Annotated in this window: 170 protein-coding genes, 1 tRNA gene and 1 pseudogene (1 of these 172 cut by a window edge); 105 read left to right on the forward strand and 67 right to left on the reverse strand. The window is 46.6% G+C overall.

What is annotated here, in order from left to right; translation table 11 throughout:
* Positions 1-1,061 (reverse strand): histidine kinase dimerization/phospho-acceptor domain-containing protein (locus ACYVGO_RS08165; protein WP_460968853.1); only part of this gene is annotated, 1,061 nt, incomplete at its 3' end.
* A gap of 8 nt (positions 1,062-1,069) precedes the next feature.
* A complete protein-coding gene (locus ACYVGO_RS08170) occupies positions 1,070-4,261 on the reverse strand; it encodes a cyclic nucleotide-binding domain-containing protein (protein ID WP_460968854.1) in 3,192 nt (1,063 codons plus the stop codon).
* 111 nt (positions 4,262-4,372) lie between these two features.
* Between ACYVGO_RS08170 and ACYVGO_RS08175 the strand changes: the two genes are divergently transcribed.
* The 3 genes from ACYVGO_RS08175 to odhB all read left to right on the forward strand — a co-directional run bounded on the left by ACYVGO_RS08175 (position 4,373) and on the right by odhB (position 9,565).
* The gene (locus tag ACYVGO_RS08175; protein WP_460968855.1) at positions 4,373-4,648 is read left to right on the forward strand and encodes a hypothetical protein; all 276 of its coding nucleotides are present in this window, start codon (positions 4,373-4,375) and stop codon (positions 4,646-4,648) included.
* A 427-nt stretch (positions 4,649-5,075) separates the two neighbouring features.
* Positions 5,076-7,853, forward strand: a complete 2,778-nt coding sequence (locus ACYVGO_RS08180) for a 2-oxoglutarate dehydrogenase E1 component (RefSeq protein ID WP_142776218.1) — start codon at positions 5,076-5,078, stop codon at positions 7,851-7,853.
* Positions 7,854-7,942: 89 nt separating this feature from the next.
* Complete coding sequence (odhB, locus tag ACYVGO_RS08185) at positions 7,943-9,565, forward strand: 2-oxoglutarate dehydrogenase complex dihydrolipoyllysine-residue succinyltransferase (RefSeq protein WP_460968856.1); 1,623 nt, start codon at positions 7,943-7,945, stop codon at positions 9,563-9,565.
* A gap of 89 nt (positions 9,566-9,654) precedes the next feature.
* Here odhB and ACYVGO_RS08190 read toward each other — a convergent pair whose 3' ends face one another.
* The 9 genes from ACYVGO_RS08190 to eno form a co-directional block, all read right to left on the reverse strand.
* Positions 9,655-10,914: an MFS transporter gene (locus ACYVGO_RS08190; RefSeq protein WP_460968857.1), complete on the reverse strand. Its 1,260-nt coding sequence runs from the start codon at positions 10,912-10,914 to the stop codon at positions 9,655-9,657.
* 78 nt (positions 10,915-10,992) lie between these two features.
* On the reverse strand, positions 10,993-12,297 hold the full coding sequence (locus tag ACYVGO_RS08195; protein WP_142776221.1) for a Gfo/Idh/MocA family oxidoreductase: 1,305 nt from the start codon (positions 12,295-12,297) through the stop codon (positions 10,993-10,995).
* 81 nt (positions 12,298-12,378) lie between these two features.
* Positions 12,379-13,179: a 3-ketoacyl-ACP reductase gene (locus ACYVGO_RS08200; protein WP_246859355.1), complete on the reverse strand. Its 801-nt coding sequence runs from the start codon at positions 13,177-13,179 to the stop codon at positions 12,379-12,381.
* Positions 13,176-14,621 carry an oxidoreductase gene (locus ACYVGO_RS08205; protein ID WP_460968858.1) on the reverse strand — a complete coding sequence of 482 codons (1,446 nt, stop codon included), beginning with the start codon at positions 14,619-14,621 and terminating at the stop codon, positions 13,176-13,178. Before ACYVGO_RS08205 ends, ACYVGO_RS08200 begins: the two co-directional genes overlap by 4 nt.
* A gap of 11 nt (positions 14,622-14,632) precedes the next feature.
* Positions 14,633-16,030: a glycosyl hydrolase gene (locus tag ACYVGO_RS08210; RefSeq protein ID WP_460968859.1), complete on the reverse strand. Its 1,398-nt coding sequence runs from the start codon at positions 16,028-16,030 to the stop codon at positions 14,633-14,635.
* Between the two features lie 200 nt (positions 16,031-16,230).
* The gene (gene gpmI, locus ACYVGO_RS08215) at positions 16,231-17,808 is read right to left on the reverse strand and encodes a 2,3-bisphosphoglycerate-independent phosphoglycerate mutase (RefSeq protein ID WP_460968860.1); all 1,578 of its coding nucleotides are present in this window, start codon (positions 17,806-17,808) and stop codon (positions 16,231-16,233) included.
* Between the two features lie 62 nt (positions 17,809-17,870).
* Positions 17,871-18,389 (reverse strand): low molecular weight protein-tyrosine-phosphatase, encoded by a 519-nt coding sequence (locus ACYVGO_RS08220; protein WP_460968861.1) that lies wholly within the window; start codon positions 18,387-18,389, stop codon positions 17,871-17,873.
* A gap of 73 nt (positions 18,390-18,462) precedes the next feature.
* The gene (locus tag ACYVGO_RS08225; RefSeq protein WP_460968862.1) at positions 18,463-18,774 is read right to left on the reverse strand and encodes an FtsB family cell division protein; all 312 of its coding nucleotides are present in this window, start codon (positions 18,772-18,774) and stop codon (positions 18,463-18,465) included.
* Positions 18,775-18,849: 75 nt separating this feature from the next.
* Entirely contained in the window at positions 18,850-20,130 is a 1,281-nt protein-coding gene (eno, locus tag ACYVGO_RS08230; RefSeq protein ID WP_142776227.1) for a phosphopyruvate hydratase, read from the reverse strand.
* Between the two features lie 253 nt (positions 20,131-20,383).
* Between eno and ACYVGO_RS08235 the strand changes: the two genes are divergently transcribed.
* A complete protein-coding gene (locus tag ACYVGO_RS08235) occupies positions 20,384-20,875 on the forward strand; it encodes a hypothetical protein (protein ID WP_142776228.1) in 492 nt (163 codons plus the stop codon).
* A 177-nt stretch (positions 20,876-21,052) separates the two neighbouring features.
* Positions 21,053-22,147, forward strand: coding sequence for a recombinase RecA (recA, locus tag ACYVGO_RS08240; RefSeq protein WP_142776229.1), 1,095 nt, complete (start codon positions 21,053-21,055; stop codon positions 22,145-22,147).
* 88 nt (positions 22,148-22,235) lie between these two features.
* Here recA and ACYVGO_RS08245 read toward each other — a convergent pair whose 3' ends face one another.
* The 5 genes from ACYVGO_RS08245 to uvrA all read right to left on the reverse strand — a co-directional run bounded on the left by ACYVGO_RS08245 (position 22,236) and on the right by uvrA (position 29,255).
* Positions 22,236-22,877, reverse strand: a complete 642-nt coding sequence (locus ACYVGO_RS08245) for a transposase (protein WP_460968863.1) — start codon at positions 22,875-22,877, stop codon at positions 22,236-22,238.
* Between the two features lie 157 nt (positions 22,878-23,034).
* Positions 23,035-24,321: a citrate synthase gene (locus ACYVGO_RS08250; protein WP_142776231.1), complete on the reverse strand. Its 1,287-nt coding sequence runs from the start codon at positions 24,319-24,321 to the stop codon at positions 23,035-23,037.
* A gap of 222 nt (positions 24,322-24,543) precedes the next feature.
* Entirely contained in the window at positions 24,544-25,791 is a 1,248-nt protein-coding gene (locus ACYVGO_RS08255) for a metal-dependent hydrolase family protein (RefSeq protein ID WP_460968864.1), read from the reverse strand.
* A 122-nt stretch (positions 25,792-25,913) separates the two neighbouring features.
* On the reverse strand, positions 25,914-26,318 hold the full coding sequence (locus tag ACYVGO_RS08260; RefSeq protein ID WP_460968865.1) for a hypothetical protein: 405 nt from the start codon (positions 26,316-26,318) through the stop codon (positions 25,914-25,916).
* A 48-nt stretch (positions 26,319-26,366) separates the two neighbouring features.
* Positions 26,367-29,255 (reverse strand): excinuclease ABC subunit UvrA, encoded by a 2,889-nt coding sequence (gene uvrA, locus ACYVGO_RS08265; protein WP_460968866.1) that lies wholly within the window; start codon positions 29,253-29,255, stop codon positions 26,367-26,369.
* Between the two features lie 114 nt (positions 29,256-29,369).
* On the opposite strand from uvrA, the gene ACYVGO_RS08270 reads away from it, so the two are divergent.
* The 8 genes from ACYVGO_RS08270 (at position 29,370) to ACYVGO_RS08305 (ending at position 34,591) form a co-directional block, all read left to right on the forward strand.
* The gene (locus ACYVGO_RS08270) at positions 29,370-29,606 is read left to right on the forward strand and encodes a DUF2281 domain-containing protein (protein WP_142776235.1); all 237 of its coding nucleotides are present in this window, start codon (positions 29,370-29,372) and stop codon (positions 29,604-29,606) included.
* Between the two features lie 5 nt (positions 29,607-29,611).
* A complete protein-coding gene (locus ACYVGO_RS08275; protein WP_460968867.1) occupies positions 29,612-30,010 on the forward strand; it encodes a type II toxin-antitoxin system VapC family toxin in 399 nt (132 codons plus the stop codon).
* A 175-nt stretch (positions 30,011-30,185) separates the two neighbouring features.
* Complete coding sequence (locus ACYVGO_RS08280) at positions 30,186-30,497, forward strand: very short patch repair endonuclease (protein WP_460969053.1); 312 nt, start codon at positions 30,186-30,188, stop codon at positions 30,495-30,497.
* Between the two features lie 33 nt (positions 30,498-30,530).
* The gene (locus ACYVGO_RS08285) at positions 30,531-31,715 is read left to right on the forward strand and encodes an HNH endonuclease (RefSeq protein WP_460968868.1); all 1,185 of its coding nucleotides are present in this window, start codon (positions 30,531-30,533) and stop codon (positions 31,713-31,715) included.
* Positions 31,712-32,038 (forward strand): hypothetical protein, encoded by a 327-nt coding sequence (locus tag ACYVGO_RS08290; protein ID WP_460968869.1) that lies wholly within the window; start codon positions 31,712-31,714, stop codon positions 32,036-32,038. Before ACYVGO_RS08285 ends, ACYVGO_RS08290 begins: the two co-directional genes overlap by 4 nt.
* 270 nt (positions 32,039-32,308) lie before the next feature.
* Positions 32,309-33,358 carry a ribonucleotide-diphosphate reductase subunit beta gene (locus ACYVGO_RS08295; RefSeq protein ID WP_460968870.1) on the forward strand — a complete coding sequence of 350 codons (1,050 nt, stop codon included), beginning with the start codon at positions 32,309-32,311 and terminating at the stop codon, positions 33,356-33,358.
* Positions 33,359-33,763 carry a hypothetical protein gene (locus ACYVGO_RS08300; RefSeq protein WP_460968871.1) on the forward strand — a complete coding sequence of 135 codons (405 nt, stop codon included), beginning with the start codon at positions 33,359-33,361 and terminating at the stop codon, positions 33,761-33,763. It begins immediately after the preceding gene.
* Between the two features lie 150 nt (positions 33,764-33,913).
* On the forward strand, positions 33,914-34,591 hold the full coding sequence (locus ACYVGO_RS08305; RefSeq protein WP_460968872.1) for a class I SAM-dependent methyltransferase: 678 nt from the start codon (positions 33,914-33,916) through the stop codon (positions 34,589-34,591).
* A 97-nt stretch (positions 34,592-34,688) separates the two neighbouring features.
* Here ACYVGO_RS08305 and ACYVGO_RS08310 read toward each other — a convergent pair whose 3' ends face one another.
* The 5 genes from ACYVGO_RS08310 to ACYVGO_RS08330 form a co-directional block, all read right to left on the reverse strand.
* Complete coding sequence (locus ACYVGO_RS08310; protein WP_460968873.1) at positions 34,689-35,030, reverse strand: FkbM family methyltransferase; 342 nt, start codon at positions 35,028-35,030, stop codon at positions 34,689-34,691.
* A gap of 41 nt (positions 35,031-35,071) precedes the next feature.
* Positions 35,072-35,524, reverse strand: coding sequence for an FkbM family methyltransferase (locus ACYVGO_RS08315; protein ID WP_460968874.1), 453 nt, complete (start codon positions 35,522-35,524; stop codon positions 35,072-35,074).
* A gap of 87 nt (positions 35,525-35,611) precedes the next feature.
* Positions 35,612-36,547, reverse strand: a complete 936-nt coding sequence (locus ACYVGO_RS08320) for a glycosyltransferase family 2 protein (protein ID WP_460968875.1) — start codon at positions 36,545-36,547, stop codon at positions 35,612-35,614.
* 97 nt (positions 36,548-36,644) lie between these two features.
* Positions 36,645-37,100 (reverse strand): regulatory protein RecX, encoded by a 456-nt coding sequence (locus tag ACYVGO_RS08325; RefSeq protein ID WP_460968876.1) that lies wholly within the window; start codon positions 37,098-37,100, stop codon positions 36,645-36,647.
* A gap of 85 nt (positions 37,101-37,185) precedes the next feature.
* Positions 37,186-38,184 (reverse strand): nucleoside hydrolase, encoded by a 999-nt coding sequence (locus tag ACYVGO_RS08330; protein ID WP_460968877.1) that lies wholly within the window; start codon positions 38,182-38,184, stop codon positions 37,186-37,188.
* A gap of 139 nt (positions 38,185-38,323) precedes the next feature.
* Between ACYVGO_RS08330 and ACYVGO_RS08335 the strand changes: the two genes are divergently transcribed.
* From ACYVGO_RS08335 to ACYVGO_RS08345, 3 genes are all read left to right on the forward strand, one after another.
* The gene (locus ACYVGO_RS08335; protein ID WP_460968878.1) at positions 38,324-39,496 is read left to right on the forward strand and encodes a glutathionylspermidine synthase family protein; all 1,173 of its coding nucleotides are present in this window, start codon (positions 38,324-38,326) and stop codon (positions 39,494-39,496) included.
* Positions 39,497-39,572: 76 nt separating this feature from the next.
* Positions 39,573-39,920 carry a DoxX family protein gene (locus ACYVGO_RS08340; RefSeq protein WP_142776246.1) on the forward strand — a complete coding sequence of 116 codons (348 nt, stop codon included), beginning with the start codon at positions 39,573-39,575 and terminating at the stop codon, positions 39,918-39,920.
* A gap of 503 nt (positions 39,921-40,423) precedes the next feature.
* Entirely contained in the window at positions 40,424-41,116 is a 693-nt protein-coding gene (locus ACYVGO_RS08345; RefSeq protein ID WP_460968879.1) for a TetR/AcrR family transcriptional regulator, read from the forward strand.
* 114 nt (positions 41,117-41,230) lie between these two features.
* Here ACYVGO_RS08345 and ACYVGO_RS08350 read toward each other — a convergent pair whose 3' ends face one another.
* The 7 genes from ACYVGO_RS08350 to ACYVGO_RS08380 all read right to left on the reverse strand — a co-directional run bounded on the left by ACYVGO_RS08350 (position 41,231) and on the right by ACYVGO_RS08380 (position 56,003).
* Positions 41,231-41,680, reverse strand: a complete 450-nt coding sequence (locus tag ACYVGO_RS08350; protein ID WP_460968880.1) for a hypothetical protein — start codon at positions 41,678-41,680, stop codon at positions 41,231-41,233.
* A gap of 205 nt (positions 41,681-41,885) precedes the next feature.
* Complete coding sequence (locus ACYVGO_RS08355) at positions 41,886-42,560, reverse strand: hypothetical protein (RefSeq protein WP_460968881.1); 675 nt, start codon at positions 42,558-42,560, stop codon at positions 41,886-41,888.
* A gap of 93 nt (positions 42,561-42,653) precedes the next feature.
* Positions 42,654-44,009 carry a vanadium-dependent haloperoxidase gene (locus ACYVGO_RS08360; protein WP_460968882.1) on the reverse strand — a complete coding sequence of 452 codons (1,356 nt, stop codon included), beginning with the start codon at positions 44,007-44,009 and terminating at the stop codon, positions 42,654-42,656.
* 102 nt (positions 44,010-44,111) lie between these two features.
* Complete coding sequence (locus ACYVGO_RS08365) at positions 44,112-47,525, reverse strand: VCBS repeat-containing protein (RefSeq protein ID WP_460968883.1); 3,414 nt, start codon at positions 47,523-47,525, stop codon at positions 44,112-44,114.
* A gap of 91 nt (positions 47,526-47,616) precedes the next feature.
* Positions 47,617-51,054: a VCBS repeat-containing protein gene (locus ACYVGO_RS08370; protein ID WP_460968884.1), complete on the reverse strand. Its 3,438-nt coding sequence runs from the start codon at positions 51,052-51,054 to the stop codon at positions 47,617-47,619.
* 207 nt (positions 51,055-51,261) lie between these two features.
* The gene (locus ACYVGO_RS08375) at positions 51,262-52,737 is read right to left on the reverse strand and encodes a RagB/SusD family nutrient uptake outer membrane protein (RefSeq protein WP_142776252.1); all 1,476 of its coding nucleotides are present in this window, start codon (positions 52,735-52,737) and stop codon (positions 51,262-51,264) included.
* Between the two features lie 131 nt (positions 52,738-52,868).
* On the reverse strand, positions 52,869-56,003 hold the full coding sequence (locus ACYVGO_RS08380) for a SusC/RagA family TonB-linked outer membrane protein (protein WP_460968885.1): 3,135 nt from the start codon (positions 56,001-56,003) through the stop codon (positions 52,869-52,871).
* Positions 56,004-56,487: 484 nt separating this feature from the next.
* Here ACYVGO_RS08380 and ACYVGO_RS08385 point away from each other — a divergent pair, with 484 nt between their 5' ends.
* Positions 56,488-59,445, forward strand: a complete 2,958-nt coding sequence (locus ACYVGO_RS08385) for an FAD-binding and (Fe-S)-binding domain-containing protein (RefSeq protein ID WP_460968886.1) — start codon at positions 56,488-56,490, stop codon at positions 59,443-59,445.
* A gap of 192 nt (positions 59,446-59,637) precedes the next feature.
* On the forward strand, positions 59,638-62,199 hold the full coding sequence (locus ACYVGO_RS08390; protein WP_460968887.1) for a GEVED domain-containing protein: 2,562 nt from the start codon (positions 59,638-59,640) through the stop codon (positions 62,197-62,199).
* An 8-nt stretch (positions 62,200-62,207) separates the two neighbouring features.
* On the opposite strand, the gene ACYVGO_RS08395 is transcribed toward ACYVGO_RS08390, so the two are convergent.
* A complete protein-coding gene (locus ACYVGO_RS08395; protein WP_246859356.1) occupies positions 62,208-63,533 on the reverse strand; it encodes an APC family permease in 1,326 nt (441 codons plus the stop codon).
* 216 nt (positions 63,534-63,749) lie between these two features.
* Positions 63,750-66,764, reverse strand: coding sequence for a TonB-dependent receptor domain-containing protein (locus ACYVGO_RS08400; protein WP_460968888.1), 3,015 nt, complete (start codon positions 66,762-66,764; stop codon positions 63,750-63,752).
* A gap of 220 nt (positions 66,765-66,984) precedes the next feature.
* On the opposite strand from ACYVGO_RS08400, the gene ACYVGO_RS08405 reads away from it, so the two are divergent.
* From ACYVGO_RS08405 to ACYVGO_RS08430, 6 genes are all read left to right on the forward strand, one after another.
* Positions 66,985-68,346: a Gfo/Idh/MocA family protein gene (locus ACYVGO_RS08405; RefSeq protein WP_460968889.1), complete on the forward strand. Its 1,362-nt coding sequence runs from the start codon at positions 66,985-66,987 to the stop codon at positions 68,344-68,346.
* A gap of 197 nt (positions 68,347-68,543) precedes the next feature.
* Positions 68,544-71,546, forward strand: coding sequence for a histidine kinase (locus ACYVGO_RS08410; RefSeq protein WP_460968890.1), 3,003 nt, complete (start codon positions 68,544-68,546; stop codon positions 71,544-71,546).
* Positions 71,547-71,590: 44 nt separating this feature from the next.
* On the forward strand, positions 71,591-72,340 hold the full coding sequence (locus ACYVGO_RS08415; protein WP_460968891.1) for a response regulator: 750 nt from the start codon (positions 71,591-71,593) through the stop codon (positions 72,338-72,340).
* A 151-nt stretch (positions 72,341-72,491) separates the two neighbouring features.
* Entirely contained in the window at positions 72,492-74,561 is a 2,070-nt protein-coding gene (locus ACYVGO_RS08420) for a LamG-like jellyroll fold domain-containing protein (protein WP_460968892.1), read from the forward strand.
* A gap of 44 nt (positions 74,562-74,605) precedes the next feature.
* On the forward strand, positions 74,606-75,847 hold the full coding sequence (locus ACYVGO_RS08425; RefSeq protein ID WP_460968893.1) for a DUF6588 family protein: 1,242 nt from the start codon (positions 74,606-74,608) through the stop codon (positions 75,845-75,847).
* 186 nt (positions 75,848-76,033) lie between these two features.
* On the forward strand, positions 76,034-77,215 hold the full coding sequence (locus tag ACYVGO_RS08430; protein WP_460968894.1) for an acyltransferase family protein: 1,182 nt from the start codon (positions 76,034-76,036) through the stop codon (positions 77,213-77,215).
* Between the two features lie 26 nt (positions 77,216-77,241).
* On the opposite strand, the gene ACYVGO_RS08435 is transcribed toward ACYVGO_RS08430, so the two are convergent.
* On the reverse strand, positions 77,242-78,201 hold the full coding sequence (locus ACYVGO_RS08435; protein WP_460968895.1) for an FAD:protein FMN transferase: 960 nt from the start codon (positions 78,199-78,201) through the stop codon (positions 77,242-77,244).
* A gap of 93 nt (positions 78,202-78,294) precedes the next feature.
* Between ACYVGO_RS08435 and ACYVGO_RS08440 the strand changes: the two genes are divergently transcribed.
* Entirely contained in the window at positions 78,295-78,498 is a 204-nt protein-coding gene (locus tag ACYVGO_RS08440) for a hypothetical protein (protein ID WP_142776265.1), read from the forward strand.
* Positions 78,499-78,509: 11 nt separating this feature from the next.
* On the opposite strand, the gene aroC is transcribed toward ACYVGO_RS08440, so the two are convergent.
* Both aroC and ACYVGO_RS08450 read right to left on the reverse strand, forming a co-directional pair.
* Positions 78,510-79,589 (reverse strand): chorismate synthase, encoded by a 1,080-nt coding sequence (gene aroC / locus ACYVGO_RS08445; protein WP_460968896.1) that lies wholly within the window; start codon positions 79,587-79,589, stop codon positions 78,510-78,512.
* Positions 79,590-79,737: 148 nt separating this feature from the next.
* The gene (locus ACYVGO_RS08450) at positions 79,738-81,207 is read right to left on the reverse strand and encodes a BatD family protein (protein ID WP_460968897.1); all 1,470 of its coding nucleotides are present in this window, start codon (positions 81,205-81,207) and stop codon (positions 79,738-79,740) included.
* 108 nt (positions 81,208-81,315) lie between these two features.
* Here ACYVGO_RS08450 and ACYVGO_RS08455 point away from each other — a divergent pair, with 108 nt between their 5' ends.
* On the forward strand, positions 81,316-81,519 hold the full coding sequence (locus ACYVGO_RS08455) for a hypothetical protein (RefSeq protein ID WP_142776268.1): 204 nt from the start codon (positions 81,316-81,318) through the stop codon (positions 81,517-81,519).
* A gap of 138 nt (positions 81,520-81,657) precedes the next feature.
* Here ACYVGO_RS08455 and ACYVGO_RS08460 read toward each other — a convergent pair whose 3' ends face one another.
* On the reverse strand, positions 81,658-83,052 hold the full coding sequence (locus ACYVGO_RS08460) for an MBL fold metallo-hydrolase RNA specificity domain-containing protein (RefSeq protein ID WP_142776269.1): 1,395 nt from the start codon (positions 83,050-83,052) through the stop codon (positions 81,658-81,660).
* Between the two features lie 105 nt (positions 83,053-83,157).
* Here ACYVGO_RS08460 and pbpC point away from each other — a divergent pair, with 105 nt between their 5' ends.
* From pbpC to ACYVGO_RS08665, 41 genes are all read left to right on the forward strand, one after another.
* A complete protein-coding gene (gene pbpC, locus ACYVGO_RS08465; protein WP_460968898.1) occupies positions 83,158-85,548 on the forward strand; it encodes a penicillin-binding protein 1C in 2,391 nt (796 codons plus the stop codon).
* A gap of 61 nt (positions 85,549-85,609) precedes the next feature.
* Entirely contained in the window at positions 85,610-86,047 is a 438-nt protein-coding gene (locus tag ACYVGO_RS08470; RefSeq protein ID WP_460968899.1) for a nuclear transport factor 2 family protein, read from the forward strand.
* A 94-nt stretch (positions 86,048-86,141) separates the two neighbouring features.
* Positions 86,142-91,625 carry an alpha-2-macroglobulin family protein gene (locus ACYVGO_RS08475; RefSeq protein WP_460968900.1) on the forward strand — a complete coding sequence of 1,828 codons (5,484 nt, stop codon included), beginning with the start codon at positions 86,142-86,144 and terminating at the stop codon, positions 91,623-91,625.
* Between the two features lie 141 nt (positions 91,626-91,766).
* Positions 91,767-92,909, forward strand: a complete 1,143-nt coding sequence (locus ACYVGO_RS08480; protein WP_460968901.1) for an NAD(P)/FAD-dependent oxidoreductase — start codon at positions 91,767-91,769, stop codon at positions 92,907-92,909.
* 95 nt (positions 92,910-93,004) lie between these two features.
* Positions 93,005-93,718: a methyltransferase domain-containing protein gene (locus tag ACYVGO_RS08485; protein ID WP_142776274.1), complete on the forward strand. Its 714-nt coding sequence runs from the start codon at positions 93,005-93,007 to the stop codon at positions 93,716-93,718.
* Positions 93,715-94,767 (forward strand): type III polyketide synthase, encoded by a 1,053-nt coding sequence (locus ACYVGO_RS08490; protein WP_460968902.1) that lies wholly within the window; start codon positions 93,715-93,717, stop codon positions 94,765-94,767. Before ACYVGO_RS08485 ends, ACYVGO_RS08490 begins: the two co-directional genes overlap by 4 nt.
* Positions 94,761-95,558 (forward strand): SDR family oxidoreductase, encoded by a 798-nt coding sequence (locus ACYVGO_RS08495; RefSeq protein ID WP_460968903.1) that lies wholly within the window; start codon positions 94,761-94,763, stop codon positions 95,556-95,558. The genes ACYVGO_RS08490 and ACYVGO_RS08495 overlap by 7 nt, the downstream gene beginning before the upstream one ends.
* The gene (locus ACYVGO_RS08500; protein WP_460968904.1) at positions 95,536-96,015 is read left to right on the forward strand and encodes a 3-hydroxyacyl-ACP dehydratase FabZ family protein; all 480 of its coding nucleotides are present in this window, start codon (positions 95,536-95,538) and stop codon (positions 96,013-96,015) included. Before ACYVGO_RS08495 ends, ACYVGO_RS08500 begins: the two co-directional genes overlap by 23 nt.
* Positions 96,008-97,279, forward strand: coding sequence for a beta-ketoacyl-[acyl-carrier-protein] synthase family protein (locus tag ACYVGO_RS08505; RefSeq protein WP_460968905.1), 1,272 nt, complete (start codon positions 96,008-96,010; stop codon positions 97,277-97,279). Before ACYVGO_RS08500 ends, ACYVGO_RS08505 begins: the two co-directional genes overlap by 8 nt.
* Before the next feature lie 7 nt (positions 97,280-97,286).
* A complete protein-coding gene (locus ACYVGO_RS08510; RefSeq protein ID WP_460968906.1) occupies positions 97,287-97,544 on the forward strand; it encodes an acyl carrier protein in 258 nt (85 codons plus the stop codon).
* Positions 97,541-98,167: a 4'-phosphopantetheinyl transferase family protein gene (locus ACYVGO_RS08515; RefSeq protein WP_460968907.1), complete on the forward strand. Its 627-nt coding sequence runs from the start codon at positions 97,541-97,543 to the stop codon at positions 98,165-98,167. The genes ACYVGO_RS08510 and ACYVGO_RS08515 overlap by 4 nt, the downstream gene beginning before the upstream one ends.
* Positions 98,168-98,361: 194 nt before the next feature.
* The gene (locus tag ACYVGO_RS08520) at positions 98,362-99,795 is read left to right on the forward strand and encodes a sll1863 family stress response protein (protein WP_460968908.1); all 1,434 of its coding nucleotides are present in this window, start codon (positions 98,362-98,364) and stop codon (positions 99,793-99,795) included.
* Between the two features lie 102 nt (positions 99,796-99,897).
* The gene (locus tag ACYVGO_RS08525) at positions 99,898-100,410 is read left to right on the forward strand and encodes a gamma carbonic anhydrase family protein (protein ID WP_460968909.1); all 513 of its coding nucleotides are present in this window, start codon (positions 99,898-99,900) and stop codon (positions 100,408-100,410) included.
* 103 nt (positions 100,411-100,513) lie between these two features.
* A complete protein-coding gene (locus ACYVGO_RS08530) occupies positions 100,514-101,137 on the forward strand; it encodes a HupE/UreJ family protein (RefSeq protein ID WP_142776281.1) in 624 nt (207 codons plus the stop codon).
* Between the two features lie 212 nt (positions 101,138-101,349).
* Positions 101,350-103,740: a M1 family metallopeptidase gene (locus ACYVGO_RS08535; RefSeq protein ID WP_460968910.1), complete on the forward strand. Its 2,391-nt coding sequence runs from the start codon at positions 101,350-101,352 to the stop codon at positions 103,738-103,740.
* Between the two features lie 24 nt (positions 103,741-103,764).
* Complete coding sequence (locus ACYVGO_RS08540) at positions 103,765-106,170, forward strand: M1 family metallopeptidase (RefSeq protein WP_460968911.1); 2,406 nt, start codon at positions 103,765-103,767, stop codon at positions 106,168-106,170.
* Positions 106,171-106,290: 120 nt separating this feature from the next.
* Positions 106,291-108,885: a zinc-dependent metalloprotease gene (locus ACYVGO_RS08545; protein WP_460968912.1), complete on the forward strand. Its 2,595-nt coding sequence runs from the start codon at positions 106,291-106,293 to the stop codon at positions 108,883-108,885.
* A gap of 65 nt (positions 108,886-108,950) precedes the next feature.
* Positions 108,951-109,024, forward strand: a tRNA-Pro gene (locus ACYVGO_RS08550).
* Between the two features lie 599 nt (positions 109,025-109,623).
* Positions 109,624-110,460 (forward strand): MotA/TolQ/ExbB proton channel family protein, encoded by an 837-nt coding sequence (locus tag ACYVGO_RS08555; RefSeq protein ID WP_111346203.1) that lies wholly within the window; start codon positions 109,624-109,626, stop codon positions 110,458-110,460.
* Between the two features lie 73 nt (positions 110,461-110,533).
* Positions 110,534-111,160 (forward strand): ExbD/TolR family protein, encoded by a 627-nt coding sequence (locus ACYVGO_RS08560; protein WP_142776285.1) that lies wholly within the window; start codon positions 110,534-110,536, stop codon positions 111,158-111,160.
* Positions 111,161-111,215: 55 nt separating this feature from the next.
* Positions 111,216-111,752: an ExbD/TolR family protein gene (locus ACYVGO_RS08565; protein WP_142776286.1), complete on the forward strand. Its 537-nt coding sequence runs from the start codon at positions 111,216-111,218 to the stop codon at positions 111,750-111,752.
* A gap of 4 nt (positions 111,753-111,756) precedes the next feature.
* Positions 111,757-112,581 (forward strand): energy transducer TonB, encoded by an 825-nt coding sequence (locus tag ACYVGO_RS08570; protein WP_142776287.1) that lies wholly within the window; start codon positions 111,757-111,759, stop codon positions 112,579-112,581.
* A gap of 7 nt (positions 112,582-112,588) precedes the next feature.
* Complete coding sequence (locus tag ACYVGO_RS08575) at positions 112,589-112,810, forward strand: hypothetical protein (protein ID WP_142776288.1); 222 nt, start codon at positions 112,589-112,591, stop codon at positions 112,808-112,810.
* Positions 112,803-113,735 (forward strand): PstS family phosphate ABC transporter substrate-binding protein, encoded by a 933-nt coding sequence (locus tag ACYVGO_RS08580; protein ID WP_142776289.1) that lies wholly within the window; start codon positions 112,803-112,805, stop codon positions 113,733-113,735. Before ACYVGO_RS08575 ends, ACYVGO_RS08580 begins: the two co-directional genes overlap by 8 nt.
* A gap of 89 nt (positions 113,736-113,824) precedes the next feature.
* On the forward strand, positions 113,825-115,606 hold the full coding sequence (locus tag ACYVGO_RS08585) for a tetratricopeptide repeat protein (protein WP_460968913.1): 1,782 nt from the start codon (positions 113,825-113,827) through the stop codon (positions 115,604-115,606).
* 171 nt (positions 115,607-115,777) lie between these two features.
* Entirely contained in the window at positions 115,778-116,359 is a 582-nt protein-coding gene (locus tag ACYVGO_RS08590; protein WP_142776291.1) for an adenylate kinase, read from the forward strand.
* Between the two features lie 9 nt (positions 116,360-116,368).
* A complete protein-coding gene (obgE, locus tag ACYVGO_RS08595; RefSeq protein ID WP_460968914.1) occupies positions 116,369-117,373 on the forward strand; it encodes a GTPase ObgE in 1,005 nt (334 codons plus the stop codon).
* Between the two features lie 59 nt (positions 117,374-117,432).
* The gene (locus ACYVGO_RS08600; RefSeq protein WP_460968915.1) at positions 117,433-120,408 is read left to right on the forward strand and encodes a T9SS type A sorting domain-containing protein; all 2,976 of its coding nucleotides are present in this window, start codon (positions 117,433-117,435) and stop codon (positions 120,406-120,408) included.
* Between the two features lie 184 nt (positions 120,409-120,592).
* Positions 120,593-122,776 (forward strand): T9SS type A sorting domain-containing protein, encoded by a 2,184-nt coding sequence (locus ACYVGO_RS08605; protein WP_460968916.1) that lies wholly within the window; start codon positions 120,593-120,595, stop codon positions 122,774-122,776.
* 205 nt (positions 122,777-122,981) lie between these two features.
* A complete protein-coding gene (locus ACYVGO_RS08610; RefSeq protein ID WP_142776295.1) occupies positions 122,982-123,353 on the forward strand; it encodes an NADH-quinone oxidoreductase subunit A in 372 nt (123 codons plus the stop codon).
* An 81-nt stretch (positions 123,354-123,434) separates the two neighbouring features.
* Positions 123,435-123,980: an NADH-quinone oxidoreductase subunit B gene (locus ACYVGO_RS08615; protein ID WP_142776296.1), complete on the forward strand. Its 546-nt coding sequence runs from the start codon at positions 123,435-123,437 to the stop codon at positions 123,978-123,980.
* Positions 123,981-124,064: 84 nt separating this feature from the next.
* Positions 124,065-124,565 (forward strand): NADH-quinone oxidoreductase subunit C, encoded by a 501-nt coding sequence (locus tag ACYVGO_RS08620; RefSeq protein WP_460968917.1) that lies wholly within the window; start codon positions 124,065-124,067, stop codon positions 124,563-124,565.
* 87 nt (positions 124,566-124,652) lie between these two features.
* Positions 124,653-125,885, forward strand: a complete 1,233-nt coding sequence (gene nuoD / locus ACYVGO_RS08625; RefSeq protein ID WP_142776298.1) for an NADH dehydrogenase (quinone) subunit D — start codon at positions 124,653-124,655, stop codon at positions 125,883-125,885.
* A 15-nt stretch (positions 125,886-125,900) separates the two neighbouring features.
* Positions 125,901-126,401 carry an NADH-quinone oxidoreductase subunit NuoE family protein gene (locus ACYVGO_RS08630; protein WP_142776299.1) on the forward strand — a complete coding sequence of 167 codons (501 nt, stop codon included), beginning with the start codon at positions 125,901-125,903 and terminating at the stop codon, positions 126,399-126,401.
* An 8-nt stretch (positions 126,402-126,409) separates the two neighbouring features.
* Positions 126,410-127,750, forward strand: a complete 1,341-nt coding sequence (gene nuoF, locus ACYVGO_RS08635) for an NADH-quinone oxidoreductase subunit NuoF (RefSeq protein WP_142776300.1) — start codon at positions 126,410-126,412, stop codon at positions 127,748-127,750.
* Between the two features lie 66 nt (positions 127,751-127,816).
* Entirely contained in the window at positions 127,817-128,902 is a 1,086-nt protein-coding gene (locus tag ACYVGO_RS08640) for an NADH-quinone oxidoreductase subunit G (protein ID WP_460968918.1), read from the forward strand.
* Between the two features lie 116 nt (positions 128,903-129,018).
* Positions 129,019-130,173, forward strand: a complete 1,155-nt coding sequence (gene nuoH / locus ACYVGO_RS08645) for an NADH-quinone oxidoreductase subunit NuoH (RefSeq protein WP_142776302.1) — start codon at positions 129,019-129,021, stop codon at positions 130,171-130,173.
* 71 nt (positions 130,174-130,244) lie between these two features.
* A complete protein-coding gene (locus ACYVGO_RS08650; protein WP_142776303.1) occupies positions 130,245-130,811 on the forward strand; it encodes a NuoI/complex I 23 kDa subunit family protein in 567 nt (188 codons plus the stop codon).
* A gap of 91 nt (positions 130,812-130,902) precedes the next feature.
* Entirely contained in the window at positions 130,903-131,457 is a 555-nt protein-coding gene (locus ACYVGO_RS08655; RefSeq protein WP_460968919.1) for an NADH-quinone oxidoreductase subunit J family protein, read from the forward strand.
* Positions 131,458-131,603: 146 nt separating this feature from the next.
* Positions 131,604-132,476, forward strand: coding sequence for a CE1 family esterase (locus ACYVGO_RS08660; protein ID WP_460968920.1), 873 nt, complete (start codon positions 131,604-131,606; stop codon positions 132,474-132,476).
* Between the two features lie 124 nt (positions 132,477-132,600).
* Positions 132,601-133,779: an acetyl-CoA C-acyltransferase gene (locus tag ACYVGO_RS08665; protein ID WP_460968921.1), complete on the forward strand. Its 1,179-nt coding sequence runs from the start codon at positions 132,601-132,603 to the stop codon at positions 133,777-133,779.
* Positions 133,780-133,850: 71 nt separating this feature from the next.
* On the opposite strand, the gene ACYVGO_RS08670 is transcribed toward ACYVGO_RS08665, so the two are convergent.
* From ACYVGO_RS08670 to ACYVGO_RS08685, 4 genes are all read right to left on the reverse strand, one after another.
* On the reverse strand, positions 133,851-135,611 hold the full coding sequence (locus ACYVGO_RS08670; protein WP_460968922.1) for a LysM peptidoglycan-binding domain-containing protein: 1,761 nt from the start codon (positions 135,609-135,611) through the stop codon (positions 133,851-133,853).
* A 431-nt stretch (positions 135,612-136,042) separates the two neighbouring features.
* Positions 136,043-136,807 (reverse strand): SDR family NAD(P)-dependent oxidoreductase, encoded by a 765-nt coding sequence (locus tag ACYVGO_RS08675; protein WP_460968923.1) that lies wholly within the window; start codon positions 136,805-136,807, stop codon positions 136,043-136,045.
* Positions 136,808-136,998: 191 nt separating this feature from the next.
* Positions 136,999-137,928, reverse strand: a complete 930-nt coding sequence (locus ACYVGO_RS08680; RefSeq protein ID WP_460968924.1) for a helix-turn-helix domain-containing protein — start codon at positions 137,926-137,928, stop codon at positions 136,999-137,001.
* Between the two features lie 33 nt (positions 137,929-137,961).
* Positions 137,962-138,300: an ArsR/SmtB family transcription factor gene (locus ACYVGO_RS08685; RefSeq protein ID WP_460968925.1), complete on the reverse strand. Its 339-nt coding sequence runs from the start codon at positions 138,298-138,300 to the stop codon at positions 137,962-137,964.
* A gap of 201 nt (positions 138,301-138,501) precedes the next feature.
* Between ACYVGO_RS08685 and ACYVGO_RS08690 the strand changes: the two genes are divergently transcribed.
* From ACYVGO_RS08690 to ACYVGO_RS08720, 7 genes are all read left to right on the forward strand, one after another.
* Positions 138,502-139,587 (forward strand): efflux RND transporter periplasmic adaptor subunit, encoded by a 1,086-nt coding sequence (locus ACYVGO_RS08690; protein WP_460968926.1) that lies wholly within the window; start codon positions 138,502-138,504, stop codon positions 139,585-139,587.
* Positions 139,588-139,628: 41 nt separating this feature from the next.
* Positions 139,629-142,724 carry an efflux RND transporter permease subunit gene (locus tag ACYVGO_RS08695; protein WP_460968927.1) on the forward strand — a complete coding sequence of 1,032 codons (3,096 nt, stop codon included), beginning with the start codon at positions 139,629-139,631 and terminating at the stop codon, positions 142,722-142,724.
* 199 nt (positions 142,725-142,923) lie between these two features.
* Positions 142,924-144,270: a TolC family protein gene (locus ACYVGO_RS08700; protein WP_460968928.1), complete on the forward strand. Its 1,347-nt coding sequence runs from the start codon at positions 142,924-142,926 to the stop codon at positions 144,268-144,270.
* A 6-nt stretch (positions 144,271-144,276) separates the two neighbouring features.
* Entirely contained in the window at positions 144,277-144,681 is a 405-nt protein-coding gene (locus ACYVGO_RS08705; RefSeq protein WP_460968929.1) for a VOC family protein, read from the forward strand.
* Positions 144,682-144,791: 110 nt separating this feature from the next.
* The gene (locus ACYVGO_RS08710; RefSeq protein WP_460968930.1) at positions 144,792-146,603 is read left to right on the forward strand and encodes an acyl-CoA dehydrogenase family protein; all 1,812 of its coding nucleotides are present in this window, start codon (positions 144,792-144,794) and stop codon (positions 146,601-146,603) included.
* A 145-nt stretch (positions 146,604-146,748) separates the two neighbouring features.
* Positions 146,749-147,234: a GyrI-like domain-containing protein gene (locus tag ACYVGO_RS08715; RefSeq protein WP_460968931.1), complete on the forward strand. Its 486-nt coding sequence runs from the start codon at positions 146,749-146,751 to the stop codon at positions 147,232-147,234.
* A 128-nt stretch (positions 147,235-147,362) separates the two neighbouring features.
* Positions 147,363-148,541 carry a Gfo/Idh/MocA family protein gene (locus tag ACYVGO_RS08720; RefSeq protein ID WP_460968932.1) on the forward strand — a complete coding sequence of 393 codons (1,179 nt, stop codon included), beginning with the start codon at positions 147,363-147,365 and terminating at the stop codon, positions 148,539-148,541.
* 77 nt (positions 148,542-148,618) lie between these two features.
* Here ACYVGO_RS08720 and ACYVGO_RS08725 read toward each other — a convergent pair whose 3' ends face one another.
* The 4 genes from ACYVGO_RS08725 to ACYVGO_RS08740 form a co-directional block, all read right to left on the reverse strand.
* Positions 148,619-149,521 carry a DUF4249 domain-containing protein gene (locus tag ACYVGO_RS08725; protein WP_460968933.1) on the reverse strand — a complete coding sequence of 301 codons (903 nt, stop codon included), beginning with the start codon at positions 149,519-149,521 and terminating at the stop codon, positions 148,619-148,621.
* 66 nt (positions 149,522-149,587) lie between these two features.
* Complete coding sequence (locus ACYVGO_RS08730) at positions 149,588-152,029, reverse strand: TonB-dependent receptor (RefSeq protein ID WP_460968934.1); 2,442 nt, start codon at positions 152,027-152,029, stop codon at positions 149,588-149,590.
* A 173-nt stretch (positions 152,030-152,202) separates the two neighbouring features.
* Positions 152,203-153,087, reverse strand: a complete 885-nt coding sequence (locus ACYVGO_RS08735) for a PPK2 family polyphosphate kinase (RefSeq protein ID WP_460968935.1) — start codon at positions 153,085-153,087, stop codon at positions 152,203-152,205.
* A 1-nt stretch (position 153,088) separates the two neighbouring features.
* Positions 153,089-153,970 (reverse strand): PPK2 family polyphosphate kinase, encoded by an 882-nt coding sequence (locus tag ACYVGO_RS08740; protein ID WP_460968936.1) that lies wholly within the window; start codon positions 153,968-153,970, stop codon positions 153,089-153,091.
* A gap of 112 nt (positions 153,971-154,082) precedes the next feature.
* Here ACYVGO_RS08740 and msrA point away from each other — a divergent pair, with 112 nt between their 5' ends.
* Together msrA and ACYVGO_RS08750 are read left to right on the forward strand one after the other, a co-directional pair.
* Positions 154,083-154,649, forward strand: coding sequence for a peptide-methionine (S)-S-oxide reductase MsrA (gene msrA / locus ACYVGO_RS08745; protein ID WP_142776322.1), 567 nt, complete (start codon positions 154,083-154,085; stop codon positions 154,647-154,649).
* Between the two features lie 280 nt (positions 154,650-154,929).
* Complete coding sequence (locus tag ACYVGO_RS08750) at positions 154,930-155,454, forward strand: hypothetical protein (protein WP_142776323.1); 525 nt, start codon at positions 154,930-154,932, stop codon at positions 155,452-155,454.
* 74 nt (positions 155,455-155,528) lie between these two features.
* Here the strand turns inward: ACYVGO_RS08750 and ACYVGO_RS08755 are convergent, their stop codons facing one another.
* Entirely contained in the window at positions 155,529-157,655 is a 2,127-nt protein-coding gene (locus ACYVGO_RS08755) for a prolyl oligopeptidase family serine peptidase (protein WP_460968937.1), read from the reverse strand.
* Positions 157,656-157,855: 200 nt separating this feature from the next.
* Between ACYVGO_RS08755 and ACYVGO_RS08760 the strand changes: the two genes are divergently transcribed.
* Positions 157,856-161,080, forward strand: a complete 3,225-nt coding sequence (locus tag ACYVGO_RS08760) for a sensor histidine kinase (RefSeq protein WP_460968938.1) — start codon at positions 157,856-157,858, stop codon at positions 161,078-161,080.
* On the opposite strand, the gene ACYVGO_RS08765 is transcribed toward ACYVGO_RS08760, so the two are convergent.
* The 4 genes from ACYVGO_RS08765 to ACYVGO_RS08780 all read right to left on the reverse strand — a co-directional run bounded on the left by ACYVGO_RS08765 (position 161,077) and on the right by ACYVGO_RS08780 (position 164,616).
* A complete protein-coding gene (locus tag ACYVGO_RS08765; protein ID WP_460968939.1) occupies positions 161,077-161,619 on the reverse strand; it encodes a 3'-5' exonuclease in 543 nt (180 codons plus the stop codon). The genes ACYVGO_RS08760 and ACYVGO_RS08765 overlap by 4 nt on opposite strands.
* 92 nt (positions 161,620-161,711) lie before the next feature.
* Complete coding sequence (locus ACYVGO_RS08770; RefSeq protein ID WP_142776326.1) at positions 161,712-163,229, reverse strand: S41 family peptidase; 1,518 nt, start codon at positions 163,227-163,229, stop codon at positions 161,712-161,714.
* Positions 163,230-163,417: 188 nt separating this feature from the next.
* Positions 163,418-163,627, reverse strand: a complete 210-nt coding sequence (locus ACYVGO_RS08775) for a hypothetical protein (protein WP_142776327.1) — start codon at positions 163,625-163,627, stop codon at positions 163,418-163,420.
* Between the two features lie 80 nt (positions 163,628-163,707).
* Complete coding sequence (locus ACYVGO_RS08780; RefSeq protein WP_460968940.1) at positions 163,708-164,616, reverse strand: EamA family transporter; 909 nt, start codon at positions 164,614-164,616, stop codon at positions 163,708-163,710.
* Between the two features lie 235 nt (positions 164,617-164,851).
* On the opposite strand from ACYVGO_RS08780, the gene ACYVGO_RS08785 reads away from it, so the two are divergent.
* The 13 genes from ACYVGO_RS08785 to ACYVGO_RS08845 all read left to right on the forward strand — a co-directional run bounded on the left by ACYVGO_RS08785 (position 164,852) and on the right by ACYVGO_RS08845 (position 180,832).
* Entirely contained in the window at positions 164,852-165,394 is a 543-nt protein-coding gene (locus ACYVGO_RS08785; RefSeq protein ID WP_142776329.1) for a YceD family protein, read from the forward strand.
* Between the two features lie 85 nt (positions 165,395-165,479).
* On the forward strand, positions 165,480-165,674 hold the full coding sequence (gene rpmF / locus ACYVGO_RS08790; protein ID WP_142776330.1) for a 50S ribosomal protein L32: 195 nt from the start codon (positions 165,480-165,482) through the stop codon (positions 165,672-165,674).
* Between the two features lie 146 nt (positions 165,675-165,820).
* Entirely contained in the window at positions 165,821-166,762 is a 942-nt protein-coding gene (gene plsX / locus ACYVGO_RS08795; RefSeq protein ID WP_460968941.1) for a phosphate acyltransferase PlsX, read from the forward strand.
* A 99-nt stretch (positions 166,763-166,861) separates the two neighbouring features.
* Positions 166,862-167,845 (forward strand): beta-ketoacyl-ACP synthase III, encoded by a 984-nt coding sequence (locus tag ACYVGO_RS08800; RefSeq protein WP_460968942.1) that lies wholly within the window; start codon positions 166,862-166,864, stop codon positions 167,843-167,845.
* Between the two features lie 105 nt (positions 167,846-167,950).
* Positions 167,951-168,514 (forward strand): elongation factor P, encoded by a 564-nt coding sequence (efp, locus tag ACYVGO_RS08805; RefSeq protein ID WP_142776333.1) that lies wholly within the window; start codon positions 167,951-167,953, stop codon positions 168,512-168,514.
* Positions 168,515-168,610: 96 nt separating this feature from the next.
* Positions 168,611-169,090, forward strand: coding sequence for an acetyl-CoA carboxylase biotin carboxyl carrier protein (accB, locus tag ACYVGO_RS08810; RefSeq protein ID WP_142776334.1), 480 nt, complete (start codon positions 168,611-168,613; stop codon positions 169,088-169,090).
* A 128-nt stretch (positions 169,091-169,218) separates the two neighbouring features.
* On the forward strand, positions 169,219-170,562 hold the full coding sequence (gene accC, locus ACYVGO_RS08815) for an acetyl-CoA carboxylase biotin carboxylase subunit (protein WP_142776335.1): 1,344 nt from the start codon (positions 169,219-169,221) through the stop codon (positions 170,560-170,562).
* Positions 170,563-170,706: 144 nt separating this feature from the next.
* On the forward strand, positions 170,707-172,359 hold the full coding sequence (locus ACYVGO_RS08820) for a sodium:solute symporter family transporter (protein WP_142776336.1): 1,653 nt from the start codon (positions 170,707-170,709) through the stop codon (positions 172,357-172,359).
* A 38-nt stretch (positions 172,360-172,397) separates the two neighbouring features.
* On the forward strand, positions 172,398-173,453 hold the full coding sequence (locus tag ACYVGO_RS08825; RefSeq protein ID WP_460968943.1) for a serine hydrolase domain-containing protein: 1,056 nt from the start codon (positions 172,398-172,400) through the stop codon (positions 173,451-173,453).
* Between the two features lie 82 nt (positions 173,454-173,535).
* Positions 173,536-174,390 (forward strand): inositol oxygenase family protein, encoded by an 855-nt coding sequence (locus tag ACYVGO_RS08830; RefSeq protein WP_142776338.1) that lies wholly within the window; start codon positions 173,536-173,538, stop codon positions 174,388-174,390.
* Positions 174,391-174,548: 158 nt separating this feature from the next.
* Positions 174,549-175,985: a hypothetical protein gene (locus tag ACYVGO_RS08835; protein ID WP_460968944.1), complete on the forward strand. Its 1,437-nt coding sequence runs from the start codon at positions 174,549-174,551 to the stop codon at positions 175,983-175,985.
* A 203-nt stretch (positions 175,986-176,188) separates the two neighbouring features.
* Entirely contained in the window at positions 176,189-177,121 is a 933-nt protein-coding gene (locus tag ACYVGO_RS08840; RefSeq protein WP_460968945.1) for a hypothetical protein, read from the forward strand.
* Positions 177,122-177,202: 81 nt separating this feature from the next.
* Positions 177,203-180,832: a hypothetical protein gene (locus ACYVGO_RS08845; protein ID WP_460968946.1), complete on the forward strand. Its 3,630-nt coding sequence runs from the start codon at positions 177,203-177,205 to the stop codon at positions 180,830-180,832.
* 594 nt (positions 180,833-181,426) lie between these two features.
* On the opposite strand, the gene ACYVGO_RS08850 is transcribed toward ACYVGO_RS08845, so the two are convergent.
* Entirely contained in the window at positions 181,427-181,774 is a 348-nt protein-coding gene (locus tag ACYVGO_RS08850; protein ID WP_460968947.1) for a hypothetical protein, read from the reverse strand.
* A gap of 144 nt (positions 181,775-181,918) precedes the next feature.
* On the opposite strand from ACYVGO_RS08850, the gene ACYVGO_RS08855 reads away from it, so the two are divergent.
* Positions 181,919-182,860, forward strand: a complete 942-nt coding sequence (locus tag ACYVGO_RS08855; RefSeq protein ID WP_460968948.1) for a hypothetical protein — start codon at positions 181,919-181,921, stop codon at positions 182,858-182,860.
* Between the two features lie 151 nt (positions 182,861-183,011).
* On the opposite strand, the gene ACYVGO_RS08860 is transcribed toward ACYVGO_RS08855, so the two are convergent.
* Positions 183,012-183,341 (reverse strand): antibiotic biosynthesis monooxygenase family protein, encoded by a 330-nt coding sequence (locus tag ACYVGO_RS08860; RefSeq protein ID WP_460968949.1) that lies wholly within the window; start codon positions 183,339-183,341, stop codon positions 183,012-183,014.
* A 33-nt stretch (positions 183,342-183,374) separates the two neighbouring features.
* Positions 183,375-184,907: a flavin monoamine oxidase family protein gene (locus tag ACYVGO_RS08865; RefSeq protein WP_460968950.1), complete on the reverse strand. Its 1,533-nt coding sequence runs from the start codon at positions 184,905-184,907 to the stop codon at positions 183,375-183,377.
* A 247-nt stretch (positions 184,908-185,154) separates the two neighbouring features.
* Here ACYVGO_RS08865 and ACYVGO_RS08870 point away from each other — a divergent pair, with 247 nt between their 5' ends.
* Positions 185,155-186,537, forward strand: coding sequence for a high affinity choline transporter 1 (locus ACYVGO_RS08870; RefSeq protein WP_460968951.1), 1,383 nt, complete (start codon positions 185,155-185,157; stop codon positions 186,535-186,537).
* Here the strand turns inward: ACYVGO_RS08870 and ACYVGO_RS08875 are convergent.
* The 7 genes and pseudogenes from ACYVGO_RS08875 to lhgO all read right to left on the reverse strand — a co-directional run bounded on the left by ACYVGO_RS08875 (position 186,505) and on the right by lhgO (position 191,414).
* Entirely contained in the window at positions 186,505-187,041 is a 537-nt protein-coding gene (locus ACYVGO_RS08875; protein WP_460968952.1) for a GNAT family N-acetyltransferase, read from the reverse strand. The genes ACYVGO_RS08870 and ACYVGO_RS08875 overlap by 33 nt on opposite strands.
* A 39-nt stretch (positions 187,042-187,080) precedes the next feature.
* Positions 187,081-187,527, reverse strand: a complete 447-nt coding sequence (locus ACYVGO_RS08880) for a DinB family protein (protein ID WP_460968953.1) — start codon at positions 187,525-187,527, stop codon at positions 187,081-187,083.
* A gap of 53 nt (positions 187,528-187,580) precedes the next feature.
* Entirely contained in the window at positions 187,581-188,033 is a 453-nt protein-coding gene (locus ACYVGO_RS08885; protein ID WP_460968954.1) for an NUDIX domain-containing protein, read from the reverse strand.
* A 155-nt stretch (positions 188,034-188,188) separates the two neighbouring features.
* Positions 188,189-188,689 carry a Dps family protein gene (locus tag ACYVGO_RS08890; protein WP_460968955.1) on the reverse strand — a complete coding sequence of 167 codons (501 nt, stop codon included), beginning with the start codon at positions 188,687-188,689 and terminating at the stop codon, positions 188,189-188,191.
* Positions 188,690-188,794: 105 nt separating this feature from the next.
* Positions 188,795-189,543: pseudogene (locus ACYVGO_RS08895) on the reverse strand (SDR family oxidoreductase).
* Positions 189,544-189,626: 83 nt separating this feature from the next.
* Complete coding sequence (locus tag ACYVGO_RS08900; protein WP_460968956.1) at positions 189,627-190,217, reverse strand: Crp/Fnr family transcriptional regulator; 591 nt, start codon at positions 190,215-190,217, stop codon at positions 189,627-189,629.
* Positions 190,218-191,414 (reverse strand): L-2-hydroxyglutarate oxidase, encoded by a 1,197-nt coding sequence (gene lhgO, locus ACYVGO_RS08905; protein WP_460968957.1) that lies wholly within the window; start codon positions 191,412-191,414, stop codon positions 190,218-190,220.
* A 190-nt stretch (positions 191,415-191,604) separates the two neighbouring features.
* On the opposite strand from lhgO, the gene ACYVGO_RS08910 reads away from it, so the two are divergent.
* Complete coding sequence (locus ACYVGO_RS08910; protein ID WP_460968958.1) at positions 191,605-192,990, forward strand: sulfatase family protein; 1,386 nt, start codon at positions 191,605-191,607, stop codon at positions 192,988-192,990.
* A gap of 12 nt (positions 192,991-193,002) precedes the next feature.
* Here the strand turns inward: ACYVGO_RS08910 and ACYVGO_RS08915 are convergent, their stop codons facing one another.
* Positions 193,003-194,262: an anthranilate phosphoribosyltransferase gene (locus tag ACYVGO_RS08915; RefSeq protein ID WP_460968959.1), complete on the reverse strand. Its 1,260-nt coding sequence runs from the start codon at positions 194,260-194,262 to the stop codon at positions 193,003-193,005.
* 241 nt (positions 194,263-194,503) lie between these two features.
* Here ACYVGO_RS08915 and ACYVGO_RS08920 point away from each other — a divergent pair, with 241 nt between their 5' ends.
* The 3 genes from ACYVGO_RS08920 (at position 194,504) to ACYVGO_RS08930 (ending at position 200,335) form a co-directional block, all read left to right on the forward strand.
* Positions 194,504-195,514, forward strand: coding sequence for a hypothetical protein (locus tag ACYVGO_RS08920; protein WP_460968960.1), 1,011 nt, complete (start codon positions 194,504-194,506; stop codon positions 195,512-195,514).
* A 58-nt stretch (positions 195,515-195,572) separates the two neighbouring features.
* Positions 195,573-199,121, forward strand: coding sequence for an SNF2-related protein (locus ACYVGO_RS08925; RefSeq protein ID WP_460968961.1), 3,549 nt, complete (start codon positions 195,573-195,575; stop codon positions 199,119-199,121).
* A 77-nt stretch (positions 199,122-199,198) separates the two neighbouring features.
* Complete coding sequence (locus ACYVGO_RS08930; protein ID WP_460968962.1) at positions 199,199-200,335, forward strand: ATP-binding protein; 1,137 nt, start codon at positions 199,199-199,201, stop codon at positions 200,333-200,335.
* 182 nt (positions 200,336-200,517) lie between these two features.
* Here ACYVGO_RS08930 and ACYVGO_RS08935 read toward each other — a convergent pair whose 3' ends face one another.
* The 3 genes from ACYVGO_RS08935 to ACYVGO_RS08945 all read right to left on the reverse strand — a co-directional run bounded on the left by ACYVGO_RS08935 (position 200,518) and on the right by ACYVGO_RS08945 (position 204,283).
* Positions 200,518-201,894 carry a Gfo/Idh/MocA family protein gene (locus ACYVGO_RS08935; RefSeq protein WP_460968963.1) on the reverse strand — a complete coding sequence of 459 codons (1,377 nt, stop codon included), beginning with the start codon at positions 201,892-201,894 and terminating at the stop codon, positions 200,518-200,520.
* A 40-nt stretch (positions 201,895-201,934) separates the two neighbouring features.
* The gene (locus tag ACYVGO_RS08940) at positions 201,935-203,107 is read right to left on the reverse strand and encodes an alpha/beta hydrolase family protein (RefSeq protein WP_460968964.1); all 1,173 of its coding nucleotides are present in this window, start codon (positions 203,105-203,107) and stop codon (positions 201,935-201,937) included.
* Positions 203,108-203,263: 156 nt separating this feature from the next.
* Positions 203,264-204,283, reverse strand: coding sequence for a LacI family DNA-binding transcriptional regulator (locus tag ACYVGO_RS08945; protein WP_460968965.1), 1,020 nt, complete (start codon positions 204,281-204,283; stop codon positions 203,264-203,266).
* 383 nt (positions 204,284-204,666) lie between these two features.
* Between ACYVGO_RS08945 and ACYVGO_RS08950 the strand changes: the two genes are divergently transcribed.
* The 7 genes from ACYVGO_RS08950 to ACYVGO_RS08980 all read left to right on the forward strand — a co-directional run bounded on the left by ACYVGO_RS08950 (position 204,667) and on the right by ACYVGO_RS08980 (position 218,397).
* Positions 204,667-207,711: a SusC/RagA family TonB-linked outer membrane protein gene (locus tag ACYVGO_RS08950; protein ID WP_460968966.1), complete on the forward strand. Its 3,045-nt coding sequence runs from the start codon at positions 204,667-204,669 to the stop codon at positions 207,709-207,711.
* A gap of 124 nt (positions 207,712-207,835) precedes the next feature.
* Positions 207,836-209,311 carry a RagB/SusD family nutrient uptake outer membrane protein gene (locus tag ACYVGO_RS08955; protein WP_460968967.1) on the forward strand — a complete coding sequence of 492 codons (1,476 nt, stop codon included), beginning with the start codon at positions 207,836-207,838 and terminating at the stop codon, positions 209,309-209,311.
* Positions 209,312-209,688: 377 nt separating this feature from the next.
* Positions 209,689-210,810 (forward strand): hypothetical protein, encoded by a 1,122-nt coding sequence (locus ACYVGO_RS08960; protein ID WP_460968968.1) that lies wholly within the window; start codon positions 209,689-209,691, stop codon positions 210,808-210,810.
* Positions 210,811-210,952: 142 nt separating this feature from the next.
* On the forward strand, positions 210,953-212,758 hold the full coding sequence (locus ACYVGO_RS08965; RefSeq protein ID WP_460968969.1) for an FAD-dependent oxidoreductase: 1,806 nt from the start codon (positions 210,953-210,955) through the stop codon (positions 212,756-212,758).
* Positions 212,759-212,788: 30 nt separating this feature from the next.
* A complete protein-coding gene (locus ACYVGO_RS08970; RefSeq protein ID WP_460968970.1) occupies positions 212,789-213,904 on the forward strand; it encodes an FAD:protein FMN transferase in 1,116 nt (371 codons plus the stop codon).
* Positions 213,905-213,984: 80 nt separating this feature from the next.
* Positions 213,985-216,573 carry a glycerophosphoryl diester phosphodiesterase gene (locus ACYVGO_RS08975; RefSeq protein ID WP_460968971.1) on the forward strand — a complete coding sequence of 863 codons (2,589 nt, stop codon included), beginning with the start codon at positions 213,985-213,987 and terminating at the stop codon, positions 216,571-216,573.
* Between the two features lie 96 nt (positions 216,574-216,669).
* Positions 216,670-218,397, forward strand: a complete 1,728-nt coding sequence (locus tag ACYVGO_RS08980; RefSeq protein WP_460968972.1) for a sodium:solute symporter family protein — start codon at positions 216,670-216,672, stop codon at positions 218,395-218,397.
* On the opposite strand, the gene ACYVGO_RS08985 is transcribed toward ACYVGO_RS08980, so the two are convergent.
* Positions 218,353-218,760: a PIN domain-containing protein gene (locus tag ACYVGO_RS08985; protein ID WP_460968973.1), complete on the reverse strand. Its 408-nt coding sequence runs from the start codon at positions 218,758-218,760 to the stop codon at positions 218,353-218,355. The two genes, ACYVGO_RS08980 and ACYVGO_RS08985, sit on opposite strands and share 45 nt — an antisense overlap.
* Positions 218,757-218,993 (reverse strand): hypothetical protein, encoded by a 237-nt coding sequence (locus tag ACYVGO_RS08990; RefSeq protein WP_460968974.1) that lies wholly within the window; start codon positions 218,991-218,993, stop codon positions 218,757-218,759. The genes ACYVGO_RS08985 and ACYVGO_RS08990 overlap by 4 nt, the downstream gene beginning before the upstream one ends.
* Before the next feature lie 68 nt (positions 218,994-219,061).
* Here ACYVGO_RS08990 and ACYVGO_RS08995 point away from each other — a divergent pair, with 68 nt between their 5' ends.
* Together ACYVGO_RS08995 and ACYVGO_RS09000 are read left to right on the forward strand one after the other, a co-directional pair.
* Positions 219,062-221,143 carry a glycoside hydrolase family 2 protein gene (locus ACYVGO_RS08995; RefSeq protein WP_460968975.1) on the forward strand — a complete coding sequence of 694 codons (2,082 nt, stop codon included), beginning with the start codon at positions 219,062-219,064 and terminating at the stop codon, positions 221,141-221,143.
* Positions 221,118-223,397, forward strand: coding sequence for an FAD-dependent oxidoreductase (locus ACYVGO_RS09000; protein ID WP_460968976.1), 2,280 nt, complete (start codon positions 221,118-221,120; stop codon positions 223,395-223,397). Before ACYVGO_RS08995 ends, ACYVGO_RS09000 begins: the two co-directional genes overlap by 26 nt.
* A gap of 244 nt (positions 223,398-223,641) precedes the next feature.
* Here ACYVGO_RS09000 and ACYVGO_RS09005 read toward each other — a convergent pair whose 3' ends face one another.
* The 4 genes from ACYVGO_RS09005 to ACYVGO_RS09020 form a co-directional block, all read right to left on the reverse strand.
* Entirely contained in the window at positions 223,642-225,375 is a 1,734-nt protein-coding gene (locus ACYVGO_RS09005; protein ID WP_460968977.1) for a GMC oxidoreductase, read from the reverse strand.
* 58 nt (positions 225,376-225,433) lie between these two features.
* Positions 225,434-226,369, reverse strand: a complete 936-nt coding sequence (locus tag ACYVGO_RS09010) for a CPBP family intramembrane glutamic endopeptidase (RefSeq protein ID WP_460968978.1) — start codon at positions 226,367-226,369, stop codon at positions 225,434-225,436.
* 144 nt (positions 226,370-226,513) lie between these two features.
* On the reverse strand, positions 226,514-226,735 hold the full coding sequence (locus ACYVGO_RS09015) for a hypothetical protein (protein WP_460968979.1): 222 nt from the start codon (positions 226,733-226,735) through the stop codon (positions 226,514-226,516).
* Between the two features lie 35 nt (positions 226,736-226,770).
* Positions 226,771-230,686, reverse strand: the 3' portion of a protein-coding gene (locus ACYVGO_RS09020; RefSeq protein ID WP_460968980.1) for a hypothetical protein. 1,160 nt of this gene lie beyond the right edge of the window; 3,916 of the gene's 5,076 nt are visible here — the last part of the coding sequence; its start codon lies beyond the right edge, outside the window; its stop codon occupies positions 226,771-226,773.

Raw genomic sequence — 230,686 nt, forward strand, 5'->3', positions numbered from 1 at the left:
TTGGTGAACAGATTCAGCAATACCCGGCCAATATCCTGGGGAATCATACTGATCTGACCCAAGGATGCATCAAAGTCCGTCTTCAATACGGCGTTGAAGGTCTTGTCTTTAGCCCGCAAGCCGTGGTAAGCCAGCCGTAGGTATTCATCAGCCAGCGCATTCAGATCGGTCAGTTCCCGCTGACCGTTACTGGCGCGCGAGTGTTGTAGCATACCTTTCACAATAGATGATGCCCGACCGCCGTGATGGTTAATTTTCTGTAAGTTCTGCTTCAGGTCAGTCAATAATTCCGCTTCCAGTTCGTGATCTCGGTCGGCTTTGGCCTGTTCTTCGGTCAGTTCGTCAATGAGTTCAATACTCACTTCGGAGAAATTGTTAACGAAGTTGAGTGGGTTTTGGATTTCGTGAGCGATACCAGCCGTGAGTTCACCTAACGAAGCCATTTTCTCGCTTTGAACTAACTGACTCTGAGTGGCTTTTAGCTCGGTAACTGTTTGCTCCAGTTCTTCTTTCTGACGCGTGATCTCGGCAGTTCGCTCGGCAACCAGGAATTCGAGTTCATTCTTTTTTGCTTCGATGATCCGCCGTTTTTCGAGCTCCTTCTCATGTTCCAGCTGCGCTTTGGCCAGCGACTTTTTCTGATTATTGGCAATGACGACAAACGTAATCAACCAGATGATTGCGAACGTAGAGGTTGCGTCAATGTAGTCATCATTGGCCTTATAGAATTTTGGAGCTAAATGCTCCAATAAGTCTTTAACGACGAGGATAAAGGCATAAGGTGCTAACGCCAGTAGTAACGTTCGGGCGGGCCGGAATTCATATAGTTGCGAAATAGTATAGACAATGGCAAAAATTATGATCAGCTCAAACCAGATTAACCAGGGATCTGGAAATATTCCCCCAAGTCCCATCAGAATTAAACCCGCAAGCCATACCTGCTTTAGATACCTATCCCAGTGGGGTAGCCGTTTTTCCGTCTCCAGGAATCTCCGGAAGTAGCGCATGAGGCCAGCAGCAATACCAATAGCTATGTACGATTCTCCATCCGACCAGTTCATACCTGCTTTTATTTAGTGTTGGCCGATTGACGAGCGATCAGCTCATTCTGCCGACGAATCCGACCCGATAAACTTCGTACAATGCTGCGAAGCACTTCACCCCGTTCTTCCATCAGGTCAAAGAAATCGTCCTGATCAATCCGCAATAATCGAATATCAGTAATGGCTTCGGCCGTTGCCGAACGGGCTTCCGTATCCAGTAAGGCTAGTTCGCCAAAAAAATCACCCCGCCCAAAACGAGCCAGTTCTGTGTCTCCATCCAGAATTACTACCTCGCCCGAGTAAATCACGTACATACCCGAGCCAAGATCCCCCTTATGAAAAATGGGTTCACCGGCAGTATGCTGCTCTTCTTTCATAATTGGCGTAATACTGGCCAATACATTTTCGGGCGTTTGCGAAAACAGGCTGGTTTGCGATAGCAGCAATACCCGATCATAGGCTGCAATCTGGTCGGTCGAATGGCTTGAGTCACTCATAAGCAAAGGAGATAGGGCGGAAAAACGAGACGCTAACGATTGAAGTGCAATTGATGCTTCAGCAGGAGCTAAACTTCGTACAACAACACTAACTGTCCAGGCCGAAAAAACAGGCTCTCCCATTCGTAAAATAAACGCCCGAATAGGCTCAGAATCAGTAAACGTGCCAAGTTCTGTAGCAAGGATACGAACTTTTTCGGACCTAGGCAGATCATCAACTAATACTTGCAACGTTTGGTAAGTAGCTCTTGGGATCAGATTATCGAGCATTTCAAGCGCATTGGCCCGACGTTCACGAGCGGGGTGGCTTATTCCCATACGTGCCCCTGCAATCGTATCTGAATCATATAGTTGCGTTAAAATATCAAACAGCCGCTGCAGTAATACCGCTAACTCATAATCAAGGGTTTCTGTAAGATCAACTTCGGTCAGGCTCGCCTGCATGAGTCGTTGGGCCAGCAGTACTTCTTCCTGCATAAGCGCACGAAATATCGAGTCATCCGCCGGTTCGTTAGGAAAACGACGCAACGCACGTAAGGCTGCACTCCGCACCATCAGATCTGGTAATTGAGCCAATTCATTCAGAAGCTGTCGGCTGTCGGGCGAATAAATAGCACCACAAATGGCGGCTATCCGCTCCAGAACCAGCCGATCTGTAGCTGAACGTCGAATCTGCCGTACTAACGGAATTAGTTCAGGTCCACGTGCTTTCAACGACTGAACCACTGCCCGGCCGATAGTTTCATCAGTCAGGTTACTCAGCAAATACTGGGTCAACCCCTCATTGGAAAGACGGCCAGCCGCTGCGATAGCTGCCTTCTTAACATCAATTGTCGAGCTAGTAAGTCGCTCGTTTACGATGGACGCAAAATCATTCAGATGTAGTGTTGCAATCAGATGTAACGCTATTTGCTGGTGGGCAGGGTCTTTGTCATTGGCTAGTTGCTTCAGGCTCGCCTGAGCAGCAGCATCATGTGGATTCAACTCCAGAACACCTCTAATAGCACCCTGCCGGATACTCAGATCTGTATGATTAATAAGTGGGGCCAGTTCTGAGGGTTCAACAGTAATCCGACGGCCTAACAAATAAGCTGCCTGTTGACGCAAAGCCGGTTCTGAATCAGCCAGAGCAATATGCATTAACTGTTGAATTGGCACTGGCCGATTGATGTGCGAGATAGTTGCCAGCGTTCGTCTACGAACATTAGCGTTGGTATGGGTTAGTAGAGAAGGCACTCTTGGGGTCAACTCCGCCGGATTATGAGCATCAAGCCAGCCAATAGCCATAAGTACCTCTTCCGCATTAGCACTCTGCAATTGACGAATAAGACTCGCCTGGGCAACGGTTGGCATAGCGAGCTGGTCACTTTCCAGAAACCGGCGACCAATGGCGTCATTAAGTTCATGTAAATACCGCTTGTAGGTATGACGTAACAACCAGATAGCGCCAATCAACAAACCAAGCCAAACCAGTGCTCCGCCAGATTCCAGTGTTGTATGGAAAACAAAAATCAGCAGACCCGCCAATCCCAGGCCAATCGGCTCATACAACCCCTTCGCCAGCGTATGGCCTTTCAGCCGCTGTGGGGGCAATAAAGGTTGAAATAACACAAGAAATACAGGATCGAATAACGCCCGACGAACTACTTCAAAAACCAGATAGAGGCCACAGAAATAGATCAGTAACGCGGTTTCACTGGTAGCAACATAGTGCAGAACGATGAGTCCGGCCAAGCCTATCAGCGCTACCCAGGGAAGAACCAGCAAGGAGCGTTGTACGCCAAATTTATCGAGTACTTGCCTGGACAAGAGCAGTTTAGCCAGCATAGCCACCCCATACGTCAGAGCCAGTACGTAACTCACATACCGAATAACATCGGTTTGATCATGAAATCGGTGTTTTACGTTGATAAAGAAGTTGTATTCAATCTCGGTCGCTACGGCTGCCAGCACGGCCAGGCTCAAGCACATATAAAAAATCAACTCACTGCCACCAAATCGCTTGCCAATCAATCGCGAAGGTTCCCGGCCAACTGCCCGGTCTGAACGTTGAGGAGCATGTACATCGTGCGACTGAATCGTTAGTTGTACCACATACAGTGCGGCCAGAAATGCCCCGAATGCCACCAGCAATAACCGTAGAACGTCCGCATGCGCATGAACTAGAGCGGCCAGAATAGCGCCAAGTGCTTTGGCGGGCATATCTCCTGAGCTGATTACGCCAAACAGTCGCTTACTCTGCCGCGTATCGAATACAACCGCCGATACGCCCCAAAACTCAAGATTAGTAAGCAGGTAGATGATTCGGTAGCCCGTCATGATAGCTACCGCGGCTGCTACAGAATGGCCCACAATAACCAACACCCCTACTACCACCGTCATCACAACAGCCGATAGTAGCACCCGAACAGCCAAACTACGCAGTGCCAGATGATGCTCGAAATAAGCATATATCCGGCCAACCCCAATCATAGCTAAAGCGGCAACCACATAGGCAACAGGCAGACTGGTTTCAGGATGATTTTCAAGTAGAATGGCATTGGCCGCCACATAAATCAGAATGGTACCAATGCCTAACAGAAAATTGTGGATAAAAAATAACCCCACCGTTCTACCTTCCTCCGGCCGAATGCCTAGTGCACGTTGCCATCGGTGAGTTGAGGACGAGGGGGACTGATGCGTAGCGTCGGGACCAACGGTCATAAGTAGGTTTCGGGACACGATTTATCGTCAAATATACACAGCCATCCATCAGAAGCCGACAGTATATGGTGTAATATCCCATTACACTGAACTATCGGGAATCTCTCCAAACGTTGTGGTGCGTATAAAATGGCATCAAATGACAAAATCGCCATAAGGTCGATCTTTGCTAATAGCCCAAAAAATTATTCTTTAGAGATAGCCGATCTGCTCATTGGTATTGGCGTAAGAATCCTCCCCGAATTTATTACTCAGGTTGTACTTGGCTTACCGTTTAACTACCTGTCCAATCCCGATCAGAAATTAGTATCAAAAGAAAACCACCATACGCTGACCATTAATAGTGCAGCTGTTTTCACAAACTACATATCCATTAAAAAGCAATTAGACGCTATTCCTCAGTAAACTGGACAGGCTATAACGGTCGACTTGCACCAGGCGCATTATGTTGACCATACAGTAATGGAAAATTTACGCAACTAGGAGCATAATTTTTAACTCGCAGGAGGTGAGTTACCCATAATCAATCTCGCTATGAGTACAACCCTACATCCGTCAACCCGCTGGCGGCTTACCGACAGAAGATAGCCATTTAATTGGTTCGCTGTTTATTAGCATTAACTCTATAAATCTGTTGCGCTGGCAAACGAAAAAATGCATTCTGGCTACTATTTTGCAGCAGTACTAGTTGTAATAAAAATTAAAAATTAGTTGTTGTATAGATAAAGAAGAGGCTATCAGCGATCAGTAGGATAAAAACAATAAATTTTGGGCCAACTCTGTAACTGATACGCTACCTTTGTAAGTCAAAAACAACGACGAGTTCCCCGTCATGGATCAGTACTCCTATATCGCCAATTCCGACGCGGCTTACGTAGATCAACTCTACCAGGCTTATAAGCAAGACCCGCAATCTGTTGATGAAAGCTGGCAACAATTTTTTAAAGGATTTGAGTTTTCGCTGACATATGGCGAAAAAACCAATGGCAAAGCTTCCACTGCTACGCCAAATGGAGCCTCAGCCAATGGAAACGGGCAGGCTACAGGCAGCAAACCGGTAGACGCTACTCATGCCGAAAAAGAAGTTTCGGTTGCCAGTTTGATTAAAGCCTACCGCTCACGTGGCCACCTATTGGCTAAAACGAATCCGCTTAAAGCCCGCAAAGATCGGCAACCCCGCGTTGACCTGCCCGACTACGCGCTTTCGGATGCTGATTTAGATACCGTGTTTGAATCAGGTAAATTACTCGGTATCGGACCTGCTACGCTACGAGTCATTATGGATTCATTGCGAAAAATTTATGCAGGTGAGATTGGTTTCGAGTATATGTACATCCGCGAGCTGGATGTAAAGAACTGGCTACGGAACAAAATCGAAAAAGAAGCGCTCGTTTTTGAACCATCGCTCGACGAGAAAAAGCGTATTCTCGAAAAACTGAACGAAGCTACCGTTTTTGAGAACTTTCTCGCCACCAAGTACCTGGGCCAGAAGCGTTTTTCGCTCGAAGGAGGTGAAGTAACTATTCCCGCTCTGGATACGATCATTAGTCAGGCCGCCGACATGGGGGTTGAAGAAGTAATGATTGGGATGGCACACCGGGGCCGTTTGAATGTATTAGCAAACATCCTTGGCAAATCATACGAGTCGATCTTCGATGGCTTTGAAGGCAATGTACCTGAGCAGGTTCATGGCGACGGCGACGTTAAATATCACCTTGGCTATTCGAGTTTAACCGAAACCAAATCGGGCAAACAGATTAGTGTAAAGCTGGCTCCCAACCCATCGCACTTAGAAGCGGTGAACCCGGTAGTTGAAGGCTTTGTTCGAGCGCAGGCTGATGAAGAATATAAAGGTGATTTCACGAAAATAATGCCGATCCTGATTCACGGCGATGCCGCTGTGGCGGGTCAGGGTATTGTATATGAAGTAACCCAGATGGCCAAGCTGGCGGGTTATCAAACCGGCGGTACTGTCCATTTCGTGATTAATAACCAGATCGGCTTTACCACCGATTTCGAAGATGCCCGCTCATCAATTTACTGCTCTGATGTAGCCAAGATCGTTGATGCCCCCATTTTCCACGTGAATGGCGATGATCCTGAAGCAGTTATTTTCTGCGCTAAACTAGCCGTTGAATTCCGCGAGAAATTTAATCGGGATGTATTCATCGACATGGTTTGCTACCGACGCTATGGCCACAACGAAGCCGATGAGCCGAAGTTTACACAGCCAACGATGTACAACATCATCGAAAAGCATCAGAATCCGCGCGAAATCTACAAAGAACTCCTTATCAAACGGGGCGATGTAGACGCCGAACTGGCGCAACGCATGGATACCGAATTCAAGAAGCAGCTACAGGATCGACTCGACCGCGTAAAGCAGAAAGCCGAAATCCCCTACAAGCCGCTTCGCTTAGATCTCGACTGGGCTGAACTTCGCTTTAGTGAACCTAAGGACTTTGAGAAATCGCCGGAAACGGGGGTTTCAGCGGAGGTGCTGCAAACCATTGGTAAAGCGCTGGTTAAAACACCGGAAGGTTTCAAGCCACTGAAGCAAATTGACAAGTTGCTGAAAGACCGGCAAACCATGATCACCGATACCAAACTGGTGAACTGGGGTACGGCTGAGTTATTGGCATATGGATCATTGCTGCTCGATGGCAAACCGGTTCGGTTGAGTGGTCAGGATGTTCAACGTGGCACATTCTCACACCGGCATGCGGTACTTCATGATTCAGAAACGAACGAGTCCTACTCGTCACTCGATTTTATCCAGGATGGGCAGCAAAATTTTCAGGTCTATAACTCGTTGCTTTCGGAATATGGCGTACTCGGTTTTGAGTATGGCTATGCTATGGCTAACCCACATGCGCTGGTTATCTGGGAAGCACAGTTTGGCGACTTTTCCAACGGTGCCCAATTGATTATTGACCAGTTTATTGCCGCTGGTGAATCGAAATGGGGTATCCAGAATGGCGTAACGCTGTTGCTTCCTCATGGCTACGAAGGCCAGGGACCAGAGCACTCCAATGCACGCCCTGAACGGTATTTGCAGTTATATGCCGATTATAATATGGTGGTAGCTAACGTGAGTACACCTGCCAATTTATTCCACATTATGCGTCGTCAGTTGGCATGGGGCTTCCGAAAGCCGCTGGTTGTTATGTCGCCAAAGTCATTGCTACGCCATCCAAAATGTGTTTCTCCACTGGAAGACCTTACCCAAGGCTCGTTTCAGGAAATCATTGACGACAGCTATGCACAGGCGAAAAAAGTGAAACGGGTATTGCTATGTACCGGTAAGGTGTATTATGATTTGCTTGAAAAACAGCAGACAGACAAGCGTGATGATGTGGCAATTGTTCGCCTGGAGCAACTAGCCCCTCTCTCTAAAACGCAACTGGATGCGGTATTAGCCAAGTACAAAAAAGCGGAGCTATTCTGGGTTCAGGAAGAGCCTGAAAATATGGGCTACTGGACCTATCTGTTACGAATTGGCTTAAATTGGCCCATCATCTCCCGTAAAGCGGCTGCGTCACCTGCAACTGGTTACCCCAAAATACATACTCAGGAACAAGCCGACATCGTTCGGAGAGCGTTTGAATAACAAGACGTTTGAGGTTTGACGTTCGTAGTTGTTTTTAGAAGCATCAGCAAACAGCAAACCTCAAACTACGAACTACAAACTACAGAAGAATGGCCGTTGACATGAAAATTCCTCCCGTGGGGGAATCCATTACCGAAGTAACCGTTGGCACCTGGTACAAGAAAGAAGGTGATCACGTAAAAATGGATGATGTTCTTTGTGGACTCGATTCCGACAAGGCTACGTTTGAATTAACGGCCGAAGCGGATGGTGTTCTGCATATTCTGGCACAGGAGGGTGATGTACTCCCTATTGGTGCCAGCATCTGTACAATTGATGATGGAGGTAGCGCCCCTGCGCCAGCTCCAGCGGCCGAACCAGCAAAAGCCGAAACACCTAAACCTGCCGAACAGGCAGCTCCAGCAGCCGTAGCTGAACCCGTAGCAGCCCCGGCAAACAGTGCTTCCAGCGTTGTCGAAATGAAAGTTCCGGCTGTTGGTGAGTCGGTTACGGAAGTTACGATTGCTTCGTGGAGCAAAAAAGATGGTGATCAGGTCGCACTCGACGAAGTGTTGTGCGAACTCGAATCCGATAAAGCAACCTTTGAGCTTCCCGCCGAAGCCGCCGGAATACTCCGCATTGTGGCTCAGGCTGGCGAAACGCTACCCATTGGTGCTCTAATTGCCAAAATAGAAGTAGGAGCAGGAACACCCGCTCCCTCAGCTCCAGCAACTACACCTGCTCCTCAACCAGCGGCAACTGTAGCCACGCCAGAAGCGTCGAACGGACAGAACGGCTACGCGGCTCATTACCCATCGCCAGCCGCAGCTAAAATCCTGGACGAAAAAGGCGTCAACGCTCAACAAGTTCAAGGTAGCGGTGTAGGCGGACGCGTGACGAAGGAGGATGCCATGAAAGCATCGCCTGCTCCAGCGCAACCAGCGACCCCACCGCAGGCTACTCCAACCCCCCAACCAGCTGCGCCTAAACCCGCAGCACCAGCGCCAGCGCCGACACCTGTTGTTGCCGGAAGTCGTAACCAGCGCCGGGAGAAAATGACGTCACTACGTCGGACAATTGCCCGCCGGTTAGTTGCCGTTAAAAATGAAACGGCCATGCTGACTACCTTCAATGAGGTAGACATGAAGCCGGTTATGGACCTGCGGAACAAATACAAAGATAAATTCAAGGAGAAAAACGGCGTTGGTCTTGGCTTCATGTCCTTCTTCACGAAAGCCGTTTGTGTTGCGCTAAAAGATTTCCCGGCGGTAAACGCTCAGATCGACGGTGACCAGATGATTTTCAACGATTTCTGCGACATTTCGATTGCCGTTTCAACGGATCGGGGCTTAGTAGTTCCCGTTATTCGGAATGCCGAGCAGTTAAGTTTTGCCGGTATTGAAAAGGAAATCGTTCGGTTGGCTGGTCTGGCCCGCGACAACAAACTGACCATCGACCAAATGACTGGTGGCACGTTCACGATCACCAATGGTGGTACATTCGGGTCGATGCTGTCGACACCAATCATCAACGCGCCACAGTCGGCTATCTTAGGGATGCACAACATCGTTGAGCGGGCTGTCGTCGTTAATGGCGAGATTGTGGTTCGGCCAATTATGTATGTGGCTTTGTCGTACGATCACCGCATCATTGATGGTAAGGAATCGGTTAGCTTCCTGGTTCGGGTGAAGCAGATTCTGGAAGATCCTGCCCGACTGCTGTTTGATATGTAAACTAAATAGAACGCAGATGCCACGGATGTGGCTGATTTACGCTGACAAAAAAATCTGTGTAAATCAGCCACATCCGCGGCATCTGCGTTCTATTCCTCTTCAACGTAATCCAAATCCTTCTTAAACGTCTCATCCAGAAAGTTTAAGGCAATCAGCGCCACAATCAATGTTATAACGCCTACCGTTAATGCGCTGTAGATCGTTCCCAGCGAAGGTTTCAGAAGCGTAAAAAGTGCACTCAATGGAATGGTAGCTCCCCGTACAAAGTTTGGGATTGTGGTTGCCACGGTAGCCCGAAGATTGGTCCCGAATAACTCAGCCGCAATTGTTACGAACAACGTCCAGTACCCATTAGCGAATCCAAGGCAAACACAGACGACATAAAAGAGCGTAATGTCGTGCACGGGAACTAGTAAATACACGAACATAAACACCAGCGAGAGCAGCATAAACAGCCGGATAACCTGCTTCCGGCTTTTAAGGTACTGGCTCATAAATCCGCTTACGATATCGCCCAACACCTGCCCGGAGAAGGTTAACATGACTGCTTTGCCTGCCACAACGGGCGCGCTCAGGCCAAGTGCTTTCCCAAATTCAGGGGAGAAGGTAATCAGAATGCCAACAACAAACCAGATGGGTAACCCAACCAGAATACACTGAACGTACTTGGTTAGTCGGCCCTTATCGGATACGAGCATTTGTATACTACCCCGAGTAATTACCCGCTGTTTGGTTTTCACAAACATACCCGACTCCAAAACATTTACCCGCAATACAAGCAGTAGTAGCCCTAGACCACCTCCAATAAAATAGGAGATCCGCCAATCGAATAGATCGGCCATAAAGTAAGCCAGAATCGCACCTAGTACGCCCATGGTAGCCACGAGTGTAGTACCATACCCACGAATCTGCTTGGGAAGAATTTCGGTTACCAGGGTAATACCAGCTCCTAATTCGCCCGCTAATCCTACTCCAGCAATAAAGCGTAGGAGCGCGTACTGATCCAGTGACGTGACAAAGCCATTGGCAATGTTGGCCAGTGAATACAGCAGAATAGAGCCAAAGAGCACAGAAAGGCGGCCTTTTTTATCGCCTAAGATTCCCCAGAAAATACCCCCAATCAGCATACCAGCCATCTGCACATTGAGCAGGAAAAGACCTTCGCTTAGTAACCGATCTCCCTCTACCGCTAATGCTTTAAGACTGGGTACGCGTACCACGCTGAACAAAAACAGGTCGTACATATCTACCAGATACCCGAGGGCGGCTACCAGCACCGGTATTTGCAACAGTTGGGAGATTGTTGAGCGATTGGCCGGGCTTGTTTCAGGCGTAAGGATTGGCTTCATTGATTAAGTTAAGATTGAGGGCAGGTCAAACCTATAAGGTCTTGGAGACCTCATAGGTTTTTATCAAGACAGTTGTACTTACACCTTCTCCGGTACGACAAACGGAGCGCGGTATTTGCGGGTAAGCATCTGGTTGGCCTCTTTATCGCCGGTGAACACTTCGTTTTTAGGGTCGAAATGGAGGGTACGGCCCAAGCGGTACGAGATATTACCAAGATGCGCAATACCCGATGCCAGGTGGGCGGTTTCAACCGGCCCGTTCTGCTTCGAGGTATCCCGTGCCCGAACAGCTTCAATAAAGTTGGCGTAATGATCTCCTCCTTCTTTACGGGCCGGGCCAGGTGTCCGTTCTTTACCTAAAAAGGTTTTATAATCATCATACCCATTGATCACCATATACCCTTTGTCGCCGTAGAACAGGTTACCAATTTCAACACCATCTTCTTTGTTGGTCATCCAGGGACGAACTTCAAACTGAATCACTTTCCCCTGCGATGGGTATTTGTAAATTGAGGTGAGCGTTTCCGGCGTTTCCTTACAGTCGTTCCAAAGAAACTTGCCACCCGCTGAGGTGATTTCTTCAGGCAAGCCTACATCCAAACCCCACATGCAAAGATCGGTTTCGTGGATACCCTGGTTACCAATGTCGCCATTACCATAATCCCAGAACCAGTGCCAATTGTAGTGAACGTAGTTTTTACTGAACTCTTTTGTTTGCGCGGGTCCCTGCCACATATTCCAGTTCAATTCGGACGGTACGGGCGATGGCCCTTTGTTACCGATGTCGGGTCTCCACTTATACACGAGGCCCCGTGCCATGTAAACCTTGCCAATCAGACCGTCGCGCAGGTGTTTAATGGCTTCCTGAATGGCCACCGAACTCCGCAATTGAACACCATGCTGCACAATACGTTTGTATTGATGGGCTGCCTCGACCAGCTTCCGTCCTTCATGTAAATTATGCGCACCCGGTTTCTCCACGTACACATCTTTACCCGCCTGACACGCCCAGATAGCCGCCAGCGCATGCCAGTGATTTGGCGTGGCAATGCTCACGGCATCAATATTCTTATCATCATAGACTTTCCGAAGATCATCCACCATTTGGACTTTCCGATTGTATTTCTTTTCGAACTCCGAAGCTCTTTCCTGTAGCACATTGCTGTCTACATCACAAAGCGTGACCACTTCGACATCTTTCTGTTTTGACAATCCTTGAATATGGTCTTTACCCCGGCCATTTACGCCAATAACGGCCATTCGAACACGGTCGTTAGCCCCGAACGCATGCGCCGGAATGTAGGTTGGCAGCCCGATAGCTGCCAGTGAACCGACCGCGCCTGCTTTGAGGACATCACGCCGGGAAACTTGTTTAGGGTCCATGAGTTTGAATTGGTTTAGAAAAAGTTGGAGGTTTGAGGTTCGTAGTTGGACGTTTCTTATTAACTACAAACATCAAACGAATTAAAGCCTTGGCAAGGTTAGCCCACCATCTACCATGATGATCTGGCCTGTTGAGTATGGGAAATCTCCTTTAGCGAGCGCGGCAACCGCTTTGCCTACATCATCGGGGAAACCCCATCGTTTTTGAACACAAAGTCCGCTGTCAATCAGCGCGTCGTATTTGGCAGTTACACCCGCCGTCATATCCGTTTTAATAACACCCGGTCGAACTTCGTAAACCGGAATATTGTACTCGCCGAGCCGAACGGCAAACAGTTGCGTTGCCATACTTAATCCAGCCTTCGCCACGCAATACTCGCCCCGATTAACCGATGCGACGGTAGCCGAAATCGACGATACGTTAATGATACAGCCCCAAAAATCAGCCTGCTCTTTCTGTTGAGCAATCATCCAGTTAGCGGTTGCCTGCGTCAGAAAATAAGCCCCTTGTAAGTTAGTCGACAATACATACTGAAAACTCTCTTCAGTAGCCTCCAGAATATCCCGGCGTTCTTTTGGGGCTACACCCGCGTTGTTTACTAATACGTTTAATCGGCCAAAATGGGCTACAATACGTTGCATCATGCTGGCCCGATCCTGCACCGATGCAATATCTCCGGGACAATAAATCACGTCACTTCCCCGATTTCTCAATGCATCCAATGCCTCACGAACGGCTTCTTCTGGTCGTACTCCGTTAATGGCCAGATCGAATCCAGCATGGGCCAGGTGTTCGGCAATACCGTAGCCAATGCCACGACTACCTCCTGTTACAAAGGCTACTGGCCTGGTACGCCGGATCGAGTGTTCCTCTTTTTTCACAAGCTTTCTTTTATCGCTTTAAGCTCTTCAGCTTCAGAGCTTTTCTTATAGAGTGGATCCAATGGATAGCACCCCGAAATCAGCCCATTCCGTGGCGCTGTCGTACAGTCCGAAAACGTGCGGCAGATGTGGTTTCGGACGAGCGGACGACCTTCAAGCATATCGGCGGGCATAGTTGGATACGACAGTACCATACGGCCAAAGCCTATGCTATCGGCCATGCCATTGCGCAATACATACTGCGCCACATTCGGAAGCCATTCCTGCAGATAGGAATAGCCCGAGCCAATTATGACCAACTCCGGGAATGCCTGTTTCAGCTCGTTTGTGACGTCGATTTGTCGTTTTACCCCCAATAGTGGGTCTTCCGGGGGCAAATAACCATCCGAGGGCGGAAACAGGGCCGGTCGCATTAAGTGTGGGTTGTAATAGGGGCTTCCACCCGTAATGCATACCAACTGTATCCCAAGTGATTCGGCCAGCGTCAACAACGCTTTTGTCTCGGTTAGGTCAAGCTCTAGTCCATTCGATTTTCCACCAAACGCAAATGGGTATTCTTCGGCAGACTCCGGAATACCAGCCCCAGCCGGTCCTTTTTTGAAAGGCAGTAGATCAAAAGCACTCAGACGAATCCCGATTCCCAGTCCCGGCGCGGCTTCGCGAATGCCCGCAACAATGTTCCGAAGGTAGCGTGTCCGATTTTCGAAAGAACCCCCGTAACGCCCTTCCCGACTTACCGCACTCAGGAACTCATGTCCCAGATAGCCGTGACAATGTTTTACATCCACAAAATCAAAACCCGCTTTCTGAGCCAGTACAGCGGCATCTATATACTGCTGGATGATTTGGTCGATCTCCTCATCCGTGAGCAGTGGATAATCAGCCGGCATACCGAATTTGCTATTCAGAAACGGATGGCTATATAGAATCTTCGATTCAAAGGCCTTGTGGCTCCTGGGCTTACAAAAACGTCCTGAATGGGTTAGCTGAAGGCCAATCACTAAATCATCAGTTTTTCTGAATGATTCGGTATGGGCATCGAGTACTAACTGCCGCAATTCAACAAAGTCAAGAAACGTTTCGTCGTTCATGACTAATTGGTTCGGGTTGGCTTTGCCCGAATGGCAAACCGCTACAGCCTCACAGCCAAACAATAATTTGGCTCCACTGATGGCAAATTTCTTCCAGCGGTTACGCGTAAAATCGGTTGGTCGGCCATCAAGGGTGCCGTCCCAGCCTTCCATAGGTAAAATGCAAAGGCTATTACCAATCGTTTGGCCGGACTTTAGTGGAATAGGCCGATTGAACGGGCTCTCCGCAGCAGGCAACAAATCGTCGTCGAACGGTAGCCCGATGTCATTTTTTGTCAGATAATTTCCCAGATCAGCAGCCGTTTTCAGCTGGGCCATGCGGGGAAACTGGGGTTTGTATTTTTCACTCATCTGGATAAGTGCTATCGGAGGGCCGTATCACCGGCAATCTGGTTGAAAAAAGTATAATACGGCTCGTTACGAATGATCCGTTGTAAATAGAGGGCTACTTCGCGAGCGTGGTAATCGCCCCACATACTCGACTCTCCATTCGCAATTTTACTTCCCGCTGGTACATAATCCCAACCGTTGGGCTGATGATAAATTGAATGCAGGATCAGGCCCTGATGGGCTGGATTCGTGCTGAGGTAGGGTTCATCAAAAAGTGTATTGAGAACCGTCAAACCAGCCTGGTAGTAGCGTTTTCCAGGATCAGCATTGCCTTTTTCGGTCAGATATTTCCCCAACCGTAGCAGTCCCTGCGCACCAATAGCTGCGGCCGAGCTATCTACCGGTTCGAAATTATTGTAGGGATCGGCGGGCCGATGCAGATAGTCACCTAAGCGATGCAGGTTGGGTGCTCCTGTGTCCCAATAAGGAATGCCGTCAGTGGGTGTGTATTCGATATAAAAGTCGCAGGTGGCCGTAGCCGCTTTCAACATGAAGTCTTCGATAGAATCGCGACCACCGAAAGGCTCCAACTCGGCATCATCCCGAGTGGCAAGCCACTCTAGCTCCTCAGCAAAGCCGCACATAGCCCAGGCTAATCCGCGCGTCCAGGTAGTAAAGCCCGAATAGCCCTGTTGTGAATTTGGGCATCGAAAATTACCATCCTTTATATTGAAAACACTTTCATGAGCCGTACGTCCCCATAGATCATACGAATCTCGTCCTGAACCGTAGAATACCGAATAATCGGCGGTAGCCTTCATGTGGTGTAAGGCTCGTTCCAGTAAATTAATCTTCACATCACCCTCACCCTGAAACACATGTCCCAACGAATGGCTCAGCACCAACGCCCGGCACGACCGAATTGTATCGACAAAAAGCGAATGGGAACCGTTGAATGAACTAATGAACCCCCCTGTTTTAACCGTTGTCCAGCGACTGGCCTGCACGGCACCGGAGATTTTTAGCGCCAGTTCATAAAAGTTAGCTTCCCATTCATTCGTTGGAATACGGCCTTCCCGCATCAGCCGAAGCAGGTTCCCGTAGGTACTGACGTTGTTGAAACCGTGATCATGCACCCCAATGTGGCTAATGTGAGGAGCCATGACAGTCAGCGTTTTCTGACGACCTATTTCCAGAAAGTCAGTATTATTGGTCGCATCGAACTGTAAAATAGCGGCTCCAAACTGAAATCCCTGCGTCCATTCTGTCCAGCCCCGGGTCGTGTATTTTCCCTGTACCGTGAAAACTGGCGAACCTTTCGTTACGTCGTAGTCTTTGTCAATCAGGTGAATTTTCTGGCCAGAGAGTTCCCAGAAGCGGTTAAGTTTTGCCGATAGATCGGTGGGTTGTAAGGAATGGTCAATCTGCATACTAGGTAAAGGTCCGCGAGGGTTATCGTTTCTCTTTCCTAAAGAGCAAATAGGGTATTGTACTACTATAACTGCTTTGTAAAAGCTTTTTAGCCAGGACCAATCTGGAGCGGTTCGGCGTTCCGATTGGCCCTGACTACATAAAAAAGCCGCGTCCGGTAAAATCGGGCACGGCTTTTTTATGTAGTTCAAGAAACGACTTACTCCTTTATCAAACTCACTCCACCCATTTCGGCTGGTTGTGGTATGCCCATCAATTGCAGAATCGTAGGGGCAATATCGGCAAGTTTACCATCGTTCAAGGCTGGATGGTAATCCTTATCGACCAAAATACACGGTACTAAGTTCGTTGTGTGAGCCGTATTCGGTGTACCATCCTCATTGGTCATGTATTCGGCGTTGCCATGATCGGCAATGATAATGGTTGTATACCCATGCGCCAGAGCGGTTTCGGTAACGGCCTGAGCACAGGCATCGGCGGTTTCGGCAGCTTTCACAACAGCCGAAAAAACGCCGGTATGGCCTACCATATCGGTATTGGCAAAGTTCAGGCAAACGAAGTCGACTTCTTCTTTCTCCAGTTCAGGAATAATTGCGTTGCGGATATCATAAGCGGCCATTTCGGGAATCTGATCGTAGGTTTTCACAGGTATGGTAACCTCAACACCTCGATCGTCACGGATCACCATTTCTTTCGGTGAGGGGCAGAGAAGCCGCTTTTCACCCAGGAACGGCTCTTCGCGTCCGCCCGAAAAGAAGAAGGTTACGTGTGGATATTTCTCGGTTTCGGCAATCCGGATCTGCTTCCTGCCTGCTCCAGCAATAACCTCACCCAGCGTGTTTTGTAGATTGTCTTTGTCGAAAATGACTTTTACCCCCACAAACTCATCGTCGTATTTGGTCATGGTGATGTAATCCAGATTGAGCTTTTTCATACCCTGTTCTGGAAAATCTTTCTGCGTCAATGCCTGCGTAATTTCACGGCCCCGGTCGGTACGGAAATTAAAGCAAAGCACCACGTCGCCATCTTCAATAACCGCAACGGGCGAACCATCGGCCTTGGAAACGATAAGCGGCTTAATAAACTCATCCGTTACACCCGCATCATACGACGCCTGCAATGACTTGGTAATATCAGCAGCGGCCACTTTTTCGCCTTCACCGCGTACCATCGCATCGTAGGCAACCTTAACGCGTTCCCAGCGATTATCGCGGTCCATTGCATAATAACGACCGATGACGCTGGCGATCTGGCCCGTTGTAGCAGTCATATGCGCCTGCAAGTCAGTTAGATACCCAACGCCCCCCTTGGGATCTGTATCGCGGCCATCCGTGAAAGCGTGGACAAATACGTCCGTTAAACCGTACGTTTGTGCGATAGATAGTAATCCTTTTACGTGTTCAATATGCGCATGAACGCCCCCATCGGAAACTAAGCCGATAAAATGGACTTTCTTACCGTTGGCTTTCGCATACGTCAGGGCATCGACCAATACAGGCTCTTTATCAAGGGTATGCTCTTCAACCGCTTTATTGACTTTTACCAAATCTTGATAGACAACCCGACCGGCACCGAGGTTCATATGCCCTACTTCGGAGTTACCCATCTGACCCGCAGGTAAACCAACCGCTAATCCCGAAGCCTCCAGCTTACTGTTTGGATATTTGGGATACAACGAATTCATAAACGGTGTGTGCGCCGATTCAATAGCCGACACTTCGGGTTTGAGCGGAATGCCCCAACCGTCGAGAATGATGAGAATGACTTTTTTGTTCATAGGTTCAATGAGTGAATGAGTGAAAGAGCGAAAGGGTGAAAGAGCGAAACCATACGGTAACTTCACTCTTTCACTCCTTCGCTCTTTCGCTCATTAAGATTATGCTGTTGAATTAAGTACGTGAGTAGCTGTCGGCAGCAGCGTAGGGCAATTTGATACACCTCTTCAAAAACCTCTGGGCCTTCATAGTACGGGTCTGGCACATTAGGCTGATCGTTTACATCAGGATCAAACTCACGAAGTAAGAATATGGTGTCGTTGGAGTACAAGCCCGTGCTACGGTAGTTCAGCTTCTCGATGGCTTCGAGGTTAGTTTCATCCATCGCCACAAAGTAATCGAACTGGGCCAGATCGTCGCCAGTTAACCGGCGGGCGCGGTGTGTTAGCGTGAGTCCATGCTCAAGCGCGTTTTCCCGGGTTCTCCTGTCAGAAAGCTGACCAATATGAAAGGATGCTGTCCCGGCCGAATCGGCCTGTATCTGTTTATCGAGCCCTGCGTCGGCGACTAGCTGCCTAAACACACCCTCTGCTACCGGCGACCGGCAGATGTTACCGTAACAGACGAAGAGGACGTTTATCATAATGTACAATGAATAATGTACAATGGATAATGTGGATTCGATTCATCCTTAATTATCCATTGTACATTATTCATTATTTTTCTAACGGTTCATTATGCTCATCGACAATGACGAACACATCTTCACCCGGCTTTTTCATTAGGTATTCTTCACGGGCAAACCTCTCGCGAAGCCGGTCACTACCGAATACTTCCCGGCGCTCTACCTGCAACGCTTTAATTTTATCCTGGTAATAGCTGGTTTCCTCATTCAACTTGTGCAGCTTCCACCAGTTTCGGATTTGTGTTGGCAAGTCGTTCGCATCAAAAAACGTCATCCACAATAAAAGCCCTATGCCAGAAGCGACATAGAAATTACCGAGTTTGCGAAGGATTTTTTGTAGCATGAGAAAAGCGCGGGGCACAGTGCACGGAGCGGGGAATCTAATAGCTCTTCCCTGCTCCGTGCACCGTGCTCCCTGCTAGAATTTAAGTCCTGGGAAATACGCTGTTTCGCCTAATTCCTCTTCGATACGAAGCAGTTGGTTGTATTTCGCCATCCGGTCTGAGCGCGAAGCTGAACCGGTTTTAATTTGACCTGTATTCAACGCCACTGCTAAATCAGCAATGGTAGCATCTTCGGTTTCGCCCGAGCGGTGCGACATAATATTCTTGTACGAATTGCGCTTCGCCAGGTTTACGGTATCAATCGTTTCGGTCAACGAACCGATCTGGTTTACTTTCACCAGAATTGCATTGGCAATGCCTTTATCGATACCTTCCTGCAGGCGGGTTACGTTCGTTACAAACAGGTCATCACCAACCAGTTGAACCTTCGTGCCTTTCAGCTCGTCGGTGTGTAGTTTCCAGCCAGCCCAATCGTCTTCGGCCATACCATCTTCAATGGACAGGATGGGGTATTTAGAAGCCCAATCTTTCCAGAAGCCAGCCATTTCCGCCGAAGTCAGTTTGTCGCCAGTTGATTTTTTGAAATGATAAACACCTGCTTCGGCATCATAGAACTCCGAAGAAGCAGCATCCATAGCAATCCAGACATCTTCACCTGGGCGGTAGCCAGCTTTCTCGATAGCCTGCATAATGGTTTGAATCGCTTCCTCGTTCGACTTGATGTTCGGGGCAAAACCACCTTCATCACCAACGTTGGTAGCCAGACCCATTTTCTTCAATACGCCTTTGAGGGTATGGAAAATTTCGGTTCCCATCCGCAGCGCTTCCGAAAAGCTTGGTGCGTTGGCGGGCATAACCATGAACTCCTGGAAGTCAATGGAGTTATCGGCATGCGAACCACCGTTCAGGATGTTCATCATGGGCACAGGTAAGGTATTGGCATTAACGCCACCGATGTAACGGTAAAGTGGCAAACCTGCTTCCTGTGCAGCCGCTTTCGATGCAGCCAGTGATACGCCCAGAATAGCGTTTGCGCCTAAACGGCCTTTGTTTGGCGTGCCATCCAGTTCAAGCATAATTTTATCAATCATGCTCTGCTCAAAAACGGAGATACCGACCAATTCCGGAAAAATAAGTTCATTGACGTTAGATACGGCTTTCAGAACGCCTTTGCCAACGTAAACCTTTTTGTCATCATCGCGAAGTTCAACGGCTTCGTGGGTGCCTGTCGATGCCCCCGATGGAACGGCAGCACGGCCCAGAAAACCATTTTCGGTGCGGACGTCCACTTCAACAGTCGGGTTACCGCGTGAATCCAGAATCTGTCGGGCATGAATGCTTTGAATGGTACTCATTGCAGAGAATTAAGAAGGGGTTAATAACGAACACGTCTTGGCGTATCGGTATATGGAATTTGACTCCCAAGCCATTAGCCGATTAGCTTACTAGCTGCAAAGTAACGAAATACAGGGCAAAACTTCAGAAAAGGAATGGGATTGGTTCGTTACTTCATGAATAATTAATGGTCTATAGGGTCCCGAAACAGAAGTTATCAGAAAATGTTGTCTATTTGTGTGCTCATAATTCACCACTAAACCAGCCATACCTATGCGAGGGCTCTTATATTTTCTGTTATTTTTATTAGTTGTTTTTGGCGTACTCTACGCGCTTACCGGCTGGAGCTATAGCGATGGCGAGCGTGCCGGAACGGTTTCTAAATTCAGTCGGCGGGGTTTTATCTTCAAAACCTACGAAGGTGTTCTGAATGTTGGAGGCTTTTCGGGTGAAACAGGGTCGCTAACGCCCCAATATTTCGATTTTTCGGTAAAGGATGATGCAGTAGCTGCCCAGGTTACAGAGGCCGTTAAAACCGGCCAACGGGTGACATTGCATTACGAAGAAAAGATCCTGAAGTTTCCCTGGAACGGCGAAACCAAGTATTATATCACGGCTGTAGAAATCGTTGGCCCAGCCGCTCGCCCCTATGGCGATGGGTCTGCTTATCCAGGTTATCAGCCTGGGCAAGCCCAACCCGCTCAGCCCCAGGCACAACAGCCTAGCCCGGCTCAACAACCCGCTACAGCCGACTCAACTCTATAGTTGAACCAATCCCTTAAAAGCCCATCCATCTGCCTGAAAATAAGGCAATTGGCGGGCTTTTTCAGCGTTAAATTTTCTACCTAAATCCGCAGCTAAAAAGCCCCAACTATTTTCAAAAACCGTTTGGTAATCCGGCGATTTTTGGGTAATTTTATCTGTTTAAACAACCATCCTAACATGGCAAAATCAGATACGGCGCAAGCCACAGCATCTGCTAATGACAGTAAATTAAAAGCACTTCAAACCACAATCGAGAAACTTGATAAAGCGTTTGGCAAAGGCACGGTTATGCGCCTGAGCGATACGAAAGTTATCGATGTTCCGGTTATTTCAACTGGCTCGCTGGGGTTGGATTTAGCCCTTGGTATTGGCGGCATGCCACGTGGTCGTGTCGTTGAAATCTACGGGCCAGAATCGTCAGGTAAAACCACCTTAACGATGCACTGCATCGCCGAAGCTCAGAAAGCAGGTGGTCTGGCGGCCTTTATCGACGCTGAACACGCGTTTGACCGCGTTTACGCTGAAAAGCTGGGCATCGATACAAAAAATCTTCTTATTTCACAGCCAGACAATGGCGAACAGGCGCTTGAAATCGCTGAGCATCTCATCAGTTCGGGTGCTATTGACATTATCGTTATTGACTCGGTTGCCGCACTGGTGCCAAAAGCTGAGATCGAAGGCGAAATGGGCGAAAGCAAAATGGGCTTACAAGCTCGTCTGATGTCGCAGGCCTTACGGAAACTCACCGGTACCATTAACAAAACGGGTTGCTGCTGTATTTTCATCAACCAGCTTCGTGAAAAGATCGGTGTGATGTTTGGTAACCCCGAAACCACAACGGGCGGTAATGCGCTGAAATTCTACGCATCGGTTCGTCTTGACATCCGCCGGATTGGTCAGATCAAAGAAGGTGCCGATAACATTGTGGGTAACCGCACAAAAGTGAAAGTCGTTAAGAACAAACTGGCAGCCCCTTTCAAAGTTGTTGAGTTCGACATTATGTACGGTCAAGGCATTTCGAAAGTTGGGGAAATCCTGGACTTATCCGTTGAAATGGAGATTGTTAAGAAATCAGGTTCCTGGTTCTCGTATGGCACCAGCCGTTTGGCACAGGGTCGCGATGCGGTGAAAGAACTATTACTGGACAATCCAGAACTGATGGCCGAAATTGAAGGCAAGATCCGGGCTAAAATCGCAGAAGACGATGACGTTTTACTTGATCCCGTTCTGGCAGCTACCGCGGCCGACGATGAAGGTGAAATCGATGATTAATTTCTTTGTAGTACCGACCGTCCCGGTCGGGTGTGGAAATCGACAGTGATTTGTCTGTTCTCACACCTGACCGGGACGGTCGGTTTTACTAGAATTCGTCGTAGATCGGCTTCACATAATTCCATTTCCAAGTCTTCCAATCTTCACATAAACCAGCTTTTACTGGATTCATTAGTACATACCTCACAATACGGCGAAGCTCATCGGTATCTCGAACCAAACGGTCATACGTTTCTTCTTCCCAAAATTCACCATTTAAATTGAGCAATACATTTGCCTTGTGTGCTGTATAGCTTTTGATCGAATGCATTAATCGCTTTAGTGAATTCACTTTTCCTGCTTCAATCTCCTCTCCCGTTAACGTAAAAACGGCATGCACATGATTAGACATAATCGTGTAGGCAATTAAGTTAATACGTTGACCATCCCAGAAATGCAAGGACTCAGCGACTAACTGAGCCACTTCTTGATTCGACAAATAGGCTGGACAATAAGCACATAAATCCAGTAAACCATCAAAACGGCCAAAGTAACGACGGCTTAATTCATCGGAAACTTTGATTGAATAACTGTCTGACTTGGTTAAACGGAGCTTCTCCGCCGTATACTCTTCACGAAGTTGTTGCTTAACAGTAGCGGGTAAAGAGCTATGGAGCCGATAGGTAACGAAGAACGTACTTGATAGTGGCTGAATATGAGGGAGTTTACGGCGATATATCTCTGGTTCCATATCTGTAGTGCCGACCGAGACGGTCGGGTGTAACATAGGACAGTGAGACATAGTTATAGTCACCTGCTCGTAAAACGACCGTCCCGATCGAGTGTGAGAATAGACGGATGAATTGCCTAGCTTCACACCCGACCGGGACGGTCGGTACTACAAAAATTTATCGTTTTTCAAGCGGTACGAACTCCCGGAGGGTTTCGCCAGTGTAAATTTGGCGGGGACGACCGATTGGTTCTTTTGTTTCACGCATTTCTTTCCATTGTGCAATCCAGCCCGGCAAACGACCGATAGCGAACATTACCGTAAACATGTTGGTTGGGATGCCCAATGCGCGATAAATAATACCTGAATAGAAATCGACGTTCGGGTATAGTTTGCGCGATACAAAATAATCGTCATGAAGCGCTGCTTCTTCCAGGCCTTTAGCGATTTCAAGTACTGGATCATTAACACCCAGCTTACTCAACACATCGTCGGCAGCCTTTTTGATAATCCGAGCTCGGGGATCAAAGTTCTTATACACACGGTGACCAAAGCCAAATAACCGGAAGCCAGTTGTTTTAGCATTCTTGGCCATTTCTACGTATTTCGACACATCACCCCCGTCGGCTTTGATGTCTTCGAGCATCTCAATGACTTCCTGGTTAGCGCCACCGTGGAGCGGTCCCCACAACGCACTGATGCCTGCTGAAATAGACGAGTAAATGTTGGCCTGCGACGAACCAACCAGTCGTACGGTTGAGGTCGAGCAGTTTTGCTCGTGGTCAGCATGCAGAATAAGCAGAACGTTCAGGGCCTCGGCTACTACCGGATCAACTTTATATTCTTCGACTGGCAACGAGAACATCATGTTCAGGAAGTTCGGGATGTAGTCAAGATTATTTTTAGGGTAGTTCATTGGATGACCCAATGCCCGCTTGTACGACCAGGTAGCAATAGTGGGTAGCTTAGCCAGCAGACGGATAATGTGTAAGTCCGTTTTATCTTCCTCTTTCCCAGACTCTAAATCTGGGTAAAACGCACTCATTGCGCTCACCAACGACGACAAAACGCCCATCGGGTGTGCTTTGACTGGAAAACCATCGAAGATTTTCCGCATATCTTCGTTAACCAGGGTATGCCGACGAATAGCCGTTTCAAACTGCGTAAACTGTTCCTGGGTTGGCAATTCACCATATATAAGCAGGTAAGCTACTTCCAGAAAGGAAGCCTTTGCAGCCAGGTCTTCAATGGAATAACCCCGATATTGCAAAATACCCTCTTCACCATCTAAAAACGTAATGGCACTTTTTGTAGCACCAGTGTTTTTATAACCCCGGTCTAACGTAACGTAGCCGGTCTGATCACGTAGATTTGAGATGTCGAAGGCTTTTTCATGCTCGGTCCCCTCTAGTGTTGGGAATGAATAGGATTTACCATCGACAGTTAATTCAGCGGTGTTTGCCATACAAAAACGGGGTAGAGTTAATCAGAAGTAACGAATTAGCGGCTTGTTGAGTACCAGGATGAAGTGGCATTAAGTGCGTTGTTCAACGTAGTCCAAACGCCGTAACCAAACTGTCCGGGCGAAATTAGCCCAAAAATCTAAACGACAGATGAAATTGTTGTAAAAAAGCCATGTTACGTTTGTATTAAGCTGTAACATGGCCTCTCAGGGTACAATTTCTCCTTATCGTTTGTAAAAAACGCCCCCTTTCAGCACCGCCCGAACCCGATATAAATCAGCGATTGTTTTTGAGGGATCACCTTCTACTGCCACCAAATCAGCCAGTAAGCCGGGTCGAACGCGTCCCCGGTCGGCCAGGTGAAAAACGTCGGCGTTTACCGACGTAGCCGAACGCAACACATCAATAGGTTTCATGCCATAATCTACCATCATAATCAGCTCACGCGCATTATCGCCGTGACTGAACACGCCTACATCGCCACCAGCGCAGATTGTTACGCCGGCATCCAGTGCCTGTTTAAACGTCACACGCTTTTGTTTGATTCGTTCCGGTTCGGGGTCCTGCCCTTTTTTCCAGCCTCGATATTGGCTCACGGCATCACCCGCAGCCAGTGTTGGACAGAGAGCCGTGCCGTGTTGCTTCATAAGCGCGAAGATTTCGGGAGTTCCGGCATCGCCATGTTCGATCGTTTCACACCCCCCCAAAATAGCCCGGCGCATTCCCTCGGCGGTACCCGCATGCGCAACGACTGCCCGGCCACTACTTTTAGCAACTTCAACAATGAGTTTAATTTCGTCAATGGTGTAGGTTGGGCGCGCTTCGGCCATTAAGCCCCAGCGGTAATCGGCGTAGATTTTTATAGCATCGGCACCTTTACCGATCTGCCGACGAACGGCCAGAATGAGCGCATCATGACCATCGGCCTCTTCAGCGCCCTGTGGTACATCAATGTCTGGACTAAATCCTTTAGGGGCATAACTCCCAGTGGCAATGAGCGCCTTCGTGACAACAATCATGCGAGGGCCTGGAATAATGCCTTTATTGATCGCCTGCTTTAAGCCTACATCATCATAATCTGCCCCTTCGGTACCAAGATCACGTACGGTTGTAAAGCCTGCTAACAGCGTTTTCTGCGCATGAACGGTTGCCCTTGCTACCCGTAGCGAGCGAGCTTCTTTCAACACCTGATCATCCCAGGGCGTTTCATTATAGGGATGTAATAATAGATGCGAGTGCCCTTCAATCAGACCGGGAGTTAGCGTTGTTCCTTTCAGGTCAATGACTTCAGCGCCAGTTGCCGATACAGAAGATGCAGGACCAGCTGTTTCAATTTTGTCCTCTTTTACACGTACCACCCAGCCCTCATGCATGGTTTCGCCATCGAAGACGCGGTCGGGTTTAAGAAGATAGGTCGATTGCGCAAAAAGTGATACGGGGAGACAGATTAAGAAGAGATATAGTTTGTTCATGAGGAAGTGAGTGAGCAATCTCAAAAATACGCAAAAAGAGCCTCAATTGGCTCTTTTTGTGTTGTCAGATGCTTACATCTGACAACACACTACGGTTGGATATCCAATCAATAACTGATAGGTCAGCTACGCTTGTTTGAAATCACATCCCACACACCTTTCCCAAAAACCAACACCACTAACGCCGGGAGCAAAATAGCCCCTGCCCGGAAACCAGCGCCCGTAAGCTTATAAATGCCTGTATTGTACTGAGAAAAACTCTGAAATAAGTAATAAACAGACCCCGCCAGTAGTGCAATAGTAATACCGATCGCTACTGGCTGACTCAACCGACCAACTAACCAGGTTATCAAGATAGACACACTAATTACTATTGAAACGGTTCCTAGAGCTTTAGGGAACGTTTCAATAGCGCTGTAATCAAAAAAGAACACCCCAGCCTGACCAATCAGATTGGGGTGTGCCAATAGCCAGCCGTCCAGAACGACGAGCACAAAGAGCAAAATGTAGAAGAATGGGTTACGCATAAAACTGATTTTTTCAGGTTGTTTCAAAACCAACGATGATAAAAGCGTTTACGTGTTTTGCCCTGCCAACTCCATCTTCAGAAACTTGCCGGTATAGCTTCCTTTCACCTCGGCCACCTTTTCGGGTGAGCCTTCGGCGATGATGTAGCCGCCTTTGTTACCACCTTCCGGACCCAAGTCGATGAGGTGGTCGGAGACTTTGATCACGTCTAAGTTGTGCTCGATAATCAAGACCGTATTTCCTTTATCGGCGAGTTTATTTAATACGTCGAGCAAGTGGGCAATGTCCTGAAAATGCAGCCCCGTGGTTGGTTCGTCGAGGATATAGAGCGTTTTACCGGTGTCTTTTTTGGATAGTTCTTCCGCAAGTTTTACCCGTTGTGCCTCGCCACCCGATAGCGTTGTGGCATGCTGACCGAGGGTGATGTAACCTAACCCTACATCGTTCAGTGTAGTAACTTTCCGCAGAATTTTAGGCTGGCTGGCAAAGAAATCCAGTCCTTGCTCAACGGTCATGTCGAGCACATCCGCAATGGATTTTCCTTTGAAACGAACCTCCAGCGTTTCGCGATTGAAGCGTTTGCCTTTGCAGGTTTCGCACATCACGTGAACATCGGGAAGAAATTCCATTTCGATCTTCTTCATGCCCGCGCCCTCGCAATCTTCGCACCGACCACCTTTCACGTTGAACGAGAACCGACCAGGTTTGTAACCGCGAATTTTAGCTTCGGGCAGTTCGGCAAACAGGGTTCTGATTTCCGAGAACATACCCGTGTAGGTAGCCGGATTCGAGCGGGGTGTACGCCCAATTGGCGACTGATCGACCTCAATCACTTTGTCCAGGTACTCCAGCCCTTCCACCGTTTTGAATGGTAGCGGCTCTCGTTTCGATTTATAAAAATGGCGATTCAGGACTGGAAACAGCGTTTCGTGAATCAGCGATGATTTACCGCTTCCCGACACGCCCGTAATGGTCACCATCCGACCAAGCGGCAATTTCAGCGTTACGTTTTTCAGGTTATGGCCCGTCGCATTCTTGATGATTAGAAATTTACCGTTGCCTTTTCGTCGTTCGGCTGGCACCTCAATAGCGCGTCGGCCGCTTAGGTAATCGGCGGTGGTACTGCTACCAGCCACCCCGGCATATTGGTTTTTCAGAAATTCCTCGGGTGTTCCCTGATTCACCACCTGTCCACCATGCCGGCCAGCGCCGGGACCGATGTCGAGAATAAAGTCTGATTCGAGCATCATGTCTTTATCATGCTCCACAACCAGAACCGTATTCCCCAAATCGCGCAGATTTTTTAGCGAGTCAATCAGTTTCACGTTATCGCGCTGGTGCAGACCGATACTCGGCTCATCCATGATGTAGAGCACACCCACCAATTGTGTTCCGATTTGCGTGGCCAGTCGGATACGCTGCGCTTCACCACCCGATAAGGTCCGGAGCGGACGATCGAGCGTTAGGTAATCAAGACCAATGTCGAGCAGGAAGCCGATACGCTTGCGAATTTCCTTCAGAATTTCTTTCGCAATGACTTTCTGTCGATCAGTCAGACGACTTTCTACGCCCGTAAACCATTCCGTTAACTCCGAAATGTCCATGCGAGCCAGTTCAGAAATATTCTTCTGGTCGATTTTGAAATAGAGCGATTCTTTTTTCAGTCGTGCACCCTGGCATTCCGGGCAGGATTTAATGACCATAAAATCCTTGAGCCACTCCTGAATTTTATCCGTGCTGTTTTCCTGCTGCCGTTTCAGGAAGTTAACAATCCCCTCGAATTTAAAGCTGTAATAATCCTCCCCAACGTATTTTTTCGACGGCACGGTTGCTTCTTCCTCTGTACCATACATCAGCGCATGGAGCAGATCTTCGGGAAACTTGACAACGGGTGTGGTCAGGTTAAGCTTGTATTTCTTCAGGATCGCTTCGATCTCCTTGAAAATCCATAATTCGCGGTATTCGCCCAGGGGAGCAATAGCACCCCGGCTAATACTCAGCGACTTATCCGGGATAACAGATTCTTCCGTGATTTCTTCTACCACCCCTAGACCATTACAAACCGGGCAGGCTCCATAAGGTGAGTTGAACGAAAACGAGTTGGGCGATGGCTCATCGTAGCTGATTCCCGATTCGGGGTCCATCAGATTCTGCGAGAAATAGATCAACTGCCCTTTCCCATCCAGCATCTGCATGGCACCTTTGCCCTGTTTAAGTGCTGTCTGGATCGACTGACTCAATCGATAACGATCGTCCGCTTTCGGGACAAGCCGGTCAATAACGATCTCGATGTCGTGAATTTTGTAGCGATCCAGTTGCATCTTCGGTGCAATATCTTGGACCACGCCATCCACCCGTACTTTGGTGTAGCCAGTTTTAGCTATCTGTACGAACAGTTCGCGATAATGGCCCTTCCGGCTTTTAATAATGGGCGACAGCAGGGTTATTTTCTGTCCGGCATATTGCTCCAGAATGGTGTCAATAATCTGGTCCTGAGATTGACGTTCCATTTTCCGCCCCGTAATGTACGAGAACGCTTCGCCCGCACGAGCGTAGAGCAATCGAAGAAAGTCGTAGATCTCGGTAGTGGTCCCCACCGTTGAGCGGGGGTTTTTGGAGGTTGTCTTTTGCTCAATGGAAATTACCGGACTCAGGCCGTTGATTTTGTCCACATCGGGCCGTTCCATGTCGCCAATAAACGAGCGGGCGTAGGCCGAAAAACTCTCCATGTAGCGCCGTTGTCCCTCCGCATAAATTGTATCGAAGGCCAGCGACGATTTACCGCTTCCGCTAATACCTGTTACAACAACCAGCTTATTGCGAGGGATTGTAACGTCAATATTTTTGAGATTATGTTCACGGGCACCGAGGACCTCAATCTGGTCGTAGCCCGTCAGGTCAATATCAGTTAATTGTGGCTTTTCTTCAGTCGTCACGTTGGATTGGCTTATTCTAAGGAACAACGTAAAACGGGTGGGGGTAGTTTCCGGGAAGACGGCTGGTTTTTGCAACTTGCAAAACTGTTATCTTTACGTAAAAACAGGTTCGCTATGCTAACGGCAGTTAAAGGCACTTTCGGCCACGGTCAAATCATATTACATGAAATACCATCCATTCCAGAAGGAACAGAGGTGATTGTGACGTTTTTAGAGAACGAGACAAAAGAAAAGCCTCAAAAAACTGGTATACACGATAAACAGGGTATTCGCTTCGGCTCGCTAACCGGCAAAGTAAGCGTTCCGGCGGATTTTAATGAGCCACTCGATGACCTTAGCGAATACATGTAGGCATAATGAATGTACTTATTGACACCCAAGTATTGATCTGGATTCAAGAGGATAATCCGTCTATCTCTACGTTGGCCCATGCAGTTCTCACTAATTCGGCAAATCAGATTTACGTATCCCAATTAAGCTTCATTGAGGTAGCCATTAAACTAAAAATCGGTAAGCTGCCTACCTTTCGGATATCTGTAGATGAACTTATTGTTCAAACCAAGCAGGACGGATTCTATATTATTCAGCTGGATAACAGGCATATCGCAACCTACGACCAAATACCACTGTTTGCCGATCACCGCGATCCTTTTGATAGGCTCATTCTAGCCACAGCTTTAGCTGAAAAAATGCCAATTATTTCCGCCGATGAGAAATTTGGACGGTATAAAGATATTGTCGAGGTGATTTGGTAGACCGTATTTTTAACTCCTGTACGTTTTACAATTCCAGCATACTCAGTCAGGACAGAGTGGCTCTAAGACAATAGCGTAGCAACGTTGTTATAGGTACATAAACTCAATGTTTCTCAACCTATGACCGATGTTCACACGCCTGCTCAGCCGGAACGCCGGACCGTGCAGCTATAACATGAGCCGCGTGCGAAGCAAAGACACTAAACCAGAGCTAATCGTCCGTAAGTTTCTTCACGCACAAGGATTTCGGTATCGTCTCCACGATAAAAAGCTCCGCGGCAAACCCGACTTGGTGTTGCCCAAATACAAAACCGTTATTTTCTTGCATGGCTGTTTTTTCCATGGCCATGAAGGTTGTCGCTTTTTCATAGTTCCTAAAACCCGAACGGATTGGTGGCTTGACAAAATCAATGGGAATAAACGCAGAGATGTTCGCATTAAAACAAACTTTTATATACCATTTAGTATAAATAATAAATATATTTGATTGTGATTATATCTTTCTCTATCTCCTCTTTAAATGCATGTTTCTTTCGATTCTATAAAAATAGGCCAAGAATACTCCCGTAAATTTTTAGCAGAGATTTGGAACTATGCAGCCTACCAAGGCCTTGCTCGCGGTGTAGTAACGCCAAAAGGAGATTCAAAAATTATTCTATTTGTTACTGCTGAGAAGCAGGGTTCTCTAGAGCAGTATGCAGACAAATTAGTAGATGAATATTTACATTGGGAAGGGCCAAACGACCATTTTGCAGAAAACCGGATAGTGTATGCTCGATCAAATGGAGAAGAAATTCATTTATTTTTCAGAGCAATTCATCATACTAATTTCATATACTTTGGAAAAATTGAGGTTGTTAGCATAGAGTTAGAATCCCAATATCCAAGCAAATTTGTATTTCATTTAAATGAGTACTACGCTGACACAACTTATAAAACAGTATCTGATCATTGGACACGGAAACAGCTACTTGCTGTTTTCAATTTATACCTAAAGTTACCACCTGGCAAGCTCAATCCCAGTAACAAAGAGGTAATAAATTTTGCCAGTTTAATTGGAAAAAGCGCCAGTTCAGCCGCGATGCGATTAAACAATTTTGCTTTTGTTGATCCTTACAATAAGCAACATGGCACAATTGGCTTACAAGAAGGTTCAATGCAAATACAGTCAATATGGAATGAATTTATAGCTAATCAGGAAGATTTAATCTATGAAAGTGAAAGCATAATCGCTGATTATCAACACAAGACACTAGAAGAAACAAATTCTGATTTTGATTTTCAAGTTTCTGATTTAAAAGGTGAATATAAAATCAGATCTATCAAAACTAGAGTTAATCAGAACGTTTTCCGAAAAATGGTTTTAAAAACATATGCGAACCGATGTGCCATTTCGGGGCTAAACCAACCTGAGTTGTTAATAGCTGGCCATATTGTGCCTTGGTCTATCAATAAAGAAGAAAGATTAAACCCCGAAAATGGCATCTGTCTATCATATCTATATGACCGTGCTTACGAAACTGGATTAATTTGCATTGATACAGATTATAAAGTATTAATTTCGAAACAATTAAAGGAAGAGATTTCGAAAGATTTTTTTCAGCGATTCTTTGGTCATTTTGAGCATCAGTCGATTCTAGTTCCTAAAACGTATCAACCAAAGAAGGAATTTCTAGAATATAGGCTAAACCGCTTTGATAAATGAAATACGGCACCTTAACAAACCTTATTTATGCTGAAGGCAAAACCGTTGAGCCAAAAATTGGCGACGGAGCTACATTACTTCAATGGTCAGACCGCCACGCTTATACAGTTATTGAAGTTAAGAAAAATTATATTCTCGTAACTCGTGATATTGCAGAACGTGTTGATCAAAATTTTGAAAAGGGGCCACAAGAATATAAATACCAACTTGATCCTGATGCTGCACCAGTCCGTGCTAATCTGCGCAAAGACGGAAAATACTACATTGGCGATCAAGTCTTAAAAATAGGCTACCGTCACGAACACTACGATTATTCTTTTTAGCCCCATAGCGTCGCTATGCAGTTCGCAGCATTAAGCTAACTCCCCAACACTATACTATTCCAAGAACTTCAAATAAGGCCAACGGCTTAATCCTCTGACTATCTTACCCTTATAAAATTACATCATTTATCTCATACCAGTTATCTACCCAAACAAACTTGCAGAAGCGGGCAGAAAGCTTAATTTTGTTAATCCGATTTCAATGTATAAGTAGCCGATCCGTTCAATTCGATCGACTGACTTTTACGCATAAAACCGCACGCCGATACTATGGTACAGAATGATGTAATTGAACCGATCTTAGAAGAAGACAAAGGTCGCTTTGTGCTGTTCCCCATCAAGCACTGGGACATTTGGGAATATTATAAAACCCACGAAGCGTCGTTCTGGACCGCCGAAGAGATTGATCTCGGGCAGGATATGAAGGACTGGAACAGCCTCAACGATGGCGAACGGCACTTCATCTCGCACGTACTGGCGTTCTTTGCCGCGTCGGATGGGATTGTCAATGAGAACCTGGCTGTCAATTTTCTGTCGGAGGTGCAGTATGCCGAAGCCAAATGTTTCTATGGCTTTCAGGTGATGATGGAGAACATCCACTCCGAAACCTATTCGCTACTGATCGATACCTATATTAAAGATCCTAACGAAAAGGATCGGTTGCTGAATGCAATCGACACCATTCCCTGCGTCCAGAAAAAAGCCGATTGGGCGTTGCGCTGGATCGACAATGGCTCGTTTGCCGAACGGCTTATTGCCTTTGCCGTTGTCGAGGGTATTTTCTTTTCGGGTTCGTTCTGCTCTATCTACTGGCTCAAAAAGCGCGGCATGATGCCGGGGCTTACGTTCTCGAATGAACTGATCTCACGCGATGAAGGCCTGCACCGCGACTTTGCCTGCATGCTCTACACCGATCACATTGTTAATAAGCTACCAGAGTCGGAGATTTATGACATCATCCGCAATGCCGTCGACATTGAGCAGGAATTTGTAGCCGATGCGCTACCGGTATCGCTCATTGGCATGAACGCCGAGCTGATGAAGCAGTACATTGCCTTTGTGGCCGATCACCTGCTGGTGACGCTTGGCTTGAAGAAAATCTATAACGTAACGAACCCATTCGATTTCATGGACATGATTTCGTTACAAGGCAAGACCAATTTCTTCGAGAAACGGGTGGGCGAATACCAGCGTGGCGAAGTAATGTCCAAGTTTAAAGCGATGAAAGCATCCGCCTTACAGCCACAGGATGCTGAGAATCCAACGCCTGTTGTGGTAGCCGAAGAGCCCAAAGGCATTACGTTTGATGCTGATTTTTAAATGAGTCAAGTACATTGGAATGGCCGACGCTGGGTATTATTACTACTCACCGTCGGCCTTTTAGTCGTATCAGTAGGACTGTTCAATTTCTACCGACAGGTTGAGCAGATTAAACGAACCGGGCAGGCAATCCAGGTTCAGGTAATTGGCAAAGAGCGCGGTGGAGGCAAAAACCCGAATAAGGTGATTGCTTTAGTTGGCAAACAACCAGTCCGTATAAGCACGCGTAGTAAATCGTTTTTCAGGAGTAGTGCAGTTGGCCAGGTGGTAACTGTACTAAAGCGCCCCGATAGTGATCTATATGTGCCTCCAGGTGAGCCAATAACGTTCAGTCTTGTTATGATGGTAGTCATATGGGGCGTAGTGATTATGTTGCTGTACCAGATTTTTACGAAAAAACTCTAACAGAGTAGCCAGATTCAGGCCTGTTGGTCAGAAACTACCTTCTTTTTAGGTATAACTACTCCGTTTATTAGAAAAGTCCCGGTTCTGAGCCGGGACTTTTCTAATTTTAGACAATATCTCCTCCTTTATACCACTACTCTTACTTTCCGAATGAATCGACTAGACGTTATCCAGGCCCTGATGCGCCAGAAAGGTCTCAAGAATTACCTCGAAATTGGGGTTGAGAACGGTCATATTTTCTTTCGCATCAAGAGCTCCTTTAAAGTTGCTGTCGACCCGAAGTTTATTTTCGATGCCAGTCGCCGATTCGGGAAGGCCATCCTTAACCCGTATAATCTGACCAATAAGTATTTCGAGAAAACGAGTGATGATTTCTTTGCGCAGGATGCCCAACAGGTTTTCGCGGGCATAAAGCTTCAGCTAGCGCTGGTTGATGGCATGCACGAGTATCTGTTTGCCCTTCGCGATGTAGAAAATACACTTACTTACATGGGCGATGATGGTGTGATTATTATGCACGACTGCAATCCGCAAACGGCTGGCGCGGCCGGGCGATTTGAGGATTGGGAAGTGGGCGAGTGGAATGGTGACGTCTGGAAAACGATTATTCACCTTCGTAGTCAGCGTCCCGACCTGAACATATTTGTGCTCGACTGCGACCAGGGCCTTGGGATTGTGACCCGAAGAAAGCCAGAATCAAAGCTAGATTTTACGCCTGCTCAAATACAGTCCTTAACCTACGACGATTTGGTCAAGGACCGTAAAAAGTTGCTTAACCTAAAACCAGCTGACTATTTCTACGAGTATTTTGGCTTGAAAGCACAGTAAGTTAATAAACACAGAGCCACAGAGGACACAAAATTTTTGACGTTAAGTTTACCTTCTTTGTGTCCTCTGTGGCTCTGTGTTCATTAAATCTGTCTGATTATTTCTTACTGTTTGGAATAGCGTAAAAATTGAAGTTCTTCCAACGATTCATATCATGCGGACTGAGTTGGATGATCTCGGTGTTCTCATCAAAATCACCGAAATAATAGAGCGTGTACTCATGGTCGGCCACGATCTGGTACAGTTCGAAACGCTCATCTAGTGTCGCTTCACTAAAACACTCAGCAATTAAGGTTGGCTTATATTGATCGATAAGCGATGAGATCGACCGCAGCACGTCTTTATCATGGCCTTCAACGTCTACTTTGATAAGCGACAGTTTAGGCAGATACGCTTTATAGTTCTCATTTAGGTATTTACTCAGATTAATACCCTTCACCTTTTCAGGAAGCTTGAACTTACCGTGTGTATCGGCTTCACTTACGCTGGCCGATACCCCCCATTACCGAACGACGCTTCGGATGAGGAATAGAAAAATTCGCCTTCTTCCTCCGTAATGGCATAGCGCAACGGCACAATATGAGCGCTTCCTTTATTCAATCCAGCATTGGCTTCCAGGATCTCATACGTCATGGGATTGGGCTCAAAACCAAGCGTTAAGCCTTCTTTTCCAACAGCAATAGCCATTGGTACGGTCGTATCGCCAATGTTAGCCCCTACATCAATACTAAAACTCCCCGGTGTAGCAAACCGACGAAAAAAATTGATTTCAGATTGCGTAATTGTTTTGGGGGGAATCAGTGGATTTTTCCAGTTGGCAAACTGAACAGTACCTTCCTTTGCCAATTGAAATGAGTCTACCTCATACGGATATTTAGCTGTAACCCGTCGTGCCTTTTTTCGGGCAAATGATTCTTTTAGATACTTGAACATGCTATGATGTGTTTTCGGCCACAAAGTTAGCCTGTAACTTCCAAAGCGGCTCAATCTAGTACGAAACCTATTTGTAGTTAACCAATTTTAAGAAGCTCTGTTATCCGAGCGGATGGTTTGTCGATACCGCAGGCTTTCGCGCATAGGGCTACCACGTCCAATAAACCAGGCTAGTTGACCATAAATCGGGTCCCGGCGAAATTTCCGGCCATTCTTGATAAAATAATAGGCCCGGAATAAAGCGCGCGCTGGCCAGGAATGGTATTTTCGAAAGTAATGAAAGAGTGAAATGTAATACTCTTTATCAACGTCGTAGTTGCGGGCGGTACTCTGGCCCGTAAAGTGAACGTACTCAGCCTCAGGCACCAAATACGCACTAAAACCCGCTAACTGTAGCCGTTTGGCTAAATCTTCTTCTTCAACGTACAGGAAATGAGCAACATCAAAACCGCCAATCTGATTAAAGGCAGATGCCCGTAAAAACAGGGTACTACCCATTACAAACGGCACACGCACTGGTTCTGTATACACCTGCCGGGTAGATGGGTAAATGGAGGGATTGAGTGCTCGCACAAAGCTATGGCCAAGGAGTTTGCTGCCAAGCGTAGGGAGATATCCAAACGTTATTTGCCAGGAACCATCACCAGCAAACATTTGTGCCCCGCATAGACCCGCGTCAGGAGTTATCTCCATAAATGCGGTAAGTTGGCTGCATACGTCTGTACGTACTACGCAATCGTTGTTCAGGAAATAATAGTAATCAGCCTGGGGATCGGCGAATTGTACACCCAGCATATTCCCCCCCGAAAAGCCAAGGTTAATCCGGCTACGAATGAGTTGAACCCTGGGTTGATCTGCAATTGGTTTCAGTGCTTCGTAATCCGCATTTTTTGAGTCATTATCAACAATAATTACCTCATAATCAACCCCTTTTGTCTTCTCAATTAGTGAATTAACACAGTTGTAGGTAAACTGGTGAGAGTTGTAGTTGATAAGAATAATGGAAACTTTTCGCGGATTCATGCGCACAAAGAACCGAGAATTGTGTGGCGAAAACAACAGTAACACCGTAGGAGGGCCGCCCTCACTCAATCTTTACGAGAACGGCTTTCCAGCCACGCTACTCGTTTCCCAGCACCGTAAAAATTAAATCGGTTTCGTAGCCTTTACTTAGGGCATAGCGAACAAGCTTTTGTTTAATGACCAATGGATTATCATCCCGGAGGCTCTGCCGCTTTTTGGTTAGCAATTCTTTAAGTGTATCCTGATAATCATCAGGAGCGATCTCCTTCATAGCCTGATCGAGGTTATAGCCCGAAATACCACGCTGTTGCAGATGCTGTTTGATCTTACGTCGGCCCCAACCTTTTACCCGAAATTTCCCTCCGGCAAAAGATTTGGCAAATCGCTCTTCGTTCAGGTAGTTTTGCTGGATCAGTTCAGCGATGACCTCCTCGGCATCGTCGCCCAAAACGCCCCAGTCTTTCAGTCGTTCGCGAACTTCCTGTTGCGTGCGTTCCTGATACGCACAAAACATTGCGGCCTTACGAAGCGCATCTTTTAGTAAATCTGTCATGTTACGTGCCGGTATGCAGTAATCTGTTACTTGGCTATCGAAAAGCCTTTTCTACCGATAACCAAGTAATAGACTAACTAATTTACTACTTCCTGGGTTGATGTTGCATTAACTTATTTATTAACGCTTCCACCTCCAAAGCAGGCAGCTTTTCTACTAAATACTGGTGCCCTTTACCGGCATCGTCCCATCCGTTTGAGCCGTCGTCGTTCATTGTTAGTCGACCGGATTTAACGGTGTAATAAGGCGCGTAGCCCAGTACACCAACCAGTACGGCGGTTTGGTCCCAACTCATACGTCCGTTTTTATCTTCTGCCGCTTTAGGCAATGAAATGGTAAACACGTCTTTTATTGGACTATGATGAATAGACGCATTTTGAGTGAGGGGTAAGCCCGAGTGAATTTTCTGGCCAATTTCAAACCCACTCATCAAAATGGGCGTTGGCCAGTCGGCAAAGACGATTTTTGACGACTTTGTATCTCTAAATACATTGTATTCCCGACCACTCGGAAACTTTCCTGCCATACTCACCAGATTCTTTACCTTCAGAGCCACTAATTCTTTGCCCGATAGCTTTGAGTAGGTATCCGGTTTAGAGGCCATCAGATTTGCCAAATTGGTAACGAAGCCAACCGTAATGATTGTTACGCTATGATCAGGCTGCTTAGACAAAATTTGCCGATACAATGCAATGGCATCAGGCACTTCGTCATTTGATTGAATATGATGCGGATATCGGGCTACGATCGTATCAGACCAGTGCTGCGTGTCTTTATCGCTCACAGCCTCCCCTTTCGGTACGCCAATAGGGATATTCGGACGTTTAAAGTACGTATTCAGGACGCTGAGCACCTGCGTTACTTTCGGGTAATTAGTACTGGCAATGGTTGCCAGAATGTTTGCCTGCCCTTCATCGGCAAAGGCGTGGAGCAGGGTGATGGCCCCAACATCGTCGTAATCGGGGCCCATATCGGTGTCGAAAATGACGGGGACGGCGGCTTGCTTTCTAGCCGACTGTCCAGAAACCGGACCGACTGTCAGGGCCAGTAACACACTAATTGAAAATAAGGCAATTCGGATCATAGGAATAAGCGAGATTTACAGCACGATACTGCAAGGAATAATAAGCGATTTTCTAATTGGATTCTTGCCTTGCCTTGCAGTACGAATTACGAATTGTTTTCGTAAGAATCGTAATTCGTACTCTGTAAATCTCGAAAACATGATTTCTCTCCAAAAACTCGCCACTCCACCCGATACTCAACTTCGCAATCTGGGCTGGGACTGGATGCTCGGCCAGGATACCCTACCTTATTTGGCCAACGAGGTGGTAGTCATTCAGCCCGCAGAAGCCGATGCTTATTATGAAGCGGCCAATGAACTATTTGATATGTTTGTGGCAGCTGGTCAGCACATAATTGATAAAAATCGATTTGCCGAAATGGGAATTCCGGCAAATCTGGTTGAACTTATCAAGCTCTCGTGGGAGGATGATCGGCATATTCATCTCTACGGCCGTTTCGATCTGGCTGGCGGAATTGATGGAAAAGGGATTAAACTCATTGAATTCAACGCCGATACCGCTACGTGCTTACCCGAAACAGCCGTTGTGCAATATGCCCACCTTAAAGCCAATGGGTTCGACGAAAACCTACAGTTTAATGCGGTATTTGAAACGCTAACGGGTCAATTTGAGGAACTTCTGGCGATGAACCCTGACCTGCAACCTACGTTGCTATTATCGGCCATGCGAGGCTTTCCGGAAGACGATGCCAACGTAGCCCTCATTGGCGAAGCAGCACGCGAAGCGGGTTTTGATATTGAGTTCGATTTCGTAGAGAACGTCGATTTCTCGGCGGAGGAAGGCATTTTCTGGCAAAATCCCAAAAACGGCCAATTCGAGAAATTAGACTTCTGGTTTAAGTTGGTCCCTTGGGAATCCATTGCCGAAGATGAACCTGAACTGGTTAAACTACTCACTGAAATTGTTAGAAAAAGGCTGGCGGTTGTATTAAATCCGGCCTACACGTTACTCTTCCAATCGAAATACATATTAAAAATACTCTGGGAGCTTTATCCGTATCACCCCCTACTTCTCGAAACCAGCACCCGCCCCCTTCCCGGTAAAGAGTGTGTTGAGAAGGTCTTATTCGGTCGGGAAGGCGCTAACGTTCGGATATTGAACGTAGACGGCAGCGAACAGCAGGCTGTGGAAGGAGATTACGGAGATTATCCAAAAATATACCAACAGTATGTTGAGTTCCCTCAAGATTCAGCCGGTTACACCTATCAGGCGGGTGTTTTTTACGCGGGCGAAGCCTGCGGATTGGGTTTCCGGCGTGGTGGCCTCATTCTGGACAATAGCGCGGGGTTTGTAGGGCACATGATCAAGTGAGTTTGATCCTACCAGTTCATCGTTATATTATTGGGGCCTACCTAATTCGTTACTCTATCCAAACACCCCACCCCACATGTCTTATTTATTACTTTGGCTTCAAGCCTTAATTTACATTGCCGGGGGGGTGAATCATTTCATTAATCCGAAAAGTTACTTAGCCATAATGCCGCCTTATATTCCAGCGCATAGCCTGATGGTAACGCTGAGTGGTATAGCCGAACTAATTTTAGGGATTGGCTTATTGTTTCCAGCTACTCGTTCGCTGTCGGCCTGGGGTATCATGCTGTTACTGATTGCCATATTTCCGGCCAACGTTTATATGGCTACGTCGAACCGCTTCCGTAAATTCCCGGCCTGGCTACGATGGGCTAGATTGCCCCTACAAGGTCTTCTGATTTGGTGGGCTTATCAGTATACATAAACGCGTCATTTTTTACATACTGAACACAAATAGCCGATTCTTTCATCAAACTACGCTGCCCGCCCAAATAGTAAAAAGGTAGGCGTTTTTTTACTATTTGGGCGGGCAGCGTAGTTGTGTTTAAAATCTACGCGTCTGCATAGTTAAGTTTCCACAAAAAAAGTTTACAAGTTACATCGTGGTCCAAGCATTTTTTATAATTATTAATTTTTGCATTTTTTCGATAAATTCAGATTGAAAATTATTGCCCTAAATGATGATAAAAGTTATTGAAGAACTAAAAAATAGCCCTTAGTCAACTCAAAATGCGTTTTTGGCGACTATAACTCGCCCTTCACCCCAACTGGTAGTACAATCGAATTATTTAACTAATTATATTCTTAAATACCCTGATCGACGTTAGTATATACCCATCAATATTAATTGACTGACAGATAATAGTTTACTAAAGTGACTTTCATTGTAGATTATAGTCAAAGGGGGTGACATATATGTGAATTGTAATGAATGCTATTATTATGGAGAAAGATGAGAAAATCAGGCGTAATCGCTCGAAAACCACTCAGCGTATTGTTGAAGCGCTAGAAGATGTAATAGCAGAGCGCGGTTTAGAGGGTGTCGGTGTAAACCGGGTCGCCGAAAAAGCTAATGTCAGTAAAGTATTGATTTATAGGTATTTTGGTGGCATGGAAGGCTTATTAGAATACTATGTAAAGATGGGAAAATTATTCCCTGTTTTTACCCCCGCCGTATTAGATCAAATTCGCCCATTACATGAATCAGACGTTGCCCGTATTTGGTATCGTCAGGTTATTCAAACCTACCGTTATTTCCGTACGTTCAAAGCAGCACGCGAAGTTCTGAAGGCAAGTGTCATTGAGAATGACTCGATTGCCGAAACGACAGCGCGGGCACAGGATGAAGAAATGACACGATTGGTCAGTCAGTTATCATTTGTAAAAGGTGCTGATACGCAAGCCATTTCGGCCGTTGTGCTTGGGGCTATGACGTATTTGACAATTATGGCTCAAAACGACCGTACCATGATTAGTATTGATCTACGAAGCGAGGAAGGTTGGGAACGTATTGAAAATGCGGTAAAAGCCATTTATATCGCCTTAAATAAAATGGCCGTTGGGTCAAAGGATGTTGAACTGGAACTTCAGTCAGCTCATCTACCCGTTGCCCAGTGGTAAAATATAGTAAGTAGTTTCAAAGGCCAGGATAGCATGTTGCTTATCCTGGTCTTTGATTTTATATTGAATCTGCATGGTCTTCAATTGTGGACCAACTCCTTTAATTGTCAGAGATTACCATTTTTTCGGGAGTTTCGTTTTGAGCTGTATAATGCCACTATCTGTACTATCCAGTCCTCCAAATCCATTCAATACAGCCTGTAACATGCCCCCTGCACCTGTTGCAACATAAGGATTCGTTTCACTAGTCGTCTCTGATAAAACTCCGAAAGAAGGCACTTCATTTGGTTTATAGCTCTTCACAAACCAGTCGTAGGCTTTATCTGATTCGCCAAGTCGGGCATGCAATGTTGACAATACCGACCAGCCCATAGCCGGGCCTTCGGGCGAATAGCGAGACTCATAATACGCTAAATCCTTTTTAACGCCCGCTTCATCTTTTACAATCGTAAGTGGATAAACCAGTAGATTTACACCAGCCTGCTTGATCATAACCCCGTCGTAAGTACGATTTTCTTTCGTTACACCATCCGGAAATTTTAGTATCGGACTATTGTCTGCCATAAGCTTCCAGTCGGGGTTAGCCCCTATACCCAGTTCCTGAGCCGCTTGGATGGCATAGTGTAACGACGTTTTGGCCAACCAATGGTTCCAACGTTAACAGCAATCCAAGCAGAAGATATTTTCTGTTCACAACCAAGTCACAGGTTAAATACTTTCTAAAAATAATACTATTTCCAGAAAGACCTAACTCATTACGACCTAGTTTTTATCGCCCATGCCGGTGTGGCCGGCCGACTCGGACAGGGCGTCCTCGACCACGACTACTTCCACCTAGTAAACCGCCTGAGTCGGTTCGTAAGAGGCCAAAACGCAGGTAAATACCATAAAAAGTTTTCGAACTGTCTGTTGTCTCGCTGCTGAAATCGTAGTAGCCCGTTGTCAGGCCGATACCTACTCGTGGTGCAATCTGTGCCATAATGCTATAGGTCAATTCGAGCATCAGGCTACCTTGTTTATCGAAAACCCGGCCGGCTCCTATAGTCATTTCGTTCGCAAAAATGCCATAGTTAGCCACATCCATGGTAACTCTCCCCTCCAGAAAAAGTGATGTATCAGGCCGTAGTGAATTCCGGCCAAAAGCAATCCCTAAGTCAATGACATTAAATGACTTGCCTAGTTCAATACTTTGCGCAATACGGTCTTTGGGGCTGCCTGCGCCGGTATAAATTGAAAATGGAGTTGTGCGAACGTAGATAGGAGCGGCCTTAAAATTAAAGATGGAACGGCTCGAATCTTCTGAGGAACGGCTTATGGAATGATAGGTTTGCTGACCTTTAGTGAGCTGATTTTGAGTCGTATCTGAGCCTGTTGATTGAGCCTGTAAATCTGCACTAGTAATAAGCACTATAATTAATACCAATGGTAGTAAACGAATCTTCATAGCTGATGGATTTAGAGCCGTGATTTCTGACTGCTACTTACAAAAAAAGTCCCTACCTCTGAAAAGCAGGGACTCTATGGTTATTCGTATTACTCATCGACTAGCAACAGTACCTTTACGGGTACGGATTTTTTCAACTACCCATTTACCTACTTTTTCGCCTTCTAACTGGCCATTTACTAAGGCTGCCCGATAGTGAATACCACCATACAGGCGACTGATTGAGGCTTCATCGGCTGCATTCCGAAATGAAGTGAACGATCGAACACCATGCCCATACTTAAACTCCGTCGAATCTGTAAAGGCGATGTTATCACCCATTAGATTGGTAAGCACCGTTGCGGCCGCAGTCGAAATAACGCTGTGCCCGCTGGGGTATTCCGGAAAAGGGGGAGTTTGTAAAAACGGTGTCCACTTCGGATCAATAGATTTGTTTATTACTGTTTCAGGCCGCACTGTTTTAGTCCGGTATTTTTCATCCCAGCAGGAGATAAAGCCATCACTAAGCGCAAAGGATGTAAGCGCATACGCTTCGACAGTTTGCATCATGCTCAGTTTTTTCTGACGGGCAACTGTTTGGGCAATAGCGAGCCAATGACCACCCGGTGTCATTTTTTTGCTGGCATACATAACATGGCCCGCTACGTTCATCACGAACGCGTTGTCGTCCCAGAAATAGGCAATATCTTGTTTTTGTTTATCAAGGTTTTTACCAATTTGGTACACCTCATCGAGTTCTTTTTCATAGGGGCTTCCTTTGGCAAGACTATAGGGTAACGGGCGAGGAGGCATAAATTGGTTGCAGGTATCCATTGCCCAGCAACGCAATTTATTCCATTGCGGCTCGGCAGCATCCATATAGGCCGGAGGTGTTGGTACCCAAGACCCTTCTTCATTGGTTACTGTGTGTTTGAAACCTCGCGTTTGTTTGTAGGTGTCCTTAGCCGCATAATCCAGTACATGTTTGGCAACGGCTTCACCGTAGGCCATCGAACGGTCAAATACCTCATCGGGAACGCCATCTTTCTTGAACTGTTCGTAAAATGGCTTTTCAAATTCATCATAAAAATTGACCGAGAAAGTTAGAGCGCGGGCAACCGTCAGAAAGGCACGTGTGCTAGCCAGGGGGAAACAATACTCTTTTCCCGCTTCGGGCTGCGGCCCCGTCTGAAACCGCTTCAACTTGCCCCCCAACGACTCGTACTGGCTGTTGAACGGCACGAGTGCTTCGTAACCCGCCAGGTTAGCATACGAATAAATTCGACTTGCAACGGGGGGCGAAAAAATATCATGAATAACTACTTCTGTCAGTTTATTCAGAGCTGCATTATAATATTCAGCATTAGCTGTTTTGGCGTTGTATTCGGCCGGTGACGCGGGTTTACGACAGCCAGCAAAACCAACCAGTACTAGCACCAGCAGATAGCCAAAATGAAGCGAAGATTTCATAATAACAAAGACAAGTTAGAAAACACAAAGCCTTAACAGGCTATTGATTACGTACAAAATTAGCGGAAAATAAGGGTCAAAATCACGTGTTCATTCAGTTGCTCATTTCAGAAATAGGGATTTAAATACCTGCAAACCCGCATTATTTCTGGCTACAACAAGTAACAAACCCCGAGCCGTTCGCACTGGTCGAATGTCGCGAATTTCACCGTTGAGCAGGAAGCCACAGTCTATCGGCGACAGAGCGGTGAAGCCTCCTTTCCCATCGTTACGCATCACTAATCCATAACTGGCATCGTAACGACCCTGATAAGTGCTTACGCCGTAGAAATTCCCACCACCCAATACGTCGAGGTCGCCATCCTGGTCAATATCAATGGCTTGCAGTGCAAATAACTTCGACACCTGCGCCATCATGGGTAGTTCATGTACAACGAACTTACCGTTTTGATTCTCCAGATAAATCGACGCGAATTGATCGACGGTAAATTCCTCGGCACCTTTTAGTTCATCGTCGTTCAGCACTTCATTCAAGGGCTTTCCGGCAAATGATACATAGTCCGTGAATCGCTTGTTGATAATACTTGGTATCTGCTTGCCCAGTTCGTCTTTAAAGGCCAGTGGGTACCACTCTTTACCCCCGCCCGGACTGACACGGTTATAGGCAATAATTTGCTCCGGGCTCTGATTCTTGTCCACATCTTTCACCCACATCCGAAGTTGCGAATCAGGCGCTTTACGAAACTTAGTATTCGTACCCAGATTAGCTGCCATCAGGTCAATATCACCATCCCGGTCGAAGTCAGCTGCAATAATGCGTTGGTAAAAGCCTGATAATGGCGTATCGTCTGTTGTAATGGATTTTACCTCGGTAAATTTACCATCATTGTTGGCGAAAACCCGTATTGGCATCCAATCTCCCGCCAAAACCAGATCGAGGTCTTTGTCATTATCGTAGTCGGCCCAGACAGCATCGGTAACCATGCCCGCTTTTCGTAAACCGTCTGCTCGCTTTTCGGTCTGATCTGAGAAATGGCCTTTCCCATCGTTGATGAGCAGATACGAATTTGGTGATTTACCATAACCAAAACCTACAACACGGCCGCCCACAAATAAATCGAGGTCGCCATCTTTATCTACATCGCAGGGCCGAACGCAGCTCTTGTTGTCGAACATGAGCGGTAATGCATTGGCCGAGCGGCTGAAATTACCATGCCCATCGTTCAGGTAAAGACGGTCGAACTGCTCTGTCATCTGGTTGTAGAACTCATTCCCCCCCGATACGACATACAAATCCAGGTCTTTATCACCATCGGCATCGAAGAAAGCCGCGTCGACATCTTCGTAGGTAGAGTCTTTAACAAAGTCCGGCTGACTAGCCCCTTTAAATTTCCCGTCAGGCTGCTGAATCAGTAAGCTTCCAGCTTTCCACTTGGCACCACCAGCGTAGATATCTTCCAGTCCATCACCATTCACATCAGCTACCGCCAGATGTGGGCCTTCTGTAGACACCTGGAAAGGCATTAGGGGTTCGCGGACATAATCGAAATATTCTTTATTTTCCTGATGTTTATAAGGAATCGAATCTGTGTTTGTGACATCAGTAAAGAGTGGTGAAATGCTCGGAGTTGTATAGCGGTAATTGGTGCCATCCAGTTGGGCATCGGCCTGCTTTAGCGTCAATGACTGGTTAGCTTTCACCTTTGTGCGAATTTCCATCCGTTGATTAGGCCAAATCACAATCAGCGAATCAATCACCTCTCGTTTTCCCAACCCAAACAGTAATTCGAGTGCTACCGACGACTCGAAGCCCCGAGTGGGCATCATTTGTTGCACCTGTATACTATCTCCGTGTGATGAACCTCCATATTTAATAATTACTTTTCCGCCTACGCCAAACGTATTTGGAGCATCGCCTTTCAATTTCACCGTCAGGTGTCTGTTATCAGGGAAAATAGTGTTTGCCTCATTCCGATACAGGCCAGCAGGGTCATCGATATTGTTGGTAATCAAATCCAGGTCGCCATCGTTATCAAGATCTGCATAGGCAGCCCCATTGGAGTAATTGAGTGCAGTAAATCCCCAGGCTGCTGACTTATCATCGAAATGCATCGAGGATGTTCCCCGATACATATAGTTATGAACCTTGCCCTCTGGCATCAATTTAATAGCGCGATCATCGAGCGCTTTTGATGTTTCCATGGCGTACCGAAGTGAGTCATCAGCAGCAAATTTCACGTAATCAAGGTTATTTGGCCGGTGAACAATACCATTCGAGATAAACAGATCCTTAATCCCATCGTTATCGTAATCGGCCAGTAAAGGAGACCAGCTCCAGTCCGTTGCCGCTACGCCTGCCATGGCACCAACGTCCATAAACTTCTTGCCCGACAAGTTCAGTTGCAGGCAATTCCGACTGTACTGGTTCATATAGCCATACGCCAGCTTGTACAGGTAGATATCGAGCGGGTCTTCTCCCAAAGAAGATTTTTCAACCGTTTCATCTTCTGGATACATGTCGAGTGTTACCACATCGGCAAAGCCATCGTTGTTTACATCGGCCACGTCGTTGCCCATTGAAAAGCGGCTGGTATGCTGAAATGCCTTCTTTACACTTTCGGTAAACGTGCCGTTGTGATTGTTTACGTAGTAGTAATCGTCTTCGTGAAAATCGTTTGATATATAGAGATCTTCCCAGCCATCATTATTCAGGTCGGCCACCGAAATGCCTAATCCATACCCCATTGCAGCCCCAAAAATGCCCGCCTGTTCGCTAACGTTTATAAACCGCCTGGAGCGTTGAGCAGGGAGCTTGGCGCTTGTAGACACTTTGTTCCCTGCCCCCTGCTCAACACTCATATTTTTATACAAATAATCACCCGATTCATTATGGCGCAGGTTTCGGGCTGTTACACGGTCGTAACTACGCGATGTATGTACAGCATGGTTAAGTAAGTAGCAGTCCAGGTCTCCGTCGTGGTCATAGTCGAAGAAAGCGGCCTGCGTTGAGAAACCGGTGAAATCCAGTCCATAATCAGCTGCTTTTTCAGTAAACGTCCCATCGCCGTTGTTAATATACAACTCATTGGCCCCTTCCAGACCCCGAAAGTTGCCAACCGCACAAACATAAATATCCAGAAAGCCATCCCCATTCACATCGGCCATAGTCGAGCCGGTCTGCCAGTCTGAAAAACCCGCAACACCGGCTTTTTCGGTGATGTCCTCGAACTTAAAATTGCCTTTGTTGAGGTAGAGTTTATTCTTCCCCTGGTTCGACACAAAATACAAATCGGTCAGGCCATCGTTGTTGATATCCCCCGCCGAAACTCCTCCCCCATTATAGAAATAGAGGTAATCCAGAATGTTAACTTTTTCTGTTGGAATGAGGTGGTTAATAAAGCCAATGCCTGTTTGCGTAGAATCGAGGGTTTGAAAGAGTTGTTTCTCGGACTTAAATAAGTTGCAACCTGCCAATGTCAATAAGCCAGCGGTCAGGAAGAAAGCAATACGTTTCATGGGTAACATGAGTGAAGAGTGAAAAGTGAAAAGTGATGAATAGTGGTTTATAGCGAATGTGGATACCAACACACTCATTATTCTTCACTCTTCATTTTTCACTCTTCATTAAAAATACTTGTGCACGGTCGTTGTTTTTTGCCAGAACGAGTTGTCCTTGGGCCAGCTGCGCCATGCGACGAACCTGACCACGAACAAAGAAACCAGACGCAGCCGGATTAATTGATTCGTAAGCAATGGTACCGTCCATTGCTTTGCCTCTATTGCGTAGCACAACGCCATAACTCGCATCGTAGCGACCAATTTCGGGCAGTACGTCCAGGAAATTTCCACCTAATACGAGGTCTGTTCGACCGTCGTGGTCGTAGTCGGTAAAGACCACACCACAAACGGGCGATAGTTGTGCTGAAATGGGTAAGGGTTGAAATACCAATGTTCGATCGCCATTTTTCCCATCGTTCCGAAGTATTGCAGTTTGGCCAGTGAAAGCCTGCTTAACAACGGCTTGTTTTAGCTGGTCTTCGTCCAGTATTTCGTTGATTTTTTTACCCGCATAATCGCCAAACTTTACGAATTTTTTCTTGATGGTCGGCATTTCTTTCTGCAAATCACTTTTCAGAACCATCGGATATAATTCTCCTGTTTCATCAGCGCAATTTATAATCTGTTCGATAGTTCCGTTATGATCAAAATCACCCACGTAGATTTCCGCAGGGGTGGTTTGTGTAGCGCGTATACGCGAGTTCGTCCCTAAATTTCCGACTACTAAATCCAGATCACCATCTCCATCAGCATCACCTGCCGTTACACAATTCCACCAGCCATTAGTTTTGAGCGGTTGTCCCTGTGCATCTTTAATAGTCAGTTCTGGATTTTGAGTCAATTTACCCCGTTTGTTTTCAAATACCCGGATTGGCTCCCAATCCCCTACTACGATCAATTCAGGATATTTATCCCCGTTCAGATCGGCCCAGGTTGCGCCTGTTACCATGCCTAACTGATCCACATCTTCCAGGAACCGTTTCGTATAGTTTTTAAAATTACCGGTACCATCATTCGTGAGCAGGTAACTGGCAGGATTACGTCCGTACTGGCTTGGAATGAGCCGGGAACCAACAAACAGGTCTATATCACCGTCCTGATCAAAATCAGCTGCCGTAACACATGACCCACTGGCCTTCAGATTCGGCAGGCCCGTTTCGGAGCGGGAAAACCCTCCTTTTCCATCGTTCAGATAGAGCCGATCCAGCAACTCCTCTGCTTCTGCACTGAATTCATTACTACCCGAAACAACGTATAAGTCCAGATCCTTATCGCCATCGGCGTCAAACAGCACAGCATCGACAGCTTCGTAAGTAGTATCCTGTTTCATAATAGCAGGCGTTTTGTCGACAAAACGGCCGCCGGTGGCTTGCTGAATAAACAATCGACCCGAATGCCCGCTAGCCGATCCTAAAAAGACGTCATCCAAGCCATCCCCATTAACGTCTCCCGTAACTAAAGCCGGACCTTGCGTTGAAAACTGTTGTTTTAATAATGCATCGCGGTTATAATCAACAAAGCTGCTTTCGGTATGCAGATAATTCAGTCCAGAAGCAACCGTGTTATCCTGAAAAATTGGTTTAGGTTCACTCACTGTAGGTTTCCACAGCTGTTTTGCATCAGCCCAACGGAGCGTCATTAGTTGGTTGGCTTTCGGCTGACGTATCGTCTGCATCTTATCATCAGGCCAAATGATAACCATCGAATCAATCTTTGGCGAGGACCCTAATCCAAATACCATGTTCAAGTCCACAGATGATTGAAAGCCCCGATTAGGCATCTGCTGCAATAATTGCGTTTGGCCGGGTTGGTACACAAATACCTTGGCACCAATGGCATTTCGATTCAGTCCGATACCCTCCAGTTTTATCTTCAGGTAGTTTGTCTGATGCTTTTCTATGGATAGATTCTGGTAAATCGCAACGGGCGCATTGGCGTTGTTGACAACCAGCTCCAGGTCTCCATCATTATCTAAATCACCATACGCAGCCCCGTTCGAGAAGTCTGGTTCCGAAAGCCCCCAATCAACTGCCTTGTTTGTAAAGTGCAGGTTACCATCATTGTGAAACGCATAATTGGGAACGGCTTCAGAAGGTGCTTTATCCAGGAATTCCTTGAAATTGAATTTCCGCTGACGGGCAATCTGGGCCATATTCTCCCCATCGGCCATGAAGTTCACAAAGTCCTGATCGGTTACATCTTTGGCAATCCCATTCGCCACAAATATGTCTTTCTGCCCATCATTGTCCATGTCGAAAATCAATGCGCCCCAGCTCCAGTCCGTTGCCTGAACGCCCGAAAAGCGCGCGATATCGCTAAAGGTTGGCAGGCTATTATTACCAGGTTGATTCCCCTGATTCAGATGCAACATGTTCTGCATGAACTGATAATGAAAATCACGCCCTACCTTTATCTGCTCCAGATCGTGGCCTTCGTAACTCGATGTCCGTTTCAACCGCTTGTCGTTACCAGGCAGCATATCGGTTATGAAAATATCCAGCTTACCATCGTTATTGACATCCGCCACATCTGCCCCCATAGATGACAGGCTTGTATGTGGCATCGATTCTTTGATCGACTCCCGAAACGCCGGGCCGCCGGACCGTCCATCATGATTGTTGATATAGAGGTAATCGCGCTCGTAGAAGTCGTTGGAAATGTAAATATCCAGCCAGTTGTCGTCATTTACATCGCCGATCGTAATCCCCAGCCCGAATCCAATCAGACTACCATAAATACCCGCTTCTTCACTGACATCGACAAAGTGTTTACCTTTCTCCTGGTCGTTCCTGAAGAGCTTATGTCCACCCAGAGAATCACGTTGCGCCCGTAAGTTTGCATAGGCTAGTTTCCCAACCGGCATAAAGCTGTTGTTGAGCAGATACATGTCCAGGTCTCCGTCGCGGTCATAATCGAAAAAAGCCGCGTGGGTCGAGTAGCCCCGATCGGCTAACCCATACTCAACAGCCCGTTCTGTGAACGTAGGAATACCGTTAGCGTCATTGCCATTATTAATGAAGAGTTCGTTGGCGCGGTCATCTCCATCCCGATTACCCGCATTACAAACGTACAGATCAAGTCGTCCATCACCGTTTACATCGGCAAAGGTGGCTCCTGTACTCCAGGCTTTTGTCCCACCCACCCCAGCTTTTGCGGTAACATCTGCAAACTCTATCTTGCCCTTGTCGGAAGTTGATTTACCAAGCGTGGTTCGATTCAGATACAGCTTATTCTCGCCCATATTGGCGATTAGAAACACGTCAGACAAACCATCATTATTCACATCGCCGATAGCTACGCCCCCGCCGTTGTAAAAATTCCGGTAATTGAAGATGTTGAAATCCTTATCGTCAGTAACGGTATTAGCAAAATTGACGTGCGTTTCGTCGGGCGACAACTTTTGAAACAGCGGATCGGATGGCGTCTGCTGTTTTGACTGACAACTGGCGAATAAGCCTATTGACAGAACGAGTAAAGGGATACGCATTAGTACAAGTACATGAAAAACAAATCGTATTCGTAACGAGAAGGTCAAGAATTTATAAAGACGATTTTAGTTTTTAAAGGGCTACAAATATAACGAATTATGAAGGTTGATTAGGTATTTCTAACCAATTAATTGGCTTTTAATCAGCCTGTAAAACAAAAGAGCAAGCCCAGATGAGCCTGCTCTTTTATTCTCATGTATTGACGATTAATAACCTGGATTTTGCTTCAGGTTCGGGTTCAATGACAGCTGATCCTTTGGAATTGGGAACAATTGACGGAAGTCCTGTGAGGCAGGCTTCAGGCGCCATGCTTTTGTAAACTGACCAAAACGGATTAAATCCTGACGACGGTGTTGCTCCCAGGCTAACTCACGGCCACGCTCAGCCAATAACTCATCCAACGTAATGGTTGTATAAGCAGGCATACCGGCACGGGCACGAATGACGTTTAAATCAGGCAGTGCGATAGCTGTATTACCTAACCGTATATTGGCTTCGGCCCGCATTAGATATACGTCTGCCAAACGATAGATAACAAAGTCGTTATCCTGATCGGTGAATGTGTTATTTGCCTGAATTTGATATTTCTGGCTACGAGCGCCTGCCAGACGGCCATTAGCACCCGCATCAAAAACGAATGATTCAACTTCGGGTCTGAACACCATTGGTAACGCGTCATCCATCAGCGGTTTACCAGCAGCATCGTATTGCTGCCCAACAATCCATTGCTTTTTTCGCAGATCTTTATCATCAAATGAATTGTAAAACTCTGTTACTGTTGCCCAGCCATTCCAGGGAGCTGTTCCCAGGTTGTAGGTCAACTGGCTCAGGTAGTGAAGTGTTTTCATTTGTACGTTCATCCCTCCCCGTTTTGATTTATCAAAAGGAGTTGCCAGAATCGTTTCCTGAGAGTTCTGATTCTGCGTAGCGAAATTACTGAGGTAGTCTCCGGAAATCTGGAATTTACCAGATGAAATGATATTCGTGCAACGGGTAATGCAATCAGCCCAACGAGGAGTACCTGTGTACACTTGTGCATTCAGGTACAATTTAGCCAGAATCATATCGGCCACGTATTTATTCATACGGCCATAATAAGCACCTCTTGGTGCATCGCTCAGGTTTGGATATACGGCCAGTAGCTCTTTCTCAACAAAAGCGAATACCTCTGCCCGCGTGTTTTGCTTCGGTGTAGCAGCAGTTACGGCATCAGAGATAATTACATTACCAAACAAATCCATTGCCTGGTAGTGGAAAAATGCCCGCAACGCCCGTAACTCAGCCTTGGTGTTAGCATCCGTAATGGTACCTAACTGCTGGTTGATACTGGTAATGTTATTGTAACACCAGGTCCAGGGACCATTGAACTGACCATTATCCGTAACGGGGTCCCAGGTATGTTGATATAACCGTTTCCAGTTATCACTATCTTTCCAGTCGCCACCTCGTGTCGGTACAATCTGCTCGTCTGTTACGGTGTTCAGATTGGACATGTTCCCATAATAGTCGCCCAGACCATTATAGAGCGGCCCAATCAGGGCTGCCTGCTGGCCGGCTGTACTACCAAACGTACCGCTGGTAGGAATGACGTCATAGGTCGTTTCGGTCAGATCAGTACAAGCCTGGCTTGCCAGCACCAGTGCCGAGCAGCCCAGAAGCAATTTTATATTTATTTGTTTCATAGAAGTTTTTTGATAATTAACCAGTTACAGCGTTTACTTTCCAATGGATCATGCACGCTGTGTTAACTAAAAAAGTTTTCACAAACCGGATATTTTTTTGTACTATATCCGGTTTGTGAACTAGAACCAGTTTAGAAGGTCAGGTTGAGGCCTAACTGGAACGTACGTGTTTTAGGGTAAACAACGTTTCCGTAGCCACCCCCATCTAAGCCAACGGCATTAGGTGCCTGCTGAATCTGACTACCGTTTGTTTGCAGGTCAGCTTTTACTTGTAGTTCAGGATCGATGCCTTTGTATTTAGTAATGATAAACAGATTATTACCACCAGCATAAATCCGTGCGTTTGTGATGTACTTGCTGGCTGGCAGTGGGATGTTGTAGCCAATCTGCCAGTTATCAAACCGCACAAATGAACCACTTTCCAGCCAGTTTGACGTCAATACGTTCACACCGTAGTTTTTAGGATAGTCCGTTACACCTTTCAGCATATTGGTTTCCAGAATCGAACCTGGAATTAACAGGTTCGACCGTATGGCATTCAGGATGGTGTTGCCAAACGTTCCACGTAACTGGAAATAGACATCGAATCCTTTATAACGGAATGTATTGATAAACGAGGCATTCAGGAAGGGCTGTGGATTACCCTGTTTTACATAGTTTCCTGAAGCAACCCCAGCAGCAGCATCTGCCTTACCCACCTCCGTTACCGGCGTGTCACCAGAGCCCGCTTTCAATAATGGCTGACCGTCTGATGAGTAGCTACCCGTAAACGTAGGCACATTATTAAATTCTCCCAATGGCTGACCAGGTACCAGGTAAGATGCAAATACGTCGGACAGACCACGACCATTAAACGCGTTGAAACGCACCTGACCGTTGCTAAACTGATCATTTGACAGCGTAACGATCGTGTTTTTGTTATAAGCACCAACAACCCGTGAATTCCAGGAGAAATTACCTTTCTGGATTACATCACCACCAAAGGATAATTCAAACCCGCTGTTACGCATCGAGCCTACGTTGGCCAGAATCGTGTTGGTAAAGTACGTAATACCATCGGCAGGTACCGAGTAAGGGTACAGCATGTCTTTGGTTAACTTGTTATAATACTCTACTGTACCCGAGAAACGACCACCGATGAGTTGGAAATCCAAACCAATATTCGATGTAGTCAGTACTTCCCATTTCAGGTTTGGATTCGCGTTCTGCGTGATACCATAGCCTGGCAGGAAATCACCCAGCGTACCATCGTAGTAGGTACCTTTCTGACCATACAACTGAATGGAGTTGTAGGCCGAGATACCTTCCGAGTTACCTGTTTGACCATAACCAACGCGCAGTTTCAGGAAGTTAAGCGTATTGCTCTTGGGGAAGAAGGACTCGTTGGTAATGGTCCAGCCTGCACCCACCGATGGGAATACACCCCATTTGTTGTTGGCACCAAATTTAGAGCTACCATCCCGGCGCACTGTAGCCGTCACGTTGTACTTATCATTTAGATTCAATGTAGCCCGTCCAAAGAAGGAGATCAACTTCGCGTTATTGCGGTAGGACGTAGCATAGTTGTTAGCAGGACTAACCAATGTACCTGAGCCTAAACCCAAGTTACTATAATTAATATCAGGCGTCGCAAAACCGTTATTAGCTGCACTGAAACCATCGTTATCAAAGCTCTGGTACGAATAACCACCTAATAATGAGTAATTGCTGTTCTGAGTGCCGAATCCTTTCGTATAGTTAGCCGTTAACTCCAGCAGTTTGGTGTTGCTTTCAGAAAAGCTTCGGCTAGCACGACCATTGTTAGCGGCATATGCTTTGATGTTTGGATTGGTGTAGAAGTTATTAACGGTGTTATCCCGTTGTAACTGACCACTAACGCCAACTGTTAATCCGTCCAGGATCTCATAGCGCAGGTTCATACCGCCCTGCAAATACCGCTGTACACCGTTGTTGATAACGTTCTCCAGCATAGCAACCGGGTTGAAGAGGTCAAAACTACCACCTACCTCATAATATGATCCGTCAGCGTTGCGTACAGGCAATGTTGGCAGGAACGTAACGGCGCGGCCGATGATACCACTGTCATACTTTTTGTTCGTTTCGGAGTACGACAGATTATACTGAATGTTCAGTCGGTTGTCAAACGCTTTCTGATCGAGGTTAATACGAGCCGTTACACGATCCAGACCAGTTTTTTTAATAATACCGTTCTGGTTGATATAATTGAGCGAGCCTCGATAACTGAACGTTGGTGAGCCCCCCGCAATGGAAAGATCGTGGTTGTTGACGGTTCCAGTCTGCGTGACTTCCTTCGTCCAGTCCGTATTATAATTTCCAGCAGGGAAACGCTGTAAATCATTTAATGCCGAAGCTCCTTTAATTTGAGTAACGGCATCCCGATAACCTTGTGCGTCCAGCATATCATACTGCCTGGAAATAGTCGATACACCAACGTAGTTATTAAATGCTACGGTTGTTTTTCCCGACTTACCACGCTTGGTGGTAATCAGGATAACGCCATTAGCTGCCCGTGAACCATAAATAGCAGCAGCAGAGGCATCTTTCAATACATCCATCGACTCGATGTCGGAAGGAGAGATGGTGTTGATAGGGACACCAATCATACCGTCGACTACATATAGTGGGTCAGAACCACCAGCCAGTGAGGTGTAACCACGCAAACGAACCGTTGGTTGTTGGTTAGGATCGCCCGAAGGAGCTGTAATAACCAGACCAGCTACTTTACCCTGAATGGCTTGCAGCGGGTTTGGGTTTACGCCAGCGTTGAAGTCTTTTGCCGATACCTGCACAACTGAACCGGTCAGATCTTTACGTTTTGACGTACCATATCCTACTACCACAACCTCATCCAGGGCTTTTGTGTCGTCCGATAATTTCACATCTACCGTCGAACGGTTCCCTACGACTACTTCCTGCGAAGTATAGCCAATAAAGCTCAATACCAGCGTTGCGTTGTCTGGCACATTGGCCAGCGAATACTTACCATCAGCATCAGTGTTTGTTCCACGCTGGGTACCTTTAATTTGTACACTCACACCGGGCAGAGAGGATCCCGACGGGTCCTTTACAGTGCCCGTTACAGTACGGCCCTGTGCCCAGGCCACTGAATTGCCCAGTAGCAGTATCATTGCCAACATGGCCACAAAGCTTAGTGAAGCTTTTTGACCAAATGACTGTGATCGGGAAACCCCAATCTGACCTACGTAGCCACCGAAGCGGTTCATTTTGTAGGATTTGTTCATCATAGGTTTACAGTAAAAATTGGAGATAGGTTATTTTGCTGGTTGACGTTTACTATTCTATTATGTCCTTGTCTATTGACATGTAAACACGTGTATAAAAAATGCCTATATTTCGCTACAATCGTAGCAACTTGGCAGGAATTTATAGAATCTAAACCTGAACCATTTGGCGAATTACATCATGTTGCGAATAAAATACAAATACTGGCAGGTTAAAATTTGAGTAGTTGATGTCAAAATTGTATCATAATATTTGTTAAATAAATATAACAAAATTGTATTATTTCAACAATATAATCTTTTAAAGAATATATTTACTCTATTTGTCAAGCATTTAGCTCTACCGCCTCAAGAATATTTATATAAATTTTCCAATAAATTATCGTCATTATTTTTTGTGGGCTCAGCGAAAAAAATGTGGTATTTACCAGTAATTTTGCCTAAGTTTTTTTTGGGCTGATCATAACTAAGCAGTCCGTACGCTTTTATGAGTGTGGAATCTCTCAAAAATTTAGCCAGTCAACTAACTGGCGACCTCTTCGATGACGTTACACAACGGACTTTATACGCAACCGATGCGTCTGCATACCGGGAAATGCCCACTGCCGTTGCCATCCCTAAAACCATTGATGACCTAAAGGCACTCATCGCGTATGCCAGGCAGTATAAAACCTCATTGATTCCACGGACTGCCGGAACATCCCTGGCGGGCCAGGTTGTTGGTAACGGTATTGTCGTAGATGTATCGAAACACTTCACGAAAATCCTGGAAATCAACCCAGAGGAACGCTGGGTACGTGTACAGCCAGGCGTTATTCGGGATGAACTGAATCAGTTTCTGAAACCATACGGCCTGTATTTTGGCCCTGAAACCTCCACCGCCAATCGGGCTATGATTGGTGGTATGGTTGGCAATAACTCCTGCGGTTCAAATTCGGTGGTTTACCGTTCTACACGTGAGCACACCCTATCAGTAAAGGCATTACTTGCCGATGGCACCGAAGCTGAATTTGGCCCCACCAGTAACTGGGAATTGACAAAACAGTTGAGCGAAGCTAGTCGTCAAAATGGCTCTGCAACCCGGATTGGAAAAATTCTGCTCAAGACAAACTCGATTTTATCCGATACTGCTAATCAGGAAGAAATTAGGCGGAACTTCCCCAAAAAAACCATCGAGCGTCGAAATACAGGCTATGCGCTGGATTCGCTGCTCGATATGGAACCCTTTACAGTTGGCGGAGAGTCGTTTAATCTTGCCAAATTCATTGCTGGTTCAGAAGGTACTCTCTGTTTCCTGACCGAAATTAAGCTGAATCTGGTCCCTTTGCCTCCCAAAGAAAGCGGCCTTGTTTGTGTTCACTGCCATTCCATTGATGAAGCACTACGGGCTACGTTAATTGCATTGAAGTACAAGCCGTATGCAGTCGAATTAATTGATGATATTATTCTTGAGCGGGCCGATACAAACCCGGAACAACGTAAAAACAGCTTTTTTGTCCAAAAAACCCCCACCGATCATTTCCCGATTATACTGGTCGTAGATCTTTCCCGAGAGACAAGAGCTGAAATTGAAGCGTTGGCCGCAGAAATGGAAGCTGATATGCGATCAGCAGGCATGGGCTATCATTTTCCGCTCTTGTTTGGTGAGGACAGTAAAAAAATCTGGACGCTACGAAAAGCCGGGCTGGGCTTATTGGGCAATCTTCCCGGCGATGCTAAAGCGGTAGCCGTCATTGAAGACACAACCGTTGACGTGGCCGATCTGCCAGAGTATATTCGTGACTTCAACGAAATTTTGGCCAAGCATAACATGCACGCCGTTCACTATGCCCATGCGGGTTCGGGTGAGCTACATTTGCGCCCTATTATAAATCTCAAAACGGAAGAAGGGCATCGACAATACCGAATGATTGCGGAAGAAATTGCCACTTTGGTTAAAAAATACGATGGCTCACTCTCGGGAGAACATGGCGATGGACGATTACGAGGGGAGTTTATTCCGCAAATGGTAGGCGCGCACAACTACGAGTTGATGCGCGAGCTTAAGCATACCTGGGACCCTGAGGGTATTTTCAATCCCGGAAAAATTGTGGAAACACCCCCGATGGATACCTTCCTTCGGTACGAAGCAGGGCAAAAAACACCCGATTTTCAAACTTATTTTCGGTATAAAGATCAAACGGTGCTGCAACACGCCGAGCAGTGCAATGGTTCGGGCGATTGCCGAAAAACACAGGCTTCGGGCGGAACCATGTGTCCGAGTTATATGGCTACCCGAAACGAAAAGGACACCACTCGGGCAAGGGCGAATATCCTGCGTGAGATGCTGACCCATTCACCTAAAGAAAATCGGTTCGATCATAAAGAAATTAAGGAGGTTTATGACCTCTGCTTATCCTGCAAAGGCTGTAAAAATGAATGCCCATCGAATGTGGACGTGGCCAAGCTCAAAGCAGAGTTTTTACAACACTACTATGATACCAATGGTGTTCCTATCCGTTCTAGACTTATTGCCAATTTTGCTCGGCTATCAAGTTTGGCATCGCTGGTTCCCTGGGCCTGGAATGGTGTATTGGGCACCCCCTCACTCCGGCGAATGGCGAACAAACTGGTGGGCTTCCACCCCGACCGGACTATGCCATTGATGGGCAAAACGACGTTGAATCGTTGGGTTAATGGCAGAGAGCGAGGAACAGGGAGCAGGGAGCAGGGCCGCATGCGTGTTTACCTTTTCTGTGATGAATTTACCAATTACAACGACGTTGAAGTAGGTCAGAAAGCGATCCAGCTCGTTGAACGATTAGGCTATGAAGTAGTCATTCCTGAGCATGGTGAAAGCGGTCGTGCCGCGCTCTCGAAGGGCATGCTGAAATACGCCAAAACACTGGCGGAGAAGAATATACGCTTATTAAAAGATGTGATAACGGCCGAAACACCCTTGATGGGGCTAGAGCCATCTGCTATTCTGACCTTCCGGGATGAGTATCCTGATTTGGTTGATGAATCACTCGTGGCAACGGCAAAGCAATTGGCCGAAAATACCTTGACATTTGAAGAGTTTATTGCCCGGGAATTAGATGCGGGACGCATTAGGGCGGATCAATTTACGGACGAAAAACGGTTGATTAAACTACACGGGCATTGTCAGCAAAAAGCGGTATCATCATTAGTGCCGGGAAAAAAAGCCTTATCCTTACCTAAAAACTATACCGTACAACTGATTCCATCAGGTTGCTGCGGAATGGCCGGTTCATTCGGATACGAAGCTGAACATTATGAGGTATCAATGAAAGTTGGCGAATTAGTTCTCTTTCCAACGGTTCGTCAGCAGCCCGACGATGTCATCATTGCAGCTCCCGGGACCTCCTGCCGTCATCAAATTAAGGACGGTACCAGCCGTAAGGCTAAACATCCGGCAGAGATTTTGTATGAGGCTTTAAAGTAGTTCAGTTGCTCAATCAGTTACACAAAAACGCATATAACTAATTGTTTTTCACCCCTTTAAATAAATAAACGACCGTTTTTTTATTTAAAACTACAATAGGCATGTGTCAAAAGTATACTTGGCATAGATGCTGTTTAGTTACTACCCCAATAACGGATTTATAGGTAGTTAGGCTACTAACTAGTATTTCGCATGGGGAAATGTTTACGATTGCTGTTAAGTCTGTTTCTACTAATCCACTTCCCTGTATTTGGCCAGCAAAGCAATCCACCGGTTGTGGGTTGTGCCGTGTCTGAACTTACACCTACTGAACGAAAATCGTTAGAGCAGGAAGCCGCATTTGCTTTACGCATGAAAATGGCTACGAACGCGGCATTTACAGCCATTACGTATGTACCCATCCGGCCCCACATTTTACGCCGGAGTGACGGAACAGGAGGCATGTCGCTAGCCAGTATGAATCAGGTGATGGCTATCACTAATAGCTATTTCTTACTCAATGGGTACGGTATTCAATTCTATTTCTGCGGCACATCGCCTGATTACGTCGATAACGATGCCCAGTATACCAGTTTCAGTGATGAAACCCTCGTTACCCAAGGTCATGATGTTCCCAATGCACTAAATCAGTATTATGTCAATTCATTCGCGTCGGGTGCAGGTGGATATGCCTACTATCCGGGGAATAACCCCATTACAACCCGATCATTTATCCTGAACGAAGTTGGCTTTGAGGATGATATGGGGAATCGGCTGATTCCCCACGAGCTAGGCCATAACTTTAACCTTGTCCATACGTTTGGAGAAAGATCCGGGAATGGAACACTGGGATCAGGTACGAGTCTCGAGTTAGTGACGCGGGGGGCAGGCGCAAATTGTACTACAGAAGGAGACTATATCTGCGATACGCCCGCTGATCCTTATAACATGGCTGGAGCCTATCTTACTTATGTGAACAGTTGTCCTCAGTATGATACAAGAAGTATCGCCCGGGACGCAAATAACCAGCCTTATTCCCCATCGATATCGAATATCATGTCGTACTATTTTCCATGTACGAGCGACTTTACGCCTGGTCAGTATGATCGTATGCAGGCTGGACTAGCCCTCCGCCAGTCACACACAGCTTACACACTAAATTATCCGCCTACCGCTGTTATAGCGCCAAGTAATGTAGTCGTTTCTATGGGAAATAATCAGGTGATCCTGAACTGGAAGGACAATGGCACGAACGAAATGGGCTATTTTATTGAACGATCTACCGCGCCCTCATCAGGCTTTGTCATGATCGGTGGCGTAGGGCCAAATTCTACAACATTTACGGATACCAAAATAGCCAGTTTAACCACCTATTACTACCGAATAAAACCATCTAACTCTACTACATCGGGAATTAGCCCGACGGTCAGTATTACAACCCCTACATGCCATCCGTCGTATTTGTACCCGTGCCTATACCCGGTAGGGCTAGCTAGCGTAGCTGTTAACGGCGTTTTACTAAGTCAGAACTCAGGTTGTTCGCCCAATGGATATGGCGTATTTCTACCATCGGCAACCGTTTATGCGGGCTTGTCTCATCCCGTATCAGCCACGCTTTTGTACGCGCAGTACACGCAAGGGGTAACTATCTGGGCCGACCTGAATCGTAATGGTTCTTACGATACCAATCTAGGTGAACGTATATTTCAAACACCAACTATCGTAACAGGCCAGTTTTCTGGTACACTGACGTTTCCGGCCAGCCTGACTGCGGGGGCATTACCCATCCGGGTTGTCACAATCTATAATGGGATTCCGAATGAGCCTTGTGGGGCCTATACGTTTGGTGAGACCGAAGATTATGTGCTAACTATCATTAATTCGGCAGATCTTAGTTTATCACTAAAAACCAGTGCCCGAACCGCAGTCGTTAACCAACCTATTACCTATTCGCTAACGATGCATAACGACGGGCCACTTACCGCAACGGGTATTCAATGGCAAAACCGGCTTCCCGCTGGTTTAACCTACGTAAGCAGTGGAACGGATATAATCGGCTCGTCAACAGCCGTAAGCGGAACAAGTAGTATATCCCTGGCTACGGGGCAGGATATCATCTTCACCTATCAACTTCGGGCTACGCAGCCAGGTGTTTATGTAAATGCAGCGCAAATTATCCGTAGCGATCAGGCTGATCCCGATAGCCAGCCGGATTCAGGCACCGGCGATGGCCAGGATGATACCGCATCTGTAGACATACGTACAAATCCCGATAGTAGTGTGGTTTACATATCTCCAAATCCGAATCAGACGCCCTTACCTCCTGTTCTGCCGAACCAACCCTCTCCCAACCCAACTAAAGCCGATCTGTCGCTACGAATGGCGATAAGCAATCATACAGCCCGAGTTGGGAAGCCCGTAACGTTTAGTATAATCGTTAGTAATGCAGGAGGTCTATCCGCTTCAACCATTACCATACGCGATACCTTACGAGGCCTAACATTCAGTTCCTCCCCTACCGGAATGAGTGTTGTAAGTAGTGGCAACGGCTTCTCAGTTATTGAAGGGAAAGTGAATTCCCTGACAGCAGGAGGGTCAGCTCAATTGGTTTTTATAGGCCTGCCGCTCTCAATTGGGTATGTGAAAAATGCAGCTCAGATATGGTCGGCAGGAACCCTGGATCCAGATTCAACACCAGGGTCGGTAACTCCAACAGCGAATAATCTCAATGGGGAGGATGACGTTGCCTGGGTTGATATGCGCGTGGACTCATGAGTAGATGATTACTCACCAAATGGCCACTGCTTGCGTACACCTGACGAAATCAGAAAGGTGATAATGCCTAACCCAATGACCGTTAGTCCAGACACCATAAAGGTCAAGCCCGTTGAGAAGAAAATAAAGAGCCATATGCCAATGGCGAGTATCACTGGCAGTGGATACAAGGGCATTCGGAAGGGAAACTCAACGGCCGTACGTCGGCGATGCAGCAGCAGCAATCCAATGGCCTGCCCAACAAACTGGATCACAATACGCATAGCCAGTATGGCCATAATCACATCCCCAAGCCGAAATAAAAGACTGAACAAAAAACCCAGACCGCCCAGAAAAAGCAGCGACATATACGGAAACTGACGGGTTGGATGAAGCCTGGCAAAAATTCCAAAAAACTGGCCATCTACGGCAGCCGCATACGGCACACGCGAATAGCCTAACAATACGGCAAACAGGGATGAAAACGCGACTAACAATACCAGTACCGTTGCCAATTGGGCCGCGCCAGAGCCATAGAGTGTTTCAACAAATGTGCTGACAATGAATTCACTGTTCTGGGCAATCTGCCAGGGCACCACGCTGACTACACTCAAATTCATGAGTAAGTATAAACCTGCAATTCCCACAATTGAGATAAACATGCTTGCCGGAATATTACGACCTGGACGTTGAATTTCTCCGCCCAGGTGACAAACATTATAATAGCCCAGATAGCAGTAAATTGTCTTGACCGATGCCTGTCCTAATCCCGCGGCCAATAGCCCACCGCTTACCGAACCCATTGACTGAAGTGTTTCCGATAATGGAATCCGGGCGTTACTCAATCCACCAATGATAATCCAGCCCAAGGTGAGCAGTACAGCCCCCCACATAATCAGGCCAATCTTACCGATAGAGTCGATTTTTCGATACAGTAACGCAATGATAATCAACACAACGCCACCCGAAACAGCTTTTCGTTGCCATTCGTCCAGCGGCATGAGATAAGAGGCATATTGAGCAAATCCGATTGCTCCGGATGCCACAACTAAGGGTGCCTGAATAAGCGTTTGCCAGACATACAGAAACGAGAGTAGCTTACCCCATCGTTGTTCACCATAAGAAATTTTCAGGAAGTTGTAGCTCCCTCCTGCCTGTGGAAAAGCGGCCCCTAATTCAGCCCAAACGAATGCATCGATCAGCGACACAACAGCACCCAACACCCAGGCCCACAAAAAAAGCGGCCCACCCAAGGTTTTAATAACCAGCGGCAACACGACAAATGGCCCAATACCGACCATGTCGATCATGTTCAGCGCCGTGCCTTGCAGAAGCGTAAGACGGCGAGGCAACATGGTTGATGCCGTATCAGAAGATTGATCAGGAGGTATAGCGTTACTCAATAGCGTATTGGATAACAAACTAAGTTAAGAAAAAGGTATTCCTTTGACAAAGGATAGAATGAACCTAAAAGTTCGATCAAAATCGAACTTATGAAGACGAAAAAGCCCTGCGGGTGATGTTAGGCTGACTAACACCTCCACAGGGCTTTTTTACATCTGTATTTATATTTAGTTCATCAACTGATCAAATGTCAGACTAACGTAATACATCGAGCCAACACTGGGGTTACCCCACGACTGCGTATAGAGTTTACCCGTTAGATTTGTGCCGCCCACTTTCAGAATCGACTTAATACCTGAAAGTTTCTTACTAACCTGTGCATCCAATGTACTGTACGCTGGAATAATGGTTTGCTGACGGCCCGTAGCTTCCGTATTCGCAAAGCTTGACTCCCACAAGAATGAATCCTGTGCACGATAAACCACATTGAAGCCAATACCCGTACCGGCTACGTTCCGATTACCAAACGTTATATTATACCGATACTTCGGTGTGTTGAAAAACGTAACAAAACCAGTCGGAATCTTATCCTGATCGATCAAATAGTTTGATGATATGTTAGCCCCAATCATATAATGACCAGGTAACGCATAATCTAACCCAATAGCCCATCCTGCGTTTTTCAATTGCGTTGGTGAGTTAACCGGGTAGGAATACACGTTGCGCGTTGAGCCACTGATGAGTTGCAGGGTAGAAGCTGGATCAGTTAGCGTAACTGGCGATTTACCTTGAACCACAATTTCACTACCCAGGAAATTCAGGAAGCGATTGTAGTAATAGTAGGCGTCAATAAATAATTTATTCCCCAGTAAGCCCTTATAGCCAACTTCGTAGGTTTCTACACGCTCAGGATCATAGCCGGGATTGCTCGATGTTTTCAACAGACCAAGTGCCTGAGGTAACGCTGCGGCCCCACCCTGTTGCAAGGTTGCCCCAAACGCCTGCACCGACTGAAGTGTATATACCGGGCTACCGCTGAAATTGTATTTCTGTTTGAAAAATGGCAAACCGCCAATTAGGCGGGCACTTGGAGTGTTTAGATCAATGTACTGATCCTGCGTGGTTGGAATCCGGAAACCCTGCTGAAACGATGCCCGGAAATTATGCACTTTAGCAACCGTTAATACCGCTGAGAATCTCGGACTTACCTGCGCCTTAAAGTTTTGATTCTTGTCGTACCGTAATGATCCTGTCAGTTTCAGCACGTCGGCCAGCGTTTTCGATGCCTGCACGTAAGCTCCGTACTCATCGATGGTAAATTCTTTGCCGTTTTCGTCACGCGCAAACAGCGTGCCTTCGGAGTTCAGCGCATACCGACGGACGTTTCCCCCCACAATCAACTCAACCGTTTTAGGATTGATCAGCTTGCTGAAGTTGTACATAACCTCTCCATGGTAAAGATTGGTTTTGTCCAGGAACCGTGCCCCTACACCTGTAGCATCGCCCGGAATTGGCTTCCCGGTAACGGCATCAAACGCCTGCTGAAAACCAGGTGTACCCGGCAGCAACCGATTTTTATCAGCAGCCCCACGAGCCTGATTCAACAGCGTTGATTGCTGACTGGTTGCATATGCCTGAGCCGCAGCCAATGCAGCCGCAGGTGTTTGCCCAGCCCCCAGAGCCGTTAAGTAAGCGCCAGCATAGCCTGTAAGGGCCGATTGTGCATAGGTACCAAAATAGGTAGGAAACCAGGTAGATGCACTGCCACTCCAGGCTTCATTGATTCCCTGTCCCAATATAGACGTAGCATACGCATCACCCGACCGCTCCTGTGTGGTATAGGCCCGCACGAAGAAGTTAGAACCGCGTAGCTCAAGTTTGTACTGACCCAGTTTAAAACCTTTAATGTAATAGCGGTCAGCACCCGTGTACACCGTTGTACCCGTTCCCCAGTTTGCCTGAACAATAGCTTCGACATTATCATTCAGCCGATAATGCAACGCACCGTTCAGTTTTAGGTTAGAAGCATTATACTGTACCAGATCGCTTTCCTGATAACCCGTCCGTGAAATATTCAGGTTAGGGATAATGTTATTAAAAATCTGCTGGGGTGTCAGGCCTGTTAATTGCGGCAAGGTTGCATTTCCAGCCTGTGGAATCGGGGTAGTAGCAATGGCACCTAAAATCGCCGAAGTACCGTTTGCCCCGGTTCCAGGTACGCCATTACCATACAGATTCGAATAGAGGTTAGCACTGGCATCGCCATAAATATTGATACCATCATACCCTGAGTTATTCGTACGATTCCCGTTATCGAGTGTAAAGCCATTGGAATAACTTTGGTCACGATAATCCGTTGCCTGCCAGTCTTTTGCGGTTAGATAGGATACTCCAACTTTAAAGGCAAACTTGTTATTAAATGCTTTGGCGTAGCGAAACGCGGCATCATAAAATGGCGTTGTTGCTGTTGACCGATTGCTGGCGCTCATCACCCCTGCTTTAGCATACGCACTCAGCCCCTGATACAGAAATGGGCTTTTCGAGTTCATAAGCAACAAGCCATTGATGGCATTGGGCCCATATAGTGCAGAAGCCGCGCCCGGAAGTAATTCAACACTCTCCAGATCCAGCTCCGATACGCCCGCAATATTACCTACTGAGAAGTTTAGTCCCGGCGCTTGGTTGTCCATGCCATCCAGCAATTGCACGACCCGAGTATTACCATTTGCACCAAAGCCCCGTACGTTAACCGATTTAAACGTCAGACTTTGCGTACTCATGTCTACACCCTTAATGTTCTGCAGTGCATCGTAGAATGTAGCCGACGGTGTAGCCTGAAACGAGCGGATGTCCAATCGCTCAACCGAGACCGGCGACTTCAGTACGCTTTCCTCTACCCGCGAGGCCGAAACGACAACCTCCTGACCTATCATGACCTGTTCTTTCAGAACAACGTTAACATCACTACGGTCCCCATTGATCGTAAACTCCTGTGTTTGGAAGCCAACACCTGTTACAGCAATGACGAATGGAGTTGGCGTATTGGTTGTCAGGGAGAAATTACCTTTTTGATCAGTAATTGTTCCAATAACCTTACCTTTTACAGCAATGCTGATTCCGGCGAGCTCATCGTGTTTCGCATCGTCGGTCACTTTTCCAGAAACGCGCGTCTGGGCAAACACAGTCAAGCTTAATAAGCTAACCAGCCCGGAAAGCAGGGAATAAGTAATTATTTTTCTCATAAGTAGCTAGTAAGAATTCAGTTATGTAACTCCGGGTTACTTTCGGCTAAAAGTACGGACAACCCTACCTTTTGTACAAATTTTTCTTGACATTGATTAATTTATTTTAATGTGCATGCAAGGTAAAGCGAACATGTTTAGATAGCCAATAGTAAATTCAATGTTAAGCGTTCTTTTTTACCTGACAACTTTCTCAACCGATATTTTTCCTAGATAATACATGGCACAAGAATCAAATCAGGATCGCCGGGAGTTTTTAAAAACATCTGGCTTGCTTACGGGTGGCGCCATTTTGAGCAGCCTGCCCTTTAGTGCACAGGCAATTGAACGGCCAACTTCACGCTTCCATTTTTCGGTAAACGATACCATTAAAGTGGCACTCATTGGTTGTGGCGGGCGTGGTACAGGTGCGGCTCAGCAGGCACTTAACACCAAGCAAAACATCAAAATTGTTGCGATGGCCGATGCATTCCGCGATCGACTTGATGATGCCTACAAAGCACTGACGGAACGAGGCCTGAAAGCAGCTGATGGTTCGCCAAAAGTAGATGTGCCTGAAGACCACAAGTTCGTGGGTTTCGACGCCTATAAACAGGCGATGGCCTTAGCTGACGTAGTTATTCTGGCCACACCACCGGGTTTCCGGCCAAGCCATTTTGAAGAAGCCATCCGGCAGAACAAACAGGTATTTATGGAGAAACCCGTTGCTACAGATGCGCCAGGTGTTCGACGTGTATTAGCAGCTGCCGAAGAAGCAAAACGTAAAAAACTGAACGTAGTCGTTGGCTTACAACGACGCTACCAGCCCAGTTATCGTGATATGATTAAGCGCATTCACGATGGGGCCATAGGCGATATTGTGGGCGGGCAGGTATACTGGGTTAGCGGAGGTGTTTGGCAAAAGCCCCGCAAACCGGGTCAAACCGAAATGGATTACCAGATGCGTAACTGGTATTACTTTAACTGGCTCTGTGGCGATCATATTAACGAGCAGCACGTTCACAATATCGACGTAGCAAACTGGGTGAAAGATAGTTACCCGGTTTCCTGCCAGGGAACAGGCGGTCGGCAGGTTCGGACAGGTAAAGACTACGGCGAAATTTTTGATCACCATATCGTTGATTACGTGTATGCCGATGGCACGACCATTAACAGCCAGTGCCGCCACTACGAAGGTACCTATAGCCGGGTAGACGAAATGTTCCTGGGTACAAAAGGTAAGATTGAAGGCATGGAAAAGAAAAGCAGTGCCTTGATGGGCTATAATGGCCAAGCCATTTATACGCACAACGCGAAAGCCGACGGCAATCCGTACCAGATTGAGCACGATGAACTGTTCGAAGCCATCGCCAAAAACGAATATAAATTTGCCGATGCTGAACGGGTTGCTAAAAGCACGATGACAGCCCTTATGGGTCGTATGGCTACCTATTCGGGCAAAGTTGTGAAATGGGACGAAGCCCTGAATTCGCAAATTGACTTGTTCCCAACTACACTGGCCTGGGACGCAATGCCTAAGAGCCTGCCCGATAAAGACGGCTGGTATCAGATAGCGGTACCTGGTAAGACTATAGCCGTATAATTGTAGAGAGACACTAGCCTGCATCTTACTTGCGTCAGTAATATGGCGCATCAGAGCTGGATAAGTATACCACATCAATATATTATATATCATTAGGCCCGACTACCATAGCCGTAGTCGGGCTTGTTGTTTTTTCTAATCATTGGTTTGGTAAACCTTCCTTAAGCGTACATATTTGAGACCTTGTACGTGCAGACATGAAAGGTCAGCTTCTGCTTCTATTTCTATTATTAGGTTGGTTGATAACGACTGTTCAGGCACAACAGCCTTACATTCGTGCCTTTACCGAAAAAGATGGCCTGCCCGATGGTGTTCTGTATTCGCCGTTTCAAGATTCAAAAGGGTATATCTGGCTAACGTCTACCCAGGGTCTTGCCCGGTATAATGGCCGAAGCTTTCAGCCGTTTCGGACACAGGAAGGCTTGGCTCATAACGACATATGGGGGCTGTTTGAGGATCAATGCGGTCACCTGTTTTTTGAAACCTATTTTAACGATAGCCTTACGATTCAGTATTTTGACCTACGAACCGACCGAATTCGGCAGGTTCGTGTATTACCCGAGCATATTCTTTATCAAAAAAAAACCACTACCCTTTCCTTCTCAACCGCTTTTCTTCGATACCAAACCATCGGCACCGACACGGTTCTGGTGTATCTAAACCACTTTAATAACAGTCAAAACGGCGATTTCTTTGCTCTCTTACTACACTGCTCGACAAACGGGGTCGAAGCGATTCGTCCGCTGGAGGCATTGCGTCTGGGCATTCCGCCGGGCAGCGTACTTACAGCAGGTAACGTGGCCATTCAGTCCACTGGTCGGCAGGCTGTTATATGGAAGTTTAAACACAATTATTGGCAACGATTTGGGGCAATAGAAAAGTTGAATATTAGTTCTATTGATGTTGGCAATGTTCTACTATTGACAGACAGCACATTTCTGGTTGGCACCAACAAGGGCATTAAGTTGTATCATCGCTCGGGTCGAAAACTGGCCTCGTTACCAATCCAAACCAACCATTTGCTTGGCTATGGACGGCTTCCGAATGGCTATATCTCCTACGAAACCAGTGAGAAGAAACGGGAAGTAGTGTCCCCACAACTCAAACGACTACCGTTTTCCGATTTCCTACAATCGCTCCAGATTAAAAGTCTGACGATTGACCGGCAAAAAAATTGGTGGCTTACCACAGTCAATAATGATTTTTTAATGGTGCCAGAACAGGCATTGGCCAACTCGCGCACCTGGTCTTTCGGAGAAGCTCTTCGTCATATTGCCAAAGACCGCCGGGGCAGATACTGGGTTGGCACCGAAACCGGACGGGTGCTGTACCGCCCAGCCGATGCACCAACCTGGCAACCGCTTAGGTTCTCCCCTCCCTTCAATGACTACATCCGGGGCCTGGCCTGTACCGCTACGGGCCATTTGCTCATTGCCAACAACAGGCAGTTGGCTATTACCTATATCGATAAGCCGATACTACCTAACTACATTCCACTCAAAATCAGCCGTTATTTCAGCGACACAGTGCCCATGCAGATTCTGCTGCGGATACCCCTGTCCATTACAGCCGCCCCCAAATCCATTACCAACGGCCCCACGGTCTATATTGCCGAAGGGAGCCGAACCTGGCAGGCCTCTTTCCGGCCCAACCAGATTCGCTTTTTGCCGGTGGCCGTTGGGAAATCCTATACCGCGGTTCCGGTTGGAAAGTGGCTGTACCTGGGTCGGCCCGATGGCCTTTACCGGGTTCCGCTCGGCCATATCAATGCATCGCCACAAACGGTGTCTGGTTTTCCGGCCAGTTCGGTGGCTACACTGGCTGCCGATTCAGCCGGTTTGTTATATGTAGCCTACGAAGCGGGCGGTTTGTGGCTGCATAAACCACAAACCGGGCACTTGCGGGAGTTGCCTCAATTTACTGGCACGGTCGTGAATCGGGTTGTGACCGACCGGCCGGGCCATGCCTGGGCCTGCACGCAGTCGGAAGGGCTGGTTGAATTGCTTGATGGTCAAAAAATACGAACCATTGATCAGGCAGATGGCCTGCCATCCAATCAGGTTCTGGATGTATGGCCCGAAGCCAGGCAGCTCGCTGTTGCCACCGCCGGGGGCTTTACCGAACTGAATAGGGCACAGCAATTAGCCTGGCCCTCGCATCGGTCGCAATTGCGGATAAAAAGCGTCACATTTCCGGTCAATCGTCAGGATTCGACCCTTCTGTATCCACAAGCTGGTCAAGATTTATTACTTGACAATCAAGACAATACAATTCGATTGATGCTCGAAAATCTGGATTTTCAGGCGACTGGTACCATGATGTATACATACCAGTTACTGAAAGCAGACGATACGGTGGCGGTGGTTCGAAAACCTGATCTTACGTATGAGCTTCACTACCTGCAACCAGGCCCCTACAGGCTGCTCGTGAGCAGCAGCGATGGCGCTCATGTTCAGTTTGCGTTTCGTATCCGACGCCCCATCTGGCAGCAATGGTGGTTCTGGCTATTAATCGGTGGCATTGTTGGGCTGGCTATTTTCTACCAGTTCCAGCTTCGGATAAAACGGGCTACGCTGGAGCTTCGGGCTTTGCAGGGCCAGGTAAATGCCCATTTTGCCGCTAATTTTATTGAAGTTATCAAGAATCTAACCCTGCGCGAAGAAAAGTTCAAAGCCTTTGATATGCTGAGTCTATTCGGGAGTCTGATGCGTAGTTTTGTAGTAGCCTCCCGCCAAAAACATATCCGACTGGAAGACGAAATCAGCTTTATTCAACGCTATATTCATCTCACCAAACAGGTCTACTACCTTCAGAAAGATACCGAACTGACCGAAAGTATCAGTATTTCGGAGGCCCTGGACCCTAAAACCCTGATTCAGCCACTGCTTGTACAACCGATTGTGGAGAATGCCATTAAGTATGGTATTTTTCATAAAGGGTCGGCTAGTCGGCTGATAGTCCGGTTTGAGCCTTACCAACCCGGTATTATTCGGTGTATTGTAGAAGACGATGGCGTTGGGCGGCAACGCGTGGCCGATATTCAGGAGCAGGAACAACAGGCCCTGGCATCGCTCGGTCAGAAAATCAGCAAGTCCAAAGGGTCGATTGAGGTGATGCGCGAGGCTGGCATTTCGGTTCAATTTATTGACTTAGACCAAGGAACCCGCGTCGAACTGATGTTGAAGGTTATCAAATCCTAATTTCACTTGTTTGTCTTTCAGGCTACACTCCCCACTTTTTGCCTATGTTTACCTGCCTTCTGATTGACGATATCCCAAATATTCTGGATACTCATCAGCTTATTTTCCAGACGTTCTTTGCCGACAAAGTACGTGTGCTGGCAACGGGCCAAAGTGCACAGGAGGGACTTAACCTCATTGCTCAACACCGGCCCGACGTGTTACTCCTGGATGCCCACATGCCAAACATGAGCGGGTCATCGCTGGTAAGCTACCTCTACAATAATCGAATTTATAACGGCCTTGAAACCCTTAAAATTATTCTGTATACCGGACGAACGGAAGTCTATGAATCCATTTCCGGTTCCGAATTTAAATACCCCGTCCGTATTCTTGATAAAGGAACGCTAACCGTCGAAGGCTACGGTAAGCTCATTGAAGACCTGAATCAATGGATACTCAACGACCGCCTTGCCAAAACCCTCCGCATTGATAATCAGATGGTTTATGCCGGAGACATTGTTTACCTGAAATCGCTTTCCCCCGTTACTGAAATCCGAATCAGCAACCGTCAACTTCCGCTGATAAGCGGCTACCCACTAGCCCACTACAAAGCCCGTATCGACATCCTGTCGACGGGGCGACAACCGTTGCCTTCGTATTTTTTCTTTGCCACCAACGATTATGTTCTGAACCGGCTCTATATCGACTCTTACGCAGCCGAAGAGGTTTTTTTGAAAACCGCACCGGTGCAAACTATCCGAATTTCGCGCACGCATCGAGCCGCCTTTGAATCCTGGTGGTTCGATCGCTGAGCCTCCCCTCCACATTCCAATCGTTGGATTGGCATCTTGATTAGCCCTGTATAAACTTGTGAACGAAAGAGGTTACTTCTTACGGAGTACCCACTTGTATCCACACCAATTTATTTATCTGAAACAGGCGCTCTCTTTTTCTCTTATTCGTATGCTTACATGGCAAAAATGGCTGTTACTAATAAGCTGTACAGGCTTAGTTATCTATGGATGTAGCCCCAAAACCGTCGACACGCCCGCCAGTCCAGCCGCAGGCTTGACCGAAGCCGATATGGTCCAGATTGCCGAAGCCTACGGGGCCATTGCACAATCGGCTACACCCATCCTGCACGGATCGACGCCCGAAAAAATCAGGGCAGCTTATCAGGCTCAAAGCAGTACTTATCGAAAAATTTCCGGCGTCAACGATGTTCGAATCAACCCGAATGAGCTGGTCGTGACGTTTACGAAGGGCATTCAGGTGGTCTGGAGTTTTGGGTATCCCGAAAGCGAGTCGCTTTCAGACGATGAACTCGACGAAATTATGCCCCAGAGCATTTCGATTCCGGGCACGACCGACAACCGGCAGGCTCGCACGGCCGCCGACTATCCCGGCAATAAAAAAGTAGTCTGGATCAACCAGCACTCCAACGACGACGGGCATGGAGGAACCGCCAGCTTTTATCCACGGATTCGCGCCAGCTTTCTCAACAAAAACTATACCGTCGATAACATTCCGAACGAAGCCATGACGCTGGACTTTATGGGCAGCCAGTTGAGTCAATACGGCGTTATTTTTCTCAATTCACACGGTGCTTATGACGAAGCCACCGGGCATACCTGGATCTGCACCGGCGCACGGGCTATCGGCGATGCTCAGATGAACCGGTTGGCCTCTCCGTTTCCCCAACCCTACAAAGACGATTTTATAGCTTACCTAAACCAATACGTTCAGCTCCAGAACGACGAACGCTTCTTAGGATTGCCGATGCGCGTTAATGTGTATGAAGAGCGACAGCAGAACAACTACGTATACCGGGCTTATATCGAAATTTCGGACGAGTTGGTCCAGCGTGTGTACGCAAAAAAACGTTTTCCCAACAGCCTGGTGCTGCTCAATATCTGCCAGGGTAGCAAAGACCGCAATAAAGCCCTCCTGAAAGCTTTTACGGCCAACAGCGCCAAACTAGCCCTTGGCTGGGACGAAATCCAAAACATTGGCGTGAGGGCTTTCGCCAATTTGCTGAGTTCGATGCTGGCAGGTTACAGTTTTGCGGATGCGTATGAGCAGATTCCGAATAATCTGCGCAATGGCTGTATGCTGCCCGAATGTAGTGGCTATGCCAACATGAAGGCCGATCCCAGCCTGAGCGACGATGCCCTGAAAAGCCTTTATCTCTACAAAGCCGATCTCAGCAGTGGGCTGGTTGCTTATTTCCCCTTTGAGGGCAACGCTGCCGACAAAAGCGGTAACAACAACCACGGCCAGGCCAACGGCATCGACTATGTGGCGGGCCAGAAAGGCAAAGGAGCGTACTTCCACGGGGTTCAGCAGGCCGACGCTTCGTTCTCTAACGTCGATAAGATATTTCTTCAGCCCTCCTCTTCGCTCACCTTTCAGAACGGAATGACGATTTCATTCTGGATAAAACTACCTACCGATACATTCTGGCCCGACAAAGCCACCTACTGCAATGGAGCCACTTTAACGGGCTATACGTTTGGGTGGGGGGGTATTTTTTCGCGTATGCCCGACGATCTGGCATCTTACCAGGGACCAATAGTACGGGTTCCGCCAGGCTTTCAGTGTTTTGTTAACCTATCACCCAACATCGGCACCGGTATCACGAGCCAGCATTATGACCTGACTCCTTATCTGAGTCCTGTAGAAAGCTCACTAGCTTCATTCATTACCAGCTCTGATCGGTTTCTGCATGTGGTGATGGTATTTAAAGGCAAAACCGTCAAATTTTATACAGATGGTTCTGAAAACGGATCGGCCGAGCTACCCCGCCCTTTATATGCCGAAGCCGCCGACAAGCCCATACTGATTGGCGCAGGCCGAAATGTTCACCTGCCTTTCACCGCCAAGCACTACCTCTACAGTGGAGCGGTAGCCGAACATTTTCACTGCTTCCAATATATCCACCCACTCGAAGGCGTGCTGGATGAACTGCGTATCTACAACCGTGCCCTATCGGCCCCCGACGTAAAACAGCTTTATGAAACAGACCGGCAGTAACGACTAAATCACCATCATAACGAGTAACCGTAACCCCTTAATCCATGAAAAATACGTGTGTTAGCATACTCCTCGGCGTGCTGCCGCTGGCGGCCTTTTCGCAGAAAGTTGAAGGGCTTGGCAACACTATAGCTTACCCGGGGGAGGCCCGTCAGCTCATCGGGGAGGCCTCAAAAAGCTTTTTAAACCTGGTGCCCGGTGGCTACAATACAGCCTGGTTCTCGGCACCCTCTACGCTGAAACCCGGCAAAGTCGACTTTAAATTTACCTTCACCGCCAGTATAGCCCCCAAATCGGCCGAAAGCTTTACGTGGCATCCTGAAAGCTACCCGCATTATGCCGTTGCAAACGGAGCTACGTCGCTGCCCACTGTTTTGGCAGGCCCTGACCAAAAAGCCTTTATCATTACCCGCCCACCTGCCCATTTAACACCCGCCGAAGCCAGCCAGTACACAACCTTAGCCGGGAGCGATACACTTCAGGGTAGTTCTCTTGGCCGTATCTTACCAGGGTTTATTCCGCAGCTATCCATCGGCTTACCGCTCAACTCCGAGCTTACGGTTCGCGGCTTAACGTTCGGCAAAAAATTTGGTCTTTACTATTGGGGAGCTGGGTTGAAACACAACCTGGGCCGAACCTTGAAATGGCCGTTCGACCTAGCTATTCAGTTGGGTTTTACGCGATTCAATATAGAACGGAATGATTCAACGGTGGTGCCCAACCTTCCCCGGCAAACGCCTGTAGTAGCAGGCTTTGTCAGTATAGAAGGCAACAAGTCATACACACCTGTTTTATACGGAGTTGATATGTGGCATGTGTCGGCCACCATTGGTAAAACGTTTTCGACCAACTTCGACGACGGCCGAACGCGCCAGTTCACGCTGTATGGGGGTCTTCAACTCATGCAAAGTACAACCCACATGGGCTATAGCGGTACCCTGCCGATTCAACTGATCGAAACCCGGCACGACAATCCGAATTTCCTTAAACCCGTTACAACGGGCTGGACGGGGTTTCAGATCCAGGATACTTATACGCGTGTAGGCGCGCTGGGTGGTATGGAATATAAAGCCCTGTCAGACATACGGTTATCGCTGGGCGGCATCTACCAGCCCGACGGCTACGCCAGCCTGAACGCCACCGTTGGCGGGCCTCCGCTAAAAATGCTCAAAGGCACAGCGCAGGTTATGCTCCTGCCTACGGTTATTGTGCTGCGGGCTATATCTTATGCCTTCAGTTATCAGTATCGTGTTGTGCACCCCTGGCATTGGTGGTACTACTGGTAAGAAAGGCAGGTTTCCAGGCATAAGGAGGCTCACTAACTATTCCTGGAAACCTATTTTCAAAACAGAGTCGACGGCTATACGTGCAACTGGCCATATCCTTACAAAGCATCATCCTATTTTTTGTGTTGATGCAACCGAAGCAAGTAACCCCGCATCTTCCAGATAATCAGCTCATTTTAGATTATCATGGCCACCGTTCAACATCAACGAGAACATTATATTGATTGGATAAGGGTTATCGCCTTTATGATTTTAATCTTTTTCCACTGCTCCATGCCCTTTGTACAGTTTGGCTGGGAAATAAAAAATACGGAACACTCCATCTTCCTCGACCGAATTATTATCTGGCTTCACCAATGGCGCTTACCCTTACTATTTTTCATTTCTGGAGTAGGGGTTAGTTTTTCGTTACATAAGCGATCAGTTCTTTCTTTTTTTGGCGAGCGCATTGTCCGGCTGTTTATCCCTCTGGTATTTTCAATGTTATTTGTCATACCTCTCCAGGTATATTTTGAGCGCCTGCAAGAAAAGAAGATCAGTGAATCATACTGGGATTTCTACCCTTCGGTTTGGAATTTTATACCCTATCCGGAAGGAACGCTTACCTGGAGCCACTTATGGTTTGTTATCTATCTTTTCGTTTTTACAATCTTACTATTACCCGTTTTCTCTTTATTAAAGCTCAGGGCTCTACACGGTTGGAAGCAACGAATCAACCCATTCTTTACGCATCCATCCGCCAATCTTTTGCTGGCAGTCCCCTTCATCCTATACTATTTCCTATGGTACATCCGGTGGCCCGTTCAGGGTAGTTTACTTGATGACTGGTTCCTGTTTAATTCATCGATTACGTTTTACTTCATCGGTTATTTTCTGGCCGATCTGCCCTCATTCTGGAAAACCTGCGAAACGTATCGAAGCTTTTTTTTAGGGATAACCTTATCTTGTCTGGTTGTCCTTTTCTGGAAGTACTACTGGTCAGTAGAGCTGCCAAAGCAACAGGATGCTTCGCTTTATAGTTACGGCTTTTTCGATGGGTTACACATCTGGTCAATCATCCTGACAATCATTGGGTTTGCACGACGATATCTAAATTTTTCCAATCCATCACTCGTGTATTTAACCTCGGCGGTTTACCCATTCTACATTCTTCATCAAACGATCATTGTGGCAACGGGCTACTACATTGTTCAATGGGAAAGTCCGATTTGGATCAAGTTGACTAGCCTGATTGTGGTTTGTTTTACCTTGATCCTTCTACTGTACCATTTCCTGATTCGTCCCTTTGTTCTCACACGTATCCTGTACGGGCTGAAGCCTAAGCAACTAAGGCCAACAAATCACGTATCGTATGCCGAACAGGAATAGTGATGGTTCCTGGGCAAAATCAATGGTCAAAACTCAGCCGACTGCCATTTGCGCAGTTGGTCGTGTTTGTTTTCCAGCATGAGCAGTTTTACACCCGGAAATTGGCCTAACAACCGACGGCTTTTCCGTAATCCGGCCACGCTGAAAACCTTTGTTAGTGCATCGGCCTGATACCCATTGGGCGCAAGGACGGTAGCCTGCACAAAGTGATGCAATCCAAGCCCGGAACGTGGGTTCATAATGTGCGAATAGCGTCTACCTCGGTACTCCAGAAAACGATACGTATCACCAGAGGTCGTAATAGCTGCATTTTTGAGCAGAATGGTCGTTGTGTCTCTATCACCAGCTTTTCCTGAACCAATACCTACGCGCCAGCCAGCCAGATTCGGAGGTGGATCGCCGACCAGAATATCTCCCCCAATATCAATCAGAGCAGATTGTATTCCGAACCCATGAAGAACATGCAGCGCTTCGTCGATCGCAAAGCCCTGACCAATCCCACCAACATCCAGCCGCATATGAGATCGGCGTAGTCGTACCGAACGAGTGGTGCTATCTAACTCCATCAGTCTATAGCCAACAGCACGTCTGGCCCGATGACGTTCCCTCACGGTTGGAAATTCCTTCCGGCGAACAGCCCTTCGCCAAAGCAATGACAGCGGTCCAAGGGTTGGATCATACCGACCCTTAGAAAGTCGGGCGATAGTTTGTGCTTTTTGCAGAACGTTAAACAAATCAATCGAAACCGGTGTCCATTGGCCAGACCCACTGGTAGCGGACAACCGATTGATTTCGGAGCCGTCCATGTAATCGCTCATGACCTGATTCAGGGAATCCATCCGAGCCGATACTGCGGTATAGGCCCGTTGAGCTATCAGGCTGTCGGGTGCGTAAAAAATAACATTGAATTGCGTTCCCATCAAGCCACGGTGAAACGAAAACCGCGTCTGAGCGTTCGACTGGGCATGAACAAAAACTGGTAGCAAGTTTATTGCTACCAGATGAACTAAGGTAAAATGAAGGAATAACGTAGTCCGCAAACTATTTTTACACGATATGTTTATCAAGCTACTTACAGTATGGTCACGATCAAAAATAAATTCGTTTTACTAGCCGCCGGTTTCTGGTTATCAGGCATTGTACTTATCCTAATTGGCGCAGGGGTTAAAAGTGCACGTCCTGATGTTGCCGGACCATTATTAACTGTGGGAATTATAGCGCAGGCAGCTGGCTTCGGCTTCTTAGGATTTGCGATTATGCAGGCAGTTCTAAAGAAAAAGTGAGTGGCAGCGATCTAAACGCGCGCTACCTTATCCCGCAGATACATATCAGCTAGCACCAGGGCAGCCATGGCTTCTACAATGGGCACGGCACGGGGTACAACGCATGGGTCATGCCGACCTTTGCCCGAAACGGTAACGGCCTGCCCATGTACATCTACACTATCCTGATCCTGCATGATGGTGGCTACCGGTTTGAAGGCCGTTCTAAAGTAGACATCCTCGCCGTTGCTAATTCCACCCTGAATGCCGCCCGACTGGTTCGTCTTTGTCCGAACTCGGCCCTGTTCATCGGTATAAAATTCGTCGTTATGCTGAGAGCCGTATTGTTCTACCCCGGCAAATCCGCTACCGTATTCAAATCCTTTTACAGCATTGATACTGAGCATAGCTTTACCCAGTTCGGCATGGAGTTTATCGAAAACAGGTTCGCCCCAGCCCACGGGAACTCCCGTCACAACGCAGTCGACAATACCGCCAATAGAATCGCCCCGCTTACGTGTTTCATCAATATAGGTAAACATTTGCTCAGCCGTTTCGGGATCGGGGCAACGAACGGCATTTTCTTCGGCCAGAGCCAGATTTAATTCCTGATATGGCTTATCAAGTTTTAGTTTTCCTACCTGAGAGACGTAGGCCTGAATCTGAACCCCTTGTTGTGCAAGCAGTAATTTGGCAATGGCTCCAGCCGCTACGCGAGCCGCCGTTTCGCGAGCCGACGAACGGCCACCACCCCGGTAATCGCGGGAGCCATATTTAGTCTGATAGGTATAATCAGCATGAGATGGCCGGAATTGCTCGGAGATATGGCCGTAATCTTTACTTCGCTGATCGGTATTTCGAATAAGCAGAGCAATGGGCGTTCCCTGGGTTTTTCCATCAAATACGCCTGAGAGTACCTCAAATTCATCTGCTTCACGCCGTTGGGTCGTTATGCGCGACTGCCCAGGTTTCCGTCGATCTAGTTCATGCTGAATAAAGTCTGTATCGAAGGCTAATCCGGCTGGGCAACCGTCAATCACAACGCCGATACCCGGCCCATGGGATTCACCAAATGTAGAAATTCGAAATAGCTTTCCGTACGTACTGCTCATGCCTGTTGGGTAATATGTATTCAGGCAAAATTAGCTAGTTATTGAGTCATTATTTAGCCGGTTCGCATCAACAATCCCCTGGCAGAACGCCTATCTTCATATAACTACCTAAAATACTGACGATTAGAAAAATATTTTATGATACTAACTACCGTCCTGTATCCTGTTTTTTAAAAAAAACGAATACCATTCCGATCAACATAACCAAAATAAGCACATTGGCAATGGCCCGAACCAGCACCGAAATGCTAATTGGCTGGAGTGTACTATCCATGGCTTCAATACCTGCATATAGCGAGTGATCAGTCGTTATACCTGATGACGTTTCGCCATTAGCTCCCGAACCACTACTGGGTGCCGCCACCTGAGCTGCGGCAGTAGGATTTTTGTTCCCAACCTGGAGTCGCAATTGTGGCCGAAGTGTATCGTATTGCCCGGTTTTGGGGTCGAAGTAAATCCATTGGAAACGGTTCGCCAATGAAATCTCTCCATTCTGGTGTGGTACAATAAAGTAGCTGAATGTTTTACGGCCTGTTACCTGATTCCCATTATTCGTAACTGTGTGTCGTTCTTCGGGCGGAAACACATCAAACTCTGCTGTTTCATTTGAAAGCGCGGGAGCAGGAAGCGTAGCAATATTTCCCTCTCCTATTACGGTTAGCGTATAGCGAACACTTTGCCCTATAGTAACACCCTGCCGATCTAGCCCTTCTTCCAACTGAAACGACCCAACCGGCACCCTTCCCCGTAGTGGGTGCGGAGGTAATGCCTTAACCGTTATGGTGAGTGGTCTGCTGGTGAATACTACTGTTTCGGGCTGAGATGAGGGTGGCCCAATGTTGGGTCGTGGACGTACTAACTGAAGCGACACGGCGGGCAATCGTAAATCCTGATTCGAAAGCGGGAAAAAGACGGATTGGTAGATACGAAACTCCCGGAATCTTTTCCCTCTGATTAGGATTGAGATCGGCTTCAATTCTGTAATGGCCAGGTTTTCTTCCCACGAGTTAGCCGGACGGATTTTTTTGGTGATCTCCTGTAATTGCTTGTCGAGAGCGGTAAAATTGAGGACGTATGGATAGTCATCGGCAATATACAGTGATAGGGTCAGTGCCACGTCTTCACCCGCATAAACCGACGATTTAGACGCACGTAGTGATAGAAAAGCGGCTTTCCCTGTAACTACATCTACCGTATTAAGTGTAGTAGCGGTTGGTGCAGTTGCCGTTTTGGAGGGTAGAACAACTAGTACTGCCCCATCCGAACGCACGGTTTCACCATTAATGGTAATCGTAAATGGTGGCAACCGAAATCGACCGGAAGCAGTAGCCAGATAATTTTGCGTAATTACTTGATTAGTAATTGTTTTTCCACCAACTTCACTAGGGGAAACACTAGTCGATATTCCTTGTTTAGTGAATCCGGTTATATCAGGAAAGGGAATGGTAACCCTATTTTCGCTATTGGGAATGATGACTGAAATAGTAAAAGGCCGCTCAATAGGAAAAGTAGTTTGGCTTAATTCAATAGAAGTAACATTATCAGGAACTTGTCCAAAAACTATACTACTACCCAAGAAAAATAATGCAAAAAATTTGCGGAATATTGCAAGTAACATTGTTATTTTGAAGCAACAATTTTCATAGTAAGTCGTTACCGATATAAGAACGAACCAGTCAACCTCTTTCAATATCCATAGGCTTCCTAAACAACAAATTAATACCCTATGCTCTCTATGCTCGAATATATCAAAACCATCCTTCAGAAGGTGAGTTTTGATAAATCTCTTTTTGAAAAAGAATTGGCCAAAGCCATTAAGTTGCTCATTCCAAAAGAAGTTAAGCAACTAAAACGCTGGTGTTATCTCCAATTTGGCAAAGTTTACCGAGTGGTATTGAACCACTGTTTTTCACGGGTTCGGTTTACCTGACAAAGTAGTCTGACGGCTAAAAAAGCTCCCCTGGCTTCGCGAAGCCAGGGGAGCTTTTTGTTTTGTCCGTATTCGGTCTATGGTAATTAGTTTACGGTTAATAACACGCATGCGCAGCCAACCGTAAACCAAATACCTTTACAGATTCACTTTCTGTCCCATTTCAGGTATCTCTATATGCTGAAATCCAGCCGCCTGCAGGTGATCTTTCCAGATAAGTTGCTTGTCGTATTCGCCATGAACCAGAAATACCTGTTTAACCTGAGCGGGATTCTGGCAGCTCAAAAAGTGAAGCATTTCCTTATAATCGCCATGGGCCGAGAACGAGTCCATAATAGCTACACGGGCAATAACCGGGTATCGTTCGCCAAAAATTGTCACTTCCTTATCACCCCGCTTCAAAGCGCCACCCAGGCTGGTTGGCGATGCATAACCAACCAGAAGAATGGTGGTATTGGGTTTTGTAATGTTGTTCTTGATATGATGCTTGATACGTCCGGCCTCAGCCATGCCTGATGGCGCAATGATAATACAGGGTTCTTTGCTATCATTGATGGCTTTCGACTCGTTTACGTCCGTCACATAATGCAGATTAGGGAAGTTAAACGCATCGCCATCCTTTTTGATATAAGCCAGAATATCCGGATTAAAATCTTCTTCATGATCACGCATGACCTTCGTCGCTTTCACCGACATTGGGCTGTCGATATACACTGGCAAACGGGGTAAACGACCTTCACTTTCTAACTGGTCGAGCGCATAAATCAACTCCTGTGTACGGTCAACTGCAAAAGCCGGAATAATGAGCTTACCCCGCCCTTCTACACATGTCTGCTGAACGATATTGAGCAAATGCGCTTTCATATCAGGTTCCGCTTCATGCAGTCGGTCGCCGTAGGTCGATTCGCAAATGATGTAGTCAGCCTGTGGGAAGGTATCGGGCGAGCGCAGAATTTTATCATCGGGACGGCCAATATCACCACTAAAAAAAAGATGCTTCTCCACCCCGTTGTCTTCAATCATCAGGCTAACGGCTGCACTGCCCAGTAAATGGCCCGCATCGGTTAGTAAGCCCGTCACTTCATCGCAAATCATGAACGACTTTCCATACTGCACGGCTTGCATCTGATCGAGTGCCTTCTGTACGTCTTCTTCGTCATAGAGTGCCTCAAGCTCAGGCTCGCCCCGGCGCTTACGTCGCTCATTAACTCGTTCGAGGTCGCGTTCCTGAATCCGCGCACTATCCATGAGCATCACTTCGCAGAGATCAATTGTGGCCGATGTCGTGTAAATTGGGCCTTTGAACCCCTTGCGCACGAGCCGGGGAATCAGGCCTGTGTGGTCAATATGCGCATGAGAAAGTACCATGTAATCAACCAGGGCCGGATCGAATCCAAACTGTTGGTTCAGCTCATCGGTGTTGATACCCTGAAATAGCCCACAATCGAGCAAGATTTGTTTGCCACTGGCGGTGGTCAGCAAGTGTTTACTACCCGTAACGGTACGGGCTGCGCCGAAAAATTGAATGGTCATGATTTAGGTATGTTCTCGGTAAATCTGTGCGTTTCTTTGTACCTCTCCGTGTACAAACTATGCTACTGAGACGTGCAAATAAACAGAGAGTTTCACGGACTTATCATGGTGACTATTGAAAAAGGTAAAATCCTGGCGAAGCAACTCTGGAAATCGCGTTTTGTGAAAACCAGTATCACCGCCATATTGATTTTTTTCGGCCTGGATTTCTTTTTCCCTGTTCAAACCAACGTACCGTATTCAACGATCATTACGGCCCGAGACGGCTCCATTTTGCACGCCTTTTTAAGCCGTGATGACAAGTGGCGGATGTATGCCGAACTTCATGAAATTACGCCCGCCCTCCGCGATGCCATTCTATTCAAAGAAGACAAATACTTTCGGTTTCATCCCGGTTTTAATCCAGTGGCCATGCTTCGGGCAGCGGCCCGGAATCTGCTAAAAGGAAGACGAACATCGGGGGCTTCGACCATCACGATGCAAACGGTACGACTTCTCGAACCGCGCGACCGTACCTATGGAAACAAACTGATTGAGCTGTTCCGAGCCTTGCAGTTGGAGGTCCATTTCTCGAAAGATGAGATTCTACAATTGTACCTGAACCTGATTCCTTATGGCGGTAACGTTGAAGGACTTAAGTCGGCATCTCTACTCTACTTTGGAAAACCACCTGTATTACTCAGTCTGGCCGAACTGACAACACTGACCATTATTCCGAACCGGCCATCGAGTCTACGACTGGGGGTCCGAAACGCGCTTATTGTGCAGGAACGCAATCGGTGGCTCGCACGCTTCCAGAAGGCACACCTCTTCGACGATGTAACTATAACTGATGCGCAACGGGAGCCACTCAACGCGTATCGCCGGGAAGCTCCCCAACTGGCACCGCACCTATCGCGTCGGCTCCGGGCCGAAAACCCAACGACTCCAATTATACAGTCAACCCTGAACCCGACAGCACAAACCACGGCAGAACGGTTAGTGCAGCATTACGCCGATCGTATACGAGCCTATAATATCCACAATTCGGCGGTATTGATTGTGGATAACCTATCACAGGAGGTGGTAGCGTATGTCGGCTCGGCAGATTTTGGGAATGCCTTCGATGGCGGTCAGGTAGATGGTGTGCGCGCGGTACGATCCCCTGGTAGCGCGCTAAAACCGCTTCTGTATGGGTTGGCTTTCGATGAGGGTATCATTACGCCCAAAACCAAATTGGCCGATGTGCCGAGCAACTTCGGCGGCTATGAGCCCGACAACTACGATCGGCGTTTCAATGGCCCAGTTACAGCTGAATTTGCCCTGGCGAATTCGCTGAATATTCCGGCCGTTGCGTTGCTAAAGGAAATTGGAACTCCATCCTTAGTATCAACCCTTCAGAAAGCTGGATTTTCGGCCATAAAAAAACAGGCAAAGGAGTTGGGACTTTCCATGATTCTGGGTGGTTGCGGTGTTACACTGGAGGAGATGACACGACTGTATACCGGGTTGGCGAATGGGGGGAAGATGGGGGAGTTACGGTTTAGTGTGAATACTACCCCACCGACCCGTCGGACCGCCCCGGCCCCGCCCCTTAAAAAAGGGGCGGGGGGTGGGGTAAGTCTTTTATCCCCCGAAGCCGCCTACCTGGTTACCCACACCCTCACCCAAATCACTCGTCCAGATCTGCCCAATAACTTCGACAATAGCTATCACCTTCCGAGGATTGCCTGGAAAACAGGCACCTCCTATGGCCGGCGTGATGCCTGGAGTATTGGCTATAACCAACGGTATACAATTGGGGTTTGGGTTGGTAATTTTTCGGGGGTGGGTGTAGCCGAACTTAGTGGCGCTAATACCGCGACGCCTTTGCTGTTTCAGCTGTTCAACGTGCTGGACTATAATTCATCCACGGGTTGGTTCCGAATCCCCAAAGGCGCAACCAAATTATCGTCGCGGCTTATATGCCCCGAAACGGGCGACGTTCCAGGCGAGTTTTGTACCAATCCGGTGACAGACTATTGCATTATGGGCGTATCTAGATATAGGCGTTGCCAACATCGGAAAGCTGTTTTCACCAATGCATCCGGGACAATTTCCTATTGTGCACAGTGCCTGCCGGATAGCGGTTCCGTGCGTCGCTCCTATCCAAATTTGGCACCGGAAGTCATTACGTTTTACCAAAGTCGTCATATTCCGTTTGAGGTAGTCCCTCCTCATAATCCATCCTGCGAACGGGTGTTTGGGAATATTGGCCAGACTGGACCGCAGATAACGGGACTGAATAACGGTAGTGCGTATTTTATCAACCCAAAACAACCTGCCGAAATGGAGTTGAGCTGCCAGACTTCCAATGATGTACAAACCGTATTCTGGTATTTGAACGATAAATTTTACCGACGAGCCAAGCCAACCGAAGCAGTATTTTTCAAACCTAAAGCGGGGGCGTTAAAAATTTCCTGCGCCGATGATAAAGGTCGAAGCAGTGATATTCGGATACTAGTAAATTATGAGTAAGTGTTTGTTTATCTTGCCTTTCTCACTTAGTTATTTACCCTCAAACCGAATTAACGTATCCATGAAACTAGTACTCCCCTTTATTACGGCACTTCTTCTCTCCACAGCCACCTTAGCGCAACAAGCTACCGACCCTACTCAAGACCCTACCGCTCTGGGCAATGCCTTCTTTAAAGCTATGCTCGATGAAGATAGCAAAACCCTTGGCTCCTTAGTCGCCAGTGATTTCAGTCTCGTTAGTTTCGATGGTAGCACCGTTGATGGCGATATGCTTGTACAGGGCGTTGGGGGTGGTTTCGTGGTGGTTGATGCAGCTACCGTATCGGATACCCGGACGCGCCAGTACAATAGCGATTCGGCCGTAATGACGGGCATGTGGAAGGCCAAAGGCAATGTTCAGGGAAATGGGTTCGATAATTCCGTTTCTTTCTCGGTTGTATGTGCCAAACAGGGAGGCTCCTGGAAAATTGTTAACGTTCAGTTTACACCTACCCGGTAATTACCGCTTAGTAAGTCAGCTACTGAAAACCAACCCACTCCACAATTTAGGAGTGGGTTTTTTCGTCTATATTCGGCCTTTCACTCCTACCGTCATGCAAACGCGACTCTTTAAACCCTTTCTGTTTTTTTCTCTACTCTCGCTTCTTCTTTTTCAATGCTCGCGTCTACCGTTCAATGAAGTATCCGTAGTGGGTCGCAATTTTGATGATGAAATTCAACAGACGCAGAACCTTACCTTTACCTTCAATAAAAACGTTGGCCCAACCAATCAGTTCGATGAATGGGACTCCACTCAATATGTGCGTTTTATACCTGCCGTTCGGGGGAAATTTAAGTGGACGGCACCAAACGAACTGGTCTTCTCCCCCGCCCGTGCGTTTGACCCAGCCACGGATTATCGCGCCGAACTGACCAATGATTTACTGAAGCGGTCGGACACCAAAGACTTGAAAATTTCGGGCGACGAGATCGCGTTTCATACACCTTATCTGCAACTCACTGGTACCGAAAACTGGTGGTCACGTTCCCGCGAAACGGGGCAGCCTGTTGCTAAAACCCGGCTGAATTTTAACTACCCTGTTTCGTCCGCAGAGATAGCCAGCAAAGCAGTTGTTTCGACTGAAGACAAAGCCCTTAGCCTGCAAACATCCCCTAGTGATGCACAAAACTCTGTTGCGCTCACGCTCACGAATGCGCCAGCGCAGAAAAACGAACAACCTCTAACCGTCAAGCTAGAAAAAGGGCTGAAAGTACCGAACACCGCTTATGTCAGCAAAGATGTTATTGAGGAAACCAGTACGCTCCCTTCTCGCTATAAAGTCGAAGTGGCGGATGTACAAACGAGCTTTGAGAATAATAAGGGCATCGTTCGGGTTATTACTACGCAGGAACTACAACCCGCCGAACTGAGCCAGTATTATACCATTCAGCCAGAGGTTGAAACAACAGCCGAACTAACCGAAAATGGGTTCATTATCCGGGGTAACTTCAACGAGATAGATACGTACGTTCTTACCCTGACCGACCAGATTCGGGGTGTATTAGCAACGAAACTGGATGAGCCGGTAAGCAAAGATCTATTCTTCGGGAAGATGCCCGCCAGCATCCAGTTCGCCAATAAAAAGGCGCTCTATCTATCATCAAAAGGTGCACGAAACATAGGACTTAACATCGTTAACGTGCCGAAAGTACAGGTCAAAATAGCAAAAGTCTATGAAAACAATCTTCTGAATTATTTCCGCAATAACCGATACGAGGACTATAAAGAAAACGCTAATGGCGAGTGGGGACCATCGGGATCGTTTAACTATAGCGACGACGAACCGGGGTATCTAAGCGATGTGCTCGTGAAGAAAACCATTGAAACTGCCGATTTACCCAAGGTTCGGGGTGTTTCGGCATTGAATCTGGCTCTACCCGATCAGAATAATAACTTTAGGGGTGTTTACCTGGTTTCTGTCGACTCAAAAGACGAAGCTTATTTACAAGCCAGCCAGCTTGTTTCGGTCTCCGACATTGGTCTGGTGGCCCATGAGACAAAAAACGAAGTGCTGGTCTGGGCCAATTCCATCCGTACCGCAGAACCTCTTCAAGGTGTTGAGGTAACCCTGGTGAGCAATAACAATCAATCTGTTTATACACTTAAAACCGACGGCAGCGGCTTTGTTAAGTTCGATAAGGTAACCGAGAAAGCGCCCGGCTTCAAAATTGCGCTCCTTACCGCCCGCACTGCCGACGACTTCAATTTCCTGTTCCTGCCCGACACGCAGGTTGAAACCTCCCGCTTTGAGGTAGAAGGCAAGTACGATAATGAGTCTGGATTTGATGCCTTCGTATATGGTGACCGTGACATTTACCGTCCCGGCGAAACCATTCATTTCAACACCGTTATTCGGGCGCAGAATTGGCAAAGTGTTGGTGAAATTCCGGTGTTGATCCGAGTAGTAACGCCCAATGGCCGTGAACTTCGTACGTTCCGAAAAACCACCAACGCACAGGGAGCCGTTGCCACCGATGTACCCCTGAACCCTGCCGCCGTAACCGGTAGCTACACCATTGAAGTACTGAATGCGAACAACGTCTTGCTCACATCACAGGCGGTGAGCGTTGAAGAATTCGTTCCCGATCGGATTAAAGTGGATGTGCTGACCGATAAGACAAGCTACAAATCAGGGCAGACCATTACACTATCGGCAACGGCGATGAATCTGTTTGGCCCGCCTGCGTCTGATCGGGCGTATGAGGTGGAGCTACAGCTGAAGCGTAAAGTATTTTCCCCCAAAGGCTTTGGTGATTATGATTTCGATATTCCAAATGGCCAGTCCGGTACTGCCGGAGAAGCCGCGGGCAAACCTGATGTTTTTCCAAAAGAAGTCCGGCAGGGACGTACCAATGCCAATGGCCAGGCCACTGAAAAATTTCCTATTCCGGCACTTTATCAGGACATCGGTCTCCTGGAAGCCAAACTATTCGTGACCGTCTTCGACGAAAACGGCCGACCCGTTAACCGGCTTCGCCGACTTGACGTTCTGACGCAGGACACGTTCTTTGGTGTGCGACTTCCGGATCGCTATGTAGCAACCAACGCCCCAGTTGCGGCTGAACTCGTTGCACTAGATCCAGCCGGTGCGCTCCGGGCTTCGGCTTCCGCATCGGTCGAAGTGGTACGCTATGACTACCAAACGGTGATTGAGAAAGACGGTGATCGGATAAAATACTCGACCAAACGGCGCGAGAAATCCGTTTACACAAACTCGTTGCTATTCAAAGGTGGGAAGTCAGCCTTTCGTTACGTACCAACCGTTTCGGGTGAATACGAAATCCGTGTTCGGCGGCCTTCGGCACAGAATTATGCAGCCACTAGTTTTTACGCGTACGGCTACGGAAGCACCTCAGCTTCATCGTTTGAAGTAAGCCAGGAAGGTCAGGTCCTAATGACCCTCGATAAGCCGACTTACCAAACCGGCGATAAGGCAAAGGTCCTCTTCAAGGCTCCTTTCGATGGTAAACTGCTCGTAACTGTCGAGCGAAATCAGGTGCTCGAACAACACTGGTTAACCACAAGCAATAAATCGGCCGAATGGAGTTTTTCGGTTGGGAGTGAGCATTTACCGAATGTGTACGTAACGGCCACTCTCATCCGGGCCATCGACAACACAAACTTACCTTTGACGGTTGCCCATGGTTTTGCGCCCGTGTCTGTTCAGGATGCTGACACAAAACTTCCGGTCACAATTACGGCGGTGACCCAATCGCGCTCGAAAACGAAGCAAACAATTCGGGTGAAAACAGCGGGCAATTCCCAGGTTACGGTGGCCGTGGTCGATGAAGGAATTCTGCAACTCAAGAACTTCAAAACGCCCGATCCACACGGGTTCTTTTATCAGAAACGTGCGCTCGAGGTTGGTAGTCACGATTTATACGCACTGCTCTATCCTGAACTGTCACTAAAATCCACATCGAGCGTAGGAGGTGACGGCTATGACCTGGAGAAACGAGTGAATCCACTTAGCAATGGTCGCGTTCGATTGGTTGCCCTCTGGAGTGGTATTTTAGAAACTGGCTCTGACGGAGAAGCTGAATTCTCGGTAGACATCCCGCAGTTTTCGGGCGATTTGCGAGTCATGGCCGTTGCCTACAAAGACAACGCCTTTGGGTCGGCAAACAGCAATATGAAAGTGGCCGACCCTATTGTGATTAGCACGGGCGTTCCTCGTTTCCTCACCCCCGGCGACCAGCTCGAACTGCCCGTCAACCTGAGTAATACGACCAAGCAAGTAGCCAGTATTACAGCCAAACTAAGCCTAACCGGCCCGCTGATAGCAGACAGCATCAGTACGCAGAAACTCACGATTCAGCCCGGACGTGAAAGCCGCGCTATTTTCCGAATTTCAGCTAAACAGGCCATTGGCGCCGGAACCATCACGATAGCAGCCAACGGATTGAATGAAACCTTCACCGAAAAAACGGACATCACGGTTCGACCAGCGGCTTCGTTACAGAAAACATCGTTATCAGGTGCCGTAGCGGGTGGAAAATCGCAAACGTTGCAATTAGCGGGCAATTTCCTGTCCGGCACTGCTAAGGCCAGTATTACGCTAAGCCGGTCGCCGGTGGCGCAGTATGGGCGCGAGTTGTCGTATTTGCTCGGTTATCCGCATGGTTGTATCGAGCAAACGATCTCGAAAGCTTTCCCCCAATTGTATTTTGCTGATCTGGCCAGGCAACTCTCTACCAACACCTACTTTGTTCGGGCGGGCGAGAGCGATCTTAATCCAGCCACCAACGTTCGGCAGGCGGTACAAACGGTAGAAAGTCAGCAAGCATCAAATGGCGGCTTTACAATGTGGCCGGGCATGGTCACTGTGGCAGGAAAATCGAATGTAGACGAATGGGCCAGTGCCTATGCTGTCCATTTCCTGTCCGAAGCGCAGGAAGCGGGTTATGAAGTCCGGCCATCGGTGCTGAGTTCGGCCATCGACTTTTTAACGACCTTCACTAACAGCCCGGCCACTGAAAACGCCGTTACGTTCGATGAAACGGGTGGAAAAACGGTTCATAAGGTGGCTAGTCGGACTAGTATTTACGGGCTTTATGCGCTGGCAGTAGCTGGTAAACCGAATCGGTCGGCTATGAATTATTACAAGCAGAACGCGGCCTTACTTACACCCGACAGTCGTTATTTGCTGGCATCAACCTTCTTCCGCGTTGGCGACACCCGCAGTTTTGCGGCCCTGCTTCCTAAGCGGTTTACGGACCATACAACCGGACGGCAAACGGGGGGCAGTTATGCATCACCTGTGCGGAACCTTGCCCTCGTTCTCGACGCACTAGTTGATACGGACATTAATAACATCCAGATTCCGACATTGGCCCGCCAGCTATCGGGAGTCTTGAAACAGACCAGTTACCTCAACACGCAGGAAGCCGCGTTTGCGTTTCTGGCACTGGGCAAGCTGTCCCGCCAAACAGCCAACAGCACCGCTATGGCTACGTTGACTGCCGGAGGAAAACCGCTGGGCACTATGAACGCAGCTTTGCTCAACCTAAAGCGTGTGCCAACCAATGCGCCACTTAATCTGAGTGCTCAAGGCAGCGGGAACGTATATTATTTTGCCCAGAGCGAGGGCATTCCGGCGAGCGGAAAAATTGCGGAAGAAGACAATGGGGTTCAGGTTCGTCGTCAATATTTGAATCGGGAAGGTCAGCCCATAAGCGATATCCGGCAGAACGATCTGGTGGTGGTGAAAATTACCCTCGCCAGTACCAATGGTCTGAATGTAGAGAATGTTGTTGTAACGGATTTGCTCCCGGCCGGGCTTGAGGTCGAAAACCCGCGCCTGACGGAGCCTCGCGACATGCCCTGGATCAAGAAACCAGACGCCCCTGACTACTTCGACCTGCGCGACGACCGGATCAATTTTTACACAACAGCTACCGGAACCGAGCGCACGTTTTATTATCTGACAAGAGCCGTATCGAAAGGTCGCTTCGTTGTGGGGCCGGTGTCAGCCGATGCGATGTACAATGGCGAATACCGGAGCTATAACGGAGCAGGTGTTCTGGTAGTGAAATAATAGTAGAACGCTGCTAACGCTGATCTTTATGATTTACGCGGGTATAATCTGTGTAAATCATAAAGATCAGCGTTAGCAGCGGGCTATTATGTCAAACATGTTGGCTCATCGTATAGTTTATCACCCAAAACGAGACAATCCATGCTCCAGGATGCCGACATACTTATTATTGGTGGTGGTTTGGCAGGGCTGACGGCGGGCATTCATCTATCTCGGGAAAACTTTCGGGTCGCTCTTATTGAAAAACATGCCTATCCACAACACAAAGTATGTGGTGAGTATGTATCCAATGAGGTATTGCCTTATCTGCACCAGTTGGGTATCTCAGTTGATGGCTTACATCCTTCTCGAATACATCGTTTTTTGTTTAGTACGGTTTCTGGGAAAACAATAGAAAGTGAATTGCCGCTGGGTGGATTTGGCATTAGTCGGTACACACTCGATGACTTCCTATATAAGCAAGCCCTAATTTCTGGCGTTTCCATTATACAAAGTCAGGTAACAGATGTTCAGTTTCAGAATGATCAGTTCACAGTACGTACATCCAACGGGAAAGTGTATGCATCAAAACTGGTTATTGGAGCTTATGGCAAACGCTCGTCGGTAGATAAACAACTCCAACGGAACTTCATACTAAACGAGTCGCCGTGGATGGGTGTCAAGGCTCATTACAAAGCCGATTTTCCCGATGATTTAGTATCGCTTCACAATTTCGATGGCGGATACTGTGGGCTGTGTCAGGTAGAAGACAACCTGGTTAATGCCTGTTATCTAACAAATTATAGTAGCTTCAAGAAACATAAAAACATTGAGGCCTTTCAACAGAATGTCATGAGCCAGAATCCTTTTTTAAAGGATTTTTTTTCTAAGGCCATCCCATTATTCGATAAGCCCTTGACAATTAGCCAGATCTCATTCGCGAAAAAGCAACCAGTCGAAAACCACATGTTAATGTGTGGCGATACCGCTGGGGTTATTCATCCATTATGCGGGAATGGTATGGCGATGGCCATTCACAGTGCCAAAATTGTTTCCGAATTAATCATTAATTATTACAGAAGTACAAACCTGAATAGGGAGGTTTTGGAAGATGAGTATACCATTTCCTGGAATTATTTTTTCAAAAAAAGATTGACCACGGGCCGAATTGTTCAATCCTTATTACAACGACCCTTTCTTGCATCCGTTTTAATGAGTGGCTTACAACTAACTCCTGCTATGCTACCCTTACTGATTAAACAAACGCATGGCGAACCATTAGTGGGTAACTATGTAGACAGTTAGAGTAATAAGTGAATGTAAATTCGTTAAATTTTACGAAAGAATAGAATCCAAATAATCAACAGAATCCAGGTTGGCCCAAGTAATTTTTTACGTTAATGATTGTAAATACTGCACAGCGTACATCCAAAGAAGAATTTTTAGACGATTTTTCGCTAGAAGGTGATGAATTACGGGATGCGTTAGACAAAATTGCCACTATTAATCAATGGTTGGGCGGGAATAAAATTACGCTGGATGGATTAAAAAAATTACTAAAAGATCAGCCAAACGGGAAGGTAATTTCGGTTGTCGACGTAGGTTGTGGAAATGGTGATATGTGTCGGGCAATTGCTGATTTTGGCAAAAAAGAAGGTATTCCGTTTAAAATTCTGGGCATCGATGCAAATGCCGATGCCATTAATCATGCAAAGGCCTGTTCTGAAGCCTACCCAACAATAACCTATACGTCTGCAAATGTCTTTGGCGACGAATTCGCTTCGTTGACGTACGATGTCGCCGTATGTACCCTAACGTTACATCATTTCTCCGATAAAGAAATTTTACAACTGATGGGTTTATTAACTAACAAAGCTACACTTGGTGTAGTTATCAATGACCTACAACGTAGTGCCTTGGCTTACCGTCTTTTTCAGCTTATCTGCGTTGTATTTGGGCTTACTAAATTATCTAAAGAAGATGGCCTGACCTCTATTTTGCGTGGCTTTAAAAAGCATGATTTAGAATCATTTTCTAAAGAACTGCAATTAAAAAAATACTGGATTAACTGGAGGTGGGCTTTCCGCTATCAATGGATTATCAAAAACCTATGAGTGTAAAAATTACAGCAGTAGCAAAAGCATTACCAAAAAATTGGCGTGACACAAAAGACATTTTACCATTTCTGGAAGTTTGGCTGGCTGATCAGGATACTCGTTTTCAACGAAAAGTAAAAAAGATTTTTGAAAACGCAGCGGTTGATCGGCGCTATTCAATTATGGGACCAACTGAGGTTTTTGCAAAAACGTCGTTCGCCGAAAAAAACGCGATATATAGTCGAGAGTCTATTAAGTTAGGGGAAGAAGCGCTTAAAAATGCACTAGCCAAAACAGACTGGAAACTAACCGATATTGATTACCTGATTACGGTAAGTTGTACGGGCATTATGATTCCGTCGTTGGATGCGTATCTGATCAATAGCCTACAAATGCGGCAGGATGTGGTCCGGCTTCCTGTTACTGAAATGGGCTGTGTAGCTGGTGTATCTGGTATCATCTATGCCAAAAATTTTTTAAAGGCAAATCCTGGTAAACGGGCTGCCCTGCTAGCGGTAGAGTCGCCAACAGCGACGTTTCAACTGGATGATTTTTCGATGGCTAATATTGTTAGTGCAGCCATTTTTGGGGATGGGGCCGCCTGTGTGTTGCTATCGTCCAATGAAGCAGATAAAGGGCCGGAAGTAATTGCCGAAGATATGTATCATTTTTACGATGCCACCCATTTAATGGGATTCGACCTCTCCAATACAGGCCTTCAAATGGTCCTGGATAAGTCGGTGACCGATACCATAGCCGCCCATTTCCCCGACATTATTTATCCATTTCTGGCAAAAAACCAGTTGAGTATCGATGAGATATCGCACTTGATATTCCACCCTGGTGGCCGAAAAATTGTGGAGGTTGTGCAGGAGATTTTTGGCAAAATGGGCAAGAATATTGACGAAACGAAAGAGGTGTTACGCTTGTATGGTAATATGTCGAGCGCTACGGTGCTTTATGTATTGGAGCGATTTATGGATAAACAGCCCGCCAAAGACACCTACGGGCTCATGTTAAGTTTTGGTCCAGGGTTTTCGGCACAACGCGTTTTACTGAAGTGGTAAAAGAATTTAGCGATAAAAATTATTGGGCCGTTATTTTAGGTGGTAGCCAGGGATTAGGGTTGGCAACAGCACAAAAACTGGCGCGTCATGGTATGAATATGTGTATCGTCCACCGCACCCGAAAAGCGGACCTTCCTGCTGTTGAAGCCGAATTTAAGCAACTTAAAGCGGAAGGTGTTTTACTCAGGCAGTACAATGTGGATGCCACCAATGCTGACAAACGCCGTTTCGTAATCACCGATTTACGTGAGCATTTGGGTACAGATGGAAAAGTAAGAGCCTTAGTCCACAGCATCGCTAAGGGGAATTTAAAACCGATGATCTCAGATAATCAGCCTCAACTTCAGCATGACGATTTTCAGTTAACAATTGAGGCCATGGCAATTAGTTTATACAACTGGTCGAAAGACTTATTAACCGCTTCACTATTTGCCACCGACGCACGTATCATTAGTTTCACCAGCGAAGGAAGCACCAAAGCCTGGAAAAACTACGCGGCCGTTTCGGCAGCCAAAGCAGCTTTGGAAGCTATCTCCCGAAGTATTGCGCTGGAAATGGCCCCTTCGGGTATTCGGGCAAACTGCATTATGGCAGGCGTTACAGATACCGCTTCATTACGCATGATTCCCGGTTACGAATCTTTATTAAGTCATAGCAAACAAAGGAATCCATTTTCCCGATTAACCCAAGCAACCGATGTAGCCAATGCAGCGTATCTACTCTGTAAAGATGAAGCGGCCTGGATTAATGGTACCGTGATTCAGGTGAATGGCGGTGAACACCTTCAATAACGATTACCCCTTGCAGACGTTTAGCCATATCCTCTCAAAGCTACCCTACAGCAAACCCTTTTTGTTTGTGGACCGTCTGTATGCAATCGATGAAAATGGGGTTGAAGGGAGTTATACCTTCCCCGCTGATTCGTATTTCTACGAAGGGCATTTTGCTGAAAAACCGGTAACGCCCGGTGTTATTCTGACGGAAGTTATGGCCCAGATAGGCGTTGTTTGCCTGGGTATATTTCTACTGGCAGATACCCACCCCAGCGACATCGAAATAGCCCTTACGTCTACCCATGTCGACTTTTACAAACCCGTTTTCCCCAGCGAAACCGTTATTGTACGGTCTACGAAAGACTATTTTCGATTTCATAAGTTGAAGTGTAACATAGAAATGTTCAACACTACTGGAGAGTTAGTTTGCCGGGGTGCCATTTCAGGTATGATGAAATCGAAAAAGTATGCGTAATCGAGTCGTTATCACGGGCCTGGGTGTAGTGGCACCAAATGCAGTGGGTGTACCTTCGTTTTTAGAGGCTATTCAGGCAGGCAAAAGTGGAATTACCTTTCACCAGGAATTAGCCGACCTTAAATTTTCCTGTCAGATTGGAGGCATTCCACCCGTAACCGACGCACATAAACATCAGTATTTTTCAGACTTACAGCTTCATCAACTCAACAGTAGTGGTGTTATCTATGGAGTGATTGCTGGCATGGAAGCCTGGCATAACGCCGGTTTACCAATAGCCACCCATGAGCCAGACTGGGACTGTGGTATCGTATTCGGAACCGGTATTTTAGGGATCGACAAACTTCGGGAAGCAATTTATAAGGTTGATCAGGGCCAGGTCAGGCGATTAGGCAGCACTGCCGTTGTGCAAACCATGACCAGTGGGGTAAGTGCTTACCTAAGTGGAATGTTGGGACTCGGCAACCAGATTACAGCAAATTCAGCCGCCTGCGCTACGGGCACCGAAGCCCTTTGGCTCGCCTACGACCGTATCGCAAATGGTCATGCTAAACGAATGCTGGCCGGTAGCTGCAATGACCATGGACCCTATATTTGGGGTGGCTTTGATGCCATGCGTGTGCTACCCTATCAATATAACAACTCACCAGAGAAGGCATCAAGGCCCTTGAGTGCTACCGCCAGCGGCTTCGTTCCGGCCAGCGGTGCCGGTGCGCTGGTACTGGAATCCCTGGATAGTGCGCTGGCGCGAAAGGCGACCATTTATGCCGAAATTGCGGGGGGACACGTCAACTCCGGTGGCCAGCGGGGTGGCGGCTCTATGACAGCCCCTAACCCGAACGCTGTTAAACGCTGTATCCAGAAAGCAATGGAACAGGCAAACATTCAATCCGAAGACATTGATCTGATTGACGGCCATTTAACAGCCACTATAAAAGACGCAGCCGAAGTGACCGCCTGGTGCGAAGCACTGCAACGAAGAGGAGCCGATTTCCCGATTATTAATTCGCTAAAATCCATGGTGGGGCACTGCCTGAGCGCTGCCGGAAGCGTTGAATGCGTGGCCGCTGTTTTGGAGTTATATAACGGATTTATTTACCCCTCTATCAATTCCGAAGATACACACCCTGAAATTTCTGCACTTATTGACCCCGAACGAATTCCGCAACATCCTATTCAAAAAGATATTCAAGTCATTGCGAAAGCCAACTTTGGTTTCGGAGACGTGAATGCGTGTGTTATTTTGAAAAAATTTCAATCCTAAACGAGCTATGCAAACGAAAGAAGAGTTAATCGAGACCCTAAAGAAAATTGTAAAGCCATACGTTCAGGATGAGCAGGCGTTTGAGAACGTTACCGAGGAAACTGACTTCCTGAAAGACCTGAAAATCAATTCGGCAAACCTGGTCGACATTGCCTTAGACGTAGAAGAAGCGTACGATATAGAGATCGATAATGAGTCGATGGAGCGAATGCTCACGGTTGGCGCTGCCGTCGAAATCATTATGAGCAAGCTACAGGAGAAATGATCGGCAACGATATTGTTGATCTGGCGCAGGCAAAACGGGAAAGTAACTGGCAACGCAGCGGGTTTCTGAACAAGCTGTTTACTGCCTGCGAACAACAACTAATCCATACAGCCGATGATCCTGAACGTATGGTCTGGCTGCTCTGGAGTATGAAAGAAAGTGCGTACAAAATAGGTATGCGTGAAACCGGGAAACGCGTTTTTGCTCCTCTAAAACTAACCTGTCATATCAATCTATTGAGTGAGACAACAGCCGAAGGAGTCGTTTTTCAGGAGAAAGCTTACCAGACAAAGTCATCGATTACAACAAACTACATTACAAGCGTAGCAACGCCTGTAACCAGCTCTCCCGGTTTCCATCAAGCAGTTATTCCACTTGAAAGTGCCATTTATCAAAGACAGACTATCCGTATTCGAAAAGAAATAAAGCAATACTGCACTGATACATTAGCCATTCCAGAAAGCAATAGTTCTATCCATAAAGATCAACAGGGAATTCCTGTATTATGCCTTGTCAATACAATAGGAGAACTTCTTACTATACCCATTAGTATAAGCCACCACGGCCATTATGGATCATTTGCTATATGTACCCATAGGCTTCTGCCTATGTATAAATTTTAATTAAACACGGGCTGAAGCTCATGGGTACAACTTACATCACCTCTTAAATAGTCATTCTTGGGCATTTCACTCTACAGTCGGCGTAGAATTGCATGCCAACATTTACCTTACTTCATCGGTTATAGGTGTTATAATCGCATTGGTACGTTTTTTGGCTTATCTCAATCGCTATTATTAAAAAATGCTACAACGTTATGAAAAGGAAAATTTGGGTAGTAGGTGCTTTATTGGCCGCTACCGTTAGTCTGTCGTCCTGCGCTTCGTTTGAGAACTGGCTGTACGGCGATTCAAAAAATAGCCGCGAGGACATCGTTCAGCGGGATCGCACAAGTAACAAACGCGATAGCCGGAATTCACGGGCTAAGAATGAGGATAATGAAGGCAGTGTGTTTAGCCGTCGGAATCGGGATGATGATCGGATGAGCTTGAATGATAACTCATCAAACGCCTACAGAAATCCTTATAACAGCACGTATCGGTCTGACGATCGGGACGACCGGCCCAGCCGAATGTCGGGTAGCAGTTCGTACAATAACCGCTATAACGATTATGATAATGACCGTTCTTACGATAGCCGGGATTCGTATAATGATCGGGACAACCGAAACTCCTACACTGATCGGCGAGACAATCGGGATTCGTACAATAGCCGCTCTGATGACCGGGATAACCGAAACTCTTACAACGATCGGTACGATAATCGTCGTGACTCCTATAGTAATCGGTACGATGATCGGGATAGCCGAGATTCCTACAACGGTCGGTCAGATAATGACAACTATCGCAACCGTGATGCCTACAACGACCGTCGGGATGATGACCGAAACAATAACGACCGGTACGACAATCGAAATTCATCGAACGATCGGTACGACAGCCGGGATAACCGCAACTCCTATTCGAATAACGACCGCATGATGTCGGATCGCGATAATCGAGACAACCGGGATAACCAGAACAGTCGGTATAGCGATAGCGGCAATTCGGATCGTCAGTCCAACAACCGCGATAACCGTTCCAGTTATAACGATCGCCGGGATGACAACCGAAATAATAACGACAGTCGAAACAACGACTATCGCAACGATGATCAGAACAATCGGAACAATAATAACCGCTCCGATGACCGCCAAAACGGTAATTATTCTGACAATCGCGATAATCGTCGGAATAATGACGACAGTCAGAACAGCCGCAACAATCAGGATATGAACGATAATCGGCGGAATAATGATGAAAACCGGGATAATCAAAACAATAACGACAACCGGAATGGCCGCCAGGATGATCGAATGGAGAGTCGTAGCAACGATCAATCTAGTAACCGGGCATCGGACCGAGACCGTCGCGATTTAACGGATCGGATTTCGGCACAGATGGATAAGCTCGACGATCAGATTGACGACGCCAAAGCCGATGTAAAAAACGAAAGCCGACGGGATCGCAAAAAACGGGAAGATCGAGTTAAAGATCTGGAAGATAAGCGCCGTCAGTTAGCGGATTCTTATTATAAAGTACAACGATCCAGTGAGGATGATTTCGACAAGGTGAAAAAAGAAACGAATAAACTTGTTGATGATATTGGCGATACAATTGATAAAGCCGTTGATAAGGTTGATAAAAAATAAATTAGTACTTGCCTAGTATACCTGAAGGGCTGGTTCACTGAACCAGCCCTTCTTTATTTGATCAGAATGTAGCAATAAACGTGAACGGCCTATCTTTGCAGCATGGCACTGATTAAATCTGTTCGGGGTATTGGCCCAGTCTTTGGCGAAAACTGCTGGTTTGCCGAAAACGCTACAATCGTGGGCGAGGTAAGCATGGGGCGTGACTGTACGGTCTGGTTCAATGCCGTAATTCGTGGTGATGTCAACTCCATTACCATTGGCGACCGGACCAATATTCAGGATGGGGCTGTCATTCATTGCACCTACCAAAGATCCAAAACTACTATTGGCAACTATGTATCCATAGCCCATAACGCGGTTGTGCATGGTTGTACGATTGAAGACAATGTGCTAATTGGCATGGGCGCCATCGTTATGGATGGGGCCGTTATTGGCACGGGCAGTATTATTGCCGCTGGCGCTATTGTCACGCAAAATACGGTCGTGCCACCGGGTTCTATTTACGCGGGAAACCCAGCACGCTTCCTAAAAGCCGTTTCGCCTGAGCAAGGTGAAGTCTTTGCGCGAACGGCCAATAACTACGTCATGTACGCAGGCTGGTTTAAGGAGTAAATTAGTGGAGTAGGTGGAGTAAGTGCAGTAAGTAAACTCAGTTGCTGTAACCATTTCACGGACTCCACCTATTCCACTCACTCCACCTACTCCACTAAATACCATGGACGATTTTCTGATCTATCTTCGCTTAGGTTTCGATCACATTACAGATCCTCGTGGGTACGATCATATTTTATTTGTTGTTGCGCTCTGTGCGGTGTATACCCTGCAACAGTGGCGACAGGTATTGATTCTGGTCACGGCATTCACCATCGGCCATTCGATTACGCTGGCGCTGGCAACTTTACAACTCATTCATTATAAGACCGATTTGATTGAGTTACTTATCCCCATTACGATTCTGATTACAGCCATAACCAATTTCTTTTTTCAGGAGCCTAAATCGAAATCACGATCATCGTCTACACCCCAACTAGCCTATCGCTCCTGGCGATACGGTTTGGCTCTAACGTTTGGGCTTATCCATGGAATGGGCTTCTCTAACTACCTCCGCAGTTTACTGGGCAAGGAGGCTGATATTATACAGCCTTTACTGGCCTTTAACATCGGACTGGAAATTGGGCAGTTAGTTATTGTTAGTCTCGTGCTGGCACTGGCCTATGTTCTGATTGGTCTGGGGCGGGTCAGTCGTTTACGCTGGACGCTCATTATATCAGGCATGGTAGCGGGCATGGCCCTATCGCTCATAATCAATAATGAGTATTTGAGCGAGTTGTTAAAGTAACCCTATTTTTAGTCTGGATACACTCCTTCGTTCGTGAACGAATAGAGAAACTATTGGGGTAGGTCTATCTGATTTATGCGGACACAAATCCTGCTAATTTGATAATCCTTCTCAAAAGACAAACTTGTCTACAATCCATTCTTCATAATGCCAATTACAGAACCTCTTTTTTCGTATTTTTACCACGCTAATCAACAACTATAAACCAATTTATGCAAAAGATAATTTTGCTGCTGACGAGTTTGGCCATTCCCTTATTGTCTGCTCAGGCTCAGGCTCCTCCGCCAACACAACGTGCCAATACGCGTTTCGAGCAACTTGGCCCGATCCTGCCCACCCCTAATACCTTTCGTACGGCTTCTGGTGCACCGGGTAAAGACTATTTTCAAAATCGTGCTGACTATGATATAAAAGCTACTCTTGACGATACCAACCAAAAAATAACGGGCTCAGAAACAATCATCTATCACAATAACTCAGGAGATATATTGCCTTATGTCTGGCTTCAGTTGGATCAAAACACGTTCCGGGCAGATGCTGATGGCAGAACTACACAGACGAGTAGCATCAGCGAACAAGGAGCAAGTTTCCAACAGATCAGTGCTGGCCCAACGCTGGCGGTTAAAGATTACGGCCACAAAATTACAGCCGTGCGCGATCAGGCTGGTAAACCCCTTAAATACACCATCAACCAGACCATGATGCGTATTGACTTGCCTCAGCCCGTAGGCCCAGGTAAGACGGTAACATTTTCTGTTGACTGGAATTTCAAAATCGTAGATGTCAGAAGTACTGGCGCTCGGGGAGGCTATGAGTTTTTCCCGAAAGACGGCAATTACATCTACGAAATAGCTCAGTGGTTTCCGCGTTTATGTGCTTATAGTGATGTAACAGGCTGGCAGAACAAGCAATTCTTAGGACAGGGCGAGTTCACGTTAATCTTCGGCAATTACAAACTCGCCTTAACCGTACCGAACGATCATATTGTTGGCGCCACCGGCGAGTTGCAAAACCCGACTCAAGTGCTGACACCTACGCAAATAAAGCGGTGGAATGAAGCCAAAGGGAAAGGCGATAAGCCCGGCGAAAATCCAGTGGTTATCGTAACCCAGGCCGAAGCCGAAGCCGCCGAAAAAGGCAAACCAACCGGTACTAAAACCTGGATTTATAAAGCAGATAATGTTCGTGATTTTTCCTTTGCCAGTAGCCGAAAATTCATCTGGGATGCCCTACAACCCAACGTAGAAGGGAAACGGGTTTGGGCTATGTCGCTATATCCGAAAGAAGGTAACCCACTTTGGGGCCAATACTCAACCCGGCTTGTGGCGCATACGCTTCTCTCCTACTCACGCCGGACAATTGCATATCCTTATCCGGTAGCGTACTCGGTCCACGGGCCTGTTGGTGGTATGGAATATCCAATGATCAGCTTCAACGGGGCACGGCCCGAAGCCGATGGCACCTATTCGGTAGGCACAAAGAATGGACTAATTGGGGTGATTATCCACGAAGTAGGTCACAACTTCTTCCCTATGATTGTCAACTCCGATGAGCGCCAGTGGTCCTGGATGGACGAAGGTCTGAATAGTTTTATGGAAGGATTGGCCTGTTTAGAGTGGGATGCGAACTACCCCGCACGGGGCATCGATCCTCAGTCTATTGTTCCGTACATGCGTATGGACTCTACCCTACAGGTTCCCATCATGAGCAGTTCGGACAATATTCCCAGAAATACATTTGGACCAAACGCCTATAGCAAGCCTGCTACGGCCCTGAATATTCTCCGGGAGACGGTTATGGGTCGCGAGTTATTCGATTATGCCTTTAAAGAATACGCTCGTCGGTGGGCATTCAAAACGCCCGAACCTGCCGACTTCTTCCGTACAATGGAAGATGCGTCGGGGGTCGATCTGGACTTCTTCTGGAAAGGCTGGTTCTACAGTGTGCAACCCGTTGACCAATCCCTGGTAAAAGTTGACTGGTTCCAGGCAAGTTCGCAAAACCCGGAAATCACCAAAGCTGAAGCGCGTGCAGCCGCCCAAAAACGAGCCAACACCATCAGCAAACAACGGGATGCGTTGAGCAAAGATCAAACCGTTGTGGCGCAGGACAGTACCATGAAGGATTTCTACAATAGCTACGATCCCTATGCGGTTACGGATGCTGATAAAAAGAAATATCAGGATTACCTGGCTACGTTATCGGCCGAAGAACGGGCATTAGCCGAAGCAGGCACTAATTTTTACACACTGTCGCTGAAAAACAAAGGTGGTATTCCAATGCCGGTAATTGTACGGATGGAGTTTGAAGATGGTACAGATTCGATAGCTCGCTTTCCGGCAGAAATCTGGCGTTTCAATGACGTTTCCATTAATAAAGTTATTGCTACACCCAAAAAAGTGAAGCAATGGACACTCGATCCCTACTATGAAATAGCCGATATTAATACGGAAGACAATTCTTTTCCACCGAGAGCACAGCCTACTCGTTTTCAATTGTTTAAACAACAACAGCGTGGAGGGGGTGCAGGGCCCAATCCGATGCAACAACAACGTCAACAATCACCGGCTACACCGGCTAAACAAGGTAGCGGCCGTAACTAACAAAGTTTTAACTTCTGATAAACTATGAGAAAACTAGTGTTGATGGCTAGCCTGGTCTTTGGGTCGGTGGCCTCATTCGCTCAGGCACCAACGGCCCCTACTCAAAACGCAAACACGCGTTTCGAGCAGCTTGGCTCCATGATGCCTACGCCCAATACGTTCCGTACAGCATCCGGCGCACCGGGTAAAGATTATTTCCAGAACCGCGCCGACTATGATATTAAGGTTGAACTGGACGATGCCAACCAAAAAATTATTGGTTCTGAAACTGTTACGTATCATAACAATTCAACTGACGAGCTGCCTTTCATCTGGCTCCAACTCGATCAGAATCTGTTTGCCAAAGGGTCTATCGGTAGTGTTACCCGAACGGGGGGTTTAAACGAAAGCGGCATGAGCTTCGCTCAGTTGCAAAACCTGACTTCCGTTCGCGAACGGAGTAGTCAGCAGGCGTCTGATAAATATGGCTACCACATTACGGCCGTTAAAGATGCTAAGTCAGGTACTGCACTGAAATATACCATTAACCAGACAATGATGCGGGTTGATCTGCCAACAGCTATCAAGCCCGGCGGGACCTATTCGTTTAATGTAGACTGGAATTATTTCGTTACCGAATACTACGGTCGTAGTGGCATGGAGTTTTTCGCAAAAGACGGTAATTATAATTACTTTATTGCCCATTGGTTCCCCCGCTTGTGCGCCTATAACGACGTAAACGGCTGGCAGAACAAGCAGTTCCTGGGTCAGGGCGAATTCACGCTTATTTTCGGCAATTATAAAGTAGCCATTACCGCCCCTAGTGATCACGTTGTTGGCGCTACCGGCGAATGCCAAAACTACAAGCAAGTACTTTCAGCTACGCAACAGAAACGCCTGGCACAGGCAGCCACCTCAAAAAATCCGGTTGTTATTGTAACACAGGAAGAAGCCGAGGCAGCACTAAAAACCAAACCAAGCGATAAAGTAGGTAAGAAAACGTGGGTTTATTCGGCATCTAATGTCCGTGACTTTGCGTTTACCAGCAGCCGCCGGTTTATCTGGGATGCTATGCAAACCGATGTGTACGGCGACGGGCACAAAATCTGGTCTATGTCGTTTTATGCCAAAGAAGGCAATCCACTATGGGGACAATATTCAACTCGCGTGGTTGAGCATACCCTGAAATCGTACGGCAATCGCACCATCAAATATCCATACCCTGTTGCTATTTCATGCCATGCTACGGCAGGTGGTGGTATGGAATACCCGATGATTTCGTTCAACGGTGGCCGCCCGGAAGCGGATGGGACGTATTCAGAGCAAACGAAAGCAGGCATGATTGGGGTGATTATCCACGAAGTGGGTCATAACTTCTTCCCCATGATTGTTAACTCCGATGAACGCCAGTGGACCTGGATGGATGAGGGATTGAATACCTTCTGCCAGTACCTCGCCGAAAAAGAATGGGACTATAATTTCCCAAGCCGCCGGGGCGAGCCACAGTACATTGTCGATTACATGAAGTCTGACAAATCGGTCCTGTCGCCCATCATGACATCGTCCGACAACGTAATTAGCCTTGGACCAAATGCGTACGCGAAACCAGCTACGGCGCTTAATATCCTGCGCGAAACTGTAATGGGTCGTGAGTTATTCGATTACGCCTTTAAAGAATACGCTCGCCGATGGGCGTTCAAAAGCCCCGAGCCAGCCGATTTCTTCCGTACGCTGGAAGACGCATCGGGGGTTGATCTGGATTGGTTCTGGAAAGGCTGGTTCTACGGCGTTGAGCCTGTTGACCAGGATTTAGTCGAAGTAGATTGGTTCCAGGTTGATTCAGGCAATCCTGAAGTGACCAAAGCAGCTGCTCGTGCTGAAGCGCAACGTCGGGCCGGAACCATCAGTAAGCAACGTGATGCCGCTACCCAGGCTGAAACGGTTGTTGCCAAAGATTCGACTATGAAGGATTTCTATAATAACTATGATCCGTATAAGGTTACAGATGCTGACAAAAAGAAATACCAGGACTATTTGGCTACGTTGAGTGACGAAGAGCGCAAAACGCTTGAGACAAATGCAGGAACCAACTTCTATACGTTATCGCTGAAAAATAAAGGCGGTATACCAATGCCGGTTATTATTCGGATGCAGTTTGAAGATGGTACGGATTCGGTGGCCCGCTTCCCGGCGGAGATTTGGCGCTTCAACGATGTGTCGATCAAAAAGGTCATTGCTACTCCTAAAAAAGTAACGCAGTGGACGCTCGACCCATTCCAGGAAATTGCCGATATAGACGCCGAAAACAACTCATTCCCCCGAGTGGCTGCCCCAACTCGTTTCCAGTTGTTCAAACAACAGCAGCGTTTTGGTCCACAGGGACCTAACCCAATGCAACAGCAACGGCGGGCTACACAGCCACCGGCCACCCAGGGTAGCGGAAAGAACTAACCAAGCAATCCTAAATACGAATACCGTAAAAAGCGGTCTTTGACGATTAAGTTAAAGACCGCTTTTTGTTGGATCACTAAACTGTACAAACAGATTAAACTACAGAATTTTACTAGTATAATGAAAATCTCTATTCCGTTTCTAGCTCTTTTTACACTGATCAGCCTTGCTGGCATTTTAGGTGTACAGGCCCAAACTCCTTTACCAACTTCACCTTCATCGCCAACCATGACGTTGCCCGGTGCCACAACCGCAACACCCACCGCAACAACAGTTGTAGCAGCGCCGAAAGTACCTATGAAACCTTACCGTGAGGTAATTACGGCAGCAGCCCAGACAAGCAGGGGTTTGTTTACCGCCCACCGGGTCGACGAAAAGTATTATCTTGAAATTCCAGACACGTTGTTAGGCCGGGAGTTTATGGCCATTACCCGTATTGCCAAAGCGCCTACCGGCGCAGGTTACGGCGGAGAACTGGCCAACCGGCAGGTATTACGCTGGGAACGGGGCCCAGACAAGAAAATCTTGCTTCGGGTGGTGAGCTACATCAATGTAGGGAATGATACGTTGCCCATTTCGCAGGCCGTTCGGAATTCCAATGTTGAGCCCATTGCTGCCGCTTTCGACATAAGAGCAATTCGTAAAGACAGTGTAGCGGCATCCGTCATTGATGTAACTGACTTTTTCAAAGGAGATAATCAGGTGGTCTCAATTAATCCAATTACAAAATACCGTTACCGACTAACAGCCTTATCCCTGGAGCGATCATTTGTGCAACGCATCAAATCGTATCCGATTAATACTGAGGTGATGGTAACAAAAACGTTTACAGTCAATACAACACCCGTAGTACCATCGCCCGTACCATCCCCACTGCCCACAGTGGCTTTGCCCGTTGGTAATGAAGCAGGTGCGGTGACGATGGAAATTAATACATCCATGATTCTGCTACCCCGTACACCCATGCGGAAACGGTTGTTCGATAGTCGGGTCGGCTTTTTCGCCAATAGCTACACGGTATATAATGACGCATCGCAGCGAACAGAAGATGAAACATTTGCTGTCCATTGGAAACTGGAAGCCAAAAATGCGGCTGACGTGCAGCGTCAGAAAGCCGGTGAGCTCATTGAGCCGCGCAAGCCCATCGTCTATTATATTGACCCAGCCACGCCCCTTAAGTGGCGAAAATTCCTGAAGTTGGGCGTTGCCGACTGGCAGGTTGCGTTTGAAAAAGCAGGCTGGAAAAATGCGATTATCGCTAAAGACTGGGATAATAAAGATACAACGCTTAGTCTGGAAGATGCCCGCTACTCAGTGATTCGCTACTTCGCATCGGATATCGAAAATGCGTACGGGCCAAACGTCCACGATCCCCGCTCGGGTGAAATCATCGAAAGCCACATCGGCTGGTATCATAATGTGATGAACCTGCTGCGGAAGTGGTATATGGTACAGGGAGCTGCGGTAGATGTTCGGGCACGCAAACCAAAATTTGACGATGAATTAATGGGGCAACTGGTCCGGTTTGTATCGTCGCACGAAGTAGGGCACACACTTGGGTTACGACACAACTACGGCTCCAGCCATGCTACACCCGTTGAAAAGCTGCGTAACAAAGAGTTTATTAAACAATACGGACATACGGCATCTATCATGGACTACGCCCGGTTCAACTACGTAGCACAGCCCGAAGATGGTATTACAGACTTATTTCCGCGTATTGGCACCTACGACATATGGGCTATCGAGTGGGGCTATAAACCAATATACGACACTCCAACACCCGAAGCAGATAAGATGATCTTAAATGAGTGGGTAAAAAAACATGTTGGTGATCCACGTTATTGGTTTGGCACAGAAACAAACCCACTTGATCCACGTTCACAAAGCGAAGATTTAGGCGACAATGCCATGATTGCCAGTACATATGGCATTAAAAACCTAAAACGAATTTTACCAAATCTCACCAAATGGACGGGCGAAGAAGCAGAAGATTACGATAAGTTACGGGAAATGTATGGTGAGATTGCCGGACAGTACAGACGGTATATGGGCCATGTGACTAAGTATGTAGGGGGAGTATATGAAACCCCTCATACATACGACCAGGCTGGCATTGTGTATGAGCCAACGCCCCGTGGGCTACAGAAAAGCGCTGTAGCCTTCCTGAATCAACAATTGTTTCAAACACCAGCCTGGTTGCTAGATGCTAAAATCATGCAGCTTGTCCGTCCAGACCAAGGCGTTGATTATTTGCGAACCTTGCAGGAAACCACCCTGAACAGCCTAATGGACATTGGCCGACTAACACGCCTGATTGAAAACAGTAGCCGACCTACTAAGTCATACAGTCTGGATGAGTTCATGACAGACCTACAGTTATCGATCTGGCGGGAGTTAAAGGCGGGACATTCCATTGATGTGTATCGTCGGAACCTTCAGAAAGTATATGCGGAGAAATTAATTTCGATGTTAACGCCCTCACCTGCGACTGCCCCAGCGGCCGGATTTGCGGGTAACGGTTTCCGCTATAATGCCGGTCCGATTGCCGATGTTCGTAAATCCGATATTATGTCTGAGGTACGAGCCCAATTAGTTAATCTACGAGGTAGTATCAAGGTAGCTATTCCCCGACAAACCGATAAGATGAGCCGGTATCATTTAAGCGATGTGCTAGCCCGTATCGACAACGCATTAAATCCTAGACGGGGATAATAGCCATTTTATCCAGTCAAATCTTTTGACAATTACCTATACTTCGCTACTTTTGCACACCCATTCGGGATGTAGCGCAGTCCGGTAGCGTGCTTGCATGGGGTGCAAGAGGTCGTGGGTTCGAATCCCGCCTTCCCGACAGTTAAAAGTAAGGAGTTACGGCAACGTGGCTCCTTTTCTTTTTTTACTGGATTATATAAATAATCCTAAGTCAGTCGCTCAACTCCCCTAGAGGTATTCCTGCCGACCCTTACATCTTTTTAGCCAATAGATCACCCCAACTACGTTTTCTATATTTTTTTAGAGGTGATTATGGAATCACTCACTCTGCTGCATCTATACAAAAGCGAGGCACAAGCAAAGTCTGTTAACGTCTCTTCACAATCTTAACAATTATTTTATGAGCAACGCCCCACCTTTATAACCAGTCAACAATCCAGCCGATTAAAAAGGGCTTTATGTACGTTAGTTGAAAAACAAGGCTTTAGCTTGGTGGCTCTCCAACGAAAATAAAGTAGAGAAGAAAGGATATGTGCAAGTATTTATTGCTGGATTACAATACGAGTGAAACATTTGACATATAGAATTGTGTGGTTTTTGGCGGAAAACACATATTTTTGTGGAGGTTCGACGGTGTTTCTACTAAATTTTTAGCTGGACGAACCGAAAGAGTCTAAATTTTTCACTTTTTTTACCGGGTAAACCAACTTTTAATTTTAACCCTACAGTCCAGTTCCAATGAAAACACAAACTCCCTCTCCAGCACCTGCCAAAGCACCGGCACCAAAAAAGAAGTCATCAGGTGGCCTAAACCCCGCGTTAGTGATCCCGATTCTGCTGATTATCGGTATTCTGACGTACATGTTCGTCTTCGGTGATGGCAGCCACTTCCAGGAAGGTGACAACACGAAAGAACCACTCCCAGGCGACTACTTCGGTACCGTATACAAGGGCGGATTTATCGTACCAATTCTGTTCACCTGTTTTCTGACGGTGCTGGTATTCTCGATCGAGCGTTTCATCACGATTGGCCGGGCCAATGGCTCAGGTTCAATTGACGATTTCGTTCGGAAAATTAAAAGCCAACTAGACCGTAACGAAGTAGCAGCCGCCATTCAGGAATGCGATCGTCAGAAAGGTTCGATCGGTAATGTTGTAAAAACCGCTCTGGTTAAATACCAACAATTAGCTACCGATACCGAACTGAACAAAGAACAAAAATTAGTAGCGCTGCAAAAAGAAGTAGAAGAAGCAACAACGCTCGAATTGCCAATGCTGGAAAAAAACCTAACCATCATTGCTACGCTGGCTTCGGTTTCTACCCTGATTGCTCTGCTCGGAACTGTACTTGGTATGATTCGGGCCTTCGCAGCCATGGGTGCTACAGGACAGCCTGACACAGGTGCGCTTTCAACTGGTATTTCAGAAGCCCTTGTAAACACGGCTCTGGGTATTGGTACGGCTGCTATCGCAACGATCATGTATAGCTATTTCACAAGCCGTATTGACGTGCTGACCTATAACATTGATGAGATCGGCCTGAGCATTCAGCAGAACTTTGCGGCTCACTATTAAGCCGAATTTGCACAGTTGATGTACTTTAACCAACCTGCCCGACTCGTTCGGGCAGGAAGAAACAAAATAACTCATGCCAGCAGTTAAAATAAAACGCGCCAGTTCCACAGTGGATATGACGGCGATGTGCGATGTGGCGTTTCTGTTGCTGACGTTCTTTATCCTAACGGCTCAGTTTAGGTCTCAGGATGCTGCCGCTATTGAAACGCCTTCGTCCATCTCTGGAATCAAAGTCCCTGATAGTGACATTATGACTATCGGTCTTGGTCGGGATGGCAAAGTGTATTTCGGTATCGACAATGCGCAAAACCGTATTGCCATGCTGGATAACATTGCTGCCGCTAAAGGGCTTACCTTCACAAACAACGAGAAGAAGGAATTTTCGCTGATGTCGAACTTTGGATTACCAATTAACCAGTTGAAATCTTATCTGAATTTGCCCAAAGAGCAACAGGCCAAGGTAAAACAATCAGGTATTCCAACAGACTCGACGGGTGCAGGTCCAACAAACGAGTTGAAAGAATGGGTTTACAATGCCCGTAAGGCTAACAATGGTCTTCGAATTGCGCTGAAAGGTGATAACCTCGCCAAATTCCCCGAATTCAAGAACGTATTAGCTACGCTACAAGCACAGAATATCAATAAATTCAACCTGATTACGGGGACAGAAGCTCCTCCAGCAGGCTGGAAAGCTGATTAACTCGTAGCGATTGCAATTAAAATTCATTTTCACCACGAGAATCTGTTAAGAAAACATGGCAGAAATTAACACTGGCGGTGGTGGTGGTAAGCATGATGGTGGTAAGGTCAGGTCAAAAAAAGCGTCAACCCGCGTGGATATGACGCCCATGGTTGACCTGGGATTTCTCCTGATTACCTTTTTCATTCTCGCTACTACCCTGAGCAAGCCATCTTCGATGACGCTCAACGTGCCGGATAAAACACAAAAGGAAGAAACGGAGCCTATTAAGGCGTCCAACGTAATGACGATCTTTCTAGGGAAAGATAACAAGGCGCACTACATTTTCGGTAAAGCAGCTGGTGAAGACCCTGAAGTGAAAACCGTTGGCTATGGCTACGAGTTTCGGCAGGCACTCACAGAAAATGCGAAGAAGGTAGGTGGCGAAAAGTTTGTGGTAGTTATTAAACCAACCAAAGAATCAACCTACAAAAATATGGTTGACGTATTGGATGAAATGGCTATTACGAAGCTAAAGCGCTACGCCCTTGTGGACGCATTGACTCCCGATGAGAAAAAGCTTCTCAAAGACAAAGTAAAATTAGACATATAACACCATGGCACAAATCGATTCAAATGCAACACTCGATGATATCGTGTTTGCTAACCGACATAAAGCGTATGGTGCCTATGATTTACGGAAATCATACCCTAAGGCAGTAACCCGCGCCCTCATTATTGGTGGTGTACTCTTCACCCTTGGTGTGCTTTCTCCTACAATCATTAGTGCTTTAACTCCAGAGAAACAGGAGCAGGCAATGGTGGAAGTGGATTTGATGAAACTCCCTCCTCCACCTATTGATCCTAATGAGCCACCACCACCGCCACCACCACCGGTAGAATTACCGAAGGTGAACACGGTGAAGTTCTTGCCGCCCGAAGTAAAACCGGATGAGGAAGTACCGGAGGAAACGCCACCGCCAGCCGTTGAAGAACTGAAGGAAGCCGTAGCTGCCGAAAAAACGCAGGAAGGTGACCCAAATGCCGAAGAAGTTATTGCAGCTCCTGAAGCTACAGCCGCTCCAACCAAGGTAGAAGTTGCCGTTGAAGCTGCTCCGAAAGAAGAAGAAATCTTTACGGTAGTAGAACAACAGCCAGAATTTAGTGGTGGTATGGCAGCACTTGGCCAGTACCTAAGCAAAAACCTTCGGTACCCGGCTGCTGCACAACGGGCTAACGTTTCGGGCCGCGTATTCGTGAGCTTCGTAGTTAATACCGATGGTAGTATTCAGGACGTTCAAGTCTTGAAAGGGCTAGGATTTGGTACAGATGAAGAAGCACAACGTGTAGTGAAAGGCATGCCTAAATGGCGCCCTGGTAAACAATCAGGCCGTCCTGTTCGGGTAAAGTATAACCTGCCTATTAACTTTACGCTGGAATAATTCATCTATGCGCAGACAAAATAGTGGCCCAGCACGGCTAACGCTGTATATTTCAGTTTTGGCTTCGCTGGCATACATGGGAGGAGGCATCGCACTGATTGCCTCCTCTCAGTCTTTTGGGATGTTGCCTGAAACCGGACCATTTCGATATGGGATGGGAATACTGCTACTACTGTATGGAGCTTTCCGGGCTTATCGGGCTTATCTACGTTTTCAGGAAAATGAGTAATCGACTTCTTGCACTTCTGGCATTTGCAGTTGGCTTAATGAGCTGCGGCAATGGTAAACCACCTCTGGACAATCCATCGCAGGGTAGTATTGTTGTTGCTGCCGACGAATCCTTTCAACCCCTCGTAACGCAGTTGGTCTCGGCCTATTCTGGGATTTATCCGAATACCAATTTCAAAATTGTTTTTAAACCTGAGCAGGAAGCCATCAATATGATGCTTCAAGATAGTGCTCGGATTGTATTCACGACACGTGTATTGAAGCCTAATGAACGTGCGATCCTTGATCAGCGAAAAATAAAGGGAGCGACTGAAAAAATTGCTACTGATGGCGTAGCACTCATTATCAACAAAGCCAATACAGATAGCCTGATTACAATGGCGGATCTAAAACGTATTTTTAATGGGCAGCTAAAATTATGGGGGCAGCTCAAAGGCGGCAATCAAAATAGTCCTATTACATTGGTCTTTGATAATAACAATTCCAGTAATTTGGAGTTTGTATTAAAAACTTTTAATGTCAAGGACGTAAAGAACTTACGAATATTTACCACTCATTCAAACCGCGAGGTTATAGACTTTGTGCGTAAGAATCCGTCGGCGCTTGGTTTTATTGGTGTTAACTGGATTAGTGATAGTGATGAACCCCTTTCCGTTGAGTTGGCTCAGGACCTTCGTGTAATGGGTGTTTCGGATAAGGAAAATCCAACGAAACGGGATGACTATTTCCAACCCTTTCAGGAAGATTTAGGCATGCAGCGCTATCCCTTACGGCGACCTGTTTACATCTTAAGCCGCGAAACGCATCCAGGCTTAGGAGGAGGGCTAATTAATTATATAGCCCGGGATGCAGGTTCTCTAATCATTCGTAAATTGGGGCTTTGGCCCAGAACGCCATACGATCGGGTTATTAACCTGACAAAATGAGGAAGTTTTTTTGGTTTAATCGCAATTTTTTAGTTTTGTCAATTGTTTAATTAGCACATAACCTTTTTTTCATTTCCAACTTGAAGTACATGATGAACAACCAGAAGCAGTCGCTATTGACCATCCTGTTCGTTGGGGCGACCATGACGACTCCTTTAGTGGCGCAGGATCTCCAAACGGCCTTACAGGATGTTGAGGCTGAGCGATATACTAAGGCAGAACAAACGCTAACAAAATTAGCCACAAGTTCGCCCACGGCTGAAAATCAGTTTTACCTCGGTTATTATTACCTCAGAAGCGGTCAACCTGATAAAGCAAAGGCTATTTTTGAGAAAGGAGCCGCTGCCGATGCTAAAAACCAATTAAATAACGTTGGTTTGGCTGGCGTTGCACTGGCAAAAAAAGACCGTAGCACAGCTAAATCGCTTATTGATAATGCTGTTGCACAAACCAAAAGCAAAGATGAGGCTGTCTTGATCCGGGCTGGCGAAATGTACACCTTGTCTGATCAGACAAATGACCCTGCAGAAGCACTTCGATTATTAACATTAGCTCAGGAAAAAGACAAAAAGGGGGAGCATAAGGATGAGATCGAAATGCTCATGGGTGATGCTTACTTCCTGAAAAATGATGGTGGTAACGCTATTACGAAGTATGAAAATGCATTGGCGGCTAAACCAACGTTGGCAGAGGCTAATTATAAAATTGGTCGTTTATACCTTCGTGGCAAAAACTACGCAAAAGCCCAGGAATTTTTTAAACTGGCTATTCAGAATGATCCAGAGTTTTCGCCTACCTATCGTGCTTATGCCGATGCATTAGCAAATTCAAGGGCATATAAAGCGGCTGCTACGAACTACGAGTTGTTTATCCAGAAAAGTGGCACAACCGATCCTGAATTGCTACTTGACGTTGCTCGTTACAAATTCTTAGCTCAAGATTACCAAGGCGCTGTTACTTACCTAGATCAGCTAAAAGGGAAAATAAACAACCCTATTATTGATCGGATGTACGGTTGGGCTTATTCTGCTTTAGGGAAGAATCAGGAAGCAGTTGAAGCGTTGAATCGTTTTATCTCGACAGCTCCTCAAAAAGTAATGGTTGATGACTATAAATACCTGGGTCGTGCACAAGCTAAATTAGGCACCCCCGAGGGCGATTCATTAGGTATCATGAACCTGGAAAAAGCCGCACCTCAGGATACAACCGAAAACCTGTATCGTGAGATTGCCAAGACGTATTATGATGATAAAAAATACGACAAGGCTGCCGAGTATTATGCCAAGACAATCAAGAACGACAAGAAGCCGCTTAACAATGATTACCTGTTCAATGGCTTAGCCAACTATCAATATGGCTTCCGGGTTGGACGTGATACTACAGCTGCCCCAATGGATACGGCTCAGATTCGTATAGGACGCCAGACCTATTTCTTACGTGCCGATTCTGCTTTTGCTCAGATGGCACAACAGGTTGAAAAAACTGCTGGTGAAACCTATCCACTAGCCTACTACTACCGTGGTCAGTCAACGTATTATGCATATCCATCTGCGATATCGCTTTCAACGGGTGCAGCTGTCCCTTTTTACGAAAAGTTCATTGAGCTAGCAAACGCCGAAACGGATGCGGCAAAAAAACAGAGCTATCAGAAAAACCTGATAACATCTTATAAATTTTTAGCCTCGTATAATCTGGCTAAAAAGGATGATGCAAAAGCCAAGGAGTATTTCAACAAGGTATTGGAATTAGACCCGAATGATGCTGATGTGAAGAAAGCGCTGGAAGGTCCTAAACCAGCGGCTGCACCAACAAAACCAGCGGCTACCCCTGCCACTAAGGCACCAGTAAAAAAGAAAGTAGCCGATAAATAACAGAAATTCTGACTTAAAAATAGAAAAGCGTAGGTTTGACACCTACGCTTTTTTCATTTCCTGGCCTAAAGCGAGTGACTATCAATGAATATAGCTATTATTTTCCCGAGGGTATCGTAACTTTGCGGGCGCAATTTTTTTTCGACTACACGACACTACCCAGAGACGCCGATGCTTAACCTTGTACTGTTTGGCCCGCCAGGAGCCGGAAAAGGTACCCAAAGCGAAAAACTTATTCAGAAGTACAACTTAGTTCACTTATCAACGGGCGATTTGTTACGATCGCAAATTGCAGCCGGTACAGAACTAGGTCTTCGAGCCAAACAATTAATGGATCAAGGCTTATTAGTGCCCGATGAGGTAGTAATTGGCATGATTGAAAACAAACTACGCGAAAATCAGTCGGCACCAGGCTTTATTTTCGATGGCTTTCCGCGCACTGTTCTTCAGGCAGAAGCCCTTGATCAATTGCTTAGCCATTATCAGGCACCCATTGCAACTATGATTGCGTTGGTTGTTAATGATGAGGAGCTGATTCGACGCTTACTAAAACGAGGTGAAACATCTGGCCGTCCTGATGACAGAGACGAGGCAACTGCTCGCCGACGTGTAAGTGTTTACAATAAAGAAACAATGCCCGTAGCTGACTATTATAGTCAACAGGGAAAATTCGCAGCTATCGACGGCATAGGTAATATTGACGATATTTTTCAAGCAATTTGCCAAAAAATTGAGGAGTCGGTAGCGAGGTAAAGGATAGTTATGGCTTCATCAAATTTTATTGATTACGTAAAAATAAACTGTCGTTCAGGGGCCGGAGGGGCTGGATCTGTCCACTTTCGCCGTGAAAAACACGTCCCTAAAGGTGGACCCGATGGGGGCGATGGCGGACGAGGTGGCCATATTATTCTTCGTGGAAATTCCCAATTATGGACCCTTCTGCACCTTAAATACCGTAAACATGTTAAAGCGGGCAATGGTGTAGCAGGCGAAGGAGGACGACGAACCGGAGCTGAAGGCGAGGACGTTATTTTAGAAGTACCCCTTGGCACTATTGCTCGTGATCCAGAATCAAGCACTAAACTTGCTGAAATCACGGAAGAGGGTCAGGAGATTATTCTGTTCCCGGGTGGAAGAGGTGGGCTCGGCAACGATCATTTCAAGTCATCAACGCAACAGGCTCCCTATTACTCTCAAACGGGAGAGCCAGGTAGAGAAGAGTGGGTCATATTAGAGCTAAAACTATTAGCTGATGTGGGCTTAGTTGGTTTCCCTAATGCGGGCAAATCAACCCTTTTATCCGTCTTATCCGCTGCCCGACCTGAAATTGCAGATTACCCGTTTACAACCCTTGTTCCTAATTTAGGGGTCGTAGCTTATAGGGATTATAAGTCATTTGTGATGGCCGATATTCCCGGTATAATCGAAGGAGCATCGCAGGGTAAAGGCTTAGGATTACGATTTCTACGACACATTGAACGTAATTCGATACTGCTATTTTTAATCCCAGCCACTAGCGAAGATATTCGGCAGGAGTATAACACACTATTGAACGAGTTACGCGAGTTTAATCCGGAACTGATGGATAAGACTCGTATTCTAGCCATTACCAAGATTGATCTGGTCGATGACGACGCTTTAGCACAAATCAAAAATAGTGTGCCCAAAAAAGTACCTGTTACCTATATTTCCTCGGTTAGTCAACGAGGTTTGGATGAGTTAAAAGATATTATTTGGCAAAATCTGACGACTGTTGAGCCAGTATGATAGGCTAATGTTGGTCTATCTGTTATCCGTCAGTTCGGCTGGTCGCGTTTTCACTTATTATGAACTATTTTCTCAAGGTTTACGGTACAGTGCTTTTACTTCTGATATCTCTATCGGTAAAGGCGCAACTTCAGGTTTCATTCCCCACAACCCGAGCCATTCTTCAGCGAAATAATTCTAATCAAGCTACCATCCGAATTACTGGATATTACACATCCTCTGTCACACGAATTGAAGCCCGACTACAGGCTCGAGATGGCGTGGGCACGTCAACAGATTGGCAAGCTATCCAGAATACCCCAGCAGGTGGAGTCTTTGCTGGTGATCTGACAGGAACCGGTGGCTGGTATAATCTCGATGTCAGAGGAATGAATGGTGACCAACAGGTAGGTACTATAACGACTGTTGAACGCGTAGGAATCGGCGAAGTATTTATTGTGGCGGGCCAGTCTAACGGGCAAGGCGTGCACCAGAATTCGCCTAACCCCAGGAATGATCTTGTCAATTGTGTGAATTATTTATATCCTAGTAATGGCTTCCCAAATGATCCCCCAGCACCCGTTTTTACATTATTAGATAATACAACAGACTTTACAATTGCCCCGAGAGGAGTAGGTAGCTGGTGTTGGGGACAGCTAGGTGATATTTTAGCCAAACGTCTGAAAGTACCCATTTTATTTTTTAACGCAGCCTTTTCGGGAACAGCCGTCAGAAACTGGCGTGAAAGTGCACCTGAAGGAGGTACAGCTTATGGGGTTTATAATGGAGATCCTTACCCAGGACGTCAACCCTATATCAATCTTAAGATTTCGCTGCAATTTTATGCAAATATGCTTGGCCTGCGAGCCGTACTTTGGCATCAGGGTGAGGCAGACAACTTAATTAATACATCAACCAGTTCTTACGTTAACGATCTGAAAACCGTAATCAACCAGGCTCGTCAGGATTACAATAAGAATATGGCTTGGGTTGTAGCACGGGTTAGTTATGGTGATTTTATTGGAGGTATTGATGAGGCTATTATTGCAGCTCAAAACCAAGTGATTAGCTCTACGCCAAACGTATTTGCAGGACCTAACAGCGATATAATTCAAGTTCCCCGAAAACGTGCTCCCCTTAATGATCCCGAAGGTTTACACTTCGATTATGATGGCCTTGTTGACATAGCGAATGCCTGGAATAACAGTTTAACTGACTCATTTTTCCAAAGTGCCCCCCCCATAAGTGCGTCCCCATCCCCTACAATATCCGTTGCCTGTGCTAGCAATAACACACTTACACTGACCGTCAATGGGAGTTATCCAACTGTACAATGGGAATCGGGAGAATCAGGTAGTACAATCACTAAAGGTGCAGGTATCTATCGAGCTAAAATTAAAGATGGTTTAGGTAATACATTTTACTCTAGCCAGGTACGTGTATCGGATGCGCCCGTAGCTTCAGTGGTAGACAATCGCCCTCCATCCGTATGTATTGGTAGTAGTTTAGGCTTGACGGCTAACTATGATAATGTTACATGGTTGAATCAACAAACGAATACAACCGTTGCTACCACACGTACACTTTCTACGACGACGGCAGGGGCCTATTATATTCGTTATCGGGACGTAAGTGGCTGCGATTTTACGTCTAATACGCTAAATGTTACAGTCAATGCGTTGCCAGCTACACCTGCCATTACAAATGATAAGCCCACTACTTTTTGCCAGGGTGATAATACAGCCTTAAGAGCGAGTAGCGATAATGTTCAATATAACTGGAGCGACGGCCAGAAAAATAAAGTAGTGACTATTGGATCTTCGGGTTCTTATTTCCTGACCGTGACCGACCAAAATGGCTGTACATCTGCTACGTCTAATACGGTTGCAGTTACAGCCAATCCAGTACCCGCTAAACCCGTTATTTCAACTAATGGCCCTACAACCTTCTGCGCAGACCGGACAATTACCCTAACAGCTCCGCAAGAAGTAGCTTATCAATGGACCAACGGGCAGACGAGTCAAAGTATCACATTGAATCAATCAGGAGATTTTGCCGTTCGCACTCAGAATCAGTTTGGCTGTACATCTGAGCAGTCTGCTATCATTACACTTAAAGTAAACCCTTTGCCAGATGTACCGACTATCTCACCACTCGGAGCAACTACATTTTGTGATGGTAATCGTGTGTCCTTGATAGCAAATAGTCCATTTGATGTAGTTTGGTCAAGCGGACAAACCAACAAATCCATTACGATTGGCACATCAGGGAATTATGCGGTACAGGCTCAGGATCAAAATGGTTGCCTATCGTCCTATTCACCCATAATTGTTGTTAAAGTCAACCCCCTGCCCACTACGCCAGTCATACTAGCGAACCCATCTCCTATTATCTGCGAAGGTAGTCAGGCTACATTGCGCGTAGACGGTCCTTATACGGTTTTCTGGAGTACGGGGGATTCAACACAACGAATTACAACAGCAAATGCAGGAACTTACTCAGCTAAAGTACGAGATGTGAATGGATGTGTTTCGGCACAATCTGGCTCAATAACGGTAGAGTTAAGACCAATTCCACCGCCACCAACTGTGAATATTATTGGTACCTATACCCTTGAGGCAGTTAGCTCAACGAACGGTACACTATTTCGCTGGCGTCGTGATAATGATTCGCTCGCCGTTCAATCGGCTACGATTAAAGCCAACCAGTCAGGTACTTATACCGCCCGTTCTTCTATTATTTATTCGCAAACGTTAACCTGTTTTTCTCTTCCATCGGCTCCCGTTTCGTTTACCATTGATGTAAATAATAAAGGCCTAAGTGTCTACCCGAACCCAAATCCTGATAAAATTTTAATCGTAGAGACCCGCGAGAATCTAACTAATGCTGTGCTCACAATTTATACGCTGACTGGTCAGGTAGTACTAACAACCAGCGTTCCTTCCTTTGACGACCGGAAACAGTTAACACTAACAGGCATGCCATCGGGGTCCTATATTTTACGTGTTCAGGCTGCTGACTTCGATGTTTCCAAGCGAATTATCCTAGGATTGTAATATTAATCCTAGGATAACCGTTCAATCATAGAAACTAGCTTTAAATTTGCATTTTACCGGGATAGTAAATTCTGGCAGATAAACTGCTGAGCGCTTAGTAAGAGCGGTCTGGTTTTTGCATGAGTTATTGGTTAAGGTCAACACCACCACTAACAGAAAAGGGAGAGTTATTGATAGATACCAAATGAACAACAATTATTTTCTAGTATGTCTGCTAACGTTGGGGCTGGTTGCTGTTAGCTCAAGAACCACTGCCCAGACTAGCAGTCAAGTACTCAAAATTACCTACCCAGAAAGTAGGGCTATATTTCAACGTGAAAATGATAATACCAGCACAATCTATTTGTCAGGTAGCATTTATCAACCCATTGATAGTGTCCAGGCACGAGTTCAGGCAGAAGAAAATGGGCAGGGTTTAAATACGGACTGGGTTACTATTCAGCGAAATCCACAAGGTGGAATTTTCCAAGGTTCAGTGCGCGCAAAAGGAGGATGGTATCGCCTAGAAGTACAGGCATTTGTTGGTGGTAAAGCGGTTGGTACAGACGTTGTTCGTAAAGTTGGTATTGGCGAAGTCTTTATTATAACTGGCCAGTCGAACGCACAGGGCTTTCAGAATTATGGCGCTTTGGGAGCAGCTGATGATCGGGTTAACTGCGTATCGTATGATAACATTACGGCTAACTCACTTGCTGACCCTCCAGCTCCAACCTTTCAACAACTTAGTGCTACATCAATTATTGGGCCACGTGGGCAGAGTGCCTGGTGTTGGGGCGTTTTGGGTGATCTGATTGTGAAGCAGTACGGTGTTCCGGTTTTGTTTATCAATACTGCCTGGTCAGCAACAATTATTAAAAACTGGCATGACAGCGCTGATGGCCTACTTGCTAAAAATATTTTTGCGATTGGCACTCCCGACGAAAACTTTCCGGTTGGAATGCCCTATGCTAATCTAGTAATTGCCCTTCGCTACTATTGTTCTCTTCAGGGTCTACGTGCAGTATTATGGCAACAGGGCGAAACAGATAACGTACCCCTGCATTCCAGCCGAAAAGACTATGCAGAAAATATGCAATACATAGTCAATAAAACCCGTGCGGATACAGAGCGTTATCCTGCCTGGGTTCTGGCAAGATCATCATATAATGATGGGCAGGTAAGTCAGGATATTATTCAAGCACAGAACGATGTTATAAACACCTATAACAACAATGTTTTTGCTGGCCCATTTACTGACAACATTCAAATTCCCCGTTTTGATATTGTTCACTTCGGTAACCGGTCAACAAACAATCCAGGAGATAAAGGCCTAAATGATTTAGCACAAGCTTGGTTTTCTAGCCTGAACGCGGTTTTTTTTGCCAGTTCAAGGCCATTGCCACCTTTACCTCAGCCAGCCATTGCCGTTACCTGTGGTACATCCAATAGTAACCTGACCTTAAGTCTACCCGGATCGTACAAATCCTACACATGGAATTCTGGCCAGACAACACAGACAATTACGGTTAACCAACCGGGGCTTTATAGAGCCGTGTTGAAAGATAGAAACGGGAATACGTATTTGTCGCCTGCTATTGAGGTACAAAGCCCTATTCAGCCAGCAACTCCAACTATTTCATTAGCCAGTCAGCCTGGAAAAGTAGTTGATAATCAGCAACAAATCTGTGCGGATTCAACGTTATCGCTCATTGCCAATACGTCTGCAAACAGTACAGGTTTATGGAGTCTGAGCACGACAAGTACCCTTAGCAAAACGATTGCCTTGACAAAATCAGGCAACTATTCTTTACAGGCTGTTAATGTATATGGTTGTAAATCTGTTCAACCAGCAATTGTCAGCCTAACGGTACGGCCCAAGGTCCCAACACCCAGTATTGAACAAATCGGTGCCTACAGTTTACAGGCCGTGCTTCCTACACCAACAGGTGGCCAACCTGATTTATTCGATTGGCGACGAGCTGGTGGAGAAGTAATTCCGCAAACCAGTGCTGTTGTAAAAGTAGTTGTATCCGCTAACTATTCGGCTCGTACTAAAACGACATTTACACTTTCTAATGGGAATAATCTAACCTGCTACTCAGACTACAGTGCCCCTAAGGCGTTTACATTTGACCGATCAAACGGGGGGCTGAGTATTTACCCAAACCCATCAACAACGGGGACCATTACGATTGAAACGATTGAAAACCTGAAGAACGCAGATGTTGATGTGTTCTCGTTGAGCGGGCAAAAACTCTTCTCAACTCAGGTTCCAATTCTCGATGAACGTAAATCCATTGACCTCTCGGGTCTGTCACAAGGCATTTATTTGGTTCGGGTTCGTTCGGCGGGTTTTGATGTATCCCGACGGATTATTATTAATCGATAATTAATTCCCCACAGAAAACACCAAAAGCCTTTCGTTACAGAAAGGCTTTTGGTGTTTTCTGCGGGTTTAGTCTCTGTATCAGGCATTGGTTAAACAAGCCATTGTCGTATCTTTGAGTCATATTTAGTGTGGAGTAGCATAGACGCGCTAGCGTGAGTCTATTGGTTTTATCGCTACATTTGCGCCGGTCTTCTCAACTCATTGTATGAACACAACTTATGTTCCGGCTGATTATTTGCCGGTGCTTATTCAGCTTGGTTTAGCTATTGGTTTCATCGTGGCAACCATGATTGCTACCCATGCTCTAGGGCCAAAACGTCATAGCCAGAAAAAAGACGATCCATTCGAATGTGGTATCCCAGTACAGGGAGATGCACGCACCCCAATATCTATTAAGTACTTTCTGATCGCAATTCTGTTCGTTCTATTCGATGTGGAGGTGATCTTTTTATATCCCTGGGCAGTTAATTTTAAGGGCTTGGGCATGACCGGATTTGTTGAAATGGTCCTGTTTATGGGTTTACTCCTGGCAGGCTTCTATTACATCATCCGCAAGGGTATTCTCAAGTGGGAATAGGCCCTAATAAATGAATTTTAGAGCATATTTATTCGTTGTTATACTAACTAACTACAACCGCAACGGCGGACCGTGTTTTTTATGGCAGCAGACATTAAATTGGCCGAAGCCCCCGCGAGTTATGATGGCCCAGGTTTCTCGGCTACTTCGTTTGATAAAATAATTGGGCTGGCTCGGGCAAATTCGCTCTGGCCCCTGCCGTTTGCAACTTCATGCTGTGGTATTGAATTTATGTCAACCATGGCCTCCCACTACGATTTAGGCCGCTTTGGTGCTGAACGCCCCAGCTTCTCTCCACGTCAGGCAGATATGTTGCTTGTGGCAGGTACCATTGCCAAAAAGATGGGCCCTATTGTAAAGCAAGTCTATCTACAGATGGCCGAACCTCGCTGGGTTATTGCCATTGGTGCCTGTGCTTCTAGTGGAGGCATTTTCGATACTTATAGTGTTTTGCAGGGCATTGATCGCATTATTCCGGTTGACGTATACGTACCAGGTTGCCCTCCTCGCCCAGAACAGATTCTGGATGGTGTACTTGCAGTACAGGAACTGGCAAAGAATGAGTCACTACGCCGGCGCAATACCGAAGAGTACCAGAAATTACTAAGTTCCTATAGTATTCAATAAATGGAAGATTGGTAAATGCATCTATACGACCAAAGTCGACTATAGCATCTACCAATTTATGTATCACTCACTCACTCATTGACGATGCTGACCAACGAAGAAGTTGCGCAGACAATTATTAACCAGTTTGGCGAGGCTGTTACAGACTTTGATGATCCGTATGACCTGCTAACCTGCTCAACCAGCCGCGATCAGATCATTCCTTTGGTAACGTACCTGAAAGGTCATCAGACGTTACAATTTGGCTTCCTGACAGATATTACCGCGATTCATTACCCTGACTCGATTGGTAAGGAGTTCTGTGTAGTCTATCATTTACACAGTTTGACCAATAATTTTCGCTTACGGATCAAGGTCTATCTCACTGCCAATGATGTGCATATACCAACGATGGTATCTCTATTCGCCAGTGCGAACTGGATGGAGCGAGAAACGTTCGATCTGTTTGGTATTATCTTCGACGGTCATCCTGACTTACGTCGGATTTTGAATATGGAGGAAATGGATTATCATCCCATGCGTAAAGAGTATCCGCTCGAAGACGGTACACGGGAAGATAAAATTGATGCATTGTTTGGACGATAACAACTAGCGAAAGAGCGAACGAGTGAAAGCACGGAAATCCATTTGCCAGCCACTCTTTCACTCATTCGCTCTTTCGCTCTTTATATTATGGTTTCTGAAGAACTAGACATAGCGAATAAAAATCTGCCTGCCGAGCAAGGCCCGGTTCAGTATGTTAATGAGCTAACAACGCTTAACCTCGGCCCCACTCACCCCGCTACACACGGGATTTTCCAGAACATCCTGCAAATGGATGGGGAGAAAATCGTGTCGGGCGAGCAAACAATTGGGTATATCCACCGGGCATTTGAGAAGATTGCCGAGCGACGACCATTCTACCAGATCACGACGCTTACCGACCGGATGAACTATTGTTCGTCACCCATTAATAACATGGGCTGGCACATGACCGTCGAGAAATTGCTGGGTATCGATATTCCAAAACGAGCCCAGTATATCCGAGTAATTATGATGGAGTTGGCTCGTTTGGCCGATCACCTCATTTGTAACGGTATTCTGGGTGTTGATACCGGTGCTTTTACCGGCTTCCTCTACATCTATCAGGAACGGGAGAACATCTATGAAATCTACGAAGAAGTTTGTGGTGCTCGACTAACCACAAATATGGGTCGTATTGGTGGCATGGAGCGTGATCTCTCCCCTACTGCCATTCGCAAAATCAATGAATTGCTGGTTCGTTTCCCCAAAGTACTGGCTGAGTTCGAAAACCTCTTCAACCGTAACCGGATTTTCATGGACCGTGTTATTGGGGTGGGTGGCATTTCGGCAGAACGTGCTTTGAGTTACGGATTTACGGGCCCTAACCTCCGGGCGGCTGGCGTGGATTATGATGTACGCGTTATGAACCCGTACTCCTCGTACCAGGATTTTGAATTCGACATTCCGGTTGGTCAAAGTGGCGATACTTACGACCGCTTCATGGTTCGGAACGAGGAAATGTGGCAGAGTTTGCGCATCATCAAGCAGGCAATGGATAATCTGCCGCAAGGACCCTACTACGCCGACGCCCCCCAGTACTATCTGCCTCCTAAACAGGAAGTCTATAAAAACATGGAAGCCCTTATCTATCACTTCAAGATTGTAATGGGTGAAATAGACGCTCCCGTCGGCGAAGTCTATCATGCTGTTGAAGGTGGTAATGGTGAGTTAGGGTTCTACCTGATTAGTGATGGTGGCCGTGCTCCTTATCGGTTGCACTTCCGCCGTCCATGTTTCATTTATTACCAGGCCTATCCTGAAATGTGCAAAGGCCTGACCTTGTCAGATGCCATTGTGATTATGAGTAGCATGAACGTAATTGCTGGCGAACTGGATGCGTAAATCCTGCCGAAACGTATGATAACAGACAATAACTCCGCCGTACAATTCACGCCCGAACGATTAGCAAAAGCAAAGGAAATTATTGCCCGCTATCCCGAAGGAAAACAGAAATCAGCCCTATTACCCCTCTTGCATGTATTGCAGGAGCAGGAAGGCTGGACCAGTCCCGAAGGTATGGATTATGTAGCAAGAATGCTTGATATTCAACCCATTGAGGTTTACGAAGTGGCGTCGTTCTACACTATGTATCACCTCAATCCGGTTGGCAAGCATGTTATTGAATATTGCCGAACGGGCCCTTGCTGCTTAATGGGGGGCGAAGAAGTGTATGCTCATTTAAAACAACGGCTTGGCATTGATACCGGTCAAACCACGGTTGATGGGCAATTCACTCTTAAAGAAGTAGAGTGTCTGGCGGCTTGTGGTATGGGGCCCGTGTTTCAGATTCGGGAGAAATATTACATGCACCTCACCAACGAGCGCGTGGACGAAATCATTGACGAACTGTCGAAATAACCTCCCCCATGGCTACCAAAATTTTAACTGAACATATCAACGTTCCCGGCATTGAAACCTTCGATGTATACCGGAAGCAAGGCGGCTATACCGCTGTTGAGAAGGCAATAAAGACAATGACTCCCGAGTCTATTGTCGAAGAAGTAAAAAAAGCGGGGGTGCGCGGCCGGGGTGGCGCGGGCTTCCCGATGGGTATGAAGTGGAGCTTTCTGGCTAAGCCAGAGGGTGTTCCCCGTTACCTGGTCTGTAATGCTGATGAATCGGAACCCGGTACATTTAAGGACCACTATCTGATGAAGAACATTCCCCACTTACTTATTGAGGGAATGATTATTTCATCGTTCGCATTAGGTGCCAACAAGTCGTTCATCTATGTGCGGGGTGAGTTGATGTATGTGATTCATATCCTTGAAAAAGCCATTGCTGAAGCAAAAGCAAAAGGATTTCTGGGTAAGAATATTCTGGGCTCTGGTTACGACCTTGAACTAGTCGTACAACCAGGTGGAGGAGCTTATATCTGTGGCGAAGAAACCGCTCTGCTCGAATCATTAGAAGGTAAACGCGGCAATCCACGGAACAAACCGCCGTTCCCAGCCGTAAAAGGCTTATATCAAAGTCCAACAGTTGTTAATAACGTAGAATCCATCGCCACAACGGCCTGGATCGTGAACAATGGCGGAGAGGCTTACGCCGGTATCGGTATCGGGCGTAGCACGGGTACGAAGTTAATTTCAGCTTCAGGCCACATCAATAAACCCGGTGTATATGAAATTGAACTCGGCGTTCCAGTTGAAGACTTTATTTATGCCGATGAGTGGTGCGGAGGTATTCGTCCGGGCCATAAGTTCAAGGCACTGGTAGCGGGAGGATCATCAGTGCCCATTTTACCAGCTAACTTAGCGTTGACACTGGCTAATGGCGAAAAGCGTTTGATGTCTTACGAATCACTTTCGGATGGTGGTTTCGCAACAGGCACTATGCTTGGCTCGGGTGGTTTTATACTTTTCGATGAAACATCCTGCATTGTTCGGAACACCTGGAACTTCTCACGCTTCTACCATCACGAATCCTGTGGACAATGTAGTCCCTGCCGTGAAGGAACGGGCTGGATGGAGAAAGTTCTGCATCGTATTGAATACGGTCACGGCCATCAGCAGGATATTGATCTGCTAGTTGACGTAGCCAAAAAGATCGAAGGAAATACAATTTGCCCGCTCGGCGACGCAGCGGCCTGGCCCGTTGCCAGTGCAATTCGGCACTTCCGGGATGAGTTCCAATGGCACATCGACCACCCGTCCGAAGCAACTCAACCGGGTGCGGTCTATCGGGGAGAAATGGCATTGGTATAATGTAACGCGGCCGGAAAGCCGTGCAATACTTAATTGACCTGTGGCTTTCCAGCCGCACTACGATATATGGAAGACGTAAAGCCGCAATTACTTAAAGTCACGATTGACGGAATTGAAGTTGAAGTCGAGCCGGGTACAACCATTTTGCAGGCCGCTCGTAAAATTGGACCAGCAGTTGCCCCTCCGGCTATGTGTTACTATCAGCCACTAAAAGGTAGTGGCGGTAAATGCCGGGCTTGTTTGGTGCGTGTTGCAGCGGGGTCAGCTAAAGATCCTCGCCCGATGCCCAAACTGGTGGCTTCCTGTCTGACAGCTGTGCAGGATGGTATGATTGTCGAAAACGAAACCAGCCCACAGGTTATTGACGCCCGAAATGGTGTAGTTGAGTTCTTGTTGCTCAATCACCCGCTCGATTGCCCCGTTTGCGACCAGGCTGGTGAATGCGATCTCCAAAATTTTGCCTTCGATCACGGCAAATCAACCACTCGGTACGAAGAAGACCGGCGGACGTTCGAGAAGAAAGACATTGGCCCCTATATCCAGTTGCACATGACACGGTGCATTCTATGCTATCGTTGTGTGTATACCGCCGATCAAATTACCAACAAACGTGTTCATGGTGTATTAGGCCGTGGAGATGCCTCTGAAATTGGTACCTACATCGAAAAAGCGATTGATAACGATTTTTCGGGCAATGTCATTGACGTATGCCCGGTTGGTGCATTGACGGACAAAACCTATCGCTTCAAAAACCGGGTATGGTTTTCTAAACCAGTTGATGCACATCGTGATTGCCCAACCTGCTCGGGGAAAGTTACACTTTGGTACCGGGGCGAAGATGTAATTCGGGTAACGGCCCGTAAGAATGAGTGGGGTGAAGTACTGGAGTTTATCTGCAATACTTGCCGATTCGACATGAAGAAAACTAGTGATTGGACTATCGAGGGGCCAACGAAGATTTCTCGGAGTTCGGTTATTTCGGCTAACAAATATCGGGCTGATACCATAAAACCAAGCTTTGGCCAACGTTTAGCCGCTGCCGAATATAAGTCTATTCATGATGAGCGGGATACGTCGCAATTGGGTATTAAACAATTAGCCCCAGAACGTTTTGCGAAGGTATTGCCATCAGCTTTGGACCCAGAACCTTGAGAAATTAATCAGGTATATGGTTTACAGTTTTCGGTATTTGATTGGCTAACGCATCAATAGCAATCTTGCGTTAGCCAACTAAATACCGAAAACTGTACATCGAAAACTTTTTAAAAATGGACTTAACCATATTACTCGTTAAAGGAATCATTATCCTTGCGATTTTCGCGATAACGCTCGGCATTGCTGCGTACTCTACGTATGCTGAGCGCAAGGTGGCAGCCTTTTTACAGGATCGTATCGGCCCAAACCGAGCGGGTCCGTTTGGGCTTTTACAACCCCTTGCCGACGCGGGAAAAATGTTTTTCAAAGAAGACTTTATTCCAGCTCAGGCCAGCAAGTGGCTGTTTATTCTTGGTCCCTGCTTAGCCATGCTAACGGCTTTGATGTCGAGTGCAGTCATTCCGTTTGGCGACACCATCAAATTTGGCAACTATGCCATTCCGGTACAGGCTATTGAAATTAACATTGGTGTGCTGTATATCTTCGGCGTCGTTTCGTTGGGCGTCTACGGCGTTATGGTGGGTGGTTGGGCATCAAATAACAAATTCTCGTTGTTAGGTGCTATTCGGGCTGCTTCGCAAAATATCAGCTATGAAATTGCGCTGGGCCTATCGCTTATTGCCATTTTGATGATGAGCGGCTCCTTGTCGCTAAAGGCGATAATTGATGAGCAGGCTACATTTTTTGAGTGGAATATTTTCACCCAGCCCTTAGGCTTTATTATTTTCCTGACCTGCTCCTTTGCCGAATGTAACCGTACCCCCTTCGATTTGCCTGAGTGCGAAACGGAACTCGTTGGTGGTTATCATACCGAATACAGTTCAATGAAACTGGGCTTCTATTTATTCGCCGAATACATCAATATGTTTGTTTCCTCGGCGTTTATTTCGGCGCTATATTTTGGCGGTTTCCACTACCCATTCATGAATGAAGTGGGGCAGGCGCTTGAAAAATCGCTAGGCACCATAACAGGACATAATGTGGCAACTGCCCTTGGTGTTATTGTTTATTTCGGTAAGATCTTCTTTTTCATTTTCTTTTACATGTGGGTTCGCTGGACGCTTCCTCGTTTCCGGTACGACCAACTTATGAATTTGGGCTGGAAAACATTTATCCCGCTGGCGATCCTTAATGTTGTACTAACCGGCGCAGGCTTACTGTACAATTTCAAATATGCAACCTGGCTAATTGCCATTGTGATGATTGTATTGGCTGTAACCTCAACGGCTCGTGCACCAAAACGAGATATTATTCCTCAGCAGTCATAACTATTGAGTAGGGAGTGTTCAGTAATAATGGTTGATTAATGGCTGATCATTCTCTACTAACCACTACGTTTATGCAACTAACAAATCGCTCTAAACAGGTCAGTAACAAGGAAATGACCCTGGCGGAGAAGATGTACTTACCTGCGGTTATTGGCGGGTTAGCCATCACTATTCGCCACTTTTTCCGGAAGAAGCCGACTATTCAATACCCAGAAGTAAAAAAATATCTTGGCCCTATCTATCGGGGGCATCATATTTTGAAACGAGATGAGCAAGGTCGCGAACGTTGCACAGCTTGTGGCTTGTGTGCGGTTGCCTGTCCGGCCGAAGCGATTTCAATGGTAGCGGCCGAGCGCAAAAAAGGCGAAGAAAGCTTATATCGAGAAGAGAAATATGCAGCTGTGTATGAGATCAATATGCTTCGCTGCATCTTCTGCGGATTGTGCGAAGAAGCTTGTCCCAAACAGGCTGTTTATTTACGCCACGACCAAATGGTCCCCGTTTTTCAGGAACGTGACGAGGTTATTTATGGCAAAGATAAACTGGTTGAGAAGATGGACGACCGGTATATCCGGGCTAATAATTCCGAAGTAAAGACGACGCCAACCGAACCTAGCCTAACACGAGCCGCGACCTAAAAACTGTCATTTATTGTCATTAAGTAGTCTCAAAGCAGTAATGCTAATGACAATTAATGACGATCTAATGACAAAAAATGACAACATTTTTATGACTGAGACACTTAATTTTTTTAAAACGCTAACGCCCACCGGCTACCTATTCCTACTCCTGACAGTCATCACCCTGTTCAGTGCCATTGGTGTTGTAACCGCAAGAAACCCTATTTATAGCGTTCTAGCCCTCATTGCTACGTTCTTCTGCTTGTCTGGTCATTACATATTATTGAACGCTCAGTTCTTGGCTGCGGTCAATATTATCGTTTATGCTGGAGCTATTATGGTCTTGTTTCTGTTCACCATCATGTTCCTGAATCTTCGGAAAGAGGATGAAGAGTCGAAGACTAACCTGACAAAGATGATATCTGTGGTGGTCGGCGGGGTGTTGATGGTTATGCTCATCACTATTTTCCGGGCTAAAAGTGCTCAGGTGCCTACGGTTAATCCAGCATCATTCAGCTCTAAAACAGGATTGGTTGAGAATCTGGGGCAATTACTATATAGCGATTATATTCTGCCATTTGAATTAGCGTCAATCCTCTTCATCATTGCTATGGTCGGCGCAGTTATGCTCGGTAAGCGCGAAGCAGGCGACCGGCATTTCTGACCAGGATTCATGTGATTTTATTGACTGACTTTGACTAGTTATAAGCCGCTCATCGAGCGGCTTATTTTGTTCGTGGAGTATGAATAAGTATTAGGTGCTTTATGTCAAAAGGAGATAATTTAGTTAAACATAGTCCCATTCATTCTATGGTAAGATTCTTACTGCTTATATGTGTTCTTGGCCTGAGCATTGCATCGGCACAAAAGCCATTATTAACTGACTCCATTCTAGTGGAAGGGCATTATCGAACCTTTCATTTTATAAAACCAGCGAAAGCAAATTCATCATTAATTTTCATTTTGCACGGTTCGGGAGGAAATGGAGAAGGAACCCGAAAAGGTGCCGAAAAGCTGGAAGAAAAATCAGACAATGAAAATCTGTTGCTGGTTTACCCAGATGGCTATAAGCGCTATTGGAATGAATGTCGTAAAACGGCAAACTCGGTAGCCAATAAAGAGGACATCAATGAAAACGCTTTTTTTGGCGAAATGATCAGCTATTTCGCGACAAAGTACCAAATTAATACAAAGCAGGTTTTTGCAGTGGGCACATCCGGCGGTGGGCATATGGCTTATAAACTCGCATTGACAATGCCCGAAAAATTTCGGGCGATAACTGCCCTGATTGCTAATCTTCCAGATACGAACAATTTGGATTGCCCCGAAAAAAGAATTGCGGTCCCGGTCATGATTGTAAATGGTACGGCCGATCAGACAAATCCCTATGAAGGCGGGGAAGTTATAACTGGCACAATTAGTATGGGACTTGTTCGGTCAACCGAGCGCACATTCCATTATTGGGCAGATTTAGCAGGCTACAAAAAACAGCCTCTCAAAGAATTATTACCCGATACCGATCCGAATGATAACAAAACTATTGAGCGGTATACCTACAAAGAGAAAGGCAAACCAGAGGTTACGTTATTAAAAGTAATTGGAGGTAAACACGATTATCCGAACGACATTAATGTCTACCTCGAAGCCTGGAATTTCTTCAAAAGGCAACTAACTCAACCCTGAACCATTGTAGTTTCCAAAGAAAAATAGTATGCTTGCATAATAATTTTCTTTGGAGGTAATTATTCAGTTCAAAAATTGGTTATTCTGTTAATTTCCTGCTTAACCAGTAAATAACATTGCTTTTATGGACGCATACATTGTAGCCGGATACCGTACTGCAGTGGGAAAAGCCCCACGTGGAGGTCTCCGTTTCACCCGCCCCGACGATATGGCGGCTGAAGTAATCAAGCATTTATTAAGCCAGGTACCTAACCTCGATCCGGCTCGTGTTGAAGATCTAATTGTAGGGAATGCAGTTCCCGAAGCCGAACAAGGCATGCAGATTGCCCGGTATATTGCGTTGCTCTCCTTGCCAAATAGCGTACCGGGTATGACCATAAATCGGTATTGTGGTTCAGGGTTGGAAGCAATTGCGATTGCATCGGCCAAAATCCACGCTGGACTAGCCGACTGTATCATTGCCGGAGGCACCGAATCAATGTCGCTGGTACCCGTAATGGGCTGGAAAACGGCGCTGAATTACGAAATCGCCAAAACTCACCCAGACTATTATATCGGCATGGGTCTTACGGCTGAACAAGTTGCTCAACAGTTCAAAATCAGTCGTGATGCGCAGGACGAATTTGCCCTGGAATCACATCAGAAAGCATTAACCGCTCAGAAAGAAGGAAAGTTCACCGACGAAATCGTACCCATCAAGGTAAACGAAACTTACTTCGACGCAGAAAGTAACAAAAAGAAAACTCGTGAATGGACCGTCGCGCAAGATGAAGGCCCACGTAAAGATACCAGCGCCGAAGGTCTGGCTAAGCTAAAGCCTGTGTTTGCGGCTGGTGGCTCAGTAACTGCCGGTAATTCATCGCAAACATCAGACGGAGCCGCTTTTGTGGTTGTTATGTCGGAGCGGTTAGTCAATGAACTGAATTTGAAGCCCGTTGCTCGCATGGTTTCTTACGCTACAGCCGGTGTTGAACCTAAAATTATGGGAATTGGTCCTGTTGCCGCCATTCCTATTGCGCTCAAAAAATCGGGCTTAAAGCAAGATGATATTGATCTGATAGAATTGAATGAAGCCTTTGCCGCTCAGTCGCTGGCAGTTATCCAGGAATTAGGTCTCGACCGTAGCAAGATTAATCCGAATGGTGGAGCCATTGCCTTAGGCCACGCGCTCGGTTCAACGGGTGCCAGGTTATCAGTACAATTGTTAAACGAAATGCGTCGTCGCGACCAAAAATATGGAATGGTGTCTGCCTGTGTGGGCGGTGGCCAGGGCGTTGCCGGGATTTTTGAACGGCTTAATTAAGTAGGCAGACTGCTATAAGCCTTGCTGATTTGGAAATAAAAAAGCCGGTTGTATCCGTACAACCGGCTTTTTTATTTCCAAATCAGCAAGATCTGGCCAACTTCAATCACATAGCTTTTCAGATCATTCCAGCGTATCAAATCCTTAACCAGTACGTTGTTCTGGAGCGCAATCCGATAGAGTGTTTCTCCAGCACGAATTGTATAAAAAATCGCATTTCGTTTCGGTGGTGTAGGCTGAGTAACCTGAACTGTTTTTCGCTTATAAGTTGGCCTGCTAACAACTAGACGTTGTTTGTCGCTCATACCGACTATTAGCTTTTGGCCCACCCGAAGTGGAATACGTTCCGACAGTTTATTCCAGTTGTAGAGCTGGTTAACTGTAATCCCATATAAACGGGAAATCGCATAATACGTCTGACCAGGTACAACCGTATGCCATTTTATGGCTCGTGGAATGTCAACCGGCGCCGTATCGCGTAGGATAAGTGTATCATTCTCCACTACTGCTGAATGCAGGCTATCCCCTGCTAGTACCAAACTATCATTATCTATACCGGACTTTGGTAAACTAGTACTCTCATCAGGCTGATCCTGTAATGAATCCTGAACAGATAAAACGGGTTCGGTTCTGGCTACGGTAGGTTCCTCAGGAGCTAATTGGATGTACTCTACAGGCCGGTTGTCTGGACGTTTCGATTGCAACCACATAATTCGCCCCGGTTGTAGTCTCTGAATAGCTGTCATACGATTGTACTTCAGGATTGATTCTAACCGAACACCATATCTATTTGATATCTCTAATAAAGTCTGATTTCTCTGTACAACGTGAAACGGGATTTTAGCCCGCTTAGCTTTGGGTTGGAGATAATAAATTTCGCCAGGTCGGATAACGTCATGCTCCGCATTGAGGTCATTGAATTTAAGGAATTTATCAACCGAAATATCCCCGTAAAATGCCAACGTAATTGCATTATCACAATTCTGGGCCTGTACACCATGGCGGTCATTAATCTCGTAAAAAACGGCGGCCGACCGTAGCTTATCCAGTTTATCTGTTGATTTAACCAACACAGGAAAAGCGCTAGCTAGTGGATATAAGCCCTCATTTTTGGGCTCCGAGCTAGCCAATGTCTGTACATTCGAAAATTCGGTGGGTGTTACCTGAACAAGTACAGAGTACTCCTTATTGGTTGGAATATAAGCCGTTTTCAGCCACTTATTGAAAGGCCTTATCCGGTCGTCGGCGATTTGTAAACGCTGGGCAATTGTATGAAGCGTTTGGCCCTCACCATTGGGGTAGGTATAGAGGATATAGTTAACTCCTGGGCGATAGGTTAACGACTCCTGTTCAAAAACCAGCTTGCGGGCTAAAATCTTCCAGATTAGTGGTGGACTTTTGGGACCAAGCAAAACATACGCTGGATCAATTGATTGAGAAACGCGTAGATATGTATTCTCCTGAAGATAGTTTAGCAAGGTCAACACGTAATTTTTCTGTGTTTCCTGCAAGCGAGACAAATGATTGAGCACAGCTTCTGTACTTATCCCTACATGATATCGTTCATCAACATAACTATCTATACGAAGACGAAGATTTCGTCCCTGAGCCTGCGACAAACCCCAGAACCCAAGTGAATCTACATCGGCAAAAGGCAAGAGTACAAAGCGAAAATCATCGGGCAGATTGGCCTTGTTCAACAGTGGTTTCAGGATGGGAGTCAACTGCTGTAATGCACTAATATCGTTGTGAATATTAGTTGGGTACGCATACAAAAGTTGCATTTCCTGCTGAATCAGGGACTTACTCTGTTGGGTCAAATGAATGGGCACCCCCGCCAACTTAATATCAGAAGGAACGTCTGGTAGTGATTGCCCATGTAAGTAAGGGCTTGATAGGGTTAGACTAGTAACTAAATAAAGTATAGTGAAAACCCGGAATACTAAGTTTTCACACATGATCAGAAACGACAACAACACAAATCTTATTTTCCATCAAATATCTATATTATAAGTTACCAAAATAAGTTTATCATCTCATTGGTGTTAACTTATTTGTGACCTATTTACATAATATATCAACTTGAATTGGAGAAAAATTGTTAAAGAAATTGAGTAATTGGCCGGATAGTACACAGAAAAATCAAAGCCATCAATAGGGATTGGCTATTAATGGCTTTGATTTGTTACTGAAAGATGTGCTGTCTTGTTGGCTATAGTCCAATTGGGTCGAATAGATAGCCTGTTCACTTCTATTGATTGCGCTATAGGTTCATACCCCCAGATACTTCAATACGCTGGGCATTTATCCATTTAGCCTCGTCCGTACATAAGAAAGCTACAACCCCACCGATATCATCAGGACGGCCAACCCGACCTAAAGCCGTTATACTGGCAAGATGCTGATTTACGTGCGGATTATCTCGAACAACACCACCGCCAAAATCCGTTTCAATGGCACCCGGCGCTACGATATTAACTGCAATTCCGCGCGAACCAAGTTCATTGGCCATATACTTGGTCAAGGTTTCAATGCCGCCTTTCATAGATGCGTAGGCGGCATAGCCGGGTGATGTAAAACGGGCCAGGCCTGTAGACAGGTTGATAATTCGGCCACCATCATTAATAAGCGGCAGTGCTTTTTGAGTCAAAAAGAATACGCCTTTGAAATGGATGTTCATCAGCAAGTCAAACTGCTCTTCGGTTGTTTCGGCAAACGAAGCCCCAATTCCTATACCTGCGTTGTTGATTAAAAAATCAAAATGGTCGGTAGCAAACGTGTCTTTCAGAACGGCGGTGAGCTGACTGAAAAACGCATCAAAACTTTTTGTATCACCTGTATTAAGTTGTAACGCTGCCGCCTTCTGGCCTGTTTTTTCAATTTCAGCGACTACGGCCAGGGCTTCATCTTGTTGACTGTTATAGGTCAGAATTACGTCAATACCTTTTTGGGCAAGGCTAAGCGCCATATTTTTACCAAGGCCACGGCTTCCGCCAGTGACCAAGGCAATTTTACTATTGGTTGTCATATTCAATGTGTTAGTTAATAAACTGCGCTTGTTTTATCCACAGAGACGCCGAGAACACAAAGAATTGTTGAATTGTGTTGTTGCTCAGTTCCATCGTCTGTTGAAAATTTGATGGAACAAAGGTAGAGCCATTGCCAGAGCGGCCGTTTGCAAACATCAATCCAATAGTTGCAAAATTCAAATCAGGGCTTTTACGCGCGGAAGGCCAGAGGTGAAAGCGACGTCTGTTTACGGAAAAAATTGGAGAAATGGGCCACCTCTTCAAAGCCCAAGCTGTAAGCGATTTCAGAAATGTTCCAATTGGTTTGTTTCAAGAGGATTTTAGCCTCCTGCACAATCCGGCTGCTGATAATATCGGTAGTGGTTTTACCTGTATTTTCCTTTAAGACTTTATTGAGGTGATTAACGTGAATGGCCAACCGTTCTGCGTAGTCTTTGGCGGTACGCAAGCTGAGCTTTTGGTGGGGCGATTCAATCGGGAATTGCCGCTCTAGCAGTTCAATAAATAATGAGGAAACGCGGGCCGAAGCCGTATGGGTAGGATATAAGGATGTGGCAGGCTGTAACTTTTGTCCGTAGTGAATCAGTTCAAGCACATAATTACGGATTAGGTCATATTTATAGGCATAGTTCGATCCTAACTCCTTGTGTATCTTCTTAAAAATAAATTCGATCTCCTCCGTTTCGTCGTCAGAAAGCTGGAAGATTGGATAGCCGCCGGGCTGAAAAATAGGCAATTCATCGGTCACGACACCGCTTTTTGCCTGTACTAAAAATTCATCGGTAAACACACAGAAATATCCCGCCTGGTCCATATCCTGCGGCAAATAATGATAAGGCACTTTGGGTGTTGCGAACAGGAGCGCATTTTTCTCAATGTCGATCACCTTATCCGCATACTCAGCCCTGTTTCGTCCGCGAATCAAACTTATTTTATAGTAGGCTCTTCGGTTATAGGGCATGAACGGCTTGCCCTTGCTTCTGGCAGTCAGATCAGCTATACTAAATACATTGAAATGGCCGATCTCCTTGTTTATTCCCTCAGGTAACAGAGAACTCAAGCTGCCCTCTTCGGACGGAGTAATTTGTTTGTAGAACTCGTCGAGTGAAATAGTTTCCATTGCCTTATTTGTAAAATTCAACTATAGGCAATTTTAAGAATCCTGCGCTTCTTCTACAGAAGTCGTATTATTTGCCGCCTTCAGAACGGAGTCTAAAACGCCGGGAAATTTTTCTTCCAGATCGTGCAAACGTAGCGAAGTCATACTTTGGGTTCCTTCTGTTCGGATATGAATAATTCCAGCCTCGCGCAACACACGCAGATGATGTGACATAGTCGATTTGGCTACGGGTGTCGGGATGGCCCCACAGGGCTGCTCACTCGTAAGTTTAGCCAGACACTGTACATAATTTAACCGAACCGGATCACTCAACGCATGTAACACACAGGTTAAGCTAATCTGGTCAACGGTGGGGTGCTGGTACTGTTTCATAAGCCATTTTCTTCCAATTCTCTATAGACTGTAGAAAACAACGTAGCTACAGTAATTGCCAATACAACGATCAGGCAGCTCAAAAAAATTCACTGTTTTTTCAAACGAATGAAACCATCTAGCATACGACCTTGTTCGACATCCATAAAACAATAAAGTTCGATAGTTATAGAACATTAAAACAATACAACCTCGTTCATTATGAAAACGCTCAATAATCGAACAAAATCGCTCATCGCCGGTATCGTAGCCTTTACCGTCGCCCTTTTTTTCATCACACCAAAGCTGTTCTCTAATAAACCAGCGTCGTCTGCCAGCAAGTCCGCTGCTGCGCCACCTGCCGATACGAAAGTAGCTACCGATGTTTTTGTCGTAAAACGCGAAACGATTACCGACGAACTTCAGACCAACGGTACTATTGCAGCCAATCAGGAAGTCGATTTAGTCAGTGAAGTAGCGCGTAAACTGGTTCGGGCCTATGTCCGTGAAGGTAGCTACGTTGGACAGGGAACCCTGCTCTTCAAATTAGATGACGCTGACCTGCTGGCCAAAAAACAAAAGATAGCCCTTCAGGAAAAGCTGGCGAAGCTCGACGAAAAACGGTTCCGTGAACTGCTCGCCACCGAAGCCGTCAACCAACAGGAATACGACAAGATTTTAACCAACCTGAATGTACTACAGGCCGAATTAGCCATGGTCGACGTTGATCTGGCGAAAACCGAAATTCGGGCACCTTTCTCGGGTCGGCTGGGTTTGAAGCGCGTTGATGTGGGTGCTTACGTAACCCCTGCTACCGTACTGAGTTCGTTCGACGATTTGAGCCGGGTGGAAATCAACTTCACCATTCCCGAGAAATATGCGTCGGATGTTCGGGCGGGCCAGGCCATTCGCTTTACGACCGAAAATAGCAGCCAGCAATTTGTAGGCAACGTTACCGCGACCGAACCCAAGCTGGAGGCAAACACGCGGAGTTTGTTGGTAAAAGCCGTTAGTGACAACGCAACCGGCAAGCTCGTACCGGGTTCATCGGCTAAAATCGCCTTTGCATTACACGTAGCTCAGGACGGTATTTTGATTCCGACCGAAGCGCTTATTCCTACAGCCAAAGGCTATTCATTGTTCCGAATGAACCAGGGCAAAGCCGAACGCCGGGACGTAAAAACGGGAAGCCGGACCAAAGGCACCGTTCAAATTCTGGACGGCCTATCTATTGGTGATACTGTCCTGACCACCAACTTACTTCGGCTCGATACGGGCGTACCCGTCACCATTTCAACTGTCAATTAGGCATCTATTGCATTCATTATTGACTTAACATTTACCCAATTATGAGTTTGTCGGGAATTAGTATTCAACGGCCTGTGCTGGCCGGTGTACTCTCTGTATTGATTATACTTTTTGGTTTCGTTGGACTAACCTATCTGGGAATTCGGGAATATCCCGTCACAGATTCACCCATCGTTACCGTTACAACAACCTATCCGGGAGCCAGCCCGGACGTAATTGCCTATCAGATTACGAAGCCACTGGAAGAAGCAATTGGCGAGGCCAACGGCATTCGAACGATCTCATCGGTATCGCGTGAAGCCGCTAGTGTGGTCACGATTGAGTTTAACCTCGACGCCGATCTGGAAGCCGCAGCCAACGATGTGCGTGATAAAGTGACGAAAGCCCGACGCTTACTTCCCGGCGACGTTGATCCGCCCATTGTGGAGAAAGCCAACAGTGGCGACATCGTGATTTTCATGGCGGTGGAAAGCAAAACCCGCAGCATTCTGGAGGTCAGCAATATTGCCTCAACAGTTATTAAAGAGCGGATGCAGACTATTCCCGGCGTGAAGCGGGTGGGTATTGCGGGTGAGAAAAAGTACGCCATGCGGCTCCGAATCGACCCGGCAAAACTGGCGGCCTATCAATTAACGCCGTCAGATATTGAACAGGCCCTACGAAAAGAAAACGTGGATTTGCCGTCGGGTCGTATTGAAGGCGACCGAAACGAGTTGACCGTACGAACCCTGGGCCGACTCACGAAAGAGGACGATTTCAATAACATGATCGTCAAACAGGAAGGAAGCAGCATTATTCGTTTCAAGGACATTGGCTACGCCGAATTAGGTGCGGAGAACGAACGAACCGCCATTCTGAACAGTCTGAAAGGGAATTCGCCAACAATAGGCGTCTTTGTTGAACCCCAACGGGGAGCCAACGCCGTAGCCATTGCCGATGAATTTTACCGGCGGCTGAAAGAATTACGAAAGGAAATTCCGGCTGATTATCAACTTACAATTGGGAAAGACTTCACCGAACCAATTCGCGACTCGATCTCCGAAGTAGAAGAAACACTCTTCATTGCCTTTGGGCTGGTTATCCTGATTCTGTTCCTGTTCCTGCGCGACTGGCGTTCGACCATTATTCCGGTTGTGGCCATTCCGGTTTCTATCGTATCAGCCTTCTTCATTATGTATGTGGCGGGCTACTCTATCAACATTTTAACACTGTTAGCCTTAGTATTAGCAATTGGACTGGTGGTCGATGATGCCATTGTGGTGCTGGAAAACATCTATGCGAAAGTTGAAGAAGGCATGTCGCCTTTGCAGGCTGCGTTCAAAGGATCATCGGAAATCTATTTTGCCGTTATCTCAACAACCATTACACTGGCTGCCGTTTTCCTGCCGATTTTATTTCTGCCGGGGATTACCGGTAAGTTATTCCAGGAGTTTGCCGTGGTCGTAGCGGGTTCAGTAATCGTGTCGGCCTTTGTGGCGCTGACGCTTTCGCCCATGATGAGTGCGTATCTGCTCAAACGGCACACCAAACCGAACTGGCTCTATCGCACAACGGAACCGTACTTCGTGGCGTTGAACCGAGGGTACGAAAAATCGCTGGGCTGGTTCCTGCGCTACCGCTGGGTGGCCTTTCCTGCGCTGATTATTACGTTCGGTTTGATCTACTTCATTGGAAAGCAACTTCCTTCTGAACTGGCTCCCCTGGAAGATCGCGCTCAGATCAGTCTGGCCGTGATTGCGCCCGAAGGTTCGTCGTACGAGTACACCGAGAAGTACATGAACGAGATTGCCAAATTCTCGGTCGACTCGACGCAGGGTTTGTTTCAGACGTATTCTATTCTGGCACTCACCTTTGGGCCACCCGCTCCGGTCAACGTTGCCATCCAAAATACCTTCCTCAAAAAAGCCGATCAGCGGGCATCCACCCAGGCCGATGTCTTTGCAACCTATTCCCGAAATGCCCAGAATTTCAGAGGAGTTATGGTGTTCCCGGTTCAGCCGCCAACCATTGGCAGCCGGTTTGGTCAATCCCAGCCCGTCCAGTTTGTGTTGCAGGGTACGAATCTGGCTGCTATCACAGATGTATTACCGAAGTTTATGGATGAGGCCCGGAAAAGCCCGATCCTTCGTTTTGCCGACTCCGATCTAAAGGTCAATAAGCCTGAGTTGGTACTTCAAATTAATCGAGATAAAGCCGCCGAATTAGGCATATCCGTTGCCGAAATTGCCCGAGCTCTGCAATTAGCTTTGAGTGGACAACGCTACGGCTACTTCATTTTCAACGACCGCCAATACGAAGTTATCGGTCAGCTGCAACGCCAGGATCGCGATACGCCTTACGACCTCAAGTCCATGTACGTGCGCACCCGAACGGGCGATGTCGTTTCGCTCGACAACCTGGTTTCGTTCAAGGAAAGCATCAGTCCTGCCGCCATCTACCGCTACGATCAGGCGATTTCGGCAACCATTTCGGCGGGTCTGGTACCAGGCAAAACTATTGGTGACGGCGTTGCCGAAATGAACCGGATTGCCCAGAAAGTATTACCGCCAACAATCAAAACGTCGTTGGCAGGCGAATCCCGCGACTTTGCCGAAAGCTCATCGAGCCTGCTCTACGCATTTGTATTTGCGCTGATTCTGATCTATTTGATTCTGGCCGCTCAATTCGAAAGCCTGATCGATCCGTTTATTATCCTGCTCACCGTCCCAATGGCCATGACGGGCGCACTGCTCAGCCTATGGATTTTCGATCAGACGCTCAACATTTTCAGTCAGATCGGCATCATTACCCTAATCGGTCTGATTACCAAGAACGGTATTCTAATTGTCGAATTCGCCAACCAAAGCAAGGAAGCAGGCCTTAGCCCATTAGAAGCCGCCAAGGTAGCCGCAGCTTCCCGGTTCCGCCCCATTCTGATGACCAGTCTGGCGATGATTTTCGGAACTATCCCGATTGCCCTTACCGAAAACAGCCGCAATTCGCTGGGAACCGTGATCGTTGGCGGACTTCTGTTCGCGGGTTTGCTGACGCTCTACATCATTCCGGCGGTGTATTCTTATTTCTCTCGCGTACCGAAGCATAGGGAGGAAGAAGTGGGCGCATTAGAGCCAATAATTGATCACGCAGAAGCTCTTTAAACTCCCGTTCTCGCTTGGCTATCCGACCGGGCTGGAATTGGTACCTGATCACGCAGAATTGATCTAAGCGCGGGTGTGACCCCGATGGGGTCAGATGTTTATAGCACAAAGGGTCTCTCTATAAACATTTGACCCCATCGGGGTCACACGTAGCCTCGCTCAATACCCGGCCCAATCATTCTTTTTCATTAAAAATCTCATGAAACACATAAATTATATCGCCACGCTATCCCTAACAATAGCCCAACTAATCTTGAGCCAGATAGCCCAGGCTCAAGTTCGGCAATTGACAATGGACGATGCGGTCAGGCTGGCGCTTGATAAAAATCGGGACTTACAGGTAGCTACACTGGAAACCTCTAAGTCGTCTCAGAAAGTAGTGGAAGCGCGGGGTTACGCCTTGCCAACCGTGGCGGCTTCGGCACAGTATCTGTATTACTTCAACAAACAGGTGTCATTCCTACCCGGCAGTTTTGTAGGCCTCGGCGATGATCAATTGGCGACCTTTCGGGTAGGTGGGTCGAATGCACTGCTGGGTGGCATTGCAGTATCACATCCACTATTTCAGGCTAGTGTCCGATCGGGTATTCGAGCTGCGCAAATCGATGAATCAGCTACAGGCGAAGCATTGACGACTGTCCGGGCCAACGTCGTCACGGATGTAAAAAAGGCATATCTGGACGTACTCATTACGCAGGAGCAACTCCGACTGCAACAGCAAAGCATTGTCCGAAATGAGCAGGCGCTAAAAGATTCCAGGTCATTGTTAGCCCAGGGACGGGTGTCACGCGTCGATACGCTACGGGCCTTCGTTACTGTTGAAAACCTACGCCCAATGCTCATTCAACTGACAAATCGGATTGGCATCACCAAAACGATTTTAAAGCAAACGATGGGATTAGACGAGCAGGAGGTCATCGAACTTCAGGATTCTCTACGTTATAATGAAGCCCTATTCGCTTCGCCAGGAACAGACGTTTTTCTGGACGCCGTGCAGGCAAGACCCGAAGTTCGTCGGCTGGAGTTGCTGGAAAAACTTAACCAGGAACAAATCGTACAACAGATCGCTGAAAAGCAGCCGAAACTATCGGCCATTGGCCTGGCGCAAGCGCAGTCGCAGGCCAATAATTTCCAGGTGGGAGATTACAAATGGCCGGTTAGTTCCTATATAGGGCTACAGGTGAATGTCCCGATTTTTACGGGTTTCCGAACAAATTCTCGCATCCAGCAGACGCAGATTACCCGTCAGCAAAGCAACACGCAACTGGCTAATCTTAAAGAGATTGTACGAGCCCAGGTGAAAATTGGTTTAGCCAACGTAGAAGAAGCGCGGCTTCGGATTCAAACCCAGCAACAAACCATTTCGGTAGCGGAACTAGGTTATCGCATTACCCGCGATCGCTGGAAACAGGGCATTGCCTCCCGGTTAGATATGTCGGATGCTGAACTTTCTCTGACGCAAGCCAAATCGAATTACTTACAGGCCGTATACGATTACCTCACAGCCACAGTTAATCTGGACAAGGTATTGGGAAAGATCAAATAACACATCATGGAAAAAGCTATAAAAGAACTCAGACTTATACTCACCGTCGAAAATCTGGATGAATTGATCAGTTTCTATCGGGATACGGTTGGCCTGGAAACATCGAAAGAATGGCACGAGGACGCTGGTAACGGGATCATTCTGGATGCAGGCCGGGCATCCCTTGAATTAGTCGACGCCAAACATGCAGCCCGGATCGATCAGATTGAAGTAGGTAGCCGGGTTTCGGGGCCTGTTCGGCTGGCGTTGCGGGTTAGCGAGCCTGTTGCCACTGCAACCGAGAAATTAATTGACGGGGGAGCTACTTCAGTTGCCCCGCCCACAACTGCGCCCTGGAGTGAGGTCTCCCGAGTTAAGGCACCAGATGGTATGCAAATCACCTTATTCGCTACCTCTACACTTACCGATTAGTTTGCTTAAACAGCCGAAGGAAAAATATTATTAGTATGCTTGCATACTAATTTTGAAATGATTTTCTTTGTCGTATAATTAGTATGCAAGCATAATAAACTGACTGCAATATGATTGCGACAGAGCCTAAAGCCTCCATTAAGGGTGGCGAGTTCCTGATCAAAGAAACCGAAGCCGCCAAAGTCTTTATTCCTGAAGAATTTACTGAAGAGCAACTGATGATTGCGGCTACCTGCCGTGAGTTTCTGGAGCGGGAAATCTGGCCACGTCTGAATGAAATCGACAATGCCAAATCGCCAGAGTTGATTTCGTCTTTGATGGACAAAGCCGGTGAATTGGGCATTCTGGGCACATCGGTGCCTGAGCAGTACGGTGGTTTTGGTACCAATTTTAATACGTCGATGCTGGTTGCCGAAGTAACCGGCGCGGGTCACTCGTTCTCGGTGGCTCTGTCGGCGCATACGGGTATCGGCACGTTACCCATTGTCTATTACGGTAATGACGATCAGAAATCGAAATACCTACCTCAACTAGCCAGTGGCGAATGGAAAGCCGCTTACTGCCTAACCGAGCCCGATTCTGGCTCGGATGCGAACTCAGGCAAAACGAAAGCTGTCCTTTCCGAAGACGGTAAACACTATGTGCTGAATGGTCAGAAAATGTGGATTACCAATGGCGGATTTGCTGACGTATATATCGTGTTTGCGAAGATCGACGAGAACGGGCAAACAGATAAAAACCTGTCAGCCTTCATCGTTGAGCGTACGTACGAAGGCATCACAATGAACGAGCCGGAGCACAAGATGGGTATCAAAGGCTCCGACACGCGTCAGATTTTCTTCAACGATGTGAAAGTACCGGTTGAGAATTTATTGTCGGAACGTGGCAATGGCTTTAAAATCGCAGTCAATATTCTGAATATCGGTCGGATTAAGCTTGGTATTGCAGCCATTGGCGGTTCGAAAGAAGTGCTTAACAACGCAATCCGCTATTCAAACGAGCGCAAGCAATTTAAAACAGCTATCTCTCAGTTTGGTGCCATCAAGCATAAACTGGCCGAGATGGCGCTGAAAATATATGCATCAGAAACGGCTTCTTATCGGGCGGGTCAGAACATCGATGACCTGATCGAGGACTTTAAAGGGCAGGGTATGGAAGACGGACAGGCGAAATTGAAAGCGCTGGAGCAGTTTGCCATCGAATGCGCCATTATGAAAGTCCACGGATCGGAAGTACTGGATTATGTGGTTGATGAAGGCGTTCAGGTATACGGCGGCATGGGCTACTCAGCCGATGCACCCATGGATCGCTCCTATCGCGATGCCCGTATCAATCGCATTTTTGAAGGCACGAACGAAATCAACCGGATGCTCGTGGTGGACATGATGCTGAAACGGGCCATGAAAGGCGAACTCGACCTAATGGGCCCAGCCATGGCCGTTGCCAAAGAAATCATGTCGATTCCAGATTTCGGATCGGACGAGGAAGAAGGCTTGTTCATTGCGGAGAAAAAAGTCCTGAAGAATCTGAAAAAAGCAGCGCTGATGGTATCGGGGGCTGCGGTACAGAAATTCATGATGACGCTATCGAACGAGCAGGAAATCCTGATGAACGTGGCCGATATGGCAATTGAGGTGTACGTAGCCGAATCTGTCTTGTTGCGTGTTGAAAAACTAATTGGCATCAAAGGGGAAGAAGCGGTTGCACTACAAAAGCAAATGGCCTTAGTCTATTTGCACGAAGCGGTTGAGAAAGTCAACAATGCTGGCCGGGCCGCGATTACGTCCTTTGCCGAAGGCGACGAATTACGCGGTATGTTAATGGGTCTGAAACGGTTCACCAAAATTGAGCCGATGAACCTCAAAGACGCCCGCCGTCAGATTGCCGACGCCATGATTGCCGAGAACAAGTATATTTTTTAAGTATAATCGACAGCTAAATACCGCGAGCCAGCCCACAAGGTTGGCTCGTTTTTTTGTAAGGAAACCTAGTTCAACCCTACTGACATACCGCTGTCACTACCCCACCCGACCTTTGTTGCGGTCATTCACAAATTCCCAACAAATCATGACAACGCAACTGACAATTCCCGAAAACGCTTTATCTGAAAAAGAAACACAGCCATTCACCGCGCTCACATTTACGACTCGCACCACCTTACAGACGCTGTCGCAATATGCGCCCAGTGTTGCTATGGAACTCTATAAAGAAGCCAGTCGACTTAATCTGGACATCGCAGGCCCGATTCAATGGATTTATACGGATGCCACCGGCGACGTAACCAAAGAGTTTCAGTTAGAGATTGTCTTACCCATTCGCCAATCGGGCGAGCAATCGGCCGAATTTTCGTACCAGGAGTTTCCCGCATTTCGCTGTTTATCTTACACACACACAGGCCCCTGGAGTGAATTCGGCGAGTTATATGATGTCCTTTTTAGCCAGTTTCACCGGGATGGCAATCAGACAGATGGGCGCGTTCGTGAGGTGTACACTGTCGTTGATTTGGAGCATATGGAAAATTGCGTAACCGAGATCCAGATTGGGCTCCTGTAAACTCACTTTTTAAATAGTAAACGATCTGGTACCGAAGCTGGTAGAAAACCCGACTTCGGTACTTTTTTATGGACTCCAGCGCGTATCGTGTTTTACGCAGCTTAACCGAGTCTTAGAACGGCCTATTCATGAAAAATCAGCAATCCAATTCCCGGCGAACCTTCCTGCGTAATCTGGGCGCGAGTGCATCGGCTCTGTCGCTACCCATGCTCGGCTATGCCGATAATCAACTTGTTCAGAACGAATCCAGTGGTCTTTATTCATTCCTGACAAACCCTGATACCAAAGGCCTGGGGCAACCTGGCCGCAAGTTAGGCATTGCTCTGGTTGGCTTAGGCTACTACAGCACGAACCTACTGGCTCCGGCGCTGCAACAAACGCAAAACTGCCGTCTGGCGGGTATTGTAACGGGCACGCCGTCAAAAGCCGACGAATGGATGAAGAAGTACAACATCCCAAAGGAGAACGTCTACGACTACAAAACCTTCGATCGGATTGCAGATAACAAAGACATTGATGTAGTCTATGTCGTGCTTCCTAACTCGATGCACGAAGAATATGTTGTTCGGGCGGCTAAAGCAGGCAAGCACGTCATTTGCGAAAAACCCATGGCTATTACGCCGAAAGCCTGCCAGAATATGATCGATGCCTGCAAAAAGGCGAATAAGCAACTGGCCATTGGTTACCGACTTCACTACGAGCCATTCACCAAAGAGATCATGCGCTTAGGCCAGGAAAAAGTATTTGGAGCCGTCAAATTCGTGGAGAGCAGTGATGGCTTCCGCAGTGGCGATCCTAATCAGTGGCGTCTGAAGAAAAGTATGGCGGGTGGCGGCCCGCTCATGGATGTTGGCATCTACGCCATCCAGGGAGCCCGGTACGTAACGGGCGAAGAACCTATTTCGGTGACAGCCCAGTTTGCCCCGAAAACAGATCCTGTAAAATTCAAGGATGTCGAGGAGACGATGTTCTGGCAGTTTGAATTTCCGAGCGGTGCGGTTTCCAACTCAACGACTAGCTATGCGTCGGGTGTTGAACGGTTGTATGCTTCCTGCGAGAAGGGCTGGTTTGAATTATCGCCCGCTTTCGGCTATGGGCCGCTGAAAGGCCGCACCAGCAAAGGGCCAATCGAGATGCCGGTTGTGAACCACCAGGCCGCCCACATGGATGGTGTGTGTAAAGACCTCCTTGACGGCAAGCAACTACCCAGTCACGTTACCGGCGAAGAAGGCTTAAAGGATGTGACCTTGTTACAGGCCATTTATCAGGCCGCCGAAACAGGGAAGAAGCTTAAGTTGAAGGCGTAAGATGTGAATGGATAATGTAAAATGAATAATATCTAACGTGCTAATTATTCATTTTACATTATCCATTCACATAAAATCTAATCCTCTCGCACCCGAATGTTAGCCTGAACTACACTCGCCGTTCTGCTGCGAACGGCAGAGGTCATAAAAAAGCCCGTTGCTGTTCGTCCGGTAACATTCGTATTGATGATATTCGTCGGAACATTAGCTGGAGGTGTGGCAAACAGGCCGCCATTTGTAATCTGAGTTCGCAGTTGCTGCCAGAATGTAAATGCGTCCTGCGTTAACGAATGAACCTCTACCTTCACCACGTCATTCAGCGCATACAGGCTGTCGGGATTGACTGACCGACGGATGGGCACAATAAACGCCAGCCCATCGGCAACACTTGAGTTACTGCCAAACACCCCATCCTGTGAAGTAATAATATTTCTGGGTTTATTCTGCAACTCACCATTCTGGAAGAATCGAATCCGGTAATAGTCCACCCGATTAGGGAAGTCAGTAGCATAAAACTCAGCCCGGTAGCCTTCTGTTTTTGACAAAGGGTTGAGCTTCCGTTTCACAAAAATGATCGAGTCGATGGGAGGCACCGGGTTCATTTTCGAGCTAGCCTTGTACGTTTCGCCCTGATAGGTAATTGTTAGTTGGTAACTTCGTCCAATGTGGCCTAAGGTATCTTTCCCAGCTGGTTGCCAAACGTATTTACCCATATTTGTAGGATCTACAAACTGATAGGTTTTCCCGGCATCGTCAGAAACCGTAACTGTTGCGCTGGTTGCGGCTGGCGCGGTACTATTATCAAAATAGGGCGCTGTTGTTGTCAGCGTAATCGTTTGTGAGCCAGGCTGATCGGTTAGTATACCCTCTACCGAAAGCCGAATTGGTCCCGTATCGAGTTTCGCATCAATAACGGTGGTGCAGCCGTTCAGGCCTAGAACACCAATTAGTAAGGCTAAAAATATATAGTATCGTTGCATATGTAGTACCGACCCTCTGGGTCGGGTGTTTATCAATATATCGGCCGACCCAGAGGGTCGGCGCTACTAAAATTTGAAATTATAGGTCACCGAAGGGATAATTGTCGCGAACACAGAATACCGAATGGCTTCGGTAACCTGTGGATTGTCGGCGTTCGGCTGGAAATAAACCGAAAACGCATTTTTGCGTGCGTACGCGTTATAAACCGAGAAGACCCAGTTATCTTCTTTTCGTTTACCCGGACGTTTGCGCCCTTGTAGGGTGGCCGCCAGATCGAGTCGGTGATAAGCCGGAATCCGGTAATTGTTGCGGCCGTCGTAGATTGGCCCTACGTAATCGCCAAACACAAATCGACCCGTTGGAAAGGTGCCTGGCGTACCACTGGCATAGGTAAATGTGGCCGAGAAGTTCCATCGTTTGGCATTTGGCGGATCAAACAACAGCACAGACGTCAGCGTATGTCGTTTATCGAAACGAGTCGGGTACCAGTTATCATTGTTGATTCCAGCTACCTGCCGCTCGGTTTTGGCTAGTGTATAGCTAATCCAACCATTAACTACCCCGGTGTTTCGCTTAATGAAAAACTCAGCTCCATAGGCCCGTCCTTTGCCACTGAGCAAATCCCCTTCGAGGTATTTGTTTAAGATCAGGCTCGCTCCATCAATGTAGTCAATCTGATTCTGTAGCCATTTATAATAGACCTCCACCGAAGCTTCGAACTCACTACCGGCTCCCTTCGTGCGTCCAAAGTTCTTAAAGAAACCACCAGCAATCTGATCCCCAACCTGCGGCTTAATGTTATTGGTAGAGGGCGTCCAGATGTCTAAGGGTGTTGATGCAGTTGTATTGGAAATCAGGTGGATATACTGCGCCAGCCGGTTGTAGCTTAATTTGAGTGAGCTATTATCAGTCAAATCGTATTTGGCGGCAAAACGCGGCTCCCAGTTACCATACGTCTTTACTACATCCCCTCCCCGATACGCCACAGTTGTGACAACTTCTCGCCGGGTTCCCAGGGGCACATCCGTCTGAAACGTGTACGCTTCACCCGGACCAACGTAATTGAATAAGGAATAACGAAGGCCATATTGAAGCTGCAGTTTAGTAGTCAGTTGCTGCTCGTTGCCAATATAAAGCGCGGCCTCGAAAGCATGTTTATTCGCTATCCCAAATGAACGGACACTTCCCGAACTGGCAGCTGTAGCCGTACCAGGTTGAAAATCATGTATGATAGCCTGTCCGCCAAACGTAATCGTATTCTTCCCCAAAAACAGGGAAAAATCAGGTTTCAAACTATAATCGACAATTCGGGAATCAGTTCGAAAATAGTCATTCGGCGTTTTCTGTTTCAGGTCGGTATTCAGCGAATAGTCGTAATTGCTGTAGTAGGCCGTTGTATTCAGGAATAGCCGGTCGCTGAATACATGGTTCCAGCGGGCCGAAAGCGTCGTGTTTCCCCAGTTGAAACCAAAGTCGGCACCAAACACATCGCGCCCCAGATAGCCCGATAGAAACACGGTATTTTTATCGTTGATATGGTAGTTACCTTTAGCGGTAAGATCGTAAAAATAGAATTTAGCTCCTTTCAAATCGCTGTTTAGAAAGGGTTGGGCCAGAATATCCGCATACGAACGTCGTGCGGCTACAATAAACGATCCTTTTCCTTTAAATAAGGGACGCTCGTACGATAAACGGCTAAAAATAAGCCCAATACCTCCGTTTAATTCCGGTTTCTTGGCATTCCCCTCTTTTAACCGAACATCTAAAATTGATGCAATTCGTCCCCCGTAGTTCGCCGGTATACCGCCTTTAATAAGTTTCACATCTTTTACAGCATCGGGATTGAATACCGAAAAGAAGCCAAATAAGTGAGATGAATTGTAAACCGGGGCTTCATCCAGCAGCACCAGATTCTGGTCAATACTTCCCCCGCGAACGTTAAAGCCGGTTGCCCCTTCGCCCACGGTTGAAACGCCCGGTAACAGTTGAATGCTCCGTATAACATCAACCTCGCCCAACAAGGCGGGAATACGCTTAAGGGTTTTTACGTCAATCTTATTGACGCTCATTTCAATATTTTTGACGTTATCATCTTCGCGTTTCGTTGACACAACGACCTCCTGCAATTGCTTTCCTTCCTGCTTCAGTTCAAGATCCAGGCGCACATTACGATCCGCTAGATCGACCGCTTTCGTTTCTTTTTCATAACCAACATAGCTGATCACCAAGTGGTAACTTCCTGGTGGCAGCGTTACAGCATAAAATCCATAGCTGTTTGTGACAGCCCCAGTGCTCGTTTCTTTTACGTAAACCGAGACCCCGATTAATCCTTCTCCATTGGCGGCATCCTTTATGTAGCCACTAACCGTCAGGCCCGCTGCCCGGCCTCCTTTGTCCTGTGCAGTTCCAATCTTGTTTGTAGTTAACGAACCCTGTGCGTTGCTACTTCGCAGGGGCAGGCAAAAAAGGAAGAGAGAGTATATCCAAAGTAGTGTAGTATATTTCATTGCGTTTGTCGTAGTCCACCTATCTTTAAAATGGCGGTTCAGATTGGTATCGCAAAAGTATATCTACTCCTATTAGTATTAGGCAAAAATTAGATAAACCAGCTAAATCAAGCGCTGAACGGTAGCCGGCGTAGGACAAAACCAATAAGTGTGATTTAGAAAGGGAACAACGGTCAGGATTTTCTGTCTTGTTTTTTAATCTGCCTGATTAACGATTGGGCTTCTTTTTTGTCGGTCGTGGGAAAATGAACTGGTAACGATTCTATAAGTTCGGTTAAAATATGGGCAATGATGAGCTGTTGATTGATTCGGTCATCGCTTGGAATTACATACCAGGGATTTTGTTTGGTAGCGGTGGCATTGATCGTATCTTCATAAGCTAGCAGGTGTTTAGGCCAGAACTCCCGCTCTTTCAGATCGTTTTCACTAAGTTTCCATTGCTTTTCCGTGTCTTCTAAACGGGCGATAAGCCGCTTCCCCTGCTCTTCTTTAGACACATGAAGGTAAAATTTCACGACTGGGAAGCCATTCCGAAACAGGTAATCTTCAAAATGGACAATATCGCCAAATCGCTGTTTCCAGAGAATCGTTTCGTTTTTAGGGACTAAGCTCGCTGGGATCAACTGCTCTTGTAAGCGCTCCGGGTGAACACGCAGCGCAAGAACTTCCTCGTAATACGATCGGTTAAATACCCCAATGATACCGCGTTCGGGTAACTCCTGCCAGAATCGCCATAGAAAATCATGCTTCAGGTCTTCCTCTGCCGGCTTCTTGAAAGGGGCCATCTGAAATCGGGATGGATTCACACCTTTAAATATCCGCCGAATACTACTGTCTTTTCCGGCGGCATCCATGGCCTGAAAAACAACTAGCATGCCATAATGGCCATCGGCATGCATCCGATTTTGAGCCTGATCCATACGGATAGCCAGCTCGTCGACCTGTTGGTTTTGGTCGGCTTCATCACGGTAGAACGGCTCAATGAGGGTTGGCATTTCACGAATTGAAAAGGGTTGCCGTCCATCATATCGAAATGTACTTGTCTTAACTTTTCCCATACTACTGCGCCTGAATGACAGGAATTAGCTTCTGTAGCTCCTTAAATCGTTTGTCGTCGGGCTCAGGAGTAGCAATTGGAAGCTTTTTAAGTTCGTCGATAATGATTTGTCCGACCAGTAATCGCATATTCTTTTTATCGTCGGCGGGAATTATATACCAGGGCGCATTATCGGTAGCTGTTTCAGCAATGCAGGTCTCGTAGGCATCCTGATAGTCGTCCCAGAAATCACGTTCTTTCACATCCCCTTCCTGAAATTTCCAGTTTTTTTCCTGGTCTTTAATCCGTTCAATCAGCCGCTCGGCCTGTTCCTTTTTTGAAACATGCAGGTAAAACTTAATGGTTGGGAAGCCATTTCGGTAGAGAAACGTTTCCATATCCCGAATTGCCTGGTAGCGGTGTTTAAATAGTTTGTCTAAATCGTCGGTCACTTTTTCGGGCAATCGCTGACTCTGTGTCAGAATTTCCGGATGCACTTTCGTTACCAGTACCTCTTCGTAATACGATCGGTTAAATACCCCAATTGTGCCACGCTCGGGCAGTTCGCGCCAGCTGCGCCATAAAAAGTCGTGGTCGAGTTCCTGATCAGTTGGACGTTTGAACGCATATACTTTTACGCCGGCGGGATTTGTACCCGTAAACACATTCTGAATGGTTCCGTCTTTTCCGGCAGCATCCAACGCCTGAAATACAGTTAGCAAACCGTATCGGTTGTGGGCGTACATCTTTTCCTGCCATTTATCGATTTCAGCGGCCTGTTGCCGAAGTAGTGCTTCATAATGGGCATCATCTTCGTACAAATCATCAACTTTGGTGGGCGCTTTTTTCAGCTTGAAGGATTTGTCTCCGTCGTAACGAAAACGGTCGGTATTGAAGTCTTTCACAGGGTTTGATGGTAAACTTTACGTGGGTAAGCACTGTTAACTAAGTAGACAAATTAACCCAATAAAACCTATAAGGTTTGAGAAATCGGATAGGTTTATAGAATCACAAGTTATGACCACAAATCAATCGACCAATCTGGCTAAAGCGACTTTTGGAACAGGTTGCTTCTGGTGTACAGAGGCCCTCTATGAATCGCTCGATGGTGTTATCTCGGCGGTATCAGGCTACGAAGGTGGGCACAAGGTCAACCCAACTTATACTGAAGTTTGTACCGGCACAACCGGGCATGCCGAGTGTGTAGAAATCACCTATGATCCGGCAAAAATTACTTACCAGGAGTTACTGGAAGCTTTCTTCCGAAGCCATGACCCAACGTCTCTAAATCGGCAGGGTAATGATATTGGTACGCAATATAGATCGGTTATTTTTTACCATACCGATGAACAGAAGCAGCTAGCCGAAACTGCCAAAGTAGAGTTAAACAAGTCGGGGGCATATGATAGCCCAATTGTTACGGAGATCAGCCCAGCCGAAACGTTTTACGAGGCAGAGGCCTATCATCAAAGTTACTTTGCCAATAATCCCAACCAGGGCTATTGCGCCTTTGTCGTTGCTCCCAAAGTTGAGAAATTCAGAAAGGTTTTTAAAGAGAAATTGAAACCTGAGCTTGCTCATTAATACTATAACCACACAAAGGGCATAGCCTTTAAGCTCCTCATAGTGAGGAGCTTTTTTTATATTATTTATCAAATAGATTAAAAAGCCATGAAATCGACTTATCTGAATGAATTGTTTTCGATGATTTTCATCATCGTCAATAGGTTATACGGCCCTGTTTGCTATGTTTGTTGCGTAGGCGAATATATGACCGATTAATAAGTGGTTCGTCTTAACGTTTGTTAGGCCCACAGATTCGCTTTTACTTTGTCTCAAATTTTAACGCAAACAATTGAATCAAATGAAAAAAATCCACTTTACTCTTTTGCTGGTCCTTGGTCTTTTAGCCGGCACGAAATCGTTCGCTCAGATGTCAATTGACAAAGGGACTAAGTTTATCAACCTGGGTATTGGCGTAGGTGGTTATGCAAGTGCAGGTGGGATCGCCTTTGGAGGCTCTGCGGACTTTGGTGTTGCTCCAAATTTCACTGTCGGTGGCCAGGTAGCCTACCGTAGTTTTAACTATGGCTATATTGGTTATAATGATAAAATCAATTATCTCTACTTTGCAGTTCGCGGTTCATATCACTTTAACGAATTATTGAGCCTAAGTACGGATAAAGCTGATCTTTATGCAGGTCTCGGCTTAGGATACGAGAGTGTTTCTTACAGCAACAGTATTTATAGCGGTACTGCTTTTGGAAGCGGTATTTTCGTTCCTGTTCACCTTGGTGGTCGTTATATGTTTGCGGAGAAAGTAGGAGGATTTGCTGAATTAGGAACAGGCATTGCTCCACTTCTTTTAGGAATTACATTCAAGCTGTAAGCAGAGAAATAATTTAACTAGGTACAAAAAAGGCCAATCCTGATCAGGATTGGCCTTTTTTGTACCTAGTTAAATTATTTCTCTGCCACTTCCTTCAAACTGGCTACGCCCATATTCCAGAGAATAAAAGAGTAAATGTCGGCGGTGGTTTCGATGTTCTTTTTGGTATTGCTGGCACCGTGGCCCGAGTTGGTGTCAATTCGAATTAGTACGGGATTCTTTCCTTTATATACCTCCTGTAAGGTGGCTGCATACTTAAACGAGTGAGCCGGTACAACCCGGTCATCGTGGTCGGCCGTTGTGATGAGGGTAGCTGGGTAGTTCAAACCAGGCTTAATATTCTGTATGGGCGAATAAGTATATAGTGCTTTAAACTCTTCGGCGTTGTCGCTGCTGCCATAGTCACTAATCCAGCCCCAGCCAACCGTGAATTTATGGAATCGCAGCATATCCATCACACCCACAGCTGGCAAAGCCACCCGAAATAAATCGGGCCGTTGATTAATAACTGCCCCAACTAGCAACCCTCCGTTAGAGCCACCCTCCAGCGCTAACTTTTGTGGAGACGTATACTTCCGACTAATCACATACTCGGCAGTTGCAATACAGTCGTCAAATACATTCTGTTTCTTGAGTTTCATGCCAGCCTCATGCCATTTTTCGCCGTATTCGCCACCGCCCCGCAAATTCATTTGTACGTAAACGCCACCCTGCTCTAAAAAAGGAATCAGCAATGCATTAAAATAGGGAGACAGACTTATGTTAAATCCTCCATATCCATACAATAATGTTGGATTCTGGCTGTCACGTTTGAGCCCTTTTCGATACGTAATGAACATGGGCACTTTAGTACCATCTTTGCTCGTGCAAAACTCCTGTACCGTTTCGTAGTCGGTTGGTTTAAAATCCACCTCCGGCTGCCGGAATAAGGTACTCTTTTTGCTGGCAATATCGTATCGGTAAATTGTTGGCGGAAAGGTGAATGATGTAAATGTGTAAAACACAAACTTGTCGTCCTGTTCGCCCCCAAAACCCGCTGCCGATCCTACAGCAGGCAATTGAAGTTCATGATCTAGTTTACCCGTTGGCAAATCGTAAACATGAATGCGGGTGGTTACGTCCTTTAAATAATTCGCAAATAATTTACCGCCTGCGGTAGAAGCCCCCTCAAGTTTTTCGGGTTTTTCGGCCACAAAGTCTGTCAGTTTCCCCGTATGAGGTTGCACCCGCGAGATTTTGTAATTGGGTGCGCCGTTGTTATGATGTACTAGAAGCTCGTCGCCCAGGTTATCAATAACCGTATAATTGTACTTGAAGCCCTCAAATAATCGCTGAAATGCAGTATCTCCAGCTTTGAGGTCTTTGTACCAGATTTCGGAGCCATCGGTGCCTTCAGAAATGTTCAGGATCAGAAAACGTTCATCCTCGGTAGTTTGTGCACCCATATAACGTAGTGGATGCGCCTTGTCTTCATATACCAATGGATCAGTCGATTGGGTAGTACCTATACGGTGGAAATACACCTTCTGAAATTCATTCTTGGAAGATAATTCCTGTCCGATGGCTGGTTTATCGTAACGGCTATAATAAAACCCATCGCCTTGCCACGCAGCTCCGCTAAACTTCGTCCATTCGAGTTTTTCGGGTAGCGTCTCAAGCGTATTCATATCCATGATCTGAATGGTTTGCCAATCGGAGCCTGCCTTTGATACCGTATAAGCCGCATAATGCCCGGTTTTGGAAAGACTGAATCCGCCCAGGCGTGTCGTACCATCGGCCGATAATTTGTTGGGATCAATAACTACTTCGGGTTTTACATCGAGACCTTTCTGACGATATAGCACCGACTGGTTTTGTAAACCATCATTCTTGCGAAAATAAAAATAAGCTCCCTTGCGCGACGGAGCCGAATATTTCGGGTAGTTATAGACCTGCTCCAATCGAGCCTGTAACTGCTTACGATAAGGAATCTGGGCCAGGTAGTCGAAGGTAACTTTGTTTTCAGCTTTGACCCAGTCGGCTGTTTCGGCCGAACGATCATCTTCAAGCCAGCGGTACGGATCGGCAACCTGCGTACCATGATAGCTATCGACCTGATCCGTTTTTCGGGCTTGTGGATACGATAGTGGCTGGGCGGCCTGCCCCAATGCAATGGATGAACTCAGCATGAAACAAAAAGGAATAGGTTTAAGAAATTGCATCGGCGGATGAAGGTTAGAACAAATGATAACGAACTACCTACGAATTTACGGCAAACCGCCAGAATCCCTATATTTCTTAGTTATTATTACCTACAGCCGAAGTAATAGCCTGAAAATGGTATTTATTGGTTGACAAACTTGGATATTTAGTAAATAGATAGCTCATTTACAGTCCCTTCCTACAAGCTTATTTTATTTCCATGACACGACTTGGCTGCTTATGCTTCCACTTCCTCTTCCTGAGCTTAGTCCCTCAGTTTGGGTGGACACAGTCAGCTTCGTCAGGTACTGTGTTTCGAATAGACCATGTTGGTGTTAGCGACGGGCTGACGCAGGGATCGGTTTATTATATGCTGAAAGATAGTCGTGGGTTTCTATGGCTAGGCACACAGGATGGTCTAAATCGCTATGATGGGCATCGCTTCCGCACGTATCGTCCAGCACTTAATAAAGATGGAACTATTCAGTCTGGCACCATTCGGGGGATTAATATTTTTGGCATCGTTGAAGACTCCGATGCCAACTTATGGATCGGTACAGAAGAAGGACTAAACCGCTATGATCGAAAAAAAGACCGTTTCGATTGTTTCTTTGTTAATGACTCTAAACATAGGCAAACTCGCTTGAGTAGCCGCACAATTCCATTTTTCATTAACCAAACTGAACTGATTTACCTCAGTGATTCGGAGGGCTTAGTACAGTTCGACTATCGAAAACGGCATAAAACCATATTGGCCGCCAACTTACACCCTACTAAAGAATACGATCTACAAAGCTCGGCAGTTCGATCAGCAACGGGCGATATCTGGCTTCATGCTTCTACAGGTCTACTCCGCTATAATCCTAAAAGCCAATCCCTTTCGCATTATTTCAGCAGCCATCCTCATAACCTGTTTGGGCAGGCTCAGGCCATTTTTTCATTTTATATTGATGCTGACGATATTGTCTGGCTGGGTACTGGAACTGGGCTGATTCGCTTTGATTATCGTCAGGCAACTTATCAGACATACACAGTATTGGGAGCCAAACCTATAAGTGCTATTTATAGCATTGCCTCCGATCAGCGTGGGCGGCTGTGGCTCGGGACGCAACGTGATGGCGTGCTTTACTTCGATAAACGAGCACGAATGTTTGGACAGGTTCATAGCTTCATGAAAAATACCCGCCAATTGAGCGAGTTTAAAATCAGCAAAGTATATATCGATAACCTGGGGATTGTATGGGCCAATACCGATCCTGACGGGCTAGCTCGCATTGTTCCAGATGCCTTTTTATTTGGCGGACTTACGAAAGCCCAGGTTAGTGATACCCTCCCCGCTAATCAACGCCTAAGTAGCTATACCGTCCGGGGTTTTTTAGAAGAGCGCTTTGACCGGCTATGGGTTCTTACCCAAAACGGCATTGATATCCTGGATCCTCGTACCAACCGTATTACAGAGCGCTATCTAACCAATATTCCATCAAGTAGCGGCCCTGTTCGAAGTATTGCCCGAAGCCTTTATCGCGATCCTCAGCGACGCATTTGGGTAGGTAGAACGGGCGGAGTAATGGCGTTCGATCAAAAAACCAAACTATTCGAATCCATTTTGTTTCCATCCTCGACCAGTTTACTAAGCGCCAATTATGTGCGTAACCTGGTCAGCATTTCCGATACAATGCTGGTAGCAGCTACCGAAGATGGGATTTATGCACTGAATACAGTCCAACGTAAATGGTCTAAAGTACCTGTGCTGGATGGGCAGAATATATTCAGCCTTTGGTACAATGCACCCGCCCGGCAGCTATGGGTTGGTACGTATCTGAATGGGTATTACTGCTACCAAGTATCCCGAACTGGAGATTCTCTGGTGGGAGGTTCTCAAGCCAGAGGAGTCAAGCCACTGAATTGGAAATTTATCCGATCAGGGCTAAAAGGCTATATGGTGCTCCATATTCGGCCTGATGCCAGCAAGGAAACTCTTTGGCTTTCCTGCGACCGGGGCGCCGTAGCGCTGAACGCTCAAAGTGGCAAGTTTCGTTTGTACACCGAGCGCCAGGGGCTAGCCAGTTCATTTGTCTATGGTACACTTACCGATGCCCAGAATAAAATCTGGATGAGTACAAACCGAGGCATCTCGCGCTTCGACCCAACCACACAGGCAATGAAAAACTTTACCCATACAGATGGCCTTCAGGGATACGAGTTCAACGGGAATGCGTTTGTACGCATGGCAAATGGTGAGTTATATTTTGGGGGCGTTAACGGATTTAACCGGTTTCGTCCTGACGCTTTCCATAGCAGTTTAGTTAATCCCTATGTTTATATTTATTCATTGAGCATTAACGAGGTGCCATTTACTACGGATACCTATGTAGGAGAAGCAACGCGCATCGACTTAGATCATACCCAAAATACGCTGGCCCTGGAATTTGCCGCTCTGGATTTCTTTAGCAACGGCCAGAATAATTATCAGTATCAGCTAACTGGCTATGATGACCAATGGGTGCGGGCGGGAGAACGCAATTACGTCCGATACGCAAACCTGCCCCCTGGCGATTATACATTTCAGGTCAAAACAGCAAATCAGGATGGTTATTGGAGTCACCGTATCCACAAACTAGCCATTCATATTGAGCCGCCTTTCTGGAGAAGTGTATCCTTTATGCTAATCGTTATTGTACTGATCATACTAGCAATATGGGGCTGGATTCGTCAGCGAGAAAATGCTATCCGTCGCCAGGAAGTGGACCGCCTGCGGCTGGCTTATGATATTCAGGAACAGGTAAAAAAAGATATTGCCCGTGACTTACACGATGAAATTGGGACCCGGCTGGCTACGATCAAATTATATACTACTCAACTTACCCAGTTAGCGGGTGAGAACCCGAAGATTTTGGTACTCAAAGCTACCGTATTCGAATTAATCAATGATACCATTAGTGATGTTAGGAACCTGCTCCGAAAACTAAATCCACAAACGCTGGAGCGGCACGGCTATGTAGCAGCTGTGGATGAACTGTTTTCTCGTATTAGTGCAAGTGGTGTTATTGACGCCCAATTCCTTCTCAGCGAACCGACCGAGAATACCGATCGGCTCCCTACTAATACTGAAGTAATGTTATATCGAATTACACAAGAGTTAGTCAGTAACTCGTTAAAACACGCTAACGCCAATAGGATAGATTTACACATGCTCTACCAGTCTGATCGCATTGTGTTAATCTACCAGGACAATGGCCTTGGGTTCAGTTACGAGCAGGCACAAAAAAAGGGAGCTGGCTTAGGCATCGGCAATATTGAATCGCGAGTGGCCTTGCTGGGCGGACGCATTTCCTGGCAGAGCAAACCGAGTTATGGCGTTCAGGCTACAATTGAAATTCCAACCAGTTCTGTTAGCCGACATCGCTCAACTAAATCGCCAACCAATTTGCCACAATCAAGTTAACGAAGGTCATCTATCGGCGTAGAAACGCGGGGAATTATTCCCTGAGAATCGTAGCGGAGTAACATTTCAAATAGCAGAACCGTAGCGGCAGCATCGCCCTGCGCACGGTGCCGACCATTGAGCGGAATACCCAGCGAACGGCAAAGTTTCCCTAAACTATAAGAAGGATAACCCGGAATCAGTTTACGGCTTGTTCGAACGGTGCAAAGGGTTCGTCGAAAGAAATCATGCCCTAACCAATTCAATTCTTTCTGTATAAAACTAAAGTCGAAGCCGACGTTATGCGCTACGAAAACAGCATCTTCAGTAATACTAAGGACATCGTTAGCCACGTCGGCAAAGATGGGTGCATCCTGAACCATTTCTTCCGTTATACCAGTCAGATGCCGGATAAAGGGTGGAATCGGGCAGCCAGGATTTAACAAGGAATGGAAAGAATCAACAACCTGCTGACCGTCGTGACGGAAAATGGCAATTTCAGTAAGGCGGGATGGGCCTTTCACGCCCCCAGTTGTTTCAACATCAACGATACAATACACTCACGAATCGGTTAGCGCCACTCTATCGGCGCGTTTATTAGTAAACACTTTTCAGCAAGCAATCAGTTCGCTCCTGACGATCTGGCAATTGTCTATTCTTGTATAGCAGGCAACGGCAAAGACGCCTGCAAAGGTCGGGATAAAATTGGTTTACGAGCAACTACCCCCTGCTGAATCAACCGGAGTGTGTAGTCGAGCACATAATCTCGGTTACTCATCAGATCATCGTAACTACGTGTAACCGTAAAATCGGGTTCAACCGTAAAACCATTTGCCCGATCTGGCACAACCGCATGGGTTAGTTTTTTTAGTGGAATCCGAACCTGAAGCTTAGAATAAGGCAGGGTTACGGTTTTAAAGTGACCTGCAAAATCTCCCCAATACGCGCTCCCGCTGGCTTCGCCAATGAACGTTCCCATGCCGGCATCAAGCGTTTTGGCCAAAACAGTCGTCGTTGCCGAAAAAGATGCACCGTTCATCAGGAAATACAGATTTCCCATAAATGCATCCTTATGACGAGGTCGATAACGCCGGTGTGACGAGCGACTGGCAAAACCACCCGCATCATCGGATTTATATTGGAGGCTAAAATTGAGTACCGATAGCGGATTCCAACGGGTAATAAGCTCAGCTTTGGCAGCCCGTTTCATTTCCTCCTGCTGCATGAGTCGGAACGGCTTTGGCATCCAATAGCGTAGTAATCGGGCTGAATTCAGCACCACTCCTCCCCCATTCCCCTGCATATCAACAACAAGGTTCTGGATATTGTCTTGACGGAGTTGTTTAAAAGCCCGCTTCAAACGTCGGTTAAATGCCCACTGAAACGGGTCTTTCTTTTTCAAGCCCATAAAAGACGACACGCGTAACACAGCCGTATGCGTAAGTGTATCTACAACCCGGACGGATAGGTTGGCCGGCTGATTCATCTCAACACCGTATCGACGTCGTATCGTTGTCCGAAAATTACTCAGATTCGGGCAGCGCAGGCGAGTTTGTCGAACCAGCGTATCGCCCGAAAGCCGGTACGTAATCGAAACTGAATCGGCAGAACCATACCAGGCTGCATAATAGTCAGCAAATTGCACCAGGCTCCACTGTCGGCGTCCGGTTAAATTATCACCATCGGAGCCGGAGTGGTCGGAATTCATTAGTTCGGTATGCAAATCGCCTATGGTACGGCCATTTATGGTAAGCAGTTCCGTACCGCGCTGAAGGCTCGTATCGGCCGAAACATTATGACTGATAAAATACCTGGTATCGACGGGTCGAATATAAAATGGCAGGAAACGAGTCTGCTTCCCAATATAGTTTTTGCGGTGATTCAGGTTTGTATGCCCGTCTTTCAGTGCCGTAACGTATGGACTGAGATGGTGAAAAAACGTAAGGTAATCCATCGGCGCAGTTAGCCGGTTATAGAGCGAATCGTAAAGTTGCTCCATACGCGGTTGGGGTGTATAATAACCCATGCCCGGATGCAACAGATCCAGTTTACGCTTAAGGTAAGTAAAATCGGTACGAGTCTGGGCAGCGGTCAGCGTCTGGGCGGGCGCCGTCAGGCAAGCCATCCCGATCAGCAAGCCCATTAAGCATAGAGTTTGGCCAATCTTCATCTTCACACGTTACGGTAGCAATCCATCTTTCATGATGGGGCACTATTTGTAGGGTGAAGATAAGATTTGGCCTAACTATAATCAAGCAAAAATGTTTAACTATTCATTAAAATTTTGCACCTGCCTGAAAAAACAGGTCAATTCGTAACCTAACGGATCACTACTATTTAGTTAGTATAGCTCGTCTGCTAACTATCTTTACGGTGTGGAATCACCGTCCAGTGTTTTGCACCGGGTATGCGCTCAGCAACAATCGCGGCTGCTACGTCTTCCAGATTTTCTTCGTTTGTTGTGAAGAACAAGCTTTTAGACTGATCATCATTCTGCGTTGTGCGCACCTCATAATATTCATTATGGTGTTCAATCGTATGTTTCTCAACAAGTTGGTATTGTGCCATAGTAGTAGAATAGTTAGATAAGAGTAACTCACAATCCAGACAGATAGTTATTCAGACAAATCACAGAATCCCAAGCTTACTTACCCAAGTACTGTAATTAGTGCAGCCCCACCCACCATAATGCCTGCCCCAATGAGTTTCCGCAGGATTCCTTGCTCACGAAAAAACTGGTATCCGAATAAAACACTGACTAAGGCTGATATCTGAAACAGGGCTAATACATACCCAACCGGCATAGCCGCCAGCGCAATATTACTCGCCATCTGTGATACACCAATAGTGACACATAAAGCCAGGTAAGTTGTTTTCTGTGCAAGAAACACCGTAATCTGCCCGCGCCATGTGGTGCCCATGGTTCGTATAATCCAGATCAGGGTAAACCCAAAACCCAATAAGCACCAGTAAAAAAAAGCGATGGTCGGCGTTGAAAGGATAATGGCTTTCTTTAGAAATGCCCCATCAATGGCCGATAGTACGAGAGCCACTAACCGTAACTTCACCTCTGGTCGCTTAACTAGCCCGATAACACCTAAAAAACCAGACTGCCTGACACGCTGTTCCTTATCATTTAACACAACATAGCTCCCCGCCACAATCAGCAATACACCCGCTACGCCCCACCAGCCAGGGATTTCATTCAGTAAAAAAATACTGAACAACATGCCCACAACGGCCTTATAGGCATTAATCGGCCCCAGTACCGACAAATCGCCGATGTGAATGGCTCGCACCAGAAACACATTTCCAAACATAGCAAACAGGCTGCTCACCAGCATACTTTGCCAAAATTCAGTGGATAATCCTACTAAACGGAGTTGTGGCCAGAATACAAGACTAACTGCCATTAAAACCCCGTACGTTACCGACATAATGAAAAGAGGGTCTGCTGTCCGTTGTGCCAGTTGTTTTTGAAACACATTGGCTAATGGATTGACCAGAATACGTACCAGAATGGCAAAAGAAGTAAGTGTAAGTATGGTTAGGATCATAAAAAGCATTGCAAACAGCCAGTATTTAGCCAAACTGGATAGTGAGCAAATTTAATTTTAATGACAACATCAATGCTTCTCTCGCAGGATTAACTGGATTTCCGCTCAATAAAAACCCTATTGAGCCTGTAATCCTGTCAAAAAAAACTTGTCGTGAACCTTTTTTAACACATCACTTTCCTGATTAACAAACAATTCGTACCTTTGCGGTCTTATTTTGGATCGACCAATCGAAGTGAACCCATTACGCGCATACGACATTCATATTGTCGGTCTTGACAACAAACGTTACGAGTACGATTTCACGTCGGACAACTCGTTTTTTGTCGCGCTGGAGCAGGAATTGATCAAGGCTGGTACTGTTAAGACACATTTGGTACTTGAGAAATCCGAAACGATGATTCGGCTTGATTTTCATATCGTAGGGGTAGTTGAACAAACCTGCGATCGGAGTCTGGACGAATACGATGAGCCTGTTGATACCCGTCAATCAATGTTGCTTAAGTTCGGCGACCACAACGAAGAGTTGAGCGACGAAATCGAGCTTATCGAACGGAATACAACAACGATTAATGTAGCCCGCTACATTTTTGAGTTCATTAGCCTTTCACTTCCTATGAAACGACTTCACCCTCGTTTCCGGGACGAAGAAGAGGAGGAGGATGAAGAAAACGGTAAAGTTATTTATCGTTCCGGTGACGTAGAAAGTAACGATGCAGACGACCAGCAGACTATTGACCCCCGCTGGGCCGCTTTGCGAAAACTGAGTGATAATTAATTCGTTTGACGTTCGTGGTTTGAAGTTGTTACTGCACCTTCAATAATGGACTACAAACCGTAAACTATAAACTACAAACTTAACAATGGCACACCCCAAACGACGCCACTCCAGCACCCGGCGCGATAAACGCAGAACACATTACAAAGCTACCCCAGTAGCTCTTTCAACCGACGCTCAAACAGGCGAAGTGCATCAGCGCCACCACGCCCACGTTTTTGAAGGAAATCTGTTCTACAAAGGGCAAATGGTTATTGAGAATTACGCCAAAACGGCCTAAATCTTACTGATTGCTGAAAAGTATTTCGTTGACGTCTTTCCGAAGATGAACGCGAAATACTTTTTTATTGCCCGTCACCTCCCTATTTTTACGCGTATTTAGTTTATAATCCAGCTTACCTGGGAGATATTGAACAAACCGAGTCAATGAAAATTGCAGTGGACGCAATGGGTGGCGATTTCGCTCCCGAAGCAATTGTGGAAGGAGTTATACTGGCCGCTGCTGAATTGCCGGAACATGTAACTATTGTGCTGATTGGAAAGCAGTCTGTTGTTCAGGAGCTCATGCAAAAGCACAGTGCAGATGCAGTTGCCAACATTGAACTGGTCAACGCAGAGGACGTTATCGAAATGAGTGAGCATCCGACCAAGGCGCTCTCACAGAAGCCCAATTCCAGTATTGGAGTTGGGTTTAAGCTTTTGAAAGACGGCCAGGTCAACGCGTTTTGCAGTGCTGGTAATACGGGAGCAATGCACGTAGGTGCTCTGTTCAGTATTAAAGCGATTGAAGGCATTTTGCGTCCATGTATTGCGGGTTTTGTTCCGCAATTAACTGGCGGCTATGCAGTTATGCTCGATATTGGAGCCAATGCTGATTGTAAGCCCGAAATGCTGGCTCAATTTGGCGTGGTGGGCTCGATCTACGCCCAATATATTTTTGGCATTGACCAGCCTCGGGTTGCCTTGATGAATATTGGTTCGGAAGAGCAAAAGGGGTCACTCGTTGCACAGGCGGCACATCAACTACTGAAAGAAAATCGTCGAATTAATTTTGTTGGAAATATTGAAGGGGGAGACTTCTTTGAAGGAAAAGCCGATGTAATTATAACGGATGGCTTTACGGGCAATACCATGTTTAAATTAGGGGAATCCTTTTATAAGGTTGCCAGCCAACGTGGTATCAGCGATGAATTCCTGGATAAAACCAATTATGAATCTGTGGGTGGGAGCCCAATTTTGGGCGTTAATGGCAATGTGATTATCGCCCACGGAATCTCGTCGCCCTTAGCCATAAAAAACATGATTAACCTGGCCATCCGGCAGGTTGAGTCCAATGCATACACTAAAATTGCACAAGCACTGAGTTAGTTTGCTGTTTACAGTTTACAGTTGGCTATCGCATGATAGTATAGTAAGGATGCGTCAGCTAACGATAAACCGTAAACTGAAAACTTTCCAATATCACTTATGAGTAAAGCTGCCATAACAGGAATCCACGGCTACGTTCCCGACTATGTGCTGACCAATGCCGAATTGGAGCGTATGGTGGATACAAATGATGAATGGATTACAAGCCGCACCGGTATTAAAGAACGACATATTCTGAAAGGCGAAGGCATGGGTTCTTCGCACATGGGTGCAAAGGCTGTGGCAGGTTTGCTGGAAAAGCTTAACATTAAGCCGGAAGAAGTCGATTTACTCATCTGCGCCACTACCACCCCCGATTATGTGTTCCCCTGTACCGCCAATCTCATCTGCGATATGGTTGGTATTCGAAATGTCGGAAGTTTCGATATTCAGGCAGCTTGCTCGGGTTTCTTATATGCACTTACCGTTGGTTCCCAATTTATTGAAACAGGTAAGTATAAAAAAGTAGTGGTTGTTGGAGCCGATAAGATGTCGGCTATTGTCGATTATACGGACCGGACTACCTGTGTCCTGTTTGGCGATGGAGCCGGTGCTGTCATGCTCGAACCGAATGCCGATGGCTTTGGCATCCTGGATTCTATTATCAAATCGGATGGAATTGGGCAAAACCATTTATTCCAGAAGGCCGGGGGTAGCCGTTACCCACCCACCCACGAAACGGTAGAAAAACGCTGGCACTACGTTTATCAGGATGGGCCTTCTGTCTTTAAGTTCGCCGTGAAAAACATGGCAGACGTATCAGCAGAGATCATGGAGCGTAATCGCCTTTCAGGGTCTGATGTCGCTTGGCTAGTGCCTCACCAGGCAAATAAACGTATCATTGATGCCACTGCACACAGAATGGGAATCGAGTCGGAGCGGGTCATGATGAATATCCATAAGTATGGCAACACGACAGCAGCCACGATTCCACTGTGCTTATTCGATTACGAGTCTCAGCTCAAAAAGGGCGACAATTTAGTGTTAGCCGCTTTTGGTGGAGGCTTTACCTGGGGAGCCGCTTATGTGAAGTGGGCCTATTAACTCTTAAATGGGTAATGAACAATGTATAATGGGCTTAACCAAACACGTTAGCTCAGTTTCTGTTTTATTATTCATTTTACATTAATCATTATTCATTAATAAAAAATGGCAACGACCGCAGATATCCGCAACGGACTGGTCTTAAATTACAACAACGACCTTTTTCAAATAACAGAATTTCAACACGTTAAGCCAGGCAAAGGTGCTGCGTTCGTACGTACCAAACTGAAAAGCCTGACAACGGGTCGCGTGATTGATAATACCTTCAACTCGGGAGCAACAATCTACCCTGTGCGTGTTGAACGCCGAAAATTCCAATATCTTTACAAAGATGAATCCGGGTATAACTTCATGGATCAGGAGTCATTTGATCAAATCAACCTCGACGAAAAACTTGTTGAAGGAGCTGATCTGATGAAAGAAGGCCAGGAGGTCGAAATTCTGATCAATGCCGATGCCGACACACCCCTTTCCTGTGAGTTACCACCGTTCGTTGAGCTGGAAGTAACCTATGCCGAACCAGGCATCAAAGGCGATACAGCCAACAGCCCCAAAAAGCGGGTTGAAGTAGAGTCGGGAGCTAAAATTATGGTGCCGCTATTTATCGAATCTGGTCAAAAAATACGGGTTGATACCCGCACACGCGATTACGTAGAACGAGTGAAATAAGTTTTTGAATGATGAATTATAAATGATGAGTATACCAAGCTGATTGTCATTCATAATTCATCATCGCTCCGGCGACCCGGTCATCATCCAAAAGCTATGAGTACACAAGATATTCAACAACTAATCGACTTTATCTCGCAATCGGGCCTGGATGAAGTCAATATCGAAACAACTGACCTGAAAATCAGCGTCAAACGGTATGGACAAGGCGCTCCTGTCGCTCCCGTTGCTGCACCAGCAGCTCCGGCTCCAGTTGCACAGGCGGCTCCGGTAGCTAGCATGCCAACAGCTGCGGCCACGCCAGTAGTATCGGCACCAAAAGCTGATACGTCGAACTACATCACCATCAAATCGCCGATGATTGGCACCTTCTATCGGTCGGCGAATCCAGAATCGCCCATGTTTGTAGAAGTGGGTGATAGTGTCACCGAAGGCAAAGTTGTTTGCATCATCGAAGCCATGAAGCTCTTCAACGAAATCGAGTCGGAAGTATCGGGCCGCATCGTGAAGATTCTGGTAGAAAATGCCACTCCAGTCGAATACGACCAACCGCTGTTTTTGGTAGAACCCATTTAATTTAATGAGTGAATGAGCGAATGACCGGGCCGCCGGAGCGGTGATTGAGTGAATGTAGGCATGCATCAGCTATTCATTCACTCAATCACTCATTCGCTCATTCGCTCATTCACTCATTCACTTAGACCATGTTTAAGAAAATATTAATCGCCAACCGGGGAGAAATCGCGTTGCGAATTATCCGCACTTGCCGCGAAATGGGCATTAAAACGGTGGCCGTTTACTCAACTGCCGACCGCGATAGTTTACATGTACGTTTTGCCGATGAAGCTGTTTGTATTGGTCCACCCACTAGTAAACAGTCTTACCTAAGCATTCCCAATATTATTTCGGCCGCCGAAGTAACCGGTGCCGATGCTATTCACCCTGGTTACGGATTTCTATCTGAAAATGCTGAGTTCTCGCAAATCTGCGCGGATTACGGTATTAAGTTTATTGGCGCTACTGCCGAGCAGATCAACGGCATGGGCGATAAAGCCACGGCAAAAGCAACTATGCGTGCTGCCGGTGTTCCGGTCATTCCGGGTTCCGACGGTCTGCTCGAATCGGTTGAGCAGGGCAAGAAATTATCGGCCGGGATGGGCTATCCCGTTATTGTGAAAGCAACAGCGGGCGGAGGTGGTCGTGGTATGCGTATTGTCCGGTCTGAAGCTGATTTTGAGAAAGCCTGGAATGATGCCCGTACAGAAGCTGGCGCTGCGTTTGGCAACGATGGCCTCTATCTGGAAAAATTCGTTGAGGAGCCTCGCCATATTGAAATTCAGATCGTAGGGGATCAGTATGGCAAAGTTTGCCACTTGTCGGAGCGTGATTGCTCCATTCAGCGTCGACACCAGAAATTAGTGGAGGAAACACCCTCTCCCATTGTTTCCGACGATCTTCGGCAGCGTATGGGCGAAGCGGCTATCAAAGGGGCACAGGCCATTGGCTATGAAGGTGCCGGAACGGTAGAGTTTCTGGTTGATAAACATGGAGAGTTTTATTTCATGGAAATGAACACCCGGATTCAGGTAGAGCACCCAATAACCGAAGAAGTTACGGATTTCGACCTGATCAAAGAACAAATTAAAGTGGCGGCTGGGGCTGAAATTTCAGGCCGAAATTATACCCCGAAACTCTTTGCCATGGAGTGTCGGATTAATGCCGAAGACCCGGCCAACGGTTTCCGGCCATCACCGGGCAAAATCACGAACCTGCATTTCCCGGGTGGTCATGGCGTTCGAATCGATAGCCACGTTTATAGCGGCTATACCATTCCGCCGAATTATGACTCCATGATTGCGAAATTAATTGTGTCGGGCCAGTCGCGAGATGAGGTTATTACGCGTATGAAACGTGCTTTGCAGGAATTCGTAATCGAAGGCATAAAAACCACGATTCCGTTTCATATTAAACTGATGGACGATCCTAAATTCCGCTCTGGACAGTTTACTACAGCCTTTTTAGAGACGTTTGATTTTAGTAAACTGTAAGGAGTAACGTGGACATCTTGTCCGCAAAGAGAAAACGTACAGGCCATATTACTATGCGGACATCTTGTCCGCGTTACATTAGAAAAACCTAGGTGACTTGCTTTAGTGACAAGTTACCTAGGTTTTTTCATTTTACCCACCCGTATGAATCATCTCGCTACAGCCGATTACATCGTTTTCTTAATCTATTTTATCATCGTTGTTGGCTACGGCTATTGGATCTACCAGCGAAAACGCTCATCCCAAATGAGCACCACAGATTTCTTTCTGGCAGAGGGCTCCTTAACCTGGTGGGCTATTGGGGCTTCACTGATAGCCTCAAATATTTCGGCAGAGCATTTCATTGGTATGGCGGGTTCAGGCTTTGCAATGGGGCTAGCCATTTCATCGTATGAGTGGTTCGCAGCGGCTGTGCTCATTATCGTAGCTGTATTTTTCATTCCAATCTACCTCCGAAACCACATTTACACTATGCCGCAGTTTCTGGCGCAGCGGTACAGCGATACGGTCAGTACGATTCTGGCAATATTCTGGCTGGTGGTTTATGTATTGGTCAACCTTGCCTCTATCTTGTATTTGGGTGCCATTGCGATTGAGTCATTGGTAGGCATTTCCTTTACAGTCTGCACGATTGGACTAGCCGTGTTCGCCATTTTTATTACATTAGGTGGGATGAAAGTTATTGGGTATACCGACGTAATTCAGGTAGTTGTACTGATTTTTGGTGGACTAGTCATTACTTATTTAGCCTTACAGCTAGTCGCAAAAGATACGGGCGATACCGCCATTGGGATGACCAGTGTCTGGAATGGGTTATTGTCTCTGCGGCAACGGGCTGATGGCCACTTTCATATGTTCTTTGCCAAAGGGCATCCGTATTACGATGTTCTACCAGGGATGGCGTTAGTTACAGGTGGCATGTGGCTTAACAACTTGTACTATTGGGGCTGTAATCAATACATTGTGCAACGGGCGCTAGGCGCCGATCTGAAGACTGCCCGAAGCGGGATTCTGTTTGCGGCATTTCTAAAATTAATGATCCCGCTTATTGTCGTTATTCCTGGCATTGCAGCCTTTGTATTATACCAAAGCGGGCCTTTCCGCGCAGCCATGACCGATGCATCGGGAACGGTGAAACCCGACCAGGCTTATCCTGTATTGATGAACTTATTACCTGTCGGAATGAAAGGCCTTGCCTTTGCAGCGCTTACCGCTGCGGTTGTTGCTTCGCTCGCTAGTAAATGCAATTCTATTTCGACCATTTTTACCCTCGATCTATATAAAAAGTACATCGACAAAAACGCTTCGGATAAGAAACTGGTTAGGGTTGGGCGATGGGCTGTTATTGTATCGTTTGCCATAGCGATCTCAATTGCACCTATGTTGCGCTCGCTCGATCAGGTGTACCAGTACATTCAGGAATACACTAACTTTATTACACCCGGTATTTTTGCCATTTTCCTGCTTGGGTTCTTTTGGAAACGGGCTACCAACCGAGCCGCGATGACGGTAGCTCTTCTGACCCTGCCACTATCGCTTTTACTCAAATTCTGGCCAGAAGTGATGGATCTGGTTGGTGTTCAGGCCGATTCGATCCCGTTTCTACACCGAACGACCTGGGTATTCTGCATAGACATCCTGTTAATGGTGCTTGTCTCCTTAACTGATCCAGCCAGTCATGTTCCTCAGAAAGGCATCATTGTTGATCGAAGTTTATTCCGGGTTACCCCTTCCTTTGTCATTGGGTCTGTTAGTATTTTCGGTATTTTGGCAGTCTTGTACACTGTCTTCTGGTAAGATCGATGTTGAAATTTCTGCTGGCTGGGCTACTGCTTATGTCAACTCCTGTGCTGGCTCAACTACGTGAACGGCTTGACTCGCTGATGCGGGCCACGACAAAACCCAATCAGCCGGGGTCTGCTTTGTTGGTTGAGATCGACGGTAAAATCGTTTATCAGAAAGGATACGGCCTGGCCAACGTTGAGAAGAAATCGCTGATTACATCCGAAACTAACTTCCGAATGGCGTCTGTTTCGAAGCAGTTTACGGCAATGGGGGTTCTACTTTTGGAAAAAGAGCACAAATTATCTCTCGATGATCCGCTGGTTAAATTCTTTCCCGAGTTTACCGGGCAAGTGGCCCGGAAGGTGCAGGTACGAAATTTGCTAACTCACTCATCGGGGATTCTGGATTATGAATCGGTTATGAATCCCAACCAGCGAGCACAATTGGTAGACGCCGATGTGCTCACGTTACTGAAAGATCGTGATTCACTTTATTTTGAGCCGGGGAGCCAGTTCCAATACAGTAACTCTGGTTATTGTTTGCTGGCATTGATCGTCGAACGAGTATCAGGGAAGTCATTTGCGTCGTTTATTCAAGAGCGAATTTTTCAGCCTTTGACGATGAATCAGTCGGTTGTTTATGAAGCGGGGAAACCGATGGCTAATCGGGCTATGGGTTACAGGCAAAAAGGGAATACGTTTGTTTTCTCAGACCAGAGCGTAACCAGTGCGACCAAAGGCGATGGTGGCGTCTACACATCGCTTACCGATTATAAGAAATGGAGCAATGCGCTTCAAAATGGAACGTTACTTGATCTTAAGGCGGCTATAACGCGCATGAAGCAAGCCATTCGGTCAAAGCCGGGTAGTTATTATGGGGCTGGCTGGTTTTTCCGTGAGCCAACAGAGCCCGTTTTGTTTCATTCAGGTAGTACGTGTGGTTTTAACAATTATGTGGTAAGCATACCATCAAAGAAGTTTTTGATGGCCTATTTTTCGAATAAAGCCGATAACAAAGCCAATGCCGAAGCCGTTTTAAAAATCCTTACTGATTCGGGTCAGCATGAAGTGGCTAATATCCTGGTATTGGATGAATTAACCCGATAGTAACTTTAGTCCATTTTGTGGCTCTATTGTACTGATTAACAGTAATAAATTTGTAGATTTACCGTCTAAATTTTAGTTCGTCATGATCAGCGAAACCGCCCCCCTTACCAGTCTCGATCAGTGGGAAGACGACCTACTGAGTCGCTACCCAGAACCCGAGCATAAGTCGAAAGAAGACTATCGGAACTACGACACGCCAGAGCGTGATACGGTTCGTGAGTTCTATCGGCTCAATCACACGTACCAGACCTATGATTTCGTGCGGGAAAAGGAGCGCGAGTTTCTGAAATTCGATAAGAAAGAATTGCCGGTTTGGGGTGCTATGGAGTTTTTGAACACCCTTGTTGACGACTCCGACCCCGACACCGACCTCGATCAACTTCAACACCTGCTTCAAACTGCTGAAGCCATCCGTGCCGACGGTCATCCAGACTGGTTCGTACTAACAGGCTTTTTGCACGACATGGGCAAAGTTCTTTGCCTGTTCGGCGAGGCTCAGTGGGCTGTGGTTGGCGATACGTTCCCAGTTGGTTGCAAGCATTCCGACAAGATCGTTTATCCCGAATTCTTCGTTAACAATCCTGACAGCTACGACGAGCGGTATAACACCAAATACGGCGTTTACGAGCCGAACTGTGGCCTGCGCAACGTGCATATGTCCTGGGGGCATGATGAGTATTTGTACCAGATCATGAAAGATTACATGCCCGAACCGGCACTGTACATGATGCGCTATCACTCATTCTACTCGCAACACCGCGAGGAAGCGTATAATCACCTGATGGACGCGCACGATCATGAGCTATTCAAGTGGGTGCGTAAGTTCAATCCGTATGATTTGTATTCAAAAAGCCCAAAACCACCGGTTGTAAGCGAGTTGAAGCCCTATTACGAAGACTTGATTGCGAAATATTTGCCCGCAACACTGAAATTATAAATTACCAATAGACTATATTTCTTTATACGAATTGGGCATATATAGATGTTAAAATTAACATCTATATATGCCCAATTCGTATAAAGAAATATATGCAATTTCAGTAAACTATTAACATGTCGTAAATAAGCTTACACCTTTTGGGCTAACTATATTTTATGCAGTTATTTTATCATTTCCCTGAATCCGCTTTAACCGATTATGACATAATCTATTTACCTGGACCAAACAATAGCTTATCACCCTATAAAAAATATAAAGAATCAACCAATCTATTACCAGGTAAATCTATAAAACCCAGTGCCCTAAAGGCATTAAAAGATCTAAATCTAGTAGAAAAAGACTTAGATACTATTATTAATGAATTTATTGAACTGTACTCGACTATTTTTACTGATCCTGACGAAAAAGAAGATACAGAAGGAATGATTAGGCGGGTAAAAGGCTTAGAGAAGGTTACCGGTCAAACCATTCTTGTTATTTGTGTAAGAAAAAAAGATAAAGAAGTAGTAGGAGGTTTTATACTAGAGCTTCACTATCGAAGTGTTTGCTTATTACTAACTTATATTTTCACAAAACAGAGTGAGCGAGGTAAAGGCTTAGGCTATTCATTTATACAAACTGTACTACCTTACGTAGTTAGCAATTTGATTGATGTTAGCCTTAAAGCTGTTTTCTTGGAAACAGAAAATCCCGCATTTACTCCAGATCACTCAGATATTCTGAAGCGAGGTAATGTAGATTCTAATTCAGAGAATAATCACTTAAAAAGGTTAGCTTTTTTTCGCAAAGCAGGTGCAAAATGGCTTAACATATCCTATACGCAGCCAAAGCTATCAACTGAGCCTGAAGATTTTGGCAACCGCGTATATCATCTATTTTTTCTAATGCTTCCCGATGCTGTCAGGAATAAAAATTTAACAGCAGATAAAGGAACTATATTTAATTTTTTGTTCAATTTCTATAATATACTAGAGCACAGTGATCGAGAAAAATTAGTAAAAAATAACTTTTCAATTAATCTTCAACATGAAGAGAAAAGCCTTGTTGTGGAAGATATTGATTTGTACCGTTCTTATCTTCAGATAGAGCTGCTCGACACACTCTATCAATTTAGCTCTATCGCCAACCACGACCAACAAATTATAAATATTATTGAATTAATTGATAGTTTAAGAAATCAATTTCGTTTTGTAGCGATTCAAGTTAAAAAAATCAAAGAATATACTTACTATCTTACGCAAAGAGGTTTCAATGCGGTATTTATCAAAGAATTAACGCAACTCTTAATTGAAAAAATTACTGGCGTAAATGAAAATCCTAAAAGTACAAATCCTATACTAAACGATGAGTACGAAAAATATTTAGTTGACAACTTGAAACACACCAGTTATAGTAACCTTTATATTAATCAAGGCAACAAGGGTGATATTGACGTAAATAAGGCTGAAAGTTTACCTCAATCACCAATTGATCAGGAGTTTTATCCATTGAACTATATTAGACAAGCTCTTATTAGTATAAAAAAGAGGTATTTACCGATTGATACTTGTTCAAATTACAATGCGTTTATTAGTGATATTCCTGATAGTTAACTTGATCTCGTTTCAAAAGCACGTATTCATTTCAAGCAGATTTTACATGGCTAATATGGCTTAGATTACACGTATACTTTCCAGCTGAGAAGAAAATAAGTACCTATTAAATCTTAAACTTGACCATTCGTTAAAAGTTATTTTTGTCCTAATGTGCTTCGAAGTAACTTTGAGCTAATAAACCATATACAATATCATTCGTTGTGAATCAATATTCCGAATACGCCTACGAAATCGTCTGGATTACTACAGCTAAGGATCTACAAGCACATGTTAAATTAATTGATGATTTCTTTGCCCTTTACGAAGACCCTTCCAACTTTCCAGACCCGGACGAGTTGGAAGAACCCGTATTTATAAAAGAGCGTATACAAGAAGGATCTAATGACCCTCATACGCATTTAATGGCTTATTTATTAGTTAGCCCAGCGGGTGTAAAACAGTTTGTAGCAGGTTGCATTGTTGAGTTTTACCCTGACAGTGCTTGTGGTTTAGTAACGTACCTATTTGTTGATCAGGCATTCCGTGGCGTAAAAATTGGCTCTGATCAGGCAAAAGTGGCAGAATCACTCATACAAAGCGAACAAGGGCTGACTGGCTTAGTGAAATTCTTTACAAAGCAGTATGGACAACAAGTGAAAGCGGTTCTATTTGAGTCTAATAATCCATTTGACACCCTTCCCGAACAGGACTCCATGCCCCCCGCCAAACGACTTAAGTTTTTTGATCGAATGGGTGCTCGGCGCATTGATTTTAACTACATTCAACCACCACTGGGCGATGACAAGGGTATTGTGACAAACCTGTATCTACTATCGTTTCCAAAGCTAACAGGCTTAAACGATTCTATCCCTGTTGAAACAGTCATCAGCTTTGTCATGGAGCTAGCCAAAAGCCTTGACCGCAATAAAGAAGCAACCTCATTGACTCGCTATGGCTATGCAAATTACCTTCATGACTTCAATTCTGTAAAGCAACTTAAAGGCCAGCATAAGCTTGACCCCACCCATCCTGAGTTAATTGGCTTAGCAGCCGACGGCCGTAACATTCTTCGGGAAATGTATGATAATTTGGTCGATCAACGGGTTGATGATCAGTCAGTAGCACTTACCAACATACCAGGAATCGACGTTTAATCAATTCAGTAGTTTATTGTTGCGGTTAACACATTCATTGATTAAGATTACAGGCTATCTATCTAACCTTCTTCTTAATCAATGGATAAATCTACACGCTTACAACTAGAAGATTTTTTTAAACAGTTTACCAAATTATCAGAAAGAGTAGACAAATACTGGCCGGATACTGAGGCACCAGAAAAGCCTAAAGAAGACGAAGAAGGTAATTACGAATATAAACTTATTAAAACCAAAGAAGACTTAAATAGCTCTGAGCTTCAGCCATTTGTCAATGATTTTTTCAAAAACATCTACAAATATGATTGCCTATTTAGTCCGCGTTTTCAGGATTTTAGCTCTCAAAAGGTAAGAGAAATAAAAAATCGTATTCAGAAAAAAATAGACCTAGGTATAGAAAGAAAAAAAAATATAGTCGAACTAAATAAACAAACTAAACAAGAGAAAATCTCTACTCAAGCAGTATATACTTTTTTACTCTTTGCATGCCCAATAATTGTAGAAGAAAACCAAGAGTATACAAAAGAAAAAAATACAAGGAAAAGTCAAGTTAGTGGAGGCTTAATAATAAATTATTACCTATACAGTCAAAGCTTATTCATTGAATCTATACTGGTAGATTCAGATATAGATGAAGATGAGCAAAAAATAATTGTTAAAAATTTGCTGTCTTATAAAATTAAAGAGAAGCAAAAATCAGCTGACAAAAGTACTGAAAATCTAACCATAAAATACAGTAAATTAGTCGAGCTTGTTCGCGACTTAAATATTATATCTGACGGACAAACTCTTGTTAAAGGAATTTATCACGAGGCACACGATCCCGTATTAATTAATACTTCAAATGAGCAGGAAAAGGCAGCAGATGTACTGGATTTTTTCCACGATATTGACGCTAAACATATTCGATTTGCTTATAAACGCCCTATAATTTCTGAATTTCTAGAATCAAATACACAAGACCACAATTATTTTTTACTCACATTTCCATCACTCATTCCTTATAATACAAACCCATTGATGGTAAAAGTAGAAGAGGTGATGGCCTTTATCATAGATTATGGATATGATTTAGTTACCGAGGATGTTTATAAATTTTATACACTTGATAAGGAAAAATTAACAAACGATCCTAATTCTTGGGAAAGAGAGCTCAGCGGTTTTTCCAGTAAAGATTACAACCCGATTAAATTAAATGCTTATTCGCTAAAAAATCATCGCTATTCTGACTATTCTAATGATCTTTATCTAAATAATGTTCCTCGACTTGAACGTCCAAAATTTCTTTATAAACGTGCTGCGGTATGCTTTGAGATTATAGTTGATGAGGATTATTTTTATCCAGAGGGAATTAGCTTCGAGGATGATGTTAGACCCCCCTCTAAATATACCTTAAACAATTTTGGGAAATTTATTGAAACCCTTAAAGAAGAATGGAATCTGGGAGAAGATCCAAAACCAATTGTTCGCAACTGTATTGTCACACACTCAACTGAAACAGATTTATTTGCTTATAAATATCAGTCGAATCCTCCTTATTTTACAAAATACTTTAATCTCCCAAATGGTAACGATGTAACTATAAAATTACCTTCCCATTTCGAGTTCACATCTGAAGGTCGACAAGAAACATATTATGTGTTACCTAATAAAAAGGAAAGGCCTGATAAAAATATAAATAGTTTCATGGCCTTTACCAGAGAACTAGAGATGGAGGTGCATTTAAGTTACACGTATTTCCTCCCTAGCAATGTTAGAATCTGGCACATGGTATTAACTCCCAGGGAGCAGAAGGATGAGAAAATAACTGATAAAAATATTAATGAAAACGACGATATACCAAAGTTCGATGGTATATCAGAGCTCGATATTATTAAATTAATGAAGTTTTTTAGTGGATCGCAAGAGAACGAGAGTGAGGATAAAAAACGGTCTATGCTAAAAAATATTTCTTTTAGCTATAATTTATCAAACCATACCTTCTTAAATTCTATTCCCTCCAGAAAGGAATTAGCGGCAAGATGGCTAGCAAAGTTTCTTTTATTTCTATGGAATTTACCAATAAGGATAATAAAGCTTCCCTTTAAAATTTTAAGGCTAGTAAAACGCGCTGTTCTTTCGTTTTTTCGTTCTTTTATTTACAAAAAAACGAAATCCTACAGCAACACGCAAGATAGCAAGATATCAATCAGTAAACAGCTATTCAAAACTTTTAGAAAAATATGGGCATCAATTCTATATATGTTATATATAAAAGAATTTAACGACATTAACTATTCAAATAAATCAAGCTTAATGAATGATTCTAACAAACAAGATTATTTAATAAGTCTCCTTCAGGATTTAACCGGAATTAAGTATAAGTTCAACCAAGGTCGCAAATCTGACACACTAATGAAGGAAGAAGATCGAGTACTTTCATTGAGAAATATTCGATCTGGAATTGTAGAAATAGATACGGGGGCATTTGATGAAGCCGAAGAAGATAATTTATTAGCGTTTCAGACAAAAAACTTTGAAGAATTCTGGAATAAAAATAGGGAAGAATTAAAAGATCAAAGTTTGGAGGACGTGAAAAAATCTATTAGGAGTGAAGTAAAAAAATCCTATCTCAAACTTTATAATAAAGAGAAAGACGATTCAGCAGCGGGCGTACTTTTGGCTTCAGAGGATGATGATTCAAATCCAGTAAAAGAGTATGCTAACTATGTTTTCAAAGCTTATTGCGGAATCTGTCTTGGTATTTTCGATTACGATCGAATGGGTCTTGAGGAGATTGACGACACACTAATGCCTTTAGATGAAAGCAAAACTGATCAATCATTTCAAGCTTTGAATAGAGGAGTTCTTTCAATGTTTGGTTATGAGGAAGATGTAATGAATACATTTTGGAAAACTCTTGGCCTCAGTCCTTATTTAATAGTTCCTAGTGCTGTTTTAGCTCATAATGATTATGTATCGCTTGATGCAGAGAAGCGTTTGGATGCTTTATTAGCAAGGTTAAGAAATAACGAATCAGATTTATCAATTCAGGAATTAATTTCGAACAGACACGAAATTGATGATTTATTAAATGACGATATTTTATCAAATGTATTTCATTATAAAACAGAACAAGGTATTTATAGACAGGGAATGCAGTCTCGCGGGATTGATGAACGAATAAAAGCTTCGAGAGAAAAATTAGGCCAACTAGATAAAGAAATAGAATTAAAGCAGGAAGAAAGGAGCAGTAGATACCAGCAACGCATTCAAATTATTGTAACCATTTTAGGATTAATAAATTTTTATACGATTATTCGAGATTTTTTTGTAGATGAATTAGCAGACCCCAAATCGAGTTCGGATAAAAGCGAAAAAGTAGGTCGAACTATTCACTGGAGCAATGTGAAGCCAGATAAATGGGTAATAGAAATAATAGACAGTAAATATTTTCCTAGCTGGTCAAAAGATTTCCTAATAAATATTTGGCATAGAGTGAAAGGAGCAGATCAAATCAATGCAATCGGTTTAGCGAATAAAACAGACCAAATCAATGCGATTAGTTTATCTCATATGACTTTTTTTATAATTGTAACAGGTGCTATTATCTGGCTAATTGTTACAAGAGTTATTGATCCATCAAAATCAGGTAAAAGTAAATCTTGGCAAAATCGTAAAAAACGACGACACAAATTACCTAAAGTTCAAGTAGCAAAACCGACACGTTAATGGTTGGATAAATAACATACTTATTGGCACATGAATTAGTTCATTATGTATTTTATCATGATCTATAAATAAAGACGTTTTAAAGCTAGCAGGAGCGCCTAAACTTTAAGGAAACCGGCCCATTTAAAGTGATAAGTACAAAAAAAGCCTGTAAACAGATGTAGTTTACAGGCTCTATCAGGATTTAATTATACTGAAAATCTACGCTACTCTTTTTACCAACTTCTAAATTTACTATCCCTAAATAGTTTTTACACAAAGCCTGATGCCTACGTTCAACATACTTTGCCAAGCTACGCAAAGCGACGAAGCGAGTCTCTTAGCAAACAAGCAGCTGCTTTTGTTGCCCCTGCCTCTATAGCGGCCTCTACAATGTCGTCTCCATTTCTATGGGCTTCATAACCAGCCTTCATAGCGGCTACACCAATGAAAGTCCATGGGCAGCAAAATAGCCTTTCACTGCAACAACGATTGCAACAGGGATTGCAATGTGAATCATAGCAATATGGGTTTTAAAGGTGAAAAATTAAACAGGAAAAGGCACTATAGGTACTTGTTATATTCAAAAACCAAGTGAAAAGCCCAAAAAATGGCTTAATACAAAGGGGTGCGATCCTTCATATAGTTGATTACTGCTTCTCCTAACCCTTTGGTAATCCCTCCGGCAATCACAGCCTTTGCAATCCAGCCAGGTCCAGGAATAAAACTTAGCCACTCAGCCGCACCTCGTCCCGCTGCTCCAGCACCCAAGGATGCAACCACAGCCTCTTCGTTAAAATCTGTTACTTCAAACGCTTGTGCTACTGACCGTATCATTCCGAAGTCAGCAAATCCTAAGGCAAGAGAGCTACCTGGTATCCAACTTACAGCAGTTGCACCAGCACTCCACTTATTTACAATCTCACGCGCTTTTTTTTCTGCTTCTCGTTTCGAAGTTGCCATCGTAGTAGGTTTTTAAAAATGAAATTTATTAGTTTAGTACCCGATCAAATAATTGTTATGCAAATGTTTCCTATTTAATCTTGTCAAGTATTCCTCTTACCTTCCTCTTGTATTCCCTTAATTTTTTTGTAACCACACCAAACCATGAGCTTACTTAAAATCGATGCCAAAGAGAAGGCATTCATAAGAGCTGCTGTATTAAGGAAATATCATGAGTTTCAACAAGATATGCCCTTAACTTATAATGAAATAAATGGTAGTACATTTAAGCCTGCCTACACAGGACTAGTTATTTCTTTTGATATTGAACTAAGTATATATTTAAAGGATAATAAAATCCCAAAGAGTATTTTAGGAAGCCCAAAAGAAAGTTTTTTTGTCAAACTATTTGATAAAAATGACTATATGAATTGTAGGATTTCTAACTTAAACGCTTGCTATTTATATGCTTTTAGGAAAACAAGAGAAGCTTATATAAATAATCGGGATACAAATAAAGAAAGCGTTTTTCAAGATATTTATGATATTAGATTAGCGCAATACGACGATATCAGAAAGATATATAACATTGCCTGTACTATTTATGGTGGGCTAGATGTCATGCCCTATAAAACCTTGATAAGTTGGTATGAAAAAAACCCATGCTCTTTTTACGTTATAATAGATGAAGATAATGAAGTAGTAGGAAACATAAATATTTTACCTTTAAAAGAAGAGACATTAAAAAGTTTTTTAGAAGGCCGTCTTTTAGAAAGAGATATTACCGAAGAAGGAATTTGGGGAACAGCAGAAAAAGAATATATTAATTACTTGTACATTGAAAGTGTTGTTAATTTAGGAGGGAAGGAAGCTACTAAAGAGTTATTAAAAAAAATACCAACGATAATAACTAATTTTGGTTGTTCGCACGATTCTATAAAAAAATTATACTGCATGTCTGTTTCCAGGCAAGGCCAAAGGCTAATAAAAAGATTAGGCTTTAAAGAAATAGTATCAGTTAAATTAAGAAGAGATGGCCATACAATATTTGAAGCCGAATTAATGGATGTACTTCATAATGTATATAAAATATATCTTCTATTATAATGTCGAAAACAGTAGATAAAAAAATTATTAATAGCAATATATTTTCTACTAGTTTACATATAAAAAATACTTTTTCAATAACAAAAAAAATGGAGCATAAAATTTTTTCTAAAAAACCTTATGCTCCCAAGAAGTTAATAGTATTCCTTTGCTAATATCTACTAAACTCATAATCCCGCTCTACCTTAGCAATCCGAACTTTAAATGCCTGAAACCATTTCTCACGCCCTAAATCGCGCGCGACAATATGCTCGGCATTTTGTCGCCATTGATTGATGGATTCTAAGTTTTCCCAGTAAGAAATAGTAAGTTCTACCTCACCAGCGCCATATTCCATACCCAGAAATCCAGGTTGCTGATAGGCTAATTCGACCATTTTGCCGCCCATTGCCTCATATCCTTCCAGATCAGCAGATGGGACTATAGTAAAAACAACTACGTAGTAGGGTGGTGCGGGAGTTTGGGCTATAAAGGTGCTCATACAGAGGATAGTAGAAGAAGATTGTGCTATTTATCAGTGGCTAATAAGCTTGTTGACGGTAAAAGCTACTCCTAATTTTTTTAGTATATTTTCTGCCGCCATCCGGCCAGTTTCTGCCGCTCCATTCATGAATCCCTGAAAGTTATCGCTACAGTGTTCACCTGCAAAAAACAGGTTGCCTACTGATTGTGCTTCAGCTTGACCAATACTTGAGACCTGGCCAACTTTATAACACGCATAAGCCCCGCGCGTCATTGGATTTTGATTCCAGTTGTAAAGATTTTTCCGTCCGTTGGCAGCCTGCTTCATGCCCGGAAATACTTTGTCGCATTCATCTAAATACATATCATATTGCGAGATGGCCAGGTTTTTCCCTTTATCGGCGCCCAGGAAAAGACTATAGCCACCGGGCCCCGTGTTGTCATGTTGCATTTGACTACTATCCCATCCGTTATGAATCTGGTCGCTCAATACATAACCGGAATAGCCTTTCTCTCGCCACACGCGCTGATTAACGCCAATGAATAGTTTTGACTGCATTCCATAACCTAGCTGTTGAATACAACGCCGTTTTCGATCTGGCATCTCAATGGCCATTTCTACTTCGCGCAGTACAGAAAAAGGTAGTGTTATAACGACGATATCAGCATTTACTTCCTGCCCATTTTCAAAAGAAAGCTTATAACCAGAGCCGCTGGAGCTAATCCGTTTTAAATGGTGGCCTGTTTTTACACTACTTTTAAGCCGTTTCCGAAGTTCGGTTGGTATTTGCTCATTACCTCCAACTACTTTATATCGCTCATCACTGTCGCCATAAATCTCAAAACCATTTGACGTATCCGTGTTCATGGACACTAACAAATTAAGGCTCGACTGATCGCCCGATGGGATGCCAAGTTCACTAGTGAAAGATGTACTAAGCACGTCAAATAGCCAGCCTGATATGCCAACGCGGTGTAAATAGCCGTCTATCGATAAATTATCCAATTCGATTACTTTAGGATGATCAGGGCTCAACGACTCGGGCAAGGCATCTGTATCTTGTTGTATACGAGCCGCGTAGTGCTGAAATTCTGTAATAATCTCCTGCTCACTGATTCGACGTCCGCCAAAAAAATAATCGATACCCACCAGTTTCTTTTCTGAAGGCGCTTTCATATCCAGCAAAGGCAAAGCGAACTCCTTACAGAATGTTAAGATATCAGTGTGGGTTGAGTCTATAAATTCACCACCTAACTCAGTTGTAATTCCATCGGCAACCAAATTCGTTGCCGACATAACCCGCCCGCCAACGCGATCCAATGACTCGTAAATTTCTGGTTTTAAACCAGCTTTTTCAAGGTAATAAGCTGCAGTAAGGCCCGCTAGTCCAGCGCCTAAAATAGCAATACGTTGCGAAGTCTGCGATGGCTTTAGTGTACGGCACTGCGACAATAAAGGAACTGCACCGGCTAACAACAGTGATTGGGAGGCCTGCCGAACAAAATTGCGACGGGAAATGGTTGGAGAGTCGGCTAAAAAAGGCTTTGTTTTTAGTAAATCAACAATGGTGGGTATTCGCGACATTAGGCTTAGACGTTATGGTGGCTATTTTGGCTTTCGACAATCCGGGGCATGCTAGGGAATTAAGTTACTCCAGATCATCACAAAAAGGGAAGTTATGAATTTGACTTGAATATAGTTATTCTTTTAACAAGTGGGTTTTACCTGGATATGAGCGGATTCCAAAACTTCGAGTTAATCCTAATTCATAAATTTGAGCTATATTCTATACATTCGTAAAGGATGTTCTTTAGAGATTCTAGTTTATCCCATGCTCCTCTTTTTCATTGCCCTTTATCTTTTATCGAATGTTGCCGTCGGTGCCTGGGCAGCACGACGCGTAACCAATTCTCAGGACTTTGTACTGGCGGGTCGGCGATTGCCCTTGATGCTAGCGGCATCGGTAACGTTTGCAACCTGGTTTGGCTCTGAAACAATCATGGGTGCCCCGGCTATGTTTGTAGAAGGCGGATTCCTTTCAGTTATTGAAGAGCCGTTCGGATCGGCACTTTGCTTGTTTATGGTAGGTGCCTTTTTCGCTCGTCCGCTCTATAGGCTCAACATCACGACTTTTTCCGATTATTTTCGTATCCGATACGGGCGGGCTGCCGAGTTATTGTCGGCAATAATGGTTATCCCATCTTACTTCAGTTGGATTTCTGCTCAGCTTGTGGCCATTGGTATTGTTTTAAGTGTAGTGACTGATGTTCCTCGCGAGTATTGCATCATTGCTAGCGCAGCCATCGTCATGATTTATACCTTACTCGGTGGCATGTGGTCTATCTCTATCACGGACTTTTTCCATAACCTCATCATCATTCTAGCATTGGCAGTATTGGGCGTTCTTCTTTGGAATGAGGTTGGCGGCTGGACTATAATCGAAAAACGAACACCAGCAGGCTTTTTTCGATTTCTTCCTCAATCAACAGGCAAAGACTGGCTGGCTTATATTGCTGCCTGGATAACTGTTGGGTTAGGCTCTATTCCCCAACAAGATGTTTTTCAACGTGTTATGGCTGCTAAAACAGAAAAGACCGCTGTTCGCGCTTCTTATGTGGCATCGGGTATGTATGTGACTATAGCTATGCTACCGCTGTTTATTGCCCTGAGTGCCAAATTACTACACCCCAATTTACCTAAAGACAACCAGCTCATCATTCCGAATATGGTCATGCAGCATGGGAGTTTACCCCTACAAATATTGTTCTTTGGGGCTGTAACTTCGGCTATTCTCAGCGTATCAAGCGGAGCAATTCTAGCTCCGGCAACGGTATTTGGGGAAAACATTATAAAATTTTTTCAGCCTGACATTAGCGATAAAGGACTTCTAAAAACTATTCGCTGGGCAGTTGTTGTCATCACTATTATTTGCGTTCTCATAAGCACTACCCGCGATACAAACATTTTTGACCTCGTTGGTGAATCATCGGCCTTTAGTCTTGTTTCGCTATTCGTGCCCTTAACGGCGGGTATTTACTGGAAACGTGCTACGCTCACAGGATGTCTGTATGCAATGGTTGTTGGCCTGGGGGTATGGCTAATATGCGTTTGGCAAACTACGGAAACTCCCCCGATATTATGGGGCTTGCTCGCCAGTACGATAGCGATGGTGGTTGGGAGTTTAATTCCTCAAAGGAGCGTATCGAAAAACTAAGGTGGTCCGCATTGTCCCTTTTTGTAAAAAATCGTTTTCGATGACCTTTTCCAGCACAAAGCCACTCTTTTCCAGCACTCGAATGGAGCCTTTATTACGTTCATCGCAAGTGGCCTTGATGGTTTTTGCATTGAAGGTATGAATAGCCAGTTCGACTAGCTTACGAGTCACTTCTGTAGCATAGCCCTGGTCCCAGTAGTCGGGGTGAAGTATATAGCCCAACATAGCTTCCACAGGCTCTTGTTCGCTAATCGCCAGTTCACAACCGCCTATCTGTCGACCATCCTTTTTTAATTCAATAGCAAATTCATAGGCTAATCGTGGCTTTTCGTTCTTCCTTTCTTCTACTTCTTCCAGGAATTCCTGCGTATCAGCCAGTGTATTTGGCCCCCAGGGCGCATACTGAACGACCATTGGTTGGCTAACATAGGCTTGTATCGACTCCAGATCCGTAGATCGGTAATCCCGAAGAATCAACCTTTCTGTTTTAAATTGCTCGTCCATACGTCCATTGTATGTCTGAATTCCAGCAAAAAAACGCAATTATACATCCAGTAATCGCCGGTGGTAATTGATTTGACCAAGGTGATACGTCAGATGCGTTGTCAAATGAACCAACAAATAGCCTGTCGACGTCTTTTTGTCGAAAACTAACTGGGGATATTCATCATTAAGCTGCTCATCCGTTACCCTATCCAGTGCTTTATCGACAACGTTGATGGTTTCATCGATCTTCATTAACAGTTCTGCCTTTGGAATAGCTTTCAGCGAAAACTCAAGCTCCCGATGCCGGATATAACCCGTTTTCCCAAGTTCAGCACCGATGTAGGTGTTCAGATTGCCAATCAAATGCAGGCACAGATTACCCGCCGAATTGGCGATTCCTTTTTCGATGTACCACAATGTAGACTCGTCGGTATAAGCGTCTATCTCCTGTTTTAATCGCTCAAGGTCTCGGCGGAATAGGGTTTTTAGAATTGTGATAAGCATACTATGATCAATTTCTTAGGCTCTTGAATAAAAAGCTGTAGTCTATTTGCGCCTTAGCCAAAATACTGTTGTTCAATACGCCCGATATAGCCTAAATAGGTAGCACTACTAAACCAGGGCAGAATTTTCGCGCCGATGTTCGGGTACATATTCAGGCTGGCTAAATCGGTTATAGGCTTCCAGATTAATTCCAGGGCCGTAGTTTCGGCCGGATTCAGGATTGGTTCACCGTTGATATTTCGGGCAGCAAATACAACGTGAAGCACGTCGTCGTTGCGTTGGGTCAGTAGCATTTCGCCCGCCAGAATCATTTCACCAACATCTACCGAAACCCCTAATTCTTCCCGGATTTCGCGTACGATGGTTTCGGGCAAAATTTCGCCCCGGTCGGGGTTGCCCCCCGGTAAGGCGAACACATCCTGACCGCCGTAGCAGTAACGCATCAGTAAAACTTCGGTTTGGTTGGCGTTTTGCCGCCAGATGAGCGCAGATGGGCGAACTTTCATACAGGCAACTTATACAAGAGCGGTCGTCTTTCCCAATTTATCATCGGAAAAGACGACCGCTCTTTTTGTCATGCTGACGAAGGAAGCATCTTAAGATATCCAAACAACTAGGTTGGGACGATTTAAGATGCTTCCTTCGTCAGCATGACAAACAACTAATCCCGGGTGGTTTCGAACAGGAACCAGGTGCGCCGTTCGGTTTCGTCTATATAAACCTCTAGCAAGCTGGCAGTGGCTACATCTTCGGCGTCGTCGGCAATTTTATGAGCCTCACGCATGTGCTTGGCCATCTTCCGATTCTCGGCTTCCAGGTCCTTCAGCATATCATGCGCCGACACGAAATCCTCATCATTATCTTTTACATGCTGTAACTGAGCAATGTGCGCGATAGATCGGATAGTGTTTCCACCAATTTTCCGAACGCGTTCGGCTAATGGATCAATGGTTGCAAAAATTTGATCGGCCTGTTCGTCAAGCAGCAAGTGATAATCGCGGAAGTGTTTTCCTGACATATGCCAGTGAAAATTTTTCGTTTTGACATAGAGCGCAAAGGCGTCGGCAACGAGCCGATTCACTGATTCAGCGACCTTTTCGCGACCTTTTTCCTTCAAATCGGAAGGTGTATCTAGTTCATCAATTTGATTGATAGCTTTCATGAGTCAATCTGTTTTAAGGCACGAAGCCTGTTGCACAGAAAGAACTCTATGGGTATCATATTGTTTGTATTGATGCATGAATTTGGTCTGTTGATCACAGTCCTATTACAGATTACTAAACCCGCCATCCAGCAACAGATCCCCGCCGGTCATGTACGATGATTCAGAGGAAGCAAGGAATAAGAATCCTTTTGCCATTTCGTCTACCGTACCTGCCCGTTTCATAGGCGTTACAGTTGCAAAAAAGCTGTTTATTTCATCAATCTGTGCAGTTTCCCAGCCTGCTTTTTCAAAGATCGGCGTATCGATTGAGCCCGGTGATAACGCATTTACCCGGATATTTTTGCTCACCAATTCAGCAGCAAAAGCCCTCACCAACGCCCGTTCAGCCGCCTTTGACGATAAATAGGCTGCTCCACCAGCTATGCCTTTATTCGCAACCGTAGAGGACGTAACAACGATGGACGCACCGTCATTCAAATAGGGCAACGCCTTCTGCACCGTAAAAAAGACGCCTTTGTAATTGATATTGCTAACCGTATCGAACATTTCCTCGGTAAAGCTTTCCAGCGGAGCTATCATAACAATACCGGCATTCACGATCAGTACATCTATTTGAATGTGCTTTCAACTTGCTTATAAAGCGGCTCAAAACTATTGACATCGGAAACATCACTAACGACCCCAATGGCACCCTCACCAATTTCGGCAACGGCACTTTCAATGGTGGTAGCGTTGCGACCAGTGATCGTAACCTTTGCCCCTTCCTGTGCGAATAATTTGGCCGTTGCGAATCCAATACCGCTGTTACCTCCCGTAACCACGGCAACTTTACCTGCTAATTTCTGTGACATGTTTGTTCGTTTTAACGCCACAAAATTGCCAGCAACGGCAGGGCATTAAAATGAACTAGCTTAGGAAAAACGCTTGAACTGGTTCAACTTTTTCGCTTAACCTTATCATGCCTGATTTTGGAAAGAAACTCGGTAGTCATGCCCAGATAGGAGGCAATTGCATACTGAGGCAACCGTTGTGCGGCCGTAGGATAAGCTTCCAGAAAATCGTTGTACCGCTCCTCTGCCGTACGGGTTAGTGCCGAAACAATCCGACGTTGATGATAAGCGGCTGTTCGTTCGGCACCAATCCTGAAAAACGTCTCGAATTTATGGTTCGCTGCCTTAAGACGTTGTTCGGTTGTGTAGTCTATCTGCAATAGGGTACTCTCTTCCAGAGCCACGACAAATAAAGTAGCTGGCTTTTGGTACAGATAGCTGTTATAGTCTGATATCCACCAGTCTTCCAAAGCGAACTGTATCGTGTGCTCAACGCCAGTTGGGTCAACGACATACGACCGTAAAGCCCCTTGCAGTACGTAGTTTCTGTGAGCTGCTACAAAGTCCGGCTGAATGATGAATTGCCTCTTTTTAAGCTTTTTCAGTTTAAAGGCTGCAAGCATTTCGGGCAGCTCTTCGTCAGTTAGCGTAACCCTTGCCTGAATGTGTCGAATAAACGGCTCCAGCGCATCCATTTAAAACCGAGCCATTACCTTCTCCGAGACCGTTTTCCCAATCGACAACGACGATGTAGCAGCGGGCGACGGGGCATTCACAACATTGATCGCTTTATCGGTTTCCAGAATGGCAAAATCATCGAGCAACCCGCCTGTCCGATCGCAGGCCTGGGCGCGAACGCCCGCTCCACCGGGCTCTAGATCCGACTCCTGAATTTCCGGAATCAAGGCCTGTAAGGCTTTGGTAAAGGCTGCTTTTGAGAAGGAACGGTACATTTCGCCCAAACCGGTTTCCCAGTATTTAGCGGCCACTTTCTGAAATCCCGGCCAGGTAAGCGTTTCGAAGAGTTCTTTCAGGTTAATATCTGATTTCTTGTAACCCTCCCGCTGGAATGCCAGTACGGCATTTGGGCCAGCTTCTACACCCCCGTGAACCATACGCGTAAAGTGAACGCCCAGAAACGGGAAATTCGGGTCAGGAACTGGATAAATCAGGTTTTTAACCAGGTATTCTTTTTGGGGCTTAATCTTGAAATACTCGCCCCGGAACGGTACAATACGTACATCAACCCCGCCCGGCTGCGTTAATTGGGCCATTTTGTCGGAATATAGCCCGGCGCAGTTCACGACTAATTTGGTTTCATAACGGCCTTTATTGGTCACAACAATACTCAGGCTCGTACCCGGAGTTATCTGTTCAACCCGCTCATTCAGGTGGATTTCGCCACCCAGTGCCTGAAACTTCTCGGCGTACTTATCGGATACCTGCTTGTAGTCGATAATACCTGTTTGCGGAACGAACATACCCGCTACGCCCGTAACGTGAGGTTCTAGTTCACGCATTTCGGCGAGCGTGAGTTTTTTTAAGCCGCCCAGCCCATTTAGTTGACCACGCTGATAGAGCGTTTCCAACTGCGGTAGTTCTTCCTGTTTGGTCGCTACCACAATCTTGCCACACAGATCATACGGAATACCTTCTGCATCGCAAAAATTAATGAGCATCTTATAGCCCTGGATGCAGTTGGTGGCTTTCAGGCTTCCGGGCTTATAATACAACCCGGAGTGAATGACGCCACTATTATGGCCGGTCTGATGGCGGGCTACGGCCGCTTCTTTCTCAATCAGAACGATCTTAAGACCCGGTCGCTGTTGTTTTAGCTGCAAAGCGGTAGCCAATCCTACAATACCACCGCCAATAATGAGTACGTCTGTCATCTTTGGTTAATAACCTTCAACAGCAAAGGTACGGCGCAATGGTCAAAAAAAACGGATGCGGTAAAACCTCACGGCTTATGCTCTCTAAGCGGTTATTTTATTGAAATTGTTTCTAGCTCTAGAATTAGATTAGTAGGAGCCTATCCTCAATCGCTTATTTCGCTTTAAAGGCAATTGACCTGAGTTTTTTATGACTATTCGACTGGTACTTCCAATACTAGGGATAGGGCTGCTGTTTAATAGCTTTGGCCCGTCAATACCACTAACTAAGCAGAAACAAACGAATCGTCCGCCCAACATTATTCTGATTCTGATCGACGATATGGGTTCGGCCGATGTGGGTTGCTATCGCCCCAGCAATTCGGTCAATCAGTTGCCACCCACGCCTAACATCGACCGGCTGGCAGCCGATGGTATTAAATTTACCAACTACTACAGCGCAGCCCCGATCTGTTCGCCCTCACGAGTAGGCCTTCTTACGGGAAATGTACCCGGCAAATGGCGGATCACCTCATTTTTGGCCGAGCGAAAACACAACCGCACCTGCGAACAAGCCGATTTTCTGGACGCTTCGGCCCCCTCTGTAGCACGTGAACTTAAAACGGTGGGATATTCTACGGCCCATTTTGGCAAATGGCATATGGGAGGTGGACGTGATGTCGATAACGCGCCCGGTATCCGGCAATACGGTTTTGATGAATATGCCAGTACCTGGGAAAGTCCCGACCCTGACCCACTGCTCACGTCGACCAACTGGATTTGGGCTAAATCGGATAGTGTGAAACGCTGGAACAGAACGGCCTACTTCGTTGATAAAACGCTCGATTTTCTGAAGCGAAACCCAGGTAAACCCTGCTACATCAACCTTTGGCCCGACGATGTTCACACGCCCTGGGTACCTGACGAAACAACCCTCAACGAGTTTCCAAAGGGAACCGAAAACCCACGTGAATTCAACGCCGTGCTGGCCGAACTCGACCTACAAATTGGTCGCCTGATGGCGGGCTTGAAAACATTGGGCATCGATGACAATACGCTCGTTATGTTTACCAGCGACAACGGTGCCCTGCCTACTTTCCAGGGAAAACGGTCGGGCACATTCCGAGGTAGCAAGCTTTCGCTTTACGAAGGAGGCATTCGGATGCCTTTCATCGTACGCTATCCGGCTCGAACACCCAAAGGCAACCTTGATAACCAGTCCATAGTGAGTGCAATTGACTTACTGCCCACGTTGGTAAGTCTGTCTGGCAAAAAGGAGAACCGGGCTCGATCTGATGGTGAGAATATGGCAACGGTGCTGCTGGGTAAACCTGCTGTTCGAAAGAAACCCCTTTTCTGGGAATATGGTCGTAATAACGAATCGTTTCGCTACCCGGCAGGCCGCGACAAGAGCCCGAATCTGGCGATGCGGGAAGGAAACTGGAAGCTGCTGGTGAATGCCGATGGTTCTGGCGCGGAACTCTATAATCTGCTCACCGACCCTTCCGAGCAAACGGATGTAGCCAATCAGCACGCCAAGTTGGTGGGCGATATGCGAACTAAGTTACTAACCTGGCGGGCAGGTTTAGCAAAATGACAATAGTAAACACTACCGCAACTGCCCCTCAATCCAATCGAGGCCTCGACCGTAGAGCGCGTGGGCAAATCGAACCCGGTTATCAAAATCGGCATTCGCCGTTTTCCCCTCAACCATAAATTGACGAACAAGTCGGGCATTATCGAGTGCCTGGGGCTGCTCGTATTCTGTTTCGGTTTTGGTCCGAAAGGTGGAGAAAGCGCCTGAATCGCCCTCAAAATGCTGGAAAAACAAATGCCCTCGTGGCGTTCGAACGGCGCACAATACCCCACACGCCCGGCTGGTTGATGGAGCCAGGCTCCCTTCCAGGCCCCGTTTCAGGACAATAACGCCATCGAAGCCAGCCAACATCGCCAGTTCTGCCATTTTCATCTGGTACGTAATATGAAATACCGATGTAACCAGAATTTGAGCATGACAGGGATTCAATACTTTTTCGAGCGTCGCCAGAAAAGGGCGTTTAATAATAACATGGCGACGATCTACCCAGCGATTTAGCGCGGGCGATAACGCTTTCTGATCAAGTACCCAGCCGTAGGATGCTAGGGGCGTATCGAGTTCGTGGTTGCTTTGCAGAAACTGGCAACCCAGATTCATGTATAAATCAAGCGCGTTGAGCGTAAATTTCGGTCCTCCCGATCGACCAACCAGTGAGATGGCCCCGTAACCCCGTTTCTGAACTAGTTGCGCCAGCAGGGGCGTAATCAGGTAACTGTTCTCGACCCCATCAAACGGTTCGGCCAGTTGAACAAGTGGCCGGTCGGCACAACTCATTGAGCCAAAGCCGGGAGTGAATGTCCGTTCGGCGGCCCGCATCAGGCCCTGGTATTCTTCATTGGTCTCGTGCCGAACCCGCATGATACTAGCGGCAAGGCCCCGGAACGTTTCACATCGGCCATCGCTAAACAGGTAATCGCCCAGTTGCTCGGCTTCAGAGACTTGCAGGTTAGCCCCCCGAACCAGTTTAGTGGCAATGGGTAGCAAACCTTCCGGTAAATCGGGGCAAAGTTTGTTAATAAAAAAGGTTGGATGCGAGAAGGCTCCCTTTCCGATTACATCTTCTAATGTCCGCTCTTCGGCGGTTGGCCCTTTGGCCAATAAGGCTCCTAGAAAGGCTCCCCGTTGCAACGGATGGGCGGTTGGGTCAATTAATGCAGCTCTGCATTCCGTTAATAGTTCAGGGGTGAGCGGCTTACTACCGTACTTACCGATACCAATGTGTTTGATACCACGCCCGAGCGGGGTACTAGCAGCAGGTGCGTCCAGAACCATATGACTAACTGGTTTAACTGAGAGATAGGGAGTAAGTAAATGTAAGTAAAAAAGATTGGCTTTTTAACCGCCAACTTGGCGAAAATGACCCTTTTACGTGATTTAGCGATCCGTTTATCATTAAAATCCTTTCTACTAAAGTCGTTGTCCAATTATGAAACAAGTATAAAGATTTAGTTTTGGCCTGTTGTAGCTAAAATGTTCTTCGTCAGCCAGTAACGTTCTATTATTTACCACGTCCATGCTTCCAGTTCGCAACTTTATCTCATCCCGAATACTGGCGTTCTTACTGCTAACAATCTTGCTGATTGGGGTAGAAGTGATGGTTACGCAAACAGTTGTTTTCGGCAAGAACCCACTATTGCTATCCGTAGGTGTATTAGTCGATTTGGTTTTCGTAACAACAGGCCTGTTTTACTGGATCGTGTCCAAACCGCTTCGGTTAGCTTCCAACCGACTTCTGCTGATAGCCTTACTCATGCTACGAGTAGCGCTTTTTATTTTACCATCGAACGCTCAGCTACCCAACCAGTTTTGGCCTTTTCTGTTGATTTTCAGTGAGGTAATGGTGCTGATCATTGCAGGATTACGTATCCGAACCATCGTCCAAACGTATCGGCAGCTACGCCCAGCGATTGATCCAGAAACCGCTCTCCGACTGAGTCTGGCAACTGTTTTCGGCGAACGGGCTTCAGCGTTTATGATTGGCGAAGGGGTTATTCTGTATTATGTGCTGTTCGGCTGGCGGCTTCAGACCGATGTTCCGACTGGTGCGAGAACGCTGACAACTCACCGCCAATCGGGACAACTAGCCTTAACTGTCGGGTTGCTGGTTGTAGGTTTAATCGAAGAAGTGGCCGTTCACCTGCTCGTAGCCCGCTGGAACCCAACTGCGGCAGTCTGGATAACTATCATTAGTACATATGGGATGCTGTTTTTTGTTGCCGATGCGATAGCAACCGGTAAACGACCGTCGTACCTATCGGAGACTCACTTGCAGTTGCGTTTAGGCGTACGCTGGCGAGCCACCATTCTTCGGTCGCAAATTGCCCATGTCTCATTTATCAATGAAAAACCGGCTAAACAATCTGGACTCCTTAATGGAGCATTCCTGACCAGTCCGAATCTTTTATTCGTTTTTACTGAACCGATTACCTTCGTCGGGCCTTATGGTATTCAGAAGAAGGTTAGTCGATTTACGATTTTTGTGGATGACCGAACGGCTTTCAACCAATACTTGTGCCGCGAGTAAACCCGTTATAGAATTGTTGATCCTCTATTATTGTACTCGGATTAAGAGTTTGTGACATATGGCAGAACGCATCACCTACGGCAAAACATGGTGGGGCCAGCAGTGGCTAAACGCCCTGACAAGCATCGACATGGCGAACCGCATTCCACGCGGAAAAACCTATGCCAATCAGGGTGCCGTAATGGGATTACTGATTTCCAATAATCAGATTAGTGCCTCTATTAAAGGATCGGCTCCACGGCCGTATAAAACCAAGCTATCGGTACCCCTTTTTACGGATCAGGAAAAAGACTGGCTTCTGACCGAAATTCGAGAAAATCCGGCCATACTGGCGCAACTGTTGAACCGCCAGCTCCCGCAGGAATTGACCGAATTTGCCAATCGGCGGGGTATCAAGCTATTTCCGAAGTCGTTTCAGGATTTGACGATGGGTTGCTCCTGCCCTGACTTCGCCGTGCCGTGCAAGCACCTGGCGGCCGTTATTTATATCATTGCCAACGAAATTGACAGAAATCCTTTCCTGGTTTTCCAGCTAAAAGGGCTGGATATTCTGGACGAACTTCAGAAAGATCAGGCCAGCACCATTGGCGGTAGCATGGGAGCCGTTTTTTCGTTTAAAGAAATCTGTACCGACGAGTTCCCGGATGATGAAGATTGGGTACCTGACGAAAAAGCGCGGGCCAGCCTGGATTTTGCTGCCATTCCGTCCTTATCGGACCAACTACTGGGCCTGCTTTCGCCCGATGTAACGTTTACCAAAGGTGACTTTCATAAATCGCTGGCCAAAGCGTACAAGTTATTCAGTAAGCCTATATCCGATATAAAACCGTTCTCGCAGGAAGAGCGGCCCAACTTCAGCGACAGCATCGAACTACAACTCGATGAAGTTATGTCGGTGAAGAAAATCAGTATGTTTAGTGAGCATGGCGAACAACGATCGCTCAGCGGCTTCACCTTAAGCGACCTGATTAGCTGGCTCGATACGCTCACCGAAGCCGACTGGCCCGAAATGAGCGATTCGGTTCGATCGTTGTATCTGACTCATCAGTTCTCGGCGGCTCTGCTTCGCCGAGGAGCAATCGTACCTCAATTACTGCGGGTCGGGCCAGCCGAAGAACACTACCGGGTACGGTGGATTCCGGCGACACTGAACGAAGCCGTTAAGCAGGTAACCGACCGACTGAACACGCAAATTCCGCCAACGCTGCTGACGGTTCGCTGGCAGAAAGAATGGCTGGCACTACCTGGTGAGCAACTGATTCTGACACTCTGTTCGCTGTTTTTACGCAAGGTTATCAAACCAACAACCATTGAGCTTTGGGAACGATGGCCTCTCGAAGACGCTGATCGATTGTTTTTTGGTATCGAAACCTTACGATTTGAGGGGTTTGGTCGGAAAGAGATGCCATTGGCGATGCAGTTATGGCTAAACGATTTTTTCCTGACCCACAAGCGATTCGTACCAATTCTGGCCGTTGAGGAAAATGAATATGGCGATGAGTTTCGGATGAGTCTGCTTATTCGTGACCGTGACGCCACTGATACGGGAGGAACGCCCGCAGCCCCCATACCTTTACCAGACTTATTAGCCAAAAAGAAACACGCACCCATTCGGATGGCGGTTTTGCAGGATTTGCTGGTGCTATCCCGGCACTTTCCTGATTTAGCCAAATTGACCCGGTTGGGTGGGGGCGCTTACCTCGCCTACTCCCCTTCTGAATTTGTCCAGGTTTTGCTCGATACCCTGCCGCGCATGCAGTTGCTGGGCATTGCGCTCTGGTTACCGAAGTCGCTTCAACACTGGGTTCGCCCGCAGGTAGGCGCACGATTGAAAGCGAAAGTCACAGCCGATGACGCCTTCATGCGCCTGGACGATATGCTGACCTTCGATTGGCAGGTTGCTCTTGGCGACGAGATGGTGAGCGTGAGTGAATTTCAGAAATTAGTCGGTCGCACAACTGGGCTGGTTAAAATCAAAGACCAGTACGTTCTAATTGATCCGAACGAACTCACCAAGCTCTATAAACAACTCGAAAACCCGCCCGAACTTACAGGTTCAGACTTGCTCAAAGCGGCTTTATCGGAAGAATACAGAGGTGGGCGCCTGGGCATTTCGCCTGAGGTTCGGAAACTGGTCAAGCAGTTTACCGAAAGTACCGCTCAGCCCCTGCCCGATGCGTTACATGCTACCCTACGTCCCTATCAGCATCGGGGTTATGATTGGCTAGTCAAGAATACAGCCCTCGGCATGGGGAGCTTACTGGCCGATGACATGGGATTAGGTAAAACCCTGCAAATCATCGCTCTACTTCTAAAGTTTAAACAGGAAGGTCGATTTAAGAAACAAAAAGGGCTGGTTGTTTTACCAACTACATTGCTGACGAACTGGCAAAAAGAAATTGCCCGGTTTGCCCCCGACTTACAGGCTCAGGTTTATCATGGTTCGAGTCGTAAACTCCCAACCGCCGACGATACGTATGATTTACTTCTGACGACTTACGGCGTGATTCGGAGCGATCTGGATAAGCTCAAGAAAACGACCTGGGCAGTTGTAGTCATTGACGAAGCTCAGAATATTAAAAATTCCGATACCGAGCAGACCAAAGCGGTTAAAGCATTAAAAGCACCGATTCGGATTGCGCTCAGCGGCACGCCCGTCGAGAACCGATTATCGGAGTTCTGGAGTATTATGGACTTCGTGAACAAGGGCTATCTGGGCGGTTTGAGCAAATTCAACGAGGAGTTTGGCAAGCCCATTCAGCAGGAGCGCGACCACCAGAAACTCGATCAATTCCGGCGAATCACGAGTCCGTTTTTACTCCGGCGCGTTAAAACTGACCGAAGCATCATCAGCGACCTCCCCGATAAAATCGAGAACAACCAATTTTGCGCCCTCACTACTGAACAAGCTGCTCTTTATCAAAGTGTTGTTCAGGAAAGCTTACGAGCCATTGAGGAAAAAGACGGCATCGCTCGTCGGGGTCTGGTTCTGAAACTAATGACGGCACTCAAGCAGATCGGCAACCACCCACAACAATATCTGAAGAAAAGCAACAGCAAAGATGGCGGCCCTTCGCCTGCTCTTTCTGGTAAGGCCACCTTGCTACTAAGCCTGCTCGAAACGATTTATGCCAACCACGAGAAAGTACTGATTTTCACGCAATACCGTGAAATGGGTGAATTGCTATCGCAGTTTATCCAACAGACATTCGGTCAGCAACCGCTGTTTTTGCACGGTGGCACTTCCCGTCCTGACCGCGACCAGATGGTTGAACAGTTTCAGAAGAACCGCAGCGACCACACGTTTATTCTGTCGCTTAAAGCCGGTGGTACTGGCCTAAACCTAACCCAGGCCAACCACGTCATTCACTATGATTTATGGTGGAATCCGGCTGTCGAATCGCAAGCCACCGACCGGGCCTTCCGCATCGGTCAAACGAAGAACGTATGGGTGTATCGACTCATGAACCAGGGCACACTCGAAGAAAAAATCGACGCCATGATCCGCTCCAAACGCGAACTAGCCGACCTCAGCGTCAAAACTGGCGAAACCTGGCTGGGAGATTTAAGTGATACGGAGTTGAAAGAGCTGGTGAGTTTGGGGTAATTTTCAGCAAAAAGTATTAATTGGATGAGTTTATTCAGTGAATTAACGTTAATTCACTGAATAAACTCATCCAATTAATGAAATCGCGGATTCCACGTAGTATTCAACCGACTATCGCGTCGCAGCTTCGATCAAATAAAGTTATTTTATTGGTTGGCGCAAGACGGGTTGGTAAGACCGTGCTGATGAATCAACTGGCGGATTCATTTGATGGCACGAAACTGCTTCTTAATGGTGATGACCTCAGCACCGCTGACTTGCTAAATGATCGCCGTGTTGCCAGCTACAAACGTTGGCTGGGCGACACACAACTACTGCTTGTTGACGAAGCCCAGGTAATTCCAGAGGTTGGCCGTTCGCTGAAACTGCTGATCGATTCGTTCCCGGATCTGACCATATTCGCCACAGGATCGTCGGCTTTTGACCTGGCAAATCGGGCGGGGGAACCGTTGGTAGGCCGTCAGCTTACCCATACGCTCTATCCATTAGCTCAACTCGAACTATCAGCAACGGAAACCTATTTTCAAACGCGTGACCAGTTGACTGACCGGCTCATTTTCGGTAGTTATCCAGATGTGGTACAGATGGAAAATACCAATGACCGCATTGACTACCTAAAAGGCATGGTATCGTCGTATTTGCTAAAAGACATCCTCTTATTCGAACAGGTAAGAAACGCCCACAAAATGCTTCAGTTACTCCAACTAGTTGCCTATCAGGCAGGTAGTGAGGTATCGACGGATGAACTGAGCAGACAACTACAGATTGATCGAAATACGGTGGTCAGGTATCTTGATCTGTTTACAAAGGTATTCATACTCTTCCGATTAGGCGGCTATAGCAACAACCTACGCAAGGAAGTCACGAAATCATCGAAATGGTATTTCTTTGACAACGGGATTCGTAATGCACTGATTAACAACTTTAGTCTGCCTGATCAACGCAACGATATGGGTGCTTTATGGGAAAACTACCTGGTTTCGGAACGTATCAAGCGCAACGCTTATATGCGAAGTCAGGCAATACCTTACTTCTGGCGAACGTATGATCAACAGGAGCTTGACTGGCTAGAAGAAACCAATGGCCAGTTGAGCGCTTTTGAAATGAAGTGGAATACAAACCGCGTTCGTTTTCCCAAAGCCTTCCAAACAGCTTATCCAGAGGCTTCTTTATCCGTTGTGAATCCTGATAATTATTTGGAGTTTATTACGTAGGCGTCAGAATCAAAACCGGCGAAACTTAGGTCGGTAAGATGAGTAGCCAGAAGTTAATGGATTTAGTGAGTTTGGAGTAGTTTCCTAGAAAAGCATTAATTAGATGAGTCTATTCAGTTAATTAACGTTAATTCACTGAATAGACTCATCCAATTAATGCTTTTCATCCTTAAACCGGGGTTCTACACCTTTTTCGGATCTGGGTGTGTATACGGGCTGCGGTAGTCTCTGGCGAGCATTTTGGTAGCTTCTTTGTCGCCAACTACCTCCCGCTTCACAGGATCATATACCATTGGGCGACCTGTTTCCATCGACATATTGGCCAGAATGCAACTAGCCGTTGAAATATGCCCTTGCTCAATATCAGCAACGGGACGGCTGCTTTTTTCAATGGCGTCCAGGAAGTTAAGCATGTGCAGGCGGGTAGCTGGGGCTGCGTTCAGCTCAATTTTTGGATTGGTGTCTTCCGTAACGTCTTCTGGATATTTCTCTTTTTCATAGACGACATCCATATGTATTTTCTCGCCTTTTCCATCCGGAATGAAGTCGCACTGCATCGTACTACCCCATAAGGTTCCTTTTTCGCCGTAGAGCGTAAACGACCAGGGATAATCGGGATTGTTGGCTGTTCCCCATGTTTTGTGATGCCATACGCAGTTCAGTTCATCATATTCAAACAGCGCTGATTGCGTGTCGGAAATATTCGATTTGCCCTCTTTCTGAACGTAAATGCCACCGTGTGAGCTAATACGCTTCGGCCAGCCGAGGTTCAGCATCCAGCGAACGGTATCGAACATGTGTACGCACATATCGCCCGTAATGCCATTGCCGTACTCCTTGAATGTCCGCCACCAGCGCACGTGGGGTAAGCCATCGTAAGGACGAAGCGGAGCGGGACCCGTCCACATGTTGTAATCCAGAAAATCAGGGACGGCTTGCACAGGCGGATTCCCATTGGCCCGCATATGCAGATCGCAGGACATCTCTACGTGCGATATTTTACCAAGCAGACCCGCATCAACGATCTCTTTCTTAGCTCTGATCAGGTGAGGGGTGCTTTTGCGTTGCGTACCCACTTGCACAACCTTATTGTATTTCCGGGCAGCGGCTACCATCGCTTCGCCTTCCATGACGTCGACGCTGATCGGTTTTTGCACATACACGTGAGCGCCCGCTTTCACACAGTCGATCATTTGCAGCGCATGCCAATGGTCGGGGGTACCGATGAGGACGATGTCCAGCTGATTTTCGGCCAGCATTTTTTTGTAATCGCCGTAGAGTTTGGGAGTCTGACCAGATTTCTGCCGCTGGCTTACCAGTTTGGCTGCGCCTGCCAGCATATTCTTATCAACATCGCAGAGTGCGACAACGTCTACAGGAGCCACCTGAATCAGGCGGAGTAAATCACTTTTGCCATACCAGCCCGTACCAATCAGGGCAACACGATACGCCTTGGGTGGATGCATCAGGTCCAAACCCCTGGCCCCAAAGGCGGTAAGCGCGAGTGAAGCCGTGGTGCCTTGTATAAACCGACGACGGTTAATATTGAATAGTTCCATGTGAATTGATAGTTCAGGCAGTAGCCAGGGTTTAAGTGAATTATTGTTTTAATAGCGCCATTACCGCATCGTCGCCCACAACGGCACGGGCCGGGCGTGGGTGTTCGGCAGTAAAAACTTGTAAATCGGTAGCAGGTAATACGCTATTCGGCGTTTCGTCGATTTGACCATCTTTCAGAACACGGTTCAAATCCAGCTTCAGGTATTTCGCCAAAAATCGATAAGCGGCTGCCCGTTTGTTAGGCCCGTAATCGTGGCCTTCCGTTGGCAAATGCACATTTTCAACGCGGTCTTTCGCGCCGTAATAACTATAAATGTTCTGGATATACGGATACTCCACATTCGGTGTATTCTTGGTCCAGTCTTTCCCGTCCGACACCAGTAGCATCGGCCGGGGGGCAGCAAGCGCGGCAATTTCGACGTTGCTGGTCTGATGTGTTGGACGCTTATGAATCGGCATGCCGCTTTCGCAAACGCAGCCCCCGAAAAAGTGGGCTGATACCATCACAACAGGTACCGAAACTTTTATGCGTGGATCGAGTGCAGTAAGCAGAAAGGTTTGCGTTCCCCCACCCGATTCGCCCGACATAGCAATCCGGTCTTTATCAACATCGGGAAGGCTGGTCAGGAAATCCAAGGCCCGCATCCCGTTCAACGTTTGTAGTTTCAAGGCTTCCGGAAGTTTGTGCTCCGACTGCTTCGAGTCGCCGTACCCGATCATGTCATACGAAAACACGACAGCGCCCATGCGCGCTAGTGTCGCACACCGCTGTTGGGTGTATTCCATCAAGCGATTGTCCTGATTAGCGCCATGACCGTGTGAGCAAAGGATGCCAGGCACTTTTCCCGTTGCATTCAACGGTCGATATAGATTACCAGTTATGAAGAACCCCGGCAAGCTCTCAAAAGCGACATTTTCAACCGTATAACCGTTTAGTTTTCTGAGACTATGCCGGATGGGTTGAAGCGGAGCAAACTTGGGTTTCTCGGGCAGATTCATGCCCTCACGAATACCTTTCCGAATCAGCGCTGCCCGAGTTTCCCAACTGGCTTTGTCATGATAGGTGCTGGCAAATGTCTTCAACGCTTTTGACCCCTCCTCTTCGGTGAAATAAGCGCCCTGGCATAAATCTGGGCGAGCCGGGTTAGGCTGCGCAATGACTCCTGTTAAGCTAATGACGTAACACAAAAGGAAGGAAATTCGGGCTGTCATAGATTTTAGTTCGTTTCACTAAACACGAAAACTAAAAGCGTCCTTTCATAAACTCTTACTCCCTGTGTGTCTGGTAATAGACCGCCGATTTTTAAGATTGATAAGATCAGTTATGATTTTTCACCTTAAATCATATTGATCATAAAAATCCGCGGGCTATTTCACCGTTGATCCGCGAATGATCAGATTAGTGGGCAACACGACTCGTTCGGGCTGAAACTCGTCTTCTTTAGTCAGCAACTGCCGGACTAAAACCTGAGCTGCCTGTTGGCCGAGTTCAGTAACGGGTTGAGAAATGGTTGTCAGGCCCGGTTCAATCAGGGCCGAAATGGGGTCGTCGCTAAATCCGACGAGCGCCAGATCATCGGGCACAAGAATGCCCCGGCGTTTGGCCACGCTTAAGGCTTCGAGTGCAGTGGGGTCATTGATGGCAAACAACGCATCGGGTGGATTGGGCAGATTCAGCAGATGATTTACGTAGATATTTGCCTTATCCAGATTCAAATCATAGGAAATGATCAGCTCCGGCTCAACAGGAATTCCGTATTTGGTTAAGGCATCACGGTAGCCGTTAAGCCGATTGCGGCTATTGGTGAGCGTGTCGGGTCCAGCCAGGTGCGCAATACGTCGTCGGCCGGTTTGAATCAGGTGCTCGACGGCCAGAAAAGCACCGTTATAATCATCCACCGTTACATTCGATACGTTCATCTCTTCGCAAACCCGGTTGAAAAACACGACCGGAATACCCTTGCGTTGAAAAATCTTGAAGTGGTCGAAGTTGCGGGTTTCCTTCGTATGCGACACGATCAGGCCATCGACCCGGCTCGCCAACAGAGCTTTTGCGTTCGACACTTCCGTTTCGTAGGATTCATTCGAGTGACAGATAACCACATTGTAGCCCGACCGGGCCAGTTCTTCCTGCGCGCCAATAATCACCTTGGGAAAGAAAAAACTGATAAACTCCGGCACGATAATCCCTACCGTGCCCGTCCGATTGGTTAGTAACGAAATGGCCAATTGGTTTCGCTGGTAATCCACCTGAGCCGCCATATCGAGGATGCGCTGGCGCGTCTTCCCGTTCACATTCGGGTGGCCTGTCAACGCCCGCGAAACGGTCGATTTAGAAATCCCTAAGGCTCGGGCAATATCAATGATTGTGGTCTGATGTGTTGCCATAAACGTAAAGTTACTGGCGCGAGTATTCACTCGCGCCAGCATGGACATTTGCTAAAATATAACAAATCTAATTTTATCTCTCTTCGTCTACTCTCCTATAAGCCTAAGCCGACTTTATTCTACTGAAAATATTGGGAACATTCCCAATATTCTGGGAATGTTCCCAATAAAAAAAGTCAATAAATTCTTTGCAGAATCACTATCTGGGATTAACATCGAATAAGTATTCAAAAAAGTCATCTATTCATGCTATTAACAGAGCAAGCAGTAAGAGATTATCTTTTTTGACACAAACAGAGCTTATCTAGTACCACCTTAGAACATTTTGTACTTTTTCAATTTTAACCATTCCTAAATCGAACGGGCAGTATGCTGCTTTACTTATGAAATCTATTCTACTACTACGAAGCGTGATCGGGCTGGTTTGTCTACTGCTAATCACGCTGGTGAGTCAGGCACAATCGACTCGCACCCTGACGGGCCGCATCACCGATGCCACAACCAACGGAGGGCTTCCCGGTGTTAACGTCCTTGTCAAAGGCACGCAACAAGGCACAACCACCAATGCAGATGGCCAATACACGCTCAATGTGCCAGCCAGTGCGTCTACCTTAACTTTTTCTTTTATTGGCTATGTATCTCAGGATGTGGATATCGCCAATCGAAGTACCATCGATGTTACACTAAAAGCCGACGACCGTTCGCTGAACGAAGTGGTTGTAGTAGGTTACGGAACCCAGCGCAAAATTGAAACCACCGGTTCTATCGCTTCAGTAAAAGCTGCTGACCTGGTGCAAACGCCAGTTTCCAACGTTGCGCAGGGCTTACAATCGCGGGTGGCCGGGGTTCAGGTGAGCCAAAATACGGGCGCTCCTGGTGGTAACATTAGCGTCCGGATTCGCGGAACAAACTCGATCAACGGAAGCTCCGAGCCGCTGTATGTTGTGGACGGTATTCAGATTTCGAACAGTGGTGGTATCAATGACGTCAGTCCACTATCAACCATTAACCCGAACGATATTGAGTCGGTAGAAATCCTGAAAGATGCCTCGGCATCCGCTATTTACGGATCGCGGGCGGCCAATGGCGTTGTCCTGATCACGACCAAACGGGGTAAAACGGGTGCTACCCGCGTGACGTTCGATAGCTATTACGGCGTTCAGAAAGTAAACAAAACCTTGCCAGTTTTGAATGCGGCTCAATTTGCGCAGTTAGAAAATGAGGTGTTCAAAAACAATTTCTACCCCGACCCTGCATCCTTAGGCGAAGGCACGAACTGGCAAAGTCTCATTTTCCGTCAGGCGGCTATCCAAAACCACCAGTTGTCGATCAATGGTGGCAACGAAAAAACCCAGGTAGCTCTTTCGGCGAACTACTTCAACCAGGACGGCATTATCATCAATTCTGCCTTCAAACGGTATTCATACCGGCTGAATGTTGACCACCGGGTAAGCAAACTCCTGAAAGTAGGAACCAGTCTCTTAGGCAGTTACGCGATTAATTCGGGGGTTACAACGGGTTCGGAAACGATTGGTGATGCGGGCGTTGTCACGGCTTCTATCCTCGGCGCGGCCATTGGTGCACCGCCAACGCTGGTTCCTTACCGGGCCGACGGTACCCTCTTCCCATTTGGCGAACAAGCCGGTGGCCAATATCGGGAAGTTACGAACCCGCTGAACTTCGCCAGCGTCCTGAACCGGAACGCCATCAAACGGACGCTTGTCAACTTGTACGCGGACTTCAGCATTCTGAAAGGGTTGACGTACCGGGCATCGTTCAACGTAGATCTGCAAAGTAGCCTGCGCGACGGATACTCACCGCGTTCTATTGTCAACAAAGCGGATTTGAATGACAACTCGGGTTCGGGTTTTAAGGTGAATACCAACGGACTGGCTTTACTACATGAAAGCATCCTGACGTACAGCACGCTATTCGCCCAGAAGCATTCGTTTAAAGCAACGGCAGTTGTGGCCTCCCAATCGGAGGACAACAATTCAAATCAGATCAACGCCACCGGCTTCCCGAACGATGCCACCCAAAACGAAGCCCTGCAACTGGCGTTAACTCGTACCGTTACCAGCAGCCGCAGCCGTACTCGTTTGGATTCGTACCTGGCCCGTATCAATTACGGCTATAAAGACAAGTATTTTCTGGACTTGACAGCCCGGGTCGATGGGTCGAGTAAATTCGGAGCCAATCACAAGTATGGTTTATTCCCGGCCGTTTCTGCCGCCTGGCGGATTATTGAAGAGCCATTTGCCAAGAACATTTCCTGGCTTTCGGATTTGAAACTGCGTGCCAGTTATGGTATTACCGGAAATGCCGGTGGCCTCAACCCGTATCAATCATTGGCAACGGTTTCGGCACCTAACCCTGGCAGTGATTACAACATCAATCACACGTACATGATTGGTATTAACCCGTCAGGCATCGCTAACCCCGATTTACGGTGGGAAAAATCGGCTCAGGCCGACATTGGTCTTGACATTAGCTTACTCAACAACCGCATCAGCGTTATTGTCGATGCGTACCAGAAAACCACCAAAGACTTATTGTACGTAAAAGGTCTGCCCTTAAGCTCTGGCTATGGCACCATTACCGGCAACTTTGCCTCGCTGGAAAACAAGGGTCTGGAGTTCGCCGTAAACGCCCGGATTCTGAATGGTCCTCTGAAATGGAATGTATCTGGTAACATGACCATGAACCGGAATAAGGTGCTGGATCTGGATGGTGGCACTACGCAGGAACGGTTCATTACCGCTTATTCAATCTTGAAAGTTGGTCAGCCACTCGGTGTTTTCAAAACCTACGTATTCGATGGGATCAACCAGACCGGCGATGCTATTCTTCCCGGTTACGACGGCCGTTTGGGTGGGCTGAAAGTGAAGGACATTAACGGTGACGGTACCATTTCGGCTGCCGATCAGGTGATCACCGGCAATCCGAACCCAAAGTTCATCTACGGTTTTTCCACGAATTTGTCGTTCAAAGGATTTGACCTGAGCATGTTCCTGTCGGGTTCGCAGGGGAACGACATTTACAATGCCGCCCGCCTATCGTTCGAAATGCCATTGGGACAACGGAACCAGTTGGCAGGGCTTGCCAATCGCTGGTCGCCTACCAATCCGAGCAATCAATACGTGAGCGGTTTTCAAGCCGGTCGCCTACCCGTGACGAGTCAGGTGGTTGAAGATGGGTCGTACCTGCGCTGCAAGAACCTGACGTTGGGCTATACGCTGCCACGCATCAAAGGGGTTCAGCAAATTCGGGTGTATGTGAGCACCAACAACCTGTTCACGATCACGAAATACAGCGGTTTCGATCCGGAAGTGAATACCTATGCAGGATCAAATACCGCCATTGGTATCGACAATCTGGTATATCCACAAGCCAAATCATTCCTGGGCGGTCTTCAGGTCACGTTTTAAAATCATCTGAACCGGGATTTAGCTGATTTTGGGATTTACTGGATTTTGTTTTCAGCAAATCCGATTAACAAAATCAGCTAAATCCCAAAATCAGCTAAATCCCGGTTCAGAATCCTTCAAACACATGAAAAAGATACTTATTCCTATACTCGTTGCCTTCGGCCTGACCTCCTGTGAGCTGGATGAAACCATTTATTCGTCCATTTACACCGAAGCCTTTTACAAAACTGCCGCCGATGCGGAGAAAGGGCTCATTGCGGCTTACGATCCGTTTGCGGATATGTACAGCGGCCCGGCCGGAACCCTGATCGCTGACTTTAGCGATGATCAGACTTACCCGCGTGGCGTGGTGGGCCGTAATACGTTGACGCTCTTTACCTACGACATCAACTACACGACTCAGAAAAGTAACTCCCGACTCAACGAGGCTCCCCAGCAAATCTGGACGTCGGGTTACGATGGTATCGAAAAAGCCAACTGGATTATCGCCAAAGTTCCGGCGGCTGTGATGGATGAAACCCGCAAAAAACAGATCATCGGCGAAGCTTATTACCTACGGGCGTTCTACCTCTGGATGCTCACCAAAAACTTCGGCGATGTAGTGATCAAGACCACGCCCAGCTATTCGCAAGCAGATGCCATTCTTGGCAAAAGCCCCAAAGCCGATGTGTACAAGCAGATTTATGCCGACTTAGACCTGGCCTTCGCAGCGGGTTTACCATCCTATCCGGCGGTTGATAAAGGCCGTCCATCTAAAGAAGTGGTCAATGCGCTGTATGCAAAAGCGGCTTTGTATAACGAAGAGTGGCAGAAAGCGCTTGACAAAGCCCAGGCGGTAATCACATCGGGGAAATACTCCCTGATGCCGGATGTACGCAACGTGTATAAATACGATCAGGAAGATGCCGCTCGTATCGAGAATATGTGGGCGTATGAAGTTGATCCGATTTCACCGGGTCGGTCGCACCAGTTAACGGGCCTGTGCGGGCCTCCTGCCAGCGCCGGACCGGAATATGGCAAAACGACGTTTGGGTCGATGTTCGCGTATCAGTCATTCTACAATTCATTCAACCCTGCGGATAAGCGCCGACTACTGCTCGACACGACCTACGTGGATAAAAATGGCAAAACCATTCCGCAAAGAAGCATTACGCCCATCACAACCGACGGCGTATTGATCAAGAAATACCAGGACCCGGTGTCAACAATTGGTTTGATTCCGAACATTCCCATTTTCCGGCTCGCCGATATGTACCTGATTGCCGCCGAAGCCGAAGCGCGCCTAAATGGCGCAACGCCCCTGGCGTATGGCTACATCAACACCGTTCGAAAGCGGGCGGGTTTGCCTGATTTACAAACGGGTCTAAGTAAAGACGCCTTCGTCGATGCCGTTCTCCAGGAACGGGCCTGGGAGTTTTTTGCCGAAGGCGACCGCTGGTATGACCTCACCCGTACCGGCAAATTCCTGACGGTTATTCCCAAGGCCGTCAACGCCGTTTATCCGGTTCGGAACGTAACGGCGAAGAACAAATATTTCCCAATTCCGCAGGATGAACTGAACGCCAATCCGAAACTGGAGCAGAATCCGGATTGGAAGTAAGAGTACCCCTAAATCCCCTAAAGGGGACTTGGCTCATGCTTAGACAAAGTCCTCTCTAGGGGATTTAGGGGTTTTTAAAACGTATCCTCGGTCTGTGTCCTCACCATAGCCGTCAGGTTAGGAGTTTGACTGGCTATTGTCGTGGTGTCAGTTTCTTAAAACCTATCGGATAGATTGTCAATTTAACGAACGAGGTTTTGAGAAACCTCGCTTGTCAGTTTTAAGAAACTGACATCACGACACAGCCAATAAAATAATTAACCTGACGGCTATGGTGTCCTCACAGAACGCTTTAATGACGGCTAGTCACAGACGTTCTGTGAGGGCACAGACCGAGGATGCGGATGCAAAAGCAAGATTAAAGACCTTATTTAGAAATGATACGCTCAACGACTTTTCTACTAATCCTTCTAACTCTTTCCGGTTTTTCGGAACGACCGGAAGGGCTTGTCAGAAAGTCGGAGAAAATACGTGAGTTTACCATTGTTGAAAACGACACGACGTCTTATACGCTGAAACTGGCGTTTAATGATCAGGATCAGCCGTCGTATTTCTTTCGGAATGTGTTTACCCCCGTTTGCCTAACGGGTGAATGCAAACCTGTCTATATCAATTTCTATTGGGATCTTTTGGGCAACTATACTCGCTACGATTTGCCGCCGGGAGAAGTACTCACCAAAATGGATCACCGGGAGTTCAAACAGGAAGACTACGATAAGTTACGGGACATTCTGGACAATACGAACTCCTTGCTGAAAGATGTAGCGATGGAGGATCTGGTCGGGAAAGGCACCGAAAATCTGGCGGACTCGGTAGATGCCAAAGCGGGCGCTACCTTGAAAACCGTTAAAAATGAAGTGATCGATGGCGCGGTGTATACCTGTTACACGCTTTGGCACATCGCTCATGGAAAGGTGGCCGATGAAATGCAGAAGATAACCGAATCGTACCGGACAGACGACCTGCTGCACCGCTTTCTGACTAGCAGTAACTACCATTACCAATACTGGGCAATGGAGAAAGTGGTCGATAAGGCCGGGAATGTAGTAGAGGCATTTACACCCGATATGCTGCAAGTCATCCGGGGGAAAAACGTTTTTACGGCCCGATCGGCCTTGCAAAAAATTAGTAACCCGTTTTTTGCTAGTAATGCTCGTCAAGTCTGGCTTTGGGAAACCTACCAATCAGCGGGCTACCCAATGCAAATCGCTATTCTGAAAAAGCTGGCTAACATCCCGTTCCAGAATTCGCTGGCCGAAGCAACCGCCAGGGCGATGGTTAACGCCAATCGAGAACAGTTTACGCTGATGCTCAAGTTGCTGGAAACTCAGCCCAAATTGTCCGAGAAAGCCCTGCAAACGATGGCCAGTCAGTTAGATACACCCAATCAGGAATATGCAACGGAGATCAACCGAGTTCTAACCAATTTTCATCCGAAGAACCGCGCCGTTGTGGCAAAGATGAACGCCTTTAAACATAAAGCTACTCAAACCAGATAGAACGCTGATTATCATGATTATTAAGATTTCTCTATGATATTTTCCGTAAAGCAGAATATCCATTTCAGCTCAAGAAATTATAGATCATAACTCATCATAAGCATCATAAAAATCAGCGTTCCATTCCAAATCGAAAAATGAGATGAAATCAATTTGTCAACTTCTGTTCTTCCTGCTGCTTTCTCTGCCTCTGGTGGCGCAGGATCAGGTTTTCGTCGAGACGGAATCGTTTCAGAATAAAGGCGGTTGGGTAATCGACCAGCAATCCTTTGTCGTTATCGGCTCCTCCTACATGATGGCCCACGGTATGGGACGTCCGGTAAAGGACGCGACAACAACAGTAAGCTTCCCCAAAAAGGGCAAATACCAACTCTGGGTACGCACCAAAGACTGGGCCCCTTTTCCGAAAGGTCCAGGGAAATTTCAGGTGGTTGTCGATAACCAGCCCGTAAAAATGGTCTTCGGCGAAAGTGGTTCGGACGAATGGAAATGGTATAACGGTGGAGAAGTTGATATTAAAAGCGATCAGGTCAATCTAGCCCTACATGATTTAACTGGTTTCAACGGTCGCTGCGATGCTATTCTGTTTACGAACGCGCCTAAATTCACTCCCCCCAACAAACTAGAAGAACTCAGCGCCTTTCGGAATAAACTACTCAATCTGACCGGCACTACGGCCAATGCGGGGCAGTTCGATCTGGTTGTTGTTGGAGGAGGTATTGCGGGAACATGTGCCGCGCTTTCAGCCGCTCGCATGGGTTTAAAAGTGGCCCTGATTCAGGATCGCCCGTTGTTAGGCGGGAATAATAGCTCGGAGGTTCGGGTGCATCTACGGGGAGAAACCGACCAGAATCACTATCCTAAACTCGGACGCATTGTTCGGGAAATGGACAATGGCGATCCGGGCAATGGAAATCCGAACGGCAACGAGTACGGCGATGCCCGGAAAATTGCCATCGTGAAAGCCGAACGCAACATTAAGCTGTTCCTGAACACCCACGTGTATAAAGCCGAAAAAGATAAGGATAAAGTAACCGCGGTTGTGGGTAGAGATATTGCCACTAATAAGGAAACTCGCTTCGAAGGAACCTATTTTGCCGACTGTACCGGCGATGGTACGCTCGGTGATCTGATTGGTGCCGACTATCGGTTCGGGCGCGAGAGCAAGGCTGAAACGGGGGAATCACTTGCCGCTGAAAAATCGGATAACTTTACGCTGGGCACGTCCAATCTATGGGCCTCGCTGGAGCGAGATACCACTTCATCATTCCCCGAGGTGCCCTGGGCGCTGCCCTTTTCGGATGAGTATCACATCGATGAAGCTCGCTCCGACTGGCAGTGGGAAACGGGTTTCGGGAATTATAACACCATCACCGATGCCGAGAAAATCCGCGATCATAATCTGCGGGCTATTTACGGCAACTGGTCGTACCTGAAAAAGAACAAGTCAGAAAAATACGCGAAGCGTGAACTCGCCTGGGTGGCTTACATTGGTGGCAAGCGCGAATCTCGTCGGCTCCTCGGCGACCATATTCTTACCCAAATGGATATTCAGGAAGGCAAACAATATCCGGATGGCACCGTAACCGCTACCTGGACTATTGACTTACACTTTCCTGACCCCAAGAACAGCAAATACTTTGAGGGACAGGAGTTTTTTGCCGGAACAAAACACATCAAAGTGACTCCGTATACCATTCCATACCGCTGTTTGTATTCGAAGAATATTTCCAACCTATTTATGGCGGGTCGTAACATCAGTACAACGCATGTGGCTTTTGGCAGCACGCGTGTGATGCGTACCTGCGGTATGATGGGCGAAGTTGTTGGCTTTGCCGCCTACATGGCTAAAAAATACAATACGACTCCACGGGGCGTTTATCAGGAACACTTGCCGGAATTTATGGCAATCATTAAAGATGAACCAACCTCGAGCAGCAAGCCTTAGCTCTTCATTTTTTAACTCCGAAGGAGTGTCATGATTATAGTAAAATGGATCGAGATTGAGTTCGTAACCCTGAAAGGGTGGCATTATTTCACCCTTTCAGGGTTACGAACCAATCTATTTTCTGCTTCCTATAATCATGTCATCCCTTCGGGATTAAAAATTACTAGCCTTACTTATTACTGGCTAATTCTATCTCTCTCTATATCCTCTTTCTCAGCGGCCATGGAGTTGCCAATGGTCAATCTGGAAGGGGAAGCGCAGGGAACAACGTATCATATCAAGTACCGGGATGAGCAGCAGCGTAATCTCAAAAAAGAAATTGATTCGGTCCTTACAACGATTGATAAATGCCTGTCGACCTATCGGGCAGACTCCGAGATTTCGCGGTTCAATCGGTCGGAGAGGCTCCAGTTTGAGTCGCCCTATTTTTATCCGGTCTTGAAAAAATCGGAAGAAGTATTCCGGGCAACCAATGGGGCTTTTGACCCAACCGTCATGCCATTAGTCGAAGCCTACGGGTTTGGTCCTAAAAAAATACGATTACCCGAGCCAGTTAACATTGACTCATTAGTACAACTAGTTGGTTTTCAGAATATTTTATTCGACTCTACATCGATTCGGAAGCTGAAGAAAAATATACGGCTGGATTTCAACGGGATTGCCCAGGGTTACTCGGTCGATGTGGTATCGGAGTTTCTGGAAAGTAGAGGAATCGATCGATACATGGTAGAAATTGGCGGGGAGATTCGTACTAAAGGGAAGAAAGGCGAAGGCCAGGTCTGGACAATCGGGATTGAAAATCCACTTCAGCCCGGAAAAATGCTGACGACTCTGAAACTGGTAAACCGGGCGATGACAACCGCTGGAAATTACCGCAACCACTACGAATCGAATGGCCAGACGTTTAGCCACATCATCAATCCCAAAACGGGGATGATGGAACAAAGTTCGGTGTTGAGCGTAACAGTTTTTGCACCGGATGCGATCACTGCCGATGGATATGATACGGCCTTTTTCGTGATGGGTCTGGACGCCACGAAGCGGTTTCTGTCCACCCGGAAAGACCTGGACGTATACATTGTTTACACTGGGGAGGACGGCCAAACCAGAACATTCATTACCGAAGGATTGAAAAAAGAGCAGTAGCCAATAAATGGATAATGTAAAATGAATAATGGATAACTGGTGACTCCAATTATCTATTGTCCATTAGTTTAAAACCTGATATGAAAAATAAACTAATAGCCACTGTCTATTTGCTGACGCTAAGCGCCTTTGCAAGTTTTAGCTCAACCAATGGACAGACCATTTCACCGCAATTGGCCAACGATCGAATTCGTTTGGTCTGGGCGAAAACGGCCCGTGGCTTTGAAGGAAAGCAGATTCAAGTGAAGAAAGGCGACCGCTGGCTAACCGTTGGGACACCATCCGGCGAAAACACCTTGCTCTATACGGCCGAGAAACCGTCCGATAAGCCGGATACAACATTTAAAGACCTTACTGGTGCTGTTTTCCCCAGCGAAAAATACCATTATCAGCAAGTGCAATGGGCAGAAAGCACCAATCCGGTTTCACTGAACAAAGCCGGTCAGGCCATTCACTTTTTCCCACAGAAAGCAGAACAGACAAGTAAAAACAACCTGACCTTTCGGCAGGAAACAGAGGTTGCTACGATTGTTACCGAGTGGTCGTTAGACCCGAAGTTCGCGTCAGATATTATTGTCAAACAGACGATTACACCCAAGAAAGCGGGTTATTATTCCCTCGCCACTCCAACACTCGCTACAGTTATTGAACAGAATCTGGCCTGGGCAACGGTACCGGGCTATTTTCAGGGGAACAAGCTTCAGCCAAATTTTGCACTGGCGTATGCCTACGGACACGGCATTCCAACCCTGCCCGTTATCTATCGCGAACGGTGCGCCAGTACACTTAGCCCGATGATTACCACCAAAAATGGGGTTACGCTCGCCGTTATTCCCGAACCGGGTCTGGCACGCGATCCCTGGGCAAACGACAAAATCACGCAAATAGACTGGAACATTGGGCTGTCGCACATGAACCGCAAAGCCCAACTGTCTCCAACGCTATATTATCCCGTTTTGGGCGAGCCAAAATCGGCGTTAAAATCGGGCGAGTCGATTAGTTATACCTTCCGATACAGCCTCACTGATGGTGACTGGTTCAAGGCACTGAATCATGCGGTCTACGACATTTATCAGTTCAAGCAATCATTGGCACTGCGGCAAAGCAAACAATCGTTGATCGATCGCATCGAAAAAATGCACCATTACCTGACCGACCCGAAAACATCGTTATGGAACATAGAGGAATTTGAGGGCAAGAAAATCGGGGCGCAATCGTATCTGGGTGGCGTAGTTGGTTCTAACAAAGACGCCATGAAAAACTCCGATTATGGTGCGATGTGGATGCTGGCCAATGCAACGAAAGATCCGCTGCTCACCCAAAACGTGTTGCCCTACGCCGAGAATTTCAAACTCGCCCAGCAGGAAACGGGGAATAGCTTTTTCAAGGGAGCGCCTGAGGGCCAGTATTATCTGGCAAAATCTAAAAAGTTCGTGGAGGAGTGGGGCGAGGTTGTCGAGCCCATTGGCCTCACCTATTACACCATGCTCGACATTGGCAATATGCTGTTGTTCGAGCCTGCCAATGCCGAGTTGAAAGAACGACTGCGCTTCGGTGCCGACCGGCTGTTAACCTGGCAAAAACCGGATGGCAGTTGGGCAGTTGCCTACGATCGACATACAGAAAAGGAAATTTTCAAAGACATTCTGGATGTCAGACCCACATTCTACGGCCTAATTGTGGCCTACCGCATCCTGAAAGAGCCTAAGTATCTCGCAGCAGCCCGAAAAGGGGCCGACTGGTTTCTCAAAAACGCCATTGAAACGGGAAGCTACCTCGGTGTATGTGGCGATGCACGCTACGCACCCGATTTCGCGACGGGCCAATCGGCACAGGCACTGCTGGATTTGTACGATTTAACCAAGGACGCCCGCTACAAAGCGGCTGCTATTATCGCTGCTAAGGTGTATACCACCTCAATTTACACCCACCCAATTGCCAGCCATAAAGCAAAAACCGTAAACGGAACCCCACGCGAAGACTGGGAGATTAGCCAATCGGGGTTGAGTTTTGAACATGGTGGCATTTTCGGTTCAGCGACCCGGAACGGGCCTATTCAACTCTGCAGTCATGCGGGCCTGTTCATTCGGATGTATGGCTTAACCAAGGAGCCCATTTTTGCCGATATGGCTCGGGCGGGTGCCATCGGACGGGATGCGTTTGTCGATCCCAAAACCAGCGTTGCGTCCTACTATTGGCAAACCATGAACCGAGGTGCCGGTCCTTACCCGCACCATGCCTGGTGGCAAATTGGCTGGCTAACCGATTACCTGATGGCCGAAGCCGAATTGCGGTCAGCGGGTAAAGTGACCTTCCCGCGCGGGTTTGTAACGCCAAAAGTTGGACCGCACCAGACCTACGGTTTCAAAGCCGGTACGATTTACGGGCAACCCGCGACCCTATTGATTCAGGAAGGGTTAGTACAACCCGACAGCCCCGTTATCGACTACATGCTGGCGCGATCTGCCGATCAGAAAAAGCTATACGTCGTTCTGCAAAACAATCGGGCGCAGTCAACGAAATCCAAAATACAGATCAATCCGACAGTATTAAAAAAGAGCATTGCAGGTGCCAAGTGGCTTCCCACGAATCAGACGGTTTCTGCCGATGCCCTCTCGATTGAGTTGCCGGGCTTTGGGCAGAGTGTGCTGGAGATTGATTTACAGTAATTTTTTTTGACAGGATTTACAGGATGAACAGGATTTTATTTTTAGATGCCAATCCTGTTCATCCTGTAAATCCTGTCAAAAATTGAACTACACATTATGAATACAACCATCGATACTGCGGTCATTGTCATTTTCTCGGCCTTTGTGCTGGGCATAGGCATGCTGTTTGCCCGAACGGGCCGGAATTTGAAGTCCTTCTTTGCGGGTGGCGAGGCCGTACCCTGGTTCATTGGCGGCTTGTCGCTATTTATGAGCTTCTTCTCGGCGGGTACGTTCGTGGCCTGGGGTTCCATTGCCTACAAACACGGCTGGGTGGCCATCACCATTCAGTGGACCATGTGCATCGGGGCACTGGTAACAGGAATTTACCTGGCTCCGCGCTGGAAACAGACCGGAGCACTGACGGCGGCCGAGTTCATCCGTGCTCGCCTGGGAACGAACGTTCAAAAAGTATACATCTTCATTTTTACGCTGGTTTCGCTGTTCATCAAAGGCTCAGTGCTCTATCCGGTAGCCAAGTTGGTTAGCTCGTCGCTGAATTTACCACTCGTACCCTGCACCATTGGGCTAGGCTTTTTCATGATTGCCTACACGGCGGTTGGCGGATTATGGGCCGTTATGGTTACAGACATTTTACAGTTTGTGGTGCTATCAGCGGCAGTATTTATTCTATTGCCTTTATCGCTTGATCGGGTTGGTGGGTTGGATGGATTCGTGAAAGCAGTGCCCGACGATTTCTTCAACCTTATCAATGGCGAGTACACCATCGGATTTATAGCCGCCTTCGTGATTTATCACATCTGTTACATCGGCGGAAACTGGACGTTTGTGCAACGCTACACCAGCGTCGACAGTCCGAAGTCGGCGCGCAAAGTGGCGTTTCTATTTGCGGGATTGTATCTCATCAGCCCGGTCATCTGGATGATGCCGCCCATGATTTACAAGGCGATCAACCCGTCGCTAACGGGTTTGGATACCGAAAATGCGTATCTCATGATTTGCAAACTCGTGTTGCCACCGGGTCTTCTGGGGCTCATGCTGACGGGTATGTACTTCTCGACATCGGCGAGTGCAAACACCGCGCTGAACGTAGTATCGGCTGTTTTTACCAATGATATTTACAAAGGTCTGATCAATCCGAAAGCGTCTGACAAAAAGCTGATTCGGGTAGCCCGAGGCTCTTCCTGGGTGTTTGGCTTAGGGATGATTGGCATTGCCTTGATGGTGCCCGCAGCGGGCGGCATTGTCGAAGTCGTTCTGAGTATTTCGTCCATTTCGGGCGGGCCACTGCTTGCTCCTCCCCTCTGGGCATTGTTCTCTAAACGCCTGACCAGCCGGGCAACGCTTTGGGTAACGGGTATCGGGCTAACCGTCAATCTGTTCTTCAAAATATTGGCTCCTCTACTGTTAGACTTTAAGCTTACCCGCGGGGCCGAAACCATTATTGGGGTAGGGCTTCCCCTATTGCTTTTACTTGGCTATGAGCTATGGGCACGCTCGAAAGACGTGACAGCCAATGAATACTATCAATACCTGATTGCCCGCCAGCAAAAGCGGGATGATGCCCAGGCCGAATCACCCGAAGAAGCCCTGGCGATACGGAAACAGAATCGGTTTGGGTTACAGGTAATTGCTGGCTCCTTAGTATTCACTGCGCTCATGCTGGGTGGTTTAAGCACATTTGCCGAAGTGGGCGGGGGTATTACGGCCTGTCTTGGTGGCGTCATTCTGCTGGCAGCATTGATTCCCTATCGGGCTTCACAGCGCGTTCAGTTAGGGTCAGAACCGCAGCAAATCGAGAAACTCATCAATACGGATAACTGATAAGCGGGGAAATTCGATGTCACGAAGAATAGAAAAATGTCGGTCCTCGGAGACTAAATGGTCAGCGTTTGCCACTAAAGCGCAGTCCACATATTTGTTGTCGTCAGGATCATTATGCATTAAGCCCCATTCAAAATATATGGGCTGTAATGAGCAGTTTTCTAACGAAAGCAAAAGTTTAATGACGTTATCGGCAATTGCTGGGGAGGTTTTTTCGGCTAGTTTTTCGTGGTATTCCAACAAAATATCCGTACTCACAACCAAGTCAAACTTACCAGCTTTTAAGGCGTCAAAAATTGGTCGATATGGCGACGCAACAGGAAGCGAAATCAATAACACATTAATGTCCAGTACAATTCTCATTGAACAGTACGGCTACGCATGTGCTCATTTTTCCAGCCCTCAATGGTTTGCTCGTTCCAACCCTTTTCCTGCCATAACTGATTCATTTCATCATCAATTTTTTTGGCAAAGTAATCAGCCAGCAAAAGCCGAATTTCCGTCAATTCTGTGTCGGAAACGGCATAGGGATACAACTTCAGTAGTTCCATCTGAAGGTTGCTCAATTTCGAGGGTATTGATTGCGAAGTTGCCATACTGTACTTCTTTTTCACAAATATAAAATAAAGCTTAGCGAATTTATGAGCGAGCCATTCTTAACCACATGACATATACAAGAAACTGTTTACTAGTTCTTTTGATTTTGGGACTACTCACAACGAGTTTCGCCCAATACACTATTCGCGACCCCAAAGCCATCCCGCTTCATGGTCAATGGTCATTTGCGATGGACCCACAGGAAGTTGGCGAAAAGGCTAACTGGTATCGGGAAGGAGCGCCATTGGGCCACTGGGATAACGTAACGGTTCCGCACTGTTTCTCGGTCGATCCCCGGTATCAGTTTTATACCGGAACGGTCTGGTATCGCCGGACTTTCCCCTGGCAACCAAGCGCTGGGAAACGTGTACTACTTCATCTCGACGCTTCGTATTACAAGACAACAATCTGGATCAATAATCAGAAAGTGGGTACGCACGAAGGCGGTTATACCCCCTTTCAATTCGATATAACCAGCTATTTAAAGACGAAACAGGCCGACGGTTCCGATAATACAATCGCCATTTCGGTCAATAATAATACCTGGGGAGTGGGCACGGTTCCGGGCGGAAAAGATAACAACGAACCCAACGATCCGTTTCCGGGCTGGATAAATTATGGTGGTCTTATCCGCCCCATCTACCTGACCGTTGAGCCAGATGTCTACGTCGAAAATGTAAAAACGGAAGCGATGCCGGACCGGGACGCCGGACCGCTAGCCAAAGGCACAGCAACTCTAAAAATTAAAACCCTGATTCGGAATGCGAGTGGGCAGGCCGTTACGCCAAAACTGGCGTTTCGGGTGGAGCAAAATGGCAAACCCATTACGCTAATCTGGAAGCAGCAGTCCAGCAACATAGCGGCTAACCAAACAGCCGTACTTGAAGCCGAAACCGTTCTAAAAACGACCGATGTAAAGTTGTGGAGCATCGACCAGCCAACCTTGTATGACTTAGAGGTAGTAGTCGCCACAGATACAGTCCGAACCCATTTCGGGATTCGTAAAGTGGAGGTTCGCGACACACAGATACTGCTAAATGGGCAACCCATTAAAGTAGCGGGTGGCAATCGCGTGGTCGATCATCCCGGCTTGGGGTCACTGGAGCCCGATTGGCTGGTGGAGAAAGATATGCGGCTAATGAAAGAAGCCGGTATGGAGCTTCACCGATTAACGCACTATACGCCATCTGAAGCCATTTACGATTGGGCCGACCGCAACGGCATGCTGATTATCAGCGAAGCCGGTAACTGGCAACTGACCCCAAGACAAATGGACAACGATACCATCCGCACAAAATTCCGTCAGCAGTTTCGGGAGATGGCTGAGCGTGACTGGAATCACCCCTGTGTGATTGCGTACAGCGTTGGCAATGAATACCTCTCCGAACAACCAGCCGGGCAACGCTGGACCAAAGACATGATTGCCTACGCCCGCGAACTCGACCCAACACGCCTGTACACCTTCGCGTCGATGCGGCTGAATACATTACCAAAAAAGCCTGAAGATGAGGCCAGTCAATACTGCGATTTCATTTCGACCAATACGTACGGCAATCACCTCAATATCCTGAAACATATCCATTCACTTTACCCTGACAAGCCTATTTTCATCAGCGAATATGGTACGCGTGCTGATGGTAAAGATGGCGAAGCGGGTCAGGTTACACACCTTGAGAAGTTCCTCTCCGATATTCGGCAACTGCCTTATGTGGTTGGGGCTTCGTGGTGGTCGTTTAACGATTATCTGAGTCGGCATAATGGTACGAATGCCGATGGCACTCGCCCATGGGGGCTGGTCCGGTGGGATCGATCAAAGCGGCCACTCTACCAAACGCATCAGAACGGCATGGCCCCCGTTACGGTTGAGAAAATCAGTTGGGAAATGGGTACCGAGGGTGTGCATACCTTAAAATTGCGCGTAACCGCCCGAAAGGATTTCCCGGCGTATGCCCTCAAAAAATACTCCTTAAAAACAAATACCAGAACTATTCCTATCCCTGACCTTCAACCTGGCCAACAGGCCGATTTAAGCATTCCCGTGCGTGGTTTCGACAAAACACTATCTGTGGAAGTCATGAAGCCAACCGGATTTTCTATTCTCATCCAAACGATTGATTTAACGAATGATACGCGAACAAGCAGCCGATAAACGAACGCTGAAAACCATTCGCCATGATGCCGACCTGATTGTTGTTGGCGGAGGCCTGTCGGGCGTTTGCTGCGCCATTACGGCTGCCCGGGCGGGTATCCGGGTAGTGCTGGTACAGGACCGACCCGTACTGGGCGGCAACTCATCGTCCGAAGTTCGACTATGGGTATTGGGGGCCACCTCACACATGGGCAACAATAACCGCTGGGCACGCGAAGGCGGGGTTATCGATGAATTATTGCTCGAAAACCTGTACCGCAACCCGGAAGGTAACCCACTGATTTTCGACACCATATTGCTGGAGAAAGTAGTACTGGAGCCCAACATCACGCTGCTGTTGAACACCGTAGTGTACGAAGTGGAGAAATCAAACGCCGAGACGATTAGCGGCCTCAAAGCCTTTTGTAGTCAGAACAGTACGGCCTACGATCTGGTAGCGCCACTTTTCTGCGATGCCTCGGGCGATGGCATTGTCGGGTTTCAGGCGGGTGCTGCCTTCCGAATGGGGGCCGAACGGCATGAGGAGTTCGGGGAAAAGTTTGCCCCGACGGAAGAATATGGCGAATTACTCGGTCACTCTCTTTACTTCTACACCAAAGATACCGGTCGACCGGTTCGTTTTGTTCCGCCAGCTTATGCGCTGGATGATATCACCAAAATACCGCGTTATAAACGCTTCAATGCGCAGGAGTACGGTTGTCAACTCTGGTGGATTGAGTATGGTGGTCGATTAGACACGGTTCATGATACCGAAACCATTAAGTGGGAGCTTTGGAAAGTCGTGTACGGTGTCTGGAATTACATCAAGAATTCCGGGCAATTTCCCGAAGCCGAAACCATGACACTCGAATGGATTGGGCAGATTCCCGGCAAGCGCGAGAGTCGCCGGTTCGAAGGTGATTACATGCTAACCCAACAGGACGTCGTTGAGCAACGAACGCATCCCGATGCCGTAGCCTTCGGTGGCTGGTCGATTGACTTACACCCCGCCGACGGTATTTTCTCGGAGAAACCGGGTTGTAATCAGTGGCACAGCAAGGGTATTTACCAGATTCCTTTCCGCTCGCTGTACAGCCATAACATAACCAATCTTTTCCTGGCCGGACGCATTATCAGTGCTTCACACGTTGCATTTGGGTCGTCCCGAGTAATGGCTACGGGCGCTCACGTTGCACAGGCTGTAGGTATGGCGGCTGCGGTTGCTACGCGCAATCACCTGCTACCCCGCGACCTGACGGAGCCTATGCACATCCGTGTGTTACAGCAGGAGTTACTGAAAGCGGGTCAGCATATTCCAGGTATTGAACTTCAGGATGATGATGACCTCACGCAACAGGCAAAATTGTCGGCTTCCAGCGAATTTGTCCTGAGTGATCTACCGCCCGATGGCCCTCTACTCCCACTGACCTCTTCAGCGGCTCAGATGTTGCCGCTGCCGATTGGTCCTGTTCCACAAATAACCGCTTTCGTGACCGCCGATCAGGATACAATGTTAACCGTTGAGCTACGACGAAGCAGCAAACCATTTAACCATACGCCCGATGTAACGCTGGAAACATTGAGCATCCCGGTACGCAAGGGTAAACAGGAACTGAACCTGCCGTTTACAAGCCAGCTTTCGGAGTCGCAATATGTGTTTGTCATGTTCATAAAAAACGAACACATTCATTTGCAATACAGCCAGTTGCGCATTACGGGTGTTCTTTCGGTCTTTAATAAGATTAACCCGGCGGTTTCGAACTATGGCAAACAGGAGCCAACCGAGGATATTGGTGTGGATACGTTCGAATTCTGGTGTCCTGAACGTCGGCCTGCCGGTCATAATATTGCCCTTCGGATTCAACCAGGCATTCGGGTGTTTAGTCCAGCAAACGTTCGAAACGGGATTCAGCGGCCTACGAATCAGCCCAATGCCTGGGTAGCTGACGTTCGCGACGCGAATCCCACGCTAACGCTGAACTGGCCTACCCGACAAAAAATCAGCCGTGTGGAACTCCGCTTCGACACCGACTTCGACCACCCACTGGAAACGGTCATCATGATTCACCCTGAAACCATCGGCCCGTTCTGCGTGCAGGAATACGTTGTGTGTAACGACCAGCAGGAGCGTATTTTCCATCAGGCACATAATCATCAGACCAACAACACCATCCGGTTCGAGCAGCCGATTGAAACAAGTAGCTTGACGATTCATTTAAAGAAAAAAGATGGGTTGGCACCGGCTTCGCTGATGGAAGTGCGTTGTCATGTATAGCCTAGCACAGTAGTAGATTCTCTGGATTCTGATTGTTAATTCAACAGAGAAACTACTTAGACTTTTACTTTTATAGAAAATCTAGGTTGATTTTTGTCATCCCGACTTTAGGAGGGATCTCAAGCTTGACTATGACGAAACTTGAGATCCCTCCTAAAGTCGGGATGACAAAAATCAATCCGGTTTCAATAGAAATAAGAAAGTTTAAATAGCTACAGAATCAAAAAATCCAGAGAATCTAAATTTACAAATCCCCCCGTTTCAACGCCTTTACCGCATAGTCTGCCGCTCGGGCCGATAAGGCCATGTAAGTTAATGACGGATTCTGGCAGGGCGATGACGTCATAGCCGCTCCGTCGGTGCAGAACACATTTTTAACTATATGGTGCTGGTTAAATTTATTGAAGACCGAATTCTTCGGGCTGGTTCCCATACGGGCCGTGCCCATTTCGTGGATGCTTAGGCCCGGATGCGCCTGTGCATCAAACCCTTTTATATTCGAAAATCCCGACTTCTCCAGCATTTGCACAGCCTGATCGTGGGCATCTTTCCGCATAAGGGTTTCGTTTTCCCGGTAGTGAACGTCCATTTTCAGGACGGGCTGTCCCCATTTGTCCTTGATTTCATCGGTCAAATAAACCCGGTTGTCTTCGTAGGGCATGCACTCGCCAAAAGCATCGAGGGTAATTTTCCAGGTACCAAACTGTGTGGCTTTCTCCTTGAAGTCGGCGCCGAAGCCTTCTTCATGGTAGGCATGATCCCAGTTTTCGCGGTTGGTGTACACCTCAAAGCCGTAGCCCCGCCTGAAAGCCTGTTTCTCCTGATTCGGTAGGTTTCGGAAGCGTGGGATGTATAATCCTGCCGGATGTCGTCCGTAGTAGTATTTATCTAAATCGTGGTCATAATCGGCGGTGGAACCTACATGAAAATGGTGATCCATCAGATTGCGGCCCAATTGCCCACTATCGTCCATGCCGTTCGGAAACCGCTTCGACTTGGAGTTCATCAAAATATAAGTCGAACCCAGCGCCGATGCATTCAGGAAAATAATGCTGGCCTGAAACTCATGCCATTGGTGTGTTTGCTCATCAATCACCCGAACACCCGTTGCCCGGCCTGTCTTTTCATCATAGATAATTGAATTGACAATTGAATGCGGTCGAACCGTAAGCCGTTTAGTCCGGCGGGCAGCGGGTAAGGTGGCCGATTGGGTACTGAAATAAGCGCCATACGGACAGCCCCGCATGCACAGGTTTCGATACTGGCACTTCGCCCGGCCCAGGTTCATTTGCTCCTGCGTAGGTGCTGTTAAATGAGCGGCCCGTGCCGAAATCACTTTCCGATCGGGGAAGCCTTTATTCACCGTCTGGCGAAAATGCGCTTCTACGCAGTTGTCAGGCATGGCAGGTTGAAACTGGCCATCAGGCAGATGCGGCAACCCGTCGCGGGTTCCAGCAATTCCAGCAAATTTCTCCACATAGTCGTACCAGGGCGCAATGTCTTTATACCGAATAGGCCAGTCGGTGGCGATACCCTCTTTGGCATTCGCTTCAAAATCAAGATCCGAAAAGCGAAACGAATAGCGCCCCCACATCAATGACTTCCCGCCTACCTGATAGCCGCGAATCCAGTCGAACGGTTTTTCTTCGACGTACGGATTTTCCAGATCGTTCACGAAATACTGGTGAGTCGCTTCGGTGATGGAGAACCCCGTCCGATTTTGCACTGGATATTGTTTCAGCAACTCCAAGGGCATAGCCTGATTATGGTGCGGAAAATCCCACGGATTCATGGTGGCCGTGTGGTAATCCGTGACATGCTCAACCATTCGCCCTCGTTCGAGAAGCAGAACGTTGAGTCCTTTTTCGCAAAGCTCCTTTGCTGACCAGCCTCCGCTAATTCCTGAGCCAACGACAATGGCATCGAATTTTTTGCCGGATGGAATGGGAGGTTGTGCGGAAGTTTTAGAGTGGCTCATGCTATTTAAACGCAAAGGGCGCCAAGGTAAGCGCAAAGAACGCAGAGTTTTTTTACACTTACCGGTTAGCTCCCTGCAAAAAGGCGGCAATTTCCATGCCCCAGGCAATGCCGATGTGAATAAGCAATCCGCCCCAGATGCTTCGGGTGCTTAGTGCTAACACACCGAGTAAATAGCCACCGAATATGGATGAGATGGCTTCTCCCAATGGCCGTCCAAAGTGAATGGAGCAATACCAGATAACCATTGGCAATACCGCTCCGTGTCCGAGCACGCGGCTCATACCAATCACGAGAAAGCCCCGAAACAGTAGCTCCGTTGGCACAAAATCCCAGCCGTAACAGAGTTCATACACAAGCGCAGTTACCCACTCAGGCACGCCGAAAAACTCATTGGCATTGGTATCGTGATAGGTTGGGTACGATTGCAGAAAATCCGGCTGAAACGATGCCAACGTGATAAGTGGAATCATCAGTGCCAGCATGATTGCATAAAGTACGAGGCCCTTACGCTTTGGGGCCATGCCATAGAAACTACTTGGGTAGGGCTCGGCAAATTTGTAGAACAGATATAATGGCAATACAATTGTGAGCACGGATTGCAGATTGTGCAGACAGTAATAGGCAAACACATAAATCTGCCCATCAAACAGCTGCCGACTCCACTCGCTGTGGCCGTAAAATCCAGCATAAATTGAATAGGAAATCAGCGCAACTCCACTCCGAAGCCAGAAATCCCGACTTCGCCAGACATCGGCCCGATTGTGGAAGTGCGTCCAGAGCCAGACACTGACGTAGTAAGCTGTGGCGTATAAGCAGAAATATAAAACACGCCAGACGGGTTTTCCCTGAAACGAATCGATGTACGAATCTTCGAGATCAAGGTAAAAATTGACGATGAGCAGCAACGCGGCCCAGGCAGCGGTTGCCAGATAAAGATCAAGCCTAAAATCAATGCGGAGATGATTACGCAGGTCGTGCCAGAGAGCTTTCACGTAGACTTTATAGCGGTGGGGGATCGTTTTTTGTCATTCCGACGAAGGAGGAATCTCAAGTTTTGCAATAGTCAAGCTTAAGATTCCTCCTTCGTCGGAATGACAAAACGCCATTTATAGGAAAGTTACACGGTCATCTTAATCTTATAACTCATCTAACAACTCTCTAGCCGATTTCAATTTAATTTTCCCCTGTTGGTGAAGCTCCACCTGCTCCAGAGACTCTTTTAAGTCATTAATCCATTCCTGTTGCTCAGGCGTGAATGATTTGGCCTTCACACGTGGTTCAGCCTTAAACTTTAGGTTCTGCACTAACTCCATGAAGAATTCAACCTTGTTATCTGGCACTTTCACTAAAATGTCCATAGCATGTTCCGTTTGTCGTAACAAATAAACAGAAATCAGAATCCTTCTTTCTCCGCTTCCTTGTCTTTTTTCTTTTCGTCTTTCTTTTTCTCCTCTTTCACGACCTTCTGCCCCGGCTGGACCTTTGGTTTTGGAGCAGGTTTTGCTTTGGTTTTATATTGATCGAGGTAGCGATCTACGAAGAGCGTTTTTTCATCAACTGTAGCGGGTACCACTTCCAGTGTAGCTTTGGCGGAGTTTTTAGAACCGGCGATTAGTCGGTCGTTGATATCCTGCTCTGAGGTAACAATGGCCAATTGGCCTAAAGCGGTTGGCGAGTTCCCTGGCTTATAGTCGTAAAATACCCACACATCGGGCGAGGCTTCGAGGTAAATACTGGCCTCATCCCCGTTACCAGTCTTTCTGATTTCGACAAAACCATCCATCTGGGCATTAATATCCGTTGCCATGATATTCGATACACCCAGCCGACCAGTGCTGTAGAACGCATTGTACTTCGTAGACCAGCGTAGATTAGCATTCGCCAACACGAGCATCGCATTCAATTTAGGAGATGCCAGATTAAGCGCCACATGCTGGTTCTGCGCTTTCACCCGGTACGTCTCCACTGCTTGCAAACCAATCAAAGGCAATAGCTTATCAGACAGACGGTTTAGGTCGTCGTCAGCCGCTTCGTCGTTTTTCTCTTCCTGATTTGCTTTAACGAGTTTATCTGAGATAAGACCGTTAATTGGATCAGGTACGGGAAAGGCGAAAGTCAACAACGTGTTGAATCGATATTGGCTACTGTCAATATTAATCCGCGCCGATCCAGCCGAAAGCAGGTACTCATGCGGGGCCGAATTCATCAGGTTCATCTTGCCTTTGAAGGTCATCACTCCGCGTGCGTCATTGAACGTGAATGCATTTTCTACTTCATCTTCTACGGCAGCAACTGCGGCTGTGCTATCAGGCTTAGCGCTGTCGGTTTTCGTACTATCTGTTGTAGGAGCGGCAACATCCGGCTGGCTAGCCGATGGCTCACTTCCTTTTGACGCTATCCGATATACTTTATCTTTCTCATCGTAGCGCATGATTCCCATTGCCGAAAAAAGATCATCGTCTTTCGAATCTTCTTTAGGCGACAGGAATGTTGGATACAGCCCTGCACCGCCCAACCGGAAATGAATCCCGGCAACTAGTGGCTGCGCTCCCTCGTTCTTAAGATTTTTATCTACCTTAATTTCAAGCCGCTCAGCAACTTTCTCTTTAAATGGAATCCAGCCCCCAACCAGATCCTGCCGTTTTTTCAGGGCCGGTTTAATAAAGCCGTCCATAGCCAGATCGCGGGAAGGTGCCTGCATGGCAATAGTCCCTTTAAACAGCATTTTTGGAGCCAGTTGCAGGTTATCATCTTCGTCAACCTCGGCTCGGGCAACCGTGAAATAGGTTGTTACGGGCTTAGCTGTATTATTCCTTTTGCTGCGTGCGGCAGCACGACCTGTTTTCTTGGCATCGGCGGTCAATGAAGGCGCTTCAGGCTTGGTAGAGGCAACGATGGGCGCTTCTTTCAACTCAAAACTACCCATTTTGATGCTGGCTGTATCGCCCTTGGCGGTGGCAAACTGATAAGTAGCATCGCCCGCAAAACGGGTTCGGGAAAGCACCTGAATGTTCCCGTTTTTGAGTCGGTGAAATAGGTTGATTGTATCCAGTTCCAGTTTGGCATTTTTGAGTGGCATCATCTCGCCATTGCGTCGGATGGATACCAGCCCTTTGTCGGGATAAATCCGGGCATCGGCCGACGTTATATAGGGTACGCCACTGATGCTCAGGGTTCGCTTTTCGGAGTCGTACAAAGCTGCCGAACCGTTGAACGTTAGCCCTTCCTGTTCCTCAGCGGTGGCCGTAAAGGTTGATGTTTTCACATCGCCCTTCATAGCAATGGTTTTAGCGTTCACATTCCACTGAGCCCGGTTAATACTTGTTTTATAGGCTGCAAATGGAAACTCTATGCTAGCCTGCATGGTATCGCCGATAGTTTCTTTTTTGTTGATCGCTAAGCCGACAATGCCTTTTACCTGGTTAAAGTCTACATCGACATCATTACCCAGCAGAACTGGTTTGCCGGCTGGTGTTCCAGGAGTTTCTATAGCCGAAACAATCTTAAACTGAGCACTACTGGCAAGGAACCCCTCTTTATTGAATTTAATATTATTGGAGGCCGTTTCAGAATCTCTCCGGCGGAGGGTTCCATTCCCGAACAATCCAGACGAGCGGAGCACGATACTACCCTCGAGATTAGTTGTTGCGTTGTAGAAATTGAAGTTATTCTTCTGCGTCGTAATAACCATGCTATCCAGCTTAGGCCACCATTTCAGACTGAAATTATTCACCTGCACCTGGGGGAAATAGCCTTTCCCAACAAGGCCTTCCTTGATCTCCCCTTTTTCGCCCGAAGCCAGCAGCGAATCGGTCATGAACAAAATACCCTTGGTGTTCAAGCTGGCCGTCATATGGTTCAAGACGCCCTCGGCCCGAAGTCCGCTCTTGTCCATGGTCAACTCGCCCGTAAACTTCACTGTCGAAGGGGCTGTGCCTTTCTTACCCGCATAAACGGGGTAGCCGGTTATCGGCGCTTTATGCGTGAATCCTAACGTGTTGTCTGGCATCGTGACAAGCTGGGCTTTGAAGGGCGGGAAAATACCATCGGAGTAGAATGTACCTACGAAGGCAATGTCGCCCTTACCAAGGCTGTCGTTGTCAATAGCCGGGATTTTAAAATAGACTTTCTGATTGTAGGTGATATCGCCCCGAACTGGCTGGTTAAAATACACCGTCATGCCTTCGGGCATCACTAAGCGCTGGGTGGTTTTCTTGCCCGCAACCTGACCCGATTTGTTATCGGAACTAGCCAGATAAACCGTTCCTGGATTCTCGTATTTAATATCACCCCCAATTTCGCCCTCTTTACCCTGAGCCGCCAGTTTCTGCGACGAGAAGGTAATGGAATCAATCTTGTTAAGATTCATCGAGAACTTGTCGTAATTAAACTTCAAGTCGCGACCAGCGTAACGCAATGTGCCCGCTTTAAGCTGGCCATTGAGCGTAAAATCGCGTCCTTTGCCTACGCGTAATATTTTGTCGGATGGATAGCCGAATACTTTGAGCGAGTCAGACAGAGTAAACCGGTTAACCCCCCGGATGGTCAGAATTTTGTCGTCGAGATTGATACTTGCATTCTTGATGCTATCATTGGAGGCAAAGACCGACTGCACCTGGAAGTTATCATAGTCACTTTTCTTTGCATAGGCCAGCACATACAAGAGTCCTTTCTGGCTTAACCGCATCTCTTGCGTTGTTGGATTGCGAGTGATATACCCTTCCAGCACCATCCGATTCAGCGAACCCCGAAGGGATACAGGATTGACATTTTTGGCAAACTGGGTTATATCGTCGTCGTAGAAGGTGCGTTGCTTTTTGGTTGATACGAAATTAGCCACGATTTGCAGGGGGTGAAATCCGTAATCAACTGTTAAGTCAGCGTACCGTTGGGGCTGAAAATAATCGAACGACTCGAAGCGCACGGGTACTTCCCGTTTGGCACCAACCTGATAGAAATCGACCTTTCGGCGGGGTAAATCCCAACGTACGACTTCGGGCAGAATGTAAAACTTGTGGTACGAATCAGCGTAGGGAACGCGCGCGTAATCGGTTCGCTGTTCGCGGTCGAGCCAGGCAATCCGCTGTTTTTTATCGTACCGAAATAGTACGGATGGGTGGGTGATGGAATCGGCATCGACATAGCCAATAAAGGAAGCTGAGGTCGCCGAAATTGTTGGACGTATGGCCTTCGCGGCCACAGTCGACTTTACAGGTTCGGTTGTATTAAACCCCGACTGCGCTAAGCCTGCCTGCGTTGAGTCAGATACAACACCGTTTGCCGATGTTGTATCACTCATGTTGAAATCG

It is taken from the genome of Spirosoma migulaei (assembly GCF_054776855.1).

What these genes read in the sequence shown, in the direction of transcription:
- ACYVGO_RS08175 (WP_460968855.1), top strand. Translation starts at nt 4,373, where the DNA reads ATGGCATCAAATGACAAAATCGCCATAAGGTCGATCTTTGCTAATAGC.
- ACYVGO_RS08180 (WP_142776218.1), top strand. Translation starts at nt 5,076, where the DNA reads ATGGATCAGTACTCCTATATCGCCAATTCCGACGCGGCTTACGTAGAT.
- odhB (WP_460968856.1), top strand. Translation starts at nt 7,943, where the DNA reads ATGGCCGTTGACATGAAAATTCCTCCCGTGGGGGAATCCATTACCGAA.
- ACYVGO_RS08190 (WP_460968857.1), bottom strand. Translation starts at nt 10,914, where the DNA reads ATGAAGCCAATCCTTACGCCTGAAACAAGCCCGGCCAATCGCTCAACA.
- ACYVGO_RS08195 (WP_142776221.1), bottom strand. Translation starts at nt 12,297, where the DNA reads ATGGACCCTAAACAAGTTTCCCGGCGTGATGTCCTCAAAGCAGGCGCG.
- ACYVGO_RS08205 (WP_460968858.1), bottom strand. Translation starts at nt 14,621, where the DNA reads ATGAGTGAAAAATACAAACCCCAGTTTCCCCGCATGGCCCAGCTGAAA.
- ACYVGO_RS08210 (WP_460968859.1), bottom strand. Translation starts at nt 16,030, where the DNA reads ATGCAGATTGACCATTCCTTACAACCCACCGATCTATCGGCAAAACTT.
- gpmI (WP_460968860.1), bottom strand. Translation starts at nt 17,808, where the DNA reads ATGAACAAAAAAGTCATTCTCATCATTCTCGACGGTTGGGGCATTCCG.
- ACYVGO_RS08220 (WP_460968861.1), bottom strand. Translation starts at nt 18,389, where the DNA reads ATGATAAACGTCCTCTTCGTCTGTTACGGTAACATCTGCCGGTCGCCG.
- ACYVGO_RS08225 (WP_460968862.1), bottom strand. Translation starts at nt 18,774, where the DNA reads ATGCTACAAAAAATCCTTCGCAAACTCGGTAATTTCTATGTCGCTTCT.
- eno (WP_142776227.1), bottom strand. Translation starts at nt 20,130, where the DNA reads ATGAGTACCATTCAAAGCATTCATGCCCGACAGATTCTGGATTCACGC.
- ACYVGO_RS08235 (WP_142776228.1), top strand. Translation starts at nt 20,384, where the DNA reads ATGCGAGGGCTCTTATATTTTCTGTTATTTTTATTAGTTGTTTTTGGC.
- recA (WP_142776229.1), top strand. Translation starts at nt 21,053, where the DNA reads ATGGCAAAATCAGATACGGCGCAAGCCACAGCATCTGCTAATGACAGT.
- ACYVGO_RS08245 (WP_460968863.1), bottom strand. Translation starts at nt 22,877, where the DNA reads ATGGAACCAGAGATATATCGCCGTAAACTCCCTCATATTCAGCCACTA.
- ACYVGO_RS08250 (WP_142776231.1), bottom strand. Translation starts at nt 24,321, where the DNA reads ATGGCAAACACCGCTGAATTAACTGTCGATGGTAAATCCTATTCATTC.
- ACYVGO_RS08255 (WP_460968864.1), bottom strand. Translation starts at nt 25,791, where the DNA reads ATGAACAAACTATATCTCTTCTTAATCTGTCTCCCCGTATCACTTTTT.
- ACYVGO_RS08260 (WP_460968865.1), bottom strand. Translation starts at nt 26,318, where the DNA reads ATGCGTAACCCATTCTTCTACATTTTGCTCTTTGTGCTCGTCGTTCTG.
- ACYVGO_RS08270 (WP_142776235.1), top strand. Translation starts at nt 29,370, where the DNA reads ATGCTAACGGCAGTTAAAGGCACTTTCGGCCACGGTCAAATCATATTA.
- ACYVGO_RS08275 (WP_460968867.1), top strand. Translation starts at nt 29,612, where the DNA reads ATGAATGTACTTATTGACACCCAAGTATTGATCTGGATTCAAGAGGAT.
- ACYVGO_RS08280 (WP_460969053.1), top strand. Translation starts at nt 30,186, where the DNA reads ATGAGCCGCGTGCGAAGCAAAGACACTAAACCAGAGCTAATCGTCCGT.
- ACYVGO_RS08285 (WP_460968868.1), top strand. Translation starts at nt 30,531, where the DNA reads ATGCATGTTTCTTTCGATTCTATAAAAATAGGCCAAGAATACTCCCGT.
- ACYVGO_RS08290 (WP_460968869.1), top strand. Translation starts at nt 31,712, where the DNA reads ATGAAATACGGCACCTTAACAAACCTTATTTATGCTGAAGGCAAAACC.
- ACYVGO_RS08295 (WP_460968870.1), top strand. Translation starts at nt 32,309, where the DNA reads ATGGTACAGAATGATGTAATTGAACCGATCTTAGAAGAAGACAAAGGT.
- ACYVGO_RS08300 (WP_460968871.1), top strand. Translation starts at nt 33,359, where the DNA reads ATGAGTCAAGTACATTGGAATGGCCGACGCTGGGTATTATTACTACTC.
- ACYVGO_RS08305 (WP_460968872.1), top strand. Translation starts at nt 33,914, where the DNA reads ATGAATCGACTAGACGTTATCCAGGCCCTGATGCGCCAGAAAGGTCTC.
- ACYVGO_RS08315 (WP_460968874.1), bottom strand. Translation starts at nt 35,524, where the DNA reads ATGTTCAAGTATCTAAAAGAATCATTTGCCCGAAAAAAGGCACGACGG.
- ACYVGO_RS08320 (WP_460968875.1), bottom strand. Translation starts at nt 36,547, where the DNA reads ATGAATCCGCGAAAAGTTTCCATTATTCTTATCAACTACAACTCTCAC.
- ACYVGO_RS08325 (WP_460968876.1), bottom strand. Translation starts at nt 37,100, where the DNA reads ATGACAGATTTACTAAAAGATGCGCTTCGTAAGGCCGCAATGTTTTGT.
- ACYVGO_RS08330 (WP_460968877.1), bottom strand. Translation starts at nt 38,184, where the DNA reads ATGATCCGAATTGCCTTATTTTCAATTAGTGTGTTACTGGCCCTGACA.
- ACYVGO_RS08335 (WP_460968878.1), top strand. Translation starts at nt 38,324, where the DNA reads ATGATTTCTCTCCAAAAACTCGCCACTCCACCCGATACTCAACTTCGC.
- ACYVGO_RS08340 (WP_142776246.1), top strand. Translation starts at nt 39,573, where the DNA reads ATGTCTTATTTATTACTTTGGCTTCAAGCCTTAATTTACATTGCCGGG.
- ACYVGO_RS08345 (WP_460968879.1), top strand. Translation starts at nt 40,424, where the DNA reads ATGAATGCTATTATTATGGAGAAAGATGAGAAAATCAGGCGTAATCGC.
- ACYVGO_RS08350 (WP_460968880.1), bottom strand. Translation starts at nt 41,680, where the DNA reads ATGGCAGACAATAGTCCGATACTAAAATTTCCGGATGGTGTAACGAAA.
- ACYVGO_RS08355 (WP_460968881.1), bottom strand. Translation starts at nt 42,560, where the DNA reads ATGAAGATTCGTTTACTACCATTGGTATTAATTATAGTGCTTATTACT.
- ACYVGO_RS08360 (WP_460968882.1), bottom strand. Translation starts at nt 44,009, where the DNA reads ATGAAATCTTCGCTTCATTTTGGCTATCTGCTGGTGCTAGTACTGGTT.
- ACYVGO_RS08365 (WP_460968883.1), bottom strand. Translation starts at nt 47,525, where the DNA reads ATGAAACGTATTGCTTTCTTCCTGACCGCTGGCTTATTGACATTGGCA.
- ACYVGO_RS08370 (WP_460968884.1), bottom strand. Translation starts at nt 51,054, where the DNA reads ATGCGTATCCCTTTACTCGTTCTGTCAATAGGCTTATTCGCCAGTTGT.
- ACYVGO_RS08375 (WP_142776252.1), bottom strand. Translation starts at nt 52,737, where the DNA reads ATGAAACAAATAAATATAAAATTGCTTCTGGGCTGCTCGGCACTGGTG.
- ACYVGO_RS08380 (WP_460968885.1), bottom strand. Translation starts at nt 56,003, where the DNA reads ATGATGAACAAATCCTACAAAATGAACCGCTTCGGTGGCTACGTAGGT.
- ACYVGO_RS08385 (WP_460968886.1), top strand. Translation starts at nt 56,488, where the DNA reads ATGAGTGTGGAATCTCTCAAAAATTTAGCCAGTCAACTAACTGGCGAC.
- ACYVGO_RS08390 (WP_460968887.1), top strand. Translation starts at nt 59,638, where the DNA reads ATGGGGAAATGTTTACGATTGCTGTTAAGTCTGTTTCTACTAATCCAC.
- ACYVGO_RS08395 (WP_246859356.1), bottom strand. Translation starts at nt 63,533, where the DNA reads ATGTTGCCTCGCCGTCTTACGCTTCTGCAAGGCACGGCGCTGAACATG.
- ACYVGO_RS08400 (WP_460968888.1), bottom strand. Translation starts at nt 66,764, where the DNA reads ATGAGAAAAATAATTACTTATTCCCTGCTTTCCGGGCTGGTTAGCTTA.
- ACYVGO_RS08405 (WP_460968889.1), top strand. Translation starts at nt 66,985, where the DNA reads ATGGCACAAGAATCAAATCAGGATCGCCGGGAGTTTTTAAAAACATCT.
- ACYVGO_RS08410 (WP_460968890.1), top strand. Translation starts at nt 68,544, where the DNA reads ATGAAAGGTCAGCTTCTGCTTCTATTTCTATTATTAGGTTGGTTGATA.
- ACYVGO_RS08415 (WP_460968891.1), top strand. Translation starts at nt 71,591, where the DNA reads ATGTTTACCTGCCTTCTGATTGACGATATCCCAAATATTCTGGATACT.
- ACYVGO_RS08420 (WP_460968892.1), top strand. Translation starts at nt 72,492, where the DNA reads ATGCTTACATGGCAAAAATGGCTGTTACTAATAAGCTGTACAGGCTTA.
- ACYVGO_RS08425 (WP_460968893.1), top strand. Translation starts at nt 74,606, where the DNA reads ATGAAAAATACGTGTGTTAGCATACTCCTCGGCGTGCTGCCGCTGGCG.
- ACYVGO_RS08430 (WP_460968894.1), top strand. Translation starts at nt 76,034, where the DNA reads ATGGCCACCGTTCAACATCAACGAGAACATTATATTGATTGGATAAGG.
- ACYVGO_RS08440 (WP_142776265.1), top strand. Translation starts at nt 78,295, where the DNA reads ATGGTCACGATCAAAAATAAATTCGTTTTACTAGCCGCCGGTTTCTGG.
- aroC (WP_460968896.1), bottom strand. Translation starts at nt 79,589, where the DNA reads ATGAGCAGTACGTACGGAAAGCTATTTCGAATTTCTACATTTGGTGAA.
- ACYVGO_RS08450 (WP_460968897.1), bottom strand. Translation starts at nt 81,207, where the DNA reads ATGTTACTTGCAATATTCCGCAAATTTTTTGCATTATTTTTCTTGGGT.
- ACYVGO_RS08455 (WP_142776268.1), top strand. Translation starts at nt 81,316, where the DNA reads ATGCTCTCTATGCTCGAATATATCAAAACCATCCTTCAGAAGGTGAGT.
- ACYVGO_RS08460 (WP_142776269.1), bottom strand. Translation starts at nt 83,052, where the DNA reads ATGACCATTCAATTTTTCGGCGCAGCCCGTACCGTTACGGGTAGTAAA.
- pbpC (WP_460968898.1), top strand. Translation starts at nt 83,158, where the DNA reads ATGGTGACTATTGAAAAAGGTAAAATCCTGGCGAAGCAACTCTGGAAA.
- ACYVGO_RS08470 (WP_460968899.1), top strand. Translation starts at nt 85,610, where the DNA reads ATGAAACTAGTACTCCCCTTTATTACGGCACTTCTTCTCTCCACAGCC.
- ACYVGO_RS08475 (WP_460968900.1), top strand. Translation starts at nt 86,142, where the DNA reads ATGCAAACGCGACTCTTTAAACCCTTTCTGTTTTTTTCTCTACTCTCG.
- ACYVGO_RS08480 (WP_460968901.1), top strand. Translation starts at nt 91,767, where the DNA reads ATGCTCCAGGATGCCGACATACTTATTATTGGTGGTGGTTTGGCAGGG.
- ACYVGO_RS08485 (WP_142776274.1), top strand. Translation starts at nt 93,005, where the DNA reads ATGATTGTAAATACTGCACAGCGTACATCCAAAGAAGAATTTTTAGAC.
- ACYVGO_RS08490 (WP_460968902.1), top strand. Translation starts at nt 93,715, where the DNA reads ATGAGTGTAAAAATTACAGCAGTAGCAAAAGCATTACCAAAAAATTGG.
- ACYVGO_RS08500 (WP_460968904.1), top strand. Translation starts at nt 95,536, where the DNA reads ATGGCGGTGAACACCTTCAATAACGATTACCCCTTGCAGACGTTTAGC.
- ACYVGO_RS08505 (WP_460968905.1), top strand. Translation starts at nt 96,008, where the DNA reads ATGCGTAATCGAGTCGTTATCACGGGCCTGGGTGTAGTGGCACCAAAT.
- ACYVGO_RS08510 (WP_460968906.1), top strand. Translation starts at nt 97,287, where the DNA reads ATGCAAACGAAAGAAGAGTTAATCGAGACCCTAAAGAAAATTGTAAAG.
- ACYVGO_RS08515 (WP_460968907.1), top strand. Translation starts at nt 97,541, where the DNA reads ATGATCGGCAACGATATTGTTGATCTGGCGCAGGCAAAACGGGAAAGT.
- ACYVGO_RS08520 (WP_460968908.1), top strand. Translation starts at nt 98,362, where the DNA reads ATGAAAAGGAAAATTTGGGTAGTAGGTGCTTTATTGGCCGCTACCGTT.
- ACYVGO_RS08525 (WP_460968909.1), top strand. Translation starts at nt 99,898, where the DNA reads ATGGCACTGATTAAATCTGTTCGGGGTATTGGCCCAGTCTTTGGCGAA.
- ACYVGO_RS08530 (WP_142776281.1), top strand. Translation starts at nt 100,514, where the DNA reads ATGGACGATTTTCTGATCTATCTTCGCTTAGGTTTCGATCACATTACA.
- ACYVGO_RS08535 (WP_460968910.1), top strand. Translation starts at nt 101,350, where the DNA reads ATGCAAAAGATAATTTTGCTGCTGACGAGTTTGGCCATTCCCTTATTG.
- ACYVGO_RS08540 (WP_460968911.1), top strand. Translation starts at nt 103,765, where the DNA reads ATGAGAAAACTAGTGTTGATGGCTAGCCTGGTCTTTGGGTCGGTGGCC.
- ACYVGO_RS08545 (WP_460968912.1), top strand. Translation starts at nt 106,291, where the DNA reads ATGAAAATCTCTATTCCGTTTCTAGCTCTTTTTACACTGATCAGCCTT.
- ACYVGO_RS08555 (WP_111346203.1), top strand. Translation starts at nt 109,624, where the DNA reads ATGAAAACACAAACTCCCTCTCCAGCACCTGCCAAAGCACCGGCACCA.
- ACYVGO_RS08560 (WP_142776285.1), top strand. Translation starts at nt 110,534, where the DNA reads ATGCCAGCAGTTAAAATAAAACGCGCCAGTTCCACAGTGGATATGACG.
- ACYVGO_RS08565 (WP_142776286.1), top strand. Translation starts at nt 111,216, where the DNA reads ATGGCAGAAATTAACACTGGCGGTGGTGGTGGTAAGCATGATGGTGGT.
- ACYVGO_RS08570 (WP_142776287.1), top strand. Translation starts at nt 111,757, where the DNA reads ATGGCACAAATCGATTCAAATGCAACACTCGATGATATCGTGTTTGCT.
- ACYVGO_RS08575 (WP_142776288.1), top strand. Translation starts at nt 112,589, where the DNA reads ATGCGCAGACAAAATAGTGGCCCAGCACGGCTAACGCTGTATATTTCA.
- ACYVGO_RS08580 (WP_142776289.1), top strand. Translation starts at nt 112,803, where the DNA reads ATGAGTAATCGACTTCTTGCACTTCTGGCATTTGCAGTTGGCTTAATG.
- ACYVGO_RS08585 (WP_460968913.1), top strand. Translation starts at nt 113,825, where the DNA reads ATGATGAACAACCAGAAGCAGTCGCTATTGACCATCCTGTTCGTTGGG.
- ACYVGO_RS08590 (WP_142776291.1), top strand. Translation starts at nt 115,778, where the DNA reads ATGCTTAACCTTGTACTGTTTGGCCCGCCAGGAGCCGGAAAAGGTACC.
- obgE (WP_460968914.1), top strand. Translation starts at nt 116,369, where the DNA reads ATGGCTTCATCAAATTTTATTGATTACGTAAAAATAAACTGTCGTTCA.
- ACYVGO_RS08600 (WP_460968915.1), top strand. Translation starts at nt 117,433, where the DNA reads ATGAACTATTTTCTCAAGGTTTACGGTACAGTGCTTTTACTTCTGATA.
- ACYVGO_RS08605 (WP_460968916.1), top strand. Translation starts at nt 120,593, where the DNA reads ATGAACAACAATTATTTTCTAGTATGTCTGCTAACGTTGGGGCTGGTT.
- ACYVGO_RS08610 (WP_142776295.1), top strand. Translation starts at nt 122,982, where the DNA reads ATGAACACAACTTATGTTCCGGCTGATTATTTGCCGGTGCTTATTCAG.
- ACYVGO_RS08615 (WP_142776296.1), top strand. Translation starts at nt 123,435, where the DNA reads ATGGCAGCAGACATTAAATTGGCCGAAGCCCCCGCGAGTTATGATGGC.
- ACYVGO_RS08620 (WP_460968917.1), top strand. Translation starts at nt 124,065, where the DNA reads ATGCTGACCAACGAAGAAGTTGCGCAGACAATTATTAACCAGTTTGGC.
- nuoD (WP_142776298.1), top strand. Translation starts at nt 124,653, where the DNA reads ATGGTTTCTGAAGAACTAGACATAGCGAATAAAAATCTGCCTGCCGAG.
- ACYVGO_RS08630 (WP_142776299.1), top strand. Translation starts at nt 125,901, where the DNA reads ATGATAACAGACAATAACTCCGCCGTACAATTCACGCCCGAACGATTA.
- nuoF (WP_142776300.1), top strand. Translation starts at nt 126,410, where the DNA reads ATGGCTACCAAAATTTTAACTGAACATATCAACGTTCCCGGCATTGAA.
- ACYVGO_RS08640 (WP_460968918.1), top strand. Translation starts at nt 127,817, where the DNA reads ATGGAAGACGTAAAGCCGCAATTACTTAAAGTCACGATTGACGGAATT.
- nuoH (WP_142776302.1), top strand. Translation starts at nt 129,019, where the DNA reads ATGGACTTAACCATATTACTCGTTAAAGGAATCATTATCCTTGCGATT.
- ACYVGO_RS08650 (WP_142776303.1), top strand. Translation starts at nt 130,245, where the DNA reads ATGCAACTAACAAATCGCTCTAAACAGGTCAGTAACAAGGAAATGACC.
- ACYVGO_RS08655 (WP_460968919.1), top strand. Translation starts at nt 130,903, where the DNA reads ATGACTGAGACACTTAATTTTTTTAAAACGCTAACGCCCACCGGCTAC.
- ACYVGO_RS08660 (WP_460968920.1), top strand. Translation starts at nt 131,604, where the DNA reads ATGGTAAGATTCTTACTGCTTATATGTGTTCTTGGCCTGAGCATTGCA.
- ACYVGO_RS08665 (WP_460968921.1), top strand. Translation starts at nt 132,601, where the DNA reads ATGGACGCATACATTGTAGCCGGATACCGTACTGCAGTGGGAAAAGCC.
- ACYVGO_RS08675 (WP_460968923.1), bottom strand. Translation starts at nt 136,807, where the DNA reads ATGACAACCAATAGTAAAATTGCCTTGGTCACTGGCGGAAGCCGTGGC.
- ACYVGO_RS08680 (WP_460968924.1), bottom strand. Translation starts at nt 137,928, where the DNA reads ATGGAAACTATTTCACTCGACGAGTTCTACAAACAAATTACTCCGTCC.
- ACYVGO_RS08685 (WP_460968925.1), bottom strand. Translation starts at nt 138,300, where the DNA reads ATGAAACAGTACCAGCACCCCACCGTTGACCAGATTAGCTTAACCTGT.
- ACYVGO_RS08690 (WP_460968926.1), top strand. Translation starts at nt 138,502, where the DNA reads ATGAAAACGCTCAATAATCGAACAAAATCGCTCATCGCCGGTATCGTA.
- ACYVGO_RS08695 (WP_460968927.1), top strand. Translation starts at nt 139,629, where the DNA reads ATGAGTTTGTCGGGAATTAGTATTCAACGGCCTGTGCTGGCCGGTGTA.
- ACYVGO_RS08700 (WP_460968928.1), top strand. Translation starts at nt 142,924, where the DNA reads ATGAAACACATAAATTATATCGCCACGCTATCCCTAACAATAGCCCAA.
- ACYVGO_RS08705 (WP_460968929.1), top strand. Translation starts at nt 144,277, where the DNA reads ATGGAAAAAGCTATAAAAGAACTCAGACTTATACTCACCGTCGAAAAT.
- ACYVGO_RS08710 (WP_460968930.1), top strand. Translation starts at nt 144,792, where the DNA reads ATGATTGCGACAGAGCCTAAAGCCTCCATTAAGGGTGGCGAGTTCCTG.
- ACYVGO_RS08715 (WP_460968931.1), top strand. Translation starts at nt 146,749, where the DNA reads ATGACAACGCAACTGACAATTCCCGAAAACGCTTTATCTGAAAAAGAA.
- ACYVGO_RS08720 (WP_460968932.1), top strand. Translation starts at nt 147,363, where the DNA reads ATGAAAAATCAGCAATCCAATTCCCGGCGAACCTTCCTGCGTAATCTG.
- ACYVGO_RS08725 (WP_460968933.1), bottom strand. Translation starts at nt 149,521, where the DNA reads ATGCAACGATACTATATATTTTTAGCCTTACTAATTGGTGTTCTAGGC.
- ACYVGO_RS08730 (WP_460968934.1), bottom strand. Translation starts at nt 152,029, where the DNA reads ATGAAATATACTACACTACTTTGGATATACTCTCTCTTCCTTTTTTGC.
- ACYVGO_RS08735 (WP_460968935.1), bottom strand. Translation starts at nt 153,087, where the DNA reads ATGGGAAAAGTTAAGACAAGTACATTTCGATATGATGGACGGCAACCC.
- msrA (WP_142776322.1), top strand. Translation starts at nt 154,083, where the DNA reads ATGACCACAAATCAATCGACCAATCTGGCTAAAGCGACTTTTGGAACA.
- ACYVGO_RS08750 (WP_142776323.1), top strand. Translation starts at nt 154,930, where the DNA reads ATGAAAAAAATCCACTTTACTCTTTTGCTGGTCCTTGGTCTTTTAGCC.
- ACYVGO_RS08755 (WP_460968937.1), bottom strand. Translation starts at nt 157,655, where the DNA reads ATGCAATTTCTTAAACCTATTCCTTTTTGTTTCATGCTGAGTTCATCC.
- ACYVGO_RS08760 (WP_460968938.1), top strand. Translation starts at nt 157,856, where the DNA reads ATGACACGACTTGGCTGCTTATGCTTCCACTTCCTCTTCCTGAGCTTA.
- ACYVGO_RS08770 (WP_142776326.1), bottom strand. Translation starts at nt 163,229, where the DNA reads ATGAAGATTGGCCAAACTCTATGCTTAATGGGCTTGCTGATCGGGATG.
- ACYVGO_RS08775 (WP_142776327.1), bottom strand. Translation starts at nt 163,627, where the DNA reads ATGGCACAATACCAACTTGTTGAGAAACATACGATTGAACACCATAAT.
- ACYVGO_RS08780 (WP_460968940.1), bottom strand. Translation starts at nt 164,616, where the DNA reads ATGATCCTAACCATACTTACACTTACTTCTTTTGCCATTCTGGTACGT.
- rpmF (WP_142776330.1), top strand. Translation starts at nt 165,480, where the DNA reads ATGGCACACCCCAAACGACGCCACTCCAGCACCCGGCGCGATAAACGC.
- plsX (WP_460968941.1), top strand. Translation starts at nt 165,821, where the DNA reads ATGAAAATTGCAGTGGACGCAATGGGTGGCGATTTCGCTCCCGAAGCA.
- ACYVGO_RS08800 (WP_460968942.1), top strand. Translation starts at nt 166,862, where the DNA reads ATGAGTAAAGCTGCCATAACAGGAATCCACGGCTACGTTCCCGACTAT.
- efp (WP_142776333.1), top strand. Translation starts at nt 167,951, where the DNA reads ATGGCAACGACCGCAGATATCCGCAACGGACTGGTCTTAAATTACAAC.
- accB (WP_142776334.1), top strand. Translation starts at nt 168,611, where the DNA reads ATGAGTACACAAGATATTCAACAACTAATCGACTTTATCTCGCAATCG.
- accC (WP_142776335.1), top strand. Translation starts at nt 169,219, where the DNA reads ATGTTTAAGAAAATATTAATCGCCAACCGGGGAGAAATCGCGTTGCGA.
- ACYVGO_RS08820 (WP_142776336.1), top strand. Translation starts at nt 170,707, where the DNA reads ATGAATCATCTCGCTACAGCCGATTACATCGTTTTCTTAATCTATTTT.
- ACYVGO_RS08825 (WP_460968943.1), top strand. Translation starts at nt 172,398, where the DNA reads ATGTCAACTCCTGTGCTGGCTCAACTACGTGAACGGCTTGACTCGCTG.
- ACYVGO_RS08830 (WP_142776338.1), top strand. Translation starts at nt 173,536, where the DNA reads ATGATCAGCGAAACCGCCCCCCTTACCAGTCTCGATCAGTGGGAAGAC.
- ACYVGO_RS08835 (WP_460968944.1), top strand. Translation starts at nt 174,549, where the DNA reads ATGCAGTTATTTTATCATTTCCCTGAATCCGCTTTAACCGATTATGAC.
- ACYVGO_RS08845 (WP_460968946.1), top strand. Translation starts at nt 177,203, where the DNA reads ATGGATAAATCTACACGCTTACAACTAGAAGATTTTTTTAAACAGTTT.
- ACYVGO_RS08850 (WP_460968947.1), bottom strand. Translation starts at nt 181,774, where the DNA reads ATGGCAACTTCGAAACGAGAAGCAGAAAAAAAAGCGCGTGAGATTGTA.
- ACYVGO_RS08855 (WP_460968948.1), top strand. Translation starts at nt 181,919, where the DNA reads ATGAGCTTACTTAAAATCGATGCCAAAGAGAAGGCATTCATAAGAGCT.
- ACYVGO_RS08860 (WP_460968949.1), bottom strand. Translation starts at nt 183,341, where the DNA reads ATGAGCACCTTTATAGCCCAAACTCCCGCACCACCCTACTACGTAGTT.
- ACYVGO_RS08865 (WP_460968950.1), bottom strand. Translation starts at nt 184,907, where the DNA reads ATGTCGCGAATACCCACCATTGTTGATTTACTAAAAACAAAGCCTTTT.
- ACYVGO_RS08870 (WP_460968951.1), top strand. Translation starts at nt 185,155, where the DNA reads ATGCTCCTCTTTTTCATTGCCCTTTATCTTTTATCGAATGTTGCCGTC.
- ACYVGO_RS08875 (WP_460968952.1), bottom strand. Translation starts at nt 187,041, where the DNA reads ATGGACGAGCAATTTAAAACAGAAAGGTTGATTCTTCGGGATTACCGA.
- ACYVGO_RS08880 (WP_460968953.1), bottom strand. Translation starts at nt 187,527, where the DNA reads ATGCTTATCACAATTCTAAAAACCCTATTCCGCCGAGACCTTGAGCGA.
- ACYVGO_RS08885 (WP_460968954.1), bottom strand. Translation starts at nt 188,033, where the DNA reads ATGAAAGTTCGCCCATCTGCGCTCATCTGGCGGCAAAACGCCAACCAA.
- ACYVGO_RS08890 (WP_460968955.1), bottom strand. Translation starts at nt 188,689, where the DNA reads ATGAAAGCTATCAATCAAATTGATGAACTAGATACACCTTCCGATTTG.
- ACYVGO_RS08900 (WP_460968956.1), bottom strand. Translation starts at nt 190,217, where the DNA reads ATGGATGCGCTGGAGCCGTTTATTCGACACATTCAGGCAAGGGTTACG.
- lhgO (WP_460968957.1), bottom strand. Translation starts at nt 191,414, where the DNA reads ATGACAGACGTACTCATTATTGGCGGTGGTATTGTAGGATTGGCTACC.
- ACYVGO_RS08910 (WP_460968958.1), top strand. Translation starts at nt 191,605, where the DNA reads ATGACTATTCGACTGGTACTTCCAATACTAGGGATAGGGCTGCTGTTT.
- ACYVGO_RS08915 (WP_460968959.1), bottom strand. Translation starts at nt 194,262, where the DNA reads ATGGTTCTGGACGCACCTGCTGCTAGTACCCCGCTCGGGCGTGGTATC.
- ACYVGO_RS08920 (WP_460968960.1), top strand. Translation starts at nt 194,504, where the DNA reads ATGCTTCCAGTTCGCAACTTTATCTCATCCCGAATACTGGCGTTCTTA.
- ACYVGO_RS08925 (WP_460968961.1), top strand. Translation starts at nt 195,573, where the DNA reads ATGGCAGAACGCATCACCTACGGCAAAACATGGTGGGGCCAGCAGTGG.
- ACYVGO_RS08930 (WP_460968962.1), top strand. Translation starts at nt 199,199, where the DNA reads ATGAAATCGCGGATTCCACGTAGTATTCAACCGACTATCGCGTCGCAG.
- ACYVGO_RS08935 (WP_460968963.1), bottom strand. Translation starts at nt 201,894, where the DNA reads ATGGAACTATTCAATATTAACCGTCGTCGGTTTATACAAGGCACCACG.
- ACYVGO_RS08940 (WP_460968964.1), bottom strand. Translation starts at nt 203,107, where the DNA reads ATGACAGCCCGAATTTCCTTCCTTTTGTGTTACGTCATTAGCTTAACA.
- ACYVGO_RS08945 (WP_460968965.1), bottom strand. Translation starts at nt 204,283, where the DNA reads ATGGCAACACATCAGACCACAATCATTGATATTGCCCGAGCCTTAGGG.
- ACYVGO_RS08950 (WP_460968966.1), top strand. Translation starts at nt 204,667, where the DNA reads ATGAAATCTATTCTACTACTACGAAGCGTGATCGGGCTGGTTTGTCTA.
- ACYVGO_RS08955 (WP_460968967.1), top strand. Translation starts at nt 207,836, where the DNA reads ATGAAAAAGATACTTATTCCTATACTCGTTGCCTTCGGCCTGACCTCC.
- ACYVGO_RS08960 (WP_460968968.1), top strand. Translation starts at nt 209,689, where the DNA reads ATGATACGCTCAACGACTTTTCTACTAATCCTTCTAACTCTTTCCGGT.
- ACYVGO_RS08965 (WP_460968969.1), top strand. Translation starts at nt 210,953, where the DNA reads ATGAAATCAATTTGTCAACTTCTGTTCTTCCTGCTGCTTTCTCTGCCT.
- ACYVGO_RS08970 (WP_460968970.1), top strand. Translation starts at nt 212,789, where the DNA reads ATGATTATAGTAAAATGGATCGAGATTGAGTTCGTAACCCTGAAAGGG.
- ACYVGO_RS08975 (WP_460968971.1), top strand. Translation starts at nt 213,985, where the DNA reads ATGAAAAATAAACTAATAGCCACTGTCTATTTGCTGACGCTAAGCGCC.
- ACYVGO_RS08980 (WP_460968972.1), top strand. Translation starts at nt 216,670, where the DNA reads ATGAATACAACCATCGATACTGCGGTCATTGTCATTTTCTCGGCCTTT.
- ACYVGO_RS08985 (WP_460968973.1), bottom strand. Translation starts at nt 218,760, where the DNA reads ATGAGAATTGTACTGGACATTAATGTGTTATTGATTTCGCTTCCTGTT.
- ACYVGO_RS08990 (WP_460968974.1), bottom strand. Translation starts at nt 218,993, where the DNA reads ATGGCAACTTCGCAATCAATACCCTCGAAATTGAGCAACCTTCAGATG.
- ACYVGO_RS08995 (WP_460968975.1), top strand. Translation starts at nt 219,062, where the DNA reads ATGACATATACAAGAAACTGTTTACTAGTTCTTTTGATTTTGGGACTA.
- ACYVGO_RS09000 (WP_460968976.1), top strand. Translation starts at nt 221,118, where the DNA reads ATGATACGCGAACAAGCAGCCGATAAACGAACGCTGAAAACCATTCGC.
- ACYVGO_RS09005 (WP_460968977.1), bottom strand. Translation starts at nt 225,375, where the DNA reads ATGAGCCACTCTAAAACTTCCGCACAACCTCCCATTCCATCCGGCAAA.
- ACYVGO_RS09015 (WP_460968979.1), bottom strand. Translation starts at nt 226,735, where the DNA reads ATGGACATTTTAGTGAAAGTGCCAGATAACAAGGTTGAATTCTTCATG.